The sequence below is a fragment of the Mycobacterium sp. URHB0021 genome, from assembly GCF_054057895.1.
This window is the reverse complement of the sequence record NZ_JBSRZT010000002.1, coordinates 57,398-287,595: the sequence shown is the minus strand read 5'-3', so window position 1 is coordinate 287,595 and position 230,198 is coordinate 57,398. Positions and strand designations below refer to the sequence as shown.

The 230,198-nt window shown below is 65.6% G+C and carries 196 protein-coding genes, 18 pseudogenes and 1 riboswitch (1 of these 215 cut by a window edge); of the genes and pseudogenes, 102 read left to right on the top strand and 112 right to left on the bottom strand.

Features of this window, described 5'->3' with window-relative positions; translation table 11 throughout:
- From ACVWWN_RS03490 to ACVWWN_RS03435, 12 genes and pseudogenes are all read right to left on the bottom strand, one after another.
- Positions 1-458, bottom strand: partial view of a fumarylacetoacetate hydrolase family protein gene (locus ACVWWN_RS03490; RefSeq protein ID WP_457142646.1) — the beginning only. Its footprint begins 463 nt before the window's first position; only the first 458 of its 921 coding nucleotides appear in the window; it begins with the start codon at positions 456-458; its stop codon lies off the left edge, out of view.
- Positions 459-491: 33 nt separating this feature from the next.
- Positions 492-1,640, bottom strand: a complete 1,149-nt coding sequence (locus tag ACVWWN_RS03485) for a VOC family protein (RefSeq protein ID WP_457142645.1) — start codon at positions 1,638-1,640, stop codon at positions 492-494.
- Between the two features lie 11 nt (positions 1,641-1,651).
- Entirely contained in the window at positions 1,652-3,367 is a 1,716-nt protein-coding gene (locus ACVWWN_RS03480) for an alpha-keto acid decarboxylase family protein (protein ID WP_457142644.1), read from the bottom strand.
- Between the two features lie 33 nt (positions 3,368-3,400).
- The gene (locus ACVWWN_RS03475) at positions 3,401-4,789 is read right to left on the bottom strand and encodes an NAD-dependent succinate-semialdehyde dehydrogenase (RefSeq protein WP_457142643.1); all 1,389 of its coding nucleotides are present in this window, start codon (positions 4,787-4,789) and stop codon (positions 3,401-3,403) included.
- A gap of 358 nt (positions 4,790-5,147) precedes the next feature.
- Positions 5,148-8,171: a BTAD domain-containing putative transcriptional regulator gene (locus tag ACVWWN_RS03470; RefSeq protein WP_457142642.1), complete on the bottom strand. Its 3,024-nt coding sequence runs from the start codon at positions 8,169-8,171 to the stop codon at positions 5,148-5,150.
- Positions 8,172-9,065: 894 nt separating this feature from the next.
- Positions 9,066-9,470: pseudogene (locus tag ACVWWN_RS03465) on the bottom strand (arsenate reductase ArsC); the annotation flags it as partial.
- A 39-nt stretch (positions 9,471-9,509) separates the two neighbouring features.
- A pseudogene (locus tag ACVWWN_RS03460) lies at positions 9,510-9,734 on the bottom strand (three-helix bundle dimerization domain-containing protein); the annotation flags it as partial.
- A 60-nt stretch (positions 9,735-9,794) separates the two neighbouring features.
- Positions 9,795-10,850 (bottom strand): annotated as a pseudogene (gene arsB / locus ACVWWN_RS03455) (ACR3 family arsenite efflux transporter); the annotation flags it as partial.
- On the bottom strand, positions 10,847-11,233 hold the full coding sequence (locus ACVWWN_RS03450) for an ArsR/SmtB family transcription factor (RefSeq protein WP_457142641.1): 387 nt from the start codon (positions 11,231-11,233) through the stop codon (positions 10,847-10,849). The pseudogene arsB and the gene ACVWWN_RS03450, both read right to left, overlap by 4 nt.
- Before the next feature lie 68 nt (positions 11,234-11,301).
- Entirely contained in the window at positions 11,302-11,838 is a 537-nt protein-coding gene (locus ACVWWN_RS03445) for a DinB family protein (protein ID WP_457142640.1), read from the bottom strand.
- 375 nt (positions 11,839-12,213) lie between these two features.
- A pseudogene (locus ACVWWN_RS03440) lies at positions 12,214-13,366 on the bottom strand (MFS transporter); the annotation flags it as partial.
- 161 nt (positions 13,367-13,527) lie between these two features.
- Complete coding sequence (locus ACVWWN_RS03435; protein ID WP_457142639.1) at positions 13,528-14,016, bottom strand: ArsI/CadI family heavy metal resistance metalloenzyme; 489 nt, start codon at positions 14,014-14,016, stop codon at positions 13,528-13,530.
- A 99-nt stretch (positions 14,017-14,115) separates the two neighbouring features.
- On the opposite strand from ACVWWN_RS03435, the gene ACVWWN_RS03430 reads away from it, so the two are divergent.
- Entirely contained in the window at positions 14,116-14,475 is a 360-nt protein-coding gene (locus ACVWWN_RS03430; protein WP_457142638.1) for an Rv2640c family ArsR-like transcriptional regulator, read from the top strand.
- 563 nt (positions 14,476-15,038) lie between these two features.
- On the opposite strand, the gene ACVWWN_RS03425 is transcribed toward ACVWWN_RS03430, so the two are convergent.
- From ACVWWN_RS03425 to ACVWWN_RS03395, 7 genes and pseudogenes are all read right to left on the bottom strand, one after another.
- A complete protein-coding gene (locus ACVWWN_RS03425; protein WP_457148982.1) occupies positions 15,039-16,022 on the bottom strand; it encodes a 2-hydroxyacid dehydrogenase in 984 nt (327 codons plus the stop codon).
- 237 nt (positions 16,023-16,259) lie between these two features.
- Positions 16,260-16,365 (bottom strand): annotated as a pseudogene (locus ACVWWN_RS03420) (RpiB/LacA/LacB family sugar-phosphate isomerase); the annotation flags it as partial.
- Positions 16,366-17,054: 689 nt separating this feature from the next.
- Positions 17,055-17,864, bottom strand: coding sequence for a DUF1906 domain-containing protein (locus ACVWWN_RS03415; RefSeq protein ID WP_457142637.1), 810 nt, complete (start codon positions 17,862-17,864; stop codon positions 17,055-17,057).
- Positions 17,865-18,280: 416 nt separating this feature from the next.
- Positions 18,281-19,183, bottom strand: coding sequence for a serine hydrolase (locus ACVWWN_RS03410; RefSeq protein ID WP_457142636.1), 903 nt, complete (start codon positions 19,181-19,183; stop codon positions 18,281-18,283).
- A 149-nt stretch (positions 19,184-19,332) separates the two neighbouring features.
- A complete protein-coding gene (locus ACVWWN_RS03405) occupies positions 19,333-19,761 on the bottom strand; it encodes a PPOX class F420-dependent oxidoreductase (RefSeq protein WP_457142635.1) in 429 nt (142 codons plus the stop codon).
- 174 nt (positions 19,762-19,935) lie between these two features.
- A complete protein-coding gene (locus ACVWWN_RS03400) occupies positions 19,936-20,391 on the bottom strand; it encodes an SRPBCC family protein (RefSeq protein ID WP_457142634.1) in 456 nt (151 codons plus the stop codon).
- Complete coding sequence (locus tag ACVWWN_RS03395; protein WP_457142633.1) at positions 20,388-20,720, bottom strand: ArsR/SmtB family transcription factor; 333 nt, start codon at positions 20,718-20,720, stop codon at positions 20,388-20,390. Before ACVWWN_RS03395 ends, ACVWWN_RS03400 begins: the two co-directional genes overlap by 4 nt.
- A 129-nt stretch (positions 20,721-20,849) precedes the next feature.
- Between ACVWWN_RS03395 and ACVWWN_RS03390 the strand changes: the two are divergent.
- A pseudogene (locus ACVWWN_RS03390) lies at positions 20,850-21,538 on the top strand (DUF899 domain-containing protein).
- A gap of 52 nt (positions 21,539-21,590) precedes the next feature.
- On the opposite strand, the gene ACVWWN_RS03385 reads toward ACVWWN_RS03390, so the two are convergent.
- The gene (locus ACVWWN_RS03385; RefSeq protein ID WP_457142632.1) at positions 21,591-21,758 is read right to left on the bottom strand and encodes a hypothetical protein; all 168 of its coding nucleotides are present in this window, start codon (positions 21,756-21,758) and stop codon (positions 21,591-21,593) included.
- 16 nt (positions 21,759-21,774) lie between these two features.
- Here ACVWWN_RS03385 and ACVWWN_RS03380 point away from each other — a divergent pair, with 16 nt between their 5' ends.
- Complete coding sequence (locus ACVWWN_RS03380) at positions 21,775-21,912, top strand: hypothetical protein (protein ID WP_457142631.1); 138 nt, start codon at positions 21,775-21,777, stop codon at positions 21,910-21,912.
- A 152-nt stretch (positions 21,913-22,064) separates the two neighbouring features.
- Here the strand turns inward: ACVWWN_RS03380 and prpB are convergent, their stop codons facing one another.
- Genes prpB through ACVWWN_RS03365 form a run of 3 tightly spaced genes read right to left on the bottom strand, consistent with a single transcriptional unit; the run spans position 22,065 to position 25,192 of the window.
- Positions 22,065-22,970 carry a methylisocitrate lyase gene (gene prpB / locus ACVWWN_RS03375; RefSeq protein ID WP_457142630.1) on the bottom strand — a complete coding sequence of 302 codons (906 nt, stop codon included), beginning with the start codon at positions 22,968-22,970 and terminating at the stop codon, positions 22,065-22,067.
- A 6-nt stretch (positions 22,971-22,976) separates the two neighbouring features.
- Positions 22,977-24,494 carry an MmgE/PrpD family protein gene (locus tag ACVWWN_RS03370; RefSeq protein ID WP_457142629.1) on the bottom strand — a complete coding sequence of 506 codons (1,518 nt, stop codon included), beginning with the start codon at positions 24,492-24,494 and terminating at the stop codon, positions 22,977-22,979.
- A gap of 23 nt (positions 24,495-24,517) precedes the next feature.
- Positions 24,518-25,192 carry a GntR family transcriptional regulator gene (locus ACVWWN_RS03365; protein ID WP_457142628.1) on the bottom strand — a complete coding sequence of 225 codons (675 nt, stop codon included), beginning with the start codon at positions 25,190-25,192 and terminating at the stop codon, positions 24,518-24,520.
- 133 nt (positions 25,193-25,325) lie between these two features.
- Between ACVWWN_RS03365 and ACVWWN_RS03360 the strand changes: the two genes are divergently transcribed.
- The 4 genes from ACVWWN_RS03360 to ACVWWN_RS03345 all read left to right on the top strand — a co-directional run bounded on the left by ACVWWN_RS03360 (position 25,326) and on the right by ACVWWN_RS03345 (position 29,852).
- Positions 25,326-26,336: a Bug family tripartite tricarboxylate transporter substrate binding protein gene (locus ACVWWN_RS03360; RefSeq protein WP_457142627.1), complete on the top strand. Its 1,011-nt coding sequence runs from the start codon at positions 25,326-25,328 to the stop codon at positions 26,334-26,336.
- Complete coding sequence (locus ACVWWN_RS03355) at positions 26,336-26,851, top strand: tripartite tricarboxylate transporter TctB family protein (protein ID WP_457142626.1); 516 nt, start codon at positions 26,336-26,338, stop codon at positions 26,849-26,851. The genes ACVWWN_RS03360 and ACVWWN_RS03355 overlap by 1 nt, the downstream gene beginning before the upstream one ends.
- The gene (locus tag ACVWWN_RS03350) at positions 26,851-28,398 is read left to right on the top strand and encodes a tripartite tricarboxylate transporter permease (protein ID WP_457142625.1); all 1,548 of its coding nucleotides are present in this window, start codon (positions 26,851-26,853) and stop codon (positions 28,396-28,398) included. Before ACVWWN_RS03355 ends, ACVWWN_RS03350 begins: the two co-directional genes overlap by 1 nt.
- Positions 28,399-29,096: 698 nt before the next feature.
- The gene (locus tag ACVWWN_RS03345; protein ID WP_457148981.1) at positions 29,097-29,852 is read left to right on the top strand and encodes a cutinase family protein; all 756 of its coding nucleotides are present in this window, start codon (positions 29,097-29,099) and stop codon (positions 29,850-29,852) included.
- 137 nt (positions 29,853-29,989) lie between these two features.
- On the opposite strand, the gene ACVWWN_RS03340 is transcribed toward ACVWWN_RS03345, so the two are convergent.
- Positions 29,990-30,661: a FadR/GntR family transcriptional regulator gene (locus ACVWWN_RS03340; RefSeq protein WP_457142624.1), complete on the bottom strand. Its 672-nt coding sequence runs from the start codon at positions 30,659-30,661 to the stop codon at positions 29,990-29,992.
- A 166-nt stretch (positions 30,662-30,827) separates the two neighbouring features.
- Here ACVWWN_RS03340 and ACVWWN_RS03335 point away from each other — a divergent pair, with 166 nt between their 5' ends.
- From ACVWWN_RS03335 to ACVWWN_RS03320, 4 genes are all read left to right on the top strand, one after another.
- Complete coding sequence (locus ACVWWN_RS03335; protein WP_457142623.1) at positions 30,828-32,489, top strand: bifunctional fumarylacetoacetate hydrolase/alpha/beta hydrolase family protein; 1,662 nt, start codon at positions 30,828-30,830, stop codon at positions 32,487-32,489.
- A 26-nt stretch (positions 32,490-32,515) separates the two neighbouring features.
- The gene (locus tag ACVWWN_RS03330) at positions 32,516-33,124 is read left to right on the top strand and encodes a hypothetical protein (protein ID WP_457142622.1); all 609 of its coding nucleotides are present in this window, start codon (positions 32,516-32,518) and stop codon (positions 33,122-33,124) included.
- Positions 33,012-33,815, top strand: coding sequence for an amidohydrolase family protein (locus tag ACVWWN_RS03325; RefSeq protein WP_457142621.1), 804 nt, complete (start codon positions 33,012-33,014; stop codon positions 33,813-33,815). Before ACVWWN_RS03330 ends, ACVWWN_RS03325 begins: the two co-directional genes overlap by 113 nt.
- Positions 33,816-34,059: 244 nt before the next feature.
- Positions 34,060-35,706: a thiamine permease gene (locus tag ACVWWN_RS03320; RefSeq protein WP_457142620.1), complete on the top strand. Its 1,647-nt coding sequence runs from the start codon at positions 34,060-34,062 to the stop codon at positions 35,704-35,706.
- 200 nt (positions 35,707-35,906) lie between these two features.
- On the opposite strand, the gene ACVWWN_RS03315 is transcribed toward ACVWWN_RS03320, so the two are convergent.
- Complete coding sequence (locus tag ACVWWN_RS03315) at positions 35,907-36,362, bottom strand: FHA domain-containing protein (protein WP_457142619.1); 456 nt, start codon at positions 36,360-36,362, stop codon at positions 35,907-35,909.
- A 457-nt stretch (positions 36,363-36,819) separates the two neighbouring features.
- Between ACVWWN_RS03315 and ACVWWN_RS03310 the strand changes: the two genes are divergently transcribed.
- The 3 genes from ACVWWN_RS03310 to ACVWWN_RS03300 are packed head-to-tail and all read left to right on the top strand — an operon-like array spanning position 36,820 to position 40,918.
- A complete protein-coding gene (locus ACVWWN_RS03310) occupies positions 36,820-38,319 on the top strand; it encodes an FAD-linked oxidase C-terminal domain-containing protein (protein ID WP_457142618.1) in 1,500 nt (499 codons plus the stop codon).
- Between the two features lie 15 nt (positions 38,320-38,334).
- Positions 38,335-39,528, top strand: a complete 1,194-nt coding sequence (locus ACVWWN_RS03305) for an FAD-binding oxidoreductase (RefSeq protein ID WP_457142617.1) — start codon at positions 38,335-38,337, stop codon at positions 39,526-39,528.
- Between the two features lie 28 nt (positions 39,529-39,556).
- A complete protein-coding gene (locus tag ACVWWN_RS03300) occupies positions 39,557-40,918 on the top strand; it encodes a (Fe-S)-binding protein (protein ID WP_457142616.1) in 1,362 nt (453 codons plus the stop codon).
- A 192-nt stretch (positions 40,919-41,110) separates the two neighbouring features.
- Here the strand turns inward: ACVWWN_RS03300 and ACVWWN_RS03295 are convergent, their stop codons facing one another.
- The 5 genes from ACVWWN_RS03295 to ACVWWN_RS03275 form a co-directional block, all read right to left on the bottom strand.
- Complete coding sequence (locus tag ACVWWN_RS03295) at positions 41,111-42,112, bottom strand: NADP-dependent oxidoreductase (protein ID WP_457142615.1); 1,002 nt, start codon at positions 42,110-42,112, stop codon at positions 41,111-41,113.
- A 26-nt stretch (positions 42,113-42,138) separates the two neighbouring features.
- Positions 42,139-42,264 (bottom strand): hypothetical protein, encoded by a 126-nt coding sequence (locus ACVWWN_RS03290; RefSeq protein ID WP_457142614.1) that lies wholly within the window; start codon positions 42,262-42,264, stop codon positions 42,139-42,141.
- An 8-nt stretch (positions 42,265-42,272) separates the two neighbouring features.
- The gene (locus ACVWWN_RS03285; RefSeq protein WP_457142613.1) at positions 42,273-43,172 is read right to left on the bottom strand and encodes an alpha/beta fold hydrolase; all 900 of its coding nucleotides are present in this window, start codon (positions 43,170-43,172) and stop codon (positions 42,273-42,275) included.
- Positions 43,173-43,468: 296 nt separating this feature from the next.
- Positions 43,469-44,158 carry an SDR family NAD(P)-dependent oxidoreductase gene (locus ACVWWN_RS03280; protein ID WP_457142612.1) on the bottom strand — a complete coding sequence of 230 codons (690 nt, stop codon included), beginning with the start codon at positions 44,156-44,158 and terminating at the stop codon, positions 43,469-43,471.
- A 215-nt stretch (positions 44,159-44,373) separates the two neighbouring features.
- Positions 44,374-44,928, bottom strand: coding sequence for a TetR/AcrR family transcriptional regulator (locus ACVWWN_RS03275; protein WP_457142611.1), 555 nt, complete (start codon positions 44,926-44,928; stop codon positions 44,374-44,376).
- A 379-nt stretch (positions 44,929-45,307) separates the two neighbouring features.
- On the opposite strand from ACVWWN_RS03275, the gene ACVWWN_RS03270 reads away from it, so the two are divergent.
- The 16 genes and pseudogenes from ACVWWN_RS03270 to ACVWWN_RS03195 all read left to right on the top strand — a co-directional run bounded on the left by ACVWWN_RS03270 (position 45,308) and on the right by ACVWWN_RS03195 (position 62,397).
- Positions 45,308-45,523, top strand: coding sequence for a hypothetical protein (locus tag ACVWWN_RS03270; protein WP_457142610.1), 216 nt, complete (start codon positions 45,308-45,310; stop codon positions 45,521-45,523).
- A gap of 278 nt (positions 45,524-45,801) precedes the next feature.
- Positions 45,802-47,031, top strand: a complete 1,230-nt coding sequence (locus ACVWWN_RS03265) for an MFS transporter (RefSeq protein ID WP_457142609.1) — start codon at positions 45,802-45,804, stop codon at positions 47,029-47,031.
- Between the two features lie 173 nt (positions 47,032-47,204).
- Entirely contained in the window at positions 47,205-48,203 is a 999-nt protein-coding gene (locus ACVWWN_RS03260) for a substrate-binding domain-containing protein (protein WP_457142608.1), read from the top strand.
- 8 nt (positions 48,204-48,211) lie between these two features.
- A complete protein-coding gene (locus tag ACVWWN_RS03255) occupies positions 48,212-49,207 on the top strand; it encodes an ABC transporter permease (RefSeq protein ID WP_457142607.1) in 996 nt (331 codons plus the stop codon).
- Positions 49,204-49,998, top strand: coding sequence for an ATP-binding cassette domain-containing protein (locus tag ACVWWN_RS03250; protein ID WP_457142606.1), 795 nt, complete (start codon positions 49,204-49,206; stop codon positions 49,996-49,998). The genes ACVWWN_RS03255 and ACVWWN_RS03250 overlap by 4 nt, the downstream gene beginning before the upstream one ends.
- A complete protein-coding gene (locus ACVWWN_RS03245; protein WP_457142605.1) occupies positions 49,976-50,896 on the top strand; it encodes a PfkB family carbohydrate kinase in 921 nt (306 codons plus the stop codon). Before ACVWWN_RS03250 ends, ACVWWN_RS03245 begins: the two co-directional genes overlap by 23 nt.
- Positions 50,893-51,543, top strand: coding sequence for a nucleoside/nucleotide kinase family protein (locus tag ACVWWN_RS03240; RefSeq protein WP_457142604.1), 651 nt, complete (start codon positions 50,893-50,895; stop codon positions 51,541-51,543). The genes ACVWWN_RS03245 and ACVWWN_RS03240 overlap by 4 nt, the downstream gene beginning before the upstream one ends.
- 5 nt (positions 51,544-51,548) lie before the next feature.
- A complete protein-coding gene (locus ACVWWN_RS03235) occupies positions 51,549-52,538 on the top strand; it encodes a LacI family DNA-binding transcriptional regulator (RefSeq protein ID WP_457148980.1) in 990 nt (329 codons plus the stop codon).
- A gap of 340 nt (positions 52,539-52,878) precedes the next feature.
- Positions 52,879-53,880: an agmatinase gene (gene speB, locus ACVWWN_RS03230; RefSeq protein ID WP_457142603.1), complete on the top strand. Its 1,002-nt coding sequence runs from the start codon at positions 52,879-52,881 to the stop codon at positions 53,878-53,880.
- Between the two features lie 31 nt (positions 53,881-53,911).
- Positions 53,912-54,002, top strand: a riboswitch (glycine riboswitch).
- Between the two features lie 236 nt (positions 54,003-54,238).
- On the top strand, positions 54,239-57,046 hold the full coding sequence (gcvP, locus tag ACVWWN_RS03225; RefSeq protein ID WP_457148979.1) for an aminomethyl-transferring glycine dehydrogenase: 2,808 nt from the start codon (positions 54,239-54,241) through the stop codon (positions 57,044-57,046).
- Positions 57,043-58,170 carry a glycine cleavage system aminomethyltransferase GcvT gene (gene gcvT / locus ACVWWN_RS03220; protein ID WP_457142602.1) on the top strand — a complete coding sequence of 376 codons (1,128 nt, stop codon included), beginning with the start codon at positions 57,043-57,045 and terminating at the stop codon, positions 58,168-58,170. Before gcvP ends, gcvT begins: the two co-directional genes overlap by 4 nt.
- A 35-nt stretch (positions 58,171-58,205) precedes the next feature.
- A pseudogene (locus ACVWWN_RS03215) lies at positions 58,206-58,588 on the top strand (glycine cleavage system protein H).
- A 17-nt stretch (positions 58,589-58,605) separates the two neighbouring features.
- A pseudogene (gene glyA, locus ACVWWN_RS03210) lies at positions 58,606-59,684 on the top strand (serine hydroxymethyltransferase); the annotation flags it as partial.
- A gap of 323 nt (positions 59,685-60,007) precedes the next feature.
- Positions 60,008-60,457: a hypothetical protein gene (locus ACVWWN_RS03205; RefSeq protein ID WP_457142601.1), complete on the top strand. Its 450-nt coding sequence runs from the start codon at positions 60,008-60,010 to the stop codon at positions 60,455-60,457.
- Positions 60,458-61,228: 771 nt separating this feature from the next.
- Positions 61,229-61,657 carry a cellulose-binding domain-containing protein gene (locus tag ACVWWN_RS03200; RefSeq protein WP_457142600.1) on the top strand — a complete coding sequence of 143 codons (429 nt, stop codon included), beginning with the start codon at positions 61,229-61,231 and terminating at the stop codon, positions 61,655-61,657.
- Positions 61,658-61,794: 137 nt separating this feature from the next.
- Entirely contained in the window at positions 61,795-62,397 is a 603-nt protein-coding gene (locus tag ACVWWN_RS03195) for an LGFP repeat-containing protein (protein ID WP_457142599.1), read from the top strand.
- Between the two features lie 117 nt (positions 62,398-62,514).
- Here ACVWWN_RS03195 and ACVWWN_RS03190 read toward each other — a convergent pair whose 3' ends face one another.
- Together ACVWWN_RS03190 and ACVWWN_RS03185 are read right to left on the bottom strand one after the other, a co-directional pair.
- Positions 62,515-64,200 carry a GMC family oxidoreductase gene (locus ACVWWN_RS03190; RefSeq protein ID WP_457148978.1) on the bottom strand — a complete coding sequence of 562 codons (1,686 nt, stop codon included), beginning with the start codon at positions 64,198-64,200 and terminating at the stop codon, positions 62,515-62,517.
- 349 nt (positions 64,201-64,549) lie between these two features.
- Complete coding sequence (locus ACVWWN_RS03185) at positions 64,550-64,777, bottom strand: IS3 family transposase (RefSeq protein WP_457142598.1); 228 nt, start codon at positions 64,775-64,777, stop codon at positions 64,550-64,552.
- A gap of 473 nt (positions 64,778-65,250) precedes the next feature.
- On the opposite strand from ACVWWN_RS03185, the gene ACVWWN_RS03180 reads away from it, so the two are divergent.
- Positions 65,251-65,499, top strand: coding sequence for a hypothetical protein (locus tag ACVWWN_RS03180; protein ID WP_457142597.1), 249 nt, complete (start codon positions 65,251-65,253; stop codon positions 65,497-65,499).
- A 64-nt stretch (positions 65,500-65,563) separates the two neighbouring features.
- Here ACVWWN_RS03180 and ACVWWN_RS03175 read toward each other — a convergent pair whose 3' ends face one another.
- Positions 65,564-65,773, bottom strand: a complete 210-nt coding sequence (locus ACVWWN_RS03175; protein ID WP_457142596.1) for a hypothetical protein — start codon at positions 65,771-65,773, stop codon at positions 65,564-65,566.
- Positions 65,774-66,037: 264 nt separating this feature from the next.
- Here ACVWWN_RS03175 and ACVWWN_RS03170 point away from each other — a divergent pair, with 264 nt between their 5' ends.
- A complete protein-coding gene (locus tag ACVWWN_RS03170) occupies positions 66,038-66,424 on the top strand; it encodes a hypothetical protein (protein WP_457142595.1) in 387 nt (128 codons plus the stop codon).
- Here the strand turns inward: ACVWWN_RS03170 and ACVWWN_RS03165 are convergent.
- The 8 genes from ACVWWN_RS03165 to ACVWWN_RS03130 form a co-directional block, all read right to left on the bottom strand.
- The gene (locus tag ACVWWN_RS03165; protein ID WP_457142594.1) at positions 66,421-66,546 is read right to left on the bottom strand and encodes a hypothetical protein; all 126 of its coding nucleotides are present in this window, start codon (positions 66,544-66,546) and stop codon (positions 66,421-66,423) included. The genes ACVWWN_RS03170 and ACVWWN_RS03165 overlap by 4 nt on opposite strands.
- Before the next feature lie 10 nt (positions 66,547-66,556).
- Positions 66,557-67,354 carry a creatininase gene (locus ACVWWN_RS03160; protein WP_457142593.1) on the bottom strand — a complete coding sequence of 266 codons (798 nt, stop codon included), beginning with the start codon at positions 67,352-67,354 and terminating at the stop codon, positions 66,557-66,559.
- Positions 67,355-67,372: 18 nt separating this feature from the next.
- Positions 67,373-68,173: an SDR family NAD(P)-dependent oxidoreductase gene (locus ACVWWN_RS03155; RefSeq protein ID WP_457142592.1), complete on the bottom strand. Its 801-nt coding sequence runs from the start codon at positions 68,171-68,173 to the stop codon at positions 67,373-67,375.
- 25 nt (positions 68,174-68,198) lie between these two features.
- Positions 68,199-69,116: an NAD-dependent epimerase/dehydratase family protein gene (locus ACVWWN_RS03150; RefSeq protein ID WP_457142591.1), complete on the bottom strand. Its 918-nt coding sequence runs from the start codon at positions 69,114-69,116 to the stop codon at positions 68,199-68,201.
- Positions 69,117-69,195: 79 nt separating this feature from the next.
- Positions 69,196-70,278 (bottom strand): IS630 family transposase, encoded by a 1,083-nt coding sequence (locus ACVWWN_RS03145; protein ID WP_457142590.1) that lies wholly within the window; start codon positions 70,276-70,278, stop codon positions 69,196-69,198.
- Positions 70,279-70,325: 47 nt separating this feature from the next.
- Complete coding sequence (locus ACVWWN_RS03140) at positions 70,326-71,753, bottom strand: purine-cytosine permease family protein (protein WP_457142589.1); 1,428 nt, start codon at positions 71,751-71,753, stop codon at positions 70,326-70,328.
- On the bottom strand, positions 71,746-72,177 hold the full coding sequence (locus ACVWWN_RS03135; RefSeq protein ID WP_457142588.1) for a hypothetical protein: 432 nt from the start codon (positions 72,175-72,177) through the stop codon (positions 71,746-71,748). The genes ACVWWN_RS03140 and ACVWWN_RS03135 overlap by 8 nt, the downstream gene beginning before the upstream one ends.
- 8 nt (positions 72,178-72,185) lie before the next feature.
- Entirely contained in the window at positions 72,186-73,814 is a 1,629-nt protein-coding gene (locus ACVWWN_RS03130; protein ID WP_457142587.1) for a GMC family oxidoreductase, read from the bottom strand.
- A gap of 734 nt (positions 73,815-74,548) precedes the next feature.
- Between ACVWWN_RS03130 and ACVWWN_RS03125 the strand changes: the two genes are divergently transcribed.
- The 3 genes from ACVWWN_RS03125 to ACVWWN_RS03115 all read left to right on the top strand — a co-directional run bounded on the left by ACVWWN_RS03125 (position 74,549) and on the right by ACVWWN_RS03115 (position 77,433).
- Positions 74,549-76,048: a PucR family transcriptional regulator gene (locus tag ACVWWN_RS03125; protein ID WP_457142586.1), complete on the top strand. Its 1,500-nt coding sequence runs from the start codon at positions 74,549-74,551 to the stop codon at positions 76,046-76,048.
- Between the two features lie 256 nt (positions 76,049-76,304).
- Entirely contained in the window at positions 76,305-76,820 is a 516-nt protein-coding gene (locus ACVWWN_RS03120) for an amino acid permease (RefSeq protein WP_457142585.1), read from the top strand.
- 88 nt (positions 76,821-76,908) lie between these two features.
- Positions 76,909-77,433, top strand: a complete 525-nt coding sequence (locus tag ACVWWN_RS03115) for an amino acid permease (protein WP_457142584.1) — start codon at positions 76,909-76,911, stop codon at positions 77,431-77,433.
- A 51-nt stretch (positions 77,434-77,484) separates the two neighbouring features.
- Here the strand turns inward: ACVWWN_RS03115 and ACVWWN_RS03110 are convergent, their stop codons facing one another.
- Complete coding sequence (locus ACVWWN_RS03110) at positions 77,485-78,066, bottom strand: dihydrofolate reductase family protein (protein ID WP_457142583.1); 582 nt, start codon at positions 78,064-78,066, stop codon at positions 77,485-77,487.
- 534 nt (positions 78,067-78,600) lie between these two features.
- Complete coding sequence (locus tag ACVWWN_RS03105; protein ID WP_457142582.1) at positions 78,601-78,948, bottom strand: hypothetical protein; 348 nt, start codon at positions 78,946-78,948, stop codon at positions 78,601-78,603.
- Here ACVWWN_RS03105 and ACVWWN_RS03100 point away from each other — a divergent pair.
- A complete protein-coding gene (locus ACVWWN_RS03100; RefSeq protein WP_457142581.1) occupies positions 78,947-79,957 on the top strand; it encodes an AraC family transcriptional regulator in 1,011 nt (336 codons plus the stop codon). The genes ACVWWN_RS03105 and ACVWWN_RS03100 overlap by 2 nt on opposite strands.
- 14 nt (positions 79,958-79,971) lie before the next feature.
- Here ACVWWN_RS03100 and ACVWWN_RS03095 read toward each other — a convergent pair whose 3' ends face one another.
- On the bottom strand, positions 79,972-81,801 hold the full coding sequence (locus tag ACVWWN_RS03095) for an ArnT family glycosyltransferase (RefSeq protein WP_457142580.1): 1,830 nt from the start codon (positions 81,799-81,801) through the stop codon (positions 79,972-79,974).
- A gap of 347 nt (positions 81,802-82,148) precedes the next feature.
- Here ACVWWN_RS03095 and ACVWWN_RS03090 point away from each other — a divergent pair, with 347 nt between their 5' ends.
- Entirely contained in the window at positions 82,149-82,586 is a 438-nt protein-coding gene (locus ACVWWN_RS03090) for a hypothetical protein (RefSeq protein WP_457142579.1), read from the top strand.
- 142 nt (positions 82,587-82,728) lie between these two features.
- Here the strand turns inward: ACVWWN_RS03090 and ACVWWN_RS03085 are convergent, their stop codons facing one another.
- Together ACVWWN_RS03085 and ACVWWN_RS03080 are read right to left on the bottom strand one after the other, a co-directional pair.
- Positions 82,729-83,106 (bottom strand): hypothetical protein, encoded by a 378-nt coding sequence (locus ACVWWN_RS03085; RefSeq protein WP_457142578.1) that lies wholly within the window; start codon positions 83,104-83,106, stop codon positions 82,729-82,731.
- A 493-nt stretch (positions 83,107-83,599) separates the two neighbouring features.
- Positions 83,600-84,292: a hypothetical protein gene (locus ACVWWN_RS03080; RefSeq protein ID WP_457142577.1), complete on the bottom strand. Its 693-nt coding sequence runs from the start codon at positions 84,290-84,292 to the stop codon at positions 83,600-83,602.
- Positions 84,293-85,593: 1,301 nt separating this feature from the next.
- Here ACVWWN_RS03080 and ACVWWN_RS03075 point away from each other — a divergent pair.
- From ACVWWN_RS03075 to ACVWWN_RS03065, 3 genes are read left to right on the top strand one after another with little or no spacing between them, the layout of a single operon-like run.
- Positions 85,594-91,512: an RHS repeat-associated core domain-containing protein gene (locus tag ACVWWN_RS03075; protein WP_457142576.1), complete on the top strand. Its 5,919-nt coding sequence runs from the start codon at positions 85,594-85,596 to the stop codon at positions 91,510-91,512.
- 10 nt (positions 91,513-91,522) lie between these two features.
- Positions 91,523-92,605, top strand: a complete 1,083-nt coding sequence (locus tag ACVWWN_RS03070; RefSeq protein WP_457142575.1) for a hypothetical protein — start codon at positions 91,523-91,525, stop codon at positions 92,603-92,605.
- Positions 92,605-93,531, top strand: coding sequence for a hypothetical protein (locus ACVWWN_RS03065; protein ID WP_457142574.1), 927 nt, complete (start codon positions 92,605-92,607; stop codon positions 93,529-93,531). The genes ACVWWN_RS03070 and ACVWWN_RS03065 overlap by 1 nt, the downstream gene beginning before the upstream one ends.
- A 114-nt stretch (positions 93,532-93,645) precedes the next feature.
- Here the strand turns inward: ACVWWN_RS03065 and ACVWWN_RS03060 are convergent, their stop codons facing one another.
- Positions 93,646-93,981, bottom strand: coding sequence for a hypothetical protein (locus ACVWWN_RS03060; RefSeq protein WP_457142573.1), 336 nt, complete (start codon positions 93,979-93,981; stop codon positions 93,646-93,648).
- 227 nt (positions 93,982-94,208) lie between these two features.
- Here ACVWWN_RS03060 and ACVWWN_RS03055 point away from each other — a divergent pair, with 227 nt between their 5' ends.
- From ACVWWN_RS03055 to ACVWWN_RS03030, 6 genes are all read left to right on the top strand, one after another.
- Positions 94,209-95,477, top strand: a complete 1,269-nt coding sequence (locus ACVWWN_RS03055; RefSeq protein ID WP_457142572.1) for an MFS transporter — start codon at positions 94,209-94,211, stop codon at positions 95,475-95,477.
- A gap of 58 nt (positions 95,478-95,535) precedes the next feature.
- Positions 95,536-96,552, top strand: a complete 1,017-nt coding sequence (locus ACVWWN_RS03050; protein ID WP_457142571.1) for an L-idonate 5-dehydrogenase — start codon at positions 95,536-95,538, stop codon at positions 96,550-96,552.
- Positions 96,553-96,846: 294 nt separating this feature from the next.
- Positions 96,847-97,791 carry an Lrp/AsnC family transcriptional regulator gene (locus tag ACVWWN_RS03045; protein ID WP_457142570.1) on the top strand — a complete coding sequence of 315 codons (945 nt, stop codon included), beginning with the start codon at positions 96,847-96,849 and terminating at the stop codon, positions 97,789-97,791.
- Between the two features lie 148 nt (positions 97,792-97,939).
- Positions 97,940-99,367, top strand: coding sequence for an amidase (locus ACVWWN_RS03040; RefSeq protein ID WP_457142569.1), 1,428 nt, complete (start codon positions 97,940-97,942; stop codon positions 99,365-99,367).
- Positions 99,364-99,630, top strand: a complete 267-nt coding sequence (locus tag ACVWWN_RS03035) for a hypothetical protein (RefSeq protein WP_457142568.1) — start codon at positions 99,364-99,366, stop codon at positions 99,628-99,630. The genes ACVWWN_RS03040 and ACVWWN_RS03035 overlap by 4 nt, the downstream gene beginning before the upstream one ends.
- Positions 99,627-101,105, top strand: coding sequence for a sodium:solute symporter family protein (locus ACVWWN_RS03030; RefSeq protein ID WP_457142567.1), 1,479 nt, complete (start codon positions 99,627-99,629; stop codon positions 101,103-101,105). Before ACVWWN_RS03035 ends, ACVWWN_RS03030 begins: the two co-directional genes overlap by 4 nt.
- A 430-nt stretch (positions 101,106-101,535) precedes the next feature.
- Here ACVWWN_RS03030 and ACVWWN_RS03025 read toward each other — a convergent pair whose 3' ends face one another.
- Complete coding sequence (locus ACVWWN_RS03025; RefSeq protein ID WP_457142566.1) at positions 101,536-102,297, bottom strand: IclR family transcriptional regulator; 762 nt, start codon at positions 102,295-102,297, stop codon at positions 101,536-101,538.
- A 122-nt stretch (positions 102,298-102,419) separates the two neighbouring features.
- Between ACVWWN_RS03025 and ACVWWN_RS03020 the strand changes: the two genes are divergently transcribed.
- The 3 genes from ACVWWN_RS03020 (at position 102,420) to ACVWWN_RS03010 (ending at position 106,113) form a co-directional block, all read left to right on the top strand.
- Positions 102,420-103,679 carry a DUF6986 family protein gene (locus ACVWWN_RS03020; RefSeq protein ID WP_457142565.1) on the top strand — a complete coding sequence of 420 codons (1,260 nt, stop codon included), beginning with the start codon at positions 102,420-102,422 and terminating at the stop codon, positions 103,677-103,679.
- Positions 103,680-103,845: 166 nt separating this feature from the next.
- Entirely contained in the window at positions 103,846-104,580 is a 735-nt protein-coding gene (locus ACVWWN_RS03015; RefSeq protein ID WP_457142564.1) for an aspartate/glutamate racemase family protein, read from the top strand.
- 30 nt (positions 104,581-104,610) lie between these two features.
- Entirely contained in the window at positions 104,611-106,113 is a 1,503-nt protein-coding gene (locus ACVWWN_RS03010; RefSeq protein ID WP_457142563.1) for an NCS1 family nucleobase:cation symporter-1, read from the top strand.
- Positions 106,114-106,120: 7 nt separating this feature from the next.
- Here the strand turns inward: ACVWWN_RS03010 and ACVWWN_RS03005 are convergent, their stop codons facing one another.
- From ACVWWN_RS03005 to pucL, 9 genes are all read right to left on the bottom strand, one after another.
- Positions 106,121-107,404: a guanine deaminase gene (locus ACVWWN_RS03005; protein WP_457142562.1), complete on the bottom strand. Its 1,284-nt coding sequence runs from the start codon at positions 107,402-107,404 to the stop codon at positions 106,121-106,123.
- Positions 107,401-108,240, bottom strand: a complete 840-nt coding sequence (xdhC, locus tag ACVWWN_RS03000) for a xanthine dehydrogenase accessory protein XdhC (RefSeq protein WP_457142561.1) — start codon at positions 108,238-108,240, stop codon at positions 107,401-107,403. The genes ACVWWN_RS03005 and xdhC overlap by 4 nt, the downstream gene beginning before the upstream one ends.
- A gap of 11 nt (positions 108,241-108,251) precedes the next feature.
- Positions 108,252-110,642 (bottom strand): xanthine dehydrogenase molybdopterin binding subunit, encoded by a 2,391-nt coding sequence (xdhB, locus tag ACVWWN_RS02995; RefSeq protein WP_457142560.1) that lies wholly within the window; start codon positions 110,640-110,642, stop codon positions 108,252-108,254.
- Positions 110,639-112,102: a xanthine dehydrogenase small subunit gene (locus tag ACVWWN_RS02990; protein WP_457142559.1), complete on the bottom strand. Its 1,464-nt coding sequence runs from the start codon at positions 112,100-112,102 to the stop codon at positions 110,639-110,641. Before ACVWWN_RS02990 ends, xdhB begins: the two co-directional genes overlap by 4 nt.
- Before the next feature lie 123 nt (positions 112,103-112,225).
- Entirely contained in the window at positions 112,226-112,549 is a 324-nt protein-coding gene (gene uraH / locus ACVWWN_RS02985; protein WP_457142558.1) for a hydroxyisourate hydrolase, read from the bottom strand.
- A complete protein-coding gene (gene uraD / locus ACVWWN_RS02980) occupies positions 112,550-113,050 on the bottom strand; it encodes a 2-oxo-4-hydroxy-4-carboxy-5-ureidoimidazoline decarboxylase (protein ID WP_457142557.1) in 501 nt (166 codons plus the stop codon). It abuts the gene before it with no gap.
- A gap of 12 nt (positions 113,051-113,062) precedes the next feature.
- On the bottom strand, positions 113,063-114,997 hold the full coding sequence (uraD, locus tag ACVWWN_RS02975) for a 2-oxo-4-hydroxy-4-carboxy-5-ureidoimidazoline decarboxylase (RefSeq protein WP_457142556.1): 1,935 nt from the start codon (positions 114,995-114,997) through the stop codon (positions 113,063-113,065).
- A 91-nt stretch (positions 114,998-115,088) separates the two neighbouring features.
- Positions 115,089-116,564 (bottom strand): nucleobase:cation symporter-2 family protein, encoded by a 1,476-nt coding sequence (locus tag ACVWWN_RS02970; RefSeq protein ID WP_457142555.1) that lies wholly within the window; start codon positions 116,562-116,564, stop codon positions 115,089-115,091.
- Positions 116,565-116,575: 11 nt separating this feature from the next.
- A complete protein-coding gene (gene pucL, locus ACVWWN_RS02965) occupies positions 116,576-117,484 on the bottom strand; it encodes a factor-independent urate hydroxylase (protein WP_457142554.1) in 909 nt (302 codons plus the stop codon).
- Between the two features lie 258 nt (positions 117,485-117,742).
- Here pucL and ACVWWN_RS02960 point away from each other — a divergent pair, with 258 nt between their 5' ends.
- From ACVWWN_RS02960 to ACVWWN_RS02905, 12 genes and pseudogenes are all read left to right on the top strand, one after another.
- A complete protein-coding gene (locus tag ACVWWN_RS02960; protein WP_457142553.1) occupies positions 117,743-118,540 on the top strand; it encodes a hydroxypyruvate isomerase family protein in 798 nt (265 codons plus the stop codon).
- A gap of 12 nt (positions 118,541-118,552) precedes the next feature.
- Complete coding sequence (locus ACVWWN_RS02955; protein ID WP_457142552.1) at positions 118,553-119,437, top strand: 2-hydroxy-3-oxopropionate reductase; 885 nt, start codon at positions 118,553-118,555, stop codon at positions 119,435-119,437.
- Positions 119,434-121,209 (top strand): glyoxylate carboligase, encoded by a 1,776-nt coding sequence (gene gcl, locus ACVWWN_RS02950; RefSeq protein ID WP_457142551.1) that lies wholly within the window; start codon positions 119,434-119,436, stop codon positions 121,207-121,209. Before ACVWWN_RS02955 ends, gcl begins: the two co-directional genes overlap by 4 nt.
- Before the next feature lie 8 nt (positions 121,210-121,217).
- A complete protein-coding gene (locus ACVWWN_RS02945; protein ID WP_457142550.1) occupies positions 121,218-122,348 on the top strand; it encodes a glycerate kinase in 1,131 nt (376 codons plus the stop codon).
- 60 nt (positions 122,349-122,408) lie between these two features.
- The gene (locus tag ACVWWN_RS02940; protein WP_457142549.1) at positions 122,409-123,899 is read left to right on the top strand and encodes an NCS1 family nucleobase:cation symporter-1; all 1,491 of its coding nucleotides are present in this window, start codon (positions 122,409-122,411) and stop codon (positions 123,897-123,899) included.
- Positions 123,896-125,236 (top strand): allantoinase AllB, encoded by a 1,341-nt coding sequence (gene allB, locus ACVWWN_RS02935; RefSeq protein WP_457142548.1) that lies wholly within the window; start codon positions 123,896-123,898, stop codon positions 125,234-125,236. The genes ACVWWN_RS02940 and allB overlap by 4 nt, the downstream gene beginning before the upstream one ends.
- 138 nt (positions 125,237-125,374) lie before the next feature.
- A complete protein-coding gene (locus ACVWWN_RS02930) occupies positions 125,375-126,217 on the top strand; it encodes a bifunctional allantoicase/(S)-ureidoglycine aminohydrolase (RefSeq protein WP_457142547.1) in 843 nt (280 codons plus the stop codon).
- Positions 126,218-126,334: 117 nt separating this feature from the next.
- Positions 126,335-128,088, top strand: a pseudogene (locus ACVWWN_RS02925) (phosphocholine-specific phospholipase C).
- A 22-nt stretch (positions 128,089-128,110) separates the two neighbouring features.
- Positions 128,111-128,908, top strand: coding sequence for a class I SAM-dependent methyltransferase (locus tag ACVWWN_RS02920; RefSeq protein ID WP_457142546.1), 798 nt, complete (start codon positions 128,111-128,113; stop codon positions 128,906-128,908).
- A gap of 138 nt (positions 128,909-129,046) precedes the next feature.
- Positions 129,047-129,802, top strand: coding sequence for a methyltransferase domain-containing protein (locus tag ACVWWN_RS02915; RefSeq protein WP_457142545.1), 756 nt, complete (start codon positions 129,047-129,049; stop codon positions 129,800-129,802).
- Between the two features lie 134 nt (positions 129,803-129,936).
- Complete coding sequence (locus tag ACVWWN_RS02910) at positions 129,937-130,737, top strand: N-acetyltransferase family protein (RefSeq protein WP_457142544.1); 801 nt, start codon at positions 129,937-129,939, stop codon at positions 130,735-130,737.
- A 1,165-nt stretch (positions 130,738-131,902) separates the two neighbouring features.
- Positions 131,903-133,234, top strand: coding sequence for an MFS transporter (locus tag ACVWWN_RS02905; RefSeq protein ID WP_457142543.1), 1,332 nt, complete (start codon positions 131,903-131,905; stop codon positions 133,232-133,234).
- A gap of 16 nt (positions 133,235-133,250) precedes the next feature.
- Here ACVWWN_RS02905 and ACVWWN_RS02900 read toward each other — a convergent pair whose 3' ends face one another.
- Positions 133,251-134,639: a glycoside hydrolase family 27 protein gene (locus tag ACVWWN_RS02900; RefSeq protein ID WP_457142542.1), complete on the bottom strand. Its 1,389-nt coding sequence runs from the start codon at positions 134,637-134,639 to the stop codon at positions 133,251-133,253.
- 181 nt (positions 134,640-134,820) lie between these two features.
- Positions 134,821-135,543, bottom strand: a pseudogene (locus ACVWWN_RS02895) (cbb3-type cytochrome c oxidase subunit I); the annotation flags it as partial.
- A 372-nt stretch (positions 135,544-135,915) separates the two neighbouring features.
- On the opposite strand from ACVWWN_RS02895, the gene ACVWWN_RS02890 reads away from it, so the two are divergent.
- Positions 135,916-136,908, top strand: coding sequence for an amidohydrolase family protein (locus ACVWWN_RS02890; protein WP_457142541.1), 993 nt, complete (start codon positions 135,916-135,918; stop codon positions 136,906-136,908).
- Between the two features lie 6 nt (positions 136,909-136,914).
- Here ACVWWN_RS02890 and ACVWWN_RS02885 read toward each other — a convergent pair whose 3' ends face one another.
- The 3 genes and pseudogenes from ACVWWN_RS02885 to ACVWWN_RS02875 form a co-directional block, all read right to left on the bottom strand.
- On the bottom strand, positions 136,915-137,949 hold the full coding sequence (locus tag ACVWWN_RS02885) for an MBL fold metallo-hydrolase (protein WP_457148977.1): 1,035 nt from the start codon (positions 137,947-137,949) through the stop codon (positions 136,915-136,917).
- 136 nt (positions 137,950-138,085) lie between these two features.
- A pseudogene (locus ACVWWN_RS02880) lies at positions 138,086-139,112 on the bottom strand (fused (3R)-hydroxyacyl-ACP dehydratase subunits HadA/HadB).
- Positions 139,113-139,546: 434 nt separating this feature from the next.
- Positions 139,547-140,020, bottom strand: a complete 474-nt coding sequence (locus ACVWWN_RS02875; protein ID WP_457142540.1) for an FHA domain-containing protein — start codon at positions 140,018-140,020, stop codon at positions 139,547-139,549.
- A gap of 478 nt (positions 140,021-140,498) precedes the next feature.
- Between ACVWWN_RS02875 and ACVWWN_RS02870 the strand changes: the two are divergent.
- Positions 140,499-141,109 (top strand): annotated as a pseudogene (locus ACVWWN_RS02870) (alpha/beta hydrolase-fold protein).
- A 33-nt stretch (positions 141,110-141,142) separates the two neighbouring features.
- On the opposite strand, the pseudogene ACVWWN_RS02865 reads toward ACVWWN_RS02870, so the two are convergent.
- A pseudogene (locus ACVWWN_RS02865) lies at positions 141,143-142,271 on the bottom strand (carboxylate-amine ligase); the annotation flags it as partial.
- Here ACVWWN_RS02865 and ACVWWN_RS02860 point away from each other — a divergent pair.
- The gene (locus tag ACVWWN_RS02860) at positions 142,182-142,397 is read left to right on the top strand and encodes a hypothetical protein (protein ID WP_457149467.1); all 216 of its coding nucleotides are present in this window, start codon (positions 142,182-142,184) and stop codon (positions 142,395-142,397) included. The pseudogene ACVWWN_RS02865 and the gene ACVWWN_RS02860 overlap by 90 nt on opposite strands.
- A gap of 146 nt (positions 142,398-142,543) precedes the next feature.
- Here ACVWWN_RS02860 and ACVWWN_RS02855 read toward each other — a convergent pair whose 3' ends face one another.
- The 4 genes from ACVWWN_RS02855 to ACVWWN_RS02840 form a co-directional block, all read right to left on the bottom strand.
- The gene (locus ACVWWN_RS02855) at positions 142,544-143,671 is read right to left on the bottom strand and encodes a M42 family metallopeptidase (RefSeq protein WP_457142539.1); all 1,128 of its coding nucleotides are present in this window, start codon (positions 143,669-143,671) and stop codon (positions 142,544-142,546) included.
- Positions 143,672-143,690: 19 nt separating this feature from the next.
- On the bottom strand, positions 143,691-143,858 hold the full coding sequence (locus ACVWWN_RS02850; protein WP_457142538.1) for a DUF7218 family protein: 168 nt from the start codon (positions 143,856-143,858) through the stop codon (positions 143,691-143,693).
- Between the two features lie 77 nt (positions 143,859-143,935).
- Positions 143,936-144,613 carry an IF2 family translation initiation factor gene (locus ACVWWN_RS02845; RefSeq protein WP_457148976.1) on the bottom strand — a complete coding sequence of 226 codons (678 nt, stop codon included), beginning with the start codon at positions 144,611-144,613 and terminating at the stop codon, positions 143,936-143,938.
- 28 nt (positions 144,614-144,641) lie between these two features.
- On the bottom strand, positions 144,642-145,199 hold the full coding sequence (locus tag ACVWWN_RS02840) for a CsbD family protein (RefSeq protein ID WP_457142537.1): 558 nt from the start codon (positions 145,197-145,199) through the stop codon (positions 144,642-144,644).
- 264 nt (positions 145,200-145,463) lie between these two features.
- On the opposite strand from ACVWWN_RS02840, the gene ACVWWN_RS02835 reads away from it, so the two are divergent.
- Positions 145,464-147,575, top strand: a complete 2,112-nt coding sequence (locus tag ACVWWN_RS02835; RefSeq protein ID WP_457142536.1) for a catalase — start codon at positions 145,464-145,466, stop codon at positions 147,573-147,575.
- A gap of 290 nt (positions 147,576-147,865) precedes the next feature.
- On the opposite strand, the gene ACVWWN_RS02830 is transcribed toward ACVWWN_RS02835, so the two are convergent.
- Both ACVWWN_RS02830 and ACVWWN_RS02825 read right to left on the bottom strand, forming a co-directional pair.
- Positions 147,866-148,114, bottom strand: coding sequence for a DUF6480 family protein (locus tag ACVWWN_RS02830; RefSeq protein WP_457142535.1), 249 nt, complete (start codon positions 148,112-148,114; stop codon positions 147,866-147,868).
- 4 nt (positions 148,115-148,118) lie between these two features.
- Positions 148,119-148,391 carry a hypothetical protein gene (locus tag ACVWWN_RS02825; protein ID WP_457142534.1) on the bottom strand — a complete coding sequence of 91 codons (273 nt, stop codon included), beginning with the start codon at positions 148,389-148,391 and terminating at the stop codon, positions 148,119-148,121.
- Between the two features lie 229 nt (positions 148,392-148,620).
- Here ACVWWN_RS02825 and ACVWWN_RS02820 point away from each other — a divergent pair, with 229 nt between their 5' ends.
- A complete protein-coding gene (locus ACVWWN_RS02820; protein WP_457142533.1) occupies positions 148,621-150,078 on the top strand; it encodes an aldehyde dehydrogenase family protein in 1,458 nt (485 codons plus the stop codon).
- Positions 150,079-150,129: 51 nt separating this feature from the next.
- Here ACVWWN_RS02820 and ACVWWN_RS02815 read toward each other — a convergent pair whose 3' ends face one another.
- The 9 genes and pseudogenes from ACVWWN_RS02815 to ACVWWN_RS02775 all read right to left on the bottom strand — a co-directional run bounded on the left by ACVWWN_RS02815 (position 150,130) and on the right by ACVWWN_RS02775 (position 159,101).
- Positions 150,130-150,504 (bottom strand): hypothetical protein, encoded by a 375-nt coding sequence (locus tag ACVWWN_RS02815; RefSeq protein ID WP_457142532.1) that lies wholly within the window; start codon positions 150,502-150,504, stop codon positions 150,130-150,132.
- Positions 150,491-150,898, bottom strand: coding sequence for a PRC-barrel domain-containing protein (locus ACVWWN_RS02810; protein ID WP_457142531.1), 408 nt, complete (start codon positions 150,896-150,898; stop codon positions 150,491-150,493). The genes ACVWWN_RS02815 and ACVWWN_RS02810 overlap by 14 nt, the downstream gene beginning before the upstream one ends.
- The gene (locus tag ACVWWN_RS02805; protein WP_457142530.1) at positions 150,895-152,124 is read right to left on the bottom strand and encodes an NRAMP family divalent metal transporter; all 1,230 of its coding nucleotides are present in this window, start codon (positions 152,122-152,124) and stop codon (positions 150,895-150,897) included. The genes ACVWWN_RS02810 and ACVWWN_RS02805 overlap by 4 nt, the downstream gene beginning before the upstream one ends.
- On the bottom strand, positions 152,124-152,582 hold the full coding sequence (locus ACVWWN_RS02800; protein ID WP_457148975.1) for a hypothetical protein: 459 nt from the start codon (positions 152,580-152,582) through the stop codon (positions 152,124-152,126). The genes ACVWWN_RS02805 and ACVWWN_RS02800 overlap by 1 nt, the downstream gene beginning before the upstream one ends.
- 435 nt (positions 152,583-153,017) lie before the next feature.
- Positions 153,018-153,173, bottom strand: coding sequence for a hypothetical protein (locus ACVWWN_RS02795; protein ID WP_457142529.1), 156 nt, complete (start codon positions 153,171-153,173; stop codon positions 153,018-153,020).
- Positions 153,174-153,470: 297 nt separating this feature from the next.
- Complete coding sequence (locus ACVWWN_RS02790; protein ID WP_457142528.1) at positions 153,471-153,788, bottom strand: STAS domain-containing protein; 318 nt, start codon at positions 153,786-153,788, stop codon at positions 153,471-153,473.
- Positions 153,788-156,287, bottom strand: a pseudogene (locus ACVWWN_RS02785) (SpoIIE family protein phosphatase). Before ACVWWN_RS02785 ends, ACVWWN_RS02790 begins: the two are co-directional and overlap by 1 nt.
- Positions 156,288-156,435: 148 nt before the next feature.
- Positions 156,436-158,115 (bottom strand): alpha-amylase family protein, encoded by a 1,680-nt coding sequence (locus ACVWWN_RS02780; RefSeq protein ID WP_457142527.1) that lies wholly within the window; start codon positions 158,113-158,115, stop codon positions 156,436-156,438.
- Positions 158,112-159,101: a TIGR03885 family FMN-dependent LLM class oxidoreductase gene (locus tag ACVWWN_RS02775; RefSeq protein ID WP_457142526.1), complete on the bottom strand. Its 990-nt coding sequence runs from the start codon at positions 159,099-159,101 to the stop codon at positions 158,112-158,114. The genes ACVWWN_RS02780 and ACVWWN_RS02775 overlap by 4 nt, the downstream gene beginning before the upstream one ends.
- A 721-nt stretch (positions 159,102-159,822) precedes the next feature.
- Here ACVWWN_RS02775 and ACVWWN_RS02770 point away from each other — a divergent pair.
- The 7 genes from ACVWWN_RS02770 to ACVWWN_RS02740 all read left to right on the top strand — a co-directional run bounded on the left by ACVWWN_RS02770 (position 159,823) and on the right by ACVWWN_RS02740 (position 166,318).
- The gene (locus ACVWWN_RS02770; RefSeq protein WP_457142525.1) at positions 159,823-160,827 is read left to right on the top strand and encodes a glycoside hydrolase family 6 protein; all 1,005 of its coding nucleotides are present in this window, start codon (positions 159,823-159,825) and stop codon (positions 160,825-160,827) included.
- Between the two features lie 62 nt (positions 160,828-160,889).
- Positions 160,890-162,587: an ABC-F family ATP-binding cassette domain-containing protein gene (locus tag ACVWWN_RS02765; protein ID WP_457142524.1), complete on the top strand. Its 1,698-nt coding sequence runs from the start codon at positions 160,890-160,892 to the stop codon at positions 162,585-162,587.
- Positions 162,588-162,663: 76 nt separating this feature from the next.
- Positions 162,664-164,250 (top strand): sensor histidine kinase, encoded by a 1,587-nt coding sequence (locus tag ACVWWN_RS02760; RefSeq protein ID WP_457142523.1) that lies wholly within the window; start codon positions 162,664-162,666, stop codon positions 164,248-164,250.
- Positions 164,251-164,535: 285 nt separating this feature from the next.
- On the top strand, positions 164,536-164,811 hold the full coding sequence (locus ACVWWN_RS02755) for a hypothetical protein (protein WP_457142522.1): 276 nt from the start codon (positions 164,536-164,538) through the stop codon (positions 164,809-164,811).
- Between the two features lie 80 nt (positions 164,812-164,891).
- Complete coding sequence (locus tag ACVWWN_RS02750; RefSeq protein ID WP_457142521.1) at positions 164,892-165,227, top strand: hypothetical protein; 336 nt, start codon at positions 164,892-164,894, stop codon at positions 165,225-165,227.
- 67 nt (positions 165,228-165,294) lie between these two features.
- On the top strand, positions 165,295-166,011 hold the full coding sequence (locus ACVWWN_RS02745; RefSeq protein ID WP_457142520.1) for a cutinase family protein: 717 nt from the start codon (positions 165,295-165,297) through the stop codon (positions 166,009-166,011).
- Positions 166,012-166,099: 88 nt separating this feature from the next.
- Entirely contained in the window at positions 166,100-166,318 is a 219-nt protein-coding gene (locus ACVWWN_RS02740) for a hypothetical protein (RefSeq protein WP_457142519.1), read from the top strand.
- Between the two features lie 56 nt (positions 166,319-166,374).
- Here the strand turns inward: ACVWWN_RS02740 and htpG are convergent, their stop codons facing one another.
- From htpG to ACVWWN_RS02725, 3 genes and pseudogenes are all read right to left on the bottom strand, one after another.
- On the bottom strand, positions 166,375-168,309 hold the full coding sequence (gene htpG / locus ACVWWN_RS02735) for a molecular chaperone HtpG (RefSeq protein WP_457142518.1): 1,935 nt from the start codon (positions 168,307-168,309) through the stop codon (positions 166,375-166,377).
- 144 nt (positions 168,310-168,453) lie between these two features.
- Positions 168,454-169,305, bottom strand: a pseudogene (locus ACVWWN_RS02730) (alpha/beta hydrolase).
- A 118-nt stretch (positions 169,306-169,423) separates the two neighbouring features.
- A complete protein-coding gene (locus ACVWWN_RS02725) occupies positions 169,424-170,350 on the bottom strand; it encodes a LysR family transcriptional regulator (protein WP_457142517.1) in 927 nt (308 codons plus the stop codon).
- A gap of 83 nt (positions 170,351-170,433) precedes the next feature.
- Here ACVWWN_RS02725 and ACVWWN_RS02720 point away from each other — a divergent pair, with 83 nt between their 5' ends.
- A complete protein-coding gene (locus tag ACVWWN_RS02720; protein ID WP_457142516.1) occupies positions 170,434-171,816 on the top strand; it encodes an FAD/NAD(P)-binding protein in 1,383 nt (460 codons plus the stop codon).
- A gap of 13 nt (positions 171,817-171,829) precedes the next feature.
- On the opposite strand, the gene ACVWWN_RS02715 is transcribed toward ACVWWN_RS02720, so the two are convergent.
- The 4 genes from ACVWWN_RS02715 to ACVWWN_RS02700 form a co-directional block, all read right to left on the bottom strand.
- On the bottom strand, positions 171,830-172,402 hold the full coding sequence (locus tag ACVWWN_RS02715) for an Rv1733c family protein (RefSeq protein WP_457142515.1): 573 nt from the start codon (positions 172,400-172,402) through the stop codon (positions 171,830-171,832).
- 233 nt (positions 172,403-172,635) lie between these two features.
- On the bottom strand, positions 172,636-173,016 hold the full coding sequence (locus ACVWWN_RS02710; RefSeq protein ID WP_457142514.1) for a DUF4267 domain-containing protein: 381 nt from the start codon (positions 173,014-173,016) through the stop codon (positions 172,636-172,638).
- Positions 173,017-173,037: 21 nt separating this feature from the next.
- Positions 173,038-173,355 carry an NIPSNAP family protein gene (locus ACVWWN_RS02705; RefSeq protein WP_457142513.1) on the bottom strand — a complete coding sequence of 106 codons (318 nt, stop codon included), beginning with the start codon at positions 173,353-173,355 and terminating at the stop codon, positions 173,038-173,040.
- Between the two features lie 52 nt (positions 173,356-173,407).
- Positions 173,408-173,884, bottom strand: a complete 477-nt coding sequence (locus tag ACVWWN_RS02700; RefSeq protein ID WP_457142512.1) for a DUF1772 domain-containing protein — start codon at positions 173,882-173,884, stop codon at positions 173,408-173,410.
- A gap of 101 nt (positions 173,885-173,985) precedes the next feature.
- On the opposite strand from ACVWWN_RS02700, the gene ACVWWN_RS02695 reads away from it, so the two are divergent.
- Positions 173,986-174,564, top strand: a complete 579-nt coding sequence (locus tag ACVWWN_RS02695) for a TetR/AcrR family transcriptional regulator (protein ID WP_457142511.1) — start codon at positions 173,986-173,988, stop codon at positions 174,562-174,564.
- Between the two features lie 9 nt (positions 174,565-174,573).
- Here the strand turns inward: ACVWWN_RS02695 and ACVWWN_RS02690 are convergent, their stop codons facing one another.
- Together ACVWWN_RS02690 and pip are read right to left on the bottom strand one after the other, a co-directional pair.
- Positions 174,574-175,362: a lysophospholipid acyltransferase family protein gene (locus ACVWWN_RS02690; protein WP_457142510.1), complete on the bottom strand. Its 789-nt coding sequence runs from the start codon at positions 175,360-175,362 to the stop codon at positions 174,574-174,576.
- Positions 175,363-175,757: 395 nt separating this feature from the next.
- Positions 175,758-176,732, bottom strand: coding sequence for a prolyl aminopeptidase (gene pip, locus ACVWWN_RS02685; protein ID WP_457142509.1), 975 nt, complete (start codon positions 176,730-176,732; stop codon positions 175,758-175,760).
- A 118-nt stretch (positions 176,733-176,850) separates the two neighbouring features.
- Between pip and ACVWWN_RS02680 the strand changes: the two genes are divergently transcribed.
- Complete coding sequence (locus ACVWWN_RS02680) at positions 176,851-177,444, top strand: GNAT family N-acetyltransferase (RefSeq protein WP_457142508.1); 594 nt, start codon at positions 176,851-176,853, stop codon at positions 177,442-177,444.
- A gap of 6 nt (positions 177,445-177,450) precedes the next feature.
- Here ACVWWN_RS02680 and ACVWWN_RS02675 read toward each other — a convergent pair whose 3' ends face one another.
- Genes ACVWWN_RS02675 through ACVWWN_RS02665 form a run of 3 tightly spaced genes read right to left on the bottom strand, consistent with a single transcriptional unit; the run spans position 177,451 to position 180,019 of the window.
- Positions 177,451-178,407, bottom strand: a complete 957-nt coding sequence (locus ACVWWN_RS02675) for a LysR family transcriptional regulator (protein WP_457148974.1) — start codon at positions 178,405-178,407, stop codon at positions 177,451-177,453.
- A gap of 25 nt (positions 178,408-178,432) precedes the next feature.
- The gene (locus ACVWWN_RS02670; RefSeq protein ID WP_457142507.1) at positions 178,433-179,245 is read right to left on the bottom strand and encodes an LLM class F420-dependent oxidoreductase; all 813 of its coding nucleotides are present in this window, start codon (positions 179,243-179,245) and stop codon (positions 178,433-178,435) included.
- A 45-nt stretch (positions 179,246-179,290) separates the two neighbouring features.
- On the bottom strand, positions 179,291-180,019 hold the full coding sequence (locus ACVWWN_RS02665) for an SDR family NAD(P)-dependent oxidoreductase (protein ID WP_457142506.1): 729 nt from the start codon (positions 180,017-180,019) through the stop codon (positions 179,291-179,293).
- Between the two features lie 235 nt (positions 180,020-180,254).
- On the opposite strand from ACVWWN_RS02665, the gene ACVWWN_RS02660 reads away from it, so the two are divergent.
- Complete coding sequence (locus tag ACVWWN_RS02660) at positions 180,255-181,019, top strand: alpha/beta fold hydrolase (RefSeq protein ID WP_457142505.1); 765 nt, start codon at positions 180,255-180,257, stop codon at positions 181,017-181,019.
- An 80-nt stretch (positions 181,020-181,099) separates the two neighbouring features.
- Complete coding sequence (locus tag ACVWWN_RS02655; protein ID WP_457142504.1) at positions 181,100-181,228, top strand: hypothetical protein; 129 nt, start codon at positions 181,100-181,102, stop codon at positions 181,226-181,228.
- A gap of 12 nt (positions 181,229-181,240) precedes the next feature.
- On the opposite strand, the gene ACVWWN_RS02650 is transcribed toward ACVWWN_RS02655, so the two are convergent.
- On the bottom strand, positions 181,241-182,104 hold the full coding sequence (locus tag ACVWWN_RS02650; RefSeq protein ID WP_457142503.1) for a secretion protein EccK: 864 nt from the start codon (positions 182,102-182,104) through the stop codon (positions 181,241-181,243).
- 1,278 nt (positions 182,105-183,382) lie between these two features.
- Positions 183,383-184,201 (bottom strand): hypothetical protein, encoded by an 819-nt coding sequence (locus ACVWWN_RS02645; protein ID WP_457142502.1) that lies wholly within the window; start codon positions 184,199-184,201, stop codon positions 183,383-183,385.
- Between ACVWWN_RS02645 and ACVWWN_RS02640 the strand changes: the two genes are divergently transcribed.
- A complete protein-coding gene (locus ACVWWN_RS02640; RefSeq protein WP_457142501.1) occupies positions 184,188-184,436 on the top strand; it encodes a hypothetical protein in 249 nt (82 codons plus the stop codon). The two genes, ACVWWN_RS02645 and ACVWWN_RS02640, sit on opposite strands and share 14 nt — an antisense overlap.
- 138 nt (positions 184,437-184,574) lie before the next feature.
- Here the strand turns inward: ACVWWN_RS02640 and ACVWWN_RS02635 are convergent, their stop codons facing one another.
- The 8 genes from ACVWWN_RS02635 to ACVWWN_RS02600 all read right to left on the bottom strand — a co-directional run bounded on the left by ACVWWN_RS02635 (position 184,575) and on the right by ACVWWN_RS02600 (position 193,847).
- The gene (locus ACVWWN_RS02635; RefSeq protein ID WP_457142500.1) at positions 184,575-184,907 is read right to left on the bottom strand and encodes a YbaB/EbfC family nucleoid-associated protein; all 333 of its coding nucleotides are present in this window, start codon (positions 184,905-184,907) and stop codon (positions 184,575-184,577) included.
- A gap of 8 nt (positions 184,908-184,915) precedes the next feature.
- The gene (locus tag ACVWWN_RS02630; RefSeq protein ID WP_457142499.1) at positions 184,916-186,475 is read right to left on the bottom strand and encodes a PPE domain-containing protein; all 1,560 of its coding nucleotides are present in this window, start codon (positions 186,473-186,475) and stop codon (positions 184,916-184,918) included.
- Positions 186,476-186,524: 49 nt separating this feature from the next.
- Positions 186,525-187,922, bottom strand: coding sequence for a type VII secretion protein EccE (gene eccE, locus ACVWWN_RS02625; protein ID WP_457142498.1), 1,398 nt, complete (start codon positions 187,920-187,922; stop codon positions 186,525-186,527).
- A complete protein-coding gene (gene mycP / locus ACVWWN_RS02620) occupies positions 187,919-189,265 on the bottom strand; it encodes a type VII secretion-associated serine protease mycosin (RefSeq protein ID WP_457142497.1) in 1,347 nt (448 codons plus the stop codon). Before mycP ends, eccE begins: the two co-directional genes overlap by 4 nt.
- Before the next feature lie 477 nt (positions 189,266-189,742).
- Positions 189,743-190,000, bottom strand: coding sequence for an HPr family phosphocarrier protein (locus tag ACVWWN_RS02615; RefSeq protein WP_457142496.1), 258 nt, complete (start codon positions 189,998-190,000; stop codon positions 189,743-189,745).
- 34 nt (positions 190,001-190,034) lie between these two features.
- Complete coding sequence (locus tag ACVWWN_RS02610) at positions 190,035-192,062, bottom strand: PTS fructose transporter subunit IIABC (protein WP_457142495.1); 2,028 nt, start codon at positions 192,060-192,062, stop codon at positions 190,035-190,037.
- A 22-nt stretch (positions 192,063-192,084) separates the two neighbouring features.
- The gene (locus ACVWWN_RS02605) at positions 192,085-193,071 is read right to left on the bottom strand and encodes a 1-phosphofructokinase family hexose kinase (RefSeq protein ID WP_457142494.1); all 987 of its coding nucleotides are present in this window, start codon (positions 193,069-193,071) and stop codon (positions 192,085-192,087) included.
- Positions 193,068-193,847 carry a DeoR/GlpR family DNA-binding transcription regulator gene (locus ACVWWN_RS02600; protein WP_457142493.1) on the bottom strand — a complete coding sequence of 260 codons (780 nt, stop codon included), beginning with the start codon at positions 193,845-193,847 and terminating at the stop codon, positions 193,068-193,070. Before ACVWWN_RS02600 ends, ACVWWN_RS02605 begins: the two co-directional genes overlap by 4 nt.
- Positions 193,848-193,949: 102 nt before the next feature.
- On the opposite strand from ACVWWN_RS02600, the gene ptsP reads away from it, so the two are divergent.
- Positions 193,950-195,674: a phosphoenolpyruvate--protein phosphotransferase gene (gene ptsP, locus ACVWWN_RS02595; protein WP_457142492.1), complete on the top strand. Its 1,725-nt coding sequence runs from the start codon at positions 193,950-193,952 to the stop codon at positions 195,672-195,674.
- Positions 195,674-196,078, top strand: a complete 405-nt coding sequence (locus ACVWWN_RS02590; protein WP_457142491.1) for a PPOX class F420-dependent oxidoreductase — start codon at positions 195,674-195,676, stop codon at positions 196,076-196,078. The genes ptsP and ACVWWN_RS02590 overlap by 1 nt, the downstream gene beginning before the upstream one ends.
- Positions 196,079-196,091: 13 nt before the next feature.
- Here the strand turns inward: ACVWWN_RS02590 and ACVWWN_RS02585 are convergent, their stop codons facing one another.
- Positions 196,092-197,354, bottom strand: coding sequence for a nucleotide disphospho-sugar-binding domain-containing protein (locus ACVWWN_RS02585; RefSeq protein ID WP_457148973.1), 1,263 nt, complete (start codon positions 197,352-197,354; stop codon positions 196,092-196,094).
- Between the two features lie 58 nt (positions 197,355-197,412).
- Positions 197,413-198,198 carry an SDR family NAD(P)-dependent oxidoreductase gene (locus ACVWWN_RS02580; protein WP_457142490.1) on the bottom strand — a complete coding sequence of 262 codons (786 nt, stop codon included), beginning with the start codon at positions 198,196-198,198 and terminating at the stop codon, positions 197,413-197,415.
- 95 nt (positions 198,199-198,293) lie between these two features.
- On the opposite strand from ACVWWN_RS02580, the gene ACVWWN_RS02575 reads away from it, so the two are divergent.
- Entirely contained in the window at positions 198,294-199,268 is a 975-nt protein-coding gene (locus ACVWWN_RS02575; protein ID WP_457142489.1) for a pirin family protein, read from the top strand.
- Here the strand turns inward: ACVWWN_RS02575 and ACVWWN_RS02570 are convergent.
- Genes ACVWWN_RS02570 through ACVWWN_RS02560 form a run of 3 tightly spaced genes read right to left on the bottom strand, consistent with a single transcriptional unit; the run spans position 199,265 to position 202,801 of the window.
- On the bottom strand, positions 199,265-200,467 hold the full coding sequence (locus tag ACVWWN_RS02570; protein ID WP_457142488.1) for an NAD(P)/FAD-dependent oxidoreductase: 1,203 nt from the start codon (positions 200,465-200,467) through the stop codon (positions 199,265-199,267). The genes ACVWWN_RS02575 and ACVWWN_RS02570 overlap by 4 nt on opposite strands.
- Positions 200,464-202,602, bottom strand: coding sequence for an FUSC family protein (locus ACVWWN_RS02565; protein ID WP_457148972.1), 2,139 nt, complete (start codon positions 202,600-202,602; stop codon positions 200,464-200,466). Before ACVWWN_RS02565 ends, ACVWWN_RS02570 begins: the two co-directional genes overlap by 4 nt.
- 22 nt (positions 202,603-202,624) lie before the next feature.
- Positions 202,625-202,801 (bottom strand): hypothetical protein, encoded by a 177-nt coding sequence (locus ACVWWN_RS02560; RefSeq protein ID WP_457142487.1) that lies wholly within the window; start codon positions 202,799-202,801, stop codon positions 202,625-202,627.
- Positions 202,802-202,984: 183 nt separating this feature from the next.
- Between ACVWWN_RS02560 and ACVWWN_RS02555 the strand changes: the two genes are divergently transcribed.
- From ACVWWN_RS02555 to ACVWWN_RS02540, 4 genes are all read left to right on the top strand, one after another.
- Positions 202,985-203,623 carry a TetR/AcrR family transcriptional regulator gene (locus ACVWWN_RS02555; RefSeq protein WP_457142486.1) on the top strand — a complete coding sequence of 213 codons (639 nt, stop codon included), beginning with the start codon at positions 202,985-202,987 and terminating at the stop codon, positions 203,621-203,623.
- A 72-nt stretch (positions 203,624-203,695) separates the two neighbouring features.
- Positions 203,696-204,655, top strand: coding sequence for a class I SAM-dependent methyltransferase (locus tag ACVWWN_RS02550; protein ID WP_457142485.1), 960 nt, complete (start codon positions 203,696-203,698; stop codon positions 204,653-204,655).
- Positions 204,652-205,587 (top strand): class I SAM-dependent methyltransferase, encoded by a 936-nt coding sequence (locus ACVWWN_RS02545; RefSeq protein ID WP_457142484.1) that lies wholly within the window; start codon positions 204,652-204,654, stop codon positions 205,585-205,587. Before ACVWWN_RS02550 ends, ACVWWN_RS02545 begins: the two co-directional genes overlap by 4 nt.
- A 300-nt stretch (positions 205,588-205,887) precedes the next feature.
- Entirely contained in the window at positions 205,888-207,270 is a 1,383-nt protein-coding gene (locus ACVWWN_RS02540) for an MFS transporter (protein ID WP_457142483.1), read from the top strand.
- Between the two features lie 3 nt (positions 207,271-207,273).
- Here ACVWWN_RS02540 and ACVWWN_RS02535 read toward each other — a convergent pair whose 3' ends face one another.
- A complete protein-coding gene (locus ACVWWN_RS02535; protein WP_457142482.1) occupies positions 207,274-208,371 on the bottom strand; it encodes an alcohol dehydrogenase catalytic domain-containing protein in 1,098 nt (365 codons plus the stop codon).
- A gap of 218 nt (positions 208,372-208,589) precedes the next feature.
- On the opposite strand from ACVWWN_RS02535, the gene ACVWWN_RS02530 reads away from it, so the two are divergent.
- The 7 genes and pseudogenes from ACVWWN_RS02530 to ACVWWN_RS02500 form a co-directional block, all read left to right on the top strand.
- A complete protein-coding gene (locus tag ACVWWN_RS02530; RefSeq protein ID WP_457142481.1) occupies positions 208,590-209,999 on the top strand; it encodes an aldehyde dehydrogenase family protein in 1,410 nt (469 codons plus the stop codon).
- Positions 210,000-210,038: 39 nt separating this feature from the next.
- A pseudogene (locus ACVWWN_RS02525) lies at positions 210,039-210,904 on the top strand (SDR family oxidoreductase).
- Between the two features lie 165 nt (positions 210,905-211,069).
- Positions 211,070-211,318 (top strand): annotated as a pseudogene (locus ACVWWN_RS02520) (NADPH:quinone oxidoreductase family protein); the annotation flags it as partial.
- Between the two features lie 128 nt (positions 211,319-211,446).
- Positions 211,447-212,148 carry a haloacid dehalogenase type II gene (locus ACVWWN_RS02515; protein WP_457142480.1) on the top strand — a complete coding sequence of 234 codons (702 nt, stop codon included), beginning with the start codon at positions 211,447-211,449 and terminating at the stop codon, positions 212,146-212,148.
- 22 nt (positions 212,149-212,170) lie between these two features.
- The gene (locus ACVWWN_RS02510) at positions 212,171-212,911 is read left to right on the top strand and encodes a methyltransferase domain-containing protein (protein WP_457142479.1); all 741 of its coding nucleotides are present in this window, start codon (positions 212,171-212,173) and stop codon (positions 212,909-212,911) included.
- Positions 212,912-212,938: 27 nt separating this feature from the next.
- Positions 212,939-213,424, top strand: a complete 486-nt coding sequence (locus ACVWWN_RS02505; protein WP_457142478.1) for a DUF456 domain-containing protein — start codon at positions 212,939-212,941, stop codon at positions 213,422-213,424.
- Positions 213,425-213,511: 87 nt separating this feature from the next.
- A pseudogene (locus ACVWWN_RS02500) lies at positions 213,512-215,278 on the top strand (ATP-binding protein); the annotation flags it as partial.
- 1,377 nt (positions 215,279-216,655) lie between these two features.
- Here ACVWWN_RS02500 and ACVWWN_RS02495 read toward each other — a convergent pair.
- Positions 216,656-217,063, bottom strand: coding sequence for a nuclear transport factor 2 family protein (locus ACVWWN_RS02495; RefSeq protein WP_457142477.1), 408 nt, complete (start codon positions 217,061-217,063; stop codon positions 216,656-216,658).
- A 221-nt stretch (positions 217,064-217,284) separates the two neighbouring features.
- Here ACVWWN_RS02495 and ACVWWN_RS02490 point away from each other — a divergent pair, with 221 nt between their 5' ends.
- Both ACVWWN_RS02490 and ACVWWN_RS02485 read left to right on the top strand, forming a co-directional pair.
- Positions 217,285-217,809 carry an ester cyclase gene (locus ACVWWN_RS02490; RefSeq protein WP_457142476.1) on the top strand — a complete coding sequence of 175 codons (525 nt, stop codon included), beginning with the start codon at positions 217,285-217,287 and terminating at the stop codon, positions 217,807-217,809.
- A gap of 28 nt (positions 217,810-217,837) precedes the next feature.
- Positions 217,838-218,737: an NAD-dependent epimerase/dehydratase family protein gene (locus tag ACVWWN_RS02485; RefSeq protein ID WP_457142475.1), complete on the top strand. Its 900-nt coding sequence runs from the start codon at positions 217,838-217,840 to the stop codon at positions 218,735-218,737.
- Here ACVWWN_RS02485 and ACVWWN_RS02480 read toward each other — a convergent pair.
- From ACVWWN_RS02480 to ACVWWN_RS02470, 3 genes are all read right to left on the bottom strand, one after another.
- Complete coding sequence (locus ACVWWN_RS02480; RefSeq protein WP_457142474.1) at positions 218,734-219,531, bottom strand: tyrosine-protein phosphatase; 798 nt, start codon at positions 219,529-219,531, stop codon at positions 218,734-218,736. The genes ACVWWN_RS02485 and ACVWWN_RS02480 overlap by 4 nt on opposite strands.
- A complete protein-coding gene (locus ACVWWN_RS02475) occupies positions 219,528-220,745 on the bottom strand; it encodes an acyl-CoA dehydrogenase family protein (protein ID WP_457148971.1) in 1,218 nt (405 codons plus the stop codon). Before ACVWWN_RS02475 ends, ACVWWN_RS02480 begins: the two co-directional genes overlap by 4 nt.
- Before the next feature lie 76 nt (positions 220,746-220,821).
- Positions 220,822-221,550, bottom strand: a complete 729-nt coding sequence (locus ACVWWN_RS02470; RefSeq protein ID WP_457142473.1) for a hypothetical protein — start codon at positions 221,548-221,550, stop codon at positions 220,822-220,824.
- Between the two features lie 508 nt (positions 221,551-222,058).
- On the opposite strand from ACVWWN_RS02470, the gene ACVWWN_RS02465 reads away from it, so the two are divergent.
- Together ACVWWN_RS02465 and ACVWWN_RS02460 are read left to right on the top strand one after the other, a co-directional pair.
- Entirely contained in the window at positions 222,059-223,822 is a 1,764-nt protein-coding gene (locus tag ACVWWN_RS02465; RefSeq protein WP_457142472.1) for a diguanylate cyclase domain-containing protein, read from the top strand.
- A gap of 57 nt (positions 223,823-223,879) precedes the next feature.
- Positions 223,880-224,341: a nuclear transport factor 2 family protein gene (locus ACVWWN_RS02460; protein WP_457142471.1), complete on the top strand. Its 462-nt coding sequence runs from the start codon at positions 223,880-223,882 to the stop codon at positions 224,339-224,341.
- Positions 224,342-224,353: 12 nt separating this feature from the next.
- Here ACVWWN_RS02460 and ACVWWN_RS02455 read toward each other — a convergent pair whose 3' ends face one another.
- The gene (locus ACVWWN_RS02455) at positions 224,354-224,614 is read right to left on the bottom strand and encodes a hypothetical protein (protein ID WP_457142470.1); all 261 of its coding nucleotides are present in this window, start codon (positions 224,612-224,614) and stop codon (positions 224,354-224,356) included.
- A gap of 366 nt (positions 224,615-224,980) precedes the next feature.
- Here ACVWWN_RS02455 and ACVWWN_RS02450 point away from each other — a divergent pair, with 366 nt between their 5' ends.
- A complete protein-coding gene (locus ACVWWN_RS02450; RefSeq protein WP_457142469.1) occupies positions 224,981-225,622 on the top strand; it encodes a response regulator transcription factor in 642 nt (213 codons plus the stop codon).
- A 118-nt stretch (positions 225,623-225,740) separates the two neighbouring features.
- Here ACVWWN_RS02450 and ACVWWN_RS02445 read toward each other — a convergent pair whose 3' ends face one another.
- Positions 225,741-226,886, bottom strand: a complete 1,146-nt coding sequence (locus ACVWWN_RS02445) for an acyl-CoA dehydrogenase family protein (protein WP_457142468.1) — start codon at positions 226,884-226,886, stop codon at positions 225,741-225,743.
- A gap of 121 nt (positions 226,887-227,007) precedes the next feature.
- Here ACVWWN_RS02445 and ACVWWN_RS02440 point away from each other — a divergent pair, with 121 nt between their 5' ends.
- The 4 genes from ACVWWN_RS02440 to ACVWWN_RS02425 all read left to right on the top strand — a co-directional run bounded on the left by ACVWWN_RS02440 (position 227,008) and on the right by ACVWWN_RS02425 (position 230,166).
- The gene (locus ACVWWN_RS02440; RefSeq protein ID WP_457142467.1) at positions 227,008-228,132 is read left to right on the top strand and encodes a Re/Si-specific NAD(P)(+) transhydrogenase subunit alpha; all 1,125 of its coding nucleotides are present in this window, start codon (positions 227,008-227,010) and stop codon (positions 228,130-228,132) included.
- Positions 228,133-228,492 carry an NAD(P) transhydrogenase subunit alpha gene (locus ACVWWN_RS02435; RefSeq protein ID WP_457142466.1) on the top strand — a complete coding sequence of 120 codons (360 nt, stop codon included), beginning with the start codon at positions 228,133-228,135 and terminating at the stop codon, positions 228,490-228,492. It begins immediately after the preceding gene.
- Positions 228,489-229,913, top strand: a complete 1,425-nt coding sequence (locus ACVWWN_RS02430; RefSeq protein WP_457142465.1) for an NAD(P)(+) transhydrogenase (Re/Si-specific) subunit beta — start codon at positions 228,489-228,491, stop codon at positions 229,911-229,913. Before ACVWWN_RS02435 ends, ACVWWN_RS02430 begins: the two co-directional genes overlap by 4 nt.
- A 103-nt stretch (positions 229,914-230,016) precedes the next feature.
- Entirely contained in the window at positions 230,017-230,166 is a 150-nt protein-coding gene (locus ACVWWN_RS02425; RefSeq protein WP_457142464.1) for a hypothetical protein, read from the top strand.
- Positions 230,167-230,198: the final 32 nt, after the last annotated feature.

Below are 230,198 nucleotides of genomic sequence, written 5' to 3'. Positions count from 1 at the left end.
TCATCGGTGACAACCAAACCCACCACGAAATCGGCCAGGTTGGCGGCGGTGACCTCGGTTCCCACGGGCAGCTCGCGGCCGAAGACCAGACCGATCTCGAGCTCGTAGTCCATCAGCTTCACATGCGACGGCTTGACGATGTCGCCGAATGGCCCGGTGACAGACCCGGACGCCTTGCGGAAGAAGGTCAGAGGGGTCTTGGCGGGGTCGCGGCCGACGTCTTTGACATGCGAGGCGTAGTTGGTGGCCTGAGCCACCACGCGACACGGCGTCGTGATCGGGGACAGCAGCGCAAGGCTCTCCACCGGCACGGTGTCGGTGCTCTTGGCAGCGGTGTCGATGGCCGCGCGGTCGGCCAGCAACTCGGCGGTGGTGCTCGCGTCGGTGTCGATGCGAGCCGCACCGGAGGTGGTCTGCACCCACCATGCGTCGGCGGTGCGTAGGACTGATGTGCTCATAACCGGTTTCTTCTCTCTTTCAGTTGGTGTTGGTTAGGTTTTGGCGACGGCGAACAGCCCGCGCAGTGCGGACAGGTCGAATTCGTTGTCGTGGCGTAATGCATCGACCATCAGGGCGAGTTCAGCCGCGGTCTCGCGCGCTGATCCGAGGCCGAGGAAGTCCTTGCTCGGCGGCGGTCCCCACTGATACAGGCCGGAGGCATGCATCGCGGCCCAGCCGGTCTGCAGGGTGTTGTCGAACATGTCGCCGTCCGCATAGTGCTCCACCAAGAAACCGTCCGGGTCACGCCAGTAGTCGAAGATCTGGCTGCCTTCGATGTGGCGGCCGATGCCCCACGAGCGGAAATACCCTTGCTCGCGCAGGTGTTCGCCGCCGGCGGCCAGCGCGTCGAGGTCGGCGACCTCGTAGGCGGAGTGCATGTAGCGCTTGACCGGACCCAGCGCCATGGCCAGGGTGTGGTGATCGGCGGGGACAGAGCCGCGATCGCAGCGGATGAAGCTCAAGATCGGCCCGCGTTCGCGCTGGCCGGGGTAGTAGGAGAAGTCGCTGACGATCATGCCGAAGGTGTCGAGGTACCAGTTCAGCGCCTCGATGTACTTCGGCGTCTGCACCACGATGTGTCCGAGCCGCTGGACATTGGTGGGCACCCGCGGCGGGCGCTGCATCGCGTTGGTCCGGACCTTCTCGTGGCCGAAGTTGAACTCGTGAGGCGTCTGTGCGGTGGGCAGTGCCTCGAGCTCGTGGGTACCCGACACCACGCGCACCGGCAGCCCGCTCGGGTCGACCAGATCAACGGTCACCCCGCCGAGCGACTCCGGCAGCGGGTGAACGTTGGTCCCCGTCGCGTCGGCCAGCCGCACTAAATCGGATTGCTCGGCGGCCAAAAAGGCCGGCCCGAGGAACTTCTCGCGCTGGCCGCGGCGGATCAGCACGCACGGCGCCCCCGCGTCGCTGCCCCGCAGGTGCAGCTCGTCCTTGGTGCGCAGCACCGTCGCGAACCCAAAGGAGTGGGCAAACGCCTCGGCCTTGACCAAGTCCGGCTTCTCGAACTCGAGCCAGAGAACGTCGTGGACTTTGATGATCGGGCTGGCCGAGCGCCCTGGGTGTTCTCCTGGGCGAGCGCCCTGCTCGCTGTGCAGATCATTGTGCGCGTTGTGCGCGCCGATGAGTTGGTCGGTCATGGGTCTTTCTCCTAGATGTGTTGGGGTGGGCGGGAATTGACGCGGGCGACCTTCGAACCCCAGGAAATGACCTCAGGGCTGGCGTCCTCGTTGGGTACTTGGCATTCGATGAGGACTGGGCCACCCGTGTGGGCACGGGCTGTGGTGATAGCGTCGGCCAGTTCTGCTGGCGTGGTGGCCGTCAGCCCCAGGCCGTGGCCGTCGTCGGCGTTGAACACGTCGATCAGCCCGGCGTAGTCCCAGTTCTTGTAGTAGTTGTAGGGGCCGTCATGGATGGCCGACTCGATCACGTATCCGCGGTTGTTGACCAGGAAGATGAGGATTTCTTGGCGATGGCGGATCATGTTGGACACTTCCTGGGCGGTCAGCTGGAAGGATCCGTCGCCGATCGCCGCGACCAGGCGCCGGTCGGCTTCTAGGCCCACCGAGTAGCCGAACGCGGCGGGCACGGCCCAGCCGATGGAGCCCCATTGCATCTCGATCTCGAACCGGGCACCGCCTGGGAGCCGGGTGTACATGCCGTCCCACCAGGAGATGCCGGTTTCCACCATCAGCGTGGTCTTGGCGTCGAGGTCTGCCTCGATCTGGCGCCACAGCTCCGCTCGGCTCAGTGGGGTGTCGGCGTCGACCTCTGGGGCCGGGCCCGGTGTGGGTGCTGCTCCCCTGAGGCGTTGGAATTGGTGAAGGGTGGCGTCGTTGGCTGGGACCTTCTTCGCCAGATCGGAGAGGAAGTCGGCCAGCGCAACACCGGTGTATTCGGCGGCGGCGAACCGCACGACTTGCGGCTCGGCGCTGATCAACCGCTGCCGCGCGGGCTGCGCGCTCCAGCCGACCGTGGTGTAGTCCGAGAACACCGGTCCTGCGGCGACGACTAGATCGGCCCAGTCGACGATGGCCTGGCAGCCCGGGGTGCTCACCTCGCCCCAGTAGATGCCCGCGTATTGCGGGTGGTCTTCGGGGAAGAAGCCCTTGGCGTTGGGCATGACCGCCACGGCGCAGCCAAGCGCTTCGGCCAGTTCCTGGAAGGCGTCGATGGCCCCGTAGGAGCGCAGGTGCGCTCCGGCCAGCAGGACCGGCTTTTTCGCGTTCTCCAGAAGCTGGCGGGCCTGGTCGACCGCGGCGATCAACGCCCGCGGGTTGGTGGGCTGGAAAGACAGCATCGTGGAAGCCAGCAACGTGTCGATCGGCGCCGGCGCGGGGCACGGGGCGGCCGACAGGTTGCAGGCGATCTCGATGTAGACCGGCTTGCGCTCGCGCAGGGCGGTGCTGATCGCCTGATCGATCAGGGTCGGCGCGTTGTCGGCGTGCAGGATGCGCACCGCTTCACACGTCACCTGTCGACACACCTCGTACTGGTCGGAGAAGTCGTGTGTGCCCATTGTGTGGTGCATGATGTGATTCGCGACGGGGTCGTTGGTGTTGGGACCCGACGACACGAAGATCACCGGCAGGCGTTCCGCGTAGGCCCCGGCCACCCCGTTGAGCGCGGAGTATGCGCCCACGTTGTAGGTGGTGAATACGGCGCCGGCGCCGTTGGCCCGGGCGTAGCCCTCGGCGGCGTAGGCCGCGTTGAGCTCGTTGCAGCAGCCGATCTGCTGCAGGTTGTCGTTGGTCAGCAGTTCGTCGAGCAGGACGAGGTTGTAGTCCCCGGGGACCATGAAGTAGTGCTTCAGTCCGATTTGCTGCAATCGGGCCGCCAGGTACTTTCCGACGGTGAAGTCAGCCATGATTTCTGTTCCTTCTTCTTGGTCAGGGATCGATCAGGCGGGCGCGTCGATCGGCACGACGTTGATGAGCTTTTTGTTGATGAACTCCTCAATGCCGAGGTGGGCGAGCTCATGGCCGTAGCCGGAGATCTTGACCCCGCCGAACGGCAGGTCGGCCTTGAGCCGAGCCGGGTGGTTGATGTTGACCATTCCGGTGTCGATGCGCTTGGCGACCTCGATGCCATTCGAGATATCGCTGGTGAACACCGATCCGCCCAACCCGAAGCGTGAGTCGTTGGCCAGCCCCACGGCTTCGTCCTCGTCGTTGACCCGGAAGAACAGCGCCACCGGCCCGAAGAACTCCTCGTAGTAGGCCGGGTTGTCCGGGGCGATGTCGGTGAGGATCGTCGGCTGGATGAACGCGCCCTTGGTGGGCACCGACTCGCCGCATGGAATTGCCTTCGCGCCGGCTTCCACGGCGGCGTTGATCTGTGCGTTGAGATCGTCGGCGGCCTTCTGGCTGCACATCGGGGCCAGCGTCGTCGCGTTGTTGAACGGATCGCCGGCCTTCAGCTCGGACATCGCCGCCTGGAACTTCGCCAGGAACTCGTCGGCAATCTCGTCGACGACGACGATGCGCTTCGAGGCCACACAGCACTGGCCGCCGTTGAAAACGCGGCCGTGCACCGCCCACTCCACCGTCTTGTCGAGGTCACAGTCGGCCAGCGCGATGAATGCGTCCGACCCGCCCAGTTCCATGGTCGATTTCTTGAGGTTCTTGCCCGCCCGGGCGGCCACGACCGCACCGGCACCCTCGCTGCCGGTCAACGCAACGCCGCGGACGCGCTCGTCGTCGATCAGGGCGTTGATTTGATCCTTGGTGGCGTACAAGTTCGTGTAAGCGCCTGCCGGTGCACCCGCCTCCAGGAGCAGCGTCTCGAAGGCGGCCGCCGCCTGCGGCACGTTCGAAGCGTGCTTGACCATGACCACATTGCCGGCCATCAGGTTCGGGCCGGCTACCCGCGCCAGCTGGTAGTACGGGAAGTTCCAGGGCTGCACCCCGAGGATGACTCCCAGCGGGGCGCTGACCAGCATGGCGGTGTCGTCGGAGCTGGCGGTGTCCAGAGGCTCGGGGGCTAGGAAACCCTCGGACTTCTCGGCGTAGTAGTCCAGGATCTGGGCGCTGAGCTCCACCTCACGGAGGGCTTCGGTGTAAAGCTTGCCCATTTCCAAAGTCAGCAGCCGGGCGAACTCGTCGGACCGCTCGCGCAAGATCGCCGCGGAACGCTTGATGACAGCGGTGCGCTCACGGAACGATGTCTGGCTCCAAGACTCGAACGTCTTCTGCGCCTGTCCGAGCAGTTCCATCGCCTGCTCGTCGGTCAGATCATCAAAGCTGGCCACAACCTCGTTGTTGAACGGGTTTACGGTCTGGTATCCCATCGGGGTCTTCCCTTCAGTTGGCGGCGGCTGTTGCTACCGGTTTCGAGTTGTCGTCGACGAGCACGGGCACGGCCGCCGGTGTTGGTCTTGGATGCTGTTGATCTCGCCTCCAACGGCTGACAACAGATGCTGCCCAAGCGGGCGGGAAAGAGCCGATATCGCTTTCGCGCCCGGCTCGCGCCGCCGGCGGCGGTGTGCCGAAAAGTGTCGGCGGGCAGCCTTTGAGGTGGCAGGGCGTGCCGGAGACAAGCAGTCGGGGCAAGGCTGGGGAAACGGCAGGTGGGCGCGGTCCCGGCTGATCGTGCGCCGGCGAGGATTTCGTCTACACCCCGAGGCGCGAATGAGCCGAAATCGGCGTTCAGCGGCGCAGTTGGTCCAACAGCGTGCGGGTGCTGGGGGCGGGTGTGATCCCGGCGGCGCGCAGCGCCTTTTCGCATTGAGCAAAGGCGGTGATCACGCCGTCGTAGTCGCCCACGGCGCTTCGGATGCGCATGAGCGAGCGCCAGGTTCCTTCTCGAAGCGAATCAGCCGCCAGCACGGCCTCCGCCAAGCGTTGAGCCTTGGAATACTGGTCGGCCGCGTAGGCCGCGTCCGTGGCAGCCGCACGCGCCGTGGTCGCCAGCTCGGCCATCTGCTCGCGGCGCTCGTCGGCCCAGGTGGAACGGACGCCGGGAAAGTATTCTCCGCGCGCCAGCGGCTCCAGTGCCACTTCGGTGGCAGTGACGAGTTCGCTACCTTGCAGGCGCGCAGCGGCGGCGAGTTCTTGTTCGAGGCGTGCGGATTCACTGGCCAGCACGATGTCAGGGCTGAGCGCGACGCGACCGTCGGCGGAGACGCTGAGCGCGTCGGGGGGCAGCATCCGGCGTACTCCGATGACCGTCTTACGCAGGTAGGAGCGGGCGGACTCGTCGGCGCGGGAGTCGAACAAGCAGTTGAGCAGTTCATCGCGGCTGGCAGGCGCTCCGTTGCGGGCGGCCAGAAGCCCTAGCAGCTCATAGCATTTGGCGAGGCTCGGCCGCACCTCGGCGCCGTTGAGGATGATCGCGGTGCCCCCGAACTCCACCAGCTCGACCGCTGTCGGAATGCGGGTTCCCACCACGACGCCTTGGGCGGCCAAGGCGCGACCGATCCCGTGCCAGGCCGAGTCGGCGTGCGGTTCGGCGTCGATGCGTCGCGCTACCACCGCGGGGAAATCGGCCAAGGCTTGCAGCAGAACGTGGTTGGACCGCTGCCGGCGTGCGGCGCCTAGGGCGATGTCGGCAGCGCGGTCGGCGGCATCCTGGTTGCCGACGCGCCACTCAGCCTCGGCCAAATAGACCGCCGCCGTGGGCAGTTCCAGGATGCGGTGGCCGGCCTGCATGCTGGCTACCGCAGGGCGCAGCGACGATAACGCGCTGTCGCTGTCATCCTCGATGAGGGCCGCCAATCCGCGCCAAGTCCGCGCCAGCTCAGAAACCAATGAATAGGTGTTGGCGCCGTCGCGGTCGATCTGTTCCAGGATCGCAGTCGCGGTTCCCACGTCGCCGTCGGCGCGCAGCGCCAACTTCGCCGCGACAATGCGGTGCAACCCGGTCAGGATCGGCGATTCGTTCGCTTGGATGAACTTGCCGCCGCGGGCCAGTGCCGCGCGGGCCTCATGGACTCGCCCAGCGTCGAGTAGCACATCCGGTGCGACGACAGAGTCCACAACGCCGCGGAAAAAGCCCCCCGGCCGTGCCGTTTCATACTGCTGCAGCGCCTCTGCGGTGTGTCCGGTGGCGCGCAGCGCCCCCATCCGGCCGGTTGCCATGGCAACCCTGGTCCACGGCGATGGCTGATCATCGGTCAGCTCGCCCAGCCGGCCACGAAAATAGTCGATCCCGTACAGCATGCCGTCCAACAGACCCCCGGTGGGCTCAGGTCTGGGAGGACCGCTGCCGGGTTCCACCAGGGCGAGGGAGTAGCGAACCACGTTGACATCGGGGCCGGCGGGCGCCGCGTCGAGTACAGCGTGCACCGCGTCGATGCGCCCGGCGAGCATGTAGCACCATGCCATCAGCGCGGCGGCGCGTTCGGATTCGGCCGCAAGCTGCTCGCGCCGCCCGAGCGCGGCCAGCTCGTCGGCGATACGGGTGCCTTGGCTTTGGTCGTCGCGCGCTATCGCAAGCATCAGCTGGGCTTCAGCGAACTCGACATCGCCGACCGGTACGCCGGGCCGCATGGCCGCAATCCAACGATCGGCAACGGGGAAGTCCAGGCGGTCGATGACAGCGAGGATCGCACGACGGGCCGAAGTGTAGGCATCGGTAAGTGCACCGGCCGCCAGCAGCTCCTCGACCGCCTCCTCGTGAAAGCCTCTGCGCGCCAGCAGCCGTCCGTGTGCGGCGCGCAGCTCGCGCACCGCCGCGTCCCCACGCTGGTCGAGCAGTCCGCGCAAATACTCCCGAAACCGAGAATGGCAGCGCAACGTGGGCGGATCCGCTGACCACAGCGCAGGGATCGGTGCTGCCCGCAGCGAGGCGAGCCGCCCAGCGGCGTCGTCGATGCCCAACGCCACCGCCGAGCCGACAGTCACCTCCTCCAGCACCGAGGTGCTGATGAGGAACGCCTGATCGGCGGCGTCGAGTTCACCAAGGATGTGCGCACCCAGGTAGTCCCCAATGCCATCTGAGCCGCCGCTGGTACCAGCGACATGATCGCCGGAGCGCCACGCATCAAAGAGCACTCCGATCACCCAGCCGGCCGTGGCCTCCACGGCCTCGTGCGCATCCATCCCCGGGCGGCCCAATTTCTGCAGGGCGATGCGTGCCTCTTCCACCGTGAACGCCAGGTCCGTATCGCCGAGCCGTGCCACCTCTGCGCCCAAGGCGGGGGACAAGATCGAAGCACCCAGTGGCCGGCGGCTGATCAGAATCAGCCTCATACTTCGGGGGCCGTAGCGCACGACCGCGCCGATCACCTCCCACGCTGCCGGTGATCCGTGCAGCCGCTCCAGATCGTCGAGGACAAACACGACGTCGGCGTCGGCGACTGCATCGACGAGGAGGCCCGCCGCCTCAGCATGCGGGATGCCGGCCGCGAGCGCGCCGGTGGCTATTCCCCGCACCGAGGGCACTTGTTGCGCGAGCGCCTCTTCCAAGTAGGTCACGAGCCGCCCCGGTGCGGCGTCGGTGGCGTCGACGGACAACCAGGCAACCGGTCTGTCGAACTTGCGGCTGGCATCCGCCACGGCCACCGACTTGCCCGCCCCAGCAGTTGCCGTGACCACAATGACCCGGTGGGTATCGACGAGTTGGCAGAGCAACGCATCAAGTCGCTCCCGCGACACCGCGCCCACCGCAGTGTCCGGAACCATCAGCTTGCGCCGAATGACGCGGGGTCGCTGAACCGACGGTGCCGACATGCTCACTCCTGTCAGACCGTCATGTTACGCGGCCGCCCGCATACCGTGGGCTCATTGACCTGTCGCACAGCGCTCTTGAGCTGGTCGTGGCATGGCAGCCTCGTTGCGAAGAGCTAAATGTTCGTGAAGTTCATTGCCTCACCGGCGACACCGGTCGCCGGGTGGAGGAGACGTAGCGACAGCGCGTACGGCACGCGAATACCGGGCGGCAGTGCGGGCGTGGCGCCGCCCGCACCGTTCGCCGGAAACCGAAAATGAATGGACCCTCAAGACGGCGACGCCCCATCAGCGCAACACCAGTGTGAGCGCGATCTGAATGGAGTCGAGATCGGCCCTGGCCGGACTCGCAACACTGACCCTGACTTGTGCAGAGGCGTGCGCGGGTGGCTGGGTCGATTCACCTGCGCGGGGCCAGGGTCCGACTTCACAATCAGTTCGCTGACGAGTATCTCAGGGCCAGTCGGTGTGCTTCTTGCTCGAAATGTCCGATAGCGGAATTGGGTTGATTGTGGCGAATTGCTGTAAGCATCAGCGCAACTGGAGCGACGTGTCGCGCTTGCAACGTCCACGGGACAACTCGCCTTGGACAAAGAGCAGAGGAGCACCACGCTCAACTGCCACTCGCTACCGCCGCGGCAGCTGCGAGCCTTCGTCACGCCAGCTGCTGAAATGTCTTCTGACTGAGGATCCGCCCTCGCCGCGAGCACCGTTGTGGTAAGCAGTCCGAAACCACGCTGAGGAAGCTCTGTGGCGTACTGGCACAGCCTCCGCCGCAGAACGGCATCCGGATCCTGGGAAATATTGGCGGCGGGCTCATGGCCTCGGGTGGCGCGCCCGCCGAAGCGGCGGTCGACGCGTCGCAATGGGTGCCGATTGCGGTGGGGCGGTGCGGTTTTAGCGGCTGATGGTGACATTCAGGTCGGCCAGCAGCCGGTGGATGCGTTCCTCGATGTCGTCGCGGATGGGCCGCACGGCGTCGAGACCTTGGCCGGCGGGGTCTTGAAGTTCCCAGTTCTCGTAACGTTTTCCGGGGAAGATGGGGCAGGCGTCCCCGCAGCCCATGGTGATGACCACGTCGGCGGCTTGCACGATTTCGTCGGTCCAGGGTTTGGGGTATTCACCGGTGATGTCGATACCGATCTCGGCCATGGCGGCCACGGCGACCGGGTTGATCTGGTCGCCGGGTTCGGATCCGCCCGACCAGGCGACTGCCTGCGGGCCGGCGAGGTGGGTGAAGAATCCCAGTGCCATCTGTGAGCGGCCGGCGTTGTGGGTGCACAGGAACAGCACGGCGGGCTTCCCGTCGCTGATTTTGCCTTCCACCCGGGCCAGGGCGTGTAGGCGTTGGCGGGCAAACCGTTCGGCGAGCAGGGGCAGGAAGTAGGGGATGGTGGGCCGCCCGGTGAACTGGTCGTAGGAGGTGTGCAGATATCGTTCGATGGTGTCGGCGCCGAAGGTGTCGGCGTATTCGGATTCCAGTCGGGTCGCGGCGGTGCGCAACGCGTGCCGTTGGTCGATGGACAGATCGTGGCGGAGTTGATGGGTTACCGGGCTGTCGGTCATCGCACTAATCCGTTCGCGTCGTCGAGTCGGCGGGGAGGTGTTGGGGGTGTGATGGGTGAAGCGGCGCCGCAAAGCCAGCGAGACGTACACCAAGGCAACCAGGACCGGCACTTCGATCAGCGGGCCGACGACACCGGCGAGGGCTTGACCGGAGGTGGCGCCGTAGGTCGCGATCGCCACCGCGATCGCGAGTTCGAAGTTGTTGCCCGCGGCGGTGAATGCCAGCGTGGTAGTGCGCTCATAACCCAGGCGCAGCAGCGCGCCGAGCAGGTAGCCCCCACTCCACATGAGCGCGAAGTAGGCCAGCAGGGGCAGCGCGATGCGGGCCACGTCCCACGGTCGGGTGGTGATCTGATCACCCTGCAGGGCAAAGAGAATCACGATGGTGAACAGCAGCCCGTAGAGCGCCCACGGGCCGACCTTCGGTAGGAACGTGGATCCGTACCACTGCCGGCCCTTGGCCTTCTCGCGGAGCCGTCGGGACAGGTATCCGGCCAGCAGCGGAATGCCCAGGAAGATGAGCACGGATTTGGCGATCTGCCACGGCGAGGTGGAGATGGTGGTTTGTGCCAGGCCGAGCCAGCCGGGCAGCACCGACAGGTAGAACCAGCCCAGCACGGCGAACATGATCACCTGGAAGAGCGAGTTCAGCGCGACCAGGACGGCGGCTGCCTCGCGGTCCCCGCAGGCCAGGTCGTTCCAGATGATGACCATCGCGATGCAGCGGGCCAGCCCAACGATGATGAGCCCCGTGCGGTATTCGGGCAGATCCGGCAGCAGCAGCCAGGCCAGGGCGAACATCAACGCCGGCCCCACAACCCAGTTCAACATCAGCGACGACAACAGGAGCTTGCGGTCACCGGTGACGGTGTCGAGGCGGTCATAGCGCACCTTCGCCAACACCGGATACATCATGATCAGCAGACCCAGCGCGATGGGCAATGAAATGCCGTCGACCATAACCTTTTCCAGCGCGGTGTTCAGCCCGGGAATCAGCCGGCCCAACAACAGGCCGGCGACCATCGCGACGCCAATCCACACCGGCAGAAACCGGTCGAGCAGCGAGAGCTTGTCCACGACTCCGGCGCGGGCGCCGGTTTCAACTCCACTGGTCATGTCGACGCGCCCGTCCGGGCAGCGTCGTCGGTGGCGACGCTGAGCACCGCCGACAGGTTGCTCAGCGCGTCGGGGACCACGGAGTAGTACACCCAGGACGCTCGGCGCTCCGAGGCCAACAGGCCAGCGTCTTTGAGCACCTTGAGGTGATGGGAAATGGTCGGCTGGGTCACGTCGAAGTCCCCGGAGATGTCACAGACGCAGGCTTCACCGCCTGCGTGGCTGGCCACCAAGCTGAACAGTCGCAGCCGAATGGGATCGGCCAATGCCTTGAGCTTGGCCGCGACATCGGCGGCCGCCTCGGCCGACAGCGGCTCGCGCACCATCGGCGCGTACGCGCATGCCGAGATATCGCTGAGGGGCAACAGGCGCGACTTAGACATACATCGATATTGACAGATATCGAATCAGACACCAAGTGAACAGTCGCTAAGCCCGGGACGGGACCTCATCAGTCCAATGCGCTGAGGGTCAGCTGCCGGGAATGAAAGTCGAAGTGCTCGCCGGGGAAGCGATAGACGTCTGCCAGGGTCATGTAGTCCTTGAAGAATGGGTCCCATCGCGTCGGGAAGTGCATCCCCCGTGACCAGCTGTCGTCGCTTTCCTGAGCGAGTTTGCCTTGCAGCGCAGCGATGACGCGATCCATCTTTGCCCCCATCCGGCGGCGGTTGTAGACCAGGGCGGCTGCGCTGGAGCCGTAGTAGTTGATGGCATCGAACGGTATGGCTGCTGCGTTGAGGACGCGGGCGAAACTTCGGCTGACTGCATCGGGCAGCCGGTCGAACACCTTCACCAGGATCAGCAGCCGGTGCACCACCATGTAGCCGAACACCATGTGAAACAACAGTTGTTCGTTCGTCCACCGGGTGCCGAGCGTCGGTCTGCTCCAGTCATCGGGTCCCGTCACACCGAGCAGCCGGTGGAACTCGACGCGCGCGTCTTCCAGATCGGCGGCAAGACCAACGCGGTCACTGGGGCCGGTCGACACGGTCCCCGCCCAGGGCGGCTGTCAGTTGCTCGATGCTCGGGGAGCCGGTGATGCCGTGAGCGGAGCGGTAAAGCCGACATGACAAACCCGCCACCGCGTCGGGTGGCCCGAACAGATCGTTCCCATCAATAAGGATCGTTGGCGATCCGGTGAACCCCAGTGCGGCGGCCTCAGCGTCGGTCCGAACCCGTCGGAGCCGAATATCGACTCCGGCGCAGCCGATTGCATCGAGGGCATGCCGCAGCCGTTGCCGCGTGACCGCCAAACTGGGGCAGCCCTCGACGAACCGGACTTCGACGTCCACCCTTCGATAATGCGCCTGCTAGCAGCAGGCCGCCGCCGAATCGGGCCGATGGCGATCGCTGGGGAGCTGGGTGGGGTGCTTGCCAGGCTGATGAGGGTGGCCAGCAATCCGATGCCGCCGAGGAGGACAAACATCGGGGCGTATCCGCCGAGCAGGCCGGCCAGCGCGGCGCCGATCCATGGCCCCATCGCGGTGGCTAGGGTGACGGGTGCCGACAGGACCCCGCTGAGATGACCGTAATATATTGGGCCCCAACGGTCGGTGACGGCGGTGGCTTGCAGCACGGTGAGGATGCCGCGGGCGAACCCGGCCAGGACCGCCACGATCACCAGCGCTATCAGCGAGGCGAACACACCCAGCAGTGCGGTGGTGGCCGCGATGGCGGCCAGGATGACCACGGTACGGGCCCGGACGCTGAGGCGTCGCACCAGCGCCCGGTAGCCCAGGCGGCCCAGCACCTGGCCGGCACCACCCAGGCCCAGCATGACCGCAGCGGTTCGGGTACTGATGCCGCGTTCGGCCATCAACGGCACCAGGTTGACGATGATCGCGTAGGACGCGCACGCGGCGAGTGCGATCGCCGCGGTGAGGGCGATGAACGGCCGGCTTCGGGTGGTACGGGTGGGTGGCTCGGCAAGGTGCGGGTGCGTGGCGGCTGGCCAGGGCTGGCGCAGCCCGAAGAAGTGGGCCGGGACGGTGACCACGGCCAGCGCGGCAGCGAGGACGAATAGGTTGTGCGCCAGGGCAGATGGTCGGCCAGGCTGCGGTCAGGGGTGCGAACACGGTGCTGGCCAGCCCGGCGACCAGGGCGAGGATGGTCAGCGCGCCGACGTGGCGCGGCCCGTACCAGCGGGTCAACGCCGCAAACGCCGGTTGATACAGCACCGCGCCCATTGCCATGCCGATGGCGATCTAGGCCACGACGAACCATCCGAGGGTGGGCGAAAGCGCCACACCTGCCAGGGCGAGGGGGCCGAGCACCGAGCCCGCAGTCATCACCGCGTGGCGGCCGTGACGGTCGATCCAGCGGCCGACCCCGATGCCCACCAGGGCCGAGGTGACCAGCGCGGCCGAGAATGCCGCGGTGACCGCGGACTGTGACCAGCCGGCCTGTTGGGTCACGCGTACCGACAGCACCGTGAAGGCGTAAAACAACACGCCTCAGCTGGTTATCTCAGTCAGGCACAGTGTCGCCAGGACACGGCGCAGCTTGCCCTCACTCATCACGATGGTCTGTGCCGCTACCGAATCCGTCACCGCACTGTCCCGGTGCCCGCCGCTGAGAAGGCCACCGGATGGTCAGTCATCGTCCCCCTCGAGATACGGGTAGCCGGTTGCGCACCACGGTGATGAGGTGGGCAACCGGCTCTGCCGATTCTTCGGGTTCAGCAGCAGGATGCGGTGTTGGCAGGTTGACCCGCATCGGCCGGGGCCGCGGTGCCGCCGCAGCACACACCGCCCTCACCGTCGCCGGAATTCTCCAGGTGTCCGGGGCTGGTGCCAAAGGTATCGGAATCGTTCAGGACGGTGTAGACCTCCCATTTTTCACCGGCCGGGCCGCTCACCCAGACCTTGTCCTGGGTGGCAAAGCAACACGTGGTGCCGATCTCCTCGTCGGTGAACAGCCCCTCACCGCTGAGCCGGGCGATCTCGGCATGCACCTGCGCGCTGGACTCCACTTCGACGCCGAGGTGGTTGATGGTGCCGCCTTTACCGGGGTTTTCCAGCAGCACCAGCTTCAGTGCCGGCTCAGCCACGGCGAAGTTGGCGTAGCCCGGCTTGATCTTGGCCGGGGTGGTGTTGAACAGCTTGGAGTAGAACGTGATTGCCTCGTCGAGATCATCGACATTGAGAGCGAGCTGAACACGGGACATGATGCGACCTCCACAGGGATGAGACATATATCGAACTGACGCGTCGAGCCCAGAATGCCACCTTTTTGATATATGTCAATACGGTGGCAAGATGGGGTCATGCCCAAAGCGCTGCCCATGATCGATATGTCTGCCCCGGTGTGCTGCGCACCGGTGGCTGCGGGTCCGATGACCGACGCCGCGGCGCTGGAGGTGGCGCTGCGGCTCAAAGCACTGGCCGATCCGGCCCGGGTGAAGATCATGTCGCACCTGTTCTCCTCGGCGACGGGCGAGGAGAACGGCGGCGACCTTGCCACCGCCGTCGGGCTGACCGAGTCCACCGTCAGCCACCACCTCACGCAGCTGCGCAACGCCGGCCTGGTGGCCTCGGACCGCCGCGGCATGAACGTCTACCACCGCGCCCAGCGCAGCTCCCTGGCCGCACTGTGTGCGGTGCTCGACCCCAACTGCTGCACCTAGATCGCAGCAGAATCAGTTCGACGATCCGGCCCCGGCGGCCGGCGCCATCACGAAGACCGTGATCGAACGCCGAAGTAGTGACCGTCCCCAGTAAGTCGATCTTGTGGCCGTGGCGGAGCGAAGATCTACCAACGTGCGATGAACGCACAAGTGGTTCGACGGCTCGAACAGTCGTACTGGTTCTCGTGGTTCCAAATGTGCTTGCACGCTTGGTGTTCGCCAGGAGGTTGCCAGACGGTTACCCGGATTTCGGAGGCCGCGTAGTGTCGAAGCGAAGCTGCTGCACTGCATAAGGCATCCGAATTTTCTCAGAGGCACTGAGGATGAGCGGCCGACCGGACGAACTCACGCAAGCCGAAACTCCTGTGCCCCAACGCCTGCCGCTGACATCGGTGCAACGGCCCAACCGGCTACCGCCGCTGGACTTGTCGCGCCGATGTGACGATCACCGTGCAGTTCCCCCGCCTGTACTAGATCGCTGCAATATCGCCGCTGAACCAGCCCAGCACTGCAGTGAGGGCCGCCGAACGCATCCAGTTCCGAGTCGGGGGCGAGTGTGAACGTCATCGGACCGGGGTGAGGGGCGCTTTGCCGGCCAGCACGGCGACCGCGTTGTCCACGGCGAGGATGCCCATGGTGTCGCGGGTCGCTTCGCCGGCGCTGGCAGTGTGGGGGGTGAGCACCAGGCCCGGCGCAGCCAATAGCGCAGGGTTGACCCGCGGCTCGCCTTCGTATACATCCAAAGCGGCGCCCCGGATTTGGCCGCTGTGAAGTGCGTCGATCAGCGCGCCCTCGTCAACAACGCCACCGCGAGCGGTGTTGATCAGATACGCAGAGGGCTTCATCAGCCGTAGCGCGGCGGCGTCGATCATGTGGTGTGTCTGAGGTGTGAGCGGGGTGTGGACGGAGATGATGTCGCTGTCGGCCAGCAGGGTGGTGGTGTCGACGAAGGTGACTCCGTTCTCGACCGTACCGGGGGTTCGACTGCGCGACGACGCGATGACGGTCATGTCGAAGGCGTGCGCACGGCGTGCCACGGCCTGGCCGATCCGGCCGTATCCGAGGATGCCGAGCGTCGCGCCGGCGCTGATGTCGAGACCGACCAGCATCCGAGGTCCCCAGACCCACGGCTGCTGAGCGCGAATTAGCCGGTCGCCCTCGGAGATTCGCCGGGCGACGTCGAGAATCAACGCAAAGGTGTGGTCGGCGGAGGCGCGATCGAGCACGCCGGGCGTGTTGGTGACGGTGACGCCCGCGGCTTCGGCTGCGGACAGGTCGATGTTGTCGTATCCGACCGCCACGTTGGCAATGACCTTCAACTGCGGTCCGGCGACGGCGAGGAGCTCGGCATCGACCCGTTCGGTCAGGGTGATGACGGCCGCACTGGCACCCGCGATGCCCGCTTCAAGCTCGGCGCGGTCCGGCGGGGCGTCCGACCCGATCCGCACCTGTGCTCCCAGTGAGTGGAGGTGACTCATCGCGCGGTCGGTGAGAAGGCGCGACACGTAGATCAATCCGGTCACGGTTGGGGCGGAGCCAGCCGACATCGTCACGTAAAAATGCTCCCCGTCAGGTTTTGCGGTTTCGCGTCGGATACGGCGGCCGTAACCGACTCGATGGTTTCATCCAGTGTGCGCAGCGGCGGGCTTTCGGTCACGGTTGACTACACCTTCCGGTACTGCTGCCACCGTTCGGCGACGATGCTCCGCCATTCTGGGCGCGGCCGCCCGAGGCGGGCCTGCGGAGACACGACGGCGGCCCCTCGAGGACGTCGACACACATCGCGGCGGCGCCGCAGTCGATCGGCTCATGCCCGGACTCGGAGAGGTGTTCAGCGATGGCCTGCTTAAGCTCGTATCCGCCGTGGTCCCCGCCGAGATAGACGCACATGCGGCCATTCTGCCGCACCGTCCGGGCTATGCCGCTGTCTCTACCGCAACCGTGGGCGCCGCCGATGTCTCCTGGCCAATTTCCTGGCGGGTCCTAGGACTGCACGGTTGTGCAGAATTTCTCTTGCCACAACACTGGTGTGCCGGAAGTGGGCCGGTCCGTCGGGATTCCCAGGCATGCTGATTCAAATGGATGTACGGGTCTGTGCACGCAGTTGGCAAGCCGCCGGCCGAAGTGGCAAACGGACCAGACACGTACTCGGCGTACCGGATACAAGCTTCAAGGTTCCCATCCAGCCGCTCTGTATGCGAAGTCGAGCGTGTTTCAGTGGCGGACACGAAAGTGAGAAAAGCCAGCATGGGCTCACGCGTCCGCCTAACGGTTTGCGCATCAGAACTGATCGCTCCCTCACCGACAGTCGGCCGCCCCGACTCCTGGGCTAGCGTCCGTCGCGCGGCCGGGTGCCAAAGATCATGTCGCCCGAACCGGCAGGCTGAGCCGCGATGCCCATCAGGCAACCTACCCGAACACTCTCTGCGACAGCGTTTTACGCCCAGTGGGTGACCTACAACGGGGCGTTCGTTTGTTTCTGCCACCACACTCACTGGGCTGATGGCTGCTTATAGTGCGGGACGAATATCGGCGTGGTCGGTTTGGTCAGCTTGCCACAGCTTGGGTGGGTTACGGCCTCACGGATGCAGGTTCCACTGGCCACAATCCGGGGCCAGGACGTCGTTGACGTCGACTTCGAGCCCGCCGACCAGCGGGCCTGGATTCGACGCGGTGCTCACCACGCGCTGGTAGAGAACGGCGGCGGGATAGATCTGGCCGCGCGACCACGAACGCGTCTGCCACGCCCAGACGCGGCCGGGCGAGCGTGAACGTCCGATCACTCCGTCGGCAGTGGCCCACTGGCACGTATTGATACCGCCGTAGATGCCGGTGCGCTGCACGCCGATCACCGAATTGATTCCGCGAAACCATGGCAGCGCCACGGTGTCCCAGGTGTTGCGGTCGATGTCGTCGTCGACGCTGAAGAAGATCGGCGCACTGCGGCCGCCACCCGCGGCGGTATGCAGCTGCCAAGCGGTACGCGCGTCGGCGACCCCTCCGGCGTACCCGCGGGTGAAGTCCGACGGTGCGGTCCCGCCCGGCTTGCCGTATTGATAGTTGCTGACGATCACCAGCCCAGCGGCGGTCAGTGACTGCGCGTAGGGCAGGGTGATGGGCTTGGCGCCGAAGGACGAGCCGGGCCGCGACGTCGAGACGTAGTTGATGACCCCGGAGTGGCCTGCGGCCCGGATATCCCGGGCCGCAACCTGACGCATGGCGAAGTCGATCAGTGTGGGAGCGGCGGCCGATGCCGCGGGCGCGCCAACACCTGCTGCTGCGGCACCCAGCCCGGCCAGCGTCGACGCAGCGGCGACGCAGCGTAGTGCGTCGCGCCGGGAAATCGGGCGCGATGGCCGCGGGTTGGTGGTCCCCGACGAGTCCTGCACTTGACGACGTTAACAATGTGGCTGCTGTTATGTGTGTAGCGTCCGCTGGGTGTGTCCGGTTCGCGATCTACGTGACGCGAAGCCGAAACATCTATTTCCACCGCCACGGCCACGGCTGGTGCCGGGCCCGGGGCGTGGAAGGGCCTTCCGAAGTCGGCGTCGGACACAATGCACGTTGTCCGTCGCGGTGCTGGGTGGCCGCTGGCACCGCATCGAGTTGGATGGGCCGAGCGACCTGCTGGCCGTCACCATGGAGAGCGGGACCCGCCTCGGGAAGCGGGCCTGAGGTAACGGGCGGCTCGGTCCGCCATCGAGTGTCGCCCCTGGCGGTACGGGGCAGAACCGCCGAGGCTGGAGGGCTTACAGTCCGGACTGCGATCCCTCTTACGAAATCCTGCGGTTGGAATCCGGCGGCGTTAGATCTTGCCGCCTGGGAACATTGTCTTGACGGCCTGAGTGACGGTCTCGCGGGCGGCGGCGGCGTCGTCGGGTTCTAGGGAGCTGATCGCCATCACGTAGCGGCGTTCGGGTCCGATCGCGCCGGTGGACACGTGCAACTGGTTGGCGCCGTTCCAGCAGCAGAACCAGCCCTGCTTGACCGCAACCGGCTCGGCATAGAGCCCATCGGGGATGCCGAACCGCTGCGGGTACCCGTCGGTTCCCGTCGGTGTGGATTGCGCGAGGTCGCTGATGATGACGTTGGCCTGTTCGGGTGGCAGCCCACCGGTGCCGTCCAACAGCATGTCGTAGTAGCGGACCAGATCGCTTGCGGTGCTCAGCGTGACGTCCCAGTGTCCGTTGGAGGGTGCCGTCGTGCCCGTTAACCCGTACCGAGCCACGACACGCGCGATGACGGCGTTTTGACCGCTGCGGTTCCAGAAGATCTGGGCCGCGCTGTCATCGGAGGAGCGCAGCATGACGTCGAGTGACTTGCGGTCGGCATCGGATAGTTTCATCTTGCCCTCCGACTCCTGCAGCAGCACGTCGTCGGCGATGAACAGCTTGACCACGGACGCGATCGGGAAGGGCTTGCCGCCCCCGTTGGAGACGATCTGTCCGGTGTTGCGGTCCAGCACAACGGTTTCGATATCGGCCCCAGATTTCGCCGCGTCGGCGGTGGCTTGACGAACGCGGGCGTCGAGTCCGTCGAGTGAGGCCGTCGGCTGGCCGGGTGGGGCCTCGGGCCGCACTGGTGCCTGCGGGGTGTTCTCAGCGGCCGGCGGCGTACCCCAGACCTGTGCCTCACAGCCGCTCACGAGCAGCGCCACACAGACGAGTGTCATCCTCGTCATCGCCCATCTCGGCCGCCGCCGACGCATACACATCTCCTCCGAGCAGATACTGATCCAAGGGAGCGGGGTCAACGCTGCGCCCACCGGTTAGCCAGCGTAATCGACTGGCTCACACGGTATGCGTGCCGATCGCCCGCGAGAAGACCGTCGGACTTCCGAGCCGCCCCTGACGCTTCTTACTGCCGACCGTCCGCCTGATCGTTGTTCTTCTGCGATCCCCAGCCGTGAACTCGGTCGACCTCGATCAGCGCACTGATGCGGGACCGGTCGCGTCGAGGGTATTCCTGGCCGGTGTAGTGGCGGGACAGCGCGTCGATGTCAGCCAGAGAATCGTCGTCGTACATTTGCGTGACCCTTCCGATGATGGTCACGTGGGTGTACCAGTCTGCGTCGTCGAGCACCGTCAGTGACACGCGGGGGTGGTTTCTGAGGTGTTCCAGACGCTTACGGCCGTGGTCCATGTTGACCATAAGGTGATCTCCGCGCAGGAGATACCACGTCGCCGCTGAAACCGGCTGGCCGTCGGATCGGACGGTGCTGATCACCGCCGGGTTGGCCTTGAGCAGCATTTCCTTGGCTGAGTCAGACAACGGGGACGTCGACATCGGATACCTCTCGGTCGGTTGGCTAGACGAATGACTCTTCTATACCCGCCCAGCTCAGCAGCGATGCACCATGCAGCCATCTCTTCTGATGCCGCAACCCTTCCCATTGAGCCACGATCAGGATCCACAATGAGATTGGCGTGTGCGTGTCAGTGAATTCACGCGATCGGCGGGCTACTCGTGGTTGATCCTGTGCAGCCTGCGCAGAAAGGCGGTGAGCTGATCGCAGACGCCCGCCCACCCGTTTTGGTATTCGTCGAAAGCGTCGGGGGGCAGGAGGGAATGCTCGATGGTCATGAGTGTCTGATCGTTGTCGAGTGGTTCGAAGGCGACGGTGACGATACTGGCCGCGGTCGGATCCGGCCAGCTCGAATCGCTCCACGTGAAGCGCAGCAGGTGTGGGGGTTCGATGGCCAGGAAACGTCCGGTGATCAGAAAGCGAGTGCCCAATTCGTCGATGTCGAAGCGCACGCTCCCCCCTGGGCGGGGTTCGACGGTGAGGTCGACAACGCGGGTGGGGCGTGGGCACATCCACTCCGCCAATGACTCCGGATCCAGCCATTGGTCGAACACCACGTCTGGTGCGGCGAGCATGACCCGTTGCACGCGGGCAATCGGCCCATTGTTCATCGCGCATGCCGCTGTCGGCGCAGCCGCGCCGACAACGCGTCCGCACGTGTCGACCAGAAATCGGTCTGCTCGTTGATCCACCGCTGGGCCATCGTCAATCCGTCCGGCTGCAGGGAAAGCCAGTGCTCGCGACCGCGCACCTCGCGGTGCACGAGTCCAGCCGACTCCAACACGCCAATATGGCGCGATACGCCGGCGAACGTCATCGTCAGCGGTGCGGCCAAGTCGGTGATGCGGGCGTCACCCTGGCGGAGCGTCTCCAGCAGCCGACGGCGGGTGGGATCGGCGAGCGCGGCATAGGCGCGATCCAACACCTGATCTTCAACCATCTTGTTGACTATAGCTGTCGCTCATGATGTGCTGAGGACTAGATATTCAACAGCACTGTTGAACGTTGATGATGCGTTGTTCGCCGGACTCGGCGAGAACTGCTGCAGCAGAAGCGGAAGGAGAATCGGATGAAAACACCTCCGATTGTGTCGGCGCACGAATGGGAGGTTGCGCTCCAAGAGATGCTCGTCAAGGAGAAGGAGCTACAGCGTGCCCGTGACGAGCTGGCCGCGCGGCGCCGCCGAATGCCCTGGATGGCGGTGGAGAAGGAGTACATGTTCGGTGGGCCCGAGGGCAGCGTGACCCTGGTTGACCTGTTCGAGGGGCGCCGCCAGCTCATCATCTACCGAGCATTCATCGAACCGGGCACGTCGGACGGCGACTGGCCCGATCACGGGTGCGTGGGTTGCTCTTTGATGGCCGACCACATTGGCAACCTTGCCCATCTGAACGCCCGCGACACCACGCTGGTCTACGCCTCCCGGGCTTCACAGGCCGACCTCGACCGGATGAAGGCGCGGATGGGCTGGAATCAAATCCCTTGGTACACCATCACCGACGATTTCGACAAAGATTTCGGCGTCGAAGATTGGCACGGCACGAATGCGTTTATCCGCGATGGGGACAACGCGTTCCGCACCTATTTCATCAGCGGCCGCGGCGATGAGGTGTTTGTGAATACCTGGAACTTTCTCGACATGACTGCGCTTGGTCGCCAAGAGGAGTGGGAGGATTCGCCCGAGGGCTATCCACAGAGCCCACCCTATGAGTGGTGGACTGGCACGACAAATACGGCGCGCAGACGCCGTCGCGGTGAACAACCAGAACGACCAACGTCCGCCGCGCCGGCCCGACCAGTGACTGCGCCTCTATCGGAAACGCGGGAACGGATCGTCCTGTCGGTGTCCGGGTTCGACGAAGCGGGCGCGGAGCACCAGGCGGGCCAGATTGGGCCGAGCACCGAACTGGTCGAATACCCAACGCGTGGCGTCGAACGAGACTTCCGGCTGAAAACCGTTGGCCACACATATCTTCATACCGGGGAGTCCTTACTTGGACTCCGACGCCGTGTTCGCCGTCAAGCAATCGCTGACCGGCGAGGTGGGCACGATGTCCGCCGAGCAGGCCGCGCAACTAAAGGCCGTTCGGTACGCCGATGATCGGCCTACATCTGCCCACCGCTTCTGGTGATGGTCACCGTGTATTCGTGGGTGATCACGGCGATGATGCCGTCACCGCAGTCGCCGGATCTGTTGTGTGGGCACCCGCGCTGAACGCTTCCCGTGGATGCTCACGGTGCCGGCAATAACCCGATCGTGCTCATCACGCCGGCACACTCTCGGTCAGTCGGCGACGCGGAAGTTGAAGATGGACTCATCAAACCTGTTGTAGTCCTCGTAGTCGATGAGGTCGTAAAGATCTCGGCGGTGCTGCATCTGACCCACAAGCGACGCCAGTGTGCCCTCGGTCCGAAGCGTTCTCAGTGCCTGTTCGGCGGCACCCATGGCCATTCGCAGCAATGACACCGGCCAGATCACCACATTGACCCCGACGTTGCGCAGCTGCTCGCTGGTGAACAGCTCGCTTTTGCCGAATTCGGTCATGTTGGCCATAATCGGCGCGTCGATGGCCGAGCGGACCGCTGCGAACTCCTCGAGTGATCCGAGTGCTTCGGGGAAGACCGCGTCAGCGCCCGCGTCGACGAGCCGCGCCGCGCGATCGATCGTCACCTCGATACCTTCCACCGCTCGGATGTCGGTGCGGCCGATGAGCACGAGGTTCGGGTCCCGCCGCGCGTCGACGGCGGCGCGGATGCGCTTGACTGCCGTGGCGTCGTCGACTACTTGCTTGCCGTCGAGATGACCGCATCGCTTCGGGTTGACCTGGTCCTCGATGTGCAGCGCCGCGACCCCGGCGTCTTCGAGCTCCTGGACCGTGCGGGCGACGTTCATCGGTTCGCCGAAACCGGTGTCGGCGTCGGCCAACACCGGTAACTCAGTCGTCCTGGCGATCTGGCGGGTGCGGGTGGCGACCTCCGTCAACGTCGTCAACCCGATGTCGGGAAGCCCTAGGTCGGCGCTCAACACCGCACCGGAGACATAGACACCGTCGAAGTCCCATCGTTCGATCAGCCTGGCCGACAATGGATTGAACGCTCCGGGAAACTGCATCAACTCACCCGAAACCAGCCGCTCCCGAAGCTTGGCCCTCTTGTCCGCCGGTGTCGTCGTCGCGTAAAGCACGCTCACTCCTCGTCAGAAGATCCCGGGTGGCCCGGGTGGGGGCAGCGCACCGGGTAGGGCGGTAAAGGTCAACTGCTGCAACTCTTTTGGCCCGAGCTCCGGCAGGCGCAACGCGAGCGCGAGGAATCGTTCCGCCTCGTCCTCGCCGAGCGTCGGGACGGCGAGGCTGCGGAACTTCTGTAGGTACTGATCGCGCCCAAACGTCCGGGCCCCGTTGGGATGTGCGTCGGCGACGCTGATTTCGTCGACTATGGTGCGCCCGTCGGTGAGCGTGATCACCACTCGTCCGCCGTAGGACTGGTCTGCTCCTGCCGCGTGATAACGCGCCGTCCATTCCTCGTCCTCGACCGTGCTGATCTTGCGCCACAGTGCGATGGTGTCGGGGCGTGAGGCTCGCTCGGCGGTGTACGAGGCTTCGTGATGCCACGTTCCGTCCTGCAACGCCACCGCGAAGATGTACGGCAGCGAATGATCAAGGGTTTCGCGCGACGCGTGCGGGTCGTACTTTTGCGGGTCTGCGGCCCCCGAGCCGATGACATGGTGCGTGTGGTGGGAAGTGTGGATGACGACGGTGTCGATACCCTCGGGGTCCGCGATGTCTCGATGTTCTCGAAAAAGCCTGCGGGCGAGATCTATCCAAGCCTGCGCTTGGTACTCGGCGGAGTGTTCCTTCGTGTAGCTGTCGAGGATCGCGCGTTTGGGCTCGCCAGGCTCCGGCAGCGGCACCTGATAGCTGGCCTCGGGCCCGTCGAGCAGCCAGGCGATCACGCCGTCCTCGCCCTCGTAGATCGGTGACGGGCTGGCCTGGCCCCGCATCGCCCGGTCCACCGCCTCGACGGCGACCTTGCCGGCAAACGCGGGCGCATAGGCCTTCCACGAGGAGATCTCACCCTTGCGGGACTGGCGCGTTGCCGTCGTCGTATGCAGCGCCTGTCCGATTGCCTGGTAGATGACTTCGGCGGGTACCCCGAGCATCGTGCCGACTCCCGCCGCGGCCGATGGCCCGAGGTGCGCGACGTGGTCGATCTTGTGCTTGTGCAAGCTGATTGCCCGGACCAGGTCGATCTGGAGCTCGTAGCCGGTGGCGATGCCGCGCACAATCGACCGGCCGTCGGCTCCGACATGCTGGCCCACCGCAACGACCGGCGGAATATTGTCACCAGGATGCGAGTAGTCGGCCGCCAGGAATGTGTCGTGAAAATCCAACTCGCGCACCGCAACGCCGTTGGCATAGGCGGCCCACTCGGGGCTGGTGCGCACACCGGCGTCGACGCCGAAAAGCGTCGAACCGGCCCCTCCGGTGCTCGCCAGGTGCGCGACCGCCTGCTCACGCGCCGCCGACGGCGCCGATCGGCCCACCGAGGCGGCGGCGACGCCCGCGTTGTCGATGAAGCGGTTGACGATCATCGCGGTCACCTCATCGCTGACGTCGACCGGGTCGGCCGCGACTTCGGCCATCGCCCAGGCGAGTTGCTCGTGGCGGGCCAGCCCTTCCTCGCTGCGGTGGACTCGAACGCGGTGGTAGCGCATGTAAGGCGTTGTCCTTCCTGATATCAGCCGGCACCGAGGCCGGTGTAGTCGTGGCGGAAGTGCTCGAGACTGTTGTGCAGATGGACGTGTGTGGCATGCGTCGCGAGCGCCGCATCATGGTTGGCGATCGCCGACGCGATGAGCGCGTGCTCGAGCGCGGACGCCGCCAACCTCATCCGAGAAGCGCCGGCCTTCCTCCGCACCCTGGTCACATGGGTGCGGAGCACGTCGAGGGCGTCGACCAGGTACACGTTGCTTGCCGCGGTGTCCACGGCGTCATCGAACCGGCGGATCAGCGTGTAGTAGTCATTGATCTGCTGTTCGCTCACCGCCGGATCGTCAAGCGACGCATGCCACTGCTGGAAATCCCGGGCATAACCGGTGAAGATCTCGGGGTCCGCGTGCCGTGCGGCAAGTTGCGCGGCCTGGGCCTCCAGGCAGGTGCGCATCTCGTACAACGCGTCGATGTCACGGTCGGAGACGTCAGTGACGGCGAGCCCCCGGCCGCGACGGTCGTCGAGCAATCCCTCGGCCACCAGCCGCCCGAATGCCTCGCGGACCGGGGTGCGTGAAACCCCCAGACGCTCGGATTGCTCGACCTCGAACAGCGTGGCCCCCGGCTCGAACACCCCCTCGAGAATGTCAGACCGCAGCTGCTCGTAGGCCCGCGCTGCGGCACTTGACGGCTTGGATGCCACCGCGCCAGTGTATACACGCCGAGGACTCCGACTTTTGCAACCAGGGATTTTCGAGAGCTCATTGCGGTTATCCGTGTCGCATGTATACGTTCAATGTAATGTTCGACTCCGCCGTCACCCCGGAGGGACCCCAATGCGCACCCCACGAACCGTCACGGCGGTTGTCGCCGCCGCACTCGCCCTTGCTGCCTGCAGCAACAACACCGACTCGGGCTCGTCCGACAAGGACGGTGGGAGCTTCAAGGCACTGTCGCGGGTCGAGATCATCGCTCCGGCCGCTCCGGGGAGCGGCTGGGACCAGACGGCCCGCGCCGTCCAGGAAGCGATGAAGGCCGACCAACTGGCCCGAAGCGTCGACGTCAAAAACGTGCCCGGTGCATCGGGCACTGTGGCGCTGGCACAGGTGGCCCCGCAGAAGGGCAAGGGTGATCTGCTCATCGCCTCGGGGCTGGCGATGATGAGCGGCATCATCACCAACGGCACGGACGTCACACTCGATGATCTCACTCCGATCGCCCGCCTCATCGGCGAGTACGAGGTGATCGTCGTTCCCAAGAACGCACTGTTCAATAACGCCGACGAACTCTTCGCCGCGATCAAGGCGAATCCGAAATCGGTTGCAGTCGCGGGCGGTTCGGCCGGTAGCGCCGATCAAATCTTCATCGGTCTCCTGGCTCAGCACTACGGCGTCAAGCCGGCCGACGTCAATTACATCCCTTACAGCGGCGGCGGGGAGGCAACGACGGCATTGCTGGGCGGCAAGGTCCAGGCCGGCGTGGCGGGGCTCAACGAGTTCGCCGAGCAGATGAAGAACGGCAACCTCAAGGGGCTGCTCATCTCATCGAACAAACCGGTTGAAGGCGTCACGGTTGCGCAGATGTCAGCGCAGATCGATCCGAAGCTGGAGTTCCAGAACTGGCGATCGATCATGGCGCCGTCCGGTATCGATGACCAACTCAAGGCGCAGTACATCGACGTGATGACCCGGATGCACGATTCGTCGGCGTGGACGGATGCGGTCAAGAAGAACGGCTGGAACGACAACTTCCTGGCCGGTGACGAGTTCGGCACCTGGCTCAAGGAGGAGAACGCGCGTGTGCAGACCGTCTTGACGGACCTCGGTCTGGCCAAGCAGGCGGGTTAGTGACCGCCGAGTCGTCGTCAGTCAACGCACCGCAGCGGAGGTCGATCCCCTGGGGCGAATGCGCGATAGCGGTCGCGCTGCTGGGCATCGGCGTCGTGGTGCTGCTAGACGGAATGCACCAGAGCGCATCCCGATCGGCGTCCGGAGTCGGCGCCGGATTTGTGCCAACCGTTGTCGGTGTGGCGATCATCGGGCTGTCGGCGGCGCTGATGGTGCAGATCGCACGGGGCCGCCTCGGTCAGGCCGACGAGGCCGAAGGCGATGTCGACGTACGCCGGACGCAGTGGGTGCCGCTGGCCATCTGCATGGCGGCCGTTCTCGTGTTCATCGTCGGCGTTGAGCCGTTGGGCTACGTGATCGTGAGCTCGATTGTCTTCTGGCTGACGGCGTGGGCCCTCGGCGCCCGGCACATCGCGCGCACCGCGATCATCGCCGTGGGGCTGTCGCTGGCCGTGTATCTGGCCTTCACACGCTTGCTCGACATCTATCTTCCGGCCGGGGTGCTGGGCTTCTGATGTCGGGCATCGAGGGGTTGTTGCACGGCCTGGCGGTGGCCATCACCCCGCAAGCGCTGTTGTTCGCGCTACTGGGCACGATCGTGGGAACGCTCATCGGGGTGTTGCCCGGGATCGGTCCCGCATTGACGATCGCGCTGCTGCTGCCGATGACCTACGGCATGGAGCCCGAATCAGCCTTCATCATGTTCGCCGGTATCTACTACGGCGCCATGTACGGCGGTTCGACCACGTCGATCCTATTGAAGACACCCGGCGAATCGGGTTCCGTGATCACCGCCATCGACGGCAACAAGATGGCCCGTCGCGGTCGAGGTGCTGCCGCGCTGGCCACCGCGGCGATCGGATCCTTCATCGCGGGGACAATCGCGACCGTGTTGCTTGCCTTCTTCGCGCCGTGGATGGTCAGCGTGGCGGTCAAGCTCGGGGCGCCTGACTACTTCGCGCTGATGGTGGTCGCCTTCCTCACGGTGAGTGCACTGGTTGGGTCGTCACCACTGCGCGGCGTCATCTCAATGTGCCTCGGTCTGGTCGTCGGCCTCGTCGGCATCGACTTCCAGAGCGGTCAGCAGCGGCTGGTTTTCGGGCAGGTCGCGCTGATGGATGGCATCGACACCGTGGTGCTGATCGTGGCGCTGTTCGCGGTGGGTGAGGTGCTATACGTGGCGGCACATCAGGTTTCGAGCCACTTCGATGTGCTTCACCTGAAGAAGGGCGCGAGGTGGATGACGCGCGAGGACTGGTCCCGGTCGTGGCGGCCATGGCTGCGCGGCACAGGTGTCGGCTTCCCGCTCGGCGTCATTCCTGCGGGCGGTTCTGAGATTCCGACATTCCTGTCCTACGCGATGGAACGGCGGCTCTCCAAGCGCAAGGATGAGTTCGGCCACGGAGCGATCGAGGGTGTGGCGGGTCCTGAGGCAGCCAACAATGCCAACGCGGCAGGCACGCTGGTGCCCCTCCTGGCGTTGGGCATCCCGACGTCGGCAACCGCGGCCGTCATCTTGGTCGCGTTCCAGCAGTACGGGATTCAGCCGGGTCCGCAACTCCTGCAGACACAGTCAGCGCTGGTTTGGGGTCTGATCGCCAGCCTGCTCATCGCCAACGTCATCCTGCTGGCGCTCAACCTCCCGCTGGTGGGAATCTGGGTGAAGATCCTGGAGATTCCCAAACCCTACCTTTTCGCCGGCATCATGACCTTCGCCCTGTTGGGCACCTACGCCATCAACGGATCCACCTTCGATGTGGCAGTGCTACTGGTCATCGGGGTGATCGGCTACCTGATGCGCAGATTCGGATATCCGATCACGCCGATGATCGTCGGTGCGATCCTCGGGCCCCTCGCCGAAGTCCAGCTCCGGCGCGCCCTCGACATCGCCGGTGGAAACGTCCTCACCTTGGTGAGCACGCCCGTCACGATCGTGGTGTACGTGGTACTGGCGGTCGTGCTGGTCGCTGGGTTTGTGTTTCGCACGCGTGCCGAGCGAATGCTGCCAGACGAGGATGCGGTCGACGAACCGGACACCCGACGCGACACCGCGGTGAGCTGAAACGACATAGCCTGCGCCAAGCGTCGTGCCGGGGTCCGCGCCACGCCCCCGCGACGAGCGCGTGGACGTAGCGCGTCAGGCCACCGATGGACACCCTGGATAGCGGTGGCTGCGGTTTGACGGTGAACGGCCGCGCCACCCGACCGCGTTCCGCCCGCGGGTGGGGCGCAGGTGGCACTGAGGTAGTACGTACGCCCACTGTCTTGATGCGGACATAGATGTGCGAGGCAGGGTCGTCGCCGACGAGAACTTGTTACGGGCGGTGTTCTGCTCCAATTCGATGCCTTGGTGCCACCCGGCCGGAACTGCCCCCATCCAATAAGCGGCCGCTGTGTGCCAGTAGGCAAATATTCGGCCACCACAGGCTAGTGCTGTCGCCTTCACCAAGTCGTCGTGCCGGTCGCGCTTGGCCTTCGACGGCAACGATCACCAGACCATCATTGAACTATCGCACAGCGGTCTGAAACGATGACTGGGCGGCATGCGGTCGTGGTAATCACCGGCCAGGTGATTCCCACGGTAGGGCGGTTCGCTGGCGACGCGTGCGCCGCCGGCGGAGCCCGACACCACGACACCGTGCGCACGAAGTCATGTGCAGACTCAGGTTTGGTGCGCCCCGACCTGAGGGAAAGTGGCGTCCACTGGGTGCGTCGAGAGGGAGGGCAGTGTTGAATACGAGTGCGCGGATCGCGGCGGTAATGGCGATGATCGTGGCGGGCAACTCCGTCGGCGACTGGTCGGCGAACGCGGCGCTGAACTGTCCCGACGTGCAAGTGGTGTTCGCGCGCGGTACCGGTGAAGCTCCCGGTGTCGGGCCGACCGGACAAGCCTTCGTCGACTCCCTTCGTGCACGACTCGGCCCACGACCGCTAGATGTCTATGCGGTGAGCTACCCGGCCAGTGACGAGTGGGCCACCGGCGTGGAAGGGATTCGGGACGCGGGTTCGCACGTGGTGTCCATGGCGCAGAACTGTCCCACGACCAAGATGGTCCTGAGCGGCTACTCCCAGGGGGCGGCGGTCATGGGTTTCGTCACCTCCGCGGCGGTGCCGGACGGGGTTGACCCCGCGACCGTGCCAAAGCCTCTGGCGCCGGAGGTGGCTGACCACGTCGCCGCCGTCGTGTTGTTCGCCGTACCGAATGTGCGGGCAATGAACTTCCTCGGCGAGCCGCCGGTCGTAATTGGGCCGACCTATGACGCCAAGACCCTCAAAGTGTGCGCGGTCGATGACGCGGTCTGCTCCGACGGGCTGAACTTCGCCGCACACGACAGCTACGCGCAGAACGCAGATCTGGTCAGGCAGGGAGTCGACTTCGCCGCCAGCCGGCTCGGCGCCAGCCCACCAGCGCTACCCCCGGTGGCACCCGGCGCCGGCAGCCCGGCCGCGGGGCCGCCGCAATCTCCCGGCGACTGGGCCGCCCCCGCACCTACGACGCCGACACCGACGCCGTAAGGGTTGGACGACCACGTCGGTGGGGGGCGAATGCGTTCGGGGTGGCGACGACGCGGTCGGCCCAGCCGAGGCCTTCCACGCTGACCGGGCTCATCCTCAGCAGATGCCTCAACGCACGAAACGAAACACTCGGCACGTCATTCGTTGTCACCCAGGAGCGTTCGGCGGACGTGCCGCAGATGGGTGCGCATGGCCTGGCGGGCGCTGTCGGGGTCGCGGTCGGCGATCGCCTCCACGATGTGGTCGTGCTCGGCGCAGTACTCCAGGTGAAGTTCGGGGTTGAAGGTCCGCTTCTTGAGCCCTCCCCAGATGGGTTGTCGCCTGCTGTCGATCAGTAGCTTGCTCACACCGATGATTACGGCGTTGTGGGTGGCAAGGGCGAAGCTGTGATGGAGGGCGATGTCCCATCTTTCGAACTCCTCCGAGGTCCGGGCCTGTTCACCCCCGCGCAGACAGCGGCGCATCTCGCTGATGTCGGAATGAGTGGCAGCCGCCACCGCCAAGGGAAGCAGTTCGGGCTCAACCGTCAGACGCGAGCTCATGATCTCGCCGGGGCTGGGGTGATCGGCTCCGCCGGTAGCCATTGCGTGGCTCGGAGTCAGGAACGTGCCCCGTCCCACCTGGCGCAGCAGCACCCCGCGCGCCTCGAGGTCATCGAGGACTGAACGGATCACGGCTCGGCTGACGCCGGCTTGAGCGGCAAGTTCTCGCTCGGTGGGCAGCTTGTCGCCCGGCTTGAGTCCGCTGTTGGACACGAGGTGGTCGATGAATCGCAACGCCACCGCTGCCGGCCCCACCGTCGTGGTCACTGCATACCTCCGTAGTACCAATTCGGACCAATAGTACGGCATTTGGAATCAATGCCAGAACGAAACGATGGGTCCAAGTGTTGACGGTCACATCTTGGCGACCTATCGTTGCCAATACATACCGAATCGGGCCGTTTGGTCCACAATGGTTAACGGAGGTTGTCACGTGCGGTTTGCACGAATCGATCACACAGAGGGCCCACGGGTCTGCGCAGTAGGTCAGGACGGCACCGCTCGCGCGGTGTCGTTCTCCGACACCGGCGCCCCGGTTCGCAGCCTGCAGGAGGTCATCGCTGCCGGCCCCGGCGCGGCAATCAGGTTGATCGCGGCACCGACCGCCGAGCCGGGCAAGGTGCTCGCGCCGCTCGTCCCGCACCGCAACATCTTCTGCGTCGGCAAGAATTACGCCGAGCATGCCGCCGAGTTCGCGGCCAGCGGCTTCGACGCCACTGGCGGCCCCGACGGAGAACACCTGCCTGAGTACCCGGCGGTGTTCACCAAGCCCGCCGCCACGGTCATCGCCACCGGCGATCCCATCGACCCACACACCGACATCACTTCCGCCTTGGACTACGAAGGGGAGATCGGCGTGATCATCGGCAAGCGCGCGTCCAAGGTGTCCAAAGCCGACGCGCTCGACTACGTTTGGGGATACACCCTCATCAACGACATGACCGCCCGAGATCTGCAACGCGACCACAAGCAGTGGTTCATCGGCAAGTCGCTCGACACGTTCTGCCCGCTGGGGCCGTGGGCGGTGACCGCAGACGAGGTCGACATCACCAACCTGCAACTGCAGACCCGCGTCAACGGCGAACTGCGCCAGGACACCAACACCTCGCTGTTGATCTTCGACGTGCCGACCATTATCGAAACTCTTTCCGCCGGAATCACCTTGGAGCCCGGCGATGTGATTGCCACCGGCACCCCGGTCGGTGTCGGGATCGGGTTTGATCCTCCCAGATACCTGCAGCCCGGTGACGAAGTCCGAGTGACCGCGACCGGTCTCGGTGAACTCCACAACGTCATCGCCGACCCGGCCGTTACCAGCCCCCTGGTCGCCGCGGGCACTCACCGACTGTTCGTCGAAAAGACCGGGACGGGGCCGACTGTGGTGATGATCCACGGTCTGGGCGGTGCCACCACTGTGTACGAACCACAGGTGGCCGCACTGGCCGAGACCCACACTGTGCTGCGTTATGACCTGTCCGGGCACGGCCGCTCCCCGTACGCTGGAGGGCCCACCATCGACGGCTGGGTGCAGGAACTTGCCGACCTGCTCGAGGCCGAAGGCATCGAGCAGACCGCGCTGGTCGCCCACTCGATGGGCACCCTGGTCGCGAACACCTTCGCAGCCCGCTACCCGGACCGGGTCACCAGAGTTGCTCTGCTGGGAGCGGTTCGGGCGCAGTCCGAGCAGGTCAAGACCGCGACCAGAGGGCGGGCCCACACGGTGCGGGGCGGCGGCATGTCCGCTGTCGCCGACACCATCCTCGGCGCGGCGCTGTCTAAGGTCACCCACACCGATCGGCCCGTTGCGGTCGCCGCAGTCCGGGAACTGCTCCTGGGCCAAGACCCCGAAGGCTACGCAGGAGCATGCGAGGCGCTGGCCGCCGCAGTGGAACCCGACTTCGCCGCCGTCAGCGCAGCAGTGCTTCTCATCACCGGTGACGAGGACAAGGTAAGCCCCGTCGCCACCAACGAAGAACTGTTGTCCATCTACCCGAACGCCCAGTTGCACGTCCTTGACGGTGTCGGGCACTGGCACAGCCTCGAAGACCCCGCCGCCGTCACCGCCCAGCTCATCGAATTCCTCACCACCCCCTGACCTGCCCACCGGAAGGAGTGACGACGATGTCCTCTGCACTGCCCACCGAAAATTCCGCGGTCTTCACCAACGTGCGCGTCTTCGATTCGACAGGGGCCGATCCCTTCGAGGGTGAGGTCCTGGTGCGCGGCAATCGGATTGCCGCAGTCCGTCCCGGCTCCGACAACCTTCCCCGCGAAGGACGCGTCATCGACGGCCAGGGCAAGTTCCTGATGTCGGGGCTGTGCGACGCCCACACCCACTTTTCCTGGGTGAATTCCGCGGACCTGCCCGGACTGGGCTCCATGGGCGTCGAGGAACACACGCTGCTGTGCGCCCGCTCGGCCCAGACCTACCTCGACTCCGGGTACACCATGTGCGTCGGAGCCGCCGCTGCCAAACCCCGCCTCGACGTGGTCATCCGCGACGCCATCAACGCCGGTCAGATCCCCGGTCCACGGTATCTGGCCAATTGTCAGGAGATCGCGGTCACCGGTGGCGCGCTCGTCGAGGGCATCACGGCCTTCGCCGACGGGCCTGAGGATGCGCAAGGCGGTCCGCAAGAACGTCGAACTCGGTGCCGACCTGGTCAAGCTGTCCATGTCGGGAGAAGAGATCACCGGCAACCAGCACGCCAAGGACAACTACTTTTCTGACGAGGAAACCCTCGCCGCCACCACCGAGGCCCATCGCCGTGGTCTGCGGGTGTGCTCACATGCCCGCTCCGGTGACTCGGTGAAGATGTCGGTCCGCAACGGCGTGGACATCATCTACCACGCCTCCTTCATCGACGACGAAGGACTCGACATGCTCGAAGCCAAGAAGGACGAGATCTTCGTCGCGCCCGGGCTGAACTGGCTGGTCGCCACGCTGCACGACGCCGCTGACTTCGGCTACCCGCCCGAGGCGGCGGAAGCCGCCGGCTACAAGCACGAACTCGAATGCGCCATCGACGGTTTGAAGAAGATGAAGCAGCGCGGCATCCGGGTTCTGCCCGGTGGCGACTACGGGTTCGCTTGGACACCGCACGGCACCTACGCCCGCGACTTGCAGCACTTCGTCGAGCTGCTCGACTTCACCCCTGCCGAGACCCTCATCGCCGCCACCGCGCTGGGCGGGCAGATCATGCGGATGCCCGACGAACTCGGTCAGGTCAAGGCCGGATTCTTGGCCGACATCATCCTCATCGACGGCGACCCGCTGCAGGACATCACCATCCTGCAGGATCAAAGCCGCATCGTCGGCATCATGAAAAACGGTGTCTTCCACAAGGATCCGGGTGACGGCACCCACTCACGCGCCCGCGACCTCGACGAGATACATCGCGGCACACCCGTCCCTGCCTAACCGCCCCAGACCCGCGCGCCCTGGGCGGGATGCTTCTCGCGCCTGGGCCAAGGCTGACGAACACAGGAATAATCCTCGACGGTGGCGCAGCTCGCTAACCGACTGTGCCGCAACGGTTAAAAGCGTACAGAGAACGATCGCAGCGCATATCCGATGCCGCGATGCCACGCGGTTGTCGCGGCCGATCGGGCGCTCACGTCGTCCACGTCACCGAAGGGTCTGCGCTGCAGTCATCGCAAGTCGATTGGAGAAACCGTTGAACGTGCCTGGAAATAACGAGCATTCGGCACTCGGTGCCGCGACCGCTGGAACATCTCCACTACCCGTGCTGAAGATAACACGGGTCGACGACCCTGCCGTGGTTGCGCAGGCGGCTCGTGACGACTATTCGCTGCATGTAGTACCGCGGACGTGGCGGCTGTCCTCGCCGAAGATGGCGCTCGCGTGGTCGGCGGTCATGGCAGCGATGTTCTGGGTGGTGGTCGCGGCGGGGGCCTCCCTTGTGGTGGGTACGGTGCAGACACTCATCGGCCTGGCTGCGGCCGTGGTGGTCCATGGTGCGATCTGCTACTACATGTCGAGGACCGCTGCGGAGACCGGCTTGACGGTCGGGCTGTTTTCCCGCTCGATGTTCGGCTACTACGGCGCGTCCATCGCGACACTCTTCTTTGCCGTGACGGGGACTTGGTTCGCCGTGTTCGAGGGATCGGTGCTCGCAGTTGCTGCGCAGACGCAGTTCGGAGGACCGATTGAACTCTGGTACCTGATCGTGACTCTATGCGCGATCCCGCTGGTGCTGGGTGGGGTTCGAGTTTGGCTGGAGAAGATCAACGCGTTTCTGCTACCGATCTTCGCGATTGGCCTGATTGCTGCGGTGATCTGGTCAACCGCGGTATTCGGCTACAACAGCGCTTGGCTCACTTCCACACCCACCGCGCCGACAGCAATGGGTGGACCAGGTTGGCTGTTCGTCTTTGCCATCTATATGGGCGTGTTCTCCAATATGCTCTATACATTCGACTTCGCGCGAATGGGACGCACCCAAGATATCCGCGTGAACGGCCTTCATACCTTTGGATTCACATTCTATTTCTTCACCATACTCGTCAATGGTGCGGTGGGAATCTATCTCGTGCATACCATTCCGCTGGACAGCGGGGAAGTCACGGAGGCCGGCCTTGTCGTCGGCATTGTGAAGTTGATGGGAATCTTCGGTCTGATCTTTATCGTGGCCACGCAGACTAAAATCAACACTGCCAACTTCTATCTTGCGTCCACGAATTTCCAGAGCTTCTTTTCGCGTGCCTTCAACGTGACATTGCCCAGATTCGTTTGGGTTCTCTTCGTCGGAATGGTGTCGTTCACCGTCATGGTCCTCGACGTGTTCAGTTTCATCGGAACATGGCTTTCCTACCAAGGCGCCGTCCTCGTCGCCTGGGTCGGAATCGCACTGGTACACATCACGTGCCATCGGCTCTCCAATTCGCGCAACGCATTCGAGTTCCGGCCCGGACGGGTGCGAAACGCCAGTTCTGGTGGTCTTACGGCGTGGGTGGCATCCTCGGGCGTCGGGATCTATCTCATCGCGTCGAAGAGTGGGCTGGCCACCACATGGGCGCTGCTCATCACGTTCGTGCTGGCTGTAGTCAGCTATGCCGCATTCCTGTCGGCGGGAAGAGGAAGGCAAACCGTCCTCGATCGGCCCTTCGACCCGCATAGCGAGGTGAATGACCTCTGGAACGATCGCATTCAATGCGCCATATGCGACAAGTCGTACGTCGCCATCGAGATCGACCGCGATCCCAGCAATGGACACCGCCCCATATGTGCGTCGTGCGCCACGGGCAGGAAATTCAGGGCCGCAACACTGGCCGAGGCATCACAAGGCTGAAATGTGCAAACGCGGTGGAGTTCACCGCTGGCACAGCGTCGCGGGGACGTCAGGAGAATGCGACACATCTCGGCATACGGTTGAGCACCGTTCATAATCCGACAACGGTCGAATGTGGCGCCGAAGATTCGGACCCGAACAACTCACGCGCCGGACATCCCGTGACAGCTAGGAATCTCGCGTTCACGCGAAACCTGGCGCTACGGTGGCATGGCGTCAACTCGTTGGGCCGCGTTGAGGAACACCAGACGGAATCGACCGATTTGTATCTGGTCGCCGTTGGCCAGAATCGCCGATTCCACAGGTCGACGGTTGACATAGGTTTTGTTGAGGCTGCCGGTGTCCACGACGCGATGTTGTCCGTGTTCCATTCGAAACTCGGCATGTCGTCGGCTGACGGTGATGTCGTCGAGGAAGATGTCGCTGCCCGGAAGTCGCCCGGCAGTTGTGACGGGTTCGTTCAACAAGAAGCGCGCTCCAGCATTGCGCCCGCGATCGACGACAAGCAGCGCTGCGCCGCCGGGCAACCCTTCAGCCCAACTATCGTCCTCGACTGCGCCGGTCGGACTTTCGAACTCGTCGTCCAGGTCGAAGGGAAAAGCCGAGGTTTCATGAATGCCGCCGCCATCGCTGCGTTGGTCGTCGCTGGCTTTCACACGCGTCCGACCTCCTATTCGTCGTGTCACCGCGCATCGCCGCGCGGCACCTCGAAGGCCGCAGCTACCGAGTACCCGGCCCAGATCTGTCCAACCACCAGAAGCGCCGATTTGAGGCGGGCGTGCACTTGGCGACGCCGGTTGCCCTCGGGATGCCGACGACGCGATGGGCAGCGAGAACGCCTGGGTTTCGACCATTCCGCACCCTCATCGGATTGATAGTGGAACGGTGGTGACTGCAGCGAGTTGTCTCCGCAGGGAAGTGATGGGATGGCCCCCGCTTGGTGCCGACACGGGACCGCGGTCGCATTGCAGCCGCTGGCGGTAGAAATAAGAGTCCAGCCGCTGCGGCAGCGAAACGTCCGGGCATCGAGTGTGGCCGCGCCCACACCTCGGCCGCCCGGTCAACCAGCAGAGACTCCGAGCAGATTGTTGATGGATCGAGGGGGTGATGACGATGACAACGACGTATCTCGACCTGGTCGCCGAGAAGGCCGCGGGGCGGGTCACCGAGGAGGTCCGCCGAGAGATCGGCGGGTTGGTCAGCGAAGGCGGCGTCATCTCGGAACCGGGTCAGCTTCGCACATATGAATGTGACGGGCTGACCGGATTCCGGGTGGTTCCCGCGCTGGTCGTGCTGCCGGCGAGCACGGAGGAGGTCGCGGCAGTCGTGCGGGTCTGCGCGCGGGAGAAGATCCCTTTCGTCGCCCGCGGTGCGGGGACGGGCCTGTCCGGCGGTGCGCTGCCCGTCGCCGACGGGATCGTCATCGGGCTGTCCCGGATGCGCGCGATCCTCTCCGTCGACGCGGAGAACCAACGCGCGGTCGTTCAACCGGGGATGACGAACCTCGGCATCTCCGCCGCGGTGGCCCCCCACAACCTGTACTACGCACCCGACCCGTCGAGCCAGGTCGTATGCACGATCGGCGGCAACGTCGCGGAGAACTCGGGTGGCGCGCACTGCCTGAAATACGGCTTCACCACTAACCACGTCCTCGGGCTCACTATGGTGTGCGCCGACGGCAGCGTGGTGACCGTAGGGGGCGACTCGTTGGACCAGGTCGGGCCGGATCTTCGCGCGGTGATCGTCGGTTCGGAGGGCACCGTCGGCATCGTCACCGAGATCATCGTGCGGTTGCTGCGCAAGCCCGAGGCCGTCCGCACGCTGGTCGCGGACTTCCCCGACGCCGAACAAGCAGGCAACGCGGTCAGCGACATCATCTCGGCCGGCATCATCCCGGCCGCCGTCGAGATGATCGATGGGCTGGCGATCGAAGCGTGTGAAAAGGCGACCGCCGCCGGCTACACGATCGACGCACCGGCCGCGCTGGTGGTCGAGCTCGACGGCGTCGCGGAAGAAGTGGAGGCGGAATTCGAACGGGTCCAGAGGATCTGCCGCGACAACCACACCACCCACATCCGGATCGCCGAGGACCCGACCGAGCGCGCGCTGATCTGGAAGGGCCGCAAGGCCGCCTTCGCCGCGATGGGTCGCATCAGCCCGGACTACTTCGTCCAGGACGGGGTCATCCCGCGGACCAAGCTCGGCGTCACCCTCACCCGCATCGCGGAGATGGCCAAGGATGCCGGGCTGCGGGTGGCCAACGTCTTCCATGCCGGCGACGGCAACCTGCACCCGCTGGTGCTCTACGACGGCACCGTACCGGGCCAGGCCGACAAGGCCGAGCACCTGGCAACCGCGATAGTCGAGCTGTGCGTGGCCCAGGGCGGTTCCATCACCGGTGAGCACGGCGTCGGCAGCGATAAGGCCTGCTCGATGCCGAAGATGTTCAGCGACTCGGATCTGACCGTGATGGCGCTGGTGCGCGCCGCGTTCGACCCCGAGGGACTCTGCAACCCAGGCAAGGTGCTGCCCACCCCACGCCTCTGCGGTGAGCGACCCGGCCCGTGGCGGCCGCACCCGCTCGAGCAAGCCGGCGTGATCGAACGGTTCTGAGGGAGGCAACACCCCATGACCTCCACCGCCTCCTCCACGGTTCGCCGGCCCACCAGCGTCGACGAGGCCGCCGCAGTGTTGCGCGACAGCCGTGGCGGCGTGCTGTTCCGGGGCGCGGGCACGAAGATGAGCTGGGCCGGCCGACCGCACGACCCGGATCTGGTGCTGGAGACTACCGGCTTGGACCAGCTACTCGAGCACAACCCGGCCGACATGACCGCCTCGGTGCAAGCCGGCATGCCTTTGCGCGCCCTACAGGACCGGCTGGCCGAGGCGGGGCAGTGGCTTGCGCTCGACCCGCCCACCGGACCAGACGGGGCGACCGTGGGCGGGTTGCTCGCCACCGGCGAGTCCGGCCCGCGCCGGCTGCGGTACGGCGCGCTACGTGACCTGGTCATCGGGCTGACGCTCGTGCTTCCCGACGGGACGGTGGCCCACGCGGGCGGGCGTGTGATCAAGAACGTGGCCGGCTACGACCTGAGCAAGCTGGTGTCCGGGTCGCTGGGCACGCTCGGCTTGATCGCCGAGGTCGTGCTGCGCCTGCATCCGCTGCCGGAGACGAGCGCCACCGTCGTGATGTCCTCCTCGGTGCAGGAGGCGACCGCGCGCAGCCTCGCCCTGCTGGCCGGGCCGCTGGAACCAGCCGCCGTCGACTGGGTCGGCGACCCCCGCGGCGGAGGTCCGCCCGGCCGGCTGGCCGTACGGTTCGAGGGCACCGCCGCCGGGGTGGCGGCGCAGACGGCCGCGCTGCGGGAGCAACTCGACGGGGCGGCGCCGCAGGCGTTGGCCGACGCCGACGAGGCTGCGCTCTGGCACGAGTACGCCCAGGCCCACCGGCCGGAGTCGGGCCAAAGCACGGCGTTCGCCGGCACGCTGCCCAGCCGGTTGACCGATGTCGCCACGGCGCTCGCCGGCGCGGCCGACGCCGCCGGGGTGGACGCCTCGCTGGCGTCCCACGCCGCACTCGGGTTGCACACCGCTCGGTTCTCCGGACCGCCGGCGCAACAGGCGGCGGCCTTCGACCAGTGGCGCCGCGAAATCGTGGCCGTCGGCGGCACCGTGGCATTGCGGGAGCGTCCCGCCGAGGTCGACGCCGACGTCGACCCGCTCGGCCCGGCACCCTCGTCTGTCGGGCTGCTGCGTGCCGTCAAGGCCCGGCTGGATCCCGACGGCCGCTGTGCCCCCGGCCGCCTTGCCCCCTGGCTCTAAACCAACTGCGACCCATGGAGTTTCGCCGATGACCACTGATTCCGCTAACCGCGACGAGGACCAGCGCCTAAACGTGGAGCACTCATCCGACGCCACCGGTATCTTCGACGCGCACCATCCGCCGTCCGACGAGCGGATCTCCGACTGCGTGCACTGCGGCTTCTGCCTGCCCACCTGCCCCACCTACGCGCTGTGGGGCGAGGAGATGGACTCTCCCCGCGGTCGCGTCTACCTGATGAAGCTGGGCAAGGAGGGCGCGGTCCCGTTCGACGACACCTATGTGCAGCACTTCGACGCGTGCCTGGGCTGCATGGCGTGCGTGACGGCGTGCCCGTCCGGCGTGCGGTACGACGAGTTGATCGAGGCGGTCCGCCCCCAAATCGAACGCAACTACCGGCGCGGCTCCGCCGACCGCGCGTTCCGGGAAATGATCTTCCAGCTCTTCCCGTACCCGACCCGGCTGCGCGCCGCCGCCGTCCTCGGTGTCCTCTACCAGCGCGCAGGCGGTCCCACCTTGCTCGAACGCAGTGGGCTGAGCAAGCGGCTGCCTGCGCGGCTGCGCGCCGTCGAGGAGCTGATGCCCCCGGCGCAGCTGCGCGGCCTGACCCAACGGTTGCCCGCACTCATCCCCGCCGAGGGCACGGCGCGGCGGCGCGTCGCCATGCTGGAGGGCTGCGTTCAGCGGGTGTTCTTCCGCGACGTCAACGAAGCGACAGCGCGCGTGCTCGCCAGCGAAGGCTGCGAGGTGGTTGTGCCGCACGGCCAGCGGTGCTGCGGCGCGCTCAGCGAGCACGCCGGCCGCGAGCCGGAGGCGCTGAAATGGGCCCGTCGACTGATCGACGACTTCGACGGCGCCGACGTCGACGCCATCGTGGTGAACGTGGCGGGCTGCGGCTCCACGATGAAGGAGTACGGCCGCCTGCTGCGTGACGACCCGAAGTACGCCGAACGGGCGGCGGCGTTCTCGGCCAAGGTGCGCGACATCTCCGAGGTGCTCGCCGACCTGGAGCCCGTCGCGCCGCGGCATCCCATCCAGGCCCGCGTCGCCTACCACGACGCCTGCCATCTCAGTCACGGCCAAGGCGTTCGGCTCCAACCGCGGGCGGTGCTGCGCACCATTCCGGATCTGGAGGTCATCGACATCCCGGAGGCCGAAATCTGCTGCGGCTCGGCCGGCATCTACAACATGGTGATGCCCGATCCGGCCGCCGAGCTGGGCCGGCGCAAGACCGCCAACGTCATGTCGGTGGCGCCGGACGCGGTGGCCACAGGCAATCCCGGATGCCTCTTGCAGATACGCCGGTACCTGCCCGAAGGGGTTCCGATGTTCCATCCGATCCAGCTCGTCGACGCGTCGATCCGTGGGGTCGACCCCATCCGGGCCCGGTAGCGCTGTAGCACCGCCCAACGCGATGCAGTCGGTCTGGGATTCCCCTGAGCGGTAGCGCCCGTTCGGGGGAGGCGGCAACGGCTGAGCCGGCTTGGCGATCAGGTCGCGGCCAGGCCGGTGAGCAGTAACGGGTGTGCCGAGGGTGAGCGGCGCGGCGCACCAGGTGTTCTGGCGGAGGTGTCGCAGGCGTTGCTACCTCACGGTGACGACGACTTTGCCTTTGGCCCGTCCCTTTTCCACGAAATCCAAGGCATCCTGGATCGATTCGATCGGAAAGACCCTCTCGACAACTGGCCGGATCACGCCTTGATCGATGAGGGCGGTGATTTCGCTCAGTTGAGCGCCGTTCGCCCTCATGAACAAGAACGAGTATGACACGTTGAGTCGCTTGGCCTTTCGCCTCGGGCCGAAGCTCAGTACGCGAATGATCGGCTTCACGTACCAAGGCACGCCGATTTCGTCGGCGAAAGCCGGGTCGGGCGGTCCGGATATCGAGACGAGCGTTCCACCCGGCTTCAGCACACGCAGGGATTTGTCGAGGGTCTGTGAGTCTTGACTGTGCAGAACGACGTCGTAGCCATGCAGCATGGTCTCGAAGTCTTGTGTCTTGTAGTCAATCAAGACGTTTGCGCCGAGGGCTTGGACGAGTTCGAAATTAGCGGCGCTTGCTGTGGTGGCCACTGTCGCCCCGAGATGTTTCGCGAGCTGGATCGCAATGGTGCCGACGCCACCAGTGCCCGCCTGGATGAAAACCTTTTGCCCCGGCTTCACGTTCGCCATTTCGACAAGTGCCTGCCAAGCGGTGAGGCCGACCAGTGGAATGGAAGCCGCTTCTTCCATGCTGAGGAGGGTCGGCTTGATCGCCACGTCGTCTTCGTTCATCGCGATGAATTCCGCGAAGGTGCCGATCCGGTCCTTGTCCGGTCGCGCATAGACCTGGTCACCAGGCTTGAAGCGCCGCACCCGTGCTCCCACCTCGACCACAACGCCCGCGACGTCGTTGCCTAGAACAAGTGGAAATCGGTACGGCAGGAAGATTTTGAATTCTCCGTCCGCGATTTTCGCATCGAGGACATTGACGCCAGCCGCATGGACCTGGACGAGTACGTCGTTGTCCCCGACCTCCGGCTGCGGCATGTCGACGATCCGACCGCCGTCCGTGCTCTTGTAACGATCGATCGTGAAGGCTTTCATTGTCCTCTTCTTTGGTTCGTGGTCTCTCACGCGCGCGAACGCTCGTGAAGCGGCTCGCCCAACTGTGCACGGACATCTCGGGTCATTTCACCGGCAGGCACCTCGACCGCACCGGACTCGACCAGCACTGTCTGATCGGCGAGCGAAGTCATGAGGTTGCCTACCCCAGAAAGGCGAGCGCATCGGGAACGAACCGTTCGTTGGCCTGGAAGATGCCGCCGTGTCCAGCGTCCGGGTAGATCCGCAGCGTCGCATTAGGGAGGCGTCGCGCCAGATCGTAGGAGTTGTTGGAGGGCACCATACGATCGGCGTCACCGTTGGCAACCAGAACAGGCTGGCGGATGAATGACAGGTCGGCTGGCTTCTCGAGCCCCCACGCGTGAATCGCCTTGAGCTGCGTTCGGAATGCTCCTATCGTCATCGCCTTATCCCGATCATTCGTGCGCTCCTTCAACCGCTTGATGAACGCGCGCGCCTCTGACTTGCCGTGGGCCGTTCTGGTGAAGAAGAGAAGTTCCTTGGGATCTTTGAAGGTGGCATATGCGTGGAGAGTGTCGAGGTAGGTCAGCTTCGCCACGTTGACGATTCCGTCACCTCCGGCAGGCCCCGTCCCCGCAAGGATGACCCTTCGAACGAGCGTCGGTTCTTGTTGCGCGATCACTTGCGACACGAATCCGCCGAGGGAGAATCCGAGAAGGTCGACCTGATCGAATCGCAGCGCGCGGATGAACGCGACGGCGTCTTGTGCCATTGCCTCGACGGTGTCGGGTGTCTTGCCCTCCGAAGCGCCAACCCCGCGATTGTCAAAAGTAATGACCCGGTGCTTGGCCGCAATGCCGTCAACCACCCTGGGGTCCCAGTTGTCGAGATTGGCGGCCAGGTGATTCACGAAGACCACCGGTACTCCGCTGTCGACCCCCAGCTCCCGGTAGACGAACCGAGTCCCGCCCACGGAGACGGAGTTCGTCGGCGCGCTCTTGTACAACGTGCCGCCCCAGTGGGCGCTCGCTTCGCGCAGACAACTTGGGGGATCGTGCCGTGTGGTTTCTTTGCCCGCCATGATTTTCTCCTCTGGTAAACCGATCGGTGTACTACCGGAGGTAAGGGTAACACGTTGGTCCCATTTAGTACACTGATCGGTATACTCGGAACGGATCGCGCGCAACACTGATTATCGAAGCGCACGCTTCGCCAACGTCTGCACTGTCGATCTCACTCATCGATCCGGCTTTCTGGCCGCGTGCCCGAGCGGCGGCGCAGGCCCTCATTGCGATGTGGTTGCCGCTGCCAGAACCGCGTCGTTGACCGCGGTCGGCGAAATTGCGACGGCACCTTTCTGCGCGCGACTGACGAGATCTAGCAGGTAGCGACGCTTAGGACGTCTCGATTCAGCGCGTGATCGACGGCCTTGGTGACTCTCTTGGGATCGGCAGCAAATTTTTGCAGACGTCCCAACAACTTCCGACTCCCCGCGAGGTGCGACGCATACAGTCGGCGATGCTCGTCACTGAGTTGTTCGGTCATATGGTCGTAGTCGTCGAGCACGTCAGCCCACATATCGGTACGGATCGGCCCTGGCTCGATGAGTGACACGGGAATACGCCACGGACGCAACTCCATCCGGAGCGCATCGGCCAAGGACTCGATCGCATACTTCGATGCGTTGTAGGCGCCGGTGCCCGGCGTGGTGAACAATCCACTGACCGACGACATCAATACCACCCTCCCCCGGGCATCACGGATCTTTGGCAGCACCGCCTGCGTAACTGCGATCTGCGAGATGACGTTGATGCCGAGTTGCTGTGTCAGAACATCGAGGGATAACGCCTCGACCGGTCCGTTGACGATGATGCCGGCGTTGTTGACGACGCCGTTCAGCTCAGCGGGAAGCTGACCGGGTAGTGCTGCAATCGCGGACCGGTCGGTGATGTAGAGCGTGATCGCATGCACATTGGGCAGACGGTCGAGGCTGCTGAGGGCGGCGTCGGATCGAGCGGTGGCATAGACGCTCCAGCCTCGCCGGCGGGCACTCCTACGATGCGTCACATCCACTCCTCGTATACCAACTGGTGTACTTGATGATGGGTGACGCTACACGTCTGTGCACACGCAGTAAACCTATCGGTATACTTGGCCTCATTGGCCACCCAGCGTGAGGCACGGTCGAACGACTCACCAGCGAAGCGTAGGCGTCCAAACCGACTCTTTATCAGTACTTTCCGAGTAGAGAGGCGGTCGTCGAGGACTACCTGTCGGGCTAATCAGCTGGGGCGGTGCTGGGATATGAGCTCGTTGAGGTGACGGGCGACCTGCGTCAGCGGCTTGGTCGACTGCGCGGCGCGGGAAAGTATGACCGCCCCTTCGAGCGCGGCGATGACCGTCGTCGACAATGATTGGGCTGCAGCGCGCTTGATGCCGTCTTCAATGAGCCTGTCCGCCATTAGCTGACCCCACTCGGTGAAGACATCGGCGGCGGTGCTGGCGGCCTCGGGGGCCTCAGCGCGACTGAATGCGGCCGCCACGATGGGGCAGCCACCTTCGAAGTTCGTACTGATCAGGATCTCGCACCACATACGAGCGAACGCCCCGATCGGATCCCGCTGCTCGATACAGTCACGCAACGTAGTTGACAGCTCGTCTCCCGCAGCACGCGTCGCCGCGGCGACAAGCTCGGATTTGCCGCCAGGAAAATTCAGATAGATCGACCGCCGCGTCACGCCGCTGGTGGACAAGATCTCCGCAATGCCAGTGCCGGCCACACCTTGTCTTTGCATCAGCGTCGCCGTGGCTGCGGTGAGCCGCTCCCGTACTCGCATGACTACACTATACCAGTCGGTGTACTATCGCGGCCATCTAGCAGGTAGACTGATCGGTTTACCCTCGGTGCCGGCGTTCGGGCCCCGTCAATCCCCGGGCACTCGTCTGTGGCCGCCCCTTCGCTTCAGTCCCCGAGGGCGGCTTTGAGGTGTGCTGCGGAAACCGCTTTGAGGTGGGTGCAGGCGAGACGTTTTCGATCCGCCGAGCAAGACCGGCCCGGTCGCAGTTTGGAACGCGGCAGCGAAAGGCCAGTTCGGTCAGGGGAACGTCGGCCTGGTCGGCAATGTGGGCCAAAGCGGTGACGCCGTCGTGCGATACTCGAAGGCCCGTGGCAGAGTGTGTTTCATACATTGCCCCGGATGCACAGGAGGTGACTCGATGCGGGGGTCGACCGCGTTGCGCATCGCCAGCAGCATCATCGTCGCCAAGGCGGTTTTGATCGGTATTGTCTGCTGGCGGCGCGCCGAATTTCTCGGCCGCCCCGTCCATATCGGGGCAGATAGCTGGATCGGCTTGATCACTGTCCTCGCTGTAGGACTTGCCATAGCGGCGGGCGTCTACGTCGCCGCAGGGCATTCCCGTCGACAACTCTGACGATGCCCCACGGCGCGCCACGCGGGGAACCGGTGTTCGCTTCGCCTCGAATCGTACTTGCGTTCATCAAACACCATGTTTTGCAACTAGTTCGGGTCTGCTCCTAGAGTTTCGGGGGAGCCTGCGCCGGAGTGGGCCTGCGGTTGTGCGGCATTGAGTTGATAGGGGCGAGAAATGGTGGCGAAAAGGCGACACCGCTTCCGCATCCTCGAGGAGCGGCGGATGTGTTCGCGTAGCTGGATTGTTGGCGGTCGTGCGGAGTCGAGCGAGCCGAGCAGTTGACGCGCACCACGACGGGGTCGAGATCAGCGGTCTCGTGGCACGCGTTCCTCTCGATCTATGTGCCCGCGCTGGTGCTGGCCCTGGGGACAGGTATTGCGCTACCGGCAATCCCGACATTGGCGAAGTCGTTCGGGGTGAGTTTCGGAGCCGCGAGCGGTGTGGTGACGGCTTTCTTGGTGGGGAACCTGATCGGCACGTTGCCCGCGGGTTGGCTGATCGATCGCTTCGGCCGACGCGTCGTGATGATCGGCGGGCCGCTGCTGACGTCGGCGGGCGCGTTCCTGATCGCGGTCGTGCATTCCTTTCCTGAATTGCTGGTATTGCGGTTCTTGGACGGTGTGGCGGCGCAACTGTGGTTGATGGGTCGGCTTGCGGCGATCTCACACGGCGCCGCGGCTGGCCAGCGCGGCCGTGAAGTGTCGTGGATGTTCGGGATGAATAACGCCGGGCTGCTCTTCGGCCCCGTTGTGGGTGGATTCATCGCCGCCGGCTGGGGTCCACGCGCGACGTTCGTTGCCTACGCCATTTTGGCGCTGCTGGCCTTCATACCGACTTCGGCGCTCGCCGAGGACACCCCGCACCACACGCGCGCGGAGCGGCGGGCTCGCAAAGCAGACGATATGGATGCCCGAAAGCTGTCGATACGCGAGATCGTGCAGCCGCGGCTGAGCTATTTCGGAGTCGCGTTATTCGCCGGCTTGACCCGTGGGCCGGTCTCGGCGAACCTGCTGCATCTGTACGCGGCGTTCGCATACCAACTCGGGCCTCGCCAGATCGGATACCTGGGTACGGGAGCGGCGGTGCTGTCGCTGCCGATCGGGTTTCTCGCCGGGTGGATGATGGACCGCTACGGCCGCAAGCGCACTATGGTGCCGGGATTCAGCGGGGTGGCGGTGGCGATGGCCGCGTTGGCAGTGTCGGCCTATCTACTGTTGCCACTGGCCTGGTACGTGGCCTTGTTCTTGACAGGTGTTGCGTTCCAGGCGCTGACCGGCGGCTCGATACAGACGGTCGGCGCAGACGTCGCTCCGCCCGAAGCCCGGGGCGTGTTTCTCGGCTTGTGGCGTTTCACCGGCCAGGGCGGCGCCACGCTCAGCCCGATCGTCTTCGCGTTGCTCGCTGACCGGATCAACTACGCCTCGGCGTTCGTGTTCATCGCCGCTTCGGCCGCGGTGGTTGCGGTCCTGCTGATCCGCTACGTCCCGGAAACCCGAACGACAACCTGACGACCGACCCGCCGAACCGGCGGGGCGACCGGCTTACTGCATCGGCTGCTGGTCGGCGGCGCCGGGCGGAAGCTAATTTCGCGAAAGCGCATGCGCAAGCGCTTGCCCCCTCCCTAGGCTTCTGCAAAACACGCGGACGCGATAGGCGTCGCATCGGGGACAAGGGAGTCCATATGTTCGGGAAGCGCATCGGAAGCACGCTCACGGTCGCGGCGGTTCTCATGGCAGGCTCGCTGGTTCTGGGTCTTACCGCCTGCGGCGGATCGGGTTCGGACAGCGTCAAGGTCGGACTGATCACCAAGACCGATTCGAACCCGTACTTCGTGAAGTTGCGCGAGGCCGCCCAGGCGCAGGCCGACAAGGACGGCGCCAAGTTGATCGCGCTGGCGGGCGCGTTCGACGGAGACAACGAGGGCCAGGTCTCGGCCATTGAGAACATGGTGGGCCAGGGCGTGAAGGGCATCCTGATCACCCCGAATTCCTCTACCGGAGTGCTCGACTCGATCAAGAAAGCGCGCGATGCCGGCGTCATCGTCATCGCTCTCGACACCGCGACCGACCCCGAAGACGCCGTCGACGCCACTTTCGCCACCGACAACAAGGCCGCGGGCGTCAGCCAGGGCAAATGGGTGAAAGCCGCACTCGGCAACGCAGCGCCCCAGGTCGTCATGCTGGACGGAACCCCGGGTGGAACCGTCGACACCTTCCGCCACGACGGATTCCTCGAGGGCTTCGGTATTACGAACGACTCGCCGGAGATCGTCGGCCGGGAGAACACCAACGGCGACCAGACCAAGGCGCAGACCGCCATGGAAAACATCCTCCAGCGTGCTCCGGGCATCAACGCGCTCTACACCATCAACGAGCCGGCAGCCGCCGGCGCGTATCAGGCGATCCAGTCCGCCAACCGCACCGCCCAGATCACCATCGGGTCGATCGACGGAAGCTGCACGGGCATCGCGGACGTGAAGTCCGGAAAGATCGGCGCAACGGTGTTGCAGTTCCCGGCGAAGATGGCCGAGCAGGGCGTGCAGGCCGTGGTCAAGTTCGCAACGGACGGAACCAAGCCCAGCGGATTCAACGACACCGGTTCGCAGCTCGTCACGGACAAGCCGTTTCCCGGACTCGAGTCGCAGGACACCGCCTGGGGCGAGAAGAACTGCTGGGGCTGAGCCAGTACATGACCACCGGTGCTCCTGCGACAGCGACGCCATCGGTATTGAGCCGATTCAACGTGGGGAACATTCTGCGTGAGCCGTTGCTCGGTCCGCTGGTGGCACTCGTCGTCGCAATCATCGTCTTCAGCTCGGTGTCGGATTCGTTCCTCAATCCGCAGAACGTGTCGCTGATCCTTCAACAGTCGGTGGTGGTCGGCATTCTCGCCGTCGGCCAGACGTTGATCATTCTCACCTCCGGCATCGATCTCTCGATCGGCGCGGTTGCCGTCCTGGGAACCATCGTGATGGCGCAGAGCGCGGGCGCCAACGGGCCGGTCGTGGCGCTCGGGTCGACGCTCCTGGTGTGCGTGGCGTTCGGCGCGATCAACGGCGGGCTCGTCACGAGCCTGCGATTGCCACCGTTCATCGTCACGCTCGGAACGTTCACCGCGATACAGGCGGCCACCCGCCTGCTCGCGGGCTCCGAGACCTACCGCGTGGAGCAAGGACCGCTCACCTTCCTGGGCACGTCCTTTCGCATCGGGTCGTTCTCGACCACGTTCGGCGTGGTCGCGATGCTCTTCGTCTACCTCTTGATGTGGTACGCATTGTCCCAAACTTCCTGGGGCAGGCACATTTACGCTGTCGGCGGTAACCCACAGGCGTCGAATCTGTCGGGCATCAAGTCCGGACGGGTGCTGTTCTCCGTCTACCTCGTGACGGGTGTGATCGCAGCCATCGCCGCATGGGCTGCGCTGGGCCGGATTCCGAACGCCGACCCGAACGCGTACCAGAACGCCAATCTCGAGACGATTACCGCGGTGGTCATCGGCGGAACCAGTTTGTTCGGTGGGCGCGGAGGCGTCGGCGGAACACTTGTGGGCACGTTGATCGTCGGCGTTCTCCGTAACGGTCTCACTCAGGCCGGCGTGGACAATCTCTACCAGAACATCGCGACCGGAATTCTCGTGATCGTCGCGGTGGCGGTGGATCAGTTCGCTCGCCGGAGATCACAATGACGATCACGACGAGTGGCGCACCCGTGCTCGAAGCGCGTGGACTCGTCAAGAAGTACGGCAACGTGACGGCGATCAACGGGGCCGACTTCGAGCTCCGCGAGGGCGAGGTTCTCGCCGTCATCGGAGACAACGGTGCCGGAAAGACGAGTCTGATCAAGGCCTTGGCGGGCGCGGTGGTTCCAGACTCGGGTGAGATCCTGATGAACGGAACACCCGTGTCATTCAAGAACACCCGAGACGCCAGAGCAGCCGGAATCGAGACGGTGTACCAGGATCTCGCCGTGGTACCGGCTCTGGACATCGCGTCGAATCTGTACCTCGGACGCGAGGTACGACGTAAAGGCATTGCGGGCAGCTTCTTCCGGCGACTGGACATGCCGAGAATGCGCCAAGAGGCGTCGCAGCACCTCGCGGATCTGAAGATCGGCATCAAGTCCGTGAACCAAGCGGTGGAGACGTTGTCCGGTGGGCAGCGTCAGGGCGTCGCGGTGGCGCGGGCCGCCGCGTTCGGCCGCGGCGTGATCATCATGGACGAGCCGACCGCTGCTCTCGGCGTTCGGGAGTCGGGACAGGTCATCGACTTGATCAAATCGATCCGCGACCGCGGTATTCCCGTGGTGCTCATCAGCCACGACATGCCGCACGTGTTCGAGGTGTCCGACCGGATTCACATCCACCGGCTCGGGCAACGTGCCGGCGTCGTCGATCCGAAGAAGCGTTCGATGTCCGAGGTCGTCGCGCTCATGACCGGTGCAGAGGAGCCAACTGATGAGGAACGCGCCGGTCTCTGAGAAGGCTCCGGTCGGGGTTTTCGTCGGGTTGGCGACTCTCGACGTGATTCACCGCATCGTGACAGCGCCTGCGGTGAACCAGAAGATCACCTCGACCGCTCAGTTCGTCGCGGCCGGCGGACCGGCCGCGAATGCGGCCGTCGCCTTCGCAGCACTGGGCGGCGACGCGATCCTCGTGACCGCTCTCGGCGACGATCCGGTTGCCGAATTGATCCGGGCCGACCTCGCTAAGTACGGCGTCAGCGTCGTCGACGCGGCGGTAGGCACCACCCGAGCGGTGCCCGTCTCCGCTGTTTCGGTCGTCGAATCGACGGGTGACCGATCGGTCGTCTCGCTCGACGCCGTGAACTCTGACGCGTCGCCACCGGCAGACCTCGGTGACCTGGTGGCGGATGCCGACGTGGTGCTCGTCGACGGGCACCATCCCCTGATCGCCCGTGCTGCCGTTCAACATGCGGCCGCACAGGACACCACACTCGTCGTCGACGCGGGCCGATGGAAACCGGTGATGAGCGACCTCGTTCCGCATGCGACGGACGTGGTGTGCTCCAACGACTTCCGGATGCCGGGCACCGACAACCCGGAGTCGACCGCGGCGGCACTGGTCCGCCGCGGTGTTCGTACCGTTGTCTCGACGCACGGCGGCGATCCCGTCGAGTGGTGGTCGGATGGCAAGTCGGGATCGGTGCCGGTGGAACCGGTGATGGTGGTCGACACACTGGGTGCCGGCGATGTCTTCCACGGCGCGTACTCGTACTTCTCGACCCAGATCGAGGGCAGTGTTGCCGAGCGCATCAATCGGTCCGCTCGCGTGGCGGCCCTACGGTGTTCGGTGGTCGGGCCGCGGGCATGGCTGAGTGAACTCCCTATTGAACAAACTCGAAGGCGAGAACGGTGACCATCGAGCAGGACGTCGAGGACGCCACACTCGACCAGTTGGTGGAGTCGGCCAAGGGGCTCGTCGTTCCCGGGGGGCGCCGTATTCTGGGTTTCACCGGAGCTCCGGGAGCCGGGAAGTCCACCGTGGCAGAGCAACTCGTCACCGTACTGGGTTCGGACGCCGCGGTGCTCGTACCCATGGACGGTTTTCATCTGGCCAACGAAGTTTTGATCGACATGGGCATCCTGGATCGCAAGGGCGCGCACGACACATTCGACGACGGCGGGTACGCACGGCTGATTGCTTGCCTTCGCGCACAGCGCGTCGACGACCCAGTCGTGTATGCGCCCCGGTTCCGCCGCGAGATCGAGGAGCCGATCGGCTCGTCCATTCCCGTCGCGCCCACGGTGCCGTTGGTCGTCACCGAGGGGAATTACCTTTTACTGGAATCCGACGCCTGGCCTGCGGCGCGGTCCTGCCTCGACGAGGTGTGGTTCTTGGCCCCCGCCACCGACGTTCGCCACGCTCGGCTGCTGCGCCGGCACGAGGCGTACGGAAAGTCGCCGGAGGACGCCGCGTTCTGGGCCCTCGGGTCCGACGAGCGCAATGCCCAACTGATCGAGTCGACCGCAGGTCGCGCGGACCGCATCGTGCGTCTCCGGTGACCACGATGGGCGACGTCGCCCGCATCGCCGGCGTCTCGGCGTCCACGGTCTCGCACGTCCTCAACGGCACGCGCAAGGTCGACACCGCCACGCGCTTGCGCGTCGAAGCGGCCATCGAGGAGACCGGCTACCGGCGCAACGTCGTCGCCCGATCACTCGCGGCCGGGCGCACGCACACGGTCGGACTCTCGATCTCCGCGCTCACGAATCCGTACTTCGGGAGCCTGGTTCACGCCGTGGAACGGGCTCTGTCGGACGCCGGCTACGTGCTGATCGTCGGAGATTCCCACGACGACGTGGAGTCGGAGAAACGCGTCACCGACTCGCTTCTGGACCGGCAGGTCGACGGGATGATCGTGGCACCCGCGGCCGGGTCGGAGCGGGTCACCCTCCCCGAAATCATCCGCACTGGAACCCCTCTGGTTCTGATCGACCGCGGTGTCGACGTCGGGAGCGATCAGGTCGTCCCGGAGAACTTCTCGTCGGCGCGGTCGTTGACCGAGCATCTGCTCGACCTCGGGCATCGTCGGATCGCCGCCGTACGCGGCCTTGCCGGGATCTCGTCCACGACCGAGCGATTCGCTGGTTACTCCGCGGCGCTCGCAGACCGCGGTATCGCAGTCGACGCCGCTCTGGTCCTCGACGGCGACTCCAACACAGATGTGGCGGAACGCGAGGTGCACTCGCTCATGTCGGGTGAGAACCGGCCCACTGCGCTGGTGTCCTTGAACAACTCCATGACCATTGGAACACTCAAAGCCATTCGTAGTGTCGGCTTGTCGATTCCAGCCGACGTGGCATTCGTCTGTTTCGACGACTTCGAATGGTCGGATCTCTTCGAACCCAAGCTCACCGCGGCGGCGCAGGACGTGGAGACGATCGGCGCCACCGCGGTCGAGTTGCTTCTGCGCCGCATTCGGGGACACAGTTCCGCGCCACAACAGATTCGCGTGCCGACGACGTTCCGCCATCGCAATTCGTGCGGATGCACTTGACGCTCACCGACAGGTCTTTCGATCACGCCGACAACGACCCCCGATTACTACCGAAGCGGACACCGACGGCGTCACCCAGGTGGCGCTGGGTACGGCATTCTGTCCGTCCGGAAGCACGGCCGGACCTGGCAATGCGGTGGGCCAGTGGGCCGCTGTCGACGCCGCCTGACCGTATGCGGATGCCCGCGAAGTCCGCGGCGGGCAGGTCGCCACGCTTCAGGATTGTGCGATTGCTCAAACATCCGGGCCGGTGTTTGGGCATTAACTGCTCGCGGCAGGTGCTCGCCAAGATCGATGATGGCAGTCGAACACCCGGCGATTCGAAAGGCTGGAAACCCAGATGAGCACGCGAAACGGCATCATCGGCGCTGTGCCCGCCACCCAGGTTCCCCGTTATGCGGGGAAGGGCACTTTCGCCAGGATCGCCGATATCCACGAGGTGTCCGACTACGACATCGCCATCCTCGGCGTTCCATTCGACGGCGGTACGTCCTACCGGCCGGGGGCTCGGTTCGGCCCGCTCGCGGTTCGTACGGCCGCCCGTACGCTGCGCCCGGGCTACCACGTCGAACTCGGGGTCGCACCGCTGGAACACGTCCAGGTGGTCGACGCCGGTGACGTCCCGGTCACCCCGTACGACATCGCCGAGGCCTGCCAGCAGATCCAGAACCACGCCGCCGACATCCTCGCCGGCGGGGACCGCCGCATCGTGTCGATCGGTGGCGACCACACCATCGCCCTACCGAATCTGCGTGCCCTGCATGCCAAACACGGGCCGGTCGCCCTGGTGCACTTCGATGCTCACCTGGACACCTGGGACACCTACTTCAACGCCCCGGTCACCCACGGCACCATCTTCCGCCGCGCGTTCGAGGAAGGGCTGCTGATCGAGGACCACTCGATCCACGTCGGCATCCGCGGCCCCATCTACGACCGGATGGACCTGGACGACGACGCCCGGATGGGTTTCAAGATCATCCGGGCCGGCGACCTGGACGTCATCGGCATCGACGCGGCAGTAGATGCGGTGCGCCGTCGAGTCACCGACGTCCCGGTGTACCTGTCCATCGACATCGACGTGCTCGATCCGGCGTTCGCCCCGGGCACCGGCACGCCCGAATCCGGTGGTCTGACCTCGCGTGAGCTCTTGAAGATGCTCCGCAAGATGACCGGGCTGAACATCGTCGGCGCCGACGTCGTCGAGGTGGCCCCGGCCTACGACCACGCCGAAATCACTTGCGTAGCAGCGGCGACGGTGGTCTTCGACATCGTCAGCCTGATGGTCGCAGGCGCCAACGCCGCTCTGCCGGTCAACGGCGAGGTTGCCGCAACGGCGTTGTAGACCTACGCTCAACCACAACTCAATATGCCGATGACACGCTGCGGGAGAACCTCCGTTCTGGAGGCGCCGTAGGAGCAACTTCCTCCCCGGGAATCTCTCAGGCCCAATACCGCGGTGTCGAGGCAACTCTGGAGAACAACGCAGATCCGTCGATTGCGTTTACCGAAGGGGAACAGCGCAGCCGCGCTCAATCTCTCAGGTTTCAGGACAGAGCGGGGAGGTGTCACCACCACTCGCGTCGAATAGTTCGGCGCCTTGAGACTGGAGTCACCTCGTGCCTGACGAGACCGCAACTCTCAATGACGACCACGGCTTTCAAGCTCGTCACATCGGCCCGGACCCTGGGGCGCAAGCTCGCATGCTGGACGTGCTCGGCTACCCGTCCGTCGACGCGCTGATCGACGCCGCGGTACCTGAGCAGATCCGCAATACCGACCGGATGGCGCTGCCCGCGGCGCGCTCCGAACTGCAGGTGCTCGACGCACTGCGTGCGCTGGCCGGCCGCAACCAGACGCGGGTCCAGATGATCGGCCTCGGCTACCACGACACCATCACCCCGGCGGTGCTGCGCCGCAACATGCTGGAGTCGCCGGCCTGGTACACCGCCTACACGCCGTACCAGCCGGAGATCTCCCAGGGCCGGCTGGAGGCACTGCTGACCTTCCAGACCCTCATCGAGGATCTCACCGCGCTACCGGTGGCCGGTGCATCGCTGCTCGACGAGGCCACCGCGGTGACAGAAGCCATCCTGCTGATGCGCCGGGCCAACAAGGCCGTGGCCGCCAATTGTCTTGTGCTCGACGCTGATTGCCTACACCAGACGCTCGCGGTGGTGCGCGGACGGGCCGCGGCGGTGGGCATCGAGGTGGTCGTCGCCGACCTGACCGAGACGCTGCCCGACGGTGCCGCCTTCGGCGTCGTCTTCCAATCCCCGGGTGCCAGCGGCGTGGTACGCGACCTCGCCCCGCTGATCGCGGCGGCCCGCGACCGCGGCATGCTCACCACCGTCGCGGCCGATCTGCTGTCGTTGACGCTGTTGTCGGCCCCGGGCGAGCAGGGCGCCGACATCGCGGTGGGCTCGGCGCAGCGGTTCGGTGTGCCGCTGTTCTTCGGCGGCCCGCACGCCGGGTACATGTCGGTCCGGTCCGGGTTGGAGCGAATGCTGCCAGGCCGACTGGTCGGCGTATCAGTCGATGTGGATGGCAAACCCGCCTACCGGCTCGCACCGCAGACCCGCGAACAGCACATCCGCCGGGACAAGGCGACCAGCAACATCTGCACTGCGCAGGCGTTGCTGGCCAATGTCGCCGCCATGTACGCCGCCTACCACGGCCCGGAAGGGTTGCGCGCCATCGCAACCCGGGTGCATGGTTACGCCATCGCATTGGCCAGCGGGCTGCGGGCTGCGGGCCACGAGGTCGTCCACGACCGGTTCTTCGACACCGTCATGGTGCGGGTCCCCGGCGGCGGCCAACAGATCGTGTCGGCCGCCGACAACGCGGGGATCAACCTGCGCCCGGTCGACGCCGACCACGTCGGTATCTCCTGCGACGAGTGCACCACCGCCGACGTGATCCACCGCGTACTCGAGGTCTTCGGTGCCGCACCCGCCGCGTCCGCCGCTGGTTCGGTCACGCTGCCGAACAACGTGATCCGGACATCGGACTACCTGACCCATCCGGTGTTTCACCGGCACCGCTCGGAAACAGCGATGCTGCGCTTCCTGCGCGAGATCTCGGACAAGGACCTCGCACTGGACCGCACGATGATCCCGCTCGGCTCCTGCACGATGAAGCTCAATGCCGCCGCCGAGTTGGAACCCATCAGCTGGCCCGGATTCGCCGGTATCCACCCGTCCGCCCCGGCCGAGCAGACCTCCGGCTACCTCGAGCTGATCGGCAACCTGGAGGGCTGGCTGGCCGCGATCACTGGCTACGACCGGGTTTTGTTGCAGCCCAATGCCGGGTCTCAGGGTGAGCTCGCCGGCCTGCTGGCCATCAGCGTCTATCACCACTCCCGCGGCGATCAGAACCGCGACGTGTGCCTGATCCCGCAGTCGGCGCACGGGACCAACGCGGCTTCAGCGGTGCTGGCCGGGATGCGCGTGGTGGTGGTCAAGACGGCACCCAACGGCAACGTCGACCACGACGACTTGGAGGCCAAGCTCGTCGCGCACAACGGACAGGTCGCCGCGATCATGCTCACCTACCCATCCACGCACGGCGTGTACGAGACCGACGTGCGCACCGTGTGCGAGCTCGTACACAACGCCGGCGGCCAAGTCTACGTCGACGGTGCCAACCTGAACGCCCTGGTCGGACTGGCCAGACCGGGCGAGTTCGGCGGCGACGTGTCGCATCTGAACCTGCGCAAGACGTTCTGCATTCCGCACGGCGGTGGCGGCCCGGGTGTCGGGCCGGTCGCGGTGCGGGCGCACCTGGCGCCGTTCCTGCCGGGTGATCCGGTGGGAACCGACGGGCCGGCCCCGGTGTCGGCGGCCAACTACGGGTCGGCGGGCATTCTGCCGATCACCTGGGCTTACCTCGCGCTGATGGGTCTGGACGGACTGACCGCGGCCACCAAGGTCGCGGTGCTGGCCGCCAACTATGTCGCCGCGGCACTGACCGACCGCTATCCGGTGCTGTACACCGGGGAATCCGGGCTGGTTGCCCACGAATGCATTCTCGACCTGCGCGAGATCACCAAGCGCACCGGTGTGACCGCCGAGGACGTCGCAAAGCGGTTGATCGACTACGGTTTCCACGCCCCGACGCTGTCCTTCCCGGTCAACGGCGCCCTGATGGTGGAGCCCACCGAGTCGGAAGGCATCGCTGAACTGGATCGGTTCATCGCGGCGATGATCGGGATCCACGACGAGATCGGCCGCGTCGACTCGGGGGAGTGGGCGGTGGAACACAGCTCGCTGCGTCAGGCCCCGCACACCGCCGAACAGGTCACCGACGCCGAATGGACACTGCCGTACAGCCGGCAATACGCGGCCTACCCGGTCTCCTCACTGCGGCTCAACAAGTACTGGCCGCCGGTACGGCGCATCGACGGGGTGCACGGTGACCGCAACCTGGCCTGCTCCTGCCCCGCACCCGAAGCGTTCCAGACCGTCACCACCGAGGCCTTCGAGGAGGCCATCCAGGAGGTTTACGCATGACCGCCAGCCACACCCCGGCTTCGCCGCTGCTCGACGAACACCGCTCGCTCGGTGCGACATTGACCGACTTCGCCGGGTGGGCGATGCCGCTGAAGTACGGCAGCGAACTGGCCGAACACCGCGCGGTGCGCGAGACCGCGGGGCTCTTCGACCTGTCCCACATGGGTGAGATCGCGGTCACCGGACCGCAAGCCGCCGAGGCGCTGGACTTCGCACTGGCCGGCGAGGCGTCCAAGATCCCCGTCGGGCGGGCCAAGTACTCGCTCATGTGCGACGCCGACGGTGGGGTGATCGACGATCTGGTGGTGTACCGGCTCGCCGATGAACACTTCCTGGTCGTCGCCAACGCGGGCAACGCTCCGACGGTGGCGGGTGAACTCGCCGGTCGGGCTGGACGATTCGACGCTGACGTCGATGACCAGTCCGCCGTCACGGCGTTGATCGCCGTGCAGGGGCCCGCTTCCGAAGCCATCGTGAGCTCACTGGTGCCCGAGGATCAGCGCGACGAGGTGACCGAACTCAAGTACTACGCGGTGACCGACACCGACGTCGATGGTTTCGATGTGCTGCTGGCCCGCACCGGCTACACCGGTGAGGACGGCTTCGAACTCTATGTGCCCAACGCCCGGGCGGTGGACCTGTGGCGGTCGCTATTGACGGCCACCATCGCCGTCGGCGGCTCACCGGCGGGCCTGGCCTCCCGCGACACACTGCGACTCGAGGCGGGAATGGCGCTCTACGGGCATGAACTCAGCCAGGACACCAACCCGTATCAGGCAGGTTTGGGCAAGGTGATCCGGCTACGGCGGGAATTAGGGAGCGATTTCGTGGGGCGGGATGCGCTGCAGCAGCTTTCCGAGCAGGCGGTGGATCGGACCCTGGTTGCCCTGAAAGGCTCAAACCGCCGGGCGGCGCGGGCGGGCTACACCGTTCACCAGACCGCCGACGGGGCGTCGGTGGGAACCATCACGTCCGGTGCGCTGTCACCGACGCTGGGCTATCCGATCGCGCTGGCCTACCTCGACGCCACCCTGGCCGAACCGGGAACTGTCCTAGAAGTTGACATCCGCGGAAATCGTGAGCAATTCGAGGTCACGTCGGCGCCGTTCTACCGACGCAACTGAGCATCCCCCGTCAACCACTTTCGGAAAGGACCACCATGGCAGACAACGCTCTTCCCGATGATCGCAGCTACACCGAGGAACACGAGTGGGTGCTCATCGCACCCGGCGCCGCACTACCCGACGCGCCGGTGCGGGTCGGAGTCACCTCGGTTGCCACGGCGGCACTCGGCGAGCTGGTCTTCGTCGACCTGCCCGACGTCGGGTCCACCATCGTCACCGGCGGATCCTGCGGTGAAGTGGAATCCACCAAGACCGTTTCCGAGCTCTACCCGCCGGTCAGTGGGGCCGTCACCGCGGTCAACACGGCAGCCGTGGACGACCCGGCCCTGGTCACCTCCGACCGTACGGTGCGGGCTGGCTGTTCGAGGTGCAGCCGACCGCGGCCGGAACCCTGCTGACGGCAGCCGAATACGCGTAGAAAAACGAGGTGCCGGCATGAGCATCCTCGACCAACGGCTGAACGATTTCGACCCCGATGTCGCCACAGCGATCGGTGCCGCGTTGCACCGGCAGCGGTTCGGGCTGGAGATGATCGCGTCGGAGACCATGCGCCGCGCGCGGTCATGGAAGCCCAGGGATCGGTGCTGACCAACAAGTACGCCGAAGGCTACCCGGGGCGCCGCTACTACGGCGGCTGCGAGCACATCGATGTGATCGAACGGCTCGCGATCGACCGGGTGAAAGCACTGTTCGGAGCGGAATTCGCTAATGTGCAACCACATTCCGGCGCCCAGGCCAACGCCGCGGTGATGCACGCGCTGATCACGCCGGGTGACACCATCCTCGGACTGTCTCTGGACTGCGGCGGCCACCTGACGCACGGCATGCGGCTGAACTTCTCCGGCAAGCTGTACAACGTCGCCGCCTACGGGGTATCCAAAGAGGACTACCTCATCGACATGGATGCCGTTGCCGATGCGGCCCGAGAGTGCCGGCCGCAGTTGATCATCGCCGGGTGGTCTGCCTATCCCCGTCAGCTCGGCTTCGCCCGGTTCCGGGAGATCGCCGAAGCAGTTGGTGCTTTCCTCATGGTGGACATGGCACATTTCGCCGGGCTGGTCGCCGCGGGGCTGCACCCGTCGCCGGTGCCGCACGCCCACGTCGTGACCTCCACCACCCACAAGACCCTGGGTGGTCCCCGCGGCGGCGTCATCCTCACCAACCAGGCCGACATCGCCAAGAAGATCAATTTGGCGGTGTTCCGCGGCCAGCAGGGCGGTCCGCTGGAACATGTCATCGCCGCCAAGGCCGTCGGTTTCAAGATGGCGGCTCAGGCAGAATTCGCCGAGCGTCAACAACGCTGCCTGTGGGGCGCGCGGATCCTGGCGGATCGGCTCAGCCAACCGGATGTACAGGACGCGGGCATCACGGTCCTCACCGGCGGGTCCGACGTCCATCTGGTAGTGGTGGATCTGCGTAACGCGGTCATCGACGGCCAGCAGGCTGAGGACGGCGGCGGCGCGCTGGGAACCGGGTGGTGGCAACAGCTGACGAATCGACGTACCAGCATCCCGATTCTGGCGCCTGAGCACTTCAGCCGGTCGCTCAACGACGCTCAAAAAGCAACCCTGCGACGGTGATTGGGCCGTCTCCTCACTGCTCCGCTTGACAGCGGGTCTATGCGCCAGGCTCCCGGAACACCACGTGAACGTCCTCGCGGCGCCATCGAGGTCGGCTCCGCACCCCATCGGCCCGTCACTCAACTCTGTTGCGGGCCGGTTGTCTATCCGGCGCGACCAAATCGGCGTACATTCCTGCGTAAGCGCACGTCAGAAGGCATGAGAGCGGCTCTACCTTTGTCGTTGGTCTTGCTGGCGGCCAGATTGCGGAGGGGGCTGTGATGGAAACGTACTTACCGACAGGCCGCTACGGTAACGATCCTCACGTAGTAGACATCCCTGACACCCTTTTCTGGGGAGCGCTGATTTTCCTCGCCCTGTTCATGTTGTGTTTCCTCACGACCAAATGGCTACGCAAGCCGACAAAGATGGTGGTACAGCCACATGTCAAGCCAGCGTGGGAGGAGGAGCCTATGGCGGAGCCCTCTGCCGCAGAGACAGCAGCCCTTGTCCGAATCTTGGCGGGCCGCAGCGAGCAGCTGAGCGAGAAGCAGGAGGAGGAATTCCTCCTGGTCTATGGCACGCGAAAGCAACGCAAGGCCATTAAGCAACGCCGGAAGGTGGCCGGGCATGAACAACACGCGACTGGGAAGGAGTCTGACTCCCCGATCCGAGGCTCCCTTGCGGAACAGCAGGCCATTAGGGAACGCCTGAAAGGTTATGAATGATCGTGATCGTGGTGGCCGAGGCGTCCTTTCAACAGCAGCACGACGCCAACACGGGCGTACCGAGACTCACGGCCAACGAGGCACACCGACCGCCAGATTGACCGAGATTCTGATGCGTCCCTTTCCACCGCCAGCTCGTTCGACAACCGCCAACTGAGTTTGTGACCGGACAGCGGTGATTATCACTAATGCTAATGGCCTGTGGAACAGCGCTTGTCGTGTTAGGTTGACGTAACGGCGGTTATTTGGCAGTAGAGCGCTGTTGCGGTCCGAGCCATCGGTCACCCGGCGGGGGAGTGGCACTATTCGCCCGCCCGGCGATGAACACCACACGAACTGTCACATTCTTTGCGGCACCGCGGCAGATGTACTTACACAAACTTCGACGCGAAGCGCGCGATTCCGCCGCGCTCATGGGCGGATGGCCATCCCTGCGGAGATCTTCGCGTCCGCCTCGGCGGCAAGCGCGCCGAGCCGCGGCGATAGATGTTTGGAACTCTGGCGCCTTGATAAGAACCCGATATTATCGGGATCCGGAATCGATTGCGCGGCAATGTTCTCAGACGCTATTGGTAACTCGCCCTATTTGATACCGCCGTATTCCTGCGCGTGCGGTCGCTGTGGAACCGTCGAGCGGCGCTGATGGGGCAGGCCGGTGAATCACGTCGTTCGGCGCCGAAATGTCGTGGCGGTTTCAATTGAGCAAAGGAACCGCAGCAGACCCGCGATGCGAGGGCCGATATCGACTGCGTGGTTTTAGTGTTGGCTGCTGTGGCCGGACTGGACAGTTGTGTGACGCGCTGGAGGGTGGCGCTGCAGGTAGTAGTTGCGTTGCTGATAGTTGTCACCTCTGGACTGACGATCACACCGCTGGCTCGTGCGGTTGCCGCCGCGGCGAGGCTGTCGGTGTCATCGACGTGGCAGACCGGTTTTATCGCTCACTTCACCATCGTCAACGCGAGCACGGCGCCGATGACGGATTGGCGGCTCGAATTCGACTTGCCGGCGGGTGAATCCGTCTCGCATACGTGGAGTAGCACCCTTGTGCAATACGGCACGCACTATGTTCTCGCCCCCGCGAATTGGAATCGCATCATTGCGCCGGGGGGTTCGGCCACAGGTGGTCTGAGAGGCGTGCTGACCGGCTTCTACACGCCACCGTCGAATTGTGTGCTGAACGGGCAATACCCCTGCACCTAGAGGCCTTTGTGCGCCGGGGTTCGACCACTTCGATGCCCGCCGACTGTGCCGCTTGCGCGATTGGGTCATAGTCCCGGCTGGGCGATCGGTTCGGCCGAAATTTGACCCACACCGAAGGAAGACGCGAGAGTGAGCCCATGAGGACGATCGCATACCGCCACACGGCAGTCGTCGGCCTGGCCGTCATCGCATTGACCACCGTGGGCTGCAGCTATGGCAAGAGCGTCGACGCATCGGCGCCGCCGCAGGTCGGGTTGATCGCCACCTCCGAGACTGCAGCCCCGCCCACCGAAGTGAAGCTCACCGGGGAGAGAGACGTCGAGGTGACGCTGACCGGTCCGATTGCGGCCAAGTACGCGTCGGCAACCGAGAATCAGCGGCAGGCTCTGGGCAAGCCACTGACGGGTGACCGCAATGCGGGAGCACGGGAGAGCGGTGTGGTGTTCCAGCAGTTCCAGGGCGGCGTGATCACTGCCAAGAACGACGAAGCGGGCACGCCTGGATATATCACCTGGGGCAAGATCCGGGAGGCCTGGAATGTCCAGCGCGACCCAGAGGGCGTGCCTGCGGTCACCGGCGACAACGGCTCAGTGGGTCCGCTGGGCGCGCCCACCAGCGACGAGAACACCGTCGGCGATCTCCTCGTTACGACCTTTGAACACGGCAAGATCGAGTACGACGCGAAGACGGACCAGGTCGAGGTGACGGTCAACGGCAAGGTCGTACCTTCCGGGCTCTGATGAACACGGTGCACGTCTACGCGCAATCGCTGTCGGGCATCTAGTGTGGCGAAAGTCGCTGGGGCGCTTAGCAAGTAAAAATCAGCCGAACCGGGGGACCACTCGGTGTTGACGGACTCATTCCAGGATCGCCCGCGCTGCGCGCTCTGCGATCAGCATGACCGGCGCGTTGGTGTTCCCGGAAGTGATGGTGGACATCGCCGAAGCGTCAGCCACTCGAAGGCCGGCGACGCCGTACACGCGGCAGTCGGTGTCGAGGACTGCGGCGGCCGACCGCGGAAGACCGTGGGTGTCGAAGGCTCCCATCGCGCAGGTGCCCACCGGGTGAAAGATGGTTGTACCGAGCTCGCGGGCCGCCTGCTGGAGGTCTTCGTCGCTCACCAGTTGCGGGCCGGGAAGCAGTTCTTCTGGGCGGTAGCGGGCCAGGGACGGCGCCGCCATGATCTGCCGGGTCATCCGGAGGCCGCGCACGGCGGCTTGACGATCGGCGCCAGTGGACAGGTAGTTACAGGAGATCGTCGGGTAGGTCAGCGGATCTGCACTGGCCATGCGCACATGGCCCCGCGAGCTGGGTCGCAGATTGCAGACGGAGGGAGTGATCGCTCCGAAAGGGTGCAGCGGTTCGCCGAACTTGGCCAACGACAAGGGCTGCACATGCCACTCCAAATCAGGACTGGCCAACGCGGGATCGCTCTTGGCGAAAGCGCCCAGCGTGGAGGGCGGCATGGTCATAGGCCCCGAGCGCAGCAACAGGTACTGAAGTCCCATGCCTGCACGGGTGATCCAATTGCGGTACAGCGTGTTGACGGTGCGGGCGCCCCGCACCCGGTAGACCGTTCGCAGCTGCAGGTGGTCCTGGAGGTTTTCACCCACGCCCGGCAGATCGACGGCCACCGGGACCTGATGCTGGGCAAGAAGCCCGGCTGGGCCCAGACCCGAAGCCTGCATGAGATGCGGCGACCCAATCGCACCGGCACTCAGGATCACCTCGCTGCGGGCTTGGACGTCGATGATTTGGCCATCCTTGAGCAGCCGCACACCGGTGGCGCGGCGCTGAGCTGTGATCCAGGCACCGCGCCGCTGATCCTCGTGGACCTGCTCGTCCATCAGCAGCTTCAAGGCCTGGGTGTGGGTGTAGACGGTGAGATTTGGTCGGTGGGCGACGGGATGCAGGAAAGCATCGGACATCGACCAGCGACGGCCGCGCCGTTGGTTGACATGAAAGTACGCACTGCCGGCGTTGTCTCCGCGGTTGAACTCGTCGATCGGGGCAATGCCCACCTGGGCAGCGGCGGCCTGCCAGGCGTCCAAGATCTTCCAGCGCACCCGCGGCCGCTCGACGGGGATCTCACCACCGACGCCGTGCCAGTCGTCGGCTCCGCCGAAGTAGTCTTCCAACTGTTTGTAGATCGCCAGTGTCTCGCCGGTACCGTCCGGGCCACCCCAAAGCCATCGCTCATCACCGGTAGCCTGCGCCCACAGGTCGTAATCGGAGGCCTGTCCGCGCATATGGATCATGGCGTTGATCGACGAGGAGCCGCCGATCACGCGGCCCCGCGCGTAGTGAATGCTGCGGCCGGCCAGACCTGGGTCAGCCTCGGTCGTGAAGCACCAATCGGTGCGGGGGTTGGCAATTGTGTACAGGTAGCCCACCGGCACCTTGATCCAGAACCAGTTGTCTTTGCCGCCGGCCTCAACCAAGAGCACACGGTGATCAGGGTTGGCGCTGAGCCGGTTGGCGAGCAGGCAGCCCGCACTGCCTGCTCCCACGATGATGAAGTCGAATTCGGCGACGGGGCTCATTTCCGGCATCGTTCCTCCCTGGCGTCGGATGCGTGTCCTAGTGTGCGATGCCCGCCCGGCACGCGCACGTTCCCGTGTGTACCGTGGCAGTCCACCGTGTCGTCGTCGGGAGATGACTAAAACTTCGTGGCCAATAGTTGCCGCAAACCTGGACGCGAGAGCAAATCGTCGGGGTCGAGCGAACGAGAATGGCATTCCTCGGCTGGCCCGGTAGCGAGAACCGTTGGACGGCACAGCAATACGGCGAACTTTACTGATAACCCGCCATATTCGGTTCGGCCGTGTTCCGAGGTGGCGTGTTCCCGCTAAACGAGTCCAGCTGATGTGTCCCCGCTGTTTCGAGCCGTGGTTATGCGAGTTGAGGGATCGAATAGGTGGACGTGCAGAGCGTTTCGAACTCTGTTGGGCTGATGTTACCGAGGTAGCTGTGACGGCGTTCGACGTTGTAGAAGTTGTCGATGTAATCGGCCATGGCGGCGGCCAACTCGATGGTGGTGGCCCATCTGCGGGTATTGAGCAACTCGACCTGCATCCGTGCCCAGAACGGGCACCACCGCCACAGCGCCGAACAGTTCACACGCGTCCCGCGTCAACGCCAACTCAACCTCCAGCGCAGCGATGCGCTTGTGGGCTGCGGCGAGCTCGTCAGCCTCCACGCTGGGGATGCCGTCGATCACGCCAGCATCGATGAGTGCCTGGCGCTTCCACCGAAAAGCGTGACCTGGCAGACCCCTGTCTCTGCCGCGACCCCGGCGACCGGGTGTGACCGATCCCATCGCGCCCAGCCGCCACGCACCCAAGCGGGCAGAGATCGTCATCTCTACGGGCTCACCGGCCGTAGCATGTCCGCACCGGATGACTGGCAGAGAGTAGGTGGACCGGTGGCCCGCGTTGAGTGGAAACGGGCGTCTGGCGACGAAGTCGAGGCCGTCGTCGGCATGCTCGTATGCAGTGATTCCCGAATGGTGTCCGCGTGCGTCCGAGCCAAGGCGACCCCTTCATTGACATCTTCGTTCCCGGTCCTGCCGGATGGGGGAAGCAGCGGGCGGTGTGCAGGTCAAGCGTTTCTCGGACAACTTGAACAGCACCGAGAAACGTGCAATCAAACGGTCCTTCTCGCGGGTGCTCGAAACCAGTAAGAAGGAAGGCTGGGAGATTACAGAATGGCATTTGGTGATGCCGCTGGATCTCACCACCCACAACCTCAGTTGGATGGACACCTACGTCGCCGATGCCGGATTTCGCGGCTCTCGACCGGCGCCACGTCGAGCCACGCCGGCGGCTCGTACTCGGGCGTGACAGGGCGTGACAGGACCGACTTCCCGTCACAATGCACCTTGACCGGCGACGTGGCCGCAGGACGTCAGTTGCTGCGCGGATTGTGGGGTAAGTCGTCCACCTCATCAGCCAATCGCATATCTCCCTCGTCGATGGCTTGCTTCTCCTCAGGCGTTTCGCACTCGGGGCAGACCATATCGGCATCGTCGAGGACTTCCCAGTGAAGAAAATCGGGGTCATCCTCGGCGGGCGCTGGTCGCTGGCAACGTATGCAGTGAGCTATCGGCGTGGTCATGTTTCGATCTTGCCCTTCGCGCTTGCAGAGATGTTTCATATCGGCAGTCAGGCCATCAGCCCCACCTCGGCATCGATCGCGCCGAGCAACGCGTCCGTGCAAAAGTTCGTCCCGCGCACGGAATGGTCCTGGATAGGGCGTTCGTGCTATCACCCACGACGGAATGGGCGCCATACAGAAAGCGCTTGTGCGCGGCGTTCCGGTCTGTGTCGTACCGCACGGCCACCACCATTGAGAAGTTGTCAGACGAGTTGAGGTTTCGCGGTGCGAAACCCGCCTGGCCGCGGCGAAGCGCAGCCCCCGGCCTCGGGCATCGTCGGCTTGCCACCCAACGCGACGGCGGCGGTGGTCAGCGCCCTACAGCCGTCGCTGCCAGACGCCTTCGTCTTGGCCGTGGGTTTTCTGCAGGCCGGAGACGTGCTGCTCGTCGAAGTGCAGAACAACTTCGGCGGTCCCGTCGAGATCGGATCGCCACTCCTGTTCGGCCGGCTGTACCCAGCGGTCGATGACGCGGTCTTCAGAGCGGTGACGTGTATCGCGTATGACGGGTTTCCCATTGGTGTCACCAGTCGCCAGTTTCGTGGAGGCTCCACTTCTGGACTGCGGCGATGTCGCGGCACGCGATGTAGATGTCGCTCGTGCTCGGGTTAGCCCATATCCGCCTTACGCTCGGCCAGCGCTCCGGCGGCCATCGACGCCGCGGACCCGACCTCGCCCTGCCAATTGATCACCATCACCCAGTGCCTGCTGCACGCGGCCGAGGTCGCCGACACCCGGGCACACCTACATGGGTGAGTCGGCGCCCCCTCGGCGGTCGCCGAACTCCTCATCGAGGATGGCGACGAGACGGTCGACCGTCCAGTCGGTGAGCATCTTGCCCTTCTCGGCGCTGGCCGCTTCAGGGGAGGACAGCGTGCCGGTGGCGGTCGACATCCGGGTATCGATCGGCAGCACATCGTGGTTGACCACCCGCTCGGGAGCATCGGCCGCGATGTGCTCGGTCCGCACCAGCTGCGGTGCGTGGTGCAGCAACAGCGAGGTTTCGATGACGGCGGCATGCTCGAGCGCCAGACCCGGAAAGCCGTCGGGCCAGATGGCCTGCTGGCGGTCCGGGGTGAAATCGGGGTTGGCATCCTCGATCACCAGGATCTTCAGTTCCGGGTGCTTCTCGGAGATCAGGAACGCCGGCTCGTAGATGAAGCCGCTGTTCTCATAGTGCCAGTTGTACAGCACGATGTTGCGGAACCCGGTCCGCCGCAGTTCACCGAGGATGTCCTCGAGCAGCGCGATGTAGGTGGTGGCTCGCAGCGACAGGGTTCCCGGAATATGCTGCCCGCCACCGCTTCCCGGCCGGCTTCGGTAGCCGAACGGAACAAACTGCCCGACGATCAGGTCGCAGCGGCGACTGGCGGCGCCCAACAGCTTCTCCGGGATGAGCCAGTCGGTGCAGACGGGTAGATGGTGGCCGTGCTGCTCGGTCGAGCCGATCGGAATGGCTACCGGGATGTCGGCGCGGGCCGCCTCGGCGATCTCCGGCCAGGTCATCTCCCGGTACAGCCGGGACCGCTTCTGCTCAGTCATATTGAGACTCCTTGTAGATCAGTCGTTGTAGGAGACGCCGATGTTCCCGGCAGGTATGCAGGTCGACCGTCCACCGTCGACGACGAGATGCGTGCCAACCGCATAGCTGGCCCGATCGGACAGTAGGAAGACCACCGCCTCGGCGATCTCCTGTGGCTCGCCGAACCGTCCGGCGGCGACACTGGACACGATTTCGGTGATCTCGGCGTCGGGGTCGGTGCTGTCCTCGAACTCGACCATGAGCAACGGAGTTCGGGTGGTGCCGGGACACACGGAGTTCACCCGGATGCCCCAGGACACCAATTCCGCTGCGGCGCTGCGGGTCATCGCCACGATGGCGCCCTTGGTGGCGGTGTAGGCGACGAAGCCGGGCTGCCCGATGATCGCGAGTTCGGAGCCGGTGTTGACGATGGCGCCGGCACCCCGCGGCTGCATGACGCGAGCCGCCTCGCGCAGCACATAGAACGACCCGGCCAGGTTGATCGACACGAGATCGTCGAAGATCTCGTCGGTGGTGTCGACCAGCGGTGCCACCCGAGAGATTCCGGCGTTGTTGAGGACCGCATCGATGGGGCCCAACTCGGTCTCGACCCGGTCGAACGCCGCCCGCACCGCGGCCGAATCTCGCACGTCCACACTGATCGGCAGGGCACGCCGACCGTGCTCGGTCACCAGCCGCACGACCTCGCACAGGTCGTCCTCGGGCCGGGCCAACACGGCCACGTCGGCACCTTCACGGGCCAGGGTTCCGGCCGTGGCGAGCCCGATGCCCGAGGAGGCCCCGGTCACCAGGGCAATGCGGTTCGGCATCTCACCCATGCGCTCGTCCTTTTCCTGGATTTCGTCAGAGCTGCTCAGTGGACCGGATCCATTCGATCTGCGATCGCAGCCCCTTCTCCAGTTCCCATGCCGGCAGATAGCCGAGGTCGCGGGTGGAGCGGGTCAGGTCGAACTGGACCTGACGATCCCAGTCGGGCAGATAGCCCGGCCCGAGGTCGAAGCGGGCGTCCGGCAGGAACCTCGTGAGTACTTCGGCGGTTTCGAGAACGCTCGTCCGGTCGCCACCCGATACAAAGTAGGCCTGCTGGGTCAGGTTGGTGGTGGTGGACGCCAGCCGGGCGGCGGTGGCGACATCCTTGACGTGGACGAATTGGAACCCGTGGTCACCGCCGGATTCGAGCGTGAAGGTCTCGCCGCGCAGACCGGCCCGGATCATGTCGCCGAGCAGGCTGGGCATCCACAGGCCCGGCCCGTACATCTCGGTGATGCGGAGCGACACGATCTCCATGCCGTATAGCGAGTTGTATACGCTGCCGAGCAGTTCGCCGGCTACCTTGGTCACGCCGTACACGGTGGTGGGTGCGGGCTTGACGTCCTCGGTCACGGGTCCCGGGTCGGTGATGTTACCCAGCGCGCACTCCGAGGAGAAGAACACGATGCGGCGCACGCCGGTCATCCGGGCCGCTTCGTAAACCGCGAGGGTGCCATCGGCATTGGCAGCGAACGTGGTGACCGGCAGTTCGATCGAGAGCGCCGGGTGGCTCTGCCCGGCGGTGTGAATGATGCGGTCCACGCTGTAGCTGCGCACGGTTTGGGTCAGGCGCGGGATATCGAACAGCTCGCCGAGGACCGCGACCACCCCGTCGCGAGGGTCGACGGAGTAGTCGCGGTTGTACATGATGACGCGCTCGCCGTCGCCCAACAGTTGATCCACTAGGTGACGCCCGACGAAGCCGCGGCCGCCGGTGACGAGTGTGGTCATGGGTGATCTTCCTTTACCAGTGGGGGTATGCGGCGGGAGCTTGACGACCGGCCCAACGACCTAGTGGTGTGTCCTGCTTTTAGCTGACTTTTTCGAGTGTGATCCGGCCGCGTGCGACTTTGGCCAGGATGGACTCGGCGGTGGCGGTCCACACGTAGGGTTTGGGGTCGTTGTTGTGGGCGTCGATGTATTCCTGGATGGAGGCGACGAGGTCCGGCACTGAGTGGAAGACCCCGCGCCGCAACGCTTTGTCGGTCAGTTCCCGGAACCAGCGTTCGACGAGGTTGAGCCAGGACGACGATGTCGGGGTGAAGTGGAGGTGGAACCGGGGGTGTTTATCCAGCCACTGGCGGACATCGTCGTGGGTGTGGGTGGCGTAGTTGTCCAGGATCAGGTGGATCTGCAGGTCCTTGGGGACCTGCCGGTCGATGCTCTTGAGGAATTTCAACCATTCCTGATGCCGGTGCCGGGGCATGCACTGGCTGATGATCATGCCGGTCAGCACGTTCAGAGCGGCGAACAGGGTGGTGGTGCCGTGGCGCTTGTAGTCGTGGGTCATCGTCTCGCCCCGCCCCTTGACCATCGGCAGCGATGCCTGGGTGCGGTCGAGCGCCTGCACCGAGGACTTCTCATCGGCGCACAAGACGATGGCCTTCTCGGGGGGATTCAGATAGAGCCCCACGACATCGACCAGCTTCTCCTCGAAGTTCGGATCGTTGGACAGCTTGAACGTCTCGACCCGGTGCGGTTTGAGGCCCCGGGCCGACCACACCTGCTGCACAGTCGATTTCGACACCCCGGTAGCCGCGGCCATGGTCCGGCAGCTCCAATGGGTTTCGCCCTCGGGACGGTAGTTCAGTGTCAGATCCACGATCTCATCGATCTTGTCCTGGGGGATCGTCTTCTTGCGACCCCGGCCCTCGCGGACTTGGGCGAACTTGACCAGCCCCTCCTCGGCGAACCGGGCGCGCCAGCTGCTGACCGACCCCGGCGACACCGACAACGATTCCGCGATCGCCGTGTTCGCCCGACCGTCGGCCGCCATCAACAACGCCCGCGCGCGGACCACCTCGCGATGCGGCGCGGACTGCGACCGCGCCACCGACTCGAGAACCTCACGCTGCCCTGTAGACACCGACAGAGCCGGAACGGGTTGCCTCATGGCGTGAAGCCTACCAAGGAATCATCAATTAATTACAGGACACACCACTAGTTGGCATGGGTGCTGACGACGGCGACCGTGCTCTTCTGCCGACGCACCAGCGAGGTCATCGTGAAGTAGTACAGCGGCGATACCACGACGAGGCCGACGATGAACGAGATGTCGGCGTCGCCGAGAAGTTTGGCCATCGGGCCGGTGTAGGCAGTGCCGATGATCATGAATGGCAGCTGCACGGCGACACCGATCAGATAACAGATCACCGCGGTCCAGTTGACCCGGCCGTAACGGCCGCCGTCGGCCTCGAAGAAGTCCTGGACGACGTAGTCACCGTGGCGCACCAGGTAGAAGTCGACGAGATTGACGGCGGTCCATGGAACCAACGCACCCAGCAGCAGGACCAGCAGGTTGTTGTACTTGGCGACGAAGTCGTCACCGGCCGACAGGGCGACGACGACCGCGAAGGCACATATGCAGGCGGCGATGATGGCTCGCTCACGGGCCCGGGCGGTGAATCTCGGGAAGAAGGTCTGCAGGATGGTGATCGTGCACAACGTCCCGCAGTAAAGGTTCATCGCATTGGTCGCTGCCACGCCGACGCTGAACACCGCGACCACCAGAACACTGATTCCGGCGGTGGCCTTGGTGAGCGCGATGGCCGGGTCGTCGTCGAGCGCCAACAAGCCGACTCCGGCACCCAGCAACATCGGCAGGATGGATCCGATGGTGGTGCCCCAGTAGCTCATCCAGAATGCCGGCTTCGCGCCAGTTGCCTTGGGCAGGTACCGCGAGTAATCCGAAACGTAAGGGGCGTAGGCAATCTGCCACACCGCGCCGGCCGCGAAGGTACCGAGGAAGCCGGCCACAGTGGCACCGGTGCTGTGGAAGAAGTCGGCAGGCATCGGGTGGACGACAAACGCCCACACAAAGGCCAGCAACAACGTGATGCCCGACGCCCAGGTCATGACCCGCGCGTAGGCATGGATCAGCGTGTAGCCCCAGATGGTCGCGGCGATGCTGACGCACGCCAAGATGAGGATGCCGCCCTTGACGCCGAGGAACGGCAACACCGATGCCAGTGACTCGCCGCCGAACACCAGGATCGAGATGAAGAACCCGGTGTACATACACACCACGACGGCCACGATGAGTACCGCACCCAGCGAACCGAATTGCCCCTTGGTTTGAACCATCTGGGGAACACCGAGCGTCGGGCCCTGGGCCGAGTGCAGCGCCATGAAGATGGCGCCGAACAGGTTGCCGAGGACGATCGCCAGCGCGGCCGACCATGCCGGCTGACCGAACACCGTGGTCGCCAACGCACCGGTGACGATGGCCAGGATCATGATGTTGGTTCCGAACCAAATCGTGAACATGTCCCGGTTGCGGCCATGCCGCTGATCCAGCGGCACCTGCTGAATGGTGTTCTCCTCGATGGAGGAGATTGATTCCGTGGATTTACTGCGAACTTCAATCATGTCGAGCCCCTTCGGTAACGGTCGTGGCGGATGAGCGGATGACGAAGCCGCGATCGACAACGTGCTCCAGCATGTCGACGTAGCTGTCCATGTCCTCGCGGGCGGCACGGGGCGCCGCGTCGTAGGGCATCGCGGCCTTCACGGCGGGGCTGAGGAAGTAGGCGCCCGCGGCCAGGACGGTGAGCGCCTCGAACTGCTCCGGTTGCTCGGCGGAGAGGCTGTCCAGCACGGCTTCTGGGTCCTTGCCTACGCTGGAGTCCAGCGCCGCGGTGAGCGTGTCCAGCAGGTCGGGCCGGTAGCCCACGACCTGGTCGAGCAGGGCTCCGGACACCTCCGCGGTGGTGGCCGAGGGCATGGTGTCGCTTGCCGGGATAAGGGTTTCGGCCAGGGTGGCGAACACTTGGCGCTGTTCGGAATTGAACATGAGGCTCCTCAGAATGCGGTCGGGATGCTGGAGCGGGTTTCGGCCAGGTGCCGCATGGACCGCAGCGCGACGGCCATGATCGTGGCGGTGGGATTCATACCGGTGGAGGTGACCATGACGCTGCCGTCGATGATGAACAGGTTCGGGATGTCATGCGTCCTGCACCATTCGTCGACCACGGAAGCAGCCGGGTCGGCACCCATCTTGGTGGTGCCCAGTAGGTGCCAGGCGCTGTGTCGGACCACTGGAATCGGTTGTACCTCAACGGCTCCGGCGGCCTCATGCGCCTCTACAGCCCGCGCGACGTTGAAGTCGAGCATCCGCCGGCAGTTCTCGCCGATGGTGTAGTGGATCTTGGCCGCCGGGATCCCGTCGGAATCGGTGACGTCGGGATCCAGCGTGACAGTGTTGGATTCGCCGGGCAGGTCCTCTGTGGTGATGCCCCACTCGGTGTAGCGACCGAAGGTCCGCTTCAGCCGCGGATGGAAGTTGGCGCCGAAGCCGTCGCGCCAGTTGTCGCCGGGCTCCCATAGCGTCTGGGCGAGGGGGCCGCCGGTCGGCATGAGGTTCCACTTTGCACCCCGGACGAATCCGCGGTCGGTGTCGGTCTCATAGAACTGCAGTGACTGCAGCGCCTGGCCGGCCGGACCGAGCCAGGTCTCCATATCCTCGTCGTAGGCGCCGTAGACCGAGGCGTACGGATGGGTCATCAGCCGCTTGCCGACCAAGCCCGAGGAGTTGGCCAGGCCGTCCGGACAGAGCGAGCAGGCCGAGTTCAGCAGCAGGCGAGGCGTGCCGATTCCGTTGGCCGCCAACACTGTTACCCGAGCCCCCCGATGCTGCCGCGTGCCGTTGCGGTCGATGTACTCGGCGCCGGTCACCAGGCCCCGATCGTTCATCGTCAGGCGGCTTACCCGGGCTCCGGTGACCAGTTGCACGCCGAGCTTGATCGCGTCCCGCCAGTGCGTGATATCGGTGCTGGCCTTGGCGCCGACGGGGCAGCCGGATTCGCAGGCGCCGTAGCGCATGCAAGCTTCCTGGTTCTTGTACTTGCGCGACGCGATGGCGTTCGGCGCCGGCCACCAGTGCCAGCCGAGCTTGTCCATCCCCTTGGCCGCCACCAGGCCGTACTTGCCGATCGGCAGCGGCGGCAGCGGGAAGGTGTGCGGATCGGGGTACGCCGGGTCGCCCTCGAGCCCGGACGCGCCGATGTGGTGGGTGATCTCATCGTAGAACGGCCGAAGATCCTCGTAGGTGAACGGCCAGTCCTCGGCGACACCGTCGAGCGTCTTCACCCGGAAGTCCGACGGCATCGCCCGCACCCAGTGCCCGGAGAACAGGATGGTGCTGCCGCCGACACCGTTGAACATCAACGGCTCGACCGGGCTGTCGGTGCTGTCGATCGGATAGTCGGCCTGGTTCTGTCGGACATTCGGGCTGGAGTTCCACTGCTTGAGCCGGGTCAGTTCCCATTCCGGCTTGCCGGCGGCGAAATCGTCGGGCAGGTTCCAGCCGCCCTGCTCCAGGCAGACGACCTTCAGACCCTGCCGGGCCAGCTCGAGGGCTGCTACCCCGCCGGCAGCTCCGGCGCCGATGATGAGGACATCGGGTCGGTCATCGATTTCTCCGGTACTCACCACTCGCGCTCCAGGTCAGATGGCTACTGTGCGAGATAATGATGCGTGCGTCACACCTCGCGCCGCGAGAAGTGATCCGCACAAAACGGTGAACACACCTTGTGCATCCGCACAGACCCGAAAGGCACGCCGGCAACCGGATCAACCGGCTGCTGGGTGGCCGCTGAGCGAATCGGGTCTCGTCGATCCCGATGCGCAGGGCATTCTGGCGGAGATCCGCTTCGCAGCGGCCGTCATGGCCGCGGCGATGGCGGTGAACGGAACCACTTGGGGGATAACGTGGTTGACCTACGCCCGTGACTGTTCCTGGTTTGTCAGCACCACGGTGCCCCAGGGCGGGAAACTCACGGTCCGACCGCGACGAACATCCTCAGCGTCCATATGTTTCTCGCCCGCTCGCCCAAGGTCGTGACGTCAAGGTGTACCTGGCCACGGCGCTCGGCACCCGGCAGGCGGCGATGGTGGCGTGCATCGTGAGTTGGGTGGGCATCGTGCTGGTGCACCACTACGTCACCGACAAGGGCCGCGTCGATGCACAGCGCCTGTTCGACCCAATCGGAACTCACCCGCTGCCAGCCGCGTCGCGGCCGGAATCTTCGCCACCTGGATGTTCATCGGCGGGGCGGCAAATGCCATGCAGGGCTTCGATCCCGCGCCGCCCTCGGCGGCAGAAAAGCCTCCCGACGTTGTCGGCAAACCCGTTCCGCAATCGGATACAGAGATACGGTTGGCTGGTGAGCATCACAGTGCGCGAGCTACTGGACATGCCGCACCTGCAACTGCGACTGAACTCTGGCAAGGCCGGGCTGGACCGGCAGGTGACCTGGACGCATACGTCGGATCTGCCGGAGCCGTGGCAGTGGGTCAGCGCCGGGGAACTGTTGATGACCAACGGCATGTCGTTTCCGGCGGCGGCGGCCGAGCAGGTACATCTGCTCGACGAACTGCAGCGGGTGGGCGCAAGTGGGTTGGCCATCGGTGAGCAGATGTACTGCCCGCGGCTGACCCAACGATTCACGCGCGTCAGCGAACGTCTCGGACTACCGGTGCTGTGGATCCGCTATCCAATGCCGTTCGTGGCGATCTCGCGGGCCATCGCCGAGGCCACGCTGCTCGAACAGTCCCAGCGGCTGATGCGCACGGCCCGCATCTACGACGCGCTGCGCCGGACGACCGCAGGAGACGTGGGACGGTCCCGTATCGCCGACGCACTTACCAAGGAGTTGCGCTGTTCGGTGTTCGTGTGCGATCGCGTCACCGGAGACGCGTATCACCCCGGCGGCCCGCATCCGCCCGGTGAGGTGAAGGAGACGGTGCGCGCGGCATCGCAGGGCACCCTCGCGGCCGGGGCGCGGTCCATCCTCACCGCCAGTGGGGTCGAGGTGCTCGTCGGTGAGGTGCCGACGCACGAGCACGCGGTGCTGGCCGTCATCCGTGAGGGCGGGGTGGTCCTCGATGGTGTGCTGATCCAGCATGCGGCGACGGTTGTAGCGCTGGAGCTGTCGCAGACCCATCTCGCCCTGGAACACGCCCGCCGGTCCGGCGCAGAACTCACCGCGCAGCTGATCGACGGCCGAGCCGACCTGCGCGCCGGACGCCGGCAGTTGGTGTCCACCGGGTTGGACCCCTCGAGTTCGGTCTTCGTTTCCGTCACCTGTGGCGCCGAGGGTCGGCTGCGTGATTTGCACGTCGCGTTGTGGCGCCGCCAGATTCCCCACGTGGTGGCGTTTCGGTCCGGGGTCGCGCGCGCCGTCGTGCCCGACACCGACGATGCGCTGGCGGCTATCGCCGGCTCACTGGGGCCGACGGCCAGGATCGGAGCCAGTCGCGCGATGAAGACGGTGAGTCGCTCGGCGGAAGCCGCCCGTGAGGCGACCTGGTCGCTGGGTACCGCTCAGCGGACCGGAGATTCGGTGGTGCGCTACGGCACCGCGACGTCGTGGGCAGGGGTGGGTGGTGTCGAGGATGCCCAGGCACTGGTCGAGCGCTGGCTGGGTCCCCTCGTCGAGCATGACGCTCAGCATCGGGCCGAGCTGGTCGAGACGCTGGAGACATTCCTGGCTAACCAGCGGTCGTGGCAGCGCACCGCCGCGGCGATGAACGTCCACCGGCAAACGGTGCTCTACCGGGTTCACAAGGTGGAGGAGCTGACCGGTGCGCGGCTGTCCGACACCGCCGACATCGCCCAGCTGTGGCTGGCGCTGCGGTCGCGGGACCTTCTCGGCGGCCCGTAGTCGGTCACTCGTATGTCGGACGACCCGAGTGCGACGTGTTCGGAACCGTCTGTGTGACCAGCGCGAGGCCGCGTTGAGTCGATCGATGGTGCCCGATGAGCAGCTGGCTGCGATCCCGTGCGACCGACCAGTTCACGCCAACCCGATCGAAGTTAGACATTTGCACAAGTTCGCCGATTCAGGATGTGTCTGTCTGCGGCTGTTGTGGCGTCTCGGCCCTCGTCATGATTTGGGCACTTCAACTCGAGGAGGAAACGTGGGACTTAGCAACCCAGAGAGCACCATCGACACAGCGGTGACCCCGCCGCGCGCGACCGGTCACGAAGTCCTGAACCGCGGCTTCAGCTTCCGCGCTGCGCTCTCGCTCGCGTTCGCCGACATCTCGCCGATCGTGGCGCTGTACGCGATCTTCGCGCTCGGCCTGTTCGCGGCGGGCCCCAGGTTCTTCTGGGCATTCCCGATCGTGCTCTGCGGCCAGTTGCTCGTCGCCCTGGTCTTCGGCGAGCTGGCCTCGCGCTGGCCGTTCGCGGGCAGTGTGTACCAGTGGGCGCGGCACGCCCGCGGTACTACCTGGGGTTGGACGGCCGCGGGGGCCTACATGTGGGGCCTGACCCTGACGTTGTCGACGCTGGCCTACGCGGCTGCCGGATTCATCCTCGAGGTGTTCTATGTCGACTCGCCAAACCGGTGGCTGCTTGCCGCGGTCTCGATGGGTGTCATCGGCTTCGGTACGGCCGCCAACATGATCGCCGGCAGTTCCTCAGGGTCATGATCGTCGCGAGCATTGTCTGCGAGATCGTTGGCTCGGTCGTGCTGGGCATCGTGCTGTTGGTGTTCCATCGCGTCAACCCGGTGTCCACATGCAGTCGGCGGTCTCCCGCGCCGTGTACGTGATGGCCCGTGAACGGGCCCTGCCGGGCGCCGAGTGGCTGTCGAAGCTCGGAGGCCCGGAGCGGATGCCGATCCGGGCGATCGCACTGACGGCGGTGGTCGCGGCGGTCTTCCTGTTGTTCGCCGGCTCGGATCTGTACAACATCCTGGTCAACTTCTCGGTGATGGGTCCTTACATCGCCTTCGCCGTCCCGGTCTTTGCGGCCGCCCTCACCCCGCTCAGCGGTCGCTGGATTCCCGGCTCGTTCTCGCTGGGCCGCTGGGGCGCTCCGGTGACCTACGCGGCGGCGGTGTGGCTGGCCTTCGAGGTTCTCAACGTCCTATGGCCCCGCACGCAACCCGGACAGCCGTGGTTCGTGAACTGGAGCATGGTCATTTCACTGGTGGGCCTGGGAATCGTCGGCGCCCTGGTGTTCGCGAATTGCCGAGACCGGATCACGGTTCCTGTCGGTGAACGCGTCAGCTCCGAAGTGGTTCAGGCAGAGATGATTTGAGAGAGATGGCGACGAGCAGCGCGTGAGTATCGCGGCTGCGGTGGACAAGACTCAGTGATGCAGGGCGGGCCGGTAGATGAGTTCTTGGATGTGGTTGTCGAGCGTCCGGCTCTCGATCAGCTCGAGGTCGAAGTCGGCCGCGCCCCGGAATATCGGGTCATCACCGGTCTGACCGGTGATCACGGGGAAGAGTGTCACCTGAACGCGGTCGACCAGGCCGGCGGCCATCAGCGCCCGGTTCATCGACAGGCTGCCGTGCGAGCGCAACGGCACTTCGGACTCCGCCTTGAGCCGGGCGACGACCTCGACGGCGTCACCGCTCACGACGGCCGCGTTCGGCCAGTCGAGAGGTCCAACCAGGTTGGCCGACACCACCGTTGCCGGCAGGTGCCTCATCCGGGTGACCCATGGGTCACGCACCTCAGACTCCTCCGTGCTCGAGGCCAACATTTGTGCGAACGCCCGATATGTGTTGGCGCCGAACACCATCCGCTGCTCCTCGCTGTACAGGGCGAGGCGGTGGTCGAGCAGTTCGGGGCCTTGCTTGCCCCAGTAGCCGCCCCAGTCGCCGCCGCTGACGCCGCCGAAGCCGTCGAGGCTGGAGAAGACGTCGAAGGTGTAAGTGGCGCTCATGATGGGCTCCTCGAGTGCGGTTGGAAGGCGTGTTGGGGATACAGACCGCGAACCACGGCGATACTCATCGGCGTTGGACCATCATGGTGACGTCGGCAAGGGCACAACGGGCATGCGACGCGCACCATGCACGCGACGGTCCGGCAAACTCGCGCCGATCATTGTTCATTGCGATCGGCATGCCGCTGGCGGTCCCACTCGGCCTGCGCTTTCTCGGTCCATCCGACGCCTGCGTCCCTGGCGGCGTCGACTGCCGATCTGAGCTGTTCTTGGGAGATTGGTGTGTCTGCTTCCCGGACTCGCTGGACGGCATCGGCCAGGTTCCGGACGGCGACTTCCTGTTCGGCAGTCCATCTGCAGTGCGGCTGGGGCTTTCGAGGTTGGTCGTTCATCGTTGCTCCTGCGATTCGCGGGCACGGGTCACGTGCCGGGGAGGATGTGGACACCGTGGTGACGGTGCTCAGATGTGTGAGTGGGCGCGGCTCAGGACGAGGTCAACTGAGGACGAACGAGATGAGTTGTGACAACGCGCGTTCAGATGATGGCTGGGCGAGCGGTCACGAGCACGACCGGAGGGTCCTGGATGTAGGGCCAGAAGCAACGGCCGCTCATGCGGTCGACACCGGCGGAATCCGAACAGATCTCGGGGTGGTCGAACAGCTCCCATGTCGACAGCTCAAGCGTCACCTGGCGAGGTCCGATGGTGGACATGGCGGTGAGCGAGACGTCGAAATGTGTGGCGTTCATGACCTTCTTCGGGGCTTCCGCCTGCGGCGTCGCAGGAGGTTCGCATTGAGAATGCCGCAGCAGGCGGCGGCGGGTATTGACAGTTCCCGACAATTTTTTACCATTTACCGACAAGGTGACGGGAGTCACGGGCATGGGCAATCTCATCCGCGCCACCGCGCTGAGAGGCTACCGCGACGTGGTGCGCGAACTCGGTGGTGATCCTGATCCGTTCCTGGCGCGCTACGGCATCCCGGCAGGTATCGGAGTGGAGGCGGATGCGTTCGTCCCGTTCGACGCCTACGTCCACCTGCTGGAGGCGAGCGCCGAAGAGCTTGCTTGTCCGGATTTCGGATTGCGGATGGTGCAGTGGCAGGGACTGGACATCTTCGGCCCCATCGCGGTGATCGCACGCAACGCGCGGACCGTGCTCGACGGCATCCAGGCGGTCGCCCGCTTCCTCTATGTGCACTCGCCTGCGCTGACCCTTAAGCTCATGCCACAGACGCAACAGGGCACCGTCGAATTCGCGTTCGAGTTGACCGAGCCAGGGTTATCTGAGGTGGTTCAGGCCTACGAGGTCAGCATGGCCGTAGCCGCTCGGATCGTGCACCTGTTGGGTGGACCGCAGGCGCGGCCCCGCACCGTCTGGTTCATGCACCCTCAACAAGGTCCCAATGCGTCCTATCAACAGGCATTCGGCTGCCGGGTGCGCTACCGGCGGTCGTCGTGCGGATTCGAGCTGTCGCGCAGGCTGGCCGACCGGCGCATCGAGAGTGCCGATCCAGAGGCCAGCCGCCTCGCGGCGAAATACCTTGAACGGAAATATCTTCCGCCGAGCGCGCTGGTGTCACACCGGGTCGCACAGCTGGCCCAGCGGCTGCTGCCCACCGGGCGCTGCAGTGTCGACGCGATCGCGAGCGAACTCGGCGTACATCCACGCACCCTCCAACGCCAACTCGCAGCCGAGGACATACGATGCCGTGACGTCATCGACCGGGAACGCCGCGCGGCGGCGGCAACATATCTGACAAGACCCGGGCTCGACCTCAGCCAGATCGCAGGCATGCTCGGCTATGCAGAGCAGAGCGCGCTCAACCGCTCCTGTCGACGCTGGTTCGGAAAGACGCCGCGGGGGTTTCGAGCCGACGCTGTGGGCCAGTAGCGGGTTCGCGGTGGTCATCTCGCTGCATTGAGGTCGTAGACGGTCTCGGATCCGACAGTCATCGGCGTGAAGTGGGCTGCCACCCATTGCGTGATATCGGTGTGCGATTTGCTGCCGAATCCGCCGGGGTGCTCGTCGTTGGCAGGTGCGATGTAATACGTGATCCGGTGGTTGGCGACGTCCTGCTGGAACTCACCCAGTGTCGGCGCCGGGTCGCTCCCGCCGAATCCACCGATGGCCATCACCGCGGTGTTCGTCGACAGCTCGAGAGCGGCCGCCGCCGATGAACGGTTGACGGCGGCCGAGAAGTCGGTGTCCGTGGCACGCAGCATTGCTTCCAGTTGCGCGTCGTCGGAGTCCTGCCCGAAGCCTCCGCCGCGGTGCCCTTCTTCACGGGCGGGGCCGACGACAGCCATTCCGCCGTCGTGGGACTGACCGATCGTCGCGAGCGCGTAGGCGCCGGCGCCCACCAGCCCGCCGATCACGCCCACTGCCAACGACATCACCGCAAATCGTTGGCGTGCTTCGGAAGTCAGCGACACCATGAGGGCGACCGCCGCGACCACCGTCACGGCCAGGATCACCCAGCGCAGTGCCGGGAGCCAGTCGCCGTTGCGTCCCAGGGTCCACCAACTCCAGACTCCGCTGCCGCCGATCATCGCGACCAGGCCGCCACGGCCGAGCCAGGATTGGCGCTTGCGCCACATTTCGTGCACGCCGATCGCGAACATGCCTGCGACCGCCGGGACGAACGAGAGGCAGTAGTACGGGTGAACCATGGTCTTCATGTAACTGAGTATCAGCCCGTCGACCAGCATCCAGCCGCCGAACAGAATGGCGGCCGCCCTGACCAAGTCGGTGCGCGGGGCCCGGCCGCGTGAGAAGAGCACCAGAACCATCGCGAGCAGTGCCGCCGGCAGCAGCCAGCCGATTTCGAAGCCGAACTCACCAGTGAACAGTCGCGTCACGCCTTGCGGTTGGCCGCCGAAGCCACCGAAGCCACGGTGGTGTCCGCCCTCGAAGACCTGAACCTGGGTGCCTGCCGAAGCGCCGACCACGGGGTTGGGATGAAAATTGCCGTTGTTCTTGCCGAGGACGCGTGCGAACCCGTTGTAACCGAGGACCAGGTTCATGAAGTTGTTGTCCGTGGAGCCTGCGATGTAGGGCCGCGACGAGGCGGGCCACACCAGGGTCAGCACCACGAACCAGCCCGCCGAGACCAGGAACGTCGCGAGCGCGGCCGCCAGGTGCAGCACCCTCTTGCCGATCGAGGTCGGCGCCGCGACCAGATAGACGAGACCGATCGCAGGCATGACCATGATTCCTTCGAGCATCTTGGCCAGGAATGCGAAGCCGAGCGCCACGCCGGCAAGGGCGATCCACTTCGCGCTGGCGTGCTCGAGCGCACGCACCGCGCAGTAGACGGCTGCCATCATCAGAAGCACCATCACCGCGTCGGGGTTGTTGTACCGAAACATCAGTGCCGCAACCGGAGTCAGCGCCAACACCGCTCCGGCGAGCAGTGCCGCGTGGGGGCCGCTTACCCGGCGTACCGCGGCATAGAGCAGCGCCACGGCGGCGACGGCCATCACGGCCTGCGGGATGAGCATGCTGGCACTGTTGAATCCGAAGATCTGCCCGGACAGACCCATCACCCACTGCGACACGGGCGGCTTGTCGACGGTGATGAAGTTCTGCGTGTCAAGGCTCCCGAACAAGAGCGCTTCCCAGTTCTTCGACCCGGCCTGCGCGGCGGCGGCGTAGAACTGATTGCCCATCCCGTTGACGGTGATGTTCCACAGGTACATGACCGCCGTGGCGCCCAGGAGCACGCCAAACCCCACGCGATCCGATGATGGACGGGTGAACCGTTGTGATCGAGGCGGTTCGTTCGCATCAGTCGCGTTGGCCGGTCGATCCAGTGTCGTTGTCACAGTGCCATTCAGACAGCGGTTGCTTTGCAACGGCTATGAAGCCTCGGTGAGCACCTTATGAGACCGGTAACGTTCCGCTAACTCGGCGACATCACGCGATGGTGCTGCGGTGAGCGCGGCGGCTGCGAACGCGATGACCACTGGCGATCAGCGTCGGGTGATCACCGGACTGGCGGACACCATCGTGTGGCTGAGTAGCGTGGTGGCAGGTCTGACCATGCGCTAACGCCGTCGTGGTGGCGGTCGATAACAAGGGCATGACTCCATTCCGTGGTACCGGCGTGCTCGCCGTCACGGTGGCTGCGCCTTGGTTATGGGTAGCAGCGGCCCACGCCGAGGGCTTCTCGCAACTCGGTCCGGTTCCGGTGGTGGCGTCCCCGACGTGTGCCGGTAGCGTCAGTGCCGAGGCCCAGGTGACGGCGGTGCAGGTCGACAATCGTGTCGAGGACGGTGTCCGGGTTGCGATTCATTACGACGCCGGCATCTACGACGGTTCCTGCGCGCTTACCGTGACCGCCGCTTGGGCGAATCTCGACACCGGCGCATCTGGAGGCAATGACATCACCGCGGTATCGACGATTGACGGGCACTACGGTTTCGTCGGTTACGCCAACACCACGTTCGAAACGCGCAGCGGCACCGTAGTCGTCACCCTCAGTTCGCATCCGGGTGCCGAACTGCGGATCACGGCGTGACATTGCACTGTGCTCTGTCACGATCTTTCATCACCGTCAACGCGGTGCACCCGGAATATGTTGCAACGTCGCGGTGTAAAGAACTGGCCCTGGCGTTATGGGGCGGCGACGTCCGGGTCGAAGCGCTGGCGCTGGCCCCGGATCAGTGCCGGCACAGGCCCGCCGCCTTCTCTTCAGCGATGATTTGTTGGACCGGCTTACCGAGGCGGCTGGCGAAGTCGTGAGTGGGTGCCATGTCCCAGCCGCCATACTCGTAGCGCATCACACGAAAATGCGTGCCGTCGCGGTTCGTCAGGCGGATAATCGCGTCATTGGTTCCAGCGTCGAGTCGCACCCCGGAGACGCTGAAATTCGGGCCGATTGTTTTGCAGGTTCGATAGAGCGTCACGAAGTCGTCTTGGTCGATTCCGTCGCGGACGTCTTGCGTCATGTGTTCCCACACCCCGGCGAAGTCACCGGCCGAGAAGCGGTCAATGTCCGCTTGGGCGGCGGCGGTGGCGGCGGCAAGCGTCTCCGGCACGTCTGGGCCACCTGGGTCCACCCGGACCGCATAGTCTGCTTCAAATGCCGAGACTGCCCGGCCCGTGGTGAGTACGCCGGAACCGCACGCGGTCATGGACGCCACGAGAACACCGAGCCCGAAGAGGGCCGAGGTGGCTCGCCGAAGTCGAGTGGACCGGCGGGCGCGCGCTGCAGCGGTCCAGGCGCCCAGGAATGTCACGACGTGCTTCACCGTCACGTGCCGCGGGAGAGGAGGCCGGTCATCATGGCGGAAGTTAACAGATCTTCAGTGCATGGCGCGGACGATTGAGTTGTTCTTTCGATCTGCGCTTCGTTACTCGCGCCCATCCAGCGCGCGGCTGGTTCGACAGCGCCGATCGTCTCCGATCAGCGGCGCGTTGCCAGGCTCCGAAGCGCGCCGAGCCCGGTGCGTGGTGGAGTGCGCCAACCATCAGCAGCACTTTGGACTAGTTGTAGACAGTCGGCCCGCCATTGGCGAACCCACATGAGGATCAACTGGCGCTCCTCATGTTTGGTCCCTTGGTCAAAGCGCGATGAAAACATGACCACGCGGGTGAGCCGGTGTTGTTCTCTAAGTCCATTCTGGGCAAAGCGCTTCCGGCCCGGCATCGGCGGCAGAGGGGCCATCGGCGGTGGCTGGCGGTCGCCAGCGTCAGTGCCAGCCGGACGTCCGCGGGGCCTCGGTCGGGGTTGACCAGTTCGTGCGCCGCTGACAACGCCAAGGTGACATCGCGAAGGGTTGCTGAATCGTCGCTCACCGTGCAGCCGGCCAGCGCGATCGCTCGCGCGGCATAGTGGTCGCAGGTGACGTCCGCGTCGGGGAACAGGCGCGCGTCGAGCAGTGACAATGCCGCAATACGGTCGTCGACAATCGCCGGGCGGGCGCGTCCGCCAACCGTGACCAGACTCGTGGCCTCCTCGGCGGGGCCCAGACCCGCCGGGATAACAACGTGTTTCCGAGGCGAGTGGGCCAGCGGGCCCGCAATCGGACTGCTCATCAACGCTCGATTGGTGGCGAGCGCCGCGATAGATTTGCCCGCTTTGATGACGGCGCTGCCGCCAACCGTGACAAGCGCTCCGCCGGCAAATGTCGCCAATTGGTTGGCAATGGCCGCTTGTTCGAGGGGTCGGTGGACGGCATTGGACACCTCGATGATCCGACCGGACATACCGGCGGTGGCCAACGCTGACTCGACATACCCCCGAGCTATTGCACCAGCCGTGCGTTCAACCACGACGAACTGCCATCACCTCGGCATGAGCGACGCCAAATCCCGAATCGACGGCCGACCCCATCAATCGCTGCATGACGTGCTACCGGAAACCGTCCGCATCTTGATCACCTCAGTTAAGCAAACTCACCGACCACGGTTGACCGAAGAGAGGTAAACGTCTGTCCGCCCGGCGTTTCCAGTGTCTCCGCTACCTCGGCACGAGTGGCATCGCCGAGTATCCAGAATCCTCACAACTCTACCGCTGTGGCGCCGGGATCTTGTCAAAGTAGCCCGGTGATTCTGGTCGATCGTCGATGCGTCTCGAATGCCTGGGTGCTCACTAGCTGCAGCGCTCGGCTTGATCAGCCGCGGCGATTTGTCCAGCAGTCGAAGTTAATGTCCGGGCAGCGCGATCGCGCCAAAACGGCGATAGACGGGGCGATGCCCCTCCCATGCGGTGGCTGCGCGAACGGTCCTCGATGAGGATTTCGAATTATGTTGCTGCAGCAGACATATCACCTTCGAGGCCGCCTCCTGCCTCGACTGGTGCCGCGCGTCACGTGAAGAATTTACCTGCTGACACGGCATCCAAACCGAGTACCTCAACGCGCGCATCCACGCACCACACGGTTGTGCCCTCTCAAACTTGTCCAGACGTCCAATCGGACGCGGAAGCGAGATTTGCAGAATCGCCGTCGACGGCGCGTGGCGTTCGGTGTTGCGCGCCTCGACAATCGACGGGCCCTGGGCCGTTCACCATGGATAATGAACAGGGATCCGCGGCGAACTGCCTGCTGACATTTTTGACACCATACCTTTTCTTCTTCTGCCTCAAATTTATCCATTCTCGTTTGAAACGCGGCATTCCCGCCCGGCTTGTCATCCAATGGCGCGATCGACATGGAAAAATCAGACTTGATCCGCCTGCCACGATGCGGCGAAGTACGGAGCGCCGCATATGCATGAAGATGCAGCGGTGGGCCGCCGTCTTCGCACGCATAGCCGTCCGTTCTTTCCGCTGCGATCCGAATTTTTGATATTGGCTTACACTGGTTCTTTCCAGGTGTCCACCTGGCTAGAAAGCTATGCCAACGACTCGAGTAGCGTCACGTTGCTTATCATTAGTAATTACTTAGCGTATGCGCCAGGAGCAACGAGGTCTTCACAGAAATTCCATTTTCGAGCCTGTTGCCTTTTTGCCCGATTAGGATAATTTTAGTCCGCGAACCTGCTTTTAGGACCCGCGACTTTTCATCTAGATCGAGATCCTAGTGGAGGCAGCGGTGGCCACGCCTGGACCGGAGATATACTTCGGCACTCTTGACGCCACGTTTTCCGTCGATGCCAACGGGTGTACGGGATATTCAATTCCCCTTGATTTACCCCCGGGTACGCGCGGTTTCGCGCCCGCCCTGAGTTTGCTGTATTCGAGCGGTACCGGTAATGGCGTCTTCGGCGTCGGGTGGTCGCTGGCGGGATTGTCATCGATAGTCCGAACTGGGCAGACACCGGCGCAAGACGGAGCGAGGCGAGCCATTCGCTATGACGAAGGCGACCGTTTCACGCTCGATACCAGTCGTTTGGTCGTCGTTGCAGGCACCTACGGCGCGCCGGGCAGTTCCTACCGGACAGAGATCGATTCGTACCAATACGTCGGCGTGGTACTCGAGGAAGGGATCGACGGTCCGGCGGAATTCGTTGCTAAAACGAAAGACGGCCGGGTCCTCGAGTATGGCTCGGCCTCAGGCCGTATCTTCCCGGCACCTGGCGCGACGGTCGTCCGCGCCTGGGCGCTCGACCGGGTGACTGATCCCGTCGGCAACGCGTACACGATTGAGTACGCGAGCGATCCGCAGACCGGCGCCTACTACCCGGCGAAGATCGCCTATACGGGTAACACGACCACGGATTGCCGCCGGTCGGTGACCTTCGTGCGGGAAACCCGCAGCGACGTCGAGCCGCGTTTCGAAGTCGGCTTTGCGGTCCATCCGACTCAGCGCATTCGTGCTATCGCGACAGCCGTCGACGACAAGACCGTGACCACCTACACGCTCGACTACGAGCAAGGTGCCGGCACGGGGCGAAGCCGCCTCACCGCGATCACCCGCTCGGATGCGGCCGGTGTACCTCTCACGCCGACGACGTTCTCATACGCGGACATCGAACAGCCTGGATTCGCGCTGCCCGAGCCCGCCGTCTCGATCGGCGTCGGCACGGTCAGTCCGCTCGACGTGGGCGGTCGCGGACACCGCGACTTGCTTGTGACGAGCGCAGATGAATCGGGCAATCTGATCGTGCAACTGGCGTGCGCGCTCAGCGACGGGAGCGGCTACGCGGCGCCGACGACGATCGCGACGTCCGGTCTTGCCGCCGGCGGAGTCGTCTATCCCCTAGACGTCGACGGTGACGGCTTCATGGAAGTTTTGTACGTTTCCACGCTCGAGACCGGCGCGCTCGGCTTTACGATCTTCACCGCGCGCTCGACCGGCAGTGGCTGGACGCTCGAGCAAGGCGTCCCCTTTGCCGCGGGCCCGGACGATCTCATGTCGGGCGGGATGCTCGTACCGGCCGACGTCGACGGCAACGGCGCAACCGAGCTCATTGCGTGCAGCGCTGATGAGGACGGCCGGCTGTGCCTTGAAATCCTCAGTTGGGACGGCGCAACATTCGTTCGCGGTCCGGCGCTGACGAGCACGCTCTATTGGGGCGGGATCCCGTTCGCGATGGACTACGACGGCGACGGTGCGCTAGAGCTGGTCTACGCCTTGGCCGGCCAGGACGGTGTCTCGCTGCAACTGGCGAGCTTTCGAGCCGACGGAGGGATGCTCGCAGTTGACGTAGCCGACTTGCTCCCGTCGGACACCGACCTCATCTACGGGGGCTCGCTCTTACCCGTCAATCTGACAGGCGACCAAAAGGACGACCTCGTCTACGCCTACACGGCTAACGACGGCACGCTGGTCCTGCGCGCGTGTCTTTCAAACGGGATTGGACTTCTCCCACAAGCTCCGTGCATTACGGCGCTCGAGTTCACGGGTGCAATTACGCCGGTTTCGGTCCGCGGGAGCGGGATCATCGACCTCTTGTTCGCCTATCCGGATGCCAACGCGATGTTGGCACTCACGCACGCGCGCTACGTGGGCGGTTCGTTCCAAGAGCCTTCGCCGGTCTCGCTGGGCGCGTCACCGCCCCCGTTCACCGGCGCGCTCTTTGCCGCCGATGTGGCGGGCTGGGGCAACAGCGACCTTCTCTACGTGACCGGTGATGTGTCGCAGTCCGTCGCGCGGATGGCCGCTCCCGCAGCGATCACCGACGCGATCGTCACGATTCGCAACGGTGAAGGTCGGATCGATACGCTCGCGTACTCGCCGATGACGCTGCCCGCGACCTACCGCAGGACGGGCGTCCAAGACACGCTCGACCCGAGTGGGTTCGTCAACGCTACGGTGCGCGGCGCGACCTGGGCGCTCGGTTCGAGCGCAACGCCGGGAATGGCGACAGCGGTACACGTCGTCGATTTCGCCCGCTTCGTGGTCTGCGAGCACGCAGTGGACGACGGCCGCGGGAACCTCGGGCACTACACGTACACCTACGAAGATGCGCAGATCGATCTGGACGGTCGCGGCTGGCTTGGCTTCGCTGCGGTCGAACGCGCCGACGCTGAAATCGGCACGACGATCCGTCACGAGTACGTGCAGGCGTTCCCGTACACGTCGCTGGCGCGGATCCGTAGCGAGCGGCGCACGTCGGATGGTGCGCTCATGTCGCGCATGACGACGGATTACGACGCCAACGAACCCGACGGTATCTGGCGAGTGACGTCCCGCCGCACCCTCACCGAGGGTTTCACCTATGGAACGCTCGACGTCACGGAGTCTGTCGCGCGGACCTTCGATGCGCTCGGCAACGTGGCGACGGAGATCCACGAGCACAGCACATTCCCTTCGCAGTACGTGTTCTACGGTTATCTGCTCGATCTCGATCGGCCGCTCAGCCTGCTGACGTCGACAAAGAGGACAAGCGATTCCGACGGCCTGAGCGTCCTATCGTGGAGCGAGGCCGACTTCGATCCCGCGACGTGTCTGCGGCGCGCGTCGCGCATTTGGGACGACGTCGCACGGGTGTGGCTCGAGTCCACATTCGGTTACGACGCGTATGGCAACGAGACCGAAACGCGCGATGCGACAGGCGCCGTCACGCAGACGCAGTACGACGACGACTACCACACGTTCGTGGTGAGCACGACCCTGCCGGCGAATGAACAAGGGCTCGAGCTCACCGTCGAATCCACCTACGATCCTGCGTCGGGTGGAGAACTCACTCATACCGACGCCAACGGGGTCGTGCTCGTCGCCACCTACGACGGCTTGGGTCGCCGCATCGACGAGATCGGTCCCGATCCAGCGGGGACCCCGTACCTGCTGGCCCGGCACGTCTACGGGCAGGACAGGCTCGGGTATTTCGAAGAGGTACGCCAGGCCGTGACGTGGAGCGGCCTAACTCACTGGGAGCGGCACTATTACGACGGGCTGCATCGCGAGTATCGCCGCGAGTCGCTTGCCGACGACGGGATGTCCACGATTGTCGTGACGTGGGCCTACGACACCCGCGACGATATCGTCGCCGCGACGCTGCCCGCCTTTGACGGGGCGCCCGCCGCCGCCATCGCGCGGACCTACGATCCTTATCGCCGGGTGACGAGCCAGGTCGAGCCGCTCGACGGAAGTGGCACGACGACGACCACGACGACATATCCGACCGTGCTGCATGAGGTGCGCACCGAAGCCCACGGCACGCCGCTCGCGCGAACGACGGTGCTTGAGTACGCACTTTGCGACGGCAAGCGACATCTCGTACGCAGTACCGACGCCGCCGGCGCGCGGACGACGTATACCTACGACGCAGCCGCCCGGCTGACGTCGGCGGTAGATCCCGACGGCGTCCGCAACGAGGTGCATTTCGACACGCTCAATCGTCAGCACCGGCTAGAAGTGAGCGCACAGGGCGCGATCCTGTGGTCGCGTGAGCTTGACTATCGTGACACGGAGCGACGGGTCAGGACCGGCAACGGCAACGGCGACTGCATCGAGTACTTCTTCGACCTCCGGGGACGCTTGGTGCGCAAGGATGTCGCCGCCTCCGGTGGGCTTGTTGAGTCGACCCGCTTTACCTATGACCTGCCCGAGGCGAGCTACGGCCTCGATCGCTTGTGTGTCGTCGATTTGCCCAACGGAGACCGAGATGTCTACGCCTTCGACGCCTACGGAAATCACGCATACGAACAGCGAACGATCGGTGGAGAGACAACGGTCGTGCAGCGTTCGTACACGCCTCTCGGACTTGCTGAGGCGACGACGTTTCCCGATGGAGCGCGCTCGACCGTCACGTATACCGTCGCGAATCGAATTCGTTCGCTGGCGTTCGCCGCAGCCGAGGCACCGTTCCAGACGCACGCCGAATATTCTGCGTTTGATGCATCCAGCCGCGCGACGCACGTTCTTTACGGGAACGGCCTTGGCGAGCAGCGCCCGACGAACGAGCTCGGGCAAATCGTCTCACTGACGTTCGCCGCTTCAAGCGGCACAGCAATGTGGCAACGCAACTACGTCTGGGACGCGCTGCGCCGACTGACGGCAATCGGCTCGCCGGCCGACCCCGCGAGCGCGCAGAGGTTCGGCTACGACGCGGTCGGGCGGTTGGTCAGTTCGACTGGACCGTATGCCCCGCAGACATATGGATATTCCTTGGGCGGCAATCTGATTCAAAAGAATGACATCGCGTTCGCCTATCGCGGCCATCGCGTGGAATCGGGCCACATCAACCGCACGACCGTTTTCGAAGGGAGTTACGACGCCGACGGCGCGCTGCTGGCCGCCACGCGAAACGACGTCGCCGCAACCTACCTCTACGACGGAGAGGGCCGGCTGTTACGAGCCCCTGGGCTGGTCGCGACATACGACGCGCACGGAATACGGACCCGCAAGACTGCGAACGACGGGACTGATACTCGTTACATTGCGCCGGATTTCGAGACAACGCGAGTCGGTCCGACGCGGCAACACACGTACTACCTTCTGGGTCCGTCCGGTCCCGCGGTGCAGATCGGCCGACTGGTGGAAGGACCCGATCCCGGCATAGTGGCCGGAGTGCCCGCCGTCGGCACCCGCTATCTATTCAAGGACCAGATTGGGACGACGTCGCTCGTCACCGACGGGAACGGTACGGTTGCCGCCAGCGCAATGTACTTGCCGTACGGCGAGGTCGTCGGAAAGCCGCCGACTGGATATCGCTTCGGCTTCACGGGCCGCGAACTCGACGCGACGTCGCAACTGTTCTACTTCGACGCGCGTTATTACGACGCATTCCTGGGACGTTTCGTCACCTCCGATGACCAGCTTGCAGGCGATCTCGGTGAAGCGGATGCGCTCAACCGTTACGCTTACGCGCTCAATTCGCCGCTCGTCATGGTCGATCCGGATGGGCATTTCCCGTGGTCGATCCTGATCGACGTCGGTCTCGTCCTCGCAGGCATCGCGATTGCGGCCTTGACCGACGGAGCCGGTGCCGCCCTACTTGCGTCAACGGTGACAAGCGCTGGCACGTCAGGGATTTCGTACGACACACGCAATGGCACACATGACACGGATTTTGCGGCCTGGGGAAAGACGGTCGGGGTCGGCGCTGCATTCGGAGTGGTCTCAGGCGCCGCCAGCGAGGTCATCGATGCCGGGACTGAAGCCTACAAGGTGGGCGCAGCAATGAGAGAAGGGATTGTTGACGCACGAGCGATCGCACAGCAGACGATCGCCTTGCGGATGGTGACAATGCCGCTGGTCTCGTCCGGGCTCAACGTCGCGCAGACCGCCGCTACCAACGCGGCGCTCGGGAACAGCTCGAGCGCAGCCGATCTCGGGATCGCTGCGGCGACGGGGGCGGTCCTCGGTGTGGCCAAATCGGCTGCGAGAGGGGGGATTCGCTATCAACGCCTCGTCGGCGACGTCCAAGCACGCCTCAACCGCGGTGCGCGGCCGCTCGCCGCAGAGATGCAGCGGATTATCTACCGTCGTTTGACACTCGCCGTCGGCAACGTCGCGGCACCAGCGGCGCCGCCCGGCATCCAGCTGGGTGCAGTGGTGCCGGTGCCGGTGCCGGCCGCAGCATTTGCCGCACCCAATCCAGCACTACGCTAAAGGAGGATTCATGGGCATCGACAGCTCGGTCTTGGGGCCGTGGTGTGTCAACATCGTCTCGCAGGAGGTTTCCAGCGGGCGCCAACTCGCGCTTGCCGTGAATTTGGACTCGCCCACGGGGCAAGTCGTCGTCGCCCCGCTCGATCCCGAGCAGCCATCTCAACTTTGGCTACCGTTGTTGTTCTCGTTCTTCACAGCGGCCTCGATGCAAACCGCGACCGCCCCGGTGTTCGTCAACGTACTCTCCGGTCTGGCCCTCACGTATCCGGGTTCGGGCGATAATTCGCCGGTCCAGCAAAGTCAGCTCTTGCAGCTGTCGACGGGCTCGCCGTGGAACATCGTCGCGGGCGGCAGTTCGTGGGCCGCGGTTCAAGCCGGGACCAACAGCGACGAAAATTGGTCGATCACCAGCCCGATCATCAATGCGCCGGTTTTCACGACGAACTGGGGCGGGGGTCCGACCACCTGGAATACGTGGGGTTGCATCTACCCGACGTTGCCCGATTACACGGACGTCAACGCGAGGCTTGCGGCATTGCTGCCGAATCTCCCGCGCACCATCATCCAGGACGGAGACGGTGTGGTGCTCTCTGACAATGGTGCGGCGAACCAAAACATCGTGATCGAAAACCAGTCGTACGGGACCGCGAGTCAGCAGTGGCTGGCCGTCGTGTCGTGGAAAGGCGACCCGGCCGGCGGGTTCAACAATCAAGTCGTCAGCTTTCTCAATGTCGCGACGGGTAACGCCATGCAGTACGGCGGGCTGGATGCGGCACTGCAGAGCTGCCCGTTTGCGTCCACTGATAACTCGGGCAACTTCACGTGGACGTTCGCACCCACGTTCTTCCTGCCGATCTGTTTCGCGGTACGTCCCGCGTGCGATGAAAACCAGAACATCAACGTCACCGGAAATCGGACCAGCCCCGGTCAGTATGTGTCGACATGGACTTGGGGGGACGGAGATCCGACCAACTACGACAATTGGTCGTTCATATCGGTCACGCCCTCAGGAACGCCCTTTGTGCCGGTATCGCAGGAGCCGCAGCGCACGGATCCAGTTATGCCGCCGCGCCTTCGGACGGTAATCAGCTAGTGCCGCCGCTCGGCGCGACGTGGGGTCTGGCGACGTCCTCGACGAGCTATACCACTGGCGCGATGTCGTGGAGCGACGACAGCGCGATGGGGAGCGCGACCCAGACCGGCAGCGCGACCTTGCAGAACCAGTTCTACGTATACTGGGTCGACGGCGTCTCGACGCCGTACTACGTCGTCGTCCTGCGGCAGACGATCGGATTCGCGCCGGGGGCTCTTCTTGCGAGGCAGCAAGGTTCGTACGGCTTCTTTCAGTACCTAACCCGAGTCGTGAACACAGTCACGGACGGAAACGGTAGTCAGTTCGCACCCGGCATCGCCGCGCTGCTGGACTACAGTCCGAAAGCGTTCACTCCCGAGCCGCAACAGAATCCGGTGGTCACCATAAACGAGCCGATGGTGTTACTCACGGCCCAGAATGGTCGCAAGGTTCCTACACAGTTCAACGCGAGCGACACCGAAACGATTTCTTTGCCGGATTGGGGAATCGCGAATGCGACGCAAGGCCTCTCTCAAGCGCTCACGTTTCATCAGGTGACCGGTTGGGATCCGACGGCAAAGCCGCCGTCGGCATGGCCGACCTTTTACCTCGACTTGTTCGACATATCGGACAACGTAACGTCGCCACCGTCGGCGTCGTTTGGCTCGCTCGCGCTCAATGTCTTGAGCGTATGGAGCTTGGCGGTTCCCAATCCGGGAACGGAACCGCCGCCGTTTGCGGTCCAGTTCAGTACGACGCTCGGACAGTTCCTCGCGGCACTCCACAATCCGAGCGTGTGCAAGACTGTGATTCCCGGATCGGGTGCGTTTCCGCGGATCGCCGGCGCCCATCACATCGTGGATGCCGAGAATACGTACAGTCCGTGTGTCACCACACTCGACCTGGGCAAGGTGGTGACACAGCAGCACGACCCGGTGGTCGTATAACCAAGAGAACCAGGCCGATTCGGTGGTTGACGGGAATGATGCCCGGGACATGTCCACAACTGTCGAAGGCAGGACGGTCGGGTGTGCCGATGGGGAGTGGCGGGCTGAGCGCGGCTAGAACGTACCGATCGGCCGACTGCGCGGCGTGGCGGTGGGCGCCGCTGCGCCGGGCGTCGTAGGTTCCACGACAGGGTCCACGATCGGCGCCAAGTCGATGCCGCGAGTTTCAGGTAGCGCGACGACGGCGACCAAACCCGCCAGGGCGACGACGACCATCGCCACTGCCAGCAGAGTGGGCGAGCCACCGCCCAGGCTGACCAGCCCGACGGAGATGACCGGCGCCGGCCCAGCCAGCACAGCGCCGGGGATCTCCCGGCCCAGCGCAAAGCCGCTGAATCGGAATTCTGCCCGGAACAACTCGGAATAGTAGGCGGCCTGCGATGCGAACATACTGAGCGGAAGACGGGCGTATCTGGGCGTTGCGGCCGCAAAAGTGGATAACGCGACTCAACATTGGGTATTAGGTGCAGAGATTACTGTCCGCATACGGACCCGCCGCGCCGGAAGGTCGACGCCGGCGAAAGCAGCGAGGGCAAGATGGCGGAAATCGCGCATGGCAGCGGTGGACTACGCGTAAGCCGCGTGGCCACAGTGGGTTGCATAGCCCGGGGGCGACGATGACGAGCAAGGTAGCCAGCGTCGGCAACTCACGCTGGGTGGCGCCGCTGTGTTGGGCGGCCGTGCTTCTCGACGGCTTTGATCTCGTGGTGCTGGGCACCGTCATTCCAGTCCTGGTGAAGGACAGCGTCTTCGGGTTCACGGATGCAAGCGCGACCACCGCTGCCACCACCGGCCTGATCGGCATGACAATCGGCGCGATGACCATCGGCACCGTCACCGATTACCTGGGCCGGCGTAAGGTGCTGATCTTCGCGGTGACCGTCTTCTCGATCTTCACGCTCGCGGTGGCCGTTTCCACTTCCATCTTCACCTTCGGGTTGTACCGGTTTCTGGCCGGGCTGGGGCTAGGCGGTTGCCTGCCGACCGCCATCACCCTGGTGACCGAATTCGCGCGCAAAGGCAAGGCGTCGAGCGCGACCACCACGGTGATGACCGGTTACCACGTCGGTGCCGTGCTCACAGCGCTGTTCGGGCTGGTGGTCTTGGGCAACGGCTACGGCTGGGAGTGGATGTTCGTGATCGGCGGTGTCCCCGGGCTGCTGCTGGCGCCACTGATGATCAGGTATCTGCCGGAGTCCGAAGTGTTCCTGGCGCAGAAGGCGCACGCCCGGACCCCGAGAGGCCGCGACGCGACGAGCACTAACCCGCTAGCCGAGCTGTTCAAGAATGGTTTGGCCCGCCCGACGCTGGCCTTCTGGGCCACTTCGTTCCTGGGCCTGGTCCTGGTGTACGGCATGAACACCTGGCTACCGCGGCTCATGCAGACGGCCGGGTACGAACTGAAGGTCGGACTCGGCCTGTTGTTGATTCTGAACATCGGCGCGATCGTCGGGCTGGTCATCGCGGGCCAGGTCGCCAACCGGATCGGCGTGCGGCCGGCGGCATTGATCTGGTTCGCCGCCGCAGCCGTGTTACTCGCCCTGCTCAGCGTCAAGATGCCGTCGGTGCCGCTGTACGCGGCGGTGCTGGTGACCGGGACGTTTGTGTTCAGCGCGCAGGTGCTGATCTATGCGTTCGTCGGACAGGTCTATCCGGCGCGGAGCAGAGCCACCGGACTGGGCTGGACCGCCGGTGTCGGCCGCATCGGCGCTATCGTCGGCCCGATCGTCATCGGCGCACTGCTCGCCGGCGACCGCGGTTATCCGTGGGGGTTCTACGTCTTTGCCGGGGTCGCCGCGCTCGCGGTGGTCATGGTGTTGATTGTCGGGCGGCCGCGCGACCTGGTGGACGAGGAGATCACCGAACACGGGGCGATCGCCCGCTAGCGGCGAGCGGGCCGGCGATCCACAACGCCCGTCCTCTGAGACCGGAAGGGACGCATTCATGAAGGCTCTCGTGGTTCACGGTGCCGGCGATCTTCGACTCGAGGATGTGCTCGCCCGGGCGCCCGAACCCGGGCAGGTTCTCGTGCGCAATACCCATGGCGGCATCTGCGGATCGGATTTGCATTACTACCAGCACGGCGCCGTAGGTGCGTTCAGCCTGCGGGAACCGTTGGTGCTCGGTCACGAGGTTGTCGGGCGGATCGAGGACGACCCGTCCGGTGCTGTTGCGACCGGAACCCCGGTGGCCATCCACCCGGCCACCCCCTGCGGAAATTGCCAGGAGTGCCTCGCCGGGGTCCGCAACGTGTGTCGCAACGCCCGATACTTCGGGTCCGCGGCCAGCGTCCCCCACACCCAGGGCGCCTTCTCCGAATACATGATCGTCCGGCAGGACCAGATCCGGGTGCTGCCAGACACTCTCCCGCTGTCGAGGGCGGTACTGGCCGAACCGCTGGCGGTTGGCCTGCACGCACTGAACCGGGCCGGCGGGGTCGCCGGCGCCAAGGTACTCGTCGGCGGATCCGGACCGATCGGCATCCTCGCCGCCGGCGCTGCCAAAGCGGCGGGCGCCGCGGAAGTCTGGACCACTGACATCCTCGATCACCCATTGGAGATCGCCCTGGACGTTGGCGTCGACCGCACGGTGCGGATCGGCTCGGACACCCTGCCCGATCAATACTTCGACGTGGCGATCGAGGCATCCGGTGCCTCCGCGGCCGTCGGTGCCACCCTCGCGGCAGTCCGACGCCGCGGAGTCATGGTGCAGTTGGGGATGTTCCCGCCCGGACCTCGACCTGCTGAGCTGTCCGCCCTGGTGGCCAAGGAAATCGACTACCGCGGCGCTTTCCGGTTCGACACCGAATTCGACGAATCGATCGCGCTGCTCGCCGGTTCCACCGCTCTGGACCCGGTCATCACCCACAGCTTCGACCTCGCCGACGCCGTGGCGGCGATGGACGTGTCGGCCGATCCGGCCGTCTCGGGCAAAGTCGTGCTGCGACTGTCCGATGACTAAGTCCTACCTGTAGCGCTCAGCCTCGGCGCGGGGAACTTGACGGGATGCTTCGCGATGGACAGGCGACCCTCCTGCCACGGACACCCAGTTGATCAGGCGCACAACCAATTTCCACCAGTAACCGATGTTCAGGCGATCAATGGTGACCGATTACCCGCACGTGCGCACCCAAAGAACTGTCCTTTGCCACCAGCAGGACGGATGCGCGCCCGTGTGGTCAACGGAACAGGCGCAGCACGTCGACGCCGGGCGCCGCCCTCACGCGACTGGCCTTCGGCGGCATACTTCACAGGCATGAGGCTCGACGAACTCGATCGCAGAATCGTGGGCGCGCTGCAGGTGGACGGCCGCGCGTCGTGGCGCCGCATTGCCGAGGTGCTCGACGCACCGTTCAGCACCGTGACCCGGCGGGGCACGGCGCTGCTCGCGTCGGGCGCGGTGCGCGTGGTCGCGCTGCCGAGGTACTCGCAGACAGCGATCATCGAAGTTACTACGGTGCCACAGCGTTTCGATGCCGTGGCGCGTGCGCTGGCGGAGCGTGCCGACACGGTGTTCGTGTTCGCACTCAGCGCGCCGGCGCGGATCATCGTCGAGGAACTGCAGCCGTCAGAAGGCGCGCTGGCCCGCGCGGTGCTCGACGAGATCCCGGCGATCGAAGGAGTGACCGGAGTCAACGCGGCGCCCATCCTCACCTATTACCGCACACTCAGCACGTGGATGCCCGCCCTCCTCACGCCGTCGGAAGTCGCCGAACTCAACGCGAAATTCGGGCGGCTCTACGACGATGCGGTCCCGCTGACCACCGCTGCCGACCGCGAGATGTACGAGATCCTGGCTCCCGACGGGCGGGTCTCGGTCGCCGATATCGCCGCGCGGATCGGGCAATCCGAACCCGCCATCCGACGACGACTGACCGCGCTCGTCGCCACTAAGGTCGACGTCCGCGCGGTGGTCTCTCCCAAGCTGCTCGGCCTGGACGTCGCGGCCATCCTGTGGATACGGGTAGCGCCGGGCGACATTGATCGGATCGCCGGGCAGATCCTGGACTCACCGCACGTCCGGTACGCCGCGATGACCATGGGTGATCACCAGTTGATCGTCGATGTCGCCGTTTCGACGCTTGACGACCTGCGCCGTTTCCTGATCGAGCAACCTTGGGCTGCCGCGGTCGACTCGATTCGGACCTCGCCCGTGCTCGCGACATACAAGCGCAGCGGCCTGCGGACCGATGAGCGCTAACGCCCGAACGACGCAAAATATACATCTAGTCGTCCGATATGACCCATACGAATAATTAGACCTATCGTTTTGAGCCGTATTACACGTATAGTGACTCACATCGCAGTCCGTCCGGATTGTGACGTGGCACGAGGAGCAGCGGCGGAACATGGATACGAATCGCGACGTCGTCGGACTGCCGGCGACCCATCAGGCGGAGCTTCTGCGGAGAGGTCAGATCAGCGCGGTTGAACTGGTTCGCGCTCACCTCGACACGATCGGCCAGCTGAACCCGCGGATCAACGCGATTGTCACGCTGGACCATGACGGCGCCATCCAGCGGGCCGCGGCCGCCGATGCCGTGCCGGCTGGTCGGCGCGGACCGCTGCACGGGCTGCCGGTGGCGATCAAGGACACCGCCCAAACCGCGGGCATGCGAACGACTTTCGGGCATCCGTTGTTCGCGGACAACGTTCCCGCCATCAATGACGGCCACGTCGAACGCATCCTGCAAGCGGGTGCGGTACTGGTCGGCAAGACCAACGTGCCGGAGTTCGCGGCCGGATCCCACACGGTCAACCGGGTGTTCGGTCCGACCCGAAATCCCTACGACGTCACGCGGTCTGCGGGCGGTTCCAGTGGCGGTGCGGCCGCAGCCCTCGCCGCGCGCTTCGTCCCGATCGCCGATGGCAGCGACATGGGCGGGTCGTTGCGCAACCCCGCGTCGTTCTGCGGCGTGGTGGGCATGCGGCCGACGCCGGGACTGGTGCCCAACGGTGCCGAACGCGACGCGTTCAACCCGCTCGCCACCAACGGTCCGCTGGCTCGCACGGTCGACGATGTTGCCCTGTTGCTGTCAGTGATCGCCGCGACGCCGTCGTCGGACATGTACGACGCAAGCCCGAACACGGCCGGTCTGCGGTCGCTGCGCCCGGCCGATCTGCACGGCATCCGCGTCGCGTACACCGCCGACCTGGGCGGACGAGTGCCGGTCGACCCCGAAGTCGCTGACGTGATCGCTTGCACCGCTGCGGTTCTCGAGCAAGCCGGCGCGCGCGTCGAGGATGCGTGTCCCGACCTCGACGGATCCGACGCGGTGTTCCGCACGTTGCGCGCCGCCGAGTTCGATGCCAATTGGCGGGACCTCCTGGCGGCGCACCCGCACGGCTTCGTGGACTTCCTGGCCGACAACATCCGTCAGGGCGCCGCGCTGTCAGGCCGCGACGTCATGACCGCCTACGCCGAACTCACCCGACTGCGCCAGTCGGCAGCGCGGTTCTTCGACGACTACGACCTCGTCCTCGCTCCGGTGACGCAGATCGCCGCGTTCCCCGTCGAATGGACGTGGCCGCGGTTCGTCAGCGGCACTCCCATGCACGACTACCTCGACTGGATGCGCTCGGCATGGCTTTTCACGCCGCTCGGCATCCCGGCGCTGTCACTGCCGGCCGGGTTCACCCCGGCGGGTCTTCCGGTCGGCGCGCACCTGCTCGCCGGGCCCGGCCGCGACCTGACGCTGCTGCGAATCGCGTCGGCGCTGGAATCCGCACTCGAAATGCCCACGGCCAACCCACTTGAAGGAGAACTGACGGCATGACCACCCCGATCCCGCAGGAGACCCACGCCGGCGGCCGCGTCGCGACGCCCGGCCGCGTCGCCGCCGCGTGTGTACCGATCGTCCTGATGACCATCACGCCGCTGCTTCCGTTCGCCACCACGCCGACCACATGGTTCGGCGTCCCCGCCGTCCTGGTCTGGGTCGCCGCGCTCGTGGTGTTGACCGTGGCCACGCTGCAGGTGGTCGACCTCCGCATCAACCGTCGAACGCAAGCTGCGCCCGAGGAGGATGAAGCCCGATGATGACCACGATCATCGTCGTCGGCATCGTCGTGATCGCCGTCATCGGCTTCTCCGGCCGGCGCCGTCGCGACCTGTCCGGCTGGACCGTGTCCGAACGTGACCTGCCCCGCTGGACCTCCTGGTTCCTGCAAGCCGGCGAATCACTCACCACGTTCAGCTTTCTCGGTCTGGCGGGCATCGCCTTCACCGGCGGAGTCAGCGCGACGTTCGCGGTCTGCTACCTCACCGCGAGCGCCGTCGGGATGTACTTCGTGGCGCCCCGCCTACGAGACCTCGGCGCCGCACGCGGATATCTCACGATGTCGGACTTCTTCTGCGACCGTTACCGCTCCCGCCCGCTCAGCGTCGTCATGGCCGTGGTGGGCGCGTTGTTCCTGGTGCCGTACCTCGCGTTGCAGATCACCGGACTCGGGCTGATCGTCGGACTCGCCACCGGATCGTCGTCGGCGCGCGGGCTGAGCATGGTGCTGGCCAGCGCACTCGTCGTGGTGTTCGTGTCGTGGGCCGGTATCCACGGCATTGCCCGGGTGGCCGTCTTCAAGGATTTCGGCATGCTGCTGGCGCTCGTGGTGGTCGCGGTCGCGACGGTCGGCGCGGCCGGCGGCTTCCCCGAGGTCTTCACCAAGGTCGCCGAGACCAGCGACGAACTGCTCACCACCCATGCGGCCGGTTACGACGCCACGTTCTTCATCACCGCGGTGGTGGTCACGACGATAGGCGCGAGTTTCAACGTGTTTCCGCATCTGTGGCCGCCGGTGCTCGCGGCCAAGAGCGGCGAGATCCTGCGGAGCAACTACAAGTGGCTGGGGGTCTATCAGTTGCTGCTGCTCCTGCCGATCACGGTCGGCATGGGCGCGGTCCTGCTGATCGACCCTGACACGAAAAGCAACAACGTGCTGTTCACCGTGAGCCAGCAGACGATGCCCGGTTGGTTGGTCGCCCTCGTGGCCGTGTGTGGAACCGCGGCCGCCATGGTTCCCGCCGCCGCCATCACCATGGGAATCTCGTCGCTGCTCGCCAACAACGTGTGCTTCACCGCTCCGGAGCGGACCAGGTTCCGGCTCAACCGGCTGTTCGTCGTAGTGGCGGTTGCCGCCGCCCTGTCGTTCAGCATCACCGGTGCCGACATCGGCGCGTTGTTGCTGCTCACCTATGGCGGGCTGACGCAACTGGCCCCCGTCATCGCGGCGGCGCTGCCCACCCGGGTCCGGGTGAGCGCGACGGCGGCGATGAGCGGAACCGTGGTGGGCACCCTCACCGTCGTCGTGATCACCTTCGCCGAAATCCCTATCGGCAGTTGGGATTCCGGTCTGATCGCCCTGGGGCCAAACCTGATTGCGCTCGGCGTCGTTGAACTGGCTGTCCGTGCCCGTCGGCGACACACCGAAATCCCCAGTGCCGCCCCGGGCGCCCGCAAGTCATCGGGCCGGCAGACACCCGCCGAGCGGTTCACTTCGCTACTGGGTAGCCGCTAGAGCAGGAGTCCGGTGATGCGCTACGCCGCGATGGCGCCGTCGATGCCCACTCAGCGCCTTTCCCTACAGTTGCGTGACCAATGCGATGCCCGGTGGAAATCACGAATTGCTCGGCGAGCAGGAGGGCGGAACCACCGAGTCGGTGCGAGACGTCCGTTTTCGACTGGCCGAGCAGCGAATTCAAGCCCGTAGCAGCGGTATCGGACTACGCACCATTCATCGTCGCCCGATGAGCCCGAGATCGCCTACGAGCTGTTGAAACGGTTCCACGGTTGCGGTTACGCGACCGTCTATGCCCGTCCTGGACAAGCTTGGCTTTCAACGACACCACCAGAGCGCCGACGATCGCGGTCGGCCGCTTGTATACCTGGTGCCGCAGGCTGTCGCGGTTCGCGCTGGAACACCGCGCGCAACAGCTGAATTGGGAGCATCAACTCAAGTCGGCGGAGAGCGCCTTGCCGGCAGCCGTCAACAGCGGCACGGCCCTCTCGATAAGCCGGTCGGTCACCCGACCCGCAGGTCCTGACACCGACAGCGCGAGTCGCGACGATGTGTCGGGGATGGCCACGGCAACACAGCGGACGCCGATCTCCTGCTCGCCCTCGTCGACGGCGTAACCGTGCATGGCCGACCAGGCGACCTGTGCGGCGAACTGTTCGGGGTCGGTGATCGTGGTGTCGGTGTGCCGGGGCATGCCTGAACGCTTGAGGATTTCGAGCACCTGGTCGGGCGGCATGTGAGCCATGATCGCCTTGCCGACCGCTGTGCAGTGGGGCTCCACCCGGCGGCCTACTTCGGTGAACATCCGCATGGAGTGCCGGGACTGCGCCTGCGCGACGTACACGATCTCGTCGCCGTCGAGCATCGCGAGATTTGCCGATTCGCCTAACTCGTCAACGAGTCTCGCCAGATGCGGGCGCGCCCATACGCTGAGCATCTTCGAGGAGGCGTCACCGAGCCTGATCAGTCGAGGACCGAGAACGTATTGCCGCGACGACTCCTGGCGGATGTAACCGAGATCGACCAAAGTCCGCAGCAGCCGGTGGATTGTGGGCAAGGGCAGGCCGGATTGGTTGGCGAGCTGCGAAAGCGCGAGTGCGCCGCCGGCATCGGCCATCAACTCCAGCAGCGAGAAGGCACGCCCGATCGACTGGACGGATCCCGTCCGGGCCTTGGTTTCGGTCGCTGTCATTGCGTGATCTCCCGTTTTCGTATGCCGGAAGTTTAGTATCCTCCAGCGGGGTTTTGTTTTTCCGCTATCCAGATATTATCTCCGCAATACGAAAACAACGAGCCCAGCGAGGTACTTCTTCCATGACTCACGACTTCAACGCGCTCGCGGACGAACTCGACGCCCGGCTGGCGGAAGCTGACGCGGCCCTTGCAGCGGCGTACCCGGGCGACCGCGGCCGTCGCCAACCGGTGCACACGGTCTACGTCCCCGCTGACCGCTTCGACTCGGACACCGTCGGGGCGTGGGCCGAGGAGGCCAGAAGTGCACTGGCTGCCCACGGCGGCTCCGCGGCGGAGCTGGCCCAAGCGCTCGACCTGCAGCCTGGCATCGCCACAGAAATCTACGAACGCATCCGCCGCAAATTGGACGTGGAGGCCATCGAGGATCTGCGTATCGACCTCGAGGACGGCTATGGCATCCGGCCCGACGAGGACGAAGATGCCGCGACGGTCGCTGCCGCCCAGGCCCTCGCCGCGTCGATCGCAGCCGGAAAAGCCGCGCCTTTTCACGGAATTCGGGTCAAGAGTTTCGAGGCGCCGACGCGCCGCCGCGGGGCGCGCACGCTGCAGCTGTTCGTGCACACGCTGGTCGACGCCGGCGGCCTGACCGACGGCTTTGTCATCACGCTCCCCAAGGTGACATCCGTGGACCAGGTCGAGGCGTTCGTGTTCGCGCTCGGGCAGGTGGAGGAGGAATGCTCGCTCGAGCTTGGCACGCTGCGCTTCGAGATTCAGGTCGAAACCCCGCAGGCGATCCTGGGCAACGACGGGACCGCACTCATCGCCCGCATGGTCCACGCAGGCGGGGACCGGGTCACCGGACTGCACTACGGCACGTACGACTACTCCGCGTCCCTGGGCGTTGCGGCCGGGTACCAGAGTCTGGAGCATCCGGTCGCCGACCACGCCAAGGCCGTCATGCAACTCGCGGCCGCAGGCACCGGGGTGTTCGTCTCGGACGGTTCGACCAACGTGCTTCCCGTGGGTGACCGCGATGCGGTGCACGCCGCGTGGCGTCTACACGTGCGCCTGGTCCGCCGATCCTTCGAGCAGGGCATTTACCAGGGTTGGGACATGCATCCCGGCCATCTGCCCAGCCGTTATGTCGCGACGTACTCCTTCTTCAGGGAGGGGCTGGCCAGTGCTGCCCAGAGGCTCCGCGCGTACGTGCACGGCGGCCAGTCCGGTTTCCTCGACGAGCCGGCGACGGCAGCGGCCATGGCGGGGTATCTGCTGCGCGGGCTTGAATGCGGCGCCGTCGACGCGAGCGAGCTCGACCAGCTTGTCGGTGTGGACCCCGATGTCCTGGCGGTCCTCGCAAAGCGTCGCCCGAAATCCTGATCCACGAAATTTATGGCCGGTGCACTCCTCAGGGCTGCACCGGTCATTCTTTTGGGCGAACACCCTTGACAAGGCGCTGTGATCGCGCCCACACTATCGTTAATCGGAAATTAAAATCCATAATACGGAAAACGAGAGCAGGCCGGTCGGCCTCAGGAGCGCAGCCGTGAAAATCCTCGTAGTCAACGTCAACACCACCGCCAGCATGACCGACGCGATCGCCGCGTCAGCGCGCTCAGTGGCTTCGCCCGGCACCGAAATCGTAGGTCTCACACCGACTTTCGGTGCCGAATCGGTCGAGGGCAACTTCGAGAGCTACCTCGCCGCGGTCGGTGTCATGGACGTCGTCAGCCACTACGAAGGCAAATACCACGCAGTCATCCAGGCGGGCTTCGGTGAGCACGGCCGCGAAGGCCTGCAGGAACTGTGCGACGTACCGGTCATCGACATCACCGAGGCGGCGGGCCACGTCGCGTCGTTACTCGGGCACAAGTACTCCGTCGTCACGACGCTCGATCGCACGGTCCCGCTGATCGAGGACCGGCTCAAGCTCGCCGGGCTCGACGCCCGATGCGCCTCGGTGCGATCCAGCGGCATGTCCGTCCTCGAACTGGAGGAGCGACCCGAAGACGCCGTCAAGGCGATTGTCGCCGAGGCCGAGATCGCGGTCACCCAGGACGGTGCCGAGGTCATCTGTCTCGGCTGCGGCGGCATGGCCGGTCTCGACGAGGCCGTCGCCGCCGCCACGTCGGTACCCGTCGTCGATGGCGTCACCGCCGCCGTCAAACTCGCCGAGGCCCTCGTCGGACTCGGCCTGACCACCAGTAAGACAAGGACTTTCGCCACTCCGCGTCAAAAGCGCGTCAGCGGCTGGCCCATGTCGCCCGGCGCCGACCGGTGATTTGATCCCTTCACGATTCGGAGTAACACGATGCCAACCCAAGAGTTCGACCCCGTTGCCCTGGCGGCACAGGATCCTGAAGGTCGCCTCTACAACAAGGACCTCAAGCCCGCCGAACCGCACGAGCGCAAGTGGTCCACCTACAGCCTGTTCTCGCTGTGGATGAACGACGCGCACAACGCCGGTAACTACACCTTTGCCGCGGGCCTGTTCCTGATCGGCCTCAGCCCGATCCAGGTGACGCTCGGCATCCTCGGCGGCGCGCTCATCATCTTCGCCGGCTGCTGCATGTCCGGCTTCATGGGCCATGACACCGGCGCCCCGTACCCGGTCGTATCGCGGATGTCGTGGGGCATCTGGGGCGCCAACATCCCGGCACTCGTGCGCGGTGCGGTGGCGATCGCGTGGTACGGCATCCAGACGTTCCTTGCCTCCATCGCGTTGAAAGTTTTACTGCTGCATTTCTTTCCGGGCCTTCAAGGACTGGCCGAGACCAGGGTGTTCGGGCTCGACCTGCTCGGCTGGATCGCATTCCTGATCCTGTGGGCCATCCAGATGGTGATCGTCGCCAAGGGTATGGAGGCCGTCCGGCACTTCCAAGGTTGGGCGGGCCCGGCGATCTGGGTGGTGATGATCGCGCTCGCAGTCTGGATGCTGTCGCAGGCCAACTGGAACATTTCCTGGACGCAGGGCGGTGGGGATGCCAACCTGTCGACCGGCGAACAGATCTATCAGACCATCGCGGCCGTCGGCCTCACCGTCGGCGTGCTCGCCACCCTGATGCTCAACTTCTCCGACTTCGCCCGCTTCTCCCCGTCGCGAACCGACGTCGTGAAGGGCAATCTTTGGGGCCTGCCGCTCAACTGGACCGCGTTCGCGCTGACGTCAGTTGTCGTGTCGGCCGCCTCGGTCTCGGTTTACGGCGAGGCCGTTCTCGATCCGGCTGAGCTGCTCAAGCGTGTCGACAGCGACATCATCATGTTGTTGGGCAGCGCGGTCTTCGTGCTGGCCACCATCGGCGTGAACATCGTCGCGAACTTCGTCTCGGCCGCCTACGACCTGTCCAACATCAACCCGAAGCGGATCAGCTTCCGCAAGGGCGGCATCATCACCTCGATCCTGGCCCTCGTGTCCATGCCGTGGAACCTGTACAACAGCCCCGAGGTGATCGCCTACTTCCTCGGCGGACTCGGCGCTCTGCTCGGCCCGTTCTTCGGAATCCTGGCACTGGACTACTTCTGGTATCGCAAGGGCCGCTTCAGTATTCCGGATCTGTACCTGCCGACGCCGGAGTCGAAGTACTACTACCGCAACGGCGTCAATCCGCAGGCTGTCATTGCGTTCGTGCCATCCGCCACCATCGCACTGGTCCTCGCGCTGGTGCCGATGTTCGAAAAGGTCGCGCCGTTCGGATGGTTCATCGGCGCAGCCCTCGGCGCCATCGCCTACTACATGGTCACCCGCGGCAAGCCGCTCGTCCAAGGGCCCATCGAGGAGATGGTCGCGCGCCCCGACCAGCAGGCCGTCGAGTGACGGGCTGCTAGCGCAGACGATCTCCGCCGACCCAGACCCCGCGCACGTCCGACGCCCCGGCCAGGGCGAACACCTTGGCCAGGGCGTCATCGGCGTCGGCGGCGTGCGCGAGTACACGGCTCAACGTGGTGCCTGGACCGGAGCCGACCCAGACCGCGTCGAACTGCTTGCCCACCGAGAGGTCGCCGACGTCGCCGTCCATCTCCAGCGCTGCGGCGCCGGCCGCGGTGGCCAGGTACAGCATGTGCGCCGCGGTCAGCGGCAACCCGTCAGCCCCCAGCAGGGCCTGCATGAAGTACGACTGCAGGCCCTCCCGGATAACCGAGAAGCTGGTGCCCGCACCGACATCGGTGCCCAGCGCCACCCGCACGCCGTGCTCGACATGCCGGCGCATAGGGAACAGCCCGCTGCCCAACGCGCTGTTCGATGACGGGCAGTGCGCCACGCTCGCGCCGGCCGAGGCCAGCTGGTCCAACTCCGCGTCGGTGGAATGTACGTTGTGCGCCAACACGCTCCGTCGCCCGAGCAGCCCGTGACGACCGTAGGTGTCGACGTAGGAGCTGCACTCCGAGAACAGCCCGCGCACCTTGTCGACCTCCGCGGTGTTCTCGTTGACGTGTGAGGTGAACAGCGCACCGTCGATCTCGCCTAGCAGCGCCTCGCAGGACTCCAGCATCGCGACAGTCGTCGAGAGCGAGAACCGTGGCGTGACGGCGTAGCGCAGCCGGTCCTTGCGGTGCCATCGGCCTGCCAGCGCCAACCCGTCGGCGTGCGCCTGCTCCGGGGTGATCAGCAGGTCGTCGCGCAGCAGCCGGTCGCTGACCACCAACCCGGAGCAGACCCGCAGTCCGGTGGCCGCCGCCTGCTCGAACAGGCAGTCGACCGCCGCTGCGAAATGCGCCCCGAAAACCAGCGCGGTTGTGGTGCCTGCCGTGATCAGCCCGTCGACAAACTCGTCGGCCACATCGCGCGCATGGTCGGCATCGGCCATCCGGGCTTCCTCGGGCAGCGCACTCCGCTCCAGCCAGTCCAGTAGCGGCATGCCGAGCGCGCCGATCACCCGCACCTGGGGGAAGTGGACATGGGTGTCCACCAGACCGGGCAGCACCACACCGCCCTTCAGGTAGAACAGCTCGGCGTCCGGATGCGCCGCTTGGATCTGTTGGAACGGGCCCCGATCGGTGATCACACCGTCGGCCACCACGATCCCGGCGTCGGATTCGGCGCGCAGCACCCCGCCGGTGAACGGCGAAGCCGGGGTGTCCAGCACGGTTCCGCGATAGATCCTCATCGAGCGGTCTCCGCCGCCTCGGCGCCGGCCTCGGTGCTCACCGGACGCTCGCGCTGGAACCGCAGCAGCAGGTCGGCGGCCACGCTGACGGCGATGGTCGCGGGCTCCTTACCGGTGATCTGCGGCAGCCCGATCGGAGTGGTGATGCGGCTCAGGGCCGCCTCGTCGTGGCCCTCCTCGGTCAGCCGCCGGGCGAAGCGACGCCACTTCACCGACGACCCGATGAGGCCGATCGAACCCAGGTGCCGGCAACGCAGCGCGGCATCACACAGCGCGACGTCCTCGGCGTGGTCGTGGGTCATCAGCAGCACGTGACAGCCGGCGGGCAATTCGCCCAGCACGAGCTCCGGCACGACCGCGTGATGGGTGTGCACCCTGGCCTCGGCGTCGGCGGTGAGCGCGGCCAGCCGCGCCGGCTCTGCGTGTTGCGCCCTCGAGTCGACCAGGTGCAGTTCGATGTCGTGTCGTGCCAGGATCCGGGCCAGTTCGCAGCCGACGTGGCCCATGCCGAAGATCGCCACCGCGGGCACCGTGCACAGCGGTTCGAACAGCACGGTCACTTCACCGCCGCAGCACTGGACGCCGTGTTGCGTCCGGGCTTGTTCGGTGAGACCCCAGGTCTTGGTCTCCGGTTCCCGGGTGCCCGCCGACAGTAGCTCGCGTGCCGCCAACAACGCCGACTGCTCCAGGTTGCCACCGCCGATGCTGCCCCAGCAGTCGTGCGCGGACACCACCATCTTCGCCCCGCCCTCACGGGGTGCGTGCCCGCGCACGGCCATCACGGTGACCAGCACCCCAGGCATTCGCTGCTCGCGCAGCCGCGCTATCGCGCTCATCCAGTGCATGGCTAGCCGCCACCTCCGGCGACCTGGACGGCGGGCGCCTCCTTGGGGCGCATCGGGGCATCCGTGGAGCGGGCGCGCTGAATCGCCCAGAACACCTGTTCGGGTGTCGACGGGCAGCCGAGGTCAACGCAGTGCCCGGTCGGGCCGAACGCCGCGACCGCCTCGCGCAGTGCCTCGCGCACACTGAAGGCCAGCATCAGCGGCGGCTCGCCGACCGCCTTCGACCCGTACACGGCGCCGTCCTCGTGCGCTTTATCCAACAGTGTCACGTTGAACACCTCGGGCATCTCGGAGAAGCTGGGCAGCTTGTAGGTGCTGGCCGCCTGCGTGGCCAACCGGCCGCGCGACGGCCCGTCGCCGGTATCCCAGCGCAGGTCCTCGAGGGTCAGCCAGCCGGCGCCCTGCACGAACCCGCCCTCGACCTGGCCGAGATCGACCAGCGGGGACAGGCTGTCGCCGACGTCGTGCACGATGTCCACCCGGCGCAACCGGTAGGTGCCGGTGAACCCGTCCACCTCGACCTCACTGGCCGCTACCCCGTACGCGAAGTACTTGAACGGCGAGCCCTGCATCCGCGCGGCGTCCCAGTGCAGCCCCGCGGTGCGGTAAAAGCCTGCCGCCCACAGTTGCACCCGCTGGTGGTAAGCGACATTCACCAGTTCCGCGAAATCCAGCTCGCGGTCAGTCGCCGCCAGCCCGGTCACCTTGCCGTCGACGAACCGGACGTCGGCCGGGTGTACCCCTCCGAGTTCCTCGGCGGCCACCTCGGCGAGCCGGGCCTTGATCTGCTCGCAGGCGTTCTTCACCGCGCCGCCGTTGAGGTCGGCGCCCGAACTGGCCGCCGTCGCAGAGGTGTTGGGCACCTTGTCGGTGCGGGTCGGCGCCAACCGCACGCTCGACAGCGGCACCCCGAGCGCGGTCGCCGCGACTTGCAGCATCTTGGTGTGGAGGCCCTGGCCCATCTCGGTGCCGCCGTGGTTGATCAGCACCGAGCCGTCCTTGTACACGTGCACCAACGCGCCGGCTTGGTTGAAGGCGGTCAGGTTGAACGAGATACCGAACTTCACGGGGGTCATCGCGAGCGCTCGTTTCGTGTGCTCGTGGGTGGCGTTGAACGCCTCGATCTCGACGAGTCGCCGGTCGATGTCGCCGCTCTCCAACACCTGGCTCCAGGCCTGCTCGATGCGCTCCGGATGGCGCACGTCCTGGCCGTACGGGGTCGTCTGCCCGGCCGAATAGAAGTTGCGCCTGCGCAGTTCGCGGGCACTGATGCCGAGCGCGGGCGCGCACTGGCCGAGGATGTTCTCGGTCACGATCATGCCCTGCGGCCCGCCGAACCCGCGGAACGCGGTCTGCGACGTCTTGTTGGTCTTCGAGATCCGCCCGTGCACCTCGATGTTCGGGATCCAGTAGGCGTTGTCGATGTGGCAGAGCGCGCGGCCCAGCACCGGTTCGGACAGGTCGAGACTCCAGCCTCCGTCCGCGGTCAGCGTCGCGGTCAACGCCTGGATCGTGCCGTCCGCGGCGAAGCCGGCCTTCCACAGCGCGTGGAAACCGTGCCGCTTGCCGGAGATCGTGATGTCCTGAGTTCGGTTGAACCGCACCCGCACTGGTCGGCCGGTGATCACCGCGCCGAGCGATGCGATGGCCGCATATCCGTGCGGCTGCATCTCCTTACCGCCGAAGCCGCCGCCCATGCGCAGGCATTGCACGGTGACCTCGTGGTTCGGCTTGCCCAGCACGTGCGAGACGATGTCCTGCGTCTCGGTCGGATGCTGCGTCGAGGACTGGACGAAGATCTGCCCGTTCTCGTCGATGCTGGCCAGCGCCGCGTGGGTCTCCAGATAGAAATGCTCCTGCCCGGCGAACTCGAACTCCCCTTCGAAGACGTGCGCGCAGCCCGGGAATGCGGCCTCCGGTTCGCCGCGGCGCAGCACGGGCCGGAACCCCTGGTAGCTCTCCGCGGCGATGGCTTCCTTGAGCGTCATCAGCGACGGCAGCGGGTCGTAGTCGACGGCAACTCGGGTGGCCCCGATCCGGGCCGCCTCGAGCGTGTCGGCGAGTACCCAGCACACCGGGTGCCCGTAATACATGACCTCGCTGGGGAACAGCGGCTCGTCGTGCTTGACCCCCGCGTCGTTCACCCCTGGCACGTCGGCAGCGGTGAGCACATACACCACCCCCGGCACGGCCAGGGCAGGCGCGGTGTCCATCGAGCGCACGTGGGCGTGCGCATGCGGAGCCTGGACCGGGTATGCGTGCAGTGCGCCGGGGTATCGGCTGACCAAGTCATCCGTGTACAGGGCGAGTCCGGTGACGTGCAGATCCGCGCTCTCGTGCGGCATCTCGACGCCTACCACCGGGCGCGGCGGACGGGTACTGAGTTCACTCATGACGTGACCTCCTCTGGTACTGCGGACTCGGCATGGAACTTGAGCAGCGACTGCTCGAGCATCGCCGCGCGGAAGGCGGCGCTGGCCCGGTGGTCGTCGATCGGGGTGCCCTCGCGCCCGAGCACGGCGGCGGCCTCCCGCACCGTGTCGGCGGTCCATCGGCGGCCACGCAGCGCGTCTTCGGTGGCGGTGGCGCGAAGCGGTGTGGCCGCCACCCCGCCGAGGCCGATGGTCACCCGTTCGACGACACCATCGGCGACGTCCAAGGCGAATGCGATTGCGACACTGGAGATGTCGTCGAACCGCCGTTTGGCGATCTTGTGGAAGGCGACCATGGTGGCAGCCGGCATGGGGATACGCACCGCCCGGATCAGTTCGCCCCTCTGCTTCACGGTCTGCCGGTAGCCGGTGAAGTAGTCGGCCAGCGCGACCTCGCGATCGCCGTCCGGCCCGGACAGGACGAGCTTCGCCTCGAGTGCCAGCAGCGCGGGCGGTGCGTCCCCGATGGGGGAGGCGGTGCCGAGGTTGCCGCCCAGCGTGGCGCCGTTGCGGATGAGCCGGGAGGCGAACTGCGGCCAGAGCTGATCGAGCAGCGGAATCCGCCCCTCCAGCAGCCGCTCGGCCTCGGACAGCGTGAGCGCGGCGCCGATCTCGACTTCGGATGGGCCGACGCTGAACGTCCGCAATTCGGGGAGCCGGTCGACGGCAACCACGAACGCAGCGCGGGTGCCGCGCAGGTTGACCTCGACACCCCAGTCGGTGCATCCGGCGATGACGGTGGCGTCCGGCCGTTCGGCCAGCAGCGCCACCGCCGCGGCCAGGTCGGCGGGCCGGGCGAATTCGGTGTCGCCGACCCGCACCCGGGTGGCGGGGACGGCAGGCGGCGGCGTTGCGCAGCGCTGGGCGAACATGTCCTCCCCGCGCGGGATGTCCAACGCGTAGGCGGCATCCCGGATCGGGCGGTATCCCGTGCAGCGGCACAGGTTTCCGCTCAGCGCGTGCAGGTCGAAGCCGTTCGGCCCGTGTTCATGGTCGGCCGCCTGCTTCCCGTTGCTGCTGGGGTCGGAGGGAGTCCGGTCCGGCCGGTAGTACTCGGCCGCCATCGAGCAGATGAAGCCGGGCGTGCAGTAGCCGCACTGGGAGCCCCCGCGTTGTGCCATTTCTTCCTGCACCGGGTGCAGCGCACCCGGCTTGCCGAGGCCCTCGGCGGTGATCAGCTCCTGGCCGTCCAGCGACAGCACCGGCACCAGGCACGCGTTCAGCGCGGTCCAGAGGGTGCGACCGTCACCGTCGGGCCGGGCCACCATGATCGAGCAGGCGCCGCACTCGCCCTCGGCGCAGCCCTCCTTGGCGCCGGTCAGCCCCTGGTCGCGCAGCCAGTCGAGCGCGGTGACATACGGCTCGATATCGACGACCGGGCGTTGCTCGCCGTTGACCAAAACGCTGGGTGTCGTCGTCATGACGCCGTTCCTTCCTTGCCGGTCGGTACACGCGCAGACCGGCAGTGTGCGGTTTGCGCGGACCGAGGTTTGAGTGAGTCCGTGTCCATCGTCACGACGGCGGCGCCGTCGGGGATCGAGCGCTCAGGTGCCACGGTAGGTCCCGTAGCCGAATGGGTTGAGCAGCACGGGTACGTGGTAGTGCTGGTCCGGGTCGGCGATCGTGAACACCACGACGACTTCCGGATAGAAGTAGTCACGTCCGGCGCCGGCGAAGTAGCTGCCTGTGTCGAAGCGCAACGTGTAGTCGCCTGCCCCGAGCCGATCCGGCCCGATCGAGCCGATGCGGCCGTCGGTGTCGGTGACGCCGTCGCCGATCTGTACGCCGCCCTGCTCCAGCGCGACGGTGACGCCCTGGGCCGCTCGACCCACGCTGGTGTCGAGCACATGCGTGCTCAGGGTTCCCACTTACATCACGTCCTTCAATCGGAGCAGGGCGATCTCGCGCAGCGCGGCAACGGTCTCGGCCCGCTCGGTGTCGTCGTCGTTGCCCAGCCGGCGGCGCAGCTCGGACAGGATCTCGCTGGAGCTGCGACAGGCGGCCCGGATCAGGAAGACCCGGTCGAACCTCCCCTCGTACTCCCGGTTGCCCTCGGCCAGAGCGGCCAACACCTCCGTGTCATCGCGATCCACCTGCGCCTGTTCCCGCGCGGAGAATTCGGCGTCGTGCCCGACACCGGCCCGCTCGCCGATCCGGGGGTGGCCGTCCAGCGCAGCGGAAAGGTCGTCGTCGGACAACTCGGCTGCCGACGCCTCGGCCTGGGCGGTCAGCGCGGCGTAGTCCGCGTACGGCCGCCCACCGGACACCTCTGCGGCCCAGCGTGGGACCCGCAGGCAGGTCAGCAGCCGTCGTGTCGCCTCCGTATCGGAGAGCGCGTTGAATCCGTCGACGGAGACGTCGCCGGTCATGTTGATGCCTCTCTAAGTGTCGAGATGCCGGGTGCGGGCCGAGTGGATCGGGTTTGCCTCGGCCACCAGTTGGTCGAACCGGTACGTGGCGATCTTCGCGATCTCGATCAATGCCGCCGCGTGTTCCTGGGTCGGCGAATTGTTCAGCCGTTCCCAGCCGTGCCGCAGCAGCTGGTCGATGTTCGCCTGATCGCGCACGGCCATGATCAACGTGAAGCCGAAGCGGTCGCGGTAAGCCTCCGTCAGTGCCGCCAGCTCCTGGTGCTCGTGTTCGGCGAGCCGAGTCAGCCCAAGCACCGACTGGTCGGATATCGAGTCCTCGCCCTCCTCGCCCGTTGCTACCGAGACGGCCCCCAGATCGGGGTAGGAGCTGATGAGCTGCTCCTGTTCTTGCGGGGTTGCCGCGAACAACGCTTCCTGGAACGCCCGGCGCAGGTCCAGGGTGTCGCTGAACGGACGCTGAGAGTAGGCCCGTTCCACCACCCAGTCCGGGCCCTGGAACAGCCCGGAGAATGTGCGCACGAACTCATCCGAGGACATGTTGTTCACGTTGTCGAGTCGCACCAACCCAGCGCCTGGCGTGCCCGCGACGGCTGGGCCACGGCCCTTGCCGATGTGATGGAACACCAGGTTGAGCCCGATCGCGGTGATGCTGCCCAGCGTGATCCCGCTGCCCAGGATTATCTGCGCCCATTCCGGCACCGCCTTGGCCACGTCGGGCTGGGCGGTCACGTACATGGCCAGGCCGACGCTGGTTGCCACGATGACGACGTTGCGATGGTCGTGGAAGTCCACCCGGGAAAGTGTTTGGAAGCCGACCACCGCCACCGTGGCGAACATGGCGATGGCGGCCCCGCCGAGCACCGGGTGCGGAATACCGGCCACGATGGCCGCCGCCTTCGGTAGCAATCCGAGGATGATCATGATCGCCCCGGCCGTGGCGACGACATAACGGCTCTTCACCCGGGTGAGCCGGACCAGGCCGACGTTCTCGGCGAAGCAGGTGTACGGGAAAGAGTTCAGGACACCGCCGATCGTGGTGGACAGGCCGTCGGCGCGTAGCGCACGGGCGATGTCCTCGCGCACGATGCGCTTCTCCACGATCTCGCCGGTGGCGAACACGTCACCGGTGGTCTCGACGGCCGTGATGAGCATGACCACGATCATCGAGACGATGGCGGCGAGCGCGAACTTGGGCCAGCCGAAGTAGAACGGCGTCGTCACGCCGAACCAGGACGAAGTGACCACCGCGTCGAAGTGGGCGTCGCCGAGGATGTAGGCCACCACGGTTCCGACGACCAGGCCGATCAGCACCGCGACGGTGGCCATGAAGCCCTTGAACATGCGCTGGATGAGGACGATCAGCGCCAGGGTGCCCAACGCGTAGGCCATGTTCTTTCCGCTGGTCGGGTCGAGCGTCGGCCCCGCCCCGCCTGCCGCGTCCGCCGCCGCGACCGGCAGCAGTGCGATACCGATGATCGTGATCACCGATCCGGTCACCACTGGCGGGAAGAAGCGGATCAGCTTCGAGAAGAACGGGGCGATCAGGAAGGTGAACAGCCCGGCCACGATGACCGCGCCGTAGATCACCAACAGCCCGTCGGTGCCACCGCCGGCGGCCATCCCGATGGCGATCATCGGGGAGACCGCGGTGAAGGTCACCCCTTGCAGCAGCGGCAGCCGCACCCCGATCTTCCAGAAGCCCACGGACTGAATGATCGAGGCGATGCCGCAGGTGAACAGATCCGCGTTGATCAGGTGGATGAGCTGGTCGGTGGTCAGCCCGATCGAGTTCGCCAGCAGGATCGGGACGATCACCGCGCCGGCGTAGAAGGCCAGCACGTGCTGGAAGCCGTAGACCGCCAGTTTGGGGACCGGAAGGATCTCGTCGACCGGGTGCTTCTTCGGGCGCGGCTTTTCGAGAGTCGCGGAGGTGGATTTGGTCATGGGATGCCGTCCTTTCAGCAGAAGCCAGGGGCGTCATACCAATTGGAGCCGCCCGTCGACCATGAGGTGGGGTTTTTGCAAAGGCGCACGGTCAGTGGTCCGCTGACGGGGCGTGGTCGTCGCTCTGACGGCGCACGACGACGGGCAGCTTCTGCTGCTCCTTCATCTCGTCATCGAGCGTGTCGCCCAGCTTGTCGAGCTCCGCTTCGGCCGCGGCGATCACCGATGCGCCCGGCTTCTTGCCGGAACGGATCTCGTCGAAGAGCACGTTGAGGACGACAGCGACGAGCGCGGTGGCGCTGATGCCGGAGTGCATGATGACGCCGAACCAGTCCGGGAACGCTTCCCAGAAGTCCGGTGCCGCGATCGGGATGATGCCCACCGCGACTGCGACGGAGACGATGACCATGTTGAGGTTGTCCTGGTAATCGACCCGGGAGAGCGTGCGGATGCCGCTTGCGGCCACCGACCCGAACAGCACGATGCCGGCGCCGCCCAGCACCGGGTAGGGGATCGCGGCGACCACCGCTCCGACTACGGGCAGTAGGCCGAGCAGAAGGAGGACCAGCCCGCCCATGGCCACCGCGAATCGGCTCTTGATCCCGGTCAGTGCGACGAGTCCGACGTTCTGTGCGAAGGCGCTCGCTGGGAAGGTGCCGAACAGCGGAGCGACGGTTGTGGCGGCCATGTCGGCGCGCAGGCCCGCGCCGACGCGCTTCGCGTCGACCTTGGTCCCGACGATCTCTCCGATCGCGAGGATGTCGGCCGTGGTCTCGGTCATGATCACGAGGATCACGATCGTCATCGAGATGATCGCTCCCACTTGGAAAGTGGGTGTCCCGAAGTGGAGGATCGGTGGCAACGCCAGGATGTCGGCATCACCGACCGTGGAGAAGTCGGCTCTACCCGCGAACGCGGCGATCACGGTCCCGGCCACGAGCCCGATCAGGATCGACAGGCGTGACAGCGTGCCCTGGAAGAGCCGGCTGATCACCAGGATGATGACGAGCGTCAGACCGGCGTAACCGATGTTCCCCATCGAGCCGAAGTCGGGCGCCTCGGAGTTGTTGCCCATCGCCCACTGGAACGCCACCGGCATCAGTGACAACCCGATGACCGTGATGATCGTGCCAGTGACGACGGCAGGAAACAGCCGCACCAGTTGGGCGAAAAACGATGACAGGGCGAGGCCGATGAGCCCGGCGACGATGATCGCGCCGAAGACCGGGCGCAAGCCGTCCTCACTGGCGATCGCAACCATCGTCGACACACTCGCGAACGAGATGCCCTGGACGATGGGCAGACGACTGCCGACGGGTCCGAGTCCGAGCGTCTGCAGCAGCGTGGCCAGGCCGCTCACGAACAGCCCGGCCGTCACCAGCAATGCCATGGCGCCCGGCGACAAGCCCGCCGCACCGCCGACGATGAGGGGCGGCGCGATGACGCCGCCATACATCGTCAGGATGTGCTGCGTCCCGTAGGCAAGCAGCTGTCCGAAGCCGTACATCTGGTCCTCAGGACGCCCGCGGCGCGCCGGATTTCGTCCGGCACCTGTGAGCAGATTCATCGTCGCGTACCTCAGCAGAAGCCGGGGGTGTTCAACCAGGCGTCACCGGGGTCGGAGCCGCCCTCGCGCACGACGGAGGCCTCGATCAGGCCGTAGGGCCGGTCGGCGGCGATGTAGACCTCGTTGTTGTTCTCCACGCCAAACGGCGACAGGTCGACGACGAAGTGGTGCTTGTTGGGTGCGGAGAACTTGATCTCGGCCACCTCGGGACGTGCCTCGAGCACCGCCTCGCCCATCTGGTAGAGCGTCTGCTGCAGGGCTTCGGAGTATCTGCCTGCGAACACTTCCAGCATGGTCCGCTTGATGTCGTCGTAGGTCTTGTTCCAGTCGTCGACGTCGGTGTGCTCGTAGCGCCACCGGGCGGTCAGCGAGGTCGCCATGATCCGGTCCTCGGTCTCCTGCAGGGTCGTGTACTTGTCCTTCAGGAAGCCCTTGAAGCCCGACCCGGTCGATTTGAGAATCACGAGATCCTGCACACCGGAGACGACCCAGACCCGGCGCTCGCCGCCGCTGTCGTCGGTGGTGACCACGGTGGTGCGGAACTCGGGGCCGCGTCGGACGAACGAATGGTCGTGCCCGGAGCCGTCCACCTCGATGCGCTCCCAGGTGTACTCCTCGATCCCGATCCTGGACGCCGTCGCCTTCGGAGCAGCGTCCAGGAATTGCGCTCCGAGGGCGATCCCGAACTGCTCAGGGGAGGTGACGCCCTTCTCCTTGGCGAAAGCGAACGCGGTGTTCTTCTGCGTGTCGGTGGGCAGCACATCGCCCTGATCGCCCGTGATGTGGGCCGCGGTGAAGTCGCCGCGCAACGCTGTCGACACGTTCAGATCGCGGATCTCATGCCGGTCGGTGTCGCGATACACGCGCACGACTCGGTTTTCTGCCTTCCCGTACTGGTTCGGTCCGAGGGCGATGCCCATTCCTGCTCCTTGCACCTTGTTGTTCTCGCATCGCGGAATGACCTCCGTGCGACCGGAGTATTTCTTCCGTATTGCGAAAATAAACTTCCATTCCTAAAATCAATCGTGACCTACCTCACACACCTTGTCAAGATGGTGGAGCGATCTGATCCGTTTGAGCCGGTGTTCGGCCTCTTGACGTGACGTGTAACACGGGCGTACTGTCTGTTTTCGTAATACAGAAGTATATTTCCGTAATACGGAAGAGATGTCGAAGTCATGTTGAAGAGTCACCAGCTTCCCCTTGAAGTCAACTGTTCGATCCTTTTCACCGAACTCCCCCTGCTGGAGCGCCCCGCCGCGGCTAAGCAGGCGGGTTTCGAGGGCGTCGAGTTCTGGTGGCCGTTCCCCGAGGCGGTGCCCGCCGACAAGGACGTCGACGCATTCGTTGCGGCGGTCGAGAACGCGGGTGCGCAACTCGCGGGGCTGAACTTCTTCGCGGGTGATATGCCCGGCGGTGACCGTGGCCTCGTGTCGTGGCCCGCCCGCGACGCAGAGTTCCGCGACAACATCGACGTCACGATCGCTATCGGAAAACGTTTGGGTTGCAAGGCTTTCAACGCTCTGTACGGTAATCGCGTCGAGGGCGCGACACCGCAGGAACAGGATGAACTCGGCGCCGAAAACCTCGCGCTGGCAGCCAGGGGGGCCGCGAGCATCGGCGGCACCGTGCTTGTCGAGCCGGTCAGTGGGGCGCCGGCGTACCCGCTTCTCACCGCCGCCGATGCGCTCGCCGCGATCGACCGTGCCGGCGAGCCGAACCTCGGTCTGCTCGCCGACCTCTATCACCTGGCGGTCAACGGCGACGACGTCGACAAGGTCATCGCCGACCACACCGACCGAATCGCACACGTGCAGATCGCCGACGCCCCCGGCCGCAACGAGCCAGGAACGGGTTCGCTTCCGTTGCTGCGGCAGCTCGCCGACCTCAAGGCCGCGGGTTACGACGGCTGGGTCGGCCTCGAATACAAACCGTCCGGCGCTTCCGCCGACAGCTTCGGCTGGATTCAGAGCTAAGGAGAACTGCGCATGACCAATATTGCGTTCATCGGCCTCGGCATCATGGGCAGTCCGATGGCGGTCCACCTGGTGAGGGCGGGCCATCAGGTGGCCGGATATAACCGCTCGCCGGAGAAGGCCGCTCCTCTGGTCGACGCGGGTGGCCGCGCAGCGGAGTCGATCGCCGACGCCGTGCGCGACGCCGATGTGGTCTGCCTGATGGTGCCTGACTCGCCCGATGTGTCCGATGTGCTCGCGGGTGAGGGCGGGGTGTTCGACAACGCGAAACCGGGCACGCTCGTCATCGACTTCTCGAGCATCCGCCCCGACGTCACCACCGAACTCGCCGAGCAGGCCGCAACCATGGGTCTGCGCCTGGTCGACGCGCCCGTTTCGGGCGGCGAGGCCGGGGCGGTCAATGCGGCGCTGTCGATCATGGTCGGCGGCGAGGCGGACGACTTCGAAGCGGCCAAGCCCTACCTGGACGTGGTGGGTAAGACGGTGGTCCATGTCGGCCCCAGCGGAGCGGGCCAGACGGTCAAGGCGGCCAACCAGCTGATCGTCGCCGCGAACATCGAGGCGCTCGCCGAGGCGGTCGTCTTCCTCGAGGCCTACGGCGTGGATACCACGGCCGCCCTCGAGGTGCTCGGCGGCGGCCTGGCCGGCTCGAAGGTGCTGGATCAGAAGAAGCAGAACATGCTCGATCGATCCTTCGAGCCGGGCTTCCGGATCGCATTGCACAACAAAGACCTTGGCATTGTCACCGCCGCCGCCCGCGAAGCGGGCGTCGTCGTACCCATGGGCGCGATCGTGGCCCAACTGATGGCCAGTGCCCTTGCCAACGGTGATGGCGGGCTCGACCACTCCGGACTGCTGCGCGGGGTGGAGCGACTGAGCGGAAGGACTCAATCATGACCAACATGCGTGCGGTCGACGCCGCGGTGCTGATCCTGGAGAAGGAGGGCGCCACCCAGACCTTTGGCGTGCCCGGTGCGGCCATCAACCCGTTCTACAGCGCGATGCGAGCGCACGGCGGCATCAAACACGTGCTCGCACGGCACGTCGAGGCCGCCTCCCACATGGCCGAGGGTTACACCCGGGCCACGGCGGGCAACATCGGCGTGTGCATCGGCACGTCCGGCCCGGCGGGCACCGACATGATCACCGGGCTGTACTCCGCGTCGGCCGACTCGATCCCGATCCTGTGCATCACCGGGCAGGCTCCGGTGGCCAAACTGCACAAGGAAGACTTCCAGGCCATCAACATCGCCGACATCGCCAAGCCCGTCACGAAATGGTCGGTCACGGTGATGGAGTCGGCGCAGATGCCCGGCACCTTCCAGAAGGCCTTCCAGGTGATGCGTGAGGGCCGCCCCGGTCCCGTGCTCATCGATCTGCCGATGGATGTGCAGCTCGGCGAAATCGACTTCGACATCGACAGTTACGAACCACTGCCGGTGCCGAAGCCTGCCGCTACCCGCAAGCAAGCGGAGAAGGCGCTGACCATGCTCGCCACGGCCGAGCGGCCCCTCATCGTTGCCGGCGGCGGTGTGATCAACGCCGATGCCGCCGACTTGCTTGTCGCGCTCGCCGAGATCACCGGTGTGCCCGTCGTCCCGACCCTGATGGGCTGGGGCACCATCCCCGACGACCACCTGCTGATGGCCGGAATGGTCGGGCTGCAGACGTCGCACCGCTACGGCAACGCGACGATGCTCGAATCGGACTTTGTGCTCGGCATCGGCAACCGCTGGGCCAATCGGCACACCGGCAGCGTCGACACCTACACGAGAGGCCGCACCTTCGTGCACGTCGACATCGAGCCGACGCAGATCGGTCGCATCTTCGCGCCCGACTACGCGATCGTGTCCGACGCCAGGGCCGCGCTCGAGGTGCTCGTCGAGGTCGCCAAGGAGTGGTACGCCGAGGGCCGGCTTCCCGACCGCGGTGCGTGGGCTGAATCATGCCGGGTGCGCAGGCGAAGTATGTTGCGCAGGACCAACTTTGACAATGTCCCGATCAAGCCGCAGCGGGTGTACCAGGAGATGAACAAGGCGTTCGGACCCGAGACCCGCTACGTCAGCACCATCGGCCTGTCCCAGATCCAAGCCGCGCAGTTGTTGCACGTGTACAAGCCGCGGCACTGGATCAACGCCGGGCAGGCGGGCCCGCTCGGGTGGACGATCCCGGCGACACTCGGGGTCGCGACCGCCGACCCGGACGCAGTAGTCGTCGCGTTGTCGGGTGACTACGACTTCCAGTTCCTCATCGAAGAACTCGCGGTCGGCGCTCAGTTCAACATCGGATACATCCACGTCGTGGTGAACAACTCATACCTGGGCCTGATCCGGCAGTCGCAGCGCGGCTTCGACATGGATTACTGCGTGCAGTTGTCCTTCGACAACGTGAACAGCCCCGAGCTGGGCGCATACGGGGTCGACCACGTCAAAGTGGCGGAAGGTCTGGGCTGCAAGGCGATCCGCGTCACCGAGCCCGACGAGCTGTTGTCCGCGTTCGAGCACGCCAAGGAGCTGATGAGAGAACATCGGCTGCCGGTTGTCGTCGAGGTGATCCTCGAACGGGTCACCAACGTGTCGATGGGCACAGAGATCGACAACGTCGTTGAATTCGAGGAATTGGCACTGGCGGGCGAGGACGCCCCCACGGCGATCGCACTGCTCGACTAGACCCGACAATGCCCACTGTGCTGATCGCATCAGACAAGTTCAAGGGGTCGCTGACGGCCGCTCAGGTCGCCGACGCTGTCGCCGAGGGGGTGCGCCGGGCGCGGCCGGATGCGCGTGTGGAGTCGGTCCCGGTCGCCGACGGCGGCGACGGCACGATCGCTGCCGCGCTGGCCGCCGGGTTCGAGCACGTCCCCGTCGTGGCGTCAGGACCGACGGGGGAGCCGGTGCACACTGGTTACGCCCGCCGCGCGGACCTTGCGGTGGTCGAGATGGCCGACGTGGCCGGGCTGACCCGGCTGCCCGGCGGCGTCCTCGCCCCACTGCACGCGTCGAGCCGGGGTGTCGGTGAGGTGATGGCGGCGGCGATCGCTGCGGGTTGCCGCACCGTCATACTCGGCATCGGCGGATCGGCAAGCACCGACGGGGGCGCCGGATTCCTCGCAGGGCTGGGCGCAGTTCTGCTCGACGCCGATGGAGCACCGGTCGGAGACGGCGGCGCCGCCCTCACCCGGATCGCGAGCGTGGAGCTGGCCGCGTTGCGTGAGCGGACCTTCGGTGTCCGCGTCATCCTCGCCAGCGATGTCGACAACCCACTCACCGGGCCAAAAGGCGCAGCCGCCGTCTACGGGCCGCAGAAGGGCGCAACGCCCGAACAGGTCCGCGAACTCGACGATGCGCTGGCGCATTTCGCCGACCTCGTGGCCGGGGCAACGGGTGCAGATTTCCGCCGCCACGCGGGTGCCGGGGCGGCAGGCGGAACCGGCTTCGCCGCGCTCGCCGTCCTCGACGCGGAGCTTCGGCCCGGCGTCGACCTGGTCCTCGAGCTGGTCGGCTTCTCGGACCGGCTCGCCGAGGCTGACCTCGTCGTGACGGGCGAAGGCGCCCTCGACGAGCAGACCCTGCACGGCAAGGCCCCTGCGGGCGTCGCCGCTGCGGCCGTGGCGGCAGCCATCCCGGTTGTCGCGGTATGCGGCCGCAATCTGCTCAGCGCCGAATCCTTGCGCTCGGCGGGCATCATCGCCGCGTACGCCCTCACCGATCTCGAGCCCGATGTCCGGAAATGCATCGCCGACCCCGCACCGCTGCTGGTGCGCCTCGGCGAACTGATAGCGACCGACCTTCTGTCGGGACGAAGGTAGACCGATTCAAGGGCCGGACGAAGGTAGACCGAATCAAGACGGAGTACGAAGGTAGGGATCATGAGCGACTCCACCATCAGCGGATCTGATGCCGTCGAGCCGAGCCCACGGCTGTACAACGAGGACCTTGCGCCCGCTCGTGAACGGAACTGGGGCACCTACAGCCTTTTCGCGATGTGGATGTCCGACGTGCACAGCATCGGCGGGTACACGTTTGCCGCGGGCTTGTTCTTCACCGGGCTCGTCGGATGGCAGGTGTTCGTCGCGCTGGTGCTCGGCATCACCGTCGTCTTCTTCCTGATGAATCTCACCGGCTTCGCCGGGCAGGCCACCGGTGTGCCCTACCCGGTGATCGCCCGCATTTCCTTCGGTGTCTTCGGCGCCAATCTCGCCGCACTGATCCGGGCGGTGATCGCGATCGCGTGGTACGGCATCCAGACCTGGCTGGCCTCACAGGCAGTGGTCGTGCTCGCGATCGCGGCATGGCCCGGCCTCGCCGAGCACCGTGGCGGGAACTTCCTCGGCCTCGACATGCTCGGCTGGGCAGCGTTCACGGTCCTGTGGGCATTGCAGCTACTCGTCATCCGCCGCGGCATGGAGACCGTGCGCCGGTTCCAGGACTGGGCGGGCCCGGCCATCTGGGTGGTGATGTTCGTGCTCGCCGTGTGGATAGTGATCGAGGCCGGCTCGGACTTCTCGCTGAACCTGACCGACGAGCAGAAGACCGGTGGTGCCGCGGTGCAGGCTTTCCTCGTCGCGTGCGCGCTGACCATCACCTACTTCTCGACGCTGCTGTTGAACTTCTGCGACTTCTCCCGGTTCGCGCCGAACCGGCCCACCGTCGTGCGCGGCAACTTCTGGGGTCTGCCGATCAACTTCATGGCATTCGCCGTCGTCACGGTCGCCGTCACCGCAGGCAGCATCGCGGTATTCGGGGAGGCGATCACCGACCCCGTCGAGATCGTCGCCAGGATCGACAACGTCTGGGTCACGGTCATCGGGGCCATCACCTTCGTCATCGCAACGATCGGCATCAACGTGGTCGCCAACTTCGTGTCGGCCAGCTATGACCTGGCGAACGTCGCACCCAAGCACATCGACTTCCGCCGCGGCGGCCTGATCGCCGCCGTAGCGGCCGTGGTGATCACGCCGTGGCACCTGTACAGCAGCCCCGACGCGATCTTCTACTTCCTCGGCGGGCTCGGCGCCCTGCTCGGCCCGCTGTTCGGCGTGATCTTCACCGACTACTATCTGATTCGGCGGCAACGAGTTTCGATCGAAGAGCTGTACCTGGACGACCCGAGGAGTCGTTACTACTACCGGCGCGGCTGGAATCCCAAGGCGCTCATCGCCGGTGGTGTGGCCGCGGTGTTCTCGTTGTTCGTCGCGCTGTACAAACCCTGGGAGCAGTGGTCGGCGTTCTCCTGGTTTGTTGGTGTGGTAATCGCCGCAGTGCTGTACTTCGCGATCTCCGCCCGCGACTTCCGGCAGCGGGAGCTGGAAGGCGGAAACGCCCGTGATGCAACTCGATCCGAGGAGGCACAAGCATGACGGACCTCGATCTGGTGATCCGTGCTCCCCGCGTGATCAGCACGGCCGGCGAGGTGAGCCGCACCGTCGGCGTCAAAGACGGCACCATCGTCGCCATCGAGCCACTCAAGTCGGACCTGACGGCCCCACAGGTGGTCGAACTCCCCGACGACGAAACACTCTTGCCGGGGATCGTCGACTCCCACGTGCACGTCAACGACCCCGGTCGCACGGACTGGGAGGGCTTCGCCAGCGCGACGAAAGCGGCCGCGGCAGGCGGGGTGACGACGCTGATCGACATGCCCCTCAACAGCATTCCGCCCACCGTCGATGTGGCGGCGCTCGAGGTGAAACGCAAAACGGCTGAGAGTCAGGCGCACATCGACGTCGGCTTCTGGGGTGGTGCGATACCCGGCAATGTGAGCGACCTGCGGCCGCTGTACGACGCGGGCGTCTTCGGCTTCAAGTGCTTCCTCCTGCACTCCGGTGTCGACGAGTTCCCGCCTCTCGATCCCGACCAACTCGAGGCGGCCATGCGCGAAATTGCGTCGTTCGACGGGTTGATGATCGTGCACGCCGAGGACACCCACGCGATCGAGCACGCGCCGACCGCGCACGGCGAGACCTACGCCAACTTCTTGTCCTCACGGCCGAGAGGGGCGGAAAACCTTGCCATCGCGCAGGTTATCGAGCTTGCCCGGTGGACCGGCTGTCGCGTGCATATCCTCCACGTCTCCAGCTCGGATGCGCTGCCGATGATCGCGAGCGCGCGGCGCGACGGCATCGGCATCACGGCCGAGACCTGCCCCCATTACTTGACGTTCGCGTCCGAAGAGATTCCTGACGGCGCAACGCAATACAAGTGTTGCCCGCCGATAAGGGAAGGCGGCAACCGGGAGCTGTTGTGGCGAGGGCTCGGGGAAGGGGTGATCGATCTTGTCGTCTCCGACCATTCGCCGTCGACGGTGGACCTGAAGTGCCTCGACATCGGTGACTTCGGGGTGGCATGGGGCGGGATCTCCTCGCTGCAACTGGGCCTTTCGGCGGTGTGGACCCAGGCCCGCCAGCGGGGTTACAACCTGGTCGACGTCTGCCGATGGATGTGTCAGGCGCCGGCGAAGCAGACCGGTCTGCGCAGGAAGGGCCGTATCGACATCGGATACGATGCCGACTTCTGCGTTTTCGCGCCTGACCACGCGTTCGTGGTAGACGTGCACCGCCTGCACCACAAGAACGCGATCACCCCGTATGACGGTCGTCCGCTCGCCGGTCAGGTGCGCAGCACGTGGTTGGGGGGTAAACAGATCGACATCGACGACGAGCCGCAGGGCCGGCTCCTGAGTAGAGGTGCAGCATGAAGACCCGAAGGCGATCGCGAGTGAGGATCGCAGCGAAGCGAGGACCGGAGCGAGTGGGAGACGAGGCATGAAGACGCGAAGGCGATCGCGAGTGAGGATCGCAGCGAAGCGAGGACCGGAGCGAGTGGGAGACGAGGCATGAATAACAAGGACGCGCCACGGTATTACGCGCCGACCGGCGGACATCCACCGCAGACCCAGTTGACCACGGACCGCGCGGTTTTCACCGAGGCGTACGCCGTGCTTCCGCGGGGCACCATGCGCGACATCGTCACCAGCAACCTGCCGTTCTGGGACAACACCCGGCTGTGGGTGATCGCCCGTCCGCTGTCCGGATTCGCGGAGACGTTCTCGCAGTACATCGTCGAGGTTTCACCCGAGGGCGGTAGTGACCGGCCCGAACTCGATCCCGACGCCGAGGGTGTGCTGTTCGTCGTGGAGGGCGGGTTCACGCTCGTGGTCAACGGCGACAAGCACGACTTGACCCCGGGGGGGTATGCATTCCTGCCGCCGGGCTGTGAATGGACGCTGCGCAACAACACCGCCGAGACGGCCCGCTTCCACTGGGTCCGCAAAGCCTACGAGCGCGTTGATGGTCTCGCCTTACCGGAACCGTTTGTCACCAACGAGGTTCACGTCGAAGGTGCTGAGATGGTGGGGACCGAAGGGCGGTGGACCACGCAGCGGTTCGCCGATCCATCCGACGTCCGCCACGACATGCATGTCAACATCGTCAACTTCGAACCTGGTGGCGTGATCCCGTTCCCGGAGACGCACGTGATGGAGCACGGCCTCTATGTGCTCGAGGGTAAAGCGGTCTACCTGCTCAACAAGGACTGGGTCGAAGTGCAAGAGGGCGACTTCATGTGGTTGCGCGCCTTCTGCCCTCAGGCCTGCTACGCGGGCGGCCCGGGGCGGTTCCGGTACCTGCTGTACAAGGATGTCAACAGGCACGCCAAGCTGAGTCGCCAGTTCGTCTGACGCAGTGCGCTTGGCAGGGCGTCGGGAACGGGACCTGCAGTCACGGGTAGACGGGCCATCAGACAACTCCGCGGGGCGGTTCACCGCGGCGTCGGATGCCGGCCATCTTCGGCGACGATGCGAGACACTTTGCGCCGCTATCTACAGTGCGTGACTCCGTTCTCGCGTCGATCCTTCATCGTCAGTTCCGCGCTCGCCGCCACCGCCGCCACGGCTTTCACCGGTGCGCGGGCACTGGCGGACCGTCCCCAGGCCGGCGGTGCCGCGCACCGCGCCGGCACCATCGCCGACGTCAAACACGTGGTGATCGTGATGCAGGAGAACCGATCTTTCGATCACTACTACGGGACCATGCCGGGCGTGCTGGGCTTCGACGATCCGGCAGCGCTGACTTACCCCGACGGCACGAGCATCTATCAGCAGCCGGTTTCCGATGTCGCCGGTGCGACCACCATCCGGCCTTACCGCATGGACACGCGTTTCTTCAATACCCAGCAGGCCGAGGACCTCGACCACAGCTGGGAAGGCACGCACCAAGCGCGCAACAACGGCGAGTGGAACCGGTGGATTCCAGCGAAGACCACCGAAACCATGGGCTACTTCACCCGCGACGACATTCCGTGGCAGTACGCGCTCGCCGACCACTACACGATCTGCGATCAGTATTTCTGCTCACTGAACGGCCCCACCATGCCCAATCGGCTCTACCAGTGGTCGGGCACGGTCGACCCCGCCGGGAAGAACGGCGGGCCGGTCACCGAGAACCCGACGGACTACAAACCCGTTTACAGCTGGAAGACCTACCCAGAGCGGTTGCACGAGGCCGGCGTCTCCTGGAAGACCTACGCCAACGACGAGGTCGGCGACGGTGACGGCGACGACGGTTGGGTCGGTGACTACGGCGACAACCCCATGTGGCTGTTCGACCAGTACCACGAGTCGTACGCCGCGACCGGCACGGCGCAGGACCTGGCATTGCGCGCCGCGCTGCACGGCGGCTGGAAACCCAACTCCGGCCGAGGCCGCGACCTCGACTACCTGCTGAGTGCATTCGTCGCGGACGTCGCGCACAACACGCTGCCGACGATCTCCTACGTGGTGGCGCCCTACCTGTACAGCGAGCATCCCCTGGGCCGGCCGGCTGACGGTGCCGACTACCTCCAGAAGGTGTTGAGCACCCTCTGGAGCAACCCGGCGGTGTGGGAAAGCACCGCGGTGCTGATCAATTTCGACGAGAACGACGGGTTCTACGACCACGCGATTCCGCCGTCTCCGCCGGACGGCACGCCCAACGAATTCATCAACGGACTGCCGATCGGTCTGGGCCGCGGGTACCGATGACGGTGGTATCGCCCTGGAGCACCGGGGGCTGGACCAGCTCGCAGGTGTACGACCACACCTCGGTGCTGCAGTTCCTGGAGAAGGTGACCGGTGTCAGGGAGCCGAATATCAGCGCCTGGCGGCGGTCGATCTGCGGCGACCTGACCCAGTGCTTCGATTTCACGTCATTCAACCCGCAACCACCTGCGCTGCCCGACACCTCAGTGCTGGTGGCAGCCGCCGAGAACCAGACCACACTTCCCGAACAACCACTTCCGACCACCTCGGGCGAGCAGCCACGCCAGGAACCCGGCACCCGCAAGCAACGGCCGATCCCGTACCGGCTGGCGGCGCAGAAGAGGGTGGCCGGCGTGCACGTGACCAACGCGGGTACGGCCGACGCACCGGTGGGTCTGTACTACACGGTGGACGGCCGTCAGCAATCCGACTGGATTGTGGTGAATGCCAATGACGCTGCCACGTGGCCCATTCCGGGCGGCGCCGGCGCGATCGTGGCGTACGGGCCCGCCGGATTCCGGCAGGCCGTGTGAATCGGCCCAGCCAGGAATGTGCGTGCGGCACAGCCAGGGTGTCCGCGTGCACGCGCGGCTGATTCAGGCGTCGTCGTTTGGTGCAGTGGCGGTCGCATACGACGAACACCGCCCGGACTACGCGCCGCCCGCGGTGCGCTGGGCGCTGGAGGCCACCCCCGGTGCGCGCGTGCTGGACCTCGGCGCCGGAACCGGGAAGCTGACCGGCACGCTGGTGGCGCTGGGCGCCGACCCCATCGCAGTGGAGCCCGATCCGGCGATGCTGACAGTGCTGCGTCGCGCATGGCCGGCACTTCGCGCCCTGTCCGGCAGTGCCGAGGCGATACCGCTTCCGGATGCGTCGGTCGATGCCGTGCTGGCCGGAAATGCCCTGCACTGGTTCGACATGGCCGCCGCGGGTCCCGAGATAGCCAGGGTGCTCGCGCCCGGCGGCATCCTGGCCGGCTTGTGGAACATCATGGACAACCGGATCGGCTGGGTTGGCGGACTCGAGCGGATCGGCGGAAGCGCGGCCATCGGCCCACGTGACACGCTCAGCGGCTGGCGCGCCGCGACGGCAGGCCTACACCTTCCCGACATCGCCCAGGCCGCCCAGTTCGGCTTGCCGGAGCAGGCCGAGTTCCCGCATGGACAGCGTCGCACCGCCGACTCCCTCGTCGCAACAATCGCCACACGCGCGGGGGTGTTGGTCATGCCAGAGCACGAGCGAGACGCCACCCTGGACCGGATCCGAGCGTTCCTCGCCGGCAGACCAGAGACCACTAGCGGCGAGTTCACCCTCCCGATGCTGACCGCCGTACTGCGCGTGCAGCAGCTGTGAAAGCCATCGACTGCCCGATCTTCGGGTAAGCGAGTCACAGTTCGGGCGGCGTCGTCGCCTCGCCGCCTGTTGATACTTGTTATTTGCCAAGGGATCTGAGCCTTATTTGCCGCCTGGCCTGCGTGGCAGGATGAGGCCATGTCAGTCAGCTTTGATGATCTCATCGCCGAGGCCGATAGTGTCGACGTCTCGGGCTGGGAGTTCTCTTGGCTCGAGGGCCGAGCGAAGGAGCAACGACCACCCTGGGGGTACCAGCGACTGCTCACCGAGCGGATGGCGGAAGCCAAGGCGGCCCTGGATATTCAGACCGGCGGCGGTGAGGTCCTCGGTGGGGTGCCCATTCTGCCGCCGACCATGGCGGCGACCGAGTCGTGGCCGCCCAACTATGCGAAGGCGACCGCGAGGCTGCATCCCCGCGGCGTCGTGGTGGTCGCCACGCCGGACGAACGGGCACTGCCGTTCGCTGACGGGGCTTTCGACCTGGTCAGCAGCCGGCATCCGAACAGCACGTGGTGGGACGAGATCGCCAGGGTGTTGACGTCGGGCGGCAGGTACCTCGCACAGCACATCGGGGCCCGGACGAATGCCGAACTCTACGAATGGTTCCTCGGCCCGCGCGACGATGTCACCGGGCCACGCCACTGCGACCGTGAGAAGGCCGCCGCTACTGCGGCGGGGTTTGAGATCGTTGATTTCAAGACGGCACGCCTTCGGGTCTCGTTTTTTGACATCGGGGCGGTGGTCTACTTTCTGCGCAAAGTGATCTGGTGTGTCCCGGATTTTTCCGTCGAGCGCTACCGCGACCGGCTGCACGCTTTGCACGAACGAATCGTCGCCGATGGGGTTTTCATCTCGCACTCCACGCGAACCCTGTTCGAGGCTGTCCGGCCCTGACCACACAACATAATGCGCACAGACATGCGGACTCGAGGCCGAGCACCCGGGCCGCGATCGCATCTGATGTATCACCGCAAGAGGTGTGAAAGACTCAAGCCGTAGTGCACCGCCGAACAACTGAGGTCGGGGTAATGGGCATGCTGCCGCTTGGTTGGGCGACCGATGTCGCGGTGCTCGAACACATGGGGTCGACGGTACGGGACCGCGGTGACCATCTGGTGGTGCGGAGTCCAGACCATCCGCTATACCACTGGGGGAACTGCCTTTTCGTCACCGACCCGGACGCCGTCGATGATGCGTCCAGGTGGTTGGCCGTTTTCGAATCCGAGGTACCCGAGGCTGACTGGATCGCGATTGGCCTCGCGCAGATGCCCAGGGACGCCTCCGGGTGGGCCGAGCACGGGCTGGAACTGGACCTTGTCGAGGTTCTCGCGACCTCGATCTTGCCGCGTCAGACACCGGCCCCCGACGGCTGCACGGTGCGTGCCTTGGTCGGTGACGACTGGGAGCGACTCATCGACCGCCAGGTTGCGGAAAACAACCTCACCGGCCGGTACGAGCCGGTTCAGCACGAGCGGTTCATGCGGGCACGTGCCGAGGCCCAGCGCGACCTGTGTGCACGCGGTGTTGCGATGTTCGTCGGCGCCTTCGCGGGCGAACGACTTGTTGGCGAACTGGGTGTTGTCCGCTGCGGTGCGACGGCGCGCTATCAGGACGTTGGCACCGAAGGCGCCTACCGTCGACGTGGAATCGCGTCACACCTGCTTGGTGTCGCGGCAGCATGGGCGGCTGACCAGGGGTGCAACCAATGGGTGATCGTCACAGAGGCCGTCAACCCCGCCGGGCTGGTCTACCGAAACGCCGGATTTGAACTGGATGTGCCTCATGTGGCGGTTTATCGAGCGCCCCCGGTCTCAGTCCTGCCGAGTTAGGCCGCGAGGATCTGGTGCGCCAAGCCGACGGTCAGAAGCACAGGGTCAAAAGTCCTGTTGCCGCGCGGGATCTGGGGAAAGCAAGGCGCATTGACGTGGACAGTCGCCGAGATATTGATGAAGACGTTGGCTCTATGCCTGCTTGGTGGGTGTGCGCGTCACCGAGGTCCGAATCGACACCGATCAGCCAGGCACACCCTGGTCTTCGGAGGGGAGCGGGGCCGGCCCCTTGATGGCCGGTACTGCCATCGAGGTCACCGGCGCCGACGGCGGCGTGCCCTCGGTTTCCGTAGAGCCAGCCGTAACGCCTGAACTGGACGAGCCCGACTTGGCAACGGCATCAGAATAATGATTGTCGAAAAGGCCCACCGCTCCAATGGCCGCGGCCGCAACCACTGCGCACGTCCCAAGCGCTGCACACCATCGAGACACGGTTTCAGTCATCGTAATTTCTTTCCAATCGGCTAGTGCCTACGGTCCTGTATACGTTTCGCGCCGGCTCCGCATTCCGCAATCGGGTGTGAAATACATTGCCTCAGCGTTGAAGGTGATGTACGGCACAAGCGACGAGCAGGCACCCGTATCACGGATCTCGAAATGAGTTCGCTACAGCGCAGGCCCTCGATGCCCGGCAGGCTGCCTACTTCCGCGGTCGGCCGGCCCGCACTGCGCCGGAGGATGGAGTCATTGGGCTCCCTGAGACTCCGGACTATCTCGCCACGAAAGCCTGTGCTCCTCGTCACCAACTACAGGGTCCCCATGCCAACACGCCCACCATCCCAGTGTTATCCGCCCGACCCTCCCTATTGAGGTCGAAAGACGTGGTAATCAACATGTTCCGCGACGAATCCTCACGGTGACATTCACCCGATGAGCCCGTACGTCGGGCCGAATGACCGCGGTCCGGCTCGGCGCACGACGAGCACGAAGTGGCATGCATCCCGGAATCCGCGTTTCGCCAACGGACGATTTTCGCGTTAATAGCACTTATGTGAAATGTGCGACCACGCTGCCGCAGCCGGGTGACCACACGGCTGGATTACACCAACGGGCACGACAGAGTGCGCCGCGTTCTACGGAATCGCTGATGACGTTCTGAGTCGTAGTCGGCGATCCAGAGAGTCTGGTTCTTTCGTCTTCGAGCAATCTTGAAGGGGGCACTGCCATGTCCGCTGTACCCGAGAGCGACGTCACTCGCGCGACCAAGTCGTTTGAACGAGTGGGAAGGAGCGCCACCCGGAAGGCGACGATCATCGCCTTCTTCGCCTGGCTCTTCGCGGTCTTCGACTTCATCATGTTCGGCACGCTGCTGCCGCAGATCGCCGCCAGTTTCGGGTGGGACAAAGCGACGGCGTCTTTGGTCTCCACGCTCGTCTCGGTCGCCACCGCAGTCATCGCGCTGGCCGTCGGGCCGATCACCGACCGGATCGGGCGCCGCAAAGGGATGATCCTCACCGTCTCGGGTACGGCGGTCGCGTCGGCCCTCTCGTCTCTGACCCCGAGTGCCGCCTACCTCATCGGCGTCCGGTCCCTCGGTGGTCTCGGCCTGGCCGAGCAGGCGGTCAACGCCACCTATCTCACCGAGATCTACGCGGTGACCGACGACGAGACGATCAAGCGGCGTCGCGGCCTGATCTACAGTCTCGTGCAGGGCGCCTTCCCGCTCGGCGTGCTCCTGGCCTCCGCCTGGGTCGCGATCTTCCTGCCGTGGCTCGGCTGGCGGGGGTGTTTCCTACTCGCGGTGTTCCCCGCCGTGCTCATCGCCCTGATGCGGCGGGGGCTGCGCGAGACGCCGCAGTTCGAGCTGGAACTGCAACTGCGTGGGCTGCGCAAGAAGGGCCGGGACGCCGAGGCCGCCGAACTGGCGCGCGCCTACGGCGTCAGCGATCGGCCGACCGCCCCGCTGGCGGCGATCTTCCAGGGTCAGGCACTGCGTAATACGCTGGTGCTCGGTGCCGCCTGGTTCATCAACTCGGCCGGCATGCAGCTCTTCTCCGTGCTGGGCACCACGGTGCTCACCGAGGGCAAGAACGTGAGCTTCGCCAATTCGCTGGTGCTGCTCATCGTGGCGAACGGCGTGGGGTACCTCGGCTACGTGACGCACGGCTTCCTCGGTGACCGGCTGGGTCGCCGCAACGTGATCGCCTTCGGCTGGATCATCTCGGGGATCCTGTTCGCTCTCATGCTGACGGTGGCCCAGGGCGTTGTCAGCGTGGTCATCCTCTACTCGCTCGGCTTGTTCTTCTTGATCGGCCCGTACGCCGCCATGCTGTTGTACATGGGAGAGTGCTACGACACGAGCTGCCGCGCCACTGGCACCGGTTTCCTCAACGCCCTGTCCCAGCCCGGCTCGGTCGTGGCCGGCGCAATCGTCACGGCGATGCTTGCGAGCGGCTCGACCTGGGGACATGCCACGCTTCTGGTCGGCGCCGTCGGAACCTGCGTCTCGGGGTTCGTCGTATTCGGTGCCCGCAAGGCGGCGGTGCTGCAGGACTGATCGCGGAGCCGGTTGGTCATCGACAGCGTGTGGAAATGCGCAACATCACCACGTCGTGCGGGGCTACCAGGCGGCTGATAGCGCCTGCGGCCGTGGAGTCGGTATGCGACCACAGATCGCGGACCGAGTAGCACGGCGCCGAGGGCAGCCCTACCACCGCTGCATTGGTGGTGATAGTGGCGGGGTGGTCGTCGGCGTTGAAGAGCGCCACGGCCACATCGCCCCCGGCGAGCGGCCTGACGAGTACCCGACGATCCCGCGGCGAGGGTGCTGCCTCCGCCACCAGCGGGTCCTGGTCGACGGCGATGACGTCGGCGTTGGTCAGTATGGCGCGGGTCGCCTCGGTCATGGACCGCACGTCGTTGCCCGCGATCAAGGGGGCCGCAAGCATCGCCCACAGCGAAAAATGGCTGCGCTGTTCGGATTCCGTCAAAGCGGGCTGGGCGGTGGCACGCCAGGCGAGCTGGATGTCGGACAGCGAGAACTTGTCGCCGAGCTTCTTCAGGCGATCTGGTGACGCCAGATATTCGGCGATGATGGACCGATTGACGGCCAGATGGTTGACGAAGTACTCGCTCCAGGGAAGACCGACGACGAGCATGTCGGGATCGGCCGAATATCCCGGGTGACTGGGCCCGGCGACCTTCACCGACGCAGCGAACTCGTCGGGCACCCCGAGGTTGGTTCCCGTCAGGAAGGAATCCGCGCTGTTCACCGGCGGCAGGGTGCTGCGCCACACCGGGACCAGATCGGCGGTCGTGCGGGCCATGTCGGCGATGCCGGACCAGTCGTAGTTGATCCCGGCCCGGTGATCGTCGGAGCTGTTCGGGTTGATGCTGTAGAAGATGTGACGTCCGGTGGCGCGCAATGCGTTTCGCATGGCCGTGAACAGGCGTACTTGTTCGCCGTGATCGGCATTGCCGCGGCACCAGTCGTACTTCAGGTAGTCCACACCCCAGTCGGCAAAGGTCTGTGCATCGGTGGATTCGTGGCCCCTGCTGCCGATCCGCAGATCCTGCCCGCATGTCTGGTTGAACGGGCTGGCGTAGATGCCGAACAGCATCCCACGGTCATGCGCATAGGAGGCCAGCGCCGCGATCCCGCCGGGGAACGCCTTCGGGTCAGCACGCAGCTTGCCATCCGAACCGCGGGTCGACGCCGCCCAGCCCGCGTCGAGGTTGACATATCGATAGCCGGCGTCGCGCATGCCCGAGCTCACCATCGCGTCGATGGTCTGCTCGACCGTCTGCTGTGTCAGGGGGATGCCGGAATTCCAGGAGTTCCACCCCATCGGCGGGGAGTGGCGGACCGGGGCGCCCGCATCTGTCAACGCGGCCCCGCATCCAACGCTGGTAACGCATATCAAACCCAGGGATGCGACCATCGATGCGAACCGTGCTCCCATCTGCTGAGGTTCGCCGCCTCAGATGACCACCGGCTGTAAGACGACTGCATTCCCGCTGTCAGTCTGGCCAGTTTCGATCTTAAGGCAGTTCATCCGCGGTACGCACGAGTCGGCAGTCGCTTCGACCGTGGGATCGAATGCGGCTGCGATCACGCGGTAGCTGCGGTCACCGCGAGACTCACGCGCCGAGGTGGCGGTCGGCGGCCAGCCCGGACAACGCCGCGGTGAGGATCGGACGGCCAGCAGCACCAGGATCGACGTCTCCGGGATGTTCCAGGTAGAAGATGGGCATCCTGAACATCGTCAGCCCCGGTGCCCGCATGCAGACCACGGTGGTGATCATGTTGACGCCACCGAGGATGGGCCGAGACCGCCGACAGCCAGGCCCATGATCCATAGGTCACCGCCGGGCACGGGGGAGTGAATGGCGTCGGTCAACGGGGGGTAGGCCGTCCAGCCGAAGTCCGCGGCGCCGCCGGGGCTGATGAATCCCGCCGTGGCGATCAAACCGCCGAACAGGAACAGCCAGAAGCTGAAGGCGTTGAGCCGTGGAGATGCAACGTCGGGTGCGCCGATCTGCAGCGGCAGCACGAGGTTGGTGAATCCGAACACGATCGGGGTCGCGTAGAACAGCAACGTGATCGTGCCGTGCATGGTGAACAGGGTCGTACTGCACATTCGACAGGAACTGCAACCCGGGCGACGCGAGTTCGGCACGCATGAACAGCACCATCAGGCCGCCGACGAAGAAAAAGCCGAAACAGGCGACCACGTACATGATGCCGATCGACTTGTGATCGGTCGTGGTCACCAACTTGCAGACGAGATTGCCCCGCACACCGAGCCGCGCCGGAAACGGCCGCCGGCTCTGCAACAGATCGATCGGCGGTGCCTCGGCGGTCACAGCCTCCTCCCAGGTGGCTCACGATTCGAGACGCGTATCGCGGCGGGCGGGTACCCGCGCGATGGGCGGCCAAACGCAGGCTTGCGACACCAACCTGAAGAGATGGCCTACGCACGCATCAATCAGCGACGGGACAATGATTCGAGGTCCGGCTCGTAGCCCGCCTGGGTCGCCGTCGCGTCTACATGCGGCCGTCGATGTCCGGCGTCCCGTCGAGGTCCGCGTGCCGAACGCTGGGACGAACGGATTCCCCGTTGCCTCCTGACTAGGAGCGGTCAACGCGCTGTCAAGTACGACCCCCAACATCCACGGCACCTCGATGGCCCAGGGCTACAGTCGAATCGCCGTAGACAGACTGACCGCGGAGGTGCCATGTCGTTGATCGCGCTCGAGGAGCACTACGCATGGGACCCAGCGAGTGCCGGCAACGTCGTTGCGACCTGGTTGCGATCCAACAACCATGTCGCGTATGAGCGGTTGTACGACAGAGGCCCGCTTCGCCTCGAGCAGATGGACGCCGCCGGAATCGACTTCCAGATCCTGTCGCTCTTCGATCCGGGTGTCCAGGACGAGCCGAACGCCACACGGGCTACCGACCTCGCCCGGCGCGCCAACGACGATCTGGCCGACACGGTGCGCGGCAATCCGAATCGGTTCGGTGGTTTTGCCACCTTGGCGACCCAGGATCCCGCCGCCGCGACGGCCGAATTGGAACGTGCGGTAGCCGAACTGGGACTCGTCGGCGGACTGATCAACGGACATTGCCAGGGCCGCTACCTCGACGACCCGGCGTACGAGCAGCTGTTCGCATGCGCCGAGTCGATCGGTGCACCGATCTACCTGCACCCCACGACGCCGCATCCCGCCGTGATGAAGGCGTGGTTCGCGCCGTACGTTGCCGACGGCATGCACCTCGCGTCTTGGGGATTTGCCACCGAGACCGGGACGCACGTGTTGCGGCTCATCTATTCCGGGCTGTTCGACAAGTACCCGCGGCTTCAGATGATCATCGGTCATCTTGGTGAGATGCTGCCGTTCGCCGCGTACCGGATCGATCGGTATTACGGGCTCGGCGGTGGCGAAGGTTCGAGCCGGGGGTTGCAGCGCCTCCCGTCGGAATATCTCCGGAACAACTTCCACGTCACGACGAGCGGCAACTTCTGTCCGCCGTCCTTCGCGTGCACGCTCGAGGTGATGGGCGCCGATCGCGTGATGTTCTCGGTCGACTACCCCATGGACGACAATCAGGCAGGCGCGCAGTTCATGGCCGAATTCCCCATGGACGACGCGACACGTCGCAAGGTCGGTTCCGACAACGCTATTCGGCTCTTCGGTAGGCGCATTCCAGAAATGATCGGGTCGTGACTGGAGTCAGAGGGCGAAGACCTGGCCATCGCGGGCCACGGTGACTTCCCCCGAAAAGTGCTTGCCGACGGCGTTCTGCCACTCGGAGTCCGGTAGGTCCGTCGGGGAGTAATGGCTGAGTATCACTCGTTTGGCATTGGCCGCTGCGGCGACCTCACCGACCTGCTCTGCCGATGTGTGGGAGTTCACCAGGTAATTGGGCGGAAACCTGTTGCCGTAGTAGGCGTCGTCGAGGCTGAACTGGGCCTCGTGCACCAGGATGTCGGTGTCCTGGGCGAGGGTGATCAGGTTGCCGGACTTCGTCGTATCGCCCGAGAAGGTCACGGACACCCCAGACTTCGTCAGATCGAATCGGAAGCCGAACGCCGGGTACACGTCATAGTGGGACACCAGCGTCGCCGTGACGGTCACATTGGCGTCCGCCATCACGGGGAACGGTAGGGTCTTCGGCGATCTGTCGCGGTAATTCGACCCCGGCGGCACCGCGATCTCGACGACGTCGATCAGGCTATCGATGTCGTCGGTGCCCATGTCACGAATGAAGATGTTGTTGGTGTAGGCGAACGCCTGCTGCAGTGCTTGGGTGGCGACGGCCAATCCGGGCGTCGACTCCGCTGTGTCGATTGTCGCGGGATCGGCGTTTCCCACCCGGCTCGGCGGTAGTCCGCCCGCCGAACCCGGGCCGTAAACGGTGACCGGCGCCTTTCCCTTCGAGGCCGTGTAGCCACCCGAGAGGAAGAAGCTCCAGTAGTCGACCATGTGGTCGGTGTGCAGGTGGGTGATGAACATGCTGTTGAGGTCGTCGAACGTGAAGCCCGCGTTGGTGAAAGCGTTCAATGAGCCCAACCCGCAGTCGATTTGGTAGACGTCCTTGCCTACCTTAAGCGTCGATGAGATCCCCGTCCGGTTCGGAACAGGTGGTGGACCGGCTTGGACACCCAACGTGACCAAGGCATTCTCGGGCAGAGCAGCGGGACTGCCCGGCTCGGCCGAAGCGGATCCCGAGGAACTCAGCACGGCACCACCGACGACTGCCGACATCGACGCGGCCAGCAAGGTCCGGCGCGAGAGTTCGGCTGTGCCGTCACCGCAGCTGCGCCCCACGCGGTGAGGTTAACTGATAGACGGGTTGGCAGCGCCCAACTTTGGGTTTGCCGCCGCCCGTGCCGCCGCAGGGTCAGCGGAAGCGCACGTCCAATGTCGCCAGGCCGAAGATCTTCCGGCCGTCCGACTTCGCGGCGACGAGGACGACACCGCTGCGGCTCTCCGGGTCCAGCGATTTGACCCGGCCGCTGAACTCGATGTCTGCGCCCTCGTTTGCCGACACGACCGCGGGCGCCGACAGCCGCACCGCGTAGCGGGTGACCGCACCGGGGTCCCCGGTCCATGCCGAGGCGAATCCGGCGCCCAACCCCATGGTGAGCATGCCGTGGGCGATCACATCGGGCAGCCCGGCCAGTTTGGCGATGTCCTCGTCCCAGTGAATCGGGTTGGCGTCACCGGCCACTCCGGCATAGTTCACCAGGTCGCCGCGGGACAGGCGGGTGTGACGCGTCGGTAGCTCGTCGCCGACCTTCACGTCATCGAAGGACCGAGTCCCAGGAGTGCGAGTCAAGCCTCCTTCGCTGATTCGAACGTCGGCATCGGGACGCACGGTCTTGTGGTAGTCCTCTTCGCCGATGCCGAAGATGTCCACGTCGTGCATCATCGCCTTCTGCACGGCCGTCTTGATCTCCGGATTGAGATCCTCGGCGGTGACGCCGACGACGGTGGTGTGCAAGGTGTGCACGCGCTCCCCTGCCGTGTCGGTGAAGGTGTTGGTCACGGTGATCAGGTCCCTGCCGGCGATCCTGCGTACCGAGGTCAATTCGACGTCGACGTGCAATTCATCGCCGGCCACGATGGGGCGGTGTTGCTCGAAGACTTCTTCGGTCTGCATATAGGTGTCGTAACCGACGACTACCTGTTCGAACATGCGCCGATTGCAGGTCATGCCTGGGGTGGACGTGAACGTCGGCGGCGCCACCAGGTCCGAATATCCGAGCTCAGCGGCGGCGGCGACATCCCAGTGCGCAGGGTGGTAGTCCTGCACTGCACGGGCGTACTCACGGACCTTCTCGCGGCCGACCAGGTAGGTACCGTCCATCTGGTAGTAGTGGCCGACGCGCGCTTCGAGCGCGGACTCTTTCTGCTGCTGCCGTCATGAATCTGCTCAACTCTTCTTTCGCCTGTTCGCCGCGTCCGACCACAACACGCTAACGTGCGGCAACTGCGGCACCACATGCCGATCGGCTTCGCCGACATGTGCCCACCTGACTTCTGTCGCTCTCAATACGGTTCAATCGCGGGCCAGCATCGCTGCCAGGCGCCGTTCCAGGTCGACGTAGGCGTCGAAAGCGATGTCGTAGACCAACGACGTGGATGCGGCGGCCACCGGTGAACGCGAAGCGGGACTCGTATTCCTTGGAGACCGGGTCGGCGCTGTCACGGCCGACGACCCAGCCCTCACTGCACAGCGTGACGAAGATCGATTAGCCGCCGACGCGAGCCCTGCGAGACGCCCATGCCCTGCGAATGTTGCGCCTGCCCGGACTCGCTCCTGCCGCGATCAACGTCCGTCGCGGAAGGCTGATGACCCTCAGGGACTGATTCGATTGTCTGGTGCGTCCATGGGTTCTGGGTGCAGCCAGAATGTCAGCCGAAACTTTCCGCATTGCAGCTTGTCACCATGAACGAGGACGGCCGACTCGATGGCATCCCCGTTGACGTATGTGCCGTTGAGGCTGCCGAGATCGATCACTCGAACTTGGCCGTTGATCCGCTGCAGCTCTGCGTGCCGGCGACTCACCGTGACGTCGTCGAGGAAAATGTCGCTACGGTGATGTCGGCCTAGCGATGTCACCGGCTGGTCAAGCAAGAACCTGGAACCGGCATCCGGACCCCGTTCAACTATCAGCAGCGCGCCGTCCGGCAGCGGGGACCCGATTCCGATCCCCCCGCGGTCGGGGGGTGTCAGCGCGTCACCCGTCTTCACCGGGATGTCTCGCGGGAACGGATTCGTGGGGACGTCGGCGATATCGATGGTCGTGCGGTCGTGATTGCCGACTGTCATGGCGGCGGACTCCTTCCGTGCGATGGCCGGCGCTGGAGCCGTCCTCACCGCTACGGATACCCGTGACGTGGCGGATGACGCGCGCCGACCGCCGTGACGCCGGTCTCAGTACTCGCTCAACATCCGGGGGCGCGGTTTCACGCCGCGTCGCCGATGACCGATGTGCCGGACATCAGCATTGCGTAAGAATGGATTCCAGCCCGCGCTGAGCTGCCCGTATCGGTCCTGTGAACGGGAAGTCGACCCTGCTTCCAGCTGAGAAGGTGTCGGTGCTGCCACGATTGGGTTCCCTCGCAGCGAGAAAGCGAGGGGGACAGGGGGATCCCATTGACGGTGATTGCGAAAAGCGGCAACCGGCTCGCGGGATCTGGTGATCAGCCCGTCGCGATCTACTGGCAACACTTGCGGCGCTTTGCCCCACAGATGGGCGTGGACAGATGACAGTAGCTAGAGGAATTTCGGGGGATGGGCGCGCCGGCTGGCGGTCGCCGCGGTCGCAGCGGCCGCGCTCCCGGGAGTGATTGGCCTCGCCGGTAATTCGGCGACCGCCAACGCGTATTCACCGGCAGGTTTACCGGTCGAGGACCTGATGGTTCCCTCGGCGGCGATGGGCCGCACTGTCCTGGTTCGGTTCCAGCCCGGCGCTTCACACGTGGTGTACCTGCCCGACGGGCTGCGGGCTCGTGACGACAACAGCGGCTGGGACATCGAGACCAACGCGTTCGAGAAGTTCTCCCAGTCGGGCGTGTCCGTGGTCATGCCCGTCGGTGGTATGTCGAGTTTCTACACCAACTGGGAGGCGCCGACCGTCGGCCGATACTGCACGCCGGAAGACTCGCCTCCAACGGCACCTGGATCTGGGTATACATCGGCAACGGCACACCCAACGAACTGGGCGGAGCCAACCTGCCCGCCACCTTCCTCAAAGGCCTGACCAAGGACAGCAATGTCGCCTTCCGGAATGCCTACACCAGCGCCGGCGGGTCGAACGCAACGTTCAACTTCCCGCCCAACGGCACACACAGCTGGGGCTACTGGGGCGCACAGCTGGACGCCCTGAAGCCCGACATCGTGCGGACCATCGCCTAGCAGGATCGTGCCCCAGCTCTGTGACCCTGAGGGGCCGCTATCTGCACCGCCGACCGGTGATGGCGACACGTCAATCGCATGTTCCCGCTGCGGTTTTGGCGATCAGATCGTCAACGACGTCGGAGAGATGACCGCGCCGCCGTAGCGATTTGCGCTGCTGTGCCGCCGACGTACCTGACGCCAGCGCCTGTCGAGTCAAGAGGGCGATGTCGTCCCAGTCGCCGACGGCTTCCAGCTGGGGCCGCAGCCGATTCACCAGATCGGTGATCACGGCCGCCGCGGGCCGGCTGATCGGGCCGGCCAGATCGACGAGCTCACCTTCAAGGCCTGATCGCGCCGCTCGCCATACCGCTGCGCGGCCCAGCGGCGGCAAGACAGTGAGCGCGGGAATGGCGGCGCGTAGTCCTTCACTCTCGTGGTCGACCAATGCCCGGAACAGCCCGGCGATAAGCATGATTGTGTCGACCGACGGGCAACTGTCACAGATGCGTAATTCCAGCGTGGGCGCTGAATTAGCCAGCCGGACATCGAAGTACACCATGCCGGCATCGGTGATCACACCGGTGGCAACCAGGTCGTCGACCAGCTGATCATATTCGGCGGCGGTGTGCACCGGCGCGGCCAGCCCCGTGGTCGGCCACCGCTGGACCCTCAGGGTCCGCGAGCTGGCGTATCCCGTGTCGGCGCCGTCGGCCTGAAACGGTGAGCTCGCGCTGAGTGCCAGGAGCGCGGGTAGGTACGGCGCCACGCGTTGCGCGATGACTACCGCCTCGTCGCGGTCGTCGACGCTGACATGTACTTGGGTGCCGCAGACGAGCTGCTCCCGGGCGAGCAGTTGGTAGTCAGCGAGCATGTGCAGGTAACGGTCGGTGTGGGTGACCTGCGACTCGGCGGGCGCCCCCAATGGGACCGAGCCGACGGCGATCACACCGATTCCCATCTGGGCAGCTACTTTTACCAGGGTCTTGCGGTGGGCGACAAGACCGTTGCGCAGGTCGTTGAGCGTGCCGACGGCGGCGCTGTTGTACTCGACCACACAGCATTGCAGCTCGGCAACATAACTGTCGGACAAGTGCATCAGCAGTTCGCCTGCCTGCCCGGTGAGCTCGCGGGTCTCAAGATCGACGAGGTGAAATTCTTCCTCAATGCCGAGTGTCCGCATGGCGCCCCTTTTCTCTCGGGCGATGGCAGCGGTATGGAGTATTTACCTGACCGTCAGCCGGTAAACATCCGCTCCCGCATCCTTTCGGTTACGGGCTTCGAGCTGCGAGTGCAGCCTTTGGCGTGAGGGATCATCGGTCGGATCGGGACCCCATAATCGCGGGTCTCTCGTGGGGACGGTGCGGGTGGATTGGTCTAAAACATGCAGGGTCCAGTACGGACATCCGATCGGGCTCGATCGCCGGGTACCGGGACGCGACCGCCACTGAAGCCCTAGGACACCGCCTCGGCATCAAGGCGTAGGAACTCGACGATTACACCAGCCATAGCCGGGATCGCTTCGCGCGCAATGACTTCGTAGCCGTGTGTGCTCAACGTCGGCAAGCAGAGGAGACCCGCCTTAGGCGAGAGCCCGGCTGCCTTCGCGTGAGATGCGTCGGACTCGAATGCACCGAGAACGGCGGGTTGCGGCGACAGGCCGAGTGTCGTCGCAATGTCCATCAGCCGGTCGGCGATGTCCTTGTCGTAAATGCATTGCGCATCGCTGTAGACGACGATCGGGCCGCCGCTGACAGTCGTGGAGTATTCCGCCTCGGTGGGACCCACTTCTAAAGCCAGGGTGAGCTCACCGGGAAGCGTGCGGCTGGCATAGGAGCCGCCCACACCGCCGATCTCCTCGCTCGTTGTGAAAACAAGGTAGACATCACCGGTCGGGCGCTGTCCTGTCTCGCGCAGCGCTCGCGCCGCCTGCAACAGAGCTGTGATCGGCGCGCGATCGTCCATGAAGTAGGACCCGAAATAGTTGCCGACCTCCACCAACGTGCGCTTGCTACCGTCGATACACACGCGGGTGCCCGGCCGCACGCCGGCCGACGTCAACTCGTGCGGTGTGCGACCGGTGAACACATAGACGTGCGTCCAGTCCAGCGACTTGTCACCTTGATCGGGCTTCGTCTCCCAGATCCGTTGGCTTTCTTTGGTGGTATGTTCCGAGCCCAGCGACAACACCCCGCACAGCGTCCGGTTATCGCCCAGCACCGCGACCGGACCCAGGCCGAAGTTGGCCGGGTACATGGTTCCCAACGGTGTCAGGTGAAGAGAACCGTCGGGCTCGAGTCGCTTGACGAGCATGGATAACTCATCCATGTGGGCCATGACCTTGATCGGCGGCGCATTGTCCGCAGGTGCTTTCCCGCGAATCCGACCAATCAGGTTTCCGGCTGGGTCGATCCACGTTTCGTCGACACATTTCTGGAGCTCGCGATGACAGACGTCGCGGACGGCATCCTCTTGGCCGGAAGGGCCGTAGGTCGACAGCAGCTCTTGGAGAAGGGCGCGGTCCAGCGATGAGTGTCCGTAGGACACAGCTATCTTCCTGTACTCCTGTCGACGGTGCACCATCTAGGTGACCGTAAAGCGATCAGCTCGACTTCTTGCCGCCCTTGCGGCCCGCCGCCTTCTTGCCGCCCTTACTGGACGCTCCGGGCGAGTTGGCAATCGCCGCCGCCCGCGACTTACTCATCCCCTTCTTTCGCAGCCCCTCGTACTGCTTGTCGTCCTGGACGCTTGGTCCGTGATCTTTTGCCATTTGCGGACTCCTCCAACCCACGTTGCCGCTGGATACCCCTTCCTGCGGCGGGAACACCTAACAGCGTTCATGCCGCGTCAGCTGTTGTTGACCGAATCAGAATGCCGCGTCTCCTTCTCGACCTCGGCGAGTTCCTCGACGCGGTCGGCCTCCGCGCGCTTGGCCTCCGCTGTGCCGCGTTTCGACTGAGCGTCGTCGAGTTTGGACTCGGCGGCCGTGGTGGCCGCGTCCTCGACCGCCCGGGACTTCGCCTCTTCCTGGCGTTTCGCCGACTCAGCCGCTTTCTGGCGTTGCGCCGCTGTCTCGTCGGCGCGCTTCGTGGCGGAGGCGGTGCGCTTGGTGGCCACCTCGTCAGCGGCACGCTTGCGCTGGCCGGCAGCGGCACGGGCGTCATCAGCCTGCTGCTCCGTCGCGGCGTGCGCGTCATTGATATCGCTCACCACTTCCTCGCGCGTGTCTTCCAATCTGGCGTCCGCCTCCTGCCGTTTCCGGGTGGCGGCCGCGTCGAGCCGGGCTGCCTTGCCGAGCGCATTACTGCGCTCGGCGAGCGCCGAGCCGCGCTGCGCCAACTCCGGATCGCCGAGCAGGGCGCCGACCGTCGCGTCGAGCGCGCCGAACGAACGTTCGTAGAGCAACCGCACGGGTGCCTCTGAATCCAGCCGGGCCGCCACTTGATCTTCGATGAGCTGAAGCGGCAGCCGGGCAATCTGATACTGAAGACGCAATACCACGAAGGGAATTTCCGCGATTTTCATCAACAACTCCTGTGTATGTGGCCGACGCTCAGGGCAAGTCGGCTTCGTTGGACAATTTGTCGGTCTCTCGCCTGATGCGGTCGGCCTCCCGTTGCGCGTTGGTGGCCGCCTGCACCGAGCTCTGGTGTTCTGCCTCGGCATCGACAGCTTCCTCGGCTGCGGCGCGGACTTCGTCGCGTTCCTCGGCCTTGGCGCGCTGGATCTCGTGCTGCGCGTCGAGATCGGCGCGGGTCTTCGCTCTGCCGGCGTCATGTCGGGCGGCCTCTTCGGCCGCACGTTTCTGAGCGGCCTGCTGCTCTCGCACCGAGTGCTCAACGGCCGCGGTCTCGGCGTTCACCGCAATTCGCTCTTGGGCGCCTTCGACCCGAGCGTTCGCCTTTTCGGCACGGGCCTGCTCCGCCTCGGCATCGGCCACAGCTTCTACGCTGTTCGCTTCCTTGCGCTGCTGGGCCTGCGACTGTTCGAGCTGCCCCTCGGAGGTCAGGGAGTCGTTCCCGGTGACCGCGCCCACAACCTCCTTCGCCTTTCCCTTGACCGAGTCGATCAGGCCCTTACGTGCCTGGTCGGCCCTCTCGTGCTTGGACATCTGAACCTCCTAGATGACATAGCTCAACACGCTCATAGCGTTGGCTGAGTTTCCTGCGGGTTGGGGGACGCACCCCCGATGGCCATGGACGACCAGCGAGCTGTAGCCGCTCAAGAGATCGATTTACCCCGCACCGATAGGGCCAAACCTCATATCCGCGGCGACGGCAGAGACCGACGAGTGGAGCGAGTCCTGTTGCTTGGAATCGCGGTATCCGGGTAACCGGACCCCATCCGTCTACGGACCACAGCCCAGGAGCGCCCCATGCCACCTCGCCGCCAACCTGATCAGACCGCCCCGAAGCGAACCAGTGCGACGGGAAACACCAATGGCGAAGTGACAGACGTAGATCCGCGTGCCCAGTCCGGCAGATACCTCACCACTGCGCAGGGTCTGCGGCTTCCCGACACCGATCACTCGCTCAAAGCCGGCGATCGGGGCCCGTCACTGCTCGAGGACTTCCACCTCCGAGAGAAGATCACTCACTTCGACCACGAGCGCATCCCCGAGCGAGTGGTCCACGCCCGCGGGGCGGCGGCGCACGGGGTCTTCGAGTCCTACGGCACCGCGGCGTCGGTCACCAAGGCCGGTTTCTTGAGCCGGAAGGGCAAGAGGACGGAGGTGTTCTGCCGTTTCTCCACAGTCCTCGGGTCACGCGGTTCCGCCGACACCGTGCGTGACACTCGAGGTTTCGCGGTCAAGTTCTATACCGACGAGGGCAACTTCGACCTGGTCGGCAACAACATCCCGGTGTTCTTCATCCAGGACGGCATCAAGTTTCCCGACATCATTCACGCCGGAAAGCCGCACCCCGACCGCGAGATCCCGCAGGCGCAATCGGCACACGACACCTTCTGGGACTTCGTGTCACTGCACACCGAGGCCACCCACCATGTGTTCTGGAACATGAGTGACCGCGGCATTCCCCGCTCGTATCGCAGCATGGAGGGGTTCGGCGTGCACACCTTCCGTCTCGTCGACAAGAAGGGGAAGACCAGCCTGGTCAAGTTCCACTGGAAGCCGGTCGCCGGGGTGCACTCCCTGGTCTGGGAGGAGGCGCAGATCGCCGCCGGCTGCGATCCGGACTTCCATCGGCGGGACATGGCCGACGGCATCGAGGCGGGCGCCCATCTCGAGTACGAACTCGGCATCCAGGTGATGCCCGACGACGGCACAGACAGCTTCGAGGGCATCGACTTGCTCGACCCGACCAAGATCGTGCCCGAGGAGATGGTCCCCGTTCAGCTGGTCGGGAAGCTGACGCTCAACCGCAATCCGACCAATTTCTTCGCCGAGACCGAACAGGTCGCGTTCCACACCGGCAACCTCGTGCCGGGTATCGAGCCCACCAATGACCCGCTCATGCAGGCCCGGCTGTTTTCGTACCTCGACACGCAACTCACCCGCCTCGGAGGTCCGAACTTCACCCAGCTGCCGATCAACCGGCCGCACTGCCCGGTGAACGACATGCTGCGCGATGGCATGCACCAGAACGCAATCCACACCGGGCAGGCACCGTACCGGCCGAACAGCATCGATGACGGTGAACCGCTTGTGGCCGATGCCGGCGAGGGCGGCTATGTGCAGAGTCCGCGGCTGGTCGAAGGTCCGACGGTCCGCGCACAGCCGGCGTCGTTCGATGACCACTTCACGCAACCGGCCATGTTCTATCGCAGCCTCACTGAAATCGAGAAGGTGCACATCATCGAGGCGTTCACGTTTGAACTCGGGAAATGCTACGAGCAGGCGATCAAGGAACGACAGCTGGAGGTGCTGGCCAATGTCGATGCCGATCTATGTAAGCAGGTGGCCATCGGGCTGGGATTGCCTGCACCCAAAGGTAATCCGCCGAAGGACGTGTTCGTCTCGCCAGCGCTGTCGCAGGTGGTCGAGACACCAGGGCCGATCGATGGCCGCAAGATCGGCATCATCGCCGGCGCCGACTCGGACCTGGCGGGGGTCACCAAATTGGTGCAGTCGATTCAAGGCCTCGGAGCGACACCCCTGGTGACGGCCCCCCTTGGCGGGGTGCTCAAATCGGGCCGGCGCAGCGTGATCGTCGAGCGGACGCTCCTGACGGCGCGGTCGATCGAATATGACGCGCTCGTCGTCGCGGACGGGATGAAGCCCACCCACGACATCAAACTGGTCGTCCTGCTGCAGGAGGCGTTCCGGCACTGCAAACCGCTGTCCGCGTGGGGTGACGGAACAGCGGCGCTGATCGCCGCGGGTATCGGGCTCGATGCCCCGGGCGTGCTCACCGCCGACAAAGTCGATAGATCATTCACCAACGCGCTGGCGCGCGCGGTCGGCCTGCATCGTGTGTGGGACCGCGCTGTCGACGTGATGGCTTCTGCGGTCGCACCGGTGCGCTGACTGGTGACCCCCGACAATCCCCTCGGTGCCAAAAGTCGGTATCGAAAGGATTATCGGGTTGCATCTGTCGGCCCTTCGATCGCGGATCCGCCACATCGTCCACCGTGATTTGGCCAACACCTGGCCGCACAACAGCTTTCATGATCAAACTCAATCGTTGCAACAGTCCGCCCCGGCGACCCCCGCATACGAACGCCAAAGCCGACAGCAGGAGAGTTCAGTAGGGTCGCGAAAAGCCGTCGGCAGAAACCTCGATGGCCATCGGCCGGCGAGTAGTGGCGTGTCGGCGCTCAATCGAATACGCCCGCGATCTTCAGTGTCAGAAACACTGCCGTTGCCACGAAGAGCAACACGAACAGTGCGATGGCAGCGAAGGTCGCGACGCCAGTGGGTGTCAGCTTCTGCCGAGCAGGCGGATCCGGGTTGGGCGTAGCCGACGTCTGCGCCGAGTCCGGAGGCGTATCTCCGGGCGCCACGCCTCCGCCTGGCTCAACGCCTGGGGTGTTCGCGGGATCGGGGTCTGGCGGAAGATCAGTCACGGGGTCACGACCTGTTTTCTCTAGAGGCCGCAGCAGGAGCGTCGAGCGCCGCTGTGTAAGCCAACGCGGCGCCACGATCGGCGAGAGCGGTACCGCGCAACCGTAGCCTCGGGTCGCGAAGCATGTTGCCGACAGTGATATCCAACGCTCCAACCGAACGCTCGTACAGCAGGCGGGCCGGTGCCTCCGAATCCATGCGGTAAACGAAATGCTTGTCGAACAACTCCAGCGGCACCCGTGCGATCCGATACTGCAGGCGCAAGACCGGTAACGGCATTGCGGTGATTCACATGGTGAACTCCTGGTTTGTTCGGTGCCGGACGTCACTGATCGGGGTCAGGACGAAATTCCACATTCGAGCGGGTTGAAACCTCGACTCGCTAAGTAATCAGTCGCATAAGACGGTCCAGAAGGGGTAGTTCGGTCTCACAGAAGCGACGAGAGGAGCGCACACGTGCCCGCTGCTGTGGTCGAGGCCGCTGAAGAAATTCCGACGTGATACCGCAATGATTGCGTATCCCGATTTCGGCACCATGCCGATAGGCAAGCGCTGGCGTGCCGGATCGTCGGGCGAGAACCGCACCAGCACCGACCCGTGGAGCGGTGACACCCTGGCCAGGATTCCGCAGGCCGACACCGATGATCTGGACGAGGCTTACGCCGCCGCCGCGGATGTTCAGCAGGATTGGGCGGCGCAGCCGCCGATGGCCCGTGCCGATGTGATGAAGACCGCCGGCGAGATCATGACCGCGCGCAAGCAGGAGATCGTCGGCTGGCTGGTACGCGAGACGGGTGCCACCGTAGCCAGGGCCGAACTCGAATGGAGCCTGGTGCGCTCGGTGATGGCCGAAGCAGCTTCGATGCCGCATCACGTCGAGGGGCGGATCATGCCATCCGATATTGCGGGCAAGGAGAGCCGCGTGTATCGCCGGCCCGTCGGCGTCGTTGCGGTCGTTTCACCGTGGAACTTCCCCTTGCAGTTGTCGAACCGATCTGTGGCGCCTGCGTTGGCGGTGGGCAACGCTGTGGTCCTCAAACCCGCCGGCGAAACTCCGGTGACGGGCGGTCTGCTGCTCGCCCGGATCTTCGAGGAAGCCGGCCTGCCGCCGGGCCTACTGTCGGTGCTGGTGGGTGCCGGCTCGCAGATCGGTGATGCGATCGTGACGCATCCGGCGGCGCGGGTGGTGTCCTTCACCGGCTCGACCGCTGTCGGCGAAGGCATCACTCGCAAGGCGGGCGTGAAACGCCTGGCGCTGGAGCTCGGCGGCAACGGTCCCCTGGTGGTGCTCGATGATGCCGATCTGGACCTGGCCGTGGGAGCGGCCGTATTCGGTTCGTTCTTCCATCAGGGGCAGATCTGCATGATCGCCAACCGGATCATCGTCGACGGGTCAGTACTGGACGAGTTCGTGCCACGCTTCCTCGACCGAGTACGCGCACTCAAAGTCGGTGACCCGCGAGATACGCAGACCGAGCTGGGCCCGATCATCAACTCTTCACAGCTGGAGAGCATTCAGGACAAAGTCAGACGTGCACTGGACGGGGGAGCCGAGTTGCTGCTCGGCGGCGAACCGTTCGGACCGACCGGCCTGTGCCTGCCACCGCACGTCCTGAGCGGCACGAACGACGTCGCGACTGCACGCGAGGAGGTCTTCGGTCCCGTGATCACGATCATTCGTGCCGACGACGATGAGCACGCACTTCGGCTGGCCAACGACACGGAGTACGGACTGTCCTCGGCAGTGTTCAGCAGGAACGTCGACAGGGCGGTGCGCTTCGCCCGACGCGTCGATGCGGGTATGACCCACGTCAACGATTCACCGGTCAACGACGATGCGAATACCGCATTCGGTGGTGAGAAAGCCTCCGGTATCGGACGATTCGGCGGGCACTGGGCGATCGACGAGTTCACCACCGAGCATTGGGTGTCAGTTCAGCACGAACCCAGGACATACGCCATCTAGCCGGCCGAATTGTCGACGGCATGTGCACCGGCTCCGCCTCGGCGGCGATACTCAGCTGGAATTTTGGTGTTCGCCGGGCGAGCGGTTGTCATCGTCGCGCAACACCGGTGAGTAGCGCTCGAAGCCCTGCCGCAACACGACCGAGTCGGTGCTGACGCGCGCGATGTCGTGCCACAGCGTCAGAAAGGTGCCGCGGTGGCGCCAACGCAGCAGTGCCGCGAGGAGTGCCGGGCGCCGGGCGTCGGAGCGTTCGTAGCCCAGGTAAGAAGACTGCGTGTGCGGGCTGATGATCAGCCCGAACAATGTCGGCTCATCGGGTCGGTCGTCGAGGTCGCCGCCGATCGCCAGGCGAACATCGACGACGGTGCCCACCTGTCTGCCGGCGGCGTCGCACACCGGCAGCTGGAGGAGCTCACTGAGCTGCACGGCGACCCCCCGGAATGTGCCGAATAAGGTGGTCGCGCAGCCAGTGTTCAATCCACAGCGATTCCAGATCCTCTCCGTAAGAACTGAGTTGGACCACGGTGCCGATCTTGGTGATCAACCGCCACGGAATCGCTTGTAGCTTCGAACGTGGGGGCCGCCCGCCGAAGATTCTGGTCGCCAGCACCTGCCCGGTCAGGATCCCGGTCACCGGGGGTGCGGGGGCCGAGACGGCGATGTCGAGCTTCGTAGGGATGTCGATGTCGAGGTCATCGACGATGCCGACGGGTGCTTCGTCGGCATCGAATAACTGACGATCCAGCAGATGCAGGCGGGCGTCGACCAGTCGTCCCTGCGGGCGCGGCGCGTCGGGAAAGTTATTGCGGGAGGACGTCATTGGCCAGCCCCGGTGACGATCATCAGGGGAATGGCAGCCAGTGAGGCGGCGAGAATGATGACGAGGTAGACCGACGCTGCGATGTTGAGCGCGCGACCGTTGACGTATTCGCCCATGTATCCGGGGTCGTTGGCCACAATCAGGATCGGCAGGTAGGTCAACGGCAGCGCGATCGCCGAGAACACCACCGAGTATTCGGTCACCAGGATGGGGTCGACACCGGTGAACAGCACCGCTGCGCAGACCACCACCACAATCAGCATGACCACGTGGAAGCGGGCTGCGTCGGCGGGGCGGCGGAATTTGCCCCACGCCCAGCCGAAGAACTGCGCCAGCGTGTACCCGGAGGACAGCGTGGTCTCCAGGGCGGCGCCGAAGGTCGCGGCGGCGATCCCGATGATGGTGAACGCCAAGGCAAGTTGGCCGCCGGCCTCCAGGACCGGCATGGTGATCTGTGACAGAGAAGTCACCTCGATCTGGCCGGGTAGCAGGACCACCGCGGCGCACGCCGCGATCGCCACTGACAGCACACCGCCCAATGGGAAACCCACCAGCACGTTGAGTCGAGAAGTGCCAAGGTCCTTGACCGTCCACTTTTCCTCGACGGCGCCCGAGGAGAAGAAGAACACCTCATAGGGGGTCATCGCGGCCCCGAACAAAGCGATCGCGTAGTACCAGTAGGTGGCGGCGGATTCGGTGCCGGGGATTAGCGGTGCGAGCGCCTGGTGGGCCAGCTGTCCCCAGTCGGGTTTCAACGCGAACAGGCTGACGGCGAAGATGATCAGACTCAGCCCCAACAGGCCGGTGACGTTTTCCATGATGGAAAAGCGCACCCGCCAAATCACGATCCAGATGGCGAAGGCGGCGACCGGCACCCACAGCAGCGGTCCCACGTCGGTCGCCAGTTGCAGGGCCAACGCCACACCGCCGATCTCGGCGGTCACGGTCATCAGGTTGATGAAGAAGGAGGCGCCGAGGTTCGCGGCGGCCATGCGGGGGCCCAGGCGTTCCCGGATGATTTCGAAGGTGGCACGGCCGCTGACCGCCGCCACTCGACCGGCCATCTGCGCATACAGGCAGATTCCGATCACCCCGACGACCACCACCCAGGCCAAGCCCAGCCCGAACCGGGATCCGACGACGGCGTTGGTGACCAAATCGCCGATGTCGAGGAAGCCGCCGATGGCGGTGAGGATGCCGAGCGCGACCGCGAAAATCCTGGTCATCAGCGGTAATCGCGTTCCAATGCATCAGCGCCGTCGAGCAGTCGCCCGTGCAGCACCTGGAGGTCGGGCTGGTCGGGCAGGCCACGCACCGCGGCGGAGGCGGCATTGAGGTCACCGATGAATGTGGTCATCGATGCGGTGAGCATCGCCTGTCGGCGCACGTCGACGGGATCTTCGGCGCGCAGCTCGGCGATGCCCTGATAGGCCTTGATCACTTCGTCGCGGGCGTCGGTCAGTTGCACGTTGACCAGTTGTCGGGTGGAGCGGTCCTGGGTCCACAGCTGCAACGCGAGCGCGCCCGAGCGCGCCGCCGCAACGGTCTCTTGCATCGCTGCGGCCAGCCGGCCCGGCATACCATCCCGATTGGCAGGACAGCTGGTGAGGATGAGCAGCGGCATTGCGATCACGACCACGACCAAAGAGGCCGCGCGGATCAGCGCCGGCGCGCGGCTGGTCATCGTCGACACCGACCCATCGTCGCGCACCCAGCCGGCTGGACACCGGATGAGATCGGTGTGTCGCACCGCGACATGGTTCGCGTACGAGGCATGTCGAATGTGTGTCTGCAGACGGGAGCGACGGTCAGCGGGGCAACGCTAGCGTCTTAACAAAGGGGATGAACCCCAGGGGACCGCCTTGCAGGCGACGCCAGAGTCATCCCTCACTGCCGCCGCCCACTGATCCGTTAGTTGCCCCGGCAGACACGTCATCAAACCTTCAGTGCGCGGCCGAAACACAACCTTTGGTTTCAGGCAATCGATGCAAAAGCGATGCAGGACTTGGCCATCGGTTCGCCCGACAGTCGACACACCTATAGAGGAGGGAGACGACAACCACGGGGATGGCGGTCTCCTTGCTTCCTCAGGATGACCTGCCGGCCTGAAAGCGGGAGGCTAGAACCAGACTTTTCGACCGCCGACCGGTCGCCCGACTGCGCCGAGGATCCAGAGCACAATGCCGACCACTATGAGGATTGCGCCGATGGTGTAGAGAATGGACAGGCTGGTGAAGTAGCCGATCACGAGCAGGATGATGCCGAGCACGATCATGGTCGATCCGATCCGAAACGTAGGACTGTCGTGTTGTCGCACAGAGAGTTGCCAAACCCGTTGAATTCAAACTATCCCCGCGGCACGCTCTTTCGTCACAGTGAATCGTCCTGAGCAATCTCGGCGTGTGAGATGGCCTGCAGTCTCGGACATCTGACGCTTGTCCGCGATCCGAGTGCTGTAACGGCAATCTCGCCGGCCTCCGCGAACCAGTGGCGGTCGCCCCGCTGACTGCTCAGCAATACCGACCGCGTCCGCGGGTGCGCCAGCGCAATGAACGGCACCAGTGCCGTTGCGTCAACGTCCTGCTGTCGGTGGCGCGGCTTCGATGGTGACCAGTTCGGTCAGGCCGCTGACGCTGAGGATGTTCATCAGGAGGGGGTGGGCGATGAGTTTGTGAATGTTGTCGGCGTGGGCGAACAAGACATTGATGGCGGCGCTGTCCACGTATTCCACAGCGGCGAAGTCGAGGTTAACCGTTTCGCTGCTGCCGGCGGCCTCGGTGAGGGACTGCTTGAACGCCTCGATGTTGCTCAGATCGATCTCCCCCGCCGCGGTAAGGACGAGTTCTCCGTCCGTGCGGCGCGCGGTGTCGAGGGTGAGCGACGTTTGCATCAGATGATTCTCGCGGATAGGTGCACTGTGGTTCCGGCGGTTCCGTGGTCGATGGTGACGTCGTGCATGAGCCGTCGCATGAGCGTAATACCCCGGCCACGATGAGGTTCGGGAGTCGGTTGTGGAAGCTTCCACGAGCCGGTGTCGGTGATCGTCAACTGCACCTCGTTGACCAATGCGATAGCCCGCATGCTGATTGTGCCCTCCGGACTGTGGCGGTGGCCGTGCTCGATGGCGTTGGCGACGGCTTCTCCGGCGGCGATGAGCACGTCCATAGCCTGATTCGGGTCCAGCCGGGCTTGGCCCAACCAGCTGCGCAGAGCGGCGCGCGTGGGTGCGAGGTGGCTGACGTGTGCGGGGAACTTCAGCTCCAACGGTGCTGGATGGCGGTAGAGGAGAAGGGCGACGTCGTCCTGGTAACCGCCGCTTGGAGCGAGACGCGACATGATCTGTTTCGCCATCTCTTCCAGTGGGGAGGCGGTGAGCTCGCGAACCAATTCGGCTGCGCGAGAGATGCCTTGCTCCAGGGCAACACGTCGGCGTTCGACCAGACCGTCGGTGTAGAGCAGCAGGGTCGCGCCTCTTGGCATCGTCACGCGGGCTTCGGGGCGCGGCCGGCCTTGTCGTATGCCCAAGGCGATGGTGTGACCATCTTCGAGGAGTTGGATGGTGCCGTCGGCGTGGACGAGGATGGGTGGCGGGTGCCCGGCGCTGGAGTACACCAGTTCACCGGTGTCGGGGTTGAGTACCGCGCAGACGGCGGTCGTGCATTGGGCGCCGGGCAGCCGTGCAGCGAAGCGGTCCATTCGCGCGAGTGCGGCACTGGGGCTTGGGTTGTCGAACAGCAGCGCGCGGCACGCACTGCGCACTTGACCCATCACGGTAGCCGCAGCAAGGCCATGGCCGACACAGTCGCCGACAACCAGCGCAATGCGTCCGTCCTCCACGTCGACGACGTCGTACCAGTCACCGCCCACCTGAAGGGGCCGGGAGGCGGCCTGATAGCGCACCGCGAATCCGGGCGGTAGATCGGCAGGGCCGAGAATTGCGTGCTGCAGCGCCAAGGCGGTTTCGCGCTGCTGATCGACCTGGTGCACCCGCTGCAGGCCCTGGCTGAGGCGGCCTGCCAGCACGGTCAGCAGGGTCTGGTCCTCGAGGGTGAACGACCGCTCCTCGGCCAGATCGATCCAGACGACGAGCACTCCCTCGGGATGCTGCATCGCGATGCCCGCCGTCCCGGGCTGGGAGAGATTCGGCGTGAGTAGGTCGCCGTCGCGTAACGCGCCGAGGGTGTCTCGTATCTGCGATGGAACGTCGGCCCACTGCGTTGCCTCGCCGACCGAAACGACCTTCGGTGCGGTTTCCAGTGAGGGACTGTGGGTCGGGAAGGTGACGGCAAGGACGCGGCGCGCCCGCCACAGTCTGCGCAGTTCCTCAGCCGCGGTGTTCAGTGCGTCATCGACGCTGTCTGCTTGGGACAGCTCCTGATTGAGCGCGTGTTCGCGACCCGCCGCCAGCGCCAACGCGATGGCAGCGTGTCGGGCGAAGTCGCTGACGAGGTCGAGGTAATCGTCGTCGAAGGGCGGCTGCTGCGGGCGGCGCGCGACGGCGATGACCCCCAGCACCGTGTCATCGGCAATCAGTGGCATGACGATCGCCGAGCGTTCTCCCACATCGGTGAACCCCTCGATCGGATATTGGAACGAATCGGTGATGAGAGGCAGACCGCGACGCGCAACACCGCCGGTGGTGGAGCCGTCCATAGGGACTTGGCGACCGATCACCTGCGAGGCGTACCGGCCCGATGTCGCGGCCACGACAAGGGTTTCGACGTCGTCCAGGGGTAGATCGGGCTCCGTCGGAACGAGCAATATCGCCTGCTCGGCATCGGCCAACTCCAACGCCCGGTTCACGATGAGCTGCAACGGCCCCGTCTGCGGGTCGCCCGACAGCAGCGCGGTGGTGATCTCGCGACTGGCCTTCGTCCATTTCGCCGATTCACGTTCTCGCTCGAAGTGTCGCGCATTGTCGATGGCTGCCGCGGCCGCCCGCGCCAAAGTCCGCACGGCGCCCTCGTGGGAATCGGAAAACCCTCGGCCAGGCCGGTCGTCGGCCAGATACAGGACACCGAAGTCGACTGCCCGGACCGTGATCGGTATACCGAGCAGCGCCCGGATCGGCGGGTCTTGTCCGTACAGCCTCGCAGCCTGCGGATGAGCACTCACATCATCGACGCGAAGCCCATCACCTACCGGTAGATCAGCGAGGCGGTGCGCCGTCTCGTTGCCGATTCCTGCGCGGATGAAAAGCGCCCATGGTGCCGTCGGCGGCGCGCACGCCCAGCGCGCCGTAGCGGGCACCGCTCAGCTCCTTGGCCGCATTGACGAGTCGCTGCAAGGTCACATCCAGGTCCAGATCAGAACCGATCGCGACGATTGCCCGTACCAGCTGTTCCATCTGGTCGCGAGCGGCTACCAGCTCGCCAACCCGCTCCTGCATTCCGCTCACGCGCTCGCGCCGGCCCTGCCAGTGCACGCGGATCTACCCCGTGCGTAGTCCATCGCACCAACCTAGTCGCCAGGCTCGGACCTTCTTCGGTTTTGAGCCTGGCAGCGGTCCGGTTCGCATCGCTCACCGCGCCGGCACCTCAGATGATCGGGTCGTCCGAGGGCCGGCGCAGGCGCAGCCACCGATATCCGAAGGGTTCCATGCCGATTTCGATCCGCCCGTCGGCGTCGAGCGCGTGCTCCGAGAGGCCGTCGAGCAGGTCGATGAGAATGCACCCTGGGGGCACGTCCTCGAGCTGGATCGGCACGATGCAGCTGTCCGGCCCGAAGTTGTGCAGCGCGACCATCGCCCAGCCGGACTTCTCCCGACACAGATGGGCAAGGACCGCTCGGTTGGGCTGTTTCAAGATCTCCGGTATCGACCATCCGATTTCCGGCTGCTGGCGATACGTGTAGATGAGGTCACGGATGAACCACCAGAAGGATCGGTGGTCGTGACGCTGGTCCGCTACGTTGATGCGTTCCGGGCCGTAGAGGCCGTCCGGCAACGGACGCGGAAGCCGCCGCTTCGGCGCGTTGGAGAAGCCGCCGTTGTCGCCGCCGGTCCATTGCATGGGGGTGCGCACCGCGAATCGACCTGCAACGTCGAGGTTTTCGGCCATGCCGATCTCCTCGCCGTAGAACAACACGGGCGTCCCCGGCAGGGAGAACGCCAGTGAATAGACCATCCGCATCCGGCGATCGTCACCGCCGAGCATCGAGGGCAGTCTTCGGCGGAGGCCGCGCCCATAGAGCTGCATGCCGGTGTCGGGGCCGAACGCGTCGAACACTTCCTGGCGCTCGTTGTCGGTCAGCTTGTCGAGGGTGAGCTCATCGTGGTTGCGCACGAAATTGGCCCACTGGCTGGTCACGTCGAGCGCCGGTCGCTGCCGCAGGGCCTTGGCGATGGGCCGGGCGTCGCCGCGGGCAAGCGAGAGATAGATGTTCTGCATCCCGATGAAATCGAACTGCATGTTGAGCCCATCGCCGTCGGGGCCGCCGAAGAAGGCCTTCTGGTCCTTATAGGGAACATTCACCTCGCCGAGTAGAACGGCATCTCCCACTCTGCGGGTTACGAAGTTGCGGACGTCGCCGAGGTATTGGCTGGGGTCGAATACCCCCGGATCGCCCGGCGCGCCGTCCTTGGCGAAGAGAAACGGAACGGCGTCGACCCGGAATCCCGACACACCCAGCTGGAGCCAGAACCCGAGGGTGCGCGAGATCTCTTCCTGCACCTGTGGATTCGCAATGTTGAGGTCGGGCTGGTGCTTGTAGAAGTGGTGCAGGTACCACTCGCTTGTTTTGGGTTCGAGCTGCCATAGGCTGTCCTCCTGATCGGGGAAGACGACGTCCTTCACGCTGGATTTGGGCTCGGTCGCGCTCCACACGTAGTAGTCGCGGTACGGGTCGTCCTTGCTGCGGCGGGCGGACTTGAACCACGGGTGAGCGTCGGAAGTGTGGTTCATGACGAAGTCGATGATGACTCGGATCCCGTTCGACCGGGCCGTGCGCACGAGTTCGACGAAGTCGCCGAGGTTCCCGAGGTGCGGATCGACGCCGAAGAAGTCGATGATGTCGTAGCCGTCGTCCTTGCGAGCAGTGGGATAGAAAGGCATCAACCACAGGCACGTGATACCGAGGTCGGAGAGGTACTCGATGCGCTCGGTCATGCCTCGGATGTCACCGCACCCATCGCCGTTCCAGTCGTAGAACGTCTCGACGTCGGCGCAGTAGAAGATGGCGTTCTTCCACCAGAGGTCGCCCGTGTCGATCTTTCTCATGCGAGCGCCGCCGTCGACCGCGGAGCCGTCGGGGACAGCTGGGGCAGCACGTGCTGGCCGAACGCGTCGATGAAGCCGGCCTGGTCCTGACCGACGAAGTGCAGATAGAGCTCCTCCCAGCCTTGGTCGAGGTATTGCTGGAGCCAGTCAGCGTGCTGGGCGAGGTCGCTCGAGATTCGCACGGACTGTTTCACCCGCTCGGCTGTGACGGCCTCGCCGATCACGTCGAATGCCTCGACGGTTTCGATGTCCCAGCACACCGGAGGGGCGAAGACGTTGTTACGCCACTGGTCGTGGGCAATGGCCAGCGCCTCCTCGTCCGTGGGTGCCCAGCTGAGGTGTATCTGCAGGCGGGCAGGACCCCGCCCCCCGGCCTCCCGGTAGGCGCCCAGGACTTTTTGCAGTGTCTGCTCGGACTGGTTGACGGTGATCAAGCCATCCGCCCACGCAGCGTGGCGCGCTGCGGTCTCGGGAGTCACGGCCGGGCCAACGAGGTCGGGAACTGTCTCGGGCAGCGTCCAGAGTCGTGCCCGGTTGACGTGGACGAGGCCCTCATGCGTGACCTCCTGGCCGCGTAGCAGCCGTCGGATGACCTCTACGCACTCGACGAGCCGCCGATCACGCACTTCCTTCCGCGGCCATCCCTCACCGGTAACCCGTTCGTTGGACGCCTCGCCCGAGCCGAGCGCCGCCCAGAACCGACCGGGAAACATCTGCGCGAGCGTTGCGATGGCCTGGGCGATGATCGCTGGATGGTAACGCTGTCCGGGTGCGTTGACCACGCCGAACGGCAGGTCCGTCGTCGCCAGTGCAGCACCGAGGAACGCCCAGGCGAAGCCCGACTCGCCCTGTCGTGTGCTCCACGGACTGAAGTGGTCGGAAGACATACCCGCGGTGAAGCCGGCCTGTTCCGCCCGTTGGATATCGCGGAGAAGCTGCGCGGGGCTGACCTGTTCGTGCGAACAGTGAAATCCGATGACCGGCATGGCTTACGTGGTACCCGTTCTCAGCGCCGCTTACGTCAACGTCAGCTAATTGCCCGCATGTGGACTCCGCCGGCATCGCCAACCGCGCCCCTCATGCCGTCATGACGGAAGACGATCGACGTTCAGCCACTCACACGGAGCTCTTGCGGGCAGCTGTCATCTGGTAAGTGGCAGTCGCGGCAGCGCTCGGCACGGCCGGCGTCGAAGCCATTGCGCCCGCGCTCGCAGCTGTGCCCGGCATTACTGGCGTGAAGTTCGGGCGTGGTAGGCGACGAGTCCGGCCACATCGTCGGGAACCAAACGTCCGATAGCTCCGCTGGAGTACACGGCGCATACCAGTGCACCGTCGGGCGCTATGACGAATCCAGTCGCACCCCCGACGAGCCAGGGGCGGCGCTGACGCCCGAGTAAAACCGGCGCTACGGCGGCGTGGGGCAAGCCGTCAACACGCAGGCCGTGGCGGCACGAAAGCCGCGGACTCGCCACTCCGTCGGCCGCGATGCCGCACTGATCGCCCAGGCCCGCCGACTGCGAGGCAACGGCCGTGCACTGGACCCGTCGGGCGCAGCCTATATAGACGGACGACCATATACCGAAAGCTGTTCCCCAGGTCGCCGGCCGTCCAGAAGTACGCTCGGGTCCGACGGCATCGACACGCGACGGGCCGTCACCTGCTGTCAGCGATTGGCGCTGACCGCGTTGGAGCGCTAATTTTCCTGGCGTGATGTCCTCAGCTGCTGATGCAGTCGCGCGGTGGATCGCGCCCCTCCTGGCAGTTGCGGCCGTTGCCGGTATCGGTCTCGTCAGCGCCCCGGTGCAGGTCGCTTCCGGCCCGGCGGTGCGCTTGGCCGACGACGCCAACCCGCTGGCCGGAATGCCCTTCTACGTCAATCCCACATCGGTGGCCATGCGCGCGGCGCAGAGCGCCGATCCGCCGAGTCCCGAGTTGACCGCCGTCGCCAACACGCCGCAGGCCTACTGGATCGTTCCGGGATCTTCCGCAGCCACGGTCGCGAAGTACACCAGTGACGCGCAGGCTGCCGGCGCCATCCCGGTGCTCGCGCTTTACGGAATCCCGCACCGGGACTGCGGCAGCTTTGCCGCAGGAGGGTTCGCGACGGGCGCAGAGTACCGCGCGTGGATCGACGGCATCGCCACCGATCTGGGCGCTTCAAAGGCGGCGGTCATCCTCGAACCCGATGCGCTGGCCATGGCCGATTGCCTCTCGGGTGACCAACGCCAGGAACGATTCGACTTGATTCGCTACGCCGTCGACACGCTGAGCCGCAATCCGGCCGCGGCCGTATACATCGACGCTGGCCATTTGCGCTGGCACAGCGCCGACGACATGGCTGCCAGGCTCAACCAGGCCGGTGTGGATCACGCGCGGGGCTTCAGCCTCAACACCGCCAACTTCTTCACCACCGAGGATGAAATTGGTTACGGCGAGGCGATTTCCGGGCTCACAAACGGTTCCCACTACGTGATCGACACGTCGCGCAACGGCGCCGGGCCAGCGCCCGACGCTCCGCTCGACTGGTGCAACCCCAATGGCCGAGCACTGGGCACCCCGCCCACCGCGGCTACCGCGGGCGCGCACGCCGACGCCTATCTGTGGATCAAGCGTGTCGGTGAGTCCGACGGATCGTGTGACCGCGGAGATCCTCCGGCGGGCACATTCATCGACCAGTACGTCATCGACCTGGCCCGCAACGCGGGCCAGTAGGACTTGCAAGCGTCTGCCGCAGCCGTCGGTGTCCGGCGACGCGCTGGTGCGACGATAGAGCCATGACCGCAACGCTTGTCGCGAAGAACGTGGCCGGCGGATTCGCCCACCGCACTCTCTTCGAGGGGCTCGACGTGACTGTTGCCCCGGGCGATGTCATCGGAGTCGTGGGCGCCAATGGCGCGGGCAAGACCACATTGCTGCGAATTCTGGCCGGGGATCTCGAGCCGCTTGACGGCGTTGTCAGCTTCGCGCCCGCCGACGCCTTCGTCGGGTGGCTGCCGCAGGAGCACGAGCGGATCCCTGGGGAAACCGTCACCGCGTACATCGCGCGGCGCACGGGATGCACGGAGGCGACGCAGGCCATGGAAGCAGCGGCCGCGGCATTGGCAGACCCGGGTCAGAGTTCTGCGGATGTGGATCCGGCCGAAACCTACTCTGCTGCATTGGATCACTGGCTCGCTGCCGGGGCGGCGGACCTCGACGAACGGTTGCCGGCAGTTCTGGCCGACCTGGGACTGGGTTCCGATACGGTGCGGCCGGAGTTGACCATGATGACCGCCCTGTCTGGTGGGCAGGCGGCGCGGGTGGGGTTGGCGGCGCTGTTGGTGTCGCGGTTCGACATCGTCTTGCTCGATGAGCCGACCAACGATCTCGACCTCGACGGACTCGATCGGCTGGAGCACATTGTCCGCGACCTTCGTGGTGGTGTGGTGCTGGTGAGTCACGATCGGGAGTTCCTCGCCCGTAGCGTCACCCGCGTCCTCGAATTGGACATGGCCCAGAACACCACCACCGTCTTCGGCGGCGGCTACGAAAGCTATCTCGAGGAGCGGGAGGTCGGCCGCCGGCACCGGCGAGAACAATACGAAGAGTTCGCCGAGAAGAAGGCCGACCTGGTGGCGCGCGCACGCACCCAGCGGGAGTGGTCAAGCCAGGGTGTTCGCAACGCGATCCGCAAGGCGCCCGACAACGACAAGATCCGGCGCCGGGCGGCCTCGGAGTCCAGCGAGAAGCAGGCGCAGAAGGTGCGTCAGATGGAGAGCAGGATCGCCCGCCTCGAGGAGGTCGCCGAACCTCGCAAGGAATGGACACTCGAGTTCACCATCGGAGTCGCGCCGCGCTCGAGCTCGGTCGTTGCAGCACTCGACAATGCCGTTGTGAGGCAAGGCGACTTCGTCCTGGGACCGGTGTCGGTACAGGTGGATGCCGGCCAGCGGATCGGGATCACCGGCCCCAATGGGGCCGGAAAGTCGACATTGCTGCGGCTACTTCTGGGCCGCCGACGGCCCGATGAGGGCCGCGCCAGTATGGGCGCCAGTGTCGCCGTTGGCGAAATCGACCAGGCGCGGGCAGATTTCACTGGTCCGGGGCGACTCGTCGATCGCTTCGAGCAGCATGTGCCGTCATGGACGACCGCCGACGTGCGCACCCTACTTGCGAAGTTCGGGCTGGGCGCCGACCATGTGGAACGCGCGGTCGACGAGCTTTCCCCCGGCGAGCGAACCCGCGCCGGCCTTGCGCTGCTGCAGGCCCGTGGGACGAATGTGCTGGTTCTCGACGAGCCGACGAACCATCTCGATCTCGCCGCCATCGAGCAGCTCGAACAGGCCCTCGAAACCTATGACGGCGCGTTGTTGTTGGTGACACATGACCGCCGGATGTTGCAGAACGTTCGGTTGGATCGCTCGTGGCTGGTCGACAACGGTCATGTTGCCGAGTTGTGGCCGGATGTCGTCCCGCGCCCGTCACCGGCCTGAAGATCGACAACTCGCTGTGCGTTTACCGAGGGAAGCCGGCGGGTGTGCTGGCTACCTTTGCAAAGCGAGGTACCTGGTGCCAACAACGCCTGAAGCGACAGTGTTTCAGCGGCTGAAGTCGGCGCCTGCATCCCTGCGTAATCGGCTGCTGACCGTGTTGCTGGGGCCGCAGCCCCTGCGTCTCAGCGTCGGCATCGCCGTTGCGACCGCGTTCATCAGCATCGAGACGCTCTTGGTCCACTGGTTTCGACACACGGGGTCAGCGAACTCGTTCGGGGCGCTTTTCCTGCTCGGGGTGCTGGTTATCTCCGCGGCCGGCGGATTCGGGCTCGCGGTGTCGACAACGCTTGTGAGCGGGCTGATCTACTTCTATTTTCATCTGGCGCGCGACGGGTCGTTCGTCGTCAACGGCCGCGCCGTTGTTGTGCTGTTCGTCTTCCTGACCACCGCACTCATAGCCAATGTCCTTGGCAGGCAAGCCCGACTGCGGGCCAGCGAGATCGAGGAACGCCGCAGGCAATCGGATGCGGCGGCACAGCTGGCCAGGTCGCTGGCCGAACAACAGGCGGCGCTTCGCCGCGTCGCCACCCTGGTCGCACGCGGAGTCGCTCCGGCGGAGATCTATCCGGCTGCGGTGACCGAATTATCCCGAGGATGGGGCGTCGACAACGTCGCCATGCTGCAGTACGGGTCGAACGGTGCAACCGTCGTCGTGGGTGCCCGCGACGAGCACGGCAAGGAGGTGATACCCGAGGGTGACCAGCTTCCACTGGAGGGAGACAGCGTCGCGGCGCTGATCCAGCGAGAGGGCCGGCCTGCCCGAATGGACAGCTACGTCGGCGTGACGGGCCCGCTTGCGGAGCGACTTCGATCCCTCGGGCTGCGTTCCGCCGCAGGCGCGCCGATACTGGTCGATGGCCGCATCTGGGGTGCCCTGATCATCTGGTCGGCGCGCACCGAGCCGCTTCCGCCTGACACCGAACGTCGCATCGGTGATTTTGCCGACCTCGTGTCCACGGCCATCGCCAATGCCGAAACCCGTGCTCGAATTGTCACCGCGGCCGATCACGCGCGGCAACAAATCGAACGTGACCTCCATGATGGCGCGCAGCAGCAGGTCGTCTCACTCAGCCTTCAACTCCGTGCCGTCGAGGCGACGGTGCCACCTGACCAGCAGCAGTTACGAGAGCAGCTATCGCGCGTTGTCGCCGGACTCGGTGCAATCGCCTCCGAACTCCGGGAGATATCCCGCGGAATACATCCCGGCATTCTGTCGAAGGGCGGCCTCGGGCCCGCGATAAGGGGACTGGCCCGCCGGTCGGCAATCCCGGTCGAACTTGACCTCGGCGTCACCTCCAGGATGCCGGAACCCGTCGAAGTCGCGGCGTATTACGTCGTGTCAGAAGCCCTCACAAATGCCGCAAAGCACGCGCGCGCAACCCAAGTCACAGTGCGTGTCAGCACCGAGGAGGGCAAACTTCACCTAACCGTCGACGACAACGGGATCGGTGGCGCAGTCATCGGCAGCGGGTCTGGACTCATCGGACTCAAGGACCGTGTAGAGGCACTTTTTGGTCGTCTCGATGTTGTCAGCCCGCCAGGACGCGGAACAAGGCTGATGGCCGTAATTCCGCTCACACCCGACACCGCTGACAACACATGACCCGGCGCGTGTCAGCGTCGGCTGAGCGAATCTGCATTTCGCTCGCGAAATCCGCGAGCGAAAAAGGTGTGCGCCGGAGGGGTGTCGGCTGCTCCTACCGGTGAGCGCCGACCATGGCGGGCCGCGTCGTCGCGAAGGAGCTCATCATGACAGACGTCGATCGGGTAGCTGCGACGCATCCGCGACCCCGGCAGACCGACGAACCTACGACGTCAACGGGAGCCCGCGGACCGTGACCGACGAGTTGGGGAACCGCAAGACGATGCGGTACGACTATCTCACCGGATGGTTGAATTCCGAAACGAAGCCGCCGCATCTGCGGCCCAGTACGGTTACGACTGCCTCGGTCGCCGGCTGACGAAGTCGGTGTCCGACGAGAACGGTGCGCTCGAGGTTCGGTACACCGTCGACGCCGGTGTCATCGTCGAAGAGCAAAAAGGCGACACGGCAAGGAGTTTGGTGCGAGCGGGACGCTCCATTACGGCGTGGCCGGCGCCGGGATTCCGCCAGGGTGCGGGACGACGGGCAACGCGTGCGCCTACGCCGGTAATAACCCGGTGACATGCGTCGACCACACAGGGCGGTCGACATCCACGTGTTACAGCTGCGTCGGGCCGTGGCCCGCTCCGCGGACCATCAAGGTGGCATTTGAGGGCTGCTCGAGGCCCAACGCGTACGTGGCCTGGGGCGGCGAGGATGTCAACGTCTTCAACAACTTCTTCAACAGCGGATTCTCCGCCAGCAAACATGCGTCGATCCTGATCCACGAGCTGGCCCACGCCTACAACGACGCCGACGACTACTTTTACTATCCCACCGACGGGAGCATCCTGCCCTGGAACGCGGTCATCGAAACCCCGACTTCCTACCTTGACGTGGTGTGCACAAGTGGGGCCGAAAGATGTCGCCCGTTCTGGCGCCGCTCGTATCCTCGCCGAACACACTGCCCACGCTCAGAACTCGTAGCAAATGCGTAAGATCGGGACGGGGGTCGCAGTGTCTGACTAGAGGATTCACATGGGTGACTGGATTCGCGCTTGCGCCATGAAGCTATGCGCCAGCATCGAATTCGACCGGATTGCAGGCGTTGTTTGCGCGATCGTGCTGACCGCGTGCGCCGTTCCCATCGCCACGGCACCACCCGCGTCGGCGCAGCCGTGCCCCGATGTGGAGGTGGAGTTCGCGCGAGGCACCGGAGAACCACCAGGTATTGGCGGAATCGGACAGGCGTTCGTCGATGCACTGCGCTCTAAAACCGGTGCCAAATCCGTCGCGGTGTACCCGATCAACTACGCGGCCGCCGGCGATTTCTCAGACGGCCTCCAGTTCGCCCTAACGGTCATCGACGGGATTCGAGACGCGAGCAACCATATCGAATCGATGGCATCCGACTGTCCCAACACCCGGATGGTGCTGGGAGGCTATTCGCAGGGTGCGGCGGTGGCGGGCTTCGTCACCGCGGCAGATGTACCGCCGGGAATACCCGCAGTGTTCGTGCCTGCGCCGATGCCACCCGACATCGTCAACCACGTTGCTGCCGTGACGCTGTTCGGCAAACCATCGAATCAGTTCCTGAGCGACGCCGGCGCGCCGGTGATCACTATCGGCCCACTATATGTGCCCAATACCATCGACTTGTGCGCTCCCGGTGACACGATCTGCAACGGCGCGCCACCGGGACCGCCCACAGCCGCACACGGGTCGTACGCCACCAACGGCATGGTGGACCAAGCCGCCGTTTTCGCGGCGAGTCGGCTATAGCTACGTCGGGCGACAAAAATCGGTTGTGTTGCCGTCCGTGACACGACACCATCCCTATCGGGGCTCCGAAGATGACAGAGGACTGCCGATGGGGGTTGAAACGTCGATGCGATATCACAAGGGTGACCGTGTGACCGCACGGAGAAAAATCGAGGACTTCGATGTGCCGCAGGTCATGCCAGGCACGACGGGGACGGTGGCGGCGACCACGCTGTTCGGCCGCCCGAAGAAGGTCTTCTTTTCAGTTCAGACCGTGTGGGGTCCAAAACGTTTTCAGGCCAGCGTAGATCGACGCGACGTCGAATAACGGCACCCCTGAGGCGCTGACGGATTCAGCTCGCCGAGACCGCCGTCGACGGCGTCCTACACCGTGCGGGCCAGCCGGTCGGCGAGCAGCCCGGCGAACCGGGCCGGGTCTTCCAACGCGCCGCCCTCGGCGAGCAGCGCTGTCCCGTACAGCAACTCGGCAGTCTCGGCGACTGCGGGATCCTCGCTGCGGTCTTTCCGCGCCTGTTGTAGGCCGGTGATGAGCGGATGGTTCGGATTGAGCTCCAGGATCCGCTTACCGACCGGAACCACCTGCCCGGACGCCTGGTACATCCGCGCCAGCGCCGGGGTCATGCCCAACGCGTCGGTGATCAGGCAGGCCGGCGACTCGGTCAACCGGGTCGACAGCCGCACCTCCTTGACATGCTCACTCAACGTCTCGGTCAGCCAGCTCAGCAGTTCGGCGAACTCCTTCTCCTGCTCTTCACGCTCGGCGCGCTGGGCCAGCTTCTCGTCCTCGGTGTCGAGGTCCACCTCGCCCTTGGCCACCGACTGCAGCGGCTTACCGTCGAATTCGCTGACCGCTCCCACCCACACCTCGTCGACCGGGTCGGTGAGCAGCAGCACTTCGTATCCCTTGGCCTTGAACGCCTCGAGGTGCGGCGACTTCAGCAGCTGCTCGCGGGTCTCGCCGGTGGCGTAGAAGATCTGCTCCTGGCCGTCCTTCATCCGCTCGACGTAGGCGACCAGCGTGGTGGGTTCTTCCTCGCTGTGCGTCGAGGCGAACGAGCACAGCCGCAGCAGGGCGTCCTGGTTGTCGAAATCCGACAGCAGGCCCTCCTTGAGGACCCGGCCGAACTGCGTCCACAGCGTGCGGTAATCGTCGGGCCGCGCGGCCTGCAACTCCTTGATGGTCGAGAGGACCTTCTTGGTCAGCCGCCGGCGGATCGCGTTGATCTGCCGGTCCTGCTGCAGGATCTCCCGGGACACGTTGAGCGACATGTCCTGCGCGTCCACCACCCCCTTGACGAACCGCAGGTATTGCGGGATCAACTGGTCGCAGTCGTCCATGATGAACACCCGCTTGACGTACAGGTGCACCCCGATCTTGGTGGTGTTCGGGTTGAACAGGTCGAACGGGGCGTGCGACGGGATGAACAGCAGCGCCTGATATTCGAAGGTGCCCTCGGCCTTCATCACGATGACCTCGAGCGGGTCGTCCCATGCGTGGGCGACGTGCTTGTAGAACTCCTTGTACTCCTCCTCGGAGACCTCGTCCTTGGCCTTGGCCCACAGGGCTTTCATCGAATTGAGGGTCTGCACCTCGGTGCTGACCTGCTCCTCTCCGCCCTCCTCGGCGGGCGGCGTGCGCCGCTCGACGGCCATCCGGATCGGCCAGGCGATGAAGTCGGAGTACTTCTTGACCAGCTCGCGCAGCTTCCACTCCGCGGTGTAATCGTGCAGCTCGTCCTCGGCGTCCGCGGGTTTGAGGTGCAGCGTCACCGCCGTGCCCTGCGGGGCGTCGTCGACGCCTTCGATGGTGTAGGTGGCCTCACCGCCTGACACCCAGCGGGTTGCCTCACTCTCGCCGGCCTTGCGGGTGAGCAGCTCAACCCTGTCGGCCACCATGAAGGTGGAGTAGAAACCGATGCCGAACTGGCCGATCAGCTCTTCGGAGGCGGCCTCGTTCTTGGCTTCGCGCAGCTTCTGGCGCAGCTCGGCGGTCCCCGACTTGGCCAGAGTGCCGATCAGGTCCACCACCTCGGCGCGGGTCATCCCGATGCCGTTGTCCCGGATGGTCAGAGTGCGGGCGTCCTTGTCCACCGCGATCTCGATGGATAGATCGGAGGTGTCGACGTCGAGATCCTTGTTGCGGAACGCTTCCAGCCGCACCTTGTCCAGTGCGTCGGACGCATTCGAGATCAGCTCGCGCAGAAACGAATCTTTATTCGAGTACACCGAGTGGACCATCAGATCCAGCAACTGGCGGGTCTCCGCCTGGAACTCCAACTGCTCGACTTGTGCGCTCATGTGATTCCGTTCGACAACAACAGGATGAGTGTTTCGGTCAGCATCTTAGATCGATCGAAATTGGGGACCTCCCCGACCGGTGTGATGACGGCATCTCCCCACCGCGACCGACAGCGTGCCGTGACCAGTTCGCGGCGGGAGGCCCTATGGGTGGGTGGCGTGCTCGACCAGCCATGAAGCGACGCCTCTGAGCGCCGTCCTGCCCGTTGCCGTCGGGTGGCCCGGGAACCCGTGGGGTGACTCGGGATGGATCCCAAGTTCGACTTCATTGCCGGCGGCGGAGAGTCGACCCGCCATCGCCAGGTTGTCTTCCAATAGCAGGTCGTCGCTTCCCACGACCAGAAGCACGGGGGAAGGCCGTGGAGGTCGCCGTAAATCGGCGAAATGTCCGGGCTGGTGCGGTCATGCACGTGGCCGGGGTAGGCCAGAATGAAATATTCGTCAACGATGTGTCGTCCGGCCGGCGTTTGTCCGCTCAAGTCGTAGGCGCCGAACTGGAGGGCGGCGGCGCTGAATCCGTCGACGGCTGCCCTGTCCTGCAGTCGGAGCGGGGGTCGCGACAGCAAGTGTCGCTCCTGCCGATCAGCCGCCGATCGTCAGTCGGGACGACCCGAAGCGGGCATCGGCATGTTCGACCAGCCAGAGTGCAGCCGCTTCACAGTCATCCGGCGCAGCCGGCCACGGGTGCTCGGGTGCCAGCCGGTAGTCGACGCTGACGACGGCGAACTGGAGAGTGTCTGCGATATCGCGGTTATGCACATCATCTCGCGCTGCAGAATCTCCTCACCGGGATCTCCGCTCCCGCTGCTTCAACGACCTCTTCGACCGCCGGTGGATCGGTGGTGGGACACCACGCGGATGTCCTCGCCGCATTTCCCTCAGCTCGTCGGCATCGCCGGGGCCACGGCCGGCCGGCCTCGATCGGTAAAAGCGCCGCGCTTCTTCGATCTGCGCCGCCGGCACGTCAGCCAGCAGTCCGTGGAGCGCGAACTGCACCCGTCCCCTCCTGGTTCGTGGTCTCGTCACCACACTCCGGTGTCGGCGAAGCCGCTTCCCATGGCTTGAAGCTGCTCGGGTGAATGCCCGACCCAATGCGTTATCTCGCCACCTGTTCTCACCGGTTCACGGGTGCGGTAGGAGGAGTGCGAAGTCGGCGCCGTAGCTCCCGAAGCAATTCGGCGGCAGGACCCTCGAGCTGACGATGGGGACCCCACACCGCGCGCAGCGATCGCCGTAGTTCCAGTCCTTCGACTTCGACGACCTTCAGGTCGCCCGACTGCACTTGGTCGGCGACGGCGAGGGTACTGAGAACTGCGGGGCCCACTCCGTTCAGCACCGAGGTTCGAATAGCGGAGGCACTGCCGAGTTCCAGTAGGGGCGGGGCCATTTCACAGTCTGCCAGCGCCACCTCGAGGGTGGTCCGGGTGCCCGAGCCCGGCTCGCGGACGAGTAATGGCGTCGCGGCAAGTTCCTCGCGGCTGAGCAGGGTGCGTCTCCGCGCCCAAGGATGCGTCGCAGCAGTCACCAGCACAAGCCGGTCTCGGGCCACTTCGGCACTGTGCAGCCCGCGAGGGACGTGGGGCGACTCGATGAACCCGACATCACACAGGGCATTGGTCACTCGCTCGATGACCTGGGTGGAGTTGTGAACTTGCAGGTGAATTGTGATGTCCGGGTGGAGATCACGAAACGTGGCCAACCACCGCGGCATCAGATGCTCGGCGACGGTCATGCTCGCGGCCACGGTCAGCTCGGCCGAGTGATCGACAACCAGACCGGCCGCCACGTCGAGCAGTTTCGCCGCGTCCGCCAGAATCATCCGTGCCCAGTGAGCGACGATGGTTCCCTGGGCCGTCAGGACCGACCCGGTGGGACTGCGCCGGACGAGCGGGAGGCCGAGTCGGCGCTCCAGCTGCTTGATCGCCCTACTCGCATTGGGCTGGGATATCTGCGCCATACGTCCAGCCGCACTGAGACTTCCGTGATCGTCGACGCCGACGAGCAACTCCAGCACTTCGAGACTGGGTAACCGTCCGGGCATGCCGACAGCATATGCGCTAATGATATGACCCGATGCTCAGATGGTGCCTACCAGACGGCTGTGAAGGCTCGGAGAGTGGAGCCATGAACACGTCTCAGATGTCCTACCTCGTGCCCACCCGCGCCGAGCGGATCCGCGGCGGCGATGCCGTCGACGTCGCCATCGTGGGGGCGGGAGCGGCGGCCACCCTGCTCGTCACCGCCCTCAAACAGCATCAGCCCGGGGCCGCGGTGGCTGTCGTAGGCACCGGGCACATCCCCGGCCGGGGCGTCGCCTACAGCACCACCGACGCCCAGCACCGAATGAACGTTCCGGTCCGCGGGCTCAGCGTGGACGCCGACGGCTCCGATCACCTACCCCGGTGGCTGACCGCCTACGGCCACCCGGCCGAGCCCGGGACCTACCTCCCCCGCGCGATCTACGGTGATTACCTTGACGATCAACTGGCCGGCTCCGGGGCCGATGTCGTCGACGGTCTCGTGGTCGCGATCACCGCCGACGGCACGACCATGTGGCGGGTCGAGCTGGCGGACGGCCGCGCCATCATCGCCCGCCAGGTGGTGCTGGCGACCGGACCCCCGCCGGGACCGGGGCCGCTGGACCTGCCCGAGCACCCAAGGGTGCTAGCCGACCCCTGGGCCCCAGACCTGGCGGCCAGGGCCGCCGACGCGGGCCGGGTCGTGGTGCTGGGCTCCGGGCTGACCATGGTCGACGTGGCCCTCACCGCCACGGCTGCGGGCGCGACGGTGCAGGCGATCTCCCGTCACGGCTGGCTGCCGACGGCCCACCCCGAACCCCGGGCGACTCCCCGCGCGCCTTTCCCGATCCCGGCCGCCCCGCTTACAGCCGAGCAGTTGCGTCAACTGGTCGTCGACCGGGCTCTGGCCGAACCGGCCGGATGGGCGGCGGGCATGGACGCGGCGCGCGATCACGCCAACGAGCTGTGGGCGCTGCTCCCGGCGGACGAGCAGGCCAAGGTGCTGCGTCAGATGCTGACCGCGTGGACCATCCACCGCCACCGCATGTCCCCGCCCGTCGCGGCCCGCCTCGCCGCCCTTCAGGCCGCGAACCGGGTGCGGGTCCACTCCGGCACGGTGACGGCAGTGCGGGTGATCGGCGACGAGGTCGAACTTTCCGGAAACCGGGGCGAGCGCTGGACGGGTGGTCTCCTGGTGGCGTGTACGGGGCCGAGCGCCGATATCGGCCGCACCACCGACCCGTTACTCCGCCAGCTCATCGGCACCGGCCTGGCCGTTGTCGGTCCGCACCGCCTCGGCCTGGCCGTCGACCCGCGCGGTCAGCTTGTCGGCCCGGACGGCGGCGCCCGCCCGGGCCTGTTCACCCTCGGCCTCCTGCGCAGGGGCACGGTGTTCGAGACCACCGCCATCCCCGAGATCCGGGCTCAGGCCGTCGCGCTCGCGCCGCTCCTGGTCACCGCGGCCTGCACCCCGGTTCCGGGCCGCTGACGGAGCGAGACCCTCAGATGTGCCGGTTCGCCCATCCGTCGTCATTGTGGGCCAGCAGGCGCAATTCACGCTCCCAGGTGCGGTCGCGGGCTCGGTCCAGCCCCCTGCGGATGACGATGGCCGCCAGTGCGCTGCACACCACGACGACGATCCAGACCATCCCTCCGGCGGCGACCGCATTGACCTCGGCGTCATCTTTGGTCAGCGGTGCGGCGACCACCTTCCCGGTGTCGTCCAGCCACACTGTCAGTGGCTCGCCCGCTTTGACCGTCTCGGGACTGACCACCTGTTCGGTGCGCACTTCTGTGCCCTCGCGCCATTGCGCGCGCACGTAAGCAGAATCGTCGAAACCAGAGCCTTCGAGGTCCGTCGGCAGGCGCGTGGTGCCTTCAACGACCACGGCCTGGACGGCGTGACGACTCTGTGCCTGCTGGTCAGCGGTGCGCACATCCGAGTCGTACAGCAGGTTTCCTGCCTGCGACGCAGTCGGGATGGCAATGAGAGCGGTGATGGCCACGGCGAGGACTGCGAGCGCTTCGAGTCGATCGGTGACGCGAATCAGCGGGTTGAACCCGAGGGCGCGCACATGCCAACTCAAGCGTCTAGCAAACAGTGTGACCGCCGTTACACCGCCCCGAGCCTTTGTTTCACTATTTCGCGCAAACACCGTTCCCATGGTGACACCGAAGGTGCCGAGCCGCCAACCTGCGCGGCGTCAGGGCGATGGATATCACAGCCCGCCGAATGCTCGGGACGGACATGCAACCATCACTCGGCAAATGATTACGGGTCGAGGAGGTCACTGAAAAACGCGCCCTTCTAGGCACTGAGAAGAAGCGCGGAAGTCACCAGCATGACGGCAGCGGTGAGACCATGGACTCCCAGGGCGATTGACTTGGGGCCGCCGTTGCCGAGCACGATGGTCGCGTCGGCGAGCGGAATGATGGTGGCGGCGAGTATCACCCAGCCGAGCAGGTGGGTCGCGCCCGCGGCCATCAGGATGAAGACGAACAGCCCCGATGCGATGTCGCGGACGCCCTTCACGCTCAAGTAGGCGCCGGTGGATGGCTGGCCGAGATCTGGTTGCACACCGTAGCCGGCGGCGGCGACGCGCGGCGCGACAATGAATCGTGCGCCGATGAATATGATGCCTGCGGCTATGAGCCCGGCGAGCGTGTAGGCGACGGCGGTGGCGGTCATGTCGAGTACTCCTGGGGTTTGTCAGTGAATCGGTGAGAATGATGTCGGCTCGAGCAGTACCGACTGAACGTCGACGATCTCGTCGACCATGAAGCCGGCCATGTCGGCGGCGAATTCTGGGCTGGTCATGATATTTCGCGTGAGCTGTTCGGGGTCGGCGCCCGGTGGGTAGCGGATCAGCGCGACGAGCCGACTCGCACCGCCGCTTCGCTCGGTCCACACACCGTGGGTGGTGACCCCGAATGTCTTGAAGGTTGCCCGGTGGCGGGCCCAGTGAACCATCGCATACTGCTGCAGAGATTCCGGCGATGGCAGGGTGTAGATCCTGAGTTGAAACATCGAATGCTGTACTCCTCCAGTTGATGTCGGCTGGTGTAGATCTGTGGGTGTGTCAAATCATCAGCGCCACGCATAGGGCGGCCACTGCCAGACCTTGCAGCATCGCGCGGGCGCCGATGACTCGGTCCCACTTTGCTTGCAGCGCATGCCCGTTCGGGAGTGCTCGGCTGGCGCCGGCAGCCGCTGTCAGTTGCCGATTGATGGGTGCGCTCACCTGTGTGTAGAGCACGATCCAGCCCAACAGCAGGACCAGTGCGGCGGCCGCCGCGATGGTCTGCGCCCAGTGTGTGGTCACCGTGCCGAGCACCGCGGTGGTCGCGGTCGCGAGAATCCCGAGCACCCCGGGCACCGGCATTCGCCGGTCGCCGTATCGATGCACGGTTCCCATGACCGCGACCATGGCACGGTCGTCGACCAGCGCCAATGCCGGTCGCAACACAATCGCGCAAAACACGTCGGTGCCGTAGACCACCGCGGTACTCAGCACCGCGATCAGTGCGGCGGCACGGGTGATGAGGTCCCAGGCCATGTCCTAACTCCCTTTTCGGCGAACTGCTAGCAACGCTAACCCCCCGGCCGGCTGCGCGTCAATAGCAGTGCTATCGCATCTAGCGGTGCTATCGTGACGGTATGGCCATCGGGGACCGCCGCGAGCGGGAGCGGGCCGCCCGCCGACGGCTGATCATCACAACGGCGCGCACGTTGGCTGAGGCCGAAGGCTGGGATGCCGTCACCACTCGTCGGCTGTCCACCGAGATCGAATACAGCCAGCCGGTGTTGTACAAGCACTTCGCCGGCATGGAACAGATCGCCGAGGCCGTCGCCATCGACGGGTTCGACGAGCTCGCGGATGCGATTCGCGTCGCCCGCTCCGGCGGCGCCGGCGCGGCCAGCGACGCCCTGACCCGGATTGCCCACGCCTATCTCGACTTCGCCCGCGACAACCCGGCGGTTTACGACGCGATGTTCACTCGTGCGACCACCTTGCGCTTCGCCGCTCAAGACACCCCGCCCCAGCTGAGCGCGGCCTTCGCCGAGCTGCATCAAGCGGTCGGCCTCGTCGCTGACGAACAGGATACGGACGCGCTCACCGAGGTGTTTTTTGCCGGACTGCACGGATTGGTCACCCTCAGCCGTGCCGGCCGACTACGCCCTGGTTACGACTCGGACCGTCTGCAACTGCTCGTCAAACAGTTCACCGGCAGGTGAATACCCCTGTTACGGGGTCACGGCCGATCGCCATGCCAACGGGTTGAGGTGCCGGTAGGGGTCGGTCGCCCGGACGCGCTGTAGCTCGGCGAGGGCCTCCTGCAGGCTCCGCTCGACGCGGCGTTTGACCTCCGTGGCCCATGTTGCACTGGGGACGTCGGCGGGTCGGGTGGTATCGGTCGGTCGTCCGAACGCCAGGTACATGCGTCGAGGCCGTGGGATCAGCGTCGGGCCGATCCCACGGACCAGCGGCATGGCTACGTCGGTGCGGCCACTGAGTCGTCGACTCGCCCATGTGCTGACCCGACCTAGCGGGCTATCTCGGCCGATGAGGCTGGTGTACACGTCGTCCCCGCCGACCAATGCTGCCGTCACGATGGGGTAGTCGTGTTCGACGGCCACGCGCGCGAAGCCGATGCGATCCTCCCAGCGCAACGTGTACTCCTCTCCTTTGAACTTGCCGACTTCGCGGGCGCCCCCGGGGAACACGAGAATGGTCGCGTCGTCATGCATCAACCCGCGCGCGGCATCCGGTGTACCCACCACCGCGCCGTAGGCGGCGATGAGATCCGCTTGCAGCCCCCGCATCCTGCCGAATTGTCTGTCGGCCAACGGCCGGACGCGCGCGCCGATGGCTGCGCGCACGAAGTAGGGGATCAAGAAGACTTCGTTGCCCCCGTGGGTGTGGTTGCCGACCAAGAGGAAGCGGCCACTGGGCGGCAGACTCTGCAACCCGGTGACGTAGGGCTTGTTCATCTGCACAAGCGGGGCCAACACGTCGGTTGCCGTGTCGAGCATGCTTCGCAACGCCCGGACGCGTCCCGATTTGCCCAGCTCGGATGAATCCGCTTTGGCATGGATTACTCACTTTCGCGGCATCGCGGCGGTCAGCACGCGCTGAGCCGAGGCTGATCTCGCCAGTATGCCTTGCGGCGGGGGCCGACTTGATGGCAAACATTCAGACGGTGAGCGCACCAGTGCCGCCGGCATTTGCGAACGGACGACATCGGAAGCGAGGACCGCTCACTCCAAACCTGTTGCAATACCACAAGTCACCACTCCAACTCCTGCACCTCATTACCACGTCGACAATCAGGACAACGCCGACACCACGACGGCTTTGTAGACCAACGCTTCTGATGCTGCGCAGGAGACGTGCCCGCACACAGTGCGCTCGGTCTACGAAATCGCAGTTATCTCAGAGGAAGTGCGGCGAAGCGGTCGAGGAATTCGGTCATGTGATCGGAAACGGCGCCGCCGGCGGAGTGCCCGATGCCAGGGACGATGTGGAGTGTGGCGGCAGGCCAGGCTTGTGCCAGTTTCCACGCGACGTCGGGTGGGCAACTCAGATCCAGGCGCCCGTGAACAAGCACGGCGGGGATGTGGGCGATTCGGGCTACGCCCTCGAGAAGTTCGCCCTCGGCGCGCCAAGCAGCGTGTCGCCAGTAGTGAGTGACCAAGCGTGCAAAGCACATTCGGAACACCGGATCGGCGTAGCGAGGTTTCGGGCGGGGTTCGGGGCCTAGGTTGACGTGGCTTTCCTCCCAGTCACACCAATCACGGGCTGCTTTATCCCGGACACCCGCGTCGGGATCGGCGAGTAGTCGGGCGTAACCCTCGACGATGCTGCCGTCACGATCGGATATGGGCAGCGCGTCGCGGAACCGTGCCCAGTCCGCGGGAAATAGCCGGCCGACGTCGCGGGTGATCCAGGCGACGTCGCTGGGGCTGGTGGTGGTGACCGCGGCAAGCGCCATCGCCGCCACGCGAGCAGGGTGGGCCTGGGCGTAGCCCAGAGCCAGGGTGGTGCCCCACGACCATCCCGCGACGACCCAGCGGTCCACGCCGAGGTGCCGGCGGAGACACTCGATGTCGGCGATGAGGTTGTCGGTGGTGTTGGTGGCCAAATCGACATCCGGATCACTGGCATGCGGTGTGCTGCGTCCGCATCCGCGCTGGTCGAACAGGACAATCCGGTAGGCGTTGGGATTGAACGGGCGCCGCATCCCAGGCACGCTTCCCGATCCGGGGCCGCCGTGCAGGGCCAGCGCAGGTCTGCCTGCCGTGTTGCCGCAAGCCTCCCAATAGATGGAGTTGCCGTCGCCGACATCGAGCATGCCCGTCTCGTACGGCTCGACCGACGCATATGGATCCCGATGCGACTCCACCGTGTCACCGTAACCGCTACATTTCATGCATGATTACGAGGCCGGCCACCTGAAGTGAGTTGCGTTGCAGCAGTGGTATTCCTAGATCGCTCGATACCCGAATAGTAGGAGACGATCGATGCCGAAACTCGTGAACCCGGTCATCGCTGCGGGTTCGCTCAGCACCGAGCCGCAGCCTGTTCTCACTTCGGAAGCGGGCCTGATGTTGCGGCCCTGGGTGATCGCCGACTCTGCCATGATCGTCGACGCCTTCGGTGATCCGGCGATTCAGCACTGGCATGCCAGGACTGTTCAATCGGCCAGTGAAGCCGAGGAGCTGATCGACAGATATGCACAGGGCTGGTGTAGCGAGTCCAACGCTCAGTGGGCAGTTGCGGCGCCCGACGGCGAAGTCCTCGGCAGGGTTGCGCTGTGCGCCATGAATCTCGAAAACGGGGAGGCCGAAGTGGGTTATTGGGTGCGAGCCGCGGCGCGAGGACGCGGCGCGGCGAGCACCGGCGTCCGGATCCTGAGCTCCTGGTCCTTCGCGGTCGGATTCCACCGCCTGATCCTGCATCATTCGACTGCCAACCCGGCGTCGTGTGGGGTCGCGCGAAAAGCCGGCTTCACCTTGGAGGGGACCAAACGCAGCGCCGGCCTGCACTCCGACGGCTGGCACGACATGCATCTCCACGCGTTGATCAACCCCGGTCCGATCGGCGAGCAGTGCTAAAAGTATCTACTCGCCGTCGACGTCGCCAACTGTCCGACTGCTGAGATCAAGGTCGGCGATGAGGTGTGCGAGTTCGCGTCGGCGTGACTCGGTCTGCCATGCGGCCCAAGTGCGGCGAATGAGGGGGTCACCGAGCAGCCTGTGCCAGACGAGACCGTCGGGTAGTGGACGGGCCCACCCTTGTGGGGCGAGCGCGAAGGCGTGGCCTGTTCCGGCGGCGGCGAGTTTGACTTCCGGGGTGACGGGTTGGTCTTGTTCGACGACCCAATCGATTCCGGTGATTCCGTGACCGCGCAGCGTAGCGGTGACTTGGTCATGCCAGGCTGGTGCGTCACCGCGGGAGAATCCGACCCACCGAAGCGCGCCAAGGTGGTGGAGAGGCACACCGGCGGGTTGCGCGAGTTCTTCGGCGCGTTCGGCGGTCAGTATCACCCCCATGGATTCTTGGACCGCGAGCACGCTGTCGATCTGCCGATGGCTGGGGCGGTCGCGAAGCAGCGCCATATCCAACTCCCCGAGCAACAGCGCCGCCAATTGATCAGTGCTACGTGCGTGGCGCAGTTGCACGACGAGGTCGGAGAAGATCGCACTGACGCGCGCGATCGCCGAAGGCAGCAGGTCCGCTGGCAGCTCCAGTGGCACACCGATCCGTAACGGCGACGCCCCCGCGGCGGCTAGGTCGGTGATCTCGGTGACGACGCGGTCGTGGTGTGCCACCAGGCTGCGAGCTTCCTGCAGCAGAAAGGACCCCTGTTCGGTGGGGCGTGCTCCGGTGTGGTCGCGGTCCAGCAGCCGGCAGCCCAGCTGCTTTTCCAGCGACTGGATGATCTGCGAGAGCGACGATTGGCTCATGTGGAGTCTTCGCGCCGCCGAGGACAGGCCACCCTCTTCCGCGACGGCGACGAACACGCGCAGATCGCGGATTTCCATCGGGCCCTCCGAGTTCGGCTGTGTCGGGTTCATTGTCACCGCAATCTCCGTCGACGGGCTAAATGAGCCCATCGCGCCAGGTGATCATGTCTTTGACGGTGCCGAAGTCGTATCCATCCGCGGTCGGTTTGATTTCGGTGGTGAACAAGTTGACTCCTTGGCCGTGGTAAGCGTCGGCCAACGAAGGTCCTTCCCAGGCTACGGCTCGTTCGATCTGGGATTCGTCGCGATCGGCGTGCCCGGCGAGGCGCTTGACGATGTCGTTCTTGCGCCGAAATTCGTCGAGAGGTTCGAAGCTGTGCCAGATATCGGCGTAGCGGGCGACCAGTGGCAGGGTCTTGCGTTCACCGGAGCCGCCGATGAGGATCGGGATCTTGCGCACCGGCGCCGGCGTCAGATTGGCCAGTCGGTGCTCGATGCGCGCCAGACCGTCGGCGAACAGCCGCATGCGCTCGCCGGTAGTGGGGTAGTCGTATCCGTAGATGTGATAGTCCTTTTCATACCAACCGGAGCCGACACCCAGAATGAGTCGACCGCCGCTGATGTGATCGACGGTGCGGGCCATGTCGGCCAGCAGATCCGGATTGCGGTAGCTGATCCCGGTGACCAGCAGGCCGATCTCAGGTTGGGAGGTGATTTCCCCCCAGGTCGCCAACGAGGTCCATGCTTCGAAGTTGTTGACGTCGGGCTGCTCGGGCAGAAGCCGGGGTCCGCCGTCGCGGATCTCGACGAACGGCTTGTGGAAATGGTCGTAGCCGAATATCGCGTCGGCGCCGAGTGATTCGGCATCCAGCACGGCTTGGCGCCACGTGGCGTAGTCGGGCGTACCGCCGGGCCAGATGTGTACACCGATTCGGGGATTGCGAGACATGTTTTCGAACTCCTTGCAGATTGTTGGGTTGGGCGGGGTGGACAGTCAGGAGATGGCGCCGCCGGCGTCGGCGCGGATTGTTGCTCCGGTCACGTAGCTGGCTGCCGGTGAGGCGAGAAACGCGATGACTTGGGCGATTTCGGCGGGATCGGCGGTGCGTCGCAGCGCGGTGCCCTGCCCCAGTTCCTCGACGCGATCACCCCAATCGGCGAGCACGCCTTCGGTGCGGGTCGGCCCGGGCGCCACCGTGTTGACTCGCACGTGTGGGCCGAACTCGACGGCCCAGGTGCGAGTCAGCGACTCCAGCGCCGCCTTGGACGCGCTGTAGACAGATGATTCCGCCACGCCCTTGGCGGTGGCGATGCTGGAGACGTTGATGATGCTGCCGCGGCCCTCGGCCAGCATGTGTGGGACCAATTTTGCGACCAGGAAGTACGCGCCGCGCACATTGGTGTTGAACACCGTCTCGAATCTGTCGACATCTTGATGCAGCGTCGTTGCGGTCGGAAAGGCAGCGGCGTTGTTGACGATGATGTCGACCGCGCCGACCGTGTCGACCAGTTGGTCGATCGATTCGAGGCTACTCAGGTCGGCGGCTATGAATCGGATGTTGCGGTTGTCTCCTAGTGAGGCGAGTGCGGCCTTGCCTTTCTGGGTGTCACGGCCGGTGATGATGACTCGGGCGCCTCGCTCCGCCAGGAGGCGGGCGGCTTCCAGACCGATTCCCGCGGTGCCTCCGGTGATGAGCGCGGTGTAGTCCTGTAGGTCTTGCATGGTCATTCCTTCGACGGCGCCGGAGCGGCGCAGGGACCGGGTGCTGGCCCGGTGGGCCAGGTTTCGGCTTCGCTGGAATCAACCGGCGCCGGTAAGCATCTATTGCCCGTACATCATTGGGATTTCCGATCACCCCATCGCAGATTGCGATGGGGTCCACCGATGAGTTCTCCTCCCTGACGAGGTCGAAACCCATGCGTCGAACGGAGCGCCACACCACTGAGCAGGAGGACCGGTGACGACGATTGAGCTCTATCACGAGACCTTTGGCAGGCCGGGGCAGCAGACACCGCTACTGCTTGTTCATGGCGGCGCGGGAACGATCGGCACGAATTGGGGCCACGCGATTCCCACACTCGCGGCCGATCGTCTGGTGATCGGAGTCGAGTTGCAGGGCCACGGTCACACACGCCACGCGGCACGGGCCTACACCTTCGAGAATTCCGCCGACGACATCGCAGTTCTGATCCGCGAGTTGGGTATTGACCGCGTCGACATCATGGGGTTCAGCAACGGCGGACCCACCGTGCTGCGATTCGCCCTTCGACATGCCGACCTGATCCGGCGCGCCGTCGTGGCGTCCGGCTTCTATCGGCGTGACGGAATGATCGACGGATTCTGGGACAACTTCGACGATCCCCAGCTCGACACGATGCCGGTCGCACTCAAGCAGGCCTACTCGGCGATCAATCCTGACCCGGCCGATCTGCATGCGATGTTCGAGCTCGACGTCTCATTGATGCGGGACTTCCGGGACTGGGACGATCGGGAGCTGGCGGCGCTGGTGGCACCCGTCCTGTTCGTCAGCGGTGACCACGACGTCGTCCTGCCCGAACACACGATCCGCATGGCGCGGCACACGCCGCACGGCCGGGCGCTGGTCCTACCGGCCGGGCATGGCGACTATCTGGGTGCCGTAGACGCCGGCGACGTGGACGCCCAACTCGCTCGCTCGTGTTTGGGCCTGATCCGCCGATTCCTCGACGAACGCGATTCATAGCCGGGCCGGAACCTTCGGCTACCGAGGCTGTTGCGGCGATGCGAGGCGGTGAGCTTACGGCCGCGAGCGGTGCCAGTTCATTGCTTGACCGGGTCGAGCGCCCGGATGCGTTGAAGACGTTCACCACGTTGGATCCGGATCAGGAACTGGCGGTGCTTGCGCATGTGATCGCGCGCGCCGGCGAGCGCACGAGCTCCCTGGCGATCTAGAGTTTCAGCGCATCAGGCTGAAGCGCCGCTAGTCATCGCCTCCGTCACCAGCACGCTCAGGTGCTGCCAGTAGACCCAGTCGGCGATCGCCGCGCGTTGCGTCGTCGCATCGGTGGCGGTGTGTGCGCGATAAAGGGCACATGCTTGAGCATGGTCTGCGTAGGTGATGAAGGCTTCCAGGTGCGCACTTGCGCGCTGGGGATTCGTGCTCATCAAGGGCTTGGTGACTTCGAACCACAAGGTGTCGGATTCATCGACGGGCGCAGCGGTGTCTGTCGGGGCGGCCGGTAACAGGTCGATGAGTCCTGAATCGCTGACGGAGGCGAGTCGGGTGGCCGCGGCGGGTGCGATCACCTCTAAACGATTGCGGCCCTGCATCTTCCCCGTGGCGGGAATATCGTCGGGCTGCAGGATGATCTTGGCGACGCCGGGGTCGAAGCTGGCGAACTGTGCTTCGGTGGCGACGACCGCGCGCAGTGAGGAGTTGCGGTGCTGGGCCCAGCCCTGCAGGGCGAGAATGGGATAGGTCGCCCATTTCGCACGTTCGGCAGGCGGAATCGTCTCATCGGCGGTGGCCATGTGGATGTGGTCGGGCAGGTGGACGTCGCCCGGGATATAGGCCAGCCCATAGCTGTTCGCGACGACGATGGCACCGTCGTTGATAACACCGGTGGCCCAGAAGAAGCCAAAATCGATGACGCCGACGTTGAGGACGGCGGTGATGTGGCGTGCGCGTGTCAGCGGGTCGCCGCCAGGCTGGCGGCGAAGGGCACCCGCTGTTGCCGCGGCGGCGATCGCATCGCGCTCGGCGCGGGCTGCAGATACCGGCACCGGTGTGGGTGCGGCGGCGGAGGTATTGGACGTTGATGCGGGCATGACGCCGGGGCCCACGGGTCCTGCCGCGCCGGCGCCGGGAGGTGTCGGACCGGCCGGCGGGGGAGTGGTCGGAGGACCCAGCGGTACGGGCGGAGCTGGGGCGCCGGCAGTCGGCGCGGCGGCACCGCCGCCCGATATGCCGCCGCCTGCAACACCACTCGAGGTGGATACCCCGGCCGCGGCGGCTGGGGGGAGTGCAGCGTTCGGCGCGGCGGGCGACGCTGGAGCCGCCGGAGGCGCGGGAGGAATGGCCGCGGTCGGAGGGCTGAGCGGTACCTGGCTGAACCCGGTTTGGGCAGGGGCCACCTTTGCGGCGCCAGATCCGGCAGCAGCCGGGTTGGCTGATTGTCCAGCGGCTGCAGCAGGATTACCGGCGGAGCCTGTTCCGCCGGTGCTAGGTGAACCTGGGCTCGATGTGCCTGTGGACGGCCCCGACGAGAGGCCGCTGGAACTTGGGCTGCCCCCGCTTACTGCAGAGGAGGGTGCGGAGCCGCCGCCGCCGCTGTTAACCGGCGACGCAGACGCGGCGGGCGCGGGAGCGGAAGGCGATTCGGCGGCAGGCGGTGCTGGGATTTCCCCGGCACGTGGCAGGGTCATGGGGCCACTAGGCAAATGACCCGTCGAGGCAGGCCGAGATCCGGCAATGCGGCCTACACGCTCGATTCTTGGACCGCTTCTTCCCGGTACTGCGTTTCCTGGATTGACTGCATCTGGAGGTGAATTGCCCGCGGGCGCAGGCACTTTCAGCAGTTGATCGAGAGCGTCTGCCGAAGGCTTCCAATTACCAAATGAAGTGAACGCAACCGCACTACTCACGACGCTGCGGTTTACACCGTTCACGGTCTGAATGATGGCTTCAATAGCGGCGTCGCGCTCTTCCGGTTTCATCCCAGGAGTGCTTTTGATTGTCTGGACAGCCGCTTGCGCCTCGGAGACGTAGTCGGCGATCTGCTTCTTGACCTCAGTGACGATTCCAGCAACGTGGTTGTACCAGGTAATCGCGTTGACTAACTGGTCTTGAACCTGCTGCATACTGGCGATGTTCTTGACGACGGCTCCGTTTGCCGACTCAGATGAGTCTCCGGACCACGCGGCCCCTGAGCCAAACAACCGCCGTTGCTGCGTATTCCACTCCTGAGAGACGCCATTGACCTCGCCAAGCTTTCTTCGCCAAGTCTCGGCACGGTCGCTTAAGGAGTCTTCATCGATATCCGGCCAGCCGCCACCAGCGAGCATCTGGTCGACGTACTCACCAGTGGGCTTGGGCTCACCCATGCGCTACATCCTCACTGCGAGACACGCGCCGTACACGATCGCCGACGCTTGCGTCGCTGTGCCATAGAGGTATTGGTCATTCGGGTTGTACGTCGGAAGGGCCGCAACATACGCGCGTAGATATACCGCAGCTAGTGCTGAAAAATCTTGCACTACTGAATTGCTGCTTTGTTGACCAAGCAATTCCATTGTGTCTGCGTATTTCTGGAGCACAGGTCTTGCCGCATCGGTCAGCGCCTTCAAACTAGGTGTCCATTGCGCCACAGGAAGTGTCGGATCTGTCTTACTCCAGTCTGCGATGTCTGCGTTAAACTTGTCGACCCCCGAGATCCACTCTTCACAAAGCGAGTTATAGGAAGTAAGAAACTGCTGCGGTCTGCTTGGGTTACTGAGTGGGTTAGTTGTGAATGGTGGGTCTGATGGAGCAACGAGCGGAAGACGGGAGGCCGCTGTACCAAACTGATCCGCGTCGCAGATGTAGGTGATCGCCAATGTGGCCGAAACGGCGACGCTCGCCAGGAAGTCATCCTTGGCCGTGTACAGCGGGACGCTGTTTGCATAGGCGCGTGCGTAGGCGATGAACTGTTCGTAGAGCTCGCGCATAACGCGATTCGGTGTCATCTTGACCAGAGGGACAGTGTGGTCGGCGGCTTCGTCGAATGCATCACCAACATCGGCGAACATCTTCCGCACTTCAGGCCGCCACGTGACGGCTGGCACTGACGGATCACGGTCGGTCCATCCGTTGCGTTGCCGGTCGGCCAGCGTGTTGTTGATAGGTGTCCATGGTGCACACGTCGGATCTTCCGTGATGATCTTCACCGGTCCGTCGTCGTTCGCGCTGGCGATGTCGGATGGTCCAGTCGGTGGCTTGGGTGAAGATGTCGGCGCATTGCTGTCCGAGCTGTCTCGGGTGAAAAATATTGTGGCGCCGATTGTTACCGCGATGACGACCAACAAGACCGCTGTGCCGAGTATCCATTTGAGCACCGCGCTGCGCTTCGCTGAACTAGGCGGTGGTCCCCATGGCTGTTGCGGCGGGGACGGGCGCCACTGATCGGGAGGCGGCATATTCATGACCGACCTCCCCCATCAGTGCTCGCTGTGCGTCCCATCCAATCCAGCCTAAGAGACGAATCGCATTGTCCGAGACGCCAGATTTGCCCCGCCGGGACCGCCTGTATGAGATCCAAAGTTATTCCCTCGGCTTGTCCGCGAGGTCGGTCGTGATCTCGGTGATCACCGCGTCCAGGCGCTCACGCTCCGCCTCGATCGACTCCGTCGCTTCCGCGTTCGCATTCTGCAGCGCCTCATTGAGACGGTCTTCGACCGTCTCGGAGCCCAGCCGCAACAAACCGTCCTGGATATAGACGTCCTTCAACCAGTGATGACCGTTGAGCGTCACCTCGACGGTCTCGGATTCATCAGCAGCCGTGAACGTTTCACTGTCCATCTTGGTCAGCTGCTCATCCATCAGCGACTGCAGACGCTCCGCCTGCCTGAGGACGGCTGCGACCTCCGGATGCATGTCCTCCGTCACTCCGACTCCTTCGCGCTCTCCGGCCTGCGCCGCCGATTACCGACCACGGCCTCCGTCCAGGGCCGGTCCTCGGTGTACAGGTCTTCGTCCTGGGCGACCTGTGGATTGCGCTTCTTCTCAGAAGCATGTCCGGCGCCGGCGGCGTGGGCCATCGGCGCCATACCCCCCATGCCCCCCATCGCGGCCCCTGGCGCAGTTCCCGCGTTGGCGGGCGCCGGACCTGCAGATGCGGCCGCCGTCGGCGCCGGCGCGACCGTCTCTGCACCGACCGCGGGTTGCAACGGCATGGCAGGTGCGCTGCCCCCGCCGCCACCCCCACCCGCGCCGGCCCCACCCCCACCGTGCGCGGCGGGGCGGACACTGGCACCGTGCGGCAGCTTCGGTTCCCCCCTGGGATTACCAGATCCCGCCAAGCCATCACCCGGTGAACCACCTGCGGGCGCGCCGCCGGACGGCGAACCACCGCCTGACGGCGAACCGCCGGATGGCGAACCGCCCGAAGGGGTGCCGCCTTGTGAAGCCTGCTGCGCCATCGCCGGTTCCCCGCCCCGCGACACGGCCGCCGCCGGATCCATCACGGTTTGACCGCCGGGTCCTTCCGGCGTCCCGCCACCCCGACGTTGTTCATCGCGGGACTGCTCAGCCGGCTGCCGTGCTCTTCGCGGATCGCCGTTACTCGATATCGGCGGCAAGGGGGTTGCGCCCTGGGGCGGAGGCGGCGGCGTCTGCGCCGCCACGCCTGCAACGTCTTTTTTGTACCCCTCGCGCACTTCCTCCGATTTGATGAACAGCTGGTGGTATCTGTCCTGCGCAACCTTCCACCGGACGCGGTCACCGGAGGCCCTGGCCGCCTCCCGTTCGCGCTCCGCCTGTTCGATCTCCTGCACCGTCGGATGCTGCGGTGCCCAATGATCGTGCGCATCGGCGAGTTGAGCGGCCTGAGCGGAGACCGAGTCATAGAAGTTGGCCAACCCATTCAGCCAGCCCTGGTGCTGCCGCAACGCTTGGCCCGCGGCTTCCGCGCCGGTGCCCTCCCAGTCGACACCGTTGAGCGAGTAGTTCTGCGACTGGGCCCGCAGCGTCGCGGCGAACGCCATTGCGGACTCAGCGTATGTGCGCATCGCTGCCGCATCGCCTGAGTGAATCTGTGCTGCAGCAGCTTTGGGATCGACATAGGCGTCGGCGTCGGCGGGGCTGCGGGGCGCGGGCGCCGGAACGGCCGGCTTGGACGGTGACAGGTTCGGTGTCGGCATCACCGGATCCAGCGGAACCTGTCCCAAGCTGTCGATGGTGGTGGCTGCGTGTGCATCCACCGTCGAGTAGGCGAGCGCGACGGCACCCATGGTCTCCGACAAGCGCACCGCCTCCGCATTCCCCGACGCCAGAAAGCTTTTCAGTGTCGCGACGTTCATGGAGACGATCGCCGACGCGTTGACAACGAAACTCAACCCGCACGGTGGCACCGGCGGAATCAGCGAGTCCTCCGGCTCCGTGCCCAACTCGCCTGCCTTCGCAAGAAGGTCCGTCGGCTCGACTCGGACTCCGTCCCCGCTCATCGTGCCTCCTCCCGACGCGTCGGTGCCATCGCTTCCAGCAAACTCACGGTCATTGTTCCAGAGCCACCTGATAGCGGCTTTCCTCGCGCGGATTGATCAGCCGGATCGGCAGCTGCTTGTGGCGCGGAGTATCAATAGAGTTGTGGCGCAGGACGACCCGACCGATACCGGGGTGCGGACCCAGATACGTGGTGGAGTTCGGCCACGAGACTTTGGCGACATCGCCGATGTTCCCATTGACGATCCCGGCGAACTCGCGGAGCTGCGGACTCAACGTAACCACCGCCCCGGCCGCAGCGGACCGGACCACGAACTGTGTGAACAGCCGGGAGTCACCCAGGTTGATGCTCACATCCACATCGTCGAACGGCATATACACCGGGTAACGGTCCGCCGTCTCGCCCACCAGCACCCCCGCCGACCCGACGGGTAATTCGTAATGCCGGTCGGTGACCGGCGTCTCACCCCGCATAGCGGCCAGCTGCCCACCGAACAGACACGAAAACCCACGGGGTGTAGTCGGATTCGCCAGGGTCGTCAACAGCACGGTAGTCGTCGGGGCGACGCCCGGCCGAATTCTCATCCGGGTGATCGTGTGATCTGCCCGCGCCGACCACCACGCGTCCGGTCCACCCGGGGCGCTGTAAGCGGCGGTGAAGGTACTGCGCCCCTTGATCGTCGACCACGTCTCGCGCTCGAAGCTGATGTCGGTCGCGTGATCGAAATCGTCGAAGCTGCGGCTGCACCGCGCATCCACGCCCAAGCCGGCGAGCTGATCGGCGATCCTCGTCGTCGACGAGACGAGATACCGCGCCAGCCCGGCGACCCCGGTCTCGCGCCGGAGCGCGGATTTGCGCGTCGTCTCCGGATCAGCCCGCAGGACAATCCACGTCCGCCGGTTCGCCGGTGCGGGATACGGCCCCACCACTTGCTCGTAGAGCGCGACGAGCGCCGACGGGGCGGTCTTGCCGGTTCGGTACCCCGCCGACACCACGTCGGCGGACAGGTCGGGACTGTGCGCTTCGAGCAGGCGCTCGACGGTGCGGGTATCCAAAACATCGTCGGTGAACGCATCTCCATTGACGATGACGGTCGGCGTGAACGGCCGGGGAATCAGTTCGATCAGCGACACCAGATGGTTGCCCTCCCACCGGACCGCCACGTGGTCACCCGGCATGACAGTGGCGCCCACCGCGGGCGCCGATGGCGCCCCGGGCGCGTGGCGGTGCCGTCGCCGCCACGAGAACAGCGCCGCGATCCAGCCGGTCAGGCGCCGGCCGCGGACGGTGACGAGGGCGGCCAGCGCGATGATCATCGCGAGCGTGACGCCGAGCCACAGGAGGTCGAGTCGGATGAACAGCAACAGGCAGCCGGGGATCAGCGCCGCAGCCGAGATCGCATGGCCAGTCGTGAAGCGCAGCCCGAACGGCGCGGTGAGGTTCTTCATCGGCGCCTCAGGGCACGGCGGGCGAGCACGGAGACTCCCAGACCCAGAGCCAGCGCGACCCAGGTGACCACAACGGCGGTGATCGGTCCCCGGTCCGGCGGCGGCGCATAGACCGGCGGCGGAAGCTGTTTGATCTGGTAGGGAACCGTCTCCGGGCCTGGCGGCACATCCCAGGTCAGTGCGGCGACGGGGTCGACGACCCCGGCGCCGACGTAGTTGTCGACGCCGCCACCCGGGTGCCGCGCGGTCGCGGTGATGCGGTTGATGATCTGGGCGGGGGTCAGATCCGGAAAGCGTTGCTTGAGCAGTGCCGCCAATCCCGACACGTATGCGGCGGCGAACGACGTGCCGCTGATGGGAATCGGGCCGTCCTCGCCCTGCAGCGCGTTGACCGGATTCCCGTCGTATCCCAGCGCGACCATGTTCTCGGCGGGAGCGGCGGCGCCGACCCACGGTCCCGAGACGGAGAACGGGCTCGGCTGACCGTTCGGGCCGATGCCGCCGACGGTCAACACCAGCGGCGAGTACCAGGCCGGGGAAACGATGTTCTGCACCTGACGCCATCCGCGTGGGTCGGCAGGCACCGCGGGATCGGGCGGCGGATTCTGTCGGCATTCCTGGCCGGTGTTGCCGGCGGCGACGACGATGACCGCGCCTTTGACGTTGACCGCGTAGTTGATCGCCGCGCCGACGCCACTTTCGTTGATCGGCCGAGTCACCTTGTAACAGGCGGCCTCGCTGATGTTGATCACCTGCGCGCCGGTGTTGGCCGCGTGCACGATGGCCCGTGCCAGGCTGCGAAGCGAACCCGCCGTCCGAGTGGTGTTCGGGTCGTTCGGGTCCTGGCGCGAACCGACCGGCTGAAAGGCGTCGGAGGTCTGCCGAAGCGACAGGATCCGGGCGTCCGGCGCCACCCCGACGAACGCGTCCGTGGGCGCGGGCCGGCCGGCGATGATCGACGCCGTCAGGGTGCCGTGCGCGTCGCAGTCGGACATGCCGTCGCCGGTGTTCGCGACGAAATCGCCGCCGGGTTCGGCGGGCACGCGCGGTGACCCTGTGACGCCGGTGTCGATCACCGCCACAGTTACGCCCGCCCCGGTTGCGAACTTTTGCGCTTCACTCAGCCGCAGGTAGTCGTTGGCCCACGGCTTGTCGGCAAAGTTGGAGTCCGGGAAGACGGTTGGCACCGCGCAAACACGTCGCTGTTCGGTTGGCTGGTCGGGTCCCGTGTCGTCGGGCGGCATGGCAGCGGCGTCGATCGTGGGTGGTTCGATCGCGCCGACGGGAGGTGCGCTCAACAGCGCGAGGATCAGCGCTGCGGAGAGCACACCGATGCGACGCACGCCTGCTCACCCCCCCGAGATATCTGACCGGCGTCCACTGTGCTGGACGGCACACAGCAAACCAAGCGCCGCACACGTGGCGGCACAAAGACTGACGTCAAGCCTACCGGCCCTTTTCACGCCGCAATCTTACGGGTGCGTCGGAGGGGGTCATTCCGCTTTCTTGTCCGGCCCTCGCCGCGACGTTTCGACGTCGATGTTCTTCAGAGGTCGGCCTGGGTTCGGCGGAGTGGCCGGTGACGTGAGCGGCGAGTTCTGATCACCTGGCGCCGGCGTTCAGGTCGCTCCGGGTGCGACACCCGGCGATCCTGCTTGTCCGCGATTTCAATGAAGCGATCGGGGCCGTAGCAACAGAGCGGCGGGTCTTCTGCTCGACTTGTCGCAAGGCCAGTGTCCACCTCCCAGCGACAATGTCGCTGGGAGGTGGACAGTCGAGATCCGTCCCAACGCGCGCGGGCGACGGCGTGGCGGAACCGGTCAGGCGTCGAGGTTCTGCTGAACCAATTCCGCGACGGTCGTCAGCGCCGCCTCGTCATCGGAGGCGATGGTGACCTGAGCGCCGTTACCCGCACCCAGCGTCATGATCATCAGCGCGGAGCCGGCGTCGACCGGCTCACCGCCGTCCATCGAGAGGGTGACGGGCACGCCCGAGTTGACGACGGCCTCGGCGATGATGGCAGCGGGCCGGGCGTGCAGTCCGATCGCCGAGCCGACGATGACGGTCTTGGTGGGCATTGGATCTCCTTAATGGTGGTGGGAGGTGGATGGATCAGGCGGCGGCCAGCGCGGGCTCTTCCTCGGCCCTGACGCTTTGTTTCGCGAACTGCTTGGCGGCGATGACGGCGAACGCGGCGGCTGCCGTTCCGACCCCCAGCGCGACCAGGAACCACAGCAGGTTGCCGATCGCGAAGAATACGAAGATACCGCCGTGCGGCGCCTTGAGTGTGACATCGAACGCCATGATCAGCCCGCCGGTGATGGCACCGCCGAACATCATGGACGGGATGACCCGCAGCGGGTCGGCCGCCGCGAACGGGATCGCGCCTTCGGAGATGAACGAGAGTCCGAGAAGGACTGCAGCTCGCCCGTTTTCGCGCTCCGGCTCACTGAACAGCCCAGGCCGCACGAAGGTCGCCAGCGCCATCGCCAACGGCGGTACCATGCCCGCGGCCATCACGGCGGCCATGATGCGCAGCGATGCGGGATCGGCGACGTTGAGGCCCGCGGTGGCGAAGGCGTAGGCCGCCTTGTTCACCGGGCCACCGAGGTCGAAGCACATCATCAGGCCGAGGATGACGCCGAGGATGATCACCGAGGTGCCCGACATGCCGGTGAGCCAGTTGGTGAGGCCGTTCGTGATCGCGGCCAGCGGCCGCCCGAGGAGCAGGAACATCAGCAGGCCGACGACCAGTGAGGCAACCAACGGGATGATGACGACGGGCATCAGGCCTCTGAGCCAGCGTGGGACGTCGATGCGGCTGATCGACAGCGCAGTGAAGCCGGCGATCAGGCCGCCGACGATACCGCCGATGAAACCTCCGCCGACGAAGACCGCGACTGCGCCGGCCGTGAATCCCGGTGCGATGCCGGGACGGTCGGCGATGGCGAACGAGATGTAGCCCGCCAGCGCCGGAACGAGGAACGAAAACGCCAGCCCGCCCAAGGTGAAGAGCACCGCGCCGAGGTATTGCATGAGACCGCCGGACGGCAGGTTCGTCAACGAGTTGGTGAGCGCGATGATGTTTCCGAGCGATTGGCTCTGGCCGTCGGGCTTGTTGGCGATGTCGTAGCCGGCCAAAAGGAACCCGAGAGCGATCAGCAGGCCGCCGGCGGCGACGAACGGGATCATGTAGCTGACGCCGGTGAGGAGGATCTGGCGAGTCCGCGTGCCCCAGCCGACGCCGCCGGCGGGGGCCGCCGCGGCGGCAGCGGAGGCTCCCGCACCGCCTTCCACCCGGGCCGCGTTGGGGCTGTCCGAGGCGGCAACGGCTTCGGCGACCATCTTGTCGGGTTCGTTGATGGCGCGTTTGACGCCGGAGGCCACGACCGGCTTGCCCGCGAACCGCGCCCGGTCCTTGACGCCGACATCCGTGGCGAAGATGACGGCGTCGGCCTTCGCGATCGTCGCCGCGTCTACGGGCGTGCTGCCCGATGAGCCTTGCGTCTCGACATGCATGGTGACACCGGCCTTCTTGGCGGCGGCGGCCAGCGAGTCGGCGGCCATGTAGGTGTGTGCGATGCCGGTCGGGCACGCGGTGATCGCGATCAGGGTCTTGGCCGCGGGCGCGGGCACCGGCGGCGCGGCGGGAGCGGGCTTGTCAGCCGTGGGCACCGGATTCACCACACCGTCGACGAGAGCCACCACCTCGTCGGCGCTTGATGCGTTGCGCAACGACTCGACGAACTCCTTACGCACCAGGGCGCGAGCCAGGCTGGACAACAGCTTCATGTGTTCGGCGCCGCCGGCTTCCGGGGCGGCGATCAGGAACGCCAGATCTGCAGGCCCGTCGGGAGCGCCGAAGTCGACGGCCGGACTCAGGCGGGCGAACCCGATCGAGGCGGTGTCGACGTAGGGGGAGCGACAGTGCGGAATCGCGATGCCGCCGGGAAGACCGGTGGCAGACTGCTCCTCGCGCGCCATGGCGGCGGCGACGAGGCCCTCGGGGTCGGTCGTGCGTCCGGCATCGGCGAGCCGGCCGACCAGCCGACCGATCACGGTCTGCTTGTCGCCCTCGACGTCCACGTCGAGGAGCACCAGTTCGGTGTTGATGATCGGCTGCGAGGCGGTGCTTGTCATGGCGATACTTTCGTGTCGGTTGTTACGAGGTGACGGGAGTCGACGAGATCGGCGAAATCGGGTTCACCCGAACGGCGTTGAGGTCGATCTGGGCGGCAACGGGCAGAGCGGAGCCGGGCAGTGCGGCCGCGGCGCTGCCGTAGGCGACGGCCATCTGCAGGCACTGCGGGGGGACGGCGCCACCGACCTCGGCGCGCAGGTACCCGGCCAGCGACGCGTCTCCGGCGCCGACGGTGCTGCGCGGCACGATCGGCGGCGGGGTGGCCATCCAGCTGCCGGTGCGGTCCACCAGAACCGCGCCGGCCGCTCCGAGGGTGGTCAGTACCGCACCGACGCCCCGATCGATCAGCTGGCAGGCAGCGGAGATCACCGGCTCTGGATCACCTTGAGCCACAGCGGCTTCCAGCGCGTGCGGTAATACCCCGACCACACCGGCCAGTTCTTCGGCGTTCGGCTTGATCAGGTCGGGTGCGGCGCGGTCGAACGACGCCACCAGCGCGGTCAATGGTCCGTCTGACGTGTCGACCGCCACCTTGCAGTCGTAGGCGGCGAGCCGCGCGACCGCCTCGGCGTACCAGTCGTCGGGCACGCCGGGTGGCAGGGAACCCGACAGCACCACCCACGCGGCGGACTCGGCGCTGGCCACCATGAACCGCATCAGCGCGTCCAGCGCCACCGCGTCGAGGTGCGCACCGGGCTCGTTGAGTTTGGTGGTGGTGCCGTCGTGTTCGGTGATCGCCAGGTTGGTCCGCACGGCGCCGCTCGATGGCACACAGGTGAACGGCACCGCACCGGATTGCAATGCGGCCACCATGGGGTCGTCGCCCGGGGCGGGCAGCACGGCCACGGCTTCCAGGCCGGCCAGCGTCAGGGCCCGCGCGACGTTGACGCCCTTGCCGCCCGGCTCGCTGGTCACGGAGCCGACCCGATGGACTGCCCCGCGCGTCAACGGCCCGGCCAGCGTGACGGTGCGGTCGATACTCGGGTTGGGCGTGACGGTGACGATCATGCGGGGCCTCCGGCGCAGATGACCTCGACGCCTTGATCGGTGAACTGGGCACGGTTGGCGGCGCTGATCTCCGAGTCGGTGATCAGGGTGTCGACACTGGACAGCGGAGCGAAGCTGACGAAGTCCTCGCGGCCGACCTTGGACGAGTCCGCGGCCACCACGACGTAATTGGCGGATCGGACCATGGCCCGCTTGATCGCGGCTTCGTCGCTGTCGGGGGTGGACAGCCCGTGGCGGACGCTGATGGCGTTGGTGCCGATGAAGGCGATGTCGACCCGCAGGGTGTCGAGGACGCGCAGGGCCTGGTCGCCGACCGACGCCTGCGTCAGGCCCCGCACCCGTCCGCCGAGCATTTGCAGTGAGACCGACGGCATGGTCGCCAACCGCCCGGCGATCGGCAGGGAGTTCGTCACCACGACGAGCTCACGATCGGTCGGCAGATGAGCCGCGATGCGCGCGGTCGTGGTGCCGGCGTCCAGGAGCACGCTCGCGCCGCTCAGCGGAAAGAACTCGGCGGCCGCCGCGGCGATCGCCTCCTTGTATTCGGCGCGCGTGGTCTCCCGATCATCGACGCCCGGTTCGACCAGATGCAGTGCGCGCACCGGGACGGCCCCGCCGTGCACGCGGCGCAGCACGCCCGCCCTGTCGAGGACGGCGAGGTCGCGGCGGACCGTCTCAGTGGTCACGTCGTAGGCCTGAGCCAACTCGGTGACCGAGGCGCGGCCCTGGGCGAGCACCAGCGAGGCGATCGCTTCCTGACGTTCTTCGGCGTACATCTGGCTCCGTTTGTGTGGAAATCGGCCCGTTTGGATTTGGTTATATTTGGTTTTACTCCCGTTCGTGTTGACTTGTCAATCTTTTCTTGTAATCTGCTTCACATGACCGCTTCCTCACCGCCTGCCTCACCTCCCACAGCCGATAACGCCGCCGGCTACCCGGCGGGCACTGTTCTGCATGGGGTCCCTGTCGTCGCGGGCGTGCAGTACGCCCCGGTGATCCGGCCGGGCCGCCTGCCGGTGTTCGACGACGCGGGCGCCGATATAGAGGAAAGCCAGCGGCCCGCCGAAGTGCAGCGATTCGCCGCCGCAGCCGCCACCGTGTCCGGTCGGTTGCGGGACCGCGCCGCGCACGCCACCGGCGCGGCCTCCGAAGTGCTCGCCGCCACGGCCACGCTCGCCCAGGACCGGGCCTGGCTGGGTGCCGCCGAAAAGCGCATCAAAGAAGGAGCACCCGCGGTACGGGCGGCGATCGGCGCGGTCGAACAGTTCGTCGGCATGTTCACCCAGATGGGCGGGCTGATGGCGGAACGCGTCACCGACCTTCAGGACATCCGCGACCGCGTGCTGGCCGAGCTCAGCGGGCTGGCCGAACCCGGCGTCCCGCTGCCGGACGCGCCGTCGATCCTGTGCGCCGAGGACCTGGCGCCGGCCGACACCGCGGGGCTCGACCCCGCCCTCATCGTCGCGCTGGCGACCACCCTCGGCGGGCCGACCAGCCACACCGCGATCATTGCCCGCCAACTCGGCATCCCCTGCGTCGTCGCCGTCGACGGCCTGGACGCGGTCACGGCCGGCACGCGGGTTCTCGTCGACGGAACGCTCGGCACCGTCACGGTGTCACCGGACGAAGCTGAGGCGGCCGACGCCGTCGCCCGGGCCCAGCGCGAGGCCGCTCGCGCAGCGCAATGGTGCGGCCCCGGCGCCACCGCCGACCGGCATGTGGTCGCCGTTCTCGCCAATGTTCAGGACGGCGCCGCCGCCCGCTCGGCTCGTCAGACACCGGCCGAAGGCGTCGGCCTGTTCCGCACCGAACTCTGTTTCCTGAACCGCGAGACCGAACCCACGGTCGCCGAGCAGACAGACATCTACGCCGAGGTGCTCGACGCGTTCGCCGGCCAGAAGGTGGTCATCAGAACACTCGACGCCGGCTCGGACAAGCCGCTGAAGTTCGTCGGGCACCCTGACGAAGCGAACCCCGCGCTGGGCGTGCGTGGCATCCGGATCGCCGCCGGCAACCCCGGGCTGTTGGACCGTCAGCTCGAGTCCATCGCGGCCGCCGCCGACCGCACCGCCAGCCGGCCGTGGGTGATGGCGCCGATGATTGCCACCGCAGAGGAGGCCGAACACTTTGCCGCCCGGACCCGTTCGCACGGACTCACGCCGGGCGTGATGATCGAGGTACCCTCTGCCGCGCTGATGGCCGCTCGCATCCTCGAGCACGTCGACTTCCTGTCGATCGGCACCAACGATCTCGCCCAGTACACGATGGCCGCCGACCGGATGTCCGCCGAGCTCGCGACGCTCACCGATCCGTGGCAGCCCGCGGTGCTGGCGCTGGTGGCGATGACGGTGCGGGCCGGCGCCGCCGCGGGCAAGCCGGTCGGTGTGTGCGGGGAGGCTGCCGCCGACCCTGTACTCGCCTGCGTCCTGACCGGGCTGGGTGTGACATCGCTGTCGGCCGCGGCCGCCGCGGTTCAGGGTGTCGGTGCGAAGTTGGCGTCGGTCTCGCTGCAGCAGTGCCGCGACGCCGCCGACGCCGTACTCGCCACCGCCACGGTCGCCGAGGCCCGTGCCGCCGCGCTGGCCGTACTAGGTGTGGTCTAGTGACCAGTGACCTGACCGCCCGATTGGCCAAGGAGAAGTTCGTCTCCCTGACCACGTACAAGAAGAACGGTGATGCGGTCGCCTCGCCGATGTGGATCGCCCGCGACGGCGACGCGCTGGTGATGTGGACACCGGCCGAGACGTGGAAGGTCAGGCGGGTGCGCCGCGACCCGAGGGTGCGGCTGAGCGCGTGCGGGCGCACAGGCCGGGTCGATATCCGCCAACCGGCGCTGACCGGACAGGCCGAGTTGATCGACGACGACCGCGAAGTGTTGCGGATCGAATCGATCATCAAACGCAAGTACGGCCTCGTGTACCGGCTGATGACCGTTGTCGAAACGATCGCCGCCCGCGGACGCAAACCTCGGGTGGGGCTTCGCATCTCAGCGCTGCGGCCGGCGTGACGCCGGGCCCGGACTACCGCAGCGTCGGACGGACACCGGAGCGCCGCGCGATCTCTCCGTCGACGATTTCGGTGATTGCGTTGAGCGGGTCGGACCGGGTGATCTCACTCCCCAGCTCTCGGGCACGTGCACGGTAGGAGTGGACGTCGCGTACCCGTCGTACGGCCGCCGCGATATCAGCCACCCGCGGCCGGGCACTTCCCAAATTCACCCCGAGTCCGAAGTGCGCGACGCGAGCGGCGACCTCGGACTTGTCGGCCGACTCGCCGGCGACGACCAGCGGCACGCCACACCGCAATGCGTGGTGAACTCCGCCGTAGCCGCCGTTGGTGATCATGACATCGACGTGGGGCATCAAGGCCGAGTACGGAAGCCAGTCGCAGACCAAGGCATTCGCTGGTAGCCGGATCTGCGGCCGGTGGCCGTCGCGGCGCCCGGTGGTCGCGACCACGACAACGTCATCGTCATCAGCGAGGGCCGCCAGGCTCGGACCGATCAACTGGTCGAGGTCAGTGTTGTCCAGCGTGCCCTGCGTGACGTGGACGACGACGCCGGCGGTTTCGATGGCATTCCACCATTCGGGTGCCTCGAATGTGTCTGCGTTGTCGTGGAAGACGGGTCCGACAAAGTCGACGCCGGCCGGAAGATCAGCCCGCGGGTACTCGAACGACGGCACGGTGAGTTGCACCATTCGGTCCGCGAGACGCGGCCAGTCCACCAGCGCTTCGCTACTGGGCGGGGAACCGGCGCCCGCCAGCGCACGGTTCAAGTCGGCTTGGACGCCGTGAAGCATCCGCCGGTGGACACGGTTCAAACCGGAGTAGTCGGTGTCGGCGCGCGGTGCCCACCCGATACCGAAAGGTGGTGCCGCAGCGCTGGAGAGGGTGAGTGGTCCGACTCCGCACACGATGAGTGCCGGCCGTGCGCGAGTTGCACAAAGCAGCGGCAACGCCCCAGTGAACGCCAGGTCGACGAGCACAGCGTCGACGGATTCTCGGCGGATGAGGTTGTCGAGCGACGCATACTGGGCGGCCAACGGCGCAATGAAGGTGGCCTGCATCTCGCGGCGGCCGCGGGCATAGCGGCGCAGCAGACTCGGCAGCAGCTGGAGCGAAAGCGATTCCGCCAAAGCCTGGTCCACGCAACCGTCGGACGGGAGGACTGCGAAGTCCACACCCACGGCCTGCACCGCCTCGCGATACGCCTCGCCGGTGAGCAGCCAGACTTCGTGTCCCGTCCTTCGAAGGTGCGCGGCGATCTGCAGCATGGGCTGCACATGGCCGGACAGAGGGCTAGCCGCCAGGGCTATGCGCGCCAATGGACCGCCCTTCGCGTCAGCGGTTCAGCGGAATCGAAATCACGCGGCTGCCAATGGCCTTGACGTTGTCCGGCAATATCCGGGCAACGGTTCCGAGCACCTTGGAACTGACCGAGCCACCCACGACTTTCTGGTCACCTCGCATGAGGGCCTCGAATCCCTGGCGCGCTACCTGCGCCGGATCGTCCTTGCTCATCTTGCCGACTGGTGTCTCATCCATCTTGGCGCGGTGGAAGAAGTCGGTGTCCGTCGGCCCTGGCATCAACGAGGTGACCGTGATCCCGGTGTCGCGGAGCTCGTCTCGCAGCGCTTCGGCGAAGGACTGCACGAAGGACTTCGATGCGTTGTACACCGTCTGGTAGGAGCCCGGCATCATCGAAGCCACCGACGAAGTGAACAGCACCCTGCCCGCGCCGCGATTGGCCATGTCGCGCAACACCAGCTTGGCAAGATGAACGGTGGACCGCACATTGAGGTCGATGATGCTCAGATCGTCGGCGAGTTCCGTCGCGAGGAACATGTCGCCGCGACCGATACCGGCGTTGAAGGCCGCAGCGGTCAGCTCGCGACCTCCGTCGACGGCACTGTCGTAGAGATGGGCGACGCCTTCGGCGGTTCGCAGATCGACCTGGACGGGCTGAACTGCCGCGCCATGCTCGGCGAGCAGACCCGGCACGTCGCGGATACCGTCGTCCTCGGCTGCGACGACCAGGTCATAGCCGTGCTGCGCGAAAAGGCGGGCAAGTTCCAATCCGATACCACTGGAGGCACCGGTAACCAATGCGAATTCGGTTTGAGCCATGCCCCTGCACCTACCCGGCGGCGAGGCGGCGAAACCGAGACCGACGCTGACGTCACTTATGGAATAATGCGGACTGCAGTCCGGTTACTTGTCTCATGCCAGCCATCACTGCAGACACCTTGACTCTTCCGCGGATCGCGGAGCCCGCAGCATCCGACACCGAGCGACCGGTGCGGTCCATCACCGCCGGACCGCGCGGTTACGAAGGTGAGGGATTTCCCGTCGTGCGCGCATTCGCCGGAGTCAGCGCCGCCGACCTCGACCCGTTCGTCCACATGGACCAGATGGGCGAGGTGGAATACCAGCCGGGTGAGCCGAAGGGCACCGACTGGCACCCGCACCGCGGCTTCGAAACCGTCACGTACATGATCGACGGACGCTTCGCGCACCAGGACTCGCACGGTGGCGGCGGCCTCATCACCGACGGCGCCACGCAATGGATGACCGCCGGGTCGGGCATCCTGCACATCGAGACGCCGCCGGCCGAACTGGTGGAGAGCGGCGGCACCTTCCACGGCATCCAACTGTGGGTGAACCTGCCGAAGAGGGACAAGTTCGCGACGCCGAAGTACCAGGCGATCGAGGGCGGCCAGGTGAAGTTGCTGTCCTCGGACGACGGTGGAGCGTTGCTGCGCATCATCGCCGGCGACGTCGGCGGACAGCAGGGGCCCGGTTCGACGTATACACCGATCACCCTGGCGCACACGACCATTGAGCCGGGTGCGCGGTTGAACATCCCGTGGAACCGCGACTTCAACGCGTTGGTCTATGTGCTGTCCGGCCGCGGATCGGTCGGGCCGATCCGCCACCCGATTCAGCAGGGACAGCTGGCCGTATTCGGACCCGGCGACCGCATCAGCGTGGCCGCCGACGAGTCGCAGGACTCCAACCGGCCGGCGCTGGAGGTGCTCATCCTCGGGGGCAAACCCATTCGCGAGCCCGTCTTTCACTACGGGCCCTTCGTGATGAACTCCAAGTCCGAACTGGTCCAGGCGCTCGAGGACTACCACGCGGGCAAGTTCGGCGCCATCCCGCCGGATGCGCTGATGCCGCACCGTCCGTTGGGCTAACTGTCGCGGGGCGGCGGCGACTGCAGCGTCGGCGCCGCCGCCGCCAGGATGTCGTCCCGGTCTCCGTTCAGCGGCGGATAGATTCGCTCCGTGTTGATGACCTGTTTGGTGGCTTTGGCAACCTCTCCGCTGGCGGCCACCTGCCGGTCCCACCCCTCGGTGTACACCGCGCCCGCGGGACCCAGATCCAAAACTGTGACATACCAAGGGATTCGAAGAGCCATCATGGGCTCGCCCAGCAGGTCGCTGATCACGTTGTATCCCGCGAACCGGCCCATCGGCCTACTGTGCTGGCACGACATCACCGACAGGTGGGTGTCATCCATCCGTGCGGCCGCCACGTCTCCGGCGGCGAACACATTCCGCAGGCCCTCGACACGCAGGTAGTCGTCGACCTGAAGGCGGCCGAGACGATCACGTTCGACGCCCAGGCCGGCGGTCAGCGGGTTGGCGCGCATGCCCGCACACCACACCACCGTCGACGCCGGCAGCACTTCGCCCGTTGAAAGTGTCGCCCCACCGTCGTCCACGGCGGCGACGCCGACCCCGCACCGGGTCTCGACTCCGACCGAGCCCAGCGCGGCCTCGATGACCGGCCGCGCCGCGGTGCCCATATCCGAGCCGACATGAGGGCTGTGGTCGACGAGGATCACGCGGGCATCGGTATCCGGGAACAGCGCCGCCAACCGTGCGGGCAACTCGGTGGCGGTCTCGATGCCGGTCAAGCCGGCGCCGACCACGACGACGGTGGCGGCCGCGGCCGTGTGATCGCCACCGCCCAGGTCCGCCAGATGCCGCTGCAGCGCGGTGGCGCCGTCGTAGGTATCGATGTCGAATCCGAACTCGCGCAGACCCGGGATGTCGGGTTTGGCCACCTGGCTGCCCAGCGCGAGCACCAGCCGGTCGTAGGTGCGCACCCCGAGCGCGGTGGTCACGGTGCGGGAACCCGGGTCGATCGCCGTCACGTCGGCCGCGAGGTGCCCGACCCCGACCGGATCCAGCACCTCGCCCAGCGCGATGCGGCACGGCGACAGGTCGGCTTCGTAGTTGCGGACCCGGATGTCGTGGTAGGGCAAAGAGCTGACGACGGTGACCGTAACGTCGCCGGGTGCGGCGCCGAGTTCGTCGAGCCGTCTGGCGGCACCGAGGGCCGCCCACAGACCGGCGAAACCCGAACCGAGAACAAGGACTTCGCTCATCCGGCCGACGCTACCTGCCCGGCGCTCGTCGGGTAGAGAAGCTCGAGCTCGCCCAGGTTGGCCGCCACGGTCGTCAGGGGCAGCGCCGCCGACACCGCCAGACCACCATCGGTGGCCTCCGCGCGCAGCGCGATCACGAAGTCGTCGCTGATGGGTGCGTGCACGGGCGCACCCCCTTCGGTCAACCGGACACAGATCGCGTCGGCGTGCGCCTCGAGCACATCGCAGGTTCTGGGGTAAACCCCCAGCGGTGGCGGGACGATGTCGGCGATCAACTCTGCGGCGGCGCGCAACCGGATCGCGCGGTTGGCGGAGTGCACCACCGGAGCGCGCCGGTCCGTCGCCCCGCCCGTCTCCGAAAGATACTGACGCACTGCGTCATCGAGTGTTCGCGAAGCCTCCATCGCGGCGCGGCTCAGCGCTATCACCCGATCCGTCGCCTCTTCGGACGCGCCGTGGGTGACCCGCAGCACGGCGGCCTTGAGCAGTTGTGTGCCTGCCGCAAAGGCGCTGTCCGTCGCCTTGGTCACCGTCGCCGCCGCGCCTCGCGGCCACAGCAACACCGACACCATGACACCCACGAGGCCACCGACCAACACATCCTCGACGCGCAGCAGGCCCACCTGCCAGCCGGTCGGCACGATCAGGTTGAAGTTGATCAGCACCATCATCGTGAACGCGGCCTGCCCGGCGATGAACGACGCGACCTCGGGAACGTAGGCAGAGCCGAACGCCACGACCGGCAACAGCGTCCACATCACGGCCGGGTCGACACCGACCACTTCGATGACGACCACGCCCAACAGGAAACCGAGCGCCGTGCCCGCCACTGCGCGCAGCACCCGGGTGCCGGTCGTGAGCGCGCTGCTGCGCAGCACCGACAACGCGCCGAGCACCACCCAGAACCCGTGCTGAACCGGGAACACATGGGTGACGGCAACCGCCAGCGCCAGACCGAGGCCCGTCCGGACGCTGTTGCGCAGCACGACCGCGCGGGTGGTCACGTATCCCTTGGTGATGGCGGCGACCGCAACGGTTTCCGGCAGCACCCAATCCGCCGTGCCGGTCTTCGGTAGTCGACGGCCGAGCACCCGAGCCCACACCGGCCGGGCGTCTGCGATCGCCGCGTTGCGGATGATGCGGCCCGTGACGCCGACCGTCGCCGAGAACGTGCGACGGGTCAGCAACCTGCGACCGATCTCGACCGCGATGAGGTCGTGGGGTTCGGCGAGAATCTCGACGATGTCCTCGCGGTAGCGTCCCTGCGCGATCGACCGCTGCTCGGCCAGCGCCGCGTCCAGGTCGGCGCCCCTGCGCGCCCGCTCGGCGGCATCGGAGATGCTCAGTACCGCTGCCGAATCCCGTAGCACCCGGACCAGGGGCGCTTTGAGGTCGCCGAGTAGGGCGCCGGTGTCGTCGGTGATCTGGTCGGACAACCAGCCGAGGTCGTCGACGACCCGCACCAACGCCCGACTGCCCGCGGTGAGCGCGACCGGCCGGAAATCCGCGCCCACGAAGTTGTCCCACAGCGCGTTCATGGCCCGGTTGACGTCCTTGGCCGACCCGGTGCCCTCCAGACTGTCGGCGAGCTTCTGACACACCTCCACAGCGTGGCGACGCAGATCGTCGTGGTGGCGCGGCGGAAAGAGGAACAACGACGCCGGGACACACACGGCCAGGGCGATCAGCCAGCCCAGCAGCCGCTCCGGGATCGGGCCCACGGGCGTACAGGCCGGAAGGACGAACGTCAGCAGTGTGGCCCGCTGGCCCGCGGCGAAGCTCTCGCTCAGCACCCCCGAGAAGGTCACCGCCACGCCGAGCAGGAACATCGCCGCCACGCTGATTCCCGGGTGTGGCGACACCAGGGTGCCCAGCACGATGAGGGTGGCGCCGTTGATCCCCAGCCCGGCGAAGGCGAGCGCGCGGGCCGGCCGGTTGCCGGGGAAGTCCGCCATGATGAGCAGCGCCACCGACCCGAAGATCGTGAACAGCGGTGTCTGTGAGTCACCGGCGATCGCGAAACTGATCGCCGCTGCGACGGGAAGCATGATGGCCGCCCGCCCCGCCCGCCGCAACGCGTCATGCTCGGGATCGCGCTGGCGGATCCGGTCCGTGAAGCGATGCCAGAGTTGCATGCGTCCGGTGTCGCCGGCCGCGCTAGTCACCGTCGGGCACCGAGGCGAACCGCCCGCAGTCGAGAGCGTCGATCAGCTGGCCGGCGATCCACTCGAGGGCAGCCGCGTCGCGGGGCAGTGTCGCCTGCTCGTAGCCGAGGTCGGACAACACGTCGAGACCGGTCTCGAAGTACGACTCACGCGAAACGACGCTCGCCATGGCAGCTCACCCTAATGCGCGATCGGTGTGGAGGCCGAGGGCCCGCCGGGAAAGGTTACGAGTGAACCCACCGAGCGTTCGGTCGTCCGCTCAGCCCGAGAGTATTTGCTGGTAGGGCATGCTGGGGAGGACTAACCGGCGGCAGCTGTCTGAGTGCCACGTGAGCTGTGGCACAATTTGACCGTGCCGCAACATACGGCGAGTCGAGGTCCGGGTCGTCCACCCGCAGCGAAGGCAGCTGAAACGCGAGAGCGCATCATACAAGCGGCTCGCGAGGTGTTCAGCGAACTCGGATACGACGCAGCCACCTTTCAGGCCATCGCGATCCGCGCCGACCTCACCCGTCCTGCGATCAATCACTATTTCGCGAGCAAGCGCGTCTTGTGGACAGAAGTTGTCGAGCAAACCAACGCTCAGGTGGTCAACGCCGGCATGGCGCGAGCGCAGAGCCGAAATGATTTGCTGGGGCGGCTGTCCGCATTCTTTGCCGCAGCGATGCAGGCCGATACCGAAGACCGCTCAGCGGCGGCATTTCTCGTCACCTCGGTCCTGGAGGCGCAGCGCCATCCCGAGCTGAACAACGACGAGCACGACTCGCTGAAGAACTCACGTGCCTTCGTGGCCTGGGCGGTGAACGACGCAATCCAGCGCGGTGAGCTCACCACCGACACCGATGTCAACCAACTCGTCGAGATGCTGGTGGCGGTGATGTGGGGGATGGGCTTCTACGCCGGCTTCGTGGGCGATCGCACCGAACTGTCGTCGGTGGTGCACAAGTTCGAATTGTTGATGGCGAACAAACTCTGGCACCTCCACGAATAGTCGCTCGCCAGAAGTGATCTAGCCCACAGTTCATCTAGCTCTGCTAACTTTTTGTCTAGCATAGCGAAGGAAATGACTGATGTGAGTGACGTGCGGCTGGCCCGCACAGATGGTGACAGCTGGGACATCACCGAGAGTGTCGGTGCGACGGCGCTGGGCGTTGCGGCCGTCCGAGCCGCCGAGACGTCCCGCCCCGATGCACTGATTCGCGACGACTTCGCGTATCTATTGGCCGCGTCCGCCGGTCCAGCCTGGGCGCAGATGGCGAGCAGCGACACCGCTTGGCTCGGTGACGACGGGTACGGCCGCCGGATGCACGAGATGGCGCGCGACTACCAGGCGGTGCGCACGCATTACTTCGACGCCTACTTCGACGCCGCGAGCCGGGCCGGTATCCGGCAGGTGGTGATCCTGGCCGCCGGACTGGACTCCCGGGCCTATCGCATCGACTGGCCCTCGGGCACAACAGTATTCGAGATCGACCAGCCCAAGGTCTTGGAATACAAGTCCGCTACGCTGGACGCGCACGGCGCGGTGCCGAAATCACGCCGCGTCGCAGTGCCGGTCGACCTGCGCGACGACTGGCCCGCGGCGCTGATCGACGCCGGTTTCGATCCGGCGCAGCCGACGGCATGGCTGGCCGAGGGCTTGCTGCCCTACCTGCCCGGTGCGGCCCAGGACCGGCTTTTTGCGGTGGTCACCGAGCTCAGTGAGGCCGACAGCCAGATCGCGGTCGAGGCGTTCAACCTGCAGCCGTCGCAGTTCACCGAGGAGAAGAGGAGCGAGCGCCGTGAGCGGAGCGCGCACCTGCGCGACCGGCTGGGTCTGGATATCGACGTCGACGCGTTGATGTACACCGACGAGGAGCGTGCCGACCCCGCGGCCTGGCTGTCCGAACACGGTTGGCGCGTGGACGCGGTGCCGAGCGCGACCGAGATGGCCCGCCTGGGCCGGCCCGCCGGCGACGAACTCGCCGGCGAGGGGATGGACAGCGTGCTGTTGCGCGCCCGGCTGGAGGGACCCCCTCGATGAGCACGTTGCGCACCGCAGACGACACCTGGGACATCGCGACCAGCGTGGGATCGACGGCCGTGATGGTCGCGGCGGCGCGGGCCGCCGAGACCGAGCGGGCGAACCCACTGATCCGCGATCCGTACGCGAGAATTCTGATCGCCCAAGCGGGGACCGGGCTCTGGGAACGGATGGCCGACGAGGACTTCGCCGCCAAGGTGGCCGACATCGACGCCGAGGTCGCCACGATCTTCGAGCACATGGGCAGCTATCAAGCCGTGCGGACGCATTTCTTCGACGCCTTCTTCGCCGAGGCGGTCGCGGCGGGCATCCGGCAGGTCGTGCTCCTGGCTGCCGGACTGGACTCACGCGCCTACCGGCTGCCATGGCCGGCAAACACCACCGTGTACGAGATCGACCAACCGAAAGTCCTCGAATACAAGGCCGCCACGCTGGCCGAGAATGGGGCGACGCCGTCGGCGCAGCGTCACGAGGTACCGATCGATCTGCGCTTCGACTGGCCAAAAGCCCTGCGCGACTGCGGTTTCGACGCCGGGGTGCCGACCGCCTGGCTGGCCGAGGGGCTGTTGATGTACCTGCCCGCAGACGCCCAGGACAAGCTGTTCGAACACGTCACGCAGCTCAGTGCGGCGGGTAGCCGCATCGCGGTGGAGACCGTCGGCACCCATGCCCAGGAGCATCGCGACCGGATGCGGGAACGGTTCGAGCGCATCGCCGAGCAGTTCGGCGTCGAGGAGACACCCGATGTGCAGGGCCTCATGTACGAGGACCCCGACCGCGCCGATGTCGGCGAGTGGCTCGATGAGCACGGCTGGCGGTCCAAGGGCATCACCTCCGAGGAGGAGATGCGCCGACTGGGCCGGTGGGTGCTGCCCCCGGAGGACTCCGACGGGGACGCATTCTCGACATTCGTCACCGCCCAACGCGGGTAGGTCCACGGCGGCGCACACCCGACAGCGCCGGTTTGACGCGTGCACAACGCGTTCGGCGAACACTCCGCACGGATCGCCGGCCGGTAGGCCGGTGCTGCCGAAAGCAACCGCCGACTGCCAACTGGCGATCTCCCTTGCGCGGCATGCGCAAGTGGAGAACGAGGACAGCGCGACTGAAGGGTGATGATTGCCACTCGGACCGTTACGCCGTACTGTGACTCACATAGTGGGTGAAAGCCTGCATGATGAGTTTTGCGGATGCGTGCGCATAACGGCAAAGCGTGACCGAGGAGAACACAGATGACGACGGTGTCGCCGAATAACAAGACGCTGTTGGCCGACATCGGTCAGCAGCTCGACCGCTTGCCGATCGGGACGATGCACCGCAAGGTGGTGGTGGCGATCGGCCTCGGGCTGTTCTTCGAGATGTACGAGATCTTCCTGTCGAGCACCATCAGTACCACGCTCAAGACCCAATACGACCTCAACGGCACCACGCTGAAGCTGCTGCTGGCCTCATCGTTTCTGGGAATGTTCATCGGCGCGGCCGCCCTGGGTCGTCTCGCCGACAGGATTGGGCGCCGCCGCGCCTTCCTTTTCAACCTGGTCTGGTTCTCGCTGTGGACCCTGATAGGCGCCTTCTCCCCGACCCCGTGGTTCTTGGTCGTCACCCGGTTCCTGGCCGGCGTAGGGGTGGGCGCGGAGTATCCGGTCGCTGACGCCTACCTGTCCGATGTGCTGCCCAAGGCCCATCGCGGCCGATTGGCGGCGTGGGCATACACCTGTTCTTTCGTCGCGGTGCCCGTCCTGGGATTCCTCTCGGTAGGCCTGACCGAGCACAGCCTGTTCGGCATCCCCGGGTGGCGGGTGCTTCTGGTGATCGGGTCCGTCGGCGCCGCCGTGGTAATGCTGATGCGGCGGGGGCTGCCCGAGTCGCCGCGCTGGCTGGCCGGCGTCGGGCGCGCCGACGAGGCCAGGGCCGCGCTGCGGGAGTTTCAGACGGGCACCGACTCCGTGGCCGCGGCAGCGAAACCCGAGTCGGACTCAGTTGGCCCGGTCGCCGGAGCGGTGACCAAACCGCTTCAGCGGCTGTCGGTTTCGCCCTACCGTCAGCGTCTCGGCATGCTGGCGGTGTTCCATCTCTTTCAGTCGTTCGGCTACTACGGGTTCGGCACGCTGGCCGCTCTGGTCTTGGTCAGCCGCGGCTACGACGTCACCTCGTCCCTGCTGTTCACCGCGCTCTCCTACATCGGCTACCCGGTTGGCTCGGCACTGTCGGTACCGTTGCTGAAGTTCTTCGAGCGTAAGTACCTCGTGATCGCCACCATCGCCGCGATGGCGGGCTTCGGCCTGTTGTTCGCCACCGTCGACAACACCGCCCTTATCGTGGTGTTCGGCTTCCTCACCACGGCCACGAGCAACATGTTCTCCAACGTCTACCACGTCTATCAAGCCGAGATCTTCCCCACCGACGTCAGAGCCACAGCGGTGGGCTGGACGTATTCGCTGTCGCGTCTCTCCAGCGGCGCGCTGCCCTTCATCCTGATTCCAGTCCTCGACGACTACGGTGCCGCCGCGATGTTCACCGTCGTGCTGATCGCACTGGCGATCGTTATCGCGGTGGTGGCCTGGATCGGGCCCCGGACCACACGGCGCAACCTCGAAGACATCAACCCCGTCTGACTTTCAGGGAATCAACAGGGTGCGCAGCGCTTCGCCGGACTCGAGGTCCTGGAAGGCGGCGGCGGCCTCGTCGAGCGGCCGCCGCGCCCAGATGAGCGCGTCGAGCTCCAGCTGCCCGTCCATGTATCGGTCGACGAGCACGGGGATGTCGATCGACGGCCGGACCGACCCGTAATTCGAGCCGAGGATGCGTTGGTCGGCTTCGGCGAGCAGCAGCGGTTCGAATGACGCCCTGGCCCCCGTCGGCGGCAGCCCCACCACAACCGCCGCGCCACCCAGGCCGAGCATCCGGATCGCCTGTTCGGTGGTGCCGGTGTGCCCGAAGGCGTCGAACGCATAGTCGACGCCATCAGGGATCAGCGACCGCAGCTGCTCCTCGGCGTCGCCCGCTGCGGCGTTGATACGGTCGGTCGCGCCGAGCCGAGCGGCCAGCTGGGTCTTGTCGTCGCGAACGTCGATGGCCACGATCCGTGCCGCACCGGCGAGCTTGGCGCCCTGAATGACGTTGAGTCCGACACCGCCGCAGCCGATGACGGCGACGGTCGTACCCGCCTCGACGGCGGCGGTGTTGAGGACCGCGCCGACGCCGGTGGCCACCGCACAGCCGACAACCGCGATGACGTCCAGGGGAGCATCCCGGCGGACTTTGACCGCGCCGGAGGCGGGGACAACGACCTCTTCGGCGAACGACGAGACACCGAGATAGTGATGGAGTTTCTTCCCGTTCTTTGACAGCCGCGTGGTGCCGTCGAACAGCGTTCCGTTGGGCGCAACTATGGTGGCGACCTTCTGGCAGCGGGCTTCGTGGCCGGATCGGCAGTACCGGCATTCACCGCACGACGGCACCCACGACAACACGACATGGTCACCGACCGCGAGCCTGGTGACGCCCTCGCCGAGTTCGGTCACCACGCCTGACCCCTCGTGGCCCATGACCAGCGGCGCGGGCGTATCCCAATCGCCGCGCTTGACGTGCAGGTCGGAATGACAGACACCCGCCGCGGCGATCCGCACCCGCACCTCGCCGGCCGCCGGGCCGGCAAGATCAACGTCGCAGAATTCGATTGGAGTAGAAGAGTCACGAAAAACGATGGCTTTCAACACGACTCCTCAGTTTGACGGGACTGTCCGAATAGTAGGTAGTCGAGCGCCCTGCCAGCAGCGGGCGGCATCTGTCGCCGAAGTTCGTTCATATGGGTCACCAGCTTGCCGCACCGCCAGTTGATAGTCCCCCCGGGCGACCGGCCTGACAGACCTACTGGCTCGGCCAACCGGATGGTTAGTATCGGGTATTCCTCGGGGCAGGAAGGACACCCGCCATGACCACCGAATCCGTCGCACCTGAGGCCGCGGCCGAGGCCCGGCCCAATATCCCCGCGACCGTGAGACGGCTGCGCGAGACCTTCGCGACGGGCCGGACCCGCAACGTGGACTGGCGAAGGCGCCAGCTGTTGGCGCTGGAGAAGATGCTCGTGGAGAACGAGTCGGCGATCGCCGAGGCGCTGTACCAAGACCTCGGCCGCGCGCCGTTCGAGGCGTGGTTGGCCGACGTGGCCAGTACCGCCGCCGAGGCCAAGGACGCTGCGAAGAACATCGGAAAGTGGACGCGCCGCAAACACCGGCTGCTCGAGATTGCGCAGCTGCCCGGCCGCGGTTGGGTCGAGTACGAGCCGTACGGCACCGTGCTGATCATCGGGGCCTGGAATTTCCCGTTCGCATTGACACTCGGACCCGCCGTCGGGGCCATCGCCGCCGGGAACACCATCGTGCTCAAGCCGTCCGAGGTGGCGCCCGCATCCTCGGCGTTGATGGCGGACCTGGTGCCGAGGTATCTGGACAACGGCGCGATCACGGTGATCGAAGGCGACGGCGCGGTGAGCCAGGAACTGATCGCCCAGGGCCTGGACCGGGTCTGCTTCACCGGCGGTAGCGAGATCGGCCGCAAGGTGTACGAGAGCGCGGCGGCGCACCTGACCCCGGTCACCCTGGAACTCGGCGGCAAGAGCCCGGTGATCGTCGCGGCCGACGCCGACATCGACGTCGCCGCCAAGCGGATCGCCTGGACGAAGCTGCTCAACTCGGGCCAGACCTGTATCGCGCCGGATTACGTGCTCGCCGACGCCGCGATCCGCGACCAGCTGGTCGACAAGATCAAAGCCGCCGTCACGACGTTCGAGGCAGGCAACACGGCGGGAAAGCGGATCGTGAACCAGCGGCACTTCGACCGCTTGGCCTCCGCGCTCGCCGCAACGAAAGGCACCGTCGCCGTCGGCGGCGGATCGGACGCGTCCGAGCTGTTGCTCCAACCGACGGTCGTGGTGGATCCCGACGTGGGCGAACCGTTGATGACCGACGAGATCTTCGGGCCCATCCTTCCCGTGGTGACCGTCCAAAACCTCGACGAGGCAATCAAATTCGTGAACTCGCGGCCTAAGCCGTTGGCCGCCTATCTGTTCACCAAGGCAAAGGCCGTGCGGGAGCGGGTGATCAAGGAGGTGTCGTCCGGCGGCATGGTGGTCAACCACCTCGTCGTCCAGTTCACCACCACCAAGCTGCCCTTCGGTGGGGTGGGCGTCTCGGGCACGGGCGCGTATCACGGCAAGTGGGGCTTCGAGGAGTTCAGCCACAAGAAGACGGTGCTGACGAAGCCGACCCGACCCGACTTGGCGGCTGTGATCTACCCCCCGTATACGCAGAAGGCGTGGAAGCTGGCGCGCAAACTGTTCTAGTTTGATCGTCGGCGGAGCTACCCCTATGAGAGGAACCACATGCCTGGAGTGCAGGATCGCGTCATCGTCGTCACCGGGGCCGGTGGCGGACTCGGCCGCGAGTATGCGCTGACGCTCGCCAAGGAGGGCGCCAGCGTGGTCGTCAACGACCTGGCGGTGCGCGTGACGGTACCGGGGCGGGTTCGGCGATGGCTGACGAGGTGGTCAAGGAGATCAAAGACGCCGGCGGCCGCGCTGTCGCCAATTACGACTCCGTCGCCGAGTCAGAGGGCGCGGAGAACATCATCAAGACCGCGCTCGACGAGTTCGGCAAGGTCGACGGTGTGGTCAGCAACGCCGGCATCCTGCGCGACGGCACGTTCCACAAGATGGAGTTCGCGAACTGGGATGCCGTGCTGAAGGTGCACCTCTACGGCGGCTACCACGTGCTCCGTGCGGCGTGGCCACACTTCCGCGAGAACGGTTTCGGCCGCGTCGTCGTCGCCACTTCGACCAGCGGACTGTTCGGCAATTTCGGCCAGGCCAACTACGGCGCCGCCAAACTGGGGCTCGTCGGCTTGATCAACACGCTCGCCCAGGAAGGCGCGAAGTACAACATCAAGGCCAACGCCGTCGCGCCGATTGCGGCTACCCGAATGACCCAGGACATCCTGCCGCCCGAGGTGTTCGAGAAGCTCACGCCGGAGTACGTGGCCCCGGTGGTGGCCTATCTGTGCACCGAGGAGGTGGCCGACACGGCGTCGGTGTTCATCGTCGGTGGCGGCAAGGTGCAACGTGCCGCGCTGTTCCAGAACGACGGGGTGACGTTCTCCGACGGGGTGCCGTCGATCGACGACGTCGCCGCCAAGTGGGGTGAGATCACCGATCTGTCGGGGGCGCAGCGGGCCGCCTTCAGTCTCGGTTGAGAAGGTGAGAGCGCTTGTCGCGCAGGAACTCTCTGGACCTTCAGGGCTGGCCTACACCGACGTGGACGATCCGGCGGATGTCAGCGAAGACACCGTGGTCGTCGATGTCGGAGCGGCGGGGGTGTTTCCCCGACCTGCTGCTCCTACGCGATGAATACCAGCTGAGGCTGGATCCCCACGGTCAAAGTGAACCGGCTGCTGCTACGCAATGTCAGCGTCGTCGGCGTCGGATACGGTGAATTCGTGAACCGCACGCCGGGTGCGCAAGCGCTGTTCAGCTCGGGTGTCGCCCGGCTCGTCGATGCGGGCCTCAGACCACCGCCTCCGGTGCAGTTTCCGCCGTCGAAGGGCGCCGAGGCATTGGAGGCGCTGGCCAGCGGCGGGGTCCTGGGCAAGTTCGTATTGGAGCCGTAGATGAGGGCTTGCGCGAAGAACAGACGGCGCCGATGAGCGCTTGCGCGAAGAACAGACGGCGCCGATGAGCGCTTGCGCGAAGAACAGACGGCGCCGATGAGCGCTTGCGTGAAGAACGGACAGCGTAAATGAGTACCAAGGCATTGGCGTTTGATGTGTTCGGCACCGTCGTGGACTGGCGTTCGAGCATTATCGCCGAACTCGAGCAGTTCGGTGAAAGCCATGGCGTTCAGCAGGATTGGCCCACGTTCGCCGACAACTGGCGCAAGGGGTATGCGCCCGCGATGGACAAGGTGCGTCGCGGGGAGCTGCCGTGGACCAGAATCGACGACCTCCACCGCGGCATTCTGGAGGAGTTGCTCCGCGGCGCGGGTGCCTCGGTCGGTGACGAAGAAATCGACCACCTCAACCGGGCCTGGCACCGGCTGGACCCGTGGCCGGACAGCGTTGCCGGCCTGACGCGGCTGAAACAACGGTTCGTCATCACCACGCTGTCGAACGGCAACGTCTCGCTGCTGACCAACATGGCCAAGCGGGCCGGGCTGCCGTGGGACTGCGTGATATCGGCTGAACTGTTCCACCACTACAAGCCGGATCCAGAGGCGTATCTCGGATGCGCCGACCTGCTCGGTGTGGCACCGGGCGAGCTGATGCTCGTCGCCGCCCATCCCAGCGATCTGCGTGCGGCTCGCCAGGCGGGGCTGATGACGGCCTACGTCGACCGGCCGCTGGAGTTCGGTCCCAATCGGCCTGCTCAGAGCGTCGACGACAGCGAATTCAATTTCACTGCAACAGATTTTCCGGACCTCGCCGACCAGCTGGAGGCGTGAGCGGACGGCGTAGCGTGGAAGCGTGAGCGACCAACTGCATAGCGAACTGCCGCAGGCGCTGCGCAGGGCGCTGGACCTACTTGCCGACCCGCCGGCAGAGCCCGATGTCAGCCGCGGATATCTGGACCTGCTCAAAGACTCCCCCGAGGGGCCGCCGAAGAACACCGGCGCCATCCAGGCGGTGTGGGCGTCGAGAATCGGGTCGATGCTCTACGACAACGCCCAGGTGACCGCCCGCAGGGTGCTCAGCGTGTTTCAGGCCCCGATCGACTGGCTCAGCATCCCGTTCGGCGGCACCGCGCTCGACGTCGGCAGCGGGCCGGGCAACGTCACCGCGGCACTCGCACGCGCCGCCGGCCCGGACGGTCTCGCGTTGGGGGTCGACATCTCCGAGCCGATGCTGGCTCGCGCCGTGAACGCCGCGGCCGGACCCCAGGTCGGTTTCCTGCGAGCAGACGCGCAGCAGCTTCCGTTGCGCGACGAAACCGTCGACGCCGTCACCTCCATCGCCATGCTGCAGCTGATCCCCAACCCCGGGGTCGCCCTGGCCGAGATGGCCAGGGTGCTGCGCCCCGGCGGCCGTATCGCCGTGATGGTGCCGACCGCCGGAACCGCGGGTCCGCTCTGGCGGATGCTTCCCGACGGCGGGGCCAAATTCTTCGGTGAGGACGAACTCGGCGACATCTTCGAAGACCTCGGCCTCGTCGGCGTGCGGACGAGGAGCCTGGTGAACTTCCAGTGGGTCCGCGCGAAACGACCGTGACCCGCTGAGACCCCGTAGATTCGAGCCGTGAGTACCGGCGGCATCGTCCTCGTCGCGCTGGTCATCGCCGTCGGTGTGGTCGGCATCGTGGTGCCGCTGCTCCCCGGCACGCTCCTGGTGTTCGCGTCGATCACGGTCTGGGCCGTGGTCGAGAACAACGTGACGGCGTGGGTGACCCTCGGCGTGGTGACCGCCGTGCTGGCCGCCTTCACGTTGGTCAAATACCTGTGGCCGATGCGGCGCATGCGGGCCGCCGATGTCGGCACATCGATTCTGGTGGCCGGAGCGGCGCTGGGGGTCATCGGCTTCTTCGTGATCCCGGTGCTCGGCCTGGTGATCGGCTTCGTGCTCGGTGTCTATCTGGCCGAACTGGCGCGCAGGCGCGATCAGCGGGTGGCATGGACGTCGACCATGCACGCGTTGAAAGGTGTGGCGTTGTCGGTCGGCGTCGAGTTGGCGGGCGCACTGCTGGCCACCGCGGCCTGGGTGGTCGGCGTCTATCTGACGCAATAGGACGCTTTTCGCCGAGACATGCTGGCTAGCATGAACAGATTGACCCGTATCCGGGCCATCCGCCGTTGAGTTGGGGGCGGTGCAGATGTGAGCGAGTTGCTACCGGTCGGAACGGTGACGCTTCTGTTGGCCGATGTCGAGGGATCCACGCGGCTCTGGGAGGCTCAGCCGGAACAGATGTCGGCCGCGTTCGCGCTCTTGGACCGGACTCTCGCTGAGAGTGTGGCGGCCCATGACGGTGCACGTCCCGTGGAGCAGGGTGAAGGGGACAGCTTTGTCATCGCGTTCGCCCGTGCCAGCGATGCGGTGGCGTGTGCTCTGGACTTGCAGCGGGCACCGCTGTCTCCGATCCGGCTGCGTATCGGCGTGCACACCGGTGAGGTGCTATTGCGCGATGAGGGCAACTACATCGGGCCGACCATGAACAAGGCCGCACGACTGCGCGATTTGGGCCACGGCGGCCAGACGCTCCTGTCCGGCGCGACCGAGGAAATCGTCGATGACCGACTTCCGCTTGGTGCCTGGTTGACGGACTTGGGCACTCACTCGCTGCGGGGGATGGCACGCCCCGAACGGGTGGTACAGCTGGGCCACCCCGACATCCACAACAAATTCCCGCCGCTGCGGACGGACAAAACCGTTGTCGCAGAGAATCTCCCGGCGCAGCTCACCAGCTTCATAGGCCGCTCTGAACAGATCAAGTACGTGCAGCACCTCTTGGCCGACAACCGGCTTGTGACATTGACTGGCGCAGGTGGTGCGGGGAAAACCCGGCTGGCATTGGAAATCGCGGCGCAAATGGCGTCCGGGTTCCGAGAGGGCGCCTGGTTCGTCGATCTGGCGCCGATCAGCGATCCCGACGCCGTTGCCGTTGCGGCCGCCCGTGCGCTGGGCTTGCCTGACCAACTTGGCCGTACCAGCGTGGACATGTTGGTCGGCTTCACCGCAGACCGTCACATGCTGGTGGTGTTCGACAACTGCGAGCAGTTGCTCGACGCGAGCGCAGAGCTGGCAGTCGCGCTCTTGAGTGGCTGCCCCGGTCTGACGCTATTGGCCACCAGCCGCGAGCCGATCGGCATCACCGGCGAGGTGACTTGGCGTGTGCCGTCACTGTCCATCGCCGACGAGGCGATCGAGCTGTTCGCGGACCGCGCCCGACGAGCCCGCCCCGATTTCAGCATGACCGACGACGACGCCGCCACCATCATGGAGATTTGCCGCCACCTGGACGGCATGCCGCTGGCGATCGAACTCGCAGCAGCGCGGGTACGTTCCTTGTCGTTGGCCGAGATAATCGACGGTCTTCGTGATCGCTTCCGCCTGCTGACCGGCGGCGGTAGAACCGCGATGCGCCGCCAGCAGACGCTGCGCGCATCGGTCGACTGGTCGTATGCCCTGTTGACCGAGTCCGAGCGCGCACTGTTTCGGCGGCTGGCGGTGTTCGTGGGCGGGTTCAACCTAGAGGCCGCTCACGCGGTTGCCGGAGGGGGCGAGATGGAGCCCTACAAGGTGCTCGATCAGCTCACAACGCTCGTCGACAAGTCGCTTGTGGTGGCCGAAGAGAACGGCGCGCGCACGCGATACCGCTTGCTCGAGACTGTGCGCCAGTACGCGCTGGAAAAGCTGGGTGATTCAGAAGATGCCGACGCCGTTCGCAAGCGGCACCGCGACTACTACATGGCGTTGGTGGATCTGTTGCTGACCCAGGATCGCACTGCCCGTGAGCATCTACAGACTGCCGAGGGCCTTGTTCCTGCTGCCGGCCCGGCGGCCCCCGGCGTGAGCGTCGCCGGCTCAGAGCAGGCTGTCAACGAGATGGACAATCTGCGTGCCGCGTTCGCGTGGAGCGCCGAACTGGAGCCGGATCCCGAGGTATTGGTTCGGGCGGCACGAGGTGCGGCGTGGCTACTCGATTTACCCCTCGCCGATCGCCTGGCTGATGCAGCCCTCAGCGCCGGGGCGGGTGTACAGGCGAATGTAATTCGCGCACATGCGTTGTCATTCCTCGGCCGCGGCCACGAGGCGGACGCTCTGCTCATTGACGCACAAAGGATGGACCACACTGAACTCGGCCAAGCCGGATACACGACACTACGAGCGATCAACCGGCACTTCACTCTCGCCGATCCCACGGGCGCCAAGATACTGATTGACCAGGCGGCGGAGAGTGCAGGACGTCCGGCCCGGAGCGTTATCACCGCATTCCTCACGGTGTACTGGGCGGCAATGGGGTGTCCGAAAGCGGCCGAGGCGTCATCGCGACTGATCGCATGGCATCAAATACCCGACGTCGCCGCGCGCGCGACGGCGTGGGCGATCACCGTCGCCCTGGGCGATTCAGGCTCCACTTCCGCTGCGGTGGGCGCCGCAGAAGCGGGGTACGCGATCCCGGTACGCGGGTACTTCGTCATTACCGACGCCCATGTCGGTGCACTGCTGCTGGCCGGACGAATCTCGGACGCTCAGGGTGAAGCCCAGACCTTTCGCCGGCGAGTGGCCGTCTACGCGAGCCCGCAGTTCGACCCCATCTTTGCCGCCGTCGCGGGAAGGTCAGACTTGGGCGCAGGCCGGATCAACACCGCATGCGTCATGCTGGAATCCGCCGCCACAACCTTCGCTGCCATGGGCGAGCCCCAGGGATGGTGGTACCGAGCTCAGCTAGCACGCACGACGGCGCTAGCTGTCGCCGGCTTGGCAGAGCAGGCCGCCGCCGCTCTACGGGCGCTGCAGGAAAACCGCCATCCGGGATGGCGATACCTGGACTACGAGTATGCGATCGCTCAGGGGTGGGTGGCCGCTGGCCAAGGCGCCATTGGCAAGGCGATCACAGCGCTGTTGTCCGCGGCCGCAATCGCAGGAGCAAACGGACAATTGGCGGGCGAGGTGGTGTGCCTGCAGACCGCGGTCCAGTTCGGTGACAGTTCGGGCGCGAAGAGGTTGAGCGAACTTGCCCTGGTCGTCGAGGGCCCACGTGCCGGCGCGGTGGCCCGATTTGCCGCTGCTCTTAGCGCAGACGATGGGGAGGAACTGGCGTTGGCTTCCAACGACTTCGAGATAATGGGCGATCTTGTCGCCGCCATCGATGCGGCCGCCTACGCGGCCATCTCCTATCGGCGGCAGGGACTCTGGGGCGCGGCGCTGGAATGTGCGACGCGTGCCGAAGTGCTCGGTGAGCAATGTGGCGCGATGACGCCTGCACTTCGCGGGGTGAGCGATCGCTGACCAATCGTGTCAGTTCAGTTGGTCGATGATTGCTGCCGAGTCCAGCCAAACGTTCTCCCGGCTGATCAACCCGTCCCGGAACTCGAAGACGTGCAATATGCGGAAGCGGATGGTTCGCCCGTTGCCGGGTCGACCCAGCATCGATCCGATGACCGTGCCCGTCATCATCTGCTCGAGAATCATCGCGTCATCGGTTACATACCGACGCAGAACCTCTTCGCCTCCGACGCGGAAGTTCGCGGTCAGGTGCTCGTAGAAGTCCCGCGCTCCATCAACGCCCTTGCTCGGGCTGTGGGGGAATCCGACGGCGTCATGTTCGACATCGTCGGTGTAGACGGCGACCGCTCCGTCGATATCGCCGCGGCCTTCTGCCTGCAAATGGCTCTCGACGAGGTCCCGCATCTTCTCGACGTCCATCGTGGCCTCCTACCAGCGCCCAAGCATAAAGTACCGCTGACAAGGGCGGCTCGGAGCTAATCGGATAAAGGAGTGGCGCTGTCGGTCGGCGTGGAGTTGGCGGATGCAGTTCTGTCCGAGTCAGACGAATTGTAGACGTCGTGGGCTTCCAATCGAATATGCCCATTGCGTAGTGCGTTCATTGTGATGGGTTTGTTGGAGATTGCGGAGGAGTGCAGGCGATGGCGGAACACGACCTTGCTGCGTTGTGGGATGCGCACTGCCGGTGCGAGTTCGAGACACGCGATGTCGACGCGACCATGGCCACCATGGTCGCCGAACCGTACGTCAACCACATCCCCACCATGACCGGTGGTGTGGGCTTCGAAAAGCTGCGTGATTTCTACGCCAACCATTTCCTCGGAGTGAACCCGCCCGACATGGAACTGGTGCCTGTCAGCCGGACAGTCGGAGAGAGTTCAGTTGTCGACGAGTTCATCCTGCGCTTCACCCACACCACACACATCGACTGGATGCTGCCCGGAATCCAACCCACCGGGCGCGCCGTCGAGATCCCGATGGTCGCGATCGTGCAGTTTCAGGGCGACAAACTTGTGCACGAGCACATCTACTGGGATCAAGCCAGCGTGCTCGTGCAACTGGGTTTGCTTGAAACCGAAGGTCTTCCAATCGCGGGTGCCGAAACCGCGCACAAGGTGCGCGACGTGTCGCTGCCCAGCAACACATTGATGAAGGCAGCGCACTGAACCTGTTCGGCCACCTACCATCAGCCCCATGCGTGGCTCGAAGATTCTGATCACCGGCCCGACCGGCCAGGTCGCCACACCTGTCGCGAAGGCGCTCGCCGCCGACAACGAGGTCTGGGGGATCGCCCGGTTCACCGACACCGCGGCCCGTGCGGGCCTCGAGAAGGCGGGGGTGCGGTGCGAGACGGTCAACCTGGCCGCGGGCGACTTCTCCGCGATCCCGACCGACTTCGACTACGTGATCAACCTCGCGGTGGCCAAGAGCGGCAGATGGGACAAGGACCTCGCGGCCAACGCGGAGTCGGTCGGTCTGCTGATGGCCCACTGTGCCGACGCCAATGCCTTTCTGCACTGCTCCTCGGCCGCCGTCTACGACCCCCCCGACGACGAGCCGCGAACCGAATCCTCTGCGCTGGGCGACAACCACAAGACGATGTTCCCGACGTATTCCATCTCGAAGATCGCCGGTGAGGTCGTCGCCCGCGCGATGGCGCGTGCCCTGGGGGTGCCCACCGTCATCGCGCGGCTCAACGTGCCGTACGGCGACAACGGCGGGTGGCCGTTCTATCACATGGAGATGGTGCTGGCCGGTGTCCCGATCCCGGTCCCGCCCGGTGGGCCCGCCCGCTACAACCCGATCCACGAAGACGATTTCATCGCGACCCTGCCGAGGCTGCTCGACGCGGCGTCGGTCCCGGCGACCACGGTCAATTGGTGCGGCGAGCAGATTGTCAGCCTGCAGGAGTGGTGCGGCTACCTCGGGTCGCTGGTCGGCCGGGAGCCCGTCTTCGAGGAGAGCGCGCAGGCGCTGCGCGGTGGCCCCACCGACGTGACCCGGATGCGTGAGTTGGTCGGCGGCACCACGGTCGACTGGCGCGACGGGATGCGGCGCATGGTCGCCAAGTTCCACCCCGAACTGGTCGGCTAGCCGAGGAGCGCCGCGCGCACCTTGGCGATCTCCCCGGCCGTCACACCCGCCGCCTCCAGGTAGCCCGACAGCGAGCCGTAGTTCTCCTCGATCGACCGCCGCGACGCGTCCAGGTAATCCTCCCGCACGCCGAGCACCTCGTCGGTCAGCCGGGCTTCGGCGAAGGTGATGACCTCAGGTGTCTCGGAGCGGTCCCGCACCGACTCAAGGATCTGTTCGCGAAGCTGGGGCACCGCGGCGTTGCTGCGCAGGAAGTCGGCGAGGACCGCGTCGCGCGGGATACCGATCGCGCCGAGCACCGTCGCGACCGTGAACCCGGTCCGGTCCTTACCGGCGAAGCAGTGCGTGATCACCGGACGATCGGCGGCCAACAGCGAAATCACCTGGCGCACAGCCCGTTGCGCGCCTCCCATGGTGGGGAAACGGAGGTACTCCTCGATCATGAAGCGGCCGGCGGCCACCGCGACATCCTCATCATCGGGCTTCTCGCTCATCATCTTCTGGAACGTCGCCTCGTGCGGCGCTTCGCCGTCCACCGCCGACACGTCCGGGAACGGCAGCAGGTGGACCTCGACGCCGTCGGGGACCAGGCCGGGCCCGCGGCGCTCGACCTCGCGCGGTGACCTCAGGTCGGCGACATCGGTGATGCCGAGCTCGACGAACCGCCGCCTGCCCTCCTCGGAGAGTCCACTGAGCTCACTGGACCGGAAGAACCGGCCCGGGCGCACGCCGGCCTCCTCTGCGACGTCGCGGAAGTTCCACGCTCCCGACAGCTGCCCGAGATCGATGGTCACGGGTTCGTCACCGCCGCGGCGAACGCGCTCTTCTCTTTTCCGATCTCGGAGCGCGCGACGGTGCGCATGTGCACCTCGTCGGGCCCATCGAAGAGCCGCATTGCCCGGTGCCAGGCGTACAGCTGGGCCAGCGGGAAGTCATCCGATACGCCCGCCGCGCCGTGCACCTGAATGGCGCGGTCGAGGACATCGCACGCCACCCGTGGTGCGACTGCCTTGATCTGCGAGACCAGAAGGTGGGCTTCCTTGTTGCCGTGCTGGTCGATGGTCCACGCGGCCTTCTCGCACAGCAGGCGGGCCTGGTCGATCTCGTTGCGCGAACGGGCGATCTGCTCACGCACCACGCCCTGCTCGGCCAGGGGTTTGCCGAACGCGACGCGCTTCTGCACCCGGTCGACCATCAGCGTCAGCGCCCGCTCGGCCGCGCCCAACGCCCGCATGCAGTGGTGAATGCGGCCCGGTCCCAGCCGGGCCTGGGCGATCGCGAAGCCGCTGCCCTCCTCGCCGAGCAGGTTCGTCGCAGGCACCCGCACATTATCGAAGGTGATCTCGCAGTGCCCGTGCTGGTCCTGCCAGCCGAATACCGGCAGCGACCGTAATACCGTGACCCCCGGTGTGTCGATCGGGACCAGAATCATGGACTGCTGCTGATGGCTGGCAGCGTCGGGGTTGGTGCGGCCCATCACGATCAGGATCTTGCAGCGGGGGTCGGCCGCACCCGAGATCCACCACTTGCGGCCGTTGATGACGTAGTCGCCACCGTCGCGCAGCATCGTCGTCTGGATGTTGCGGGCATCGCTGGAGGCGACCGCGGGCTCGGTCATGGCGAATGCGCTGCGGATCTCGCCGTTCAGCAGCGGCTCCAGCCATTGCCTGCCCTGTTCCTCGGTGGCGAACAGGTGCAGCGTCTCCATGTTGCCGGTGTCGGGCGCCGCGCAGTTGGTCACCTCGGGCGCGATCTCCATGCTCCAGCCGGTCAACTCGGCCAGCGGCGCGTACTCCACATTGGACAGACCCGAGATCGGCGGCAGGAACAGATTCCACAGTCCGCGCTCCTTGGCCAGGAGCTTCAGCTCCTCGATGATGGGCGGAACGGTGTGGTCGTCGGGACCCGCCGCGACCCGATAGTCGTGGTAGGTCTTCTCCGCCGGAAAGACGAACTCCGTCATGAATGCGCTGAGACGTTTGTGGTAGTCCTGCGCCTTGGCCGACATCGCGAAGTCCATGCTCGCCACGATATGACACCCGTCGAGAACGGCTCCGGCGAGATCGGTGCTAGCTACGCGTGACCTAACCGCGCAGGGGATCCCAGGATTGGATCCTGCGGTGGACGTAGGCCATCTCACGAACAATCGCGGCGACCGTATTCGGCTCACCGTGCTGAGTGAAGGTCGACCGGTCCCACCACATCATCTTGGTCCGATACCGCTCGTCGGGGTAAGGAGTGCCGGGAATGGGCGCCACCAGGCCGCCCGACGAGCTCCACCGCTCCAGGACATGGGTGGCCGCGGTCGCCATCAGAAACTTGGCGCCGAGCAACTGCATGCCATGGAAGCCGCTCCGCGGAATGATCTTGGTGGGCCGCTGCTTGGCATCGGGCTCGTCGTCCAGCCAGGCGCCCTTCATCTCGAGAACGCCGAACGGTACCCGGTCGGCGATCATCTTCCGGACCTGGCCGATCCCGGGCTGATCACCCCATTCGATGACCGCACGCGAGTCATCCGGGCTATGCAAGGGCCCCTTCGCCCGCACCCCACCCACGACCCGGCCGCGGCGATCCGTGATGGCCCAGAACAGCACCGTGTCGGCGGCGCACAGCGCCGCGCTCTCGTCGAGAGCGTTCCTGACGCCGAACCTGGTGTAGCTCACCACGGCGCCCTCGTAGTACTGCTCGAACAGCCCGACCTCCGCTGATGGCGTCGCCATGGTGACCGAACAGCCCGTTTCCGCATCCCACCAATACGTGCTCAGCGGTCCGTCGATCATCGATGAGCGGGCAGCGAGCTCAACCACAGACATGGTTCGGCCTCCTTAACCTGAATACCAATTACCAGCAACGTCCTTCGGGGTGAAGCATAGCGGTGTCGAGCAGGTGTTTGTGTGGAAATCCAAAAAGACAGCGAACTCCAAAGCCATGAGCTTTCGCACGGTTCGGCACCCCGCAACGTCGGTTGCGCGTCGCGGGGGAACAACTGAGCAGGCGCGACGACACACGCGCAGGGCAAAAATGCCAACCGCTTGCGTGCATGTCCGCGGCATTTCGGGGACGTGTCGTTCAGCTCAGGGCGGACAACGGGAACACCTCAGGTCGCAGGAGACCGGAACCGCCGACAGCAAACCGGCAGCAAGCTGGGCGTCATGGGAACCCGGTTCGCCCTAGCTCGAAGATGGCAAATTATCGTTTGCGTTGAAAAGCGCGCGGCAAGTCCCATAGAGTGTGGTCGGGGCTTGATCAGCAAACGATTCGATGTTTGAATCGCGGTAACTGACACGTATGCGGCGGGCGCCGTCACGTAGGGACTTAATAGTGAGAGAACGCGAGCGATTCGTCGGCGACGGCGTCGATTACGACACCAAACCCGACGCCGCCGATCGCGGGCGAGGCGAGGAGAGCGACCTCCCTGGCCTAACCCACCTCGCCTCCGCTAACGGTCAGGCCCGTGAGACGGAGCCGTTCCGGCGAATCGTCGATCACAGCCCCGATGCCATCTGCATCCATCAGGACGGGCGGTTCGCCTATGCGAACGCCGTGTGCGTGCGGTGGTTGGCTGCCGGATCTGTCAACGAGCTCATCGGCCACGAACTTGCGCGCTTCGTTCACGCGTCGTCGATACCGCCGATCATCGCGCGCACCGCCACACTTCGCCGGCCGGGTGATGTCTCCGAGGCCACCGAAGCTGAACTCATGCGCCTCGACGGCACGTATATGCATGTCGAGGCGCTGTCGGTACTGACCACGTGGAAGGGCCGAGCCGCCTATCAACTGGTCTTCCGCGACCTCACCGAGCATCAGGCTGCCCGAGACACAATGCGTTACCAGGCGGCACTCGTCGACCATGTCAGCGATGCGATCATCTCGGTGGCCGAGGGCGGGATCGTCACGACGTGGAACGCCGCCGCTGAATCCATCTACCGGCGTCCGGCGCATCGCGCGCTCGCCATGCCCATCAGCTCTGCCGTCGGTGCCCCTCTGGATCCGTCCGCGATCATCGCCGCCGGGGGACAAGTACACGCAACGCATCACGCGATGGACGGAACCGCCAGGGTGATGCGCGTTTCGGTGAGCGAGATCGACAACGGCTACGTGGTGGTCTGCTCGGACGACACCGCTCTACGGCGGGCCGAACGGCACCTCAATGCCGTCGTGGACTCGCTGCAGGAGGGAGTCCTGGTCGTCCACCGCAACGGCTGGGTGCCGACCATCAATCCGGCGGCGCGCCGCATCCTGGGACTGGGCCCGACGATTTCGGATGCCGAGGACACGGCCGCACTGCAAGAACTGAGCCTGTACGACGCCGACGGTTCTCCGATCACCGGTGACGACAGCCCGCCCCTCAAGGCGTGGAACAGTGGAATCCCGACGATCGGCCGGATCATCGGTATCGGGCGGGCCGATGGCGAGACGATCTGGCTGTCCGTGACCTGCCGCCTCCTCAACCCGCAGGACCGTGAGGGGTCGCCGGTGTTGGTGACCTTCACCGACGTCACCGCACACCGGGCGGACAACGAACGCCTCGCGCACCGAGCCGCGCACGATGTGCTGACGGGCCTTCCGAACAGGGCGCACATCGTCGAGGCGATCGACGCGCTTCATGACGGAGAGGCGACGTTGACGGCGGTGCTCTTCATCGATCTCGATGACCTGAAAACCGTCAACGACACCCTCGGCCACGAAATCGGCGATGCCGTGATCCGGGCGACGGCGGACCGGTTGCGCCAGGCGCTGCGACGGGACGACATCGTCGGGCGCCTCGCCGGAGACGAGTTCGTCGCACTGTTGGTCGGCGACGATCTCGACAGCCGCGCACTGGAGCCGTTCGTCCAGCGGATCCGCAATGTGCTGACCGAACCCATCACGATCCCCGGCGGCGCGCTGGAAATCAGCGCGAGTATCGGGGTGATCAGAACGGTGCCGGACGATCCGCGCGACGCGGCGGCGCTACTTCGTGAAGCCGACGCCGCGATGTACGCCGCCAAGGCAAAGGGAAGACAGGCGAGTCGCTTCTCCCGGAGGGCCGGGGACAACGTCGAGTCCGAGCCCCGGAGCGCAGCCGACATCCCGTTGTTCTGAGGGCCGGGCGCCGTTTGCCGGCTATCGCCGCCTGCCCGCGGTGGTCAGAATGGTGTGATGACCGAGACCCGACCCCCCTTACCGCCGTTCACGCTCGAGACCGCCCGGGAGAAGGTGCAGGCGGCGGAAAACGCATGGAACACGCGCGATCCTGAGCGCGTCAGCCTGGCGTACACCGTCGATTCACAGTGGCGTAACCGCGGCGAGCATGTCGTCGGCCGGGACCAGATCGTCGCCTTCCTGACCCGAAAGTGGGAGCGCGAACTCGATTACGTGTTGCGGAAGAGCCTGTGGGACTTTCACGACAATCGCATCGCCGTGCGGTTCCAGTACGAATGCCGCGACGCCGCCGGCCAGTGGTACCGCAGCTATGGCAACGAGCTCTGGGAGTTCAGCCCCGAGGGCCTGATGGCCCGGCGTGAGGCGAGCATCAACGACATCACGATCGACGAGTCCGACCGCCGCTACTTCGCCCCGCGCCCCGAATCGGAGTACGGACAGGACATCGTGCTGTACTGACGGCCTCGCCGTCTATTCGCCGCCCACCGAGGGCAGGTCGACGACAAAGCCGCTGTCGCGGTGCCACCGCTTACCCGGGTAGACCATCACGGGCGGCTGGGCCTTGACGTTGGGGGTGGCGACGATGCCGGGCCGGGGCGACGGGTCGTGGGTGGGATAGGTGCCCGCGTTGGCCATGCCGGCCAATCCGAGGGCCGCACCGCCCAGCAGGCCTGCCGAAATGGCGGGCAGGGCGATCCAGCGGGTGAAGTTGCGGATGATCGTGTTGGTCATTTCGGTAACCTCCTGGGGGGCTGCGCTTTTCGGTCTCGGCTGCCGGCTTCTCCGGCGTTGAGATAACTGTCCCGTACCTGCGATGTGACGTCTGTCGGGCGTTCGGCGGTGAACCCGGTGGAATCCGATGTCCCCCGATCGAGGGAAGCGGGCCGGTCGGCGCAGTGCTGCCGGTGGCGGCGTGGGCGACGGCGGCTGCGCCGAGGTGGAGGTTGCCGACGCTCGAGAGGCCTGGTTGTTTCGGTCATGACTCGAATTTCGCGCAGCGGGGCGGCCGTGGCTGTCGGGCGATCGGCGGGCGTAACGGATGAATTGCGTGTCCCCAATCGGGGGAAGATCGGGCGTTGCCGTGCGAGGCTTTCTTTCGTGGCGGGCGAAAAGGTGCGCGTGGTGGTGGGTGATGACCATCCGCTGTTCCGCGACGGTGTGGTGCGGGCGTTGACGTCGAGCGGTTCGATCGACGTGGTCGCCGAGGCCGACGACGGAGTGAGCGCACTCGCGGCCATCAGGGAGCATTCGCCGCAGGTGGCGCTGCTCGACTATCGGATGCCGGGCATGGACGGCGCGGAGGTCGCGGCTGCCGTGGTCCGCGACGAGCTGCCGACCAGGGTGTTGCTGGTGTCGGCCCACGATGAGTCGGCCATCGTCTTCCGTGCGCTGCAGGAGGGTGCGGCCGGGTTTCTGCCGAAGGAATCGACCCGCTCCGAATTGGTGAACGCCGTGCTGGACTGCGCGAAGGGGCGCGACATCGTCGCACCGAGTCTCGCGGCCGGGCTCGCGGGCGAGATTCGTCGACGCGCCGAACCGGGGGGCCCGGTGCTGAGCCCGCGCGAGCGCGAGGTGCTGAAGATGATCGCGGCTGGCAACAGCATTCCGGCGATGGCCAAGGAGCTCTTCCTCGCACCGTCGACGGTCAAGACCCACGTGCAGCGGCTCTACGAGAAGCTCGGCGTCGGTGACCGCGGCGCCGCCGTCGCCGAAGCGATGCGTCGCAAATTGCTGGACTAGCCGGGACCAGCGTGGACAACCGGTTTCACTGCGATGGACATCGACTCACATCGGGGCTACGCCATCCATATCACGGCGACGTCGCCTCCCGAGCCGGTCGCGGAAATGGTGCGCTCTCTTATGTGACGGTCAAGCCCCTGGCGATGACGAGGCGCTGAATCTGGTTGGTGCCCTCGAAGATCTGCGTGATCTTGGCCTCACGCATGTACCGCTCGGCGCGGAAGTCGCGGGTGTAACCCACGCCGCCGAATACCTGCACCGCATCGGTGGTGACCTTCATCGCGGCGTCGGTGGCGATCAGCTTGGCGACGCTGGCCTGTTGTGAATACGGCCGCCCCAGGTCGCGCCGCCGCGCCGCATCCAGGTAGGTCGCGCGGGCACTGGCCACCGCGGCGGCCATATCGGCGAGCAGAAAGCCGAGTCCCTGGTGGTCGATGATCTTGCGGCCGAACGTCGTTCGCTCGTTGGCATAGCGGGTGGCCTCATCGAGCGCAGCCTGGGCCAGCCCGACCGCGACCGCCGAAATGCCCAGCCGCCCGGAATCCAGTGCGGAGAAGGCGATCTGGAGACCCTGACCCTCCTCGCCGATGCGTCGGTCGGCGTCGATGCGAGCATGGTCGTAGAACGCCGCGGTGGTCGGAATGGCGTGCAACCCCATCTTCTCCTCGGGCTTACCGAAGCTCAGGCCGGGCAGATCTCCGGGGACCAGGAAGCACGACACCCCGCGTGAGCCCTCGCCGGTGCGGGCGAACAGCGTGTAGAAGTCCGCGACACCACCGTGCGTGATCCACGACTTGGCGCCGTTGATGACATAGCCGCCGTCGTCCGATCGCGCTGCCGCGCAGCGCAGGGCCGCGGCATCGGAGCCCGCCTGCGGTTCGGACAGGCTGTAGGCGCCGATCTGCTCACCCGACAGCATGCCGGGCAGCCACCGTTGCTTCTGCTCGTCGCTGCCGAAGGCCAGCAGCGGATGAGACGACAGGCTGTGCACGCTCACCGCCACCGCGACGGCCGCCCATCGCGCCGCGATTTCCTCCAGCACCTGCAGGTACACCTCGTACGGTTGCCCGCCACCGCCCCACTCCTCGGGCTGCGGCAGGCTGAGCAACCCCGCCGCCCCCAGCTGCGCAAAAACCCCGTCGGGGTAGGTCTCAGCCTTTTCGTGCGCGTCGACGATCGGATCGAGCACCCTGTCGGCGATGTCGCGGGTGAGCGCGATCACATCTTCGGCCTCCTGCGACGGCAACAGCCGGTCCACTCTCATCCGCCATTCTCCTGTCTAACTTGGTCAGCACAGTACCGCCGCGGTTTAGCTGTGACTGCCGGTAGCGGCTATGGTGTCTCGGGCAGAATCCACACGGATCAGGGAAGCAGACGGTCACGTCATGAGTGAGCAGACGAATGCCGATGCCGCCGGTGGGGCGGGTGCGACGGTCGGGGTGGTCCGGGAGTCCGGCGCCGACGAGCGGCGGGTGGCGCTGGTGCCGAAGGCGGCCGCAGCACTGGTCAACAGCGGGGTGAAAGTCGTAGTCGAGGCCGGCGCCGGGGAACAGGCGTTGCTGCCCGACGACCTCTACACCGCTGTGGGCGCAACGATCGGCGACGCCTGGGCCGCCGACATCGTGGTGAAGGTCGCGCCGCCGAGTGCCGAGGAGGTCGCCAAGCTGCGCAGCGGGCAAACGCTGATCGGCTTTCTGGCCCCGCGCAACGCCGACAACCAGATCGCGGCGCTGAAGACCGCGGGCGTGCAGGCCTTCGCGCTCGAGGCGATCCCGCGGATATCGCGCGCCCAGGTGATGGACGCGCTGTCTTCGCAGGCCAACGTCTCCGGTTACAAGGCGGTGCTGGTGGCCGCGTCGGAGGCGACGCGGTTCTTCCCGATGCTGACAACCGCGGCGGGCACGGTGAAACCCGCCACCGTGCTGGTGCTCGGAGTCGGCGTGGCGGGGCTGCAGGCGCTGGCCACCGCCAAGCGGCTCGGCGGCCGCACCACCGGGTACGACGTGCGTCCCGAGGTTGCCGACCAGGTGCGGTCGGTGGGCGCGCAGTGGCTGGACCTGGGTATCGAGGCCGCCGGCGAGGGCGGCTACGCCCGCGAGCTCTCCGAGGACGAACGCGCCGAGCAGCAGAAGAAGCTCGAAGAGGCGATCAAGGGTTTCGACGTGGTGATCACCACCGCGCTGGTGCCCGGCCGGCCGGCGCCGCGTCTGGTGACCGCCGCAGCCGTCGAGGGGATGAAGCCCGGCAGCGTCGTGGTGGACCTCGCCGGCGAAACCGGCGGCAACTGCGAGCTCACCGAACCGGGTCAAACCGTCGTCAAACACGACGTGACGATCGCGTCGCCGCTGAACCTGCCGGCCACCATGCCCGAGCACGCCAGCGAGCTGTACTCCAAGAACATCACCGCCCTGCTCGACCTGCTCATCAAGGACGGCAGGCTGGCGCCGGATTTCGACGACGAAGTCATCTCCGCGTCCTGCGTGACGCGCAATGCCGAGGGGGACGCGTAGATGTATGACCAACTGCTCGCCAACCTGGCGATCCTGGTGTTGTCCGGGTTCGTCGGGTTCGCCGTCATCTCCAAGGTGCCCAACACCCTGCACACACCGCTGATGTCGGGCACCAACGCCATTCACGGCATCGTGCTCATCGGCGCGCTGGTGGTGCTGGGCCGAGTCGAGCATCCCTCGCTGGCGGAGCAGATCATTCTGTTCGTGGCCGTGGTGTTCGGCACGCTCAACGTCGTCGGCGGCTTCGTGGTCACCGACCGCATGCTGGGCATGTTCAAGGGCAAGAAGCCGGCACCCAGGCCCGCCGCTTCTGCTGAATCTGCGGCCGCCGCCGCGGATACGAACGGGGTGGCACGATGAATTATCTGGTCGTCCTGCTGTATCTCGTCTCGTTCGGGATGTTCATCTACGGCCTGATGGGTCTGACCGGGCCGCGAACCGCCGTGCGTGGCAACTGGATCGCCGCCGTAGGTATGGCCCTGGCGGTGATCGCCACGCTGGTCTATATCCGGCACACCGAGAACTGGGGCCTGATCATCGCCGGCCTGCTGCTCGGCGTGGTGCTGGGTGTCCCGCCTGCGCGGTTGACGAAGATGACGGCGATGCCGCAGCTGGTGGCGCTGTTCAACGGCGTCGGCGGCGGCACGGTCGCGCTCATTGCGCTGTCGGAATTCATTGACACCAAGGGATTCTCGGCGTTCCAGCACGGCGAGACACCCACGGTGCACATCGTGGTCGCCTCGCTGTTCGCCGCGGTCATCGGATCGATCTCGTTCTGGGGCTCGATCATCGCCTTCGGCAAGCTGCAGGAGATCCTGCCCGGCAAGCCCATCGGAGTCGGCAAGGCCCAGCAGCCGCTGAACCTGCTGCTGCTGGTGCTCGCCGTCGCCAGCGCCATCGTGATCGGCCTGGCCGCCCATCCCGGCAGCGGCGGTGCGTCGCTGTGGTGGATGATCGGCCTGCTGGCCGCCGCGGCGATCCTGGGCTTGATGGTGGTGCTGCCCATCGGTGGCGCCGACATGCCGGTGGTGATCTCGCTGTTGAATGCGATGACCGGATTGTCGGCGGCAGCAGCCGGATTGGCGCTCAACAACACCGCGATGATCGTGGCAGGCATGATCGTCGGCGCCTCAGGTTCGATCCTGACCAACCTGATGGCCAAGGCGATGAACCGCTCCATTCCCGCGATCGTGGCCGGCGGCTTCGGCGGCGGCGGGGTTGCCGTCGGCGGCGGCGACGACGCCGACCGTACGGTCAAGGCCACGTCGGCGGCCGACGCCGCGATTCAGATGGCCTACGCCAACCAGGTCATCGTGGTGCCCGGCTACGGGCTGGCGGTGGCGCAGGCTCAGCACGCCGTGAAGGACTTGGCGAACCTCCTCGCGGACAAGGGTGTTGAGGTCAAGTATGCGATTCACCCGGTGGCCGGCCGGATGCCCGGGCACATGAACGTGCTGCTGGCCGAGGCCGAGGTCGACTACGACGCCATGAAGGACATGGACGACATCAACGACGAGTTCGGCCGAACCGACGTCACGATCGTCATCGGCGCCAACGATGTCACCAACCCCGCGGCACGAAACGACCCGTCGAGTCCCATCCACGGCATGCCGATCCTCAACGTGGACCAGTCCAAGTCGGTGATCGTGCTCAAGCGCTCGATGAACTCCGGCTTCGCGGGCATCGACAATCCGCTGTTCTACGCCGAGGGCACCACGATGCTCTTCGGCGATGCCAAGAAGTCGGTCTCCGAGGTGGCGGAGGAATTGAAGGCATTGTGAGTACTTTTGCGTAACGGCAATCACAAATTCACGTAGTCCGCTACGCGCGTCCCGTGCGTTAAACCCGGAAACGATGGCATCAGGCCAATCGTGGAGGGGATGCATGGAACCCATCAGGAAGTCGGTGTGCGAGCAAGCGCCGATCGTGAAGGACAAATCAGCATTCAGGCAGCTCGAACAGCAGCATGAGGTGGAAGCGCTGCAGCGTCAGCGAATCAGATTCGACTCCGTGTTCACCGGGCCCACCTGGTAGCCGGCTGAGAGGGCGACGCCTACGGTTTCGGC

What these genes read in the sequence shown, in the direction of transcription:
- ACVWWN_RS03290 (WP_457142614.1), bottom strand. Translation starts at nt 42,264, where the DNA reads ATGACTTCGCTCGCCGATCAGACAGTGCTGGTCGAGTCCGGTGCGGTC.
- ACVWWN_RS02575 (WP_457142489.1), top strand. Translation starts at nt 198,294, where the DNA reads ATGCCAGCCATCACTGCAGACACCTTGACTCTTCCGCGGATCGCGGAG.
- ACVWWN_RS02810 (WP_457142531.1), bottom strand. Translation starts at nt 150,898, where the DNA reads ATGACGTCCTCCCGCAATAACTTTCCCGACGCGCCGCGCCCGCAGGGA.
- ACVWWN_RS03250 (WP_457142606.1), top strand. Translation starts at nt 49,204, where the DNA reads ATGACGATCACGACGAGTGGCGCACCCGTGCTCGAAGCGCGTGGACTC.
- ACVWWN_RS02460 (WP_457142471.1), top strand. Translation starts at nt 223,880, where the DNA reads ATGACCGAGACCCGACCCCCCTTACCGCCGTTCACGCTCGAGACCGCC.
- ACVWWN_RS02570 (WP_457142488.1), bottom strand. Translation starts at nt 200,467, where the DNA reads ATGAGCGAAGTCCTTGTTCTCGGTTCGGGTTTCGCCGGTCTGTGGGCG.
- ACVWWN_RS02905 (WP_457142543.1), top strand. Translation starts at nt 131,903, where the DNA reads ATGTCCGCTGTACCCGAGAGCGACGTCACTCGCGCGACCAAGTCGTTT.
- ACVWWN_RS03285 (WP_457142613.1), bottom strand. Translation starts at nt 43,172, where the DNA reads ATGGCGGGCAAAGAAACCACACGGCACGATCCCCCAAGTTGTCTGCGC.
- ACVWWN_RS03480 (WP_457142644.1), bottom strand. Translation starts at nt 3,367, where the DNA reads ATGGCTGACTTCACCGTCGGAAAGTACCTGGCGGCCCGATTGCAGCAA.
- ACVWWN_RS02430 (WP_457142465.1), top strand. Translation starts at nt 228,489, where the DNA reads ATGAATTATCTGGTCGTCCTGCTGTATCTCGTCTCGTTCGGGATGTTC.
- pucL (WP_457142554.1), bottom strand. Translation starts at nt 117,484, where the DNA reads ATGGGCATCGCCCTCGGACCGAACCAGTACGGGAAGGCAGAAAACCGA.
- ACVWWN_RS03160 (WP_457142593.1), bottom strand. Translation starts at nt 67,354, where the DNA reads ATGACTGAGCAGAAGCGGTCCCGGCTGTACCGGGAGATGACCTGGCCG.
- ACVWWN_RS02940 (WP_457142549.1), top strand. Translation starts at nt 122,409, where the DNA reads ATGAGCGACTCCACCATCAGCGGATCTGATGCCGTCGAGCCGAGCCCA.
- ACVWWN_RS03145 (WP_457142590.1), bottom strand. Translation starts at nt 70,278, where the DNA reads ATGAGGCAACCCGTTCCGGCTCTGTCGGTGTCTACAGGGCAGCGTGAG.
- ACVWWN_RS03070 (WP_457142575.1), top strand. Translation starts at nt 91,523, where the DNA reads ATGGGCATCGACAGCTCGGTCTTGGGGCCGTGGTGTGTCAACATCGTC.
- xdhC (WP_457142561.1), bottom strand. Translation starts at nt 108,240, where the DNA reads ATGAGCGCGATAGCGCGGCTGCGCGAGCAGCGAATGCCTGGGGTGCTG.
- ACVWWN_RS02875 (WP_457142540.1), bottom strand. Translation starts at nt 140,020, where the DNA reads ATGACAGTCGGCAATCACGACCGCACGACCATCGATATCGCCGACGTC.
- ACVWWN_RS02970 (WP_457142555.1), bottom strand. Translation starts at nt 116,564, where the DNA reads ATGAATCTGCTCACAGGTGCCGGACGAAATCCGGCGCGCCGCGGGCGT.
- ACVWWN_RS03405 (WP_457142635.1), bottom strand. Translation starts at nt 19,761, where the DNA reads ATGTCGACGTCCCCGTTGTCTGACTCAGCCAAGGAAATGCTGCTCAAG.
- ACVWWN_RS02470 (WP_457142473.1), bottom strand. Translation starts at nt 221,550, where the DNA reads ATGTCTGTGGTTGAGCTCGCTGCCCGCTCATCGATGATCGACGGACCG.
- ACVWWN_RS02855 (WP_457142539.1), bottom strand. Translation starts at nt 143,671, where the DNA reads ATGGTGCACCGTCGACAGGAGTACAGGAAGATAGCTGTGTCCTACGGA.
- htpG (WP_457142518.1), bottom strand. Translation starts at nt 168,309, where the DNA reads ATGAGCGCACAAGTCGAGCAGTTGGAGTTCCAGGCGGAGACCCGCCAG.
- ACVWWN_RS03195 (WP_457142599.1), top strand. Translation starts at nt 61,795, where the DNA reads ATGAGGACGATCGCATACCGCCACACGGCAGTCGTCGGCCTGGCCGTC.
- ACVWWN_RS03430 (WP_457142638.1), top strand. Translation starts at nt 14,116, where the DNA reads ATGCCCAAAGCGCTGCCCATGATCGATATGTCTGCCCCGGTGTGCTGC.
- ACVWWN_RS03035 (WP_457142568.1), top strand. Translation starts at nt 99,364, where the DNA reads ATGACCACCCCGATCCCGCAGGAGACCCACGCCGGCGGCCGCGTCGCG.
- ACVWWN_RS03270 (WP_457142610.1), top strand. Translation starts at nt 45,308, where the DNA reads ATGCGGGGGTCGACCGCGTTGCGCATCGCCAGCAGCATCATCGTCGCC.
- ACVWWN_RS02695 (WP_457142511.1), top strand. Translation starts at nt 173,986, where the DNA reads ATGGCCATCGGGGACCGCCGCGAGCGGGAGCGGGCCGCCCGCCGACGG.
- ACVWWN_RS02540 (WP_457142483.1), top strand. Translation starts at nt 205,888, where the DNA reads ATGACGACGGTGTCGCCGAATAACAAGACGCTGTTGGCCGACATCGGT.
- ptsP (WP_457142492.1), top strand. Translation starts at nt 193,950, where the DNA reads ATGACCGCTTCCTCACCGCCTGCCTCACCTCCCACAGCCGATAACGCC.
- ACVWWN_RS03235 (WP_457148980.1), top strand. Translation starts at nt 51,549, where the DNA reads ATGGGCGACGTCGCCCGCATCGCCGGCGTCTCGGCGTCCACGGTCTCG.
- ACVWWN_RS02955 (WP_457142552.1), top strand. Translation starts at nt 118,553, where the DNA reads ATGACCAATATTGCGTTCATCGGCCTCGGCATCATGGGCAGTCCGATG.
- ACVWWN_RS02610 (WP_457142495.1), bottom strand. Translation starts at nt 192,062, where the DNA reads ATGACAAGCACCGCCTCGCAGCCGATCATCAACACCGAACTGGTGCTC.
- ACVWWN_RS02530 (WP_457142481.1), top strand. Translation starts at nt 208,590, where the DNA reads ATGACCACCGAATCCGTCGCACCTGAGGCCGCGGCCGAGGCCCGGCCC.
- ACVWWN_RS03330 (WP_457142622.1), top strand. Translation starts at nt 32,516, where the DNA reads ATGTCCTCTGCACTGCCCACCGAAAATTCCGCGGTCTTCACCAACGTG.
- ACVWWN_RS03105 (WP_457142582.1), bottom strand. Translation starts at nt 78,948, where the DNA reads ATGCCCGTGACTCCCGTCACCTTGTCGGTAAATGGTAAAAAATTGTCG.
- ACVWWN_RS03045 (WP_457142570.1), top strand. Translation starts at nt 96,847, where the DNA reads ATGAGGCTCGACGAACTCGATCGCAGAATCGTGGGCGCGCTGCAGGTG.
- ACVWWN_RS02690 (WP_457142510.1), bottom strand. Translation starts at nt 175,362, where the DNA reads ATGCTCGACACGGCAACCGACGTGTTGGCCCCGCTTGTGCAGATGAAC.
- ACVWWN_RS03300 (WP_457142616.1), top strand. Translation starts at nt 39,557, where the DNA reads ATGACCACTGATTCCGCTAACCGCGACGAGGACCAGCGCCTAAACGTG.
- ACVWWN_RS02445 (WP_457142468.1), bottom strand. Translation starts at nt 226,886, where the DNA reads ATGAGAGTGGACCGGCTGTTGCCGTCGCAGGAGGCCGAAGATGTGATC.
- ACVWWN_RS02800 (WP_457148975.1), bottom strand. Translation starts at nt 152,582, where the DNA reads ATGACCAGCCGCGCGCCGGCGCTGATCCGCGCGGCCTCTTTGGTCGTG.
- allB (WP_457142548.1), top strand. Translation starts at nt 123,896, where the DNA reads ATGACGGACCTCGATCTGGTGATCCGTGCTCCCCGCGTGATCAGCACG.
- ACVWWN_RS03435 (WP_457142639.1), bottom strand. Translation starts at nt 14,016, where the DNA reads ATGTCCCGTGTTCAGCTCGCTCTCAATGTCGATGATCTCGACGAGGCA.
- ACVWWN_RS03345 (WP_457148981.1), top strand. Translation starts at nt 29,097, where the DNA reads ATGGCGATGATCGTGGCGGGCAACTCCGTCGGCGACTGGTCGGCGAAC.
- ACVWWN_RS02805 (WP_457142530.1), bottom strand. Translation starts at nt 152,124, where the DNA reads ATGACCAGGATTTTCGCGGTCGCGCTCGGCATCCTCACCGCCATCGGC.
- ACVWWN_RS03260 (WP_457142608.1), top strand. Translation starts at nt 47,205, where the DNA reads ATGTTCGGGAAGCGCATCGGAAGCACGCTCACGGTCGCGGCGGTTCTC.
- ACVWWN_RS03450 (WP_457142641.1), bottom strand. Translation starts at nt 11,233, where the DNA reads ATGTCTAAGTCGCGCCTGTTGCCCCTCAGCGATATCTCGGCATGCGCG.
- ACVWWN_RS02515 (WP_457142480.1), top strand. Translation starts at nt 211,447, where the DNA reads ATGAGTACCAAGGCATTGGCGTTTGATGTGTTCGGCACCGTCGTGGAC.
- eccE (WP_457142498.1), bottom strand. Translation starts at nt 187,922, where the DNA reads ATGAAGAACCTCACCGCGCCGTTCGGGCTGCGCTTCACGACTGGCCAT.
- ACVWWN_RS03115 (WP_457142584.1), top strand. Translation starts at nt 76,909, where the DNA reads ATGCAGTCGGCGGTCTCCCGCGCCGTGTACGTGATGGCCCGTGAACGG.
- ACVWWN_RS03485 (WP_457142645.1), bottom strand. Translation starts at nt 1,640, where the DNA reads ATGACCGACCAACTCATCGGCGCGCACAACGCGCACAATGATCTGCAC.
- ACVWWN_RS02945 (WP_457142550.1), top strand. Translation starts at nt 121,218, where the DNA reads ATGCCCACTGTGCTGATCGCATCAGACAAGTTCAAGGGGTCGCTGACG.
- ACVWWN_RS03055 (WP_457142572.1), top strand. Translation starts at nt 94,209, where the DNA reads ATGACGAGCAAGGTAGCCAGCGTCGGCAACTCACGCTGGGTGGCGCCG.
- ACVWWN_RS03275 (WP_457142611.1), bottom strand. Translation starts at nt 44,928, where the DNA reads ATGCGAGTACGGGAGCGGCTCACCGCAGCCACGGCGACGCTGATGCAA.
- ACVWWN_RS03370 (WP_457142629.1), bottom strand. Translation starts at nt 24,494, where the DNA reads ATGCGCTACCACCGCGTTCGAGTCCACCGCAGCGAGGAAGGGCTGGCC.
- ACVWWN_RS02990 (WP_457142559.1), bottom strand. Translation starts at nt 112,102, where the DNA reads ATGACGACGACACCCAGCGTTTTGGTCAACGGCGAGCAACGCCCGGTC.
- ACVWWN_RS03305 (WP_457142617.1), top strand. Translation starts at nt 38,335, where the DNA reads ATGACCTCCACCGCCTCCTCCACGGTTCGCCGGCCCACCAGCGTCGAC.
- ACVWWN_RS02740 (WP_457142519.1), top strand. Translation starts at nt 166,100, where the DNA reads ATGGGGGTTGAAACGTCGATGCGATATCACAAGGGTGACCGTGTGACC.
- ACVWWN_RS03110 (WP_457142583.1), bottom strand. Translation starts at nt 78,066, where the DNA reads ATGAGCGCCACTTACACCTTCGACGTCTTCTCCAGCCTCGACGGCTTC.
- ACVWWN_RS02850 (WP_457142538.1), bottom strand. Translation starts at nt 143,858, where the DNA reads ATGGCAAAAGATCACGGACCAAGCGTCCAGGACGACAAGCAGTACGAG.
- ACVWWN_RS02490 (WP_457142476.1), top strand. Translation starts at nt 217,285, where the DNA reads ATGGCGGAACACGACCTTGCTGCGTTGTGGGATGCGCACTGCCGGTGC.
- ACVWWN_RS02930 (WP_457142547.1), top strand. Translation starts at nt 125,375, where the DNA reads ATGAATAACAAGGACGCGCCACGGTATTACGCGCCGACCGGCGGACAT.
- ACVWWN_RS03310 (WP_457142618.1), top strand. Translation starts at nt 36,820, where the DNA reads ATGACAACGACGTATCTCGACCTGGTCGCCGAGAAGGCCGCGGGGCGG.
- ACVWWN_RS03425 (WP_457148982.1), bottom strand. Translation starts at nt 16,022, where the DNA reads ATGTCGGCTGGCTCCGCCCCAACCGTGACCGGATTGATCTACGTGTCG.
- ACVWWN_RS02825 (WP_457142534.1), bottom strand. Translation starts at nt 148,391, where the DNA reads ATGCCGTTACCGGTCTTGCGCCTGCAGTATCGGATCGCACGGGTGCCG.
- ACVWWN_RS02745 (WP_457142520.1), top strand. Translation starts at nt 165,295, where the DNA reads ATGAAGCTATGCGCCAGCATCGAATTCGACCGGATTGCAGGCGTTGTT.
- ACVWWN_RS02705 (WP_457142513.1), bottom strand. Translation starts at nt 173,355, where the DNA reads ATGTTTCAACTCAGGATCTACACCCTGCCATCGCCGGAATCTCTGCAG.
- ACVWWN_RS02960 (WP_457142553.1), top strand. Translation starts at nt 117,743, where the DNA reads ATGTTGAAGAGTCACCAGCTTCCCCTTGAAGTCAACTGTTCGATCCTT.
- speB (WP_457142603.1), top strand. Translation starts at nt 52,879, where the DNA reads ATGAGCACGCGAAACGGCATCATCGGCGCTGTGCCCGCCACCCAGGTT.
- ACVWWN_RS02580 (WP_457142490.1), bottom strand. Translation starts at nt 198,198, where the DNA reads ATGGCTCAAACCGAATTCGCATTGGTTACCGGTGCCTCCAGTGGTATC.
- ACVWWN_RS03190 (WP_457148978.1), bottom strand. Translation starts at nt 64,200, where the DNA reads ATGAGCCCCGTCGCCGAATTCGACTTCATCATCGTGGGAGCAGGCAGT.
- ACVWWN_RS02455 (WP_457142470.1), bottom strand. Translation starts at nt 224,614, where the DNA reads ATGACCAACACGATCATCCGCAACTTCACCCGCTGGATCGCCCTGCCC.
- ACVWWN_RS02840 (WP_457142537.1), bottom strand. Translation starts at nt 145,199, where the DNA reads ATGTCCAAGCACGAGAGGGCCGACCAGGCACGTAAGGGCCTGATCGAC.
- ACVWWN_RS02795 (WP_457142529.1), bottom strand. Translation starts at nt 153,173, where the DNA reads ATGATCGTGCTCGGCATCATCCTGCTCGTGATCGGCTACTTCACCAGC.
- ACVWWN_RS03050 (WP_457142571.1), top strand. Translation starts at nt 95,536, where the DNA reads ATGAAGGCTCTCGTGGTTCACGGTGCCGGCGATCTTCGACTCGAGGAT.
- ACVWWN_RS03140 (WP_457142589.1), bottom strand. Translation starts at nt 71,753, where the DNA reads ATGATTGAAGTTCGCAGTAAATCCACGGAATCAATCTCCTCCATCGAG.
- ACVWWN_RS02780 (WP_457142527.1), bottom strand. Translation starts at nt 158,115, where the DNA reads ATGAGAAAGATCGACACGGGCGACCTCTGGTGGAAGAACGCCATCTTC.
- ACVWWN_RS02475 (WP_457148971.1), bottom strand. Translation starts at nt 220,745, where the DNA reads ATGTCGGCCAAGGCGCAGGACTACCACAAACGTCTCAGCGCATTCATG.
- gcl (WP_457142551.1), top strand. Translation starts at nt 119,434, where the DNA reads ATGACCAACATGCGTGCGGTCGACGCCGCGGTGCTGATCCTGGAGAAG.
- ACVWWN_RS02615 (WP_457142496.1), bottom strand. Translation starts at nt 190,000, where the DNA reads ATGCCCACCAAGACCGTCATCGTCGGCTCGGCGATCGGACTGCACGCC.
- ACVWWN_RS02700 (WP_457142512.1), bottom strand. Translation starts at nt 173,884, where the DNA reads ATGGCCTGGGACCTCATCACCCGTGCCGCCGCACTGATCGCGGTGCTG.
- ACVWWN_RS02845 (WP_457148976.1), bottom strand. Translation starts at nt 144,613, where the DNA reads ATGAAAATCGCGGAAATTCCCTTCGTGGTATTGCGTCTTCAGTATCAG.
- ACVWWN_RS03005 (WP_457142562.1), bottom strand. Translation starts at nt 107,404, where the DNA reads ATGAGGATCTATCGCGGAACCGTGCTGGACACCCCGGCTTCGCCGTTC.
- ACVWWN_RS02915 (WP_457142545.1), top strand. Translation starts at nt 129,047, where the DNA reads ATGTCAGTCAGCTTTGATGATCTCATCGCCGAGGCCGATAGTGTCGAC.
- ACVWWN_RS03255 (WP_457142607.1), top strand. Translation starts at nt 48,212, where the DNA reads ATGACCACCGGTGCTCCTGCGACAGCGACGCCATCGGTATTGAGCCGA.
- ACVWWN_RS02605 (WP_457142494.1), bottom strand. Translation starts at nt 193,071, where the DNA reads ATGATCGTCACCGTCACGCCCAACCCGAGTATCGACCGCACCGTCACG.
- ACVWWN_RS03010 (WP_457142563.1), top strand. Translation starts at nt 104,611, where the DNA reads ATGCCAACCCAAGAGTTCGACCCCGTTGCCCTGGCGGCACAGGATCCT.
- ACVWWN_RS02565 (WP_457148972.1), bottom strand. Translation starts at nt 202,602, where the DNA reads ATGCAACTCTGGCATCGCTTCACGGACCGGATCCGCCAGCGCGATCCC.
- ACVWWN_RS02720 (WP_457142516.1), top strand. Translation starts at nt 170,434, where the DNA reads ATGAACACGTCTCAGATGTCCTACCTCGTGCCCACCCGCGCCGAGCGG.
- ACVWWN_RS02440 (WP_457142467.1), top strand. Translation starts at nt 227,008, where the DNA reads ATGAGTGAGCAGACGAATGCCGATGCCGCCGGTGGGGCGGGTGCGACG.
- ACVWWN_RS03020 (WP_457142565.1), top strand. Translation starts at nt 102,420, where the DNA reads ATGACTCACGACTTCAACGCGCTCGCGGACGAACTCGACGCCCGGCTG.
- ACVWWN_RS02765 (WP_457142524.1), top strand. Translation starts at nt 160,890, where the DNA reads ATGACCGCAACGCTTGTCGCGAAGAACGTGGCCGGCGGATTCGCCCAC.
- ACVWWN_RS03350 (WP_457142625.1), top strand. Translation starts at nt 26,851, where the DNA reads ATGTCGGGCATCGAGGGGTTGTTGCACGGCCTGGCGGTGGCCATCACC.
- xdhB (WP_457142560.1), bottom strand. Translation starts at nt 110,642, where the DNA reads ATGAGTGAACTCAGTACCCGTCCGCCGCGCCCGGTGGTAGGCGTCGAG.
- ACVWWN_RS02630 (WP_457142499.1), bottom strand. Translation starts at nt 186,475, where the DNA reads ATGAGCGGGGACGGAGTCCGAGTCGAGCCGACGGACCTTCTTGCGAAG.
- ACVWWN_RS02755 (WP_457142522.1), top strand. Translation starts at nt 164,536, where the DNA reads ATGGTTGAATTCCGAAACGAAGCCGCCGCATCTGCGGCCCAGTACGGT.
- ACVWWN_RS03295 (WP_457142615.1), bottom strand. Translation starts at nt 42,112, where the DNA reads ATGAAAGCCTTCACGATCGATCGTTACAAGAGCACGGACGGCGGTCGG.
- ACVWWN_RS03395 (WP_457142633.1), bottom strand. Translation starts at nt 20,720, where the DNA reads ATGGTTGAAGATCAGGTGTTGGATCGCGCCTATGCCGCGCTCGCCGAT.
- ACVWWN_RS02820 (WP_457142533.1), top strand. Translation starts at nt 148,621, where the DNA reads ATGATTGCGTATCCCGATTTCGGCACCATGCCGATAGGCAAGCGCTGG.
- gcvP (WP_457148979.1), top strand. Translation starts at nt 54,239, where the DNA reads ATGCTGGACGTGCTCGGCTACCCGTCCGTCGACGCGCTGATCGACGCC.
- ACVWWN_RS03040 (WP_457142569.1), top strand. Translation starts at nt 97,940, where the DNA reads ATGGATACGAATCGCGACGTCGTCGGACTGCCGGCGACCCATCAGGCG.
- ACVWWN_RS02885 (WP_457148977.1), bottom strand. Translation starts at nt 137,949, where the DNA reads ATGTCGGCAGTCGTCGGTGGTGCCGTGCTGAGTTCCTCGGGATCCGCT.
- ACVWWN_RS03325 (WP_457142621.1), top strand. Translation starts at nt 33,012, where the DNA reads ATGCGCAAGGCGGTCCGCAAGAACGTCGAACTCGGTGCCGACCTGGTC.
- ACVWWN_RS02545 (WP_457142484.1), top strand. Translation starts at nt 204,652, where the DNA reads ATGAGCACGTTGCGCACCGCAGACGACACCTGGGACATCGCGACCAGC.
- ACVWWN_RS03150 (WP_457142591.1), bottom strand. Translation starts at nt 69,116, where the DNA reads ATGACCACACTCGTCACCGGCGGCCGCGGCTTCGTCGGGCGTCACCTA.
- ACVWWN_RS03410 (WP_457142636.1), bottom strand. Translation starts at nt 19,183, where the DNA reads ATGCGTCGGCGGCGGCCGAGATGGGCGATGACGAGGATGACACTCGTC.
- uraD (WP_457142556.1), bottom strand. Translation starts at nt 114,997, where the DNA reads ATGACCAAATCCACCTCCGCGACTCTCGAAAAGCCGCGCCCGAAGAAG.
- ACVWWN_RS02425 (WP_457142464.1), top strand. Translation starts at nt 230,017, where the DNA reads ATGGAACCCATCAGGAAGTCGGTGTGCGAGCAAGCGCCGATCGTGAAG.
- ACVWWN_RS02560 (WP_457142487.1), bottom strand. Translation starts at nt 202,801, where the DNA reads ATGGCGAGCGTCGTTTCGCGTGAGTCGTACTTCGAGACCGGTCTCGAC.
- ACVWWN_RS03385 (WP_457142632.1), bottom strand. Translation starts at nt 21,758, where the DNA reads ATGAAGATATGTGTGGCCAACGGTTTTCAGCCGGAAGTCTCGTTCGAC.
- ACVWWN_RS02665 (WP_457142506.1), bottom strand. Translation starts at nt 180,019, where the DNA reads ATGCAAGACCTACAGGACTACACCGCGCTCATCACCGGAGGCACCGCG.
- ACVWWN_RS02485 (WP_457142475.1), top strand. Translation starts at nt 217,838, where the DNA reads ATGCGTGGCTCGAAGATTCTGATCACCGGCCCGACCGGCCAGGTCGCC.
- ACVWWN_RS02900 (WP_457142542.1), bottom strand. Translation starts at nt 134,639, where the DNA reads ATGGGAGCACGGTTCGCATCGATGGTCGCATCCCTGGGTTTGATATGC.
- ACVWWN_RS02910 (WP_457142544.1), top strand. Translation starts at nt 129,937, where the DNA reads ATGGGCATGCTGCCGCTTGGTTGGGCGACCGATGTCGCGGTGCTCGAA.
- ACVWWN_RS02725 (WP_457142517.1), bottom strand. Translation starts at nt 170,350, where the DNA reads ATGCCCGGACGGTTACCCAGTCTCGAAGTGCTGGAGTTGCTCGTCGGC.
- ACVWWN_RS02670 (WP_457142507.1), bottom strand. Translation starts at nt 179,245, where the DNA reads ATGTCTCGCAATCCCCGAATCGGTGTACACATCTGGCCCGGCGGTACG.
- ACVWWN_RS03175 (WP_457142596.1), bottom strand. Translation starts at nt 65,773, where the DNA reads ATGACCACGCCGATAGCTCACTGCATACGTTGCCAGCGACCAGCGCCC.
- ACVWWN_RS02790 (WP_457142528.1), bottom strand. Translation starts at nt 153,788, where the DNA reads ATGCAAACGTCGCTCACCCTCGACACCGCGCGCCGCACGGACGGAGAA.
- ACVWWN_RS03470 (WP_457142642.1), bottom strand. Translation starts at nt 8,171, where the DNA reads ATGTCGGCACCGTCGGTTCAGCGACCCCGCGTCATTCGGCGCAAGCTG.
- ACVWWN_RS03090 (WP_457142579.1), top strand. Translation starts at nt 82,149, where the DNA reads ATGACTCCATTCCGTGGTACCGGCGTGCTCGCCGTCACGGTGGCTGCG.
- ACVWWN_RS03475 (WP_457142643.1), bottom strand. Translation starts at nt 4,789, where the DNA reads ATGGGATACCAGACCGTAAACCCGTTCAACAACGAGGTTGTGGCCAGC.
- ACVWWN_RS02550 (WP_457142485.1), top strand. Translation starts at nt 203,696, where the DNA reads ATGACTGATGTGAGTGACGTGCGGCTGGCCCGCACAGATGGTGACAGC.
- ACVWWN_RS03360 (WP_457142627.1), top strand. Translation starts at nt 25,326, where the DNA reads ATGCGCACCCCACGAACCGTCACGGCGGTTGTCGCCGCCGCACTCGCC.
- ACVWWN_RS02775 (WP_457142526.1), bottom strand. Translation starts at nt 159,101, where the DNA reads ATGCCGGTCATCGGATTTCACTGTTCGCACGAACAGGTCAGCCCCGCG.
- ACVWWN_RS02710 (WP_457142514.1), bottom strand. Translation starts at nt 173,016, where the DNA reads ATGACCGCCACCGCCGTCGCCTACACGCTCGCCGGGCTCATAGCCGCA.
- uraD (WP_457142557.1), bottom strand. Translation starts at nt 113,050, where the DNA reads ATGACCGGCGACGTCTCCGTCGACGGATTCAACGCGCTCTCCGATACG.
- ACVWWN_RS02835 (WP_457142536.1), top strand. Translation starts at nt 145,464, where the DNA reads ATGCCACCTCGCCGCCAACCTGATCAGACCGCCCCGAAGCGAACCAGT.
- ACVWWN_RS02675 (WP_457148974.1), bottom strand. Translation starts at nt 178,407, where the DNA reads ATGAACCCGACACAGCCGAACTCGGAGGGCCCGATGGAAATCCGCGAT.
- ACVWWN_RS02435 (WP_457142466.1), top strand. Translation starts at nt 228,133, where the DNA reads ATGTATGACCAACTGCTCGCCAACCTGGCGATCCTGGTGTTGTCCGGG.
- ACVWWN_RS03060 (WP_457142573.1), bottom strand. Translation starts at nt 93,981, where the DNA reads ATGTTCGCATCGCAGGCCGCCTACTATTCCGAGTTGTTCCGGGCAGAA.
- gcvT (WP_457142602.1), top strand. Translation starts at nt 57,043, where the DNA reads ATGACCGCCAGCCACACCCCGGCTTCGCCGCTGCTCGACGAACACCGC.
- ACVWWN_RS02600 (WP_457142493.1), bottom strand. Translation starts at nt 193,847, where the DNA reads ATGTACGCCGAAGAACGTCAGGAAGCGATCGCCTCGCTGGTGCTCGCC.
- ACVWWN_RS03135 (WP_457142588.1), bottom strand. Translation starts at nt 72,177, where the DNA reads ATGTTCAATTCCGAACAGCGCCAAGTGTTCGCCACCCTGGCCGAAACC.
- ACVWWN_RS02890 (WP_457142541.1), top strand. Translation starts at nt 135,916, where the DNA reads ATGTCGTTGATCGCGCTCGAGGAGCACTACGCATGGGACCCAGCGAGT.
- ACVWWN_RS03100 (WP_457142581.1), top strand. Translation starts at nt 78,947, where the DNA reads ATGGGCAATCTCATCCGCGCCACCGCGCTGAGAGGCTACCGCGACGTG.
- ACVWWN_RS03155 (WP_457142592.1), bottom strand. Translation starts at nt 68,173, where the DNA reads ATGGGTGAGATGCCGAACCGCATTGCCCTGGTGACCGGGGCCTCCTCG.
- ACVWWN_RS02635 (WP_457142500.1), bottom strand. Translation starts at nt 184,907, where the DNA reads ATGCATCCGGAGGTCGCAGCCGTCCTCAGGCAGGCGGAGCGTCTGCAG.
- ACVWWN_RS02680 (WP_457142508.1), top strand. Translation starts at nt 176,851, where the DNA reads ATGCCGAAACTCGTGAACCCGGTCATCGCTGCGGGTTCGCTCAGCACC.
- ACVWWN_RS02650 (WP_457142503.1), bottom strand. Translation starts at nt 182,104, where the DNA reads ATGCCCGCATCAACGTCCAATACCTCCGCCGCCGCACCCACACCGGTG.
- ACVWWN_RS02495 (WP_457142477.1), bottom strand. Translation starts at nt 217,063, where the DNA reads ATGGACGTCGAGAAGATGCGGGACCTCGTCGAGAGCCATTTGCAGGCA.
- ACVWWN_RS03030 (WP_457142567.1), top strand. Translation starts at nt 99,627, where the DNA reads ATGATGACCACGATCATCGTCGTCGGCATCGTCGTGATCGCCGTCATC.
- ACVWWN_RS03245 (WP_457142605.1), top strand. Translation starts at nt 49,976, where the DNA reads ATGAGGAACGCGCCGGTCTCTGAGAAGGCTCCGGTCGGGGTTTTCGTC.
- ACVWWN_RS03400 (WP_457142634.1), bottom strand. Translation starts at nt 20,391, where the DNA reads ATGAACAATGGGCCGATTGCCCGCGTGCAACGGGTCATGCTCGCCGCA.
- ACVWWN_RS03025 (WP_457142566.1), bottom strand. Translation starts at nt 102,297, where the DNA reads ATGACAGCGACCGAAACCAAGGCCCGGACGGGATCCGTCCAGTCGATC.